This is a genomic window from Paraburkholderia xenovorans LB400, assembly GCF_000013645.1.
Taxonomy (GTDB): Bacteria; Pseudomonadota; Gammaproteobacteria; order Burkholderiales; family Burkholderiaceae; genus Paraburkholderia; species Paraburkholderia xenovorans.
The window spans coordinates 692,059-922,744 of sequence record NC_007952.1 but is presented as its reverse complement, the minus strand read 5'-3'; the positions used below and the strand labels follow the sequence as shown (position 1 = coordinate 922,744).

At 63.4% G+C, this 230,686-nt stretch carries 210 protein-coding genes and 3 pseudogenes (1 of these 213 cut by a window edge); 77 read left to right on the top strand and 136 right to left on the bottom strand.

Annotated features, from left to right (window positions below):
• Positions 1-72 precede the first annotated feature (72 nt).
• Positions 73-2,196 (bottom strand): D-(-)-3-hydroxybutyrate oligomer hydrolase, encoded by a 2,124-nt coding sequence (locus BXE_RS26070; protein ID WP_011491122.1) that lies wholly within the window; start codon positions 2,194-2,196, stop codon positions 73-75.
• A gap of 142 nt (positions 2,197-2,338) precedes the next feature.
• On the opposite strand from BXE_RS26070, the gene BXE_RS26065 reads away from it, so the two are divergent.
• The 5 genes from BXE_RS26065 (at position 2,339) to BXE_RS26045 (ending at position 8,725) form a co-directional block, all read left to right on the top strand.
• Complete coding sequence (locus BXE_RS26065; protein ID WP_011491121.1) at positions 2,339-3,091, top strand: 2Fe-2S iron-sulfur cluster-binding protein; 753 nt, start codon at positions 2,339-2,341, stop codon at positions 3,089-3,091.
• Positions 3,092-3,102: 11 nt separating this feature from the next.
• Positions 3,103-4,104 carry an FAD binding domain-containing protein gene (locus tag BXE_RS26060; protein WP_011491120.1) on the top strand — a complete coding sequence of 334 codons (1,002 nt, stop codon included), beginning with the start codon at positions 3,103-3,105 and terminating at the stop codon, positions 4,102-4,104.
• A complete protein-coding gene (locus tag BXE_RS26055) occupies positions 4,101-6,323 on the top strand; it encodes a xanthine dehydrogenase family protein molybdopterin-binding subunit (RefSeq protein ID WP_011491119.1) in 2,223 nt (740 codons plus the stop codon). Before BXE_RS26060 ends, BXE_RS26055 begins: the two co-directional genes overlap by 4 nt.
• Before the next feature lie 171 nt (positions 6,324-6,494).
• The gene (locus tag BXE_RS26050; RefSeq protein ID WP_011491118.1) at positions 6,495-7,082 is read left to right on the top strand and encodes a nucleotidyltransferase family protein; all 588 of its coding nucleotides are present in this window, start codon (positions 6,495-6,497) and stop codon (positions 7,080-7,082) included.
• A gap of 137 nt (positions 7,083-7,219) precedes the next feature.
• A complete protein-coding gene (locus BXE_RS26045; RefSeq protein ID WP_040124933.1) occupies positions 7,220-8,725 on the top strand; it encodes a UdgX family uracil-DNA binding protein in 1,506 nt (501 codons plus the stop codon).
• Between the two features lie 88 nt (positions 8,726-8,813).
• On the opposite strand, the gene BXE_RS26040 is transcribed toward BXE_RS26045, so the two are convergent.
• Together BXE_RS26040 and BXE_RS26035 are read right to left on the bottom strand one after the other, a co-directional pair.
• Positions 8,814-10,115 (bottom strand): type II toxin-antitoxin system HipA family toxin, encoded by a 1,302-nt coding sequence (locus tag BXE_RS26040; protein WP_011491116.1) that lies wholly within the window; start codon positions 10,113-10,115, stop codon positions 8,814-8,816.
• Entirely contained in the window at positions 10,112-10,489 is a 378-nt protein-coding gene (locus BXE_RS26035; RefSeq protein WP_011491115.1) for a helix-turn-helix domain-containing protein, read from the bottom strand. Before BXE_RS26035 ends, BXE_RS26040 begins: the two co-directional genes overlap by 4 nt.
• A gap of 516 nt (positions 10,490-11,005) precedes the next feature.
• Here BXE_RS26035 and BXE_RS26030 point away from each other — a divergent pair.
• Together BXE_RS26030 and BXE_RS46655 are read left to right on the top strand one after the other, a co-directional pair.
• Positions 11,006-11,713 (top strand): PIG-L deacetylase family protein, encoded by a 708-nt coding sequence (locus BXE_RS26030; protein ID WP_011491114.1) that lies wholly within the window; start codon positions 11,006-11,008, stop codon positions 11,711-11,713.
• 101 nt (positions 11,714-11,814) lie between these two features.
• Positions 11,815-11,967: a hypothetical protein gene (locus BXE_RS46655; RefSeq protein WP_007176551.1), complete on the top strand. Its 153-nt coding sequence runs from the start codon at positions 11,815-11,817 to the stop codon at positions 11,965-11,967.
• Between the two features lie 36 nt (positions 11,968-12,003).
• Here the strand turns inward: BXE_RS46655 and BXE_RS26025 are convergent, their stop codons facing one another.
• From BXE_RS26025 to aepX, 3 genes are read right to left on the bottom strand one after another with little or no spacing between them, the layout of a single operon-like run.
• On the bottom strand, positions 12,004-13,071 hold the full coding sequence (locus BXE_RS26025; RefSeq protein ID WP_011491113.1) for a 2-aminoethylphosphonate aminotransferase: 1,068 nt from the start codon (positions 13,069-13,071) through the stop codon (positions 12,004-12,006).
• A gap of 34 nt (positions 13,072-13,105) precedes the next feature.
• Positions 13,106-14,269: a phosphonopyruvate decarboxylase gene (aepY, locus tag BXE_RS26020; protein WP_011491112.1), complete on the bottom strand. Its 1,164-nt coding sequence runs from the start codon at positions 14,267-14,269 to the stop codon at positions 13,106-13,108.
• Positions 14,266-16,002, bottom strand: coding sequence for a phosphoenolpyruvate mutase (aepX, locus tag BXE_RS26015; RefSeq protein ID WP_011491111.1), 1,737 nt, complete (start codon positions 16,000-16,002; stop codon positions 14,266-14,268). Before aepX ends, aepY begins: the two co-directional genes overlap by 4 nt.
• A gap of 26 nt (positions 16,003-16,028) precedes the next feature.
• On the opposite strand from aepX, the gene BXE_RS46015 reads away from it, so the two are divergent.
• From BXE_RS46015 to BXE_RS26000, 4 genes are all read left to right on the top strand, one after another.
• Positions 16,029-16,412 carry a hypothetical protein gene (locus BXE_RS46015; protein WP_148223001.1) on the top strand — a complete coding sequence of 128 codons (384 nt, stop codon included), beginning with the start codon at positions 16,029-16,031 and terminating at the stop codon, positions 16,410-16,412.
• Positions 16,413-16,608: 196 nt separating this feature from the next.
• Entirely contained in the window at positions 16,609-18,150 is a 1,542-nt protein-coding gene (locus BXE_RS26010) for a methyl-accepting chemotaxis protein (RefSeq protein ID WP_011491109.1), read from the top strand.
• Positions 18,151-18,391: 241 nt separating this feature from the next.
• Positions 18,392-18,607 (top strand): hypothetical protein, encoded by a 216-nt coding sequence (locus BXE_RS26005; protein WP_040123959.1) that lies wholly within the window; start codon positions 18,392-18,394, stop codon positions 18,605-18,607.
• Between the two features lie 25 nt (positions 18,608-18,632).
• Positions 18,633-20,366, top strand: coding sequence for a peptidoglycan D,D-transpeptidase FtsI family protein (locus BXE_RS26000; protein ID WP_011491108.1), 1,734 nt, complete (start codon positions 18,633-18,635; stop codon positions 20,364-20,366).
• 29 nt (positions 20,367-20,395) lie between these two features.
• Here the strand turns inward: BXE_RS26000 and BXE_RS25995 are convergent, their stop codons facing one another.
• The gene (locus BXE_RS25995) at positions 20,396-21,514 is read right to left on the bottom strand and encodes a GGDEF domain-containing protein (RefSeq protein ID WP_040123963.1); all 1,119 of its coding nucleotides are present in this window, start codon (positions 21,512-21,514) and stop codon (positions 20,396-20,398) included.
• Between the two features lie 255 nt (positions 21,515-21,769).
• On the opposite strand from BXE_RS25995, the gene BXE_RS25990 reads away from it, so the two are divergent.
• Positions 21,770-22,027 carry a DUF2866 domain-containing protein gene (locus BXE_RS25990; RefSeq protein ID WP_011491106.1) on the top strand — a complete coding sequence of 86 codons (258 nt, stop codon included), beginning with the start codon at positions 21,770-21,772 and terminating at the stop codon, positions 22,025-22,027.
• A 47-nt stretch (positions 22,028-22,074) separates the two neighbouring features.
• Here BXE_RS25990 and BXE_RS25985 read toward each other — a convergent pair whose 3' ends face one another.
• Positions 22,075-22,713, bottom strand: coding sequence for a 2-hydroxychromene-2-carboxylate isomerase (locus BXE_RS25985; protein ID WP_011491105.1), 639 nt, complete (start codon positions 22,711-22,713; stop codon positions 22,075-22,077).
• A gap of 325 nt (positions 22,714-23,038) precedes the next feature.
• Between BXE_RS25985 and BXE_RS25980 the strand changes: the two genes are divergently transcribed.
• Entirely contained in the window at positions 23,039-23,407 is a 369-nt protein-coding gene (locus tag BXE_RS25980; protein WP_011491104.1) for a hypothetical protein, read from the top strand.
• A 55-nt stretch (positions 23,408-23,462) separates the two neighbouring features.
• On the opposite strand, the gene BXE_RS25975 is transcribed toward BXE_RS25980, so the two are convergent.
• On the bottom strand, positions 23,463-24,089 hold the full coding sequence (locus BXE_RS25975) for a LysE family translocator (protein ID WP_011491103.1): 627 nt from the start codon (positions 24,087-24,089) through the stop codon (positions 23,463-23,465).
• 240 nt (positions 24,090-24,329) lie between these two features.
• Here BXE_RS25975 and BXE_RS25970 point away from each other — a divergent pair, with 240 nt between their 5' ends.
• The 3 genes from BXE_RS25970 to BXE_RS25960 all read left to right on the top strand — a co-directional run bounded on the left by BXE_RS25970 (position 24,330) and on the right by BXE_RS25960 (position 26,647).
• Positions 24,330-24,914: an IMPACT family protein gene (locus BXE_RS25970; protein WP_011491102.1), complete on the top strand. Its 585-nt coding sequence runs from the start codon at positions 24,330-24,332 to the stop codon at positions 24,912-24,914.
• 474 nt (positions 24,915-25,388) lie between these two features.
• Complete coding sequence (locus tag BXE_RS25965; protein ID WP_040123965.1) at positions 25,389-25,928, top strand: hypothetical protein; 540 nt, start codon at positions 25,389-25,391, stop codon at positions 25,926-25,928.
• Positions 25,929-26,044: 116 nt separating this feature from the next.
• Positions 26,045-26,647, top strand: a complete 603-nt coding sequence (locus tag BXE_RS25960; protein WP_040124939.1) for a LysE family translocator — start codon at positions 26,045-26,047, stop codon at positions 26,645-26,647.
• A 44-nt stretch (positions 26,648-26,691) separates the two neighbouring features.
• Here BXE_RS25960 and BXE_RS25955 read toward each other — a convergent pair whose 3' ends face one another.
• The 12 genes from BXE_RS25955 to BXE_RS25900 all read right to left on the bottom strand — a co-directional run bounded on the left by BXE_RS25955 (position 26,692) and on the right by BXE_RS25900 (position 40,322).
• Entirely contained in the window at positions 26,692-27,102 is a 411-nt protein-coding gene (locus BXE_RS25955; RefSeq protein ID WP_011491099.1) for a serine O-acetyltransferase, read from the bottom strand.
• A 44-nt stretch (positions 27,103-27,146) separates the two neighbouring features.
• Positions 27,147-27,881, bottom strand: coding sequence for a WecB/TagA/CpsF family glycosyltransferase (locus BXE_RS25950; protein ID WP_040123967.1), 735 nt, complete (start codon positions 27,879-27,881; stop codon positions 27,147-27,149).
• A 59-nt stretch (positions 27,882-27,940) separates the two neighbouring features.
• Complete coding sequence (locus tag BXE_RS25945; protein WP_011491097.1) at positions 27,941-28,744, bottom strand: heparin lyase I family protein; 804 nt, start codon at positions 28,742-28,744, stop codon at positions 27,941-27,943.
• Positions 28,745-28,749: 5 nt separating this feature from the next.
• Complete coding sequence (locus BXE_RS25940; RefSeq protein WP_011491096.1) at positions 28,750-29,904, bottom strand: glycosyltransferase family 4 protein; 1,155 nt, start codon at positions 29,902-29,904, stop codon at positions 28,750-28,752.
• A complete protein-coding gene (locus BXE_RS25935) occupies positions 29,901-31,001 on the bottom strand; it encodes an O-antigen ligase family protein (protein ID WP_233518974.1) in 1,101 nt (366 codons plus the stop codon). Before BXE_RS25935 ends, BXE_RS25940 begins: the two co-directional genes overlap by 4 nt.
• Positions 31,002-31,200: 199 nt before the next feature.
• Complete coding sequence (locus BXE_RS25930; protein ID WP_237712049.1) at positions 31,201-32,025, bottom strand: glycosyltransferase family 25 protein; 825 nt, start codon at positions 32,023-32,025, stop codon at positions 31,201-31,203.
• Positions 32,025-33,326: a flippase gene (locus tag BXE_RS25925; protein ID WP_233518975.1), complete on the bottom strand. Its 1,302-nt coding sequence runs from the start codon at positions 33,324-33,326 to the stop codon at positions 32,025-32,027. Before BXE_RS25925 ends, BXE_RS25930 begins: the two co-directional genes overlap by 1 nt.
• Positions 33,327-33,365: 39 nt before the next feature.
• The gene (gene wecC, locus BXE_RS25920; protein WP_011491092.1) at positions 33,366-34,610 is read right to left on the bottom strand and encodes a UDP-N-acetyl-D-mannosamine dehydrogenase; all 1,245 of its coding nucleotides are present in this window, start codon (positions 34,608-34,610) and stop codon (positions 33,366-33,368) included.
• A 289-nt stretch (positions 34,611-34,899) separates the two neighbouring features.
• Positions 34,900-37,110, bottom strand: coding sequence for a polysaccharide biosynthesis tyrosine autokinase (locus BXE_RS25915; protein WP_011491091.1), 2,211 nt, complete (start codon positions 37,108-37,110; stop codon positions 34,900-34,902).
• Positions 37,111-37,113: 3 nt separating this feature from the next.
• On the bottom strand, positions 37,114-37,551 hold the full coding sequence (locus BXE_RS44540; RefSeq protein WP_011491090.1) for a low molecular weight protein-tyrosine-phosphatase: 438 nt from the start codon (positions 37,549-37,551) through the stop codon (positions 37,114-37,116).
• Positions 37,548-38,702 carry a polysaccharide biosynthesis/export family protein gene (locus tag BXE_RS25905; protein ID WP_011491089.1) on the bottom strand — a complete coding sequence of 385 codons (1,155 nt, stop codon included), beginning with the start codon at positions 38,700-38,702 and terminating at the stop codon, positions 37,548-37,550. The genes BXE_RS44540 and BXE_RS25905 overlap by 4 nt, the downstream gene beginning before the upstream one ends.
• 204 nt (positions 38,703-38,906) lie before the next feature.
• Positions 38,907-40,322 carry an undecaprenyl-phosphate glucose phosphotransferase gene (locus tag BXE_RS25900; RefSeq protein WP_011491088.1) on the bottom strand — a complete coding sequence of 472 codons (1,416 nt, stop codon included), beginning with the start codon at positions 40,320-40,322 and terminating at the stop codon, positions 38,907-38,909.
• 463 nt (positions 40,323-40,785) lie between these two features.
• Between BXE_RS25900 and BXE_RS25895 the strand changes: the two genes are divergently transcribed.
• Positions 40,786-41,763: a 2-dehydropantoate 2-reductase gene (locus BXE_RS25895; protein WP_011491087.1), complete on the top strand. Its 978-nt coding sequence runs from the start codon at positions 40,786-40,788 to the stop codon at positions 41,761-41,763.
• Positions 41,764-41,863: 100 nt separating this feature from the next.
• Here BXE_RS25895 and BXE_RS25890 read toward each other — a convergent pair whose 3' ends face one another.
• The 3 genes from BXE_RS25890 to oxlT form a co-directional block, all read right to left on the bottom strand.
• On the bottom strand, positions 41,864-43,315 hold the full coding sequence (locus BXE_RS25890) for an aldehyde dehydrogenase family protein (RefSeq protein ID WP_040123977.1): 1,452 nt from the start codon (positions 43,313-43,315) through the stop codon (positions 41,864-41,866).
• Positions 43,316-43,397: 82 nt separating this feature from the next.
• Positions 43,398-44,381, bottom strand: a complete 984-nt coding sequence (locus BXE_RS25885) for a LysR family transcriptional regulator (protein ID WP_011491085.1) — start codon at positions 44,379-44,381, stop codon at positions 43,398-43,400.
• Between the two features lie 30 nt (positions 44,382-44,411).
• Positions 44,412-45,755, bottom strand: coding sequence for an oxalate/formate MFS antiporter (oxlT, locus tag BXE_RS25880; RefSeq protein ID WP_011491084.1), 1,344 nt, complete (start codon positions 45,753-45,755; stop codon positions 44,412-44,414).
• Between oxlT and BXE_RS25875 the strand changes: the two genes are divergently transcribed.
• The 3 genes from BXE_RS25875 to BXE_RS25865 all read left to right on the top strand — a co-directional run bounded on the left by BXE_RS25875 (position 45,754) and on the right by BXE_RS25865 (position 47,514).
• A complete protein-coding gene (locus BXE_RS25875) occupies positions 45,754-45,972 on the top strand; it encodes a hypothetical protein (protein WP_040123980.1) in 219 nt (72 codons plus the stop codon). The two genes, oxlT and BXE_RS25875, sit on opposite strands and share 2 nt — an antisense overlap.
• 192 nt (positions 45,973-46,164) lie before the next feature.
• Complete coding sequence (locus BXE_RS25870; protein ID WP_011491083.1) at positions 46,165-47,112, top strand: LysR family transcriptional regulator; 948 nt, start codon at positions 46,165-46,167, stop codon at positions 47,110-47,112.
• Positions 47,113-47,208: 96 nt separating this feature from the next.
• The gene (locus tag BXE_RS25865) at positions 47,209-47,514 is read left to right on the top strand and encodes a hypothetical protein (protein WP_040123982.1); all 306 of its coding nucleotides are present in this window, start codon (positions 47,209-47,211) and stop codon (positions 47,512-47,514) included.
• A gap of 62 nt (positions 47,515-47,576) precedes the next feature.
• Here BXE_RS25865 and BXE_RS25860 read toward each other — a convergent pair whose 3' ends face one another.
• The 5 genes from BXE_RS25860 to BXE_RS25840 form a co-directional block, all read right to left on the bottom strand.
• A complete protein-coding gene (locus BXE_RS25860) occupies positions 47,577-48,503 on the bottom strand; it encodes an NAD(P)(+) transhydrogenase (Re/Si-specific) subunit beta (RefSeq protein ID WP_011491081.1) in 927 nt (308 codons plus the stop codon).
• A 63-nt stretch (positions 48,504-48,566) separates the two neighbouring features.
• On the bottom strand, positions 48,567-49,385 hold the full coding sequence (locus BXE_RS25855; RefSeq protein WP_011491080.1) for a fumarylacetoacetate hydrolase family protein: 819 nt from the start codon (positions 49,383-49,385) through the stop codon (positions 48,567-48,569).
• Positions 49,386-49,402: 17 nt separating this feature from the next.
• Positions 49,403-50,650 (bottom strand): formyl-CoA transferase, encoded by a 1,248-nt coding sequence (gene frc / locus BXE_RS25850; protein WP_011491079.1) that lies wholly within the window; start codon positions 50,648-50,650, stop codon positions 49,403-49,405.
• A 274-nt stretch (positions 50,651-50,924) separates the two neighbouring features.
• Entirely contained in the window at positions 50,925-51,644 is a 720-nt protein-coding gene (locus BXE_RS25845) for a GntR family transcriptional regulator (RefSeq protein ID WP_011491078.1), read from the bottom strand.
• A complete protein-coding gene (locus BXE_RS25840; protein WP_040123985.1) occupies positions 51,622-51,843 on the bottom strand; it encodes a hypothetical protein in 222 nt (73 codons plus the stop codon). Before BXE_RS25840 ends, BXE_RS25845 begins: the two co-directional genes overlap by 23 nt.
• Before the next feature lie 361 nt (positions 51,844-52,204).
• Between BXE_RS25840 and shiA the strand changes: the two genes are divergently transcribed.
• The 3 genes from shiA to BXE_RS25825 all read left to right on the top strand — a co-directional run bounded on the left by shiA (position 52,205) and on the right by BXE_RS25825 (position 55,502).
• Positions 52,205-53,524: a shikimate transporter gene (gene shiA, locus BXE_RS25835; RefSeq protein ID WP_011491077.1), complete on the top strand. Its 1,320-nt coding sequence runs from the start codon at positions 52,205-52,207 to the stop codon at positions 53,522-53,524.
• Between the two features lie 435 nt (positions 53,525-53,959).
• A complete protein-coding gene (locus BXE_RS25830) occupies positions 53,960-55,363 on the top strand; it encodes an L-lactate MFS transporter (protein WP_011491076.1) in 1,404 nt (467 codons plus the stop codon).
• A 10-nt stretch (positions 55,364-55,373) separates the two neighbouring features.
• Positions 55,374-55,502, top strand: a complete 129-nt coding sequence (locus tag BXE_RS25825) for an MFS transporter small subunit (protein WP_040123988.1) — start codon at positions 55,374-55,376, stop codon at positions 55,500-55,502.
• 109 nt (positions 55,503-55,611) lie between these two features.
• On the opposite strand, the gene BXE_RS25820 is transcribed toward BXE_RS25825, so the two are convergent.
• The 4 genes from BXE_RS25820 to BXE_RS25805 form a co-directional block, all read right to left on the bottom strand.
• A complete protein-coding gene (locus BXE_RS25820) occupies positions 55,612-59,352 on the bottom strand; it encodes a YadA-like family protein (RefSeq protein WP_011491075.1) in 3,741 nt (1,246 codons plus the stop codon).
• Between the two features lie 427 nt (positions 59,353-59,779).
• A complete protein-coding gene (locus BXE_RS25815; protein ID WP_011491074.1) occupies positions 59,780-60,997 on the bottom strand; it encodes a sensor histidine kinase in 1,218 nt (405 codons plus the stop codon).
• A 248-nt stretch (positions 60,998-61,245) separates the two neighbouring features.
• Positions 61,246-61,671, bottom strand: coding sequence for a DUF3830 family protein (locus BXE_RS25810; protein WP_011491073.1), 426 nt, complete (start codon positions 61,669-61,671; stop codon positions 61,246-61,248).
• 501 nt (positions 61,672-62,172) lie between these two features.
• Positions 62,173-63,096: an AraC family transcriptional regulator gene (locus BXE_RS25805; RefSeq protein ID WP_011491072.1), complete on the bottom strand. Its 924-nt coding sequence runs from the start codon at positions 63,094-63,096 to the stop codon at positions 62,173-62,175.
• A gap of 181 nt (positions 63,097-63,277) precedes the next feature.
• On the opposite strand from BXE_RS25805, the gene BXE_RS25800 reads away from it, so the two are divergent.
• Positions 63,278-64,279 carry a helix-turn-helix transcriptional regulator gene (locus BXE_RS25800; RefSeq protein WP_011491071.1) on the top strand — a complete coding sequence of 334 codons (1,002 nt, stop codon included), beginning with the start codon at positions 63,278-63,280 and terminating at the stop codon, positions 64,277-64,279.
• Positions 64,280-64,332: 53 nt separating this feature from the next.
• Here BXE_RS25800 and BXE_RS25795 read toward each other — a convergent pair whose 3' ends face one another.
• The 3 genes from BXE_RS25795 to BXE_RS46650 all read right to left on the bottom strand — a co-directional run bounded on the left by BXE_RS25795 (position 64,333) and on the right by BXE_RS46650 (position 66,339).
• A complete protein-coding gene (locus BXE_RS25795; RefSeq protein ID WP_011491070.1) occupies positions 64,333-65,094 on the bottom strand; it encodes an ABC transporter permease in 762 nt (253 codons plus the stop codon).
• A complete protein-coding gene (locus tag BXE_RS25790) occupies positions 65,091-66,017 on the bottom strand; it encodes an ABC transporter ATP-binding protein (protein WP_011491069.1) in 927 nt (308 codons plus the stop codon). Before BXE_RS25790 ends, BXE_RS25795 begins: the two co-directional genes overlap by 4 nt.
• Positions 66,018-66,174: 157 nt before the next feature.
• Positions 66,175-66,339: a hypothetical protein gene (locus BXE_RS46650; RefSeq protein ID WP_158340981.1), complete on the bottom strand. Its 165-nt coding sequence runs from the start codon at positions 66,337-66,339 to the stop codon at positions 66,175-66,177.
• 491 nt (positions 66,340-66,830) lie between these two features.
• Here BXE_RS46650 and BXE_RS25785 point away from each other — a divergent pair, with 491 nt between their 5' ends.
• The gene (locus BXE_RS25785) at positions 66,831-67,247 is read left to right on the top strand and encodes a hypothetical protein (protein WP_040123991.1); all 417 of its coding nucleotides are present in this window, start codon (positions 66,831-66,833) and stop codon (positions 67,245-67,247) included.
• Between the two features lie 172 nt (positions 67,248-67,419).
• On the opposite strand, the gene BXE_RS25780 is transcribed toward BXE_RS25785, so the two are convergent.
• The 3 genes from BXE_RS25780 to BXE_RS46010 form a co-directional block, all read right to left on the bottom strand.
• A complete protein-coding gene (locus BXE_RS25780) occupies positions 67,420-69,090 on the bottom strand; it encodes a tannase/feruloyl esterase family alpha/beta hydrolase (RefSeq protein WP_011491067.1) in 1,671 nt (556 codons plus the stop codon).
• Positions 69,087-70,220: an OpgC domain-containing protein gene (locus BXE_RS25775; RefSeq protein WP_011491066.1), complete on the bottom strand. Its 1,134-nt coding sequence runs from the start codon at positions 70,218-70,220 to the stop codon at positions 69,087-69,089. Before BXE_RS25775 ends, BXE_RS25780 begins: the two co-directional genes overlap by 4 nt.
• Positions 70,221-70,339: 119 nt before the next feature.
• Positions 70,340-70,654 carry a hypothetical protein gene (locus BXE_RS46010; protein WP_148223000.1) on the bottom strand — a complete coding sequence of 105 codons (315 nt, stop codon included), beginning with the start codon at positions 70,652-70,654 and terminating at the stop codon, positions 70,340-70,342.
• 123 nt (positions 70,655-70,777) lie between these two features.
• On the opposite strand from BXE_RS46010, the gene BXE_RS25770 reads away from it, so the two are divergent.
• From BXE_RS25770 to BXE_RS25760, 3 genes are all read left to right on the top strand, one after another.
• Positions 70,778-71,953: an acyltransferase family protein gene (locus tag BXE_RS25770; protein ID WP_040123994.1), complete on the top strand. Its 1,176-nt coding sequence runs from the start codon at positions 70,778-70,780 to the stop codon at positions 71,951-71,953.
• 218 nt (positions 71,954-72,171) lie between these two features.
• Positions 72,172-72,966 (top strand): sulfite exporter TauE/SafE family protein, encoded by a 795-nt coding sequence (locus BXE_RS25765; protein WP_011491063.1) that lies wholly within the window; start codon positions 72,172-72,174, stop codon positions 72,964-72,966.
• Positions 72,967-73,050: 84 nt separating this feature from the next.
• On the top strand, positions 73,051-73,305 hold the full coding sequence (locus tag BXE_RS25760; RefSeq protein WP_040123996.1) for a hypothetical protein: 255 nt from the start codon (positions 73,051-73,053) through the stop codon (positions 73,303-73,305).
• Between the two features lie 91 nt (positions 73,306-73,396).
• Here BXE_RS25760 and BXE_RS25755 read toward each other — a convergent pair whose 3' ends face one another.
• Positions 73,397-75,301, bottom strand: coding sequence for an ATP-dependent metallopeptidase FtsH/Yme1/Tma family protein (locus tag BXE_RS25755; protein WP_011491062.1), 1,905 nt, complete (start codon positions 75,299-75,301; stop codon positions 73,397-73,399).
• 1,134 nt (positions 75,302-76,435) lie between these two features.
• Between BXE_RS25755 and BXE_RS25745 the strand changes: the two genes are divergently transcribed.
• The gene (locus BXE_RS25745) at positions 76,436-77,476 is read left to right on the top strand and encodes an AraC family transcriptional regulator (protein WP_011491059.1); all 1,041 of its coding nucleotides are present in this window, start codon (positions 76,436-76,438) and stop codon (positions 77,474-77,476) included.
• A 25-nt stretch (positions 77,477-77,501) separates the two neighbouring features.
• Here the strand turns inward: BXE_RS25745 and BXE_RS25740 are convergent, their stop codons facing one another.
• Positions 77,502-78,791, bottom strand: a complete 1,290-nt coding sequence (locus BXE_RS25740) for an MFS transporter (protein WP_011491058.1) — start codon at positions 78,789-78,791, stop codon at positions 77,502-77,504.
• A gap of 206 nt (positions 78,792-78,997) precedes the next feature.
• Between BXE_RS25740 and BXE_RS25735 the strand changes: the two genes are divergently transcribed.
• The gene (locus BXE_RS25735; RefSeq protein WP_040123998.1) at positions 78,998-79,621 is read left to right on the top strand and encodes an ABC transporter ATP-binding protein; all 624 of its coding nucleotides are present in this window, start codon (positions 78,998-79,000) and stop codon (positions 79,619-79,621) included.
• A gap of 133 nt (positions 79,622-79,754) precedes the next feature.
• Here BXE_RS25735 and BXE_RS25730 read toward each other — a convergent pair whose 3' ends face one another.
• The 8 genes from BXE_RS25730 to BXE_RS25695 all read right to left on the bottom strand — a co-directional run bounded on the left by BXE_RS25730 (position 79,755) and on the right by BXE_RS25695 (position 86,425).
• The gene (locus BXE_RS25730) at positions 79,755-80,762 is read right to left on the bottom strand and encodes a zinc-dependent alcohol dehydrogenase family protein (RefSeq protein WP_011491057.1); all 1,008 of its coding nucleotides are present in this window, start codon (positions 80,760-80,762) and stop codon (positions 79,755-79,757) included.
• 96 nt (positions 80,763-80,858) lie between these two features.
• Positions 80,859-81,173: an antibiotic biosynthesis monooxygenase family protein gene (locus tag BXE_RS25725; RefSeq protein ID WP_011491056.1), complete on the bottom strand. Its 315-nt coding sequence runs from the start codon at positions 81,171-81,173 to the stop codon at positions 80,859-80,861.
• Between the two features lie 106 nt (positions 81,174-81,279).
• Positions 81,280-82,239, bottom strand: a complete 960-nt coding sequence (locus tag BXE_RS25720) for a hypothetical protein (protein ID WP_011491055.1) — start codon at positions 82,237-82,239, stop codon at positions 81,280-81,282.
• 250 nt (positions 82,240-82,489) lie between these two features.
• Positions 82,490-82,819 carry a copper-binding protein gene (locus BXE_RS25715; protein ID WP_040124945.1) on the bottom strand — a complete coding sequence of 110 codons (330 nt, stop codon included), beginning with the start codon at positions 82,817-82,819 and terminating at the stop codon, positions 82,490-82,492.
• A gap of 37 nt (positions 82,820-82,856) precedes the next feature.
• Positions 82,857-84,152 (bottom strand): multicopper oxidase family protein, encoded by a 1,296-nt coding sequence (locus tag BXE_RS25710; protein ID WP_011491053.1) that lies wholly within the window; start codon positions 84,150-84,152, stop codon positions 82,857-82,859.
• Position 84,153: 1 nt separating this feature from the next.
• The gene (locus BXE_RS25705) at positions 84,154-85,584 is read right to left on the bottom strand and encodes a TolC family protein (protein WP_011491052.1); all 1,431 of its coding nucleotides are present in this window, start codon (positions 85,582-85,584) and stop codon (positions 84,154-84,156) included.
• Positions 85,581-85,895 (bottom strand): hypothetical protein, encoded by a 315-nt coding sequence (locus BXE_RS25700; protein WP_040124001.1) that lies wholly within the window; start codon positions 85,893-85,895, stop codon positions 85,581-85,583. Before BXE_RS25700 ends, BXE_RS25705 begins: the two co-directional genes overlap by 4 nt.
• Before the next feature lie 89 nt (positions 85,896-85,984).
• Positions 85,985-86,425 (bottom strand): hypothetical protein, encoded by a 441-nt coding sequence (locus tag BXE_RS25695; RefSeq protein WP_011491050.1) that lies wholly within the window; start codon positions 86,423-86,425, stop codon positions 85,985-85,987.
• A 152-nt stretch (positions 86,426-86,577) separates the two neighbouring features.
• On the opposite strand from BXE_RS25695, the gene BXE_RS25690 reads away from it, so the two are divergent.
• Both BXE_RS25690 and BXE_RS25685 read left to right on the top strand, forming a co-directional pair.
• Complete coding sequence (locus BXE_RS25690; RefSeq protein WP_011491049.1) at positions 86,578-86,775, top strand: heavy-metal-associated domain-containing protein; 198 nt, start codon at positions 86,578-86,580, stop codon at positions 86,773-86,775.
• A gap of 117 nt (positions 86,776-86,892) precedes the next feature.
• On the top strand, positions 86,893-87,288 hold the full coding sequence (locus BXE_RS25685) for a CopM family metallochaperone (protein WP_011491048.1): 396 nt from the start codon (positions 86,893-86,895) through the stop codon (positions 87,286-87,288).
• A gap of 135 nt (positions 87,289-87,423) precedes the next feature.
• Here the strand turns inward: BXE_RS25685 and prpF are convergent, their stop codons facing one another.
• The 3 genes from prpF to prpC form a co-directional block, all read right to left on the bottom strand.
• Positions 87,424-88,611 carry a 2-methylaconitate cis-trans isomerase PrpF gene (gene prpF, locus BXE_RS25680; RefSeq protein ID WP_011491047.1) on the bottom strand — a complete coding sequence of 396 codons (1,188 nt, stop codon included), beginning with the start codon at positions 88,609-88,611 and terminating at the stop codon, positions 87,424-87,426.
• A 138-nt stretch (positions 88,612-88,749) separates the two neighbouring features.
• Positions 88,750-91,347: a Fe/S-dependent 2-methylisocitrate dehydratase AcnD gene (gene acnD / locus BXE_RS25675; protein WP_011491046.1), complete on the bottom strand. Its 2,598-nt coding sequence runs from the start codon at positions 91,345-91,347 to the stop codon at positions 88,750-88,752.
• A 301-nt stretch (positions 91,348-91,648) separates the two neighbouring features.
• Positions 91,649-92,818: a bifunctional 2-methylcitrate synthase/citrate synthase gene (gene prpC / locus BXE_RS25670; protein WP_011491045.1), complete on the bottom strand. Its 1,170-nt coding sequence runs from the start codon at positions 92,816-92,818 to the stop codon at positions 91,649-91,651.
• A gap of 226 nt (positions 92,819-93,044) precedes the next feature.
• Here prpC and prpR point away from each other — a divergent pair, with 226 nt between their 5' ends.
• The 3 genes from prpR (at position 93,045) to BXE_RS25655 (ending at position 97,148) form a co-directional block, all read left to right on the top strand.
• Positions 93,045-95,006: a propionate catabolism operon regulatory protein PrpR gene (gene prpR / locus BXE_RS25665; RefSeq protein ID WP_040124950.1), complete on the top strand. Its 1,962-nt coding sequence runs from the start codon at positions 93,045-93,047 to the stop codon at positions 95,004-95,006.
• A 306-nt stretch (positions 95,007-95,312) separates the two neighbouring features.
• The gene (locus BXE_RS25660) at positions 95,313-96,671 is read left to right on the top strand and encodes an MFS transporter (protein ID WP_011491043.1); all 1,359 of its coding nucleotides are present in this window, start codon (positions 95,313-95,315) and stop codon (positions 96,669-96,671) included.
• Positions 96,672-96,821: 150 nt separating this feature from the next.
• Complete coding sequence (locus BXE_RS25655) at positions 96,822-97,148, top strand: hypothetical protein (RefSeq protein WP_011491042.1); 327 nt, start codon at positions 96,822-96,824, stop codon at positions 97,146-97,148.
• 62 nt (positions 97,149-97,210) lie between these two features.
• Here the strand turns inward: BXE_RS25655 and BXE_RS25650 are convergent, their stop codons facing one another.
• Positions 97,211-97,936 (bottom strand): haloacid dehalogenase type II, encoded by a 726-nt coding sequence (locus BXE_RS25650; protein WP_011491041.1) that lies wholly within the window; start codon positions 97,934-97,936, stop codon positions 97,211-97,213.
• 342 nt (positions 97,937-98,278) lie between these two features.
• Here BXE_RS25650 and BXE_RS25645 point away from each other — a divergent pair, with 342 nt between their 5' ends.
• The 10 genes from BXE_RS25645 (at position 98,279) to BXE_RS25600 (ending at position 107,772) form a co-directional block, all read left to right on the top strand.
• Positions 98,279-99,637: an MFS transporter gene (locus BXE_RS25645; protein WP_011491040.1), complete on the top strand. Its 1,359-nt coding sequence runs from the start codon at positions 98,279-98,281 to the stop codon at positions 99,635-99,637.
• Between the two features lie 57 nt (positions 99,638-99,694).
• Positions 99,695-100,912 (top strand): acyl-CoA dehydrogenase family protein, encoded by a 1,218-nt coding sequence (locus BXE_RS25640; protein ID WP_011491039.1) that lies wholly within the window; start codon positions 99,695-99,697, stop codon positions 100,910-100,912.
• 30 nt (positions 100,913-100,942) lie between these two features.
• Complete coding sequence (hpaC, locus tag BXE_RS25635) at positions 100,943-101,494, top strand: 4-hydroxyphenylacetate 3-monooxygenase, reductase component (RefSeq protein ID WP_011491038.1); 552 nt, start codon at positions 100,943-100,945, stop codon at positions 101,492-101,494.
• A gap of 2 nt (positions 101,495-101,496) precedes the next feature.
• Positions 101,497-102,204 carry a hypothetical protein gene (locus BXE_RS25630; RefSeq protein ID WP_040124954.1) on the top strand — a complete coding sequence of 236 codons (708 nt, stop codon included), beginning with the start codon at positions 101,497-101,499 and terminating at the stop codon, positions 102,202-102,204.
• A 28-nt stretch (positions 102,205-102,232) separates the two neighbouring features.
• Positions 102,233-103,183: a LysR family transcriptional regulator gene (locus BXE_RS25625; protein ID WP_011491036.1), complete on the top strand. Its 951-nt coding sequence runs from the start codon at positions 102,233-102,235 to the stop codon at positions 103,181-103,183.
• Between the two features lie 18 nt (positions 103,184-103,201).
• The gene (locus BXE_RS25620) at positions 103,202-104,101 is read left to right on the top strand and encodes a LysR family transcriptional regulator (protein WP_040124957.1); all 900 of its coding nucleotides are present in this window, start codon (positions 103,202-103,204) and stop codon (positions 104,099-104,101) included.
• Between the two features lie 124 nt (positions 104,102-104,225).
• Positions 104,226-105,548, top strand: coding sequence for an MFS transporter (locus BXE_RS25615; RefSeq protein WP_011491034.1), 1,323 nt, complete (start codon positions 104,226-104,228; stop codon positions 105,546-105,548).
• Positions 105,549-105,647: 99 nt separating this feature from the next.
• The gene (locus BXE_RS25610) at positions 105,648-106,697 is read left to right on the top strand and encodes an amidohydrolase family protein (protein WP_011491033.1); all 1,050 of its coding nucleotides are present in this window, start codon (positions 105,648-105,650) and stop codon (positions 106,695-106,697) included.
• Entirely contained in the window at positions 106,694-107,362 is a 669-nt protein-coding gene (locus BXE_RS25605; protein ID WP_011491032.1) for an RraA family protein, read from the top strand. Before BXE_RS25610 ends, BXE_RS25605 begins: the two co-directional genes overlap by 4 nt.
• Positions 107,363-107,373: 11 nt before the next feature.
• Positions 107,374-107,772, top strand: a complete 399-nt coding sequence (locus tag BXE_RS25600; RefSeq protein WP_011491031.1) for a hypothetical protein — start codon at positions 107,374-107,376, stop codon at positions 107,770-107,772.
• A gap of 24 nt (positions 107,773-107,796) precedes the next feature.
• On the opposite strand, the gene BXE_RS25595 is transcribed toward BXE_RS25600, so the two are convergent.
• The 3 genes from BXE_RS25595 to BXE_RS25585 all read right to left on the bottom strand — a co-directional run bounded on the left by BXE_RS25595 (position 107,797) and on the right by BXE_RS25585 (position 110,290).
• Positions 107,797-108,651, bottom strand: coding sequence for an AraC family transcriptional regulator (locus tag BXE_RS25595; protein ID WP_011491030.1), 855 nt, complete (start codon positions 108,649-108,651; stop codon positions 107,797-107,799).
• Positions 108,652-108,672: 21 nt separating this feature from the next.
• The gene (locus BXE_RS25590) at positions 108,673-109,386 is read right to left on the bottom strand and encodes an alanyl-tRNA editing protein (protein WP_011491029.1); all 714 of its coding nucleotides are present in this window, start codon (positions 109,384-109,386) and stop codon (positions 108,673-108,675) included.
• 127 nt (positions 109,387-109,513) lie between these two features.
• Complete coding sequence (locus BXE_RS25585) at positions 109,514-110,290, bottom strand: SDR family NAD(P)-dependent oxidoreductase (RefSeq protein WP_040124960.1); 777 nt, start codon at positions 110,288-110,290, stop codon at positions 109,514-109,516.
• A gap of 132 nt (positions 110,291-110,422) precedes the next feature.
• Here BXE_RS25585 and BXE_RS25580 point away from each other — a divergent pair, with 132 nt between their 5' ends.
• The 3 genes and pseudogenes from BXE_RS25580 (at position 110,423) to BXE_RS25570 (ending at position 112,130) form a co-directional block, all read left to right on the top strand.
• Positions 110,423-111,076 carry a TetR/AcrR family transcriptional regulator gene (locus tag BXE_RS25580; protein WP_148222999.1) on the top strand — a complete coding sequence of 218 codons (654 nt, stop codon included), beginning with the start codon at positions 110,423-110,425 and terminating at the stop codon, positions 111,074-111,076.
• 5 nt (positions 111,077-111,081) lie between these two features.
• A pseudogene (locus tag BXE_RS25575) lies at positions 111,082-111,363 on the top strand (aliphatic sulfonate ABC transporter substrate-binding protein); the annotation flags it as partial.
• A 134-nt stretch (positions 111,364-111,497) separates the two neighbouring features.
• Positions 111,498-112,130: a hypothetical protein gene (locus BXE_RS25570; RefSeq protein WP_011491026.1), complete on the top strand. Its 633-nt coding sequence runs from the start codon at positions 111,498-111,500 to the stop codon at positions 112,128-112,130.
• An 81-nt stretch (positions 112,131-112,211) separates the two neighbouring features.
• Here the strand turns inward: BXE_RS25570 and BXE_RS25565 are convergent, their stop codons facing one another.
• From BXE_RS25565 to BXE_RS25535, 7 genes are all read right to left on the bottom strand, one after another.
• Complete coding sequence (locus BXE_RS25565) at positions 112,212-113,081, bottom strand: alpha/beta fold hydrolase (protein WP_011491025.1); 870 nt, start codon at positions 113,079-113,081, stop codon at positions 112,212-112,214.
• Positions 113,082-113,181: 100 nt separating this feature from the next.
• Entirely contained in the window at positions 113,182-114,417 is a 1,236-nt protein-coding gene (gene mhpT, locus BXE_RS25560; protein WP_011491024.1) for a 3-(3-hydroxy-phenyl)propionate transporter MhpT, read from the bottom strand.
• Between the two features lie 96 nt (positions 114,418-114,513).
• Positions 114,514-115,530, bottom strand: a complete 1,017-nt coding sequence (gene dmpG, locus BXE_RS25555; RefSeq protein WP_011491023.1) for a 4-hydroxy-2-oxovalerate aldolase — start codon at positions 115,528-115,530, stop codon at positions 114,514-114,516.
• 13 nt (positions 115,531-115,543) lie between these two features.
• Positions 115,544-116,485 (bottom strand): acetaldehyde dehydrogenase (acetylating), encoded by a 942-nt coding sequence (locus BXE_RS25550; protein WP_011491022.1) that lies wholly within the window; start codon positions 116,483-116,485, stop codon positions 115,544-115,546.
• A gap of 24 nt (positions 116,486-116,509) precedes the next feature.
• A complete protein-coding gene (locus BXE_RS25545) occupies positions 116,510-117,316 on the bottom strand; it encodes a fumarylacetoacetate hydrolase family protein (protein WP_011491021.1) in 807 nt (268 codons plus the stop codon).
• Positions 117,317-117,334: 18 nt separating this feature from the next.
• Complete coding sequence (locus BXE_RS25540) at positions 117,335-118,285, bottom strand: 3-carboxyethylcatechol 2,3-dioxygenase (RefSeq protein ID WP_011491020.1); 951 nt, start codon at positions 118,283-118,285, stop codon at positions 117,335-117,337.
• 1 nt (position 118,286) lies between these two features.
• On the bottom strand, positions 118,287-120,155 hold the full coding sequence (locus BXE_RS25535; protein WP_011491019.1) for a bifunctional 3-(3-hydroxy-phenyl)propionate/3-hydroxycinnamic acid hydroxylase: 1,869 nt from the start codon (positions 120,153-120,155) through the stop codon (positions 118,287-118,289).
• A gap of 249 nt (positions 120,156-120,404) precedes the next feature.
• On the opposite strand from BXE_RS25535, the gene BXE_RS25530 reads away from it, so the two are divergent.
• Together BXE_RS25530 and BXE_RS25525 are read left to right on the top strand one after the other, a co-directional pair.
• Positions 120,405-121,217 carry a DNA-binding transcriptional regulator gene (locus tag BXE_RS25530; protein ID WP_011491018.1) on the top strand — a complete coding sequence of 271 codons (813 nt, stop codon included), beginning with the start codon at positions 120,405-120,407 and terminating at the stop codon, positions 121,215-121,217.
• 203 nt (positions 121,218-121,420) lie between these two features.
• Positions 121,421-121,711 carry a hypothetical protein gene (locus BXE_RS25525; protein WP_011491017.1) on the top strand — a complete coding sequence of 97 codons (291 nt, stop codon included), beginning with the start codon at positions 121,421-121,423 and terminating at the stop codon, positions 121,709-121,711.
• A 338-nt stretch (positions 121,712-122,049) separates the two neighbouring features.
• On the opposite strand, the gene norR is transcribed toward BXE_RS25525, so the two are convergent.
• Positions 122,050-123,642 carry a nitric oxide reductase transcriptional regulator NorR gene (gene norR, locus BXE_RS25520; RefSeq protein WP_011491016.1) on the bottom strand — a complete coding sequence of 531 codons (1,593 nt, stop codon included), beginning with the start codon at positions 123,640-123,642 and terminating at the stop codon, positions 122,050-122,052.
• Positions 123,643-123,755: 113 nt separating this feature from the next.
• On the opposite strand from norR, the gene hmpA reads away from it, so the two are divergent.
• Positions 123,756-124,937, top strand: a complete 1,182-nt coding sequence (hmpA, locus tag BXE_RS25515) for an NO-inducible flavohemoprotein (RefSeq protein WP_011491015.1) — start codon at positions 123,756-123,758, stop codon at positions 124,935-124,937.
• 39 nt (positions 124,938-124,976) lie between these two features.
• Here hmpA and BXE_RS25510 read toward each other — a convergent pair whose 3' ends face one another.
• From BXE_RS25510 to BXE_RS44535, 4 genes and pseudogenes are all read right to left on the bottom strand, one after another.
• Positions 124,977-125,264, bottom strand: a complete 288-nt coding sequence (locus BXE_RS25510; protein ID WP_011491014.1) for a hypothetical protein — start codon at positions 125,262-125,264, stop codon at positions 124,977-124,979.
• Positions 125,265-125,342: 78 nt separating this feature from the next.
• Positions 125,343-125,657, bottom strand: coding sequence for a hypothetical protein (locus tag BXE_RS25505; RefSeq protein WP_040124007.1), 315 nt, complete (start codon positions 125,655-125,657; stop codon positions 125,343-125,345).
• 102 nt (positions 125,658-125,759) lie between these two features.
• Complete coding sequence (locus tag BXE_RS25500; protein ID WP_049782353.1) at positions 125,760-126,272, bottom strand: phasin family protein; 513 nt, start codon at positions 126,270-126,272, stop codon at positions 125,760-125,762.
• Between the two features lie 269 nt (positions 126,273-126,541).
• Positions 126,542-126,768: pseudogene (locus BXE_RS44535) on the bottom strand (alpha/beta hydrolase); the annotation flags it as partial.
• Between the two features lie 142 nt (positions 126,769-126,910).
• Here BXE_RS44535 and BXE_RS25495 point away from each other — a divergent pair.
• From BXE_RS25495 to BXE_RS25480, 4 genes are read left to right on the top strand one after another with little or no spacing between them, the layout of a single operon-like run.
• Positions 126,911-128,437: an efflux transporter outer membrane subunit gene (locus BXE_RS25495; RefSeq protein WP_040124009.1), complete on the top strand. Its 1,527-nt coding sequence runs from the start codon at positions 126,911-126,913 to the stop codon at positions 128,435-128,437.
• On the top strand, positions 128,434-129,507 hold the full coding sequence (locus BXE_RS25490) for an HlyD family secretion protein (protein ID WP_011491010.1): 1,074 nt from the start codon (positions 128,434-128,436) through the stop codon (positions 129,505-129,507). The genes BXE_RS25495 and BXE_RS25490 overlap by 4 nt, the downstream gene beginning before the upstream one ends.
• Positions 129,504-132,287, top strand: a complete 2,784-nt coding sequence (gene rbbA / locus BXE_RS25485; RefSeq protein WP_011491009.1) for a ribosome-associated ATPase/putative transporter RbbA — start codon at positions 129,504-129,506, stop codon at positions 132,285-132,287. The genes BXE_RS25490 and rbbA overlap by 4 nt, the downstream gene beginning before the upstream one ends.
• Before the next feature lie 2 nt (positions 132,288-132,289).
• On the top strand, positions 132,290-133,414 hold the full coding sequence (locus tag BXE_RS25480) for an ABC transporter permease (RefSeq protein WP_011491008.1): 1,125 nt from the start codon (positions 132,290-132,292) through the stop codon (positions 133,412-133,414).
• A gap of 79 nt (positions 133,415-133,493) precedes the next feature.
• On the opposite strand, the gene BXE_RS25475 is transcribed toward BXE_RS25480, so the two are convergent.
• The gene (locus BXE_RS25475; protein WP_011491007.1) at positions 133,494-133,946 is read right to left on the bottom strand and encodes a CBS domain-containing protein; all 453 of its coding nucleotides are present in this window, start codon (positions 133,944-133,946) and stop codon (positions 133,494-133,496) included.
• 326 nt (positions 133,947-134,272) lie between these two features.
• Here BXE_RS25475 and BXE_RS25470 point away from each other — a divergent pair, with 326 nt between their 5' ends.
• Entirely contained in the window at positions 134,273-134,779 is a 507-nt protein-coding gene (locus BXE_RS25470; RefSeq protein ID WP_011491006.1) for a hypothetical protein, read from the top strand.
• 43 nt (positions 134,780-134,822) lie between these two features.
• On the opposite strand, the gene BXE_RS25465 is transcribed toward BXE_RS25470, so the two are convergent.
• The 19 genes from BXE_RS25465 to BXE_RS25375 form a co-directional block, all read right to left on the bottom strand.
• Positions 134,823-135,146, bottom strand: a complete 324-nt coding sequence (locus BXE_RS25465; RefSeq protein WP_011491005.1) for a chaperone modulator CbpM — start codon at positions 135,144-135,146, stop codon at positions 134,823-134,825.
• Entirely contained in the window at positions 135,143-136,090 is a 948-nt protein-coding gene (locus BXE_RS25460; RefSeq protein WP_011491004.1) for a DnaJ C-terminal domain-containing protein, read from the bottom strand. The genes BXE_RS25465 and BXE_RS25460 overlap by 4 nt, the downstream gene beginning before the upstream one ends.
• A gap of 155 nt (positions 136,091-136,245) precedes the next feature.
• Positions 136,246-137,253, bottom strand: coding sequence for a D-2-hydroxyacid dehydrogenase (locus BXE_RS25455; protein WP_011491003.1), 1,008 nt, complete (start codon positions 137,251-137,253; stop codon positions 136,246-136,248).
• A gap of 13 nt (positions 137,254-137,266) precedes the next feature.
• Positions 137,267-137,770: an aromatic-ring-hydroxylating dioxygenase subunit beta gene (locus BXE_RS25450; protein ID WP_011491002.1), complete on the bottom strand. Its 504-nt coding sequence runs from the start codon at positions 137,768-137,770 to the stop codon at positions 137,267-137,269.
• On the bottom strand, positions 137,763-139,037 hold the full coding sequence (locus BXE_RS25445; protein ID WP_011491001.1) for an aromatic ring-hydroxylating dioxygenase subunit alpha: 1,275 nt from the start codon (positions 139,035-139,037) through the stop codon (positions 137,763-137,765). The genes BXE_RS25450 and BXE_RS25445 overlap by 8 nt, the downstream gene beginning before the upstream one ends.
• Positions 139,038-139,110: 73 nt before the next feature.
• Positions 139,111-140,106, bottom strand: coding sequence for an ABC transporter substrate-binding protein (locus BXE_RS25440; RefSeq protein WP_011491000.1), 996 nt, complete (start codon positions 140,104-140,106; stop codon positions 139,111-139,113).
• A gap of 142 nt (positions 140,107-140,248) precedes the next feature.
• A complete protein-coding gene (locus tag BXE_RS25435) occupies positions 140,249-140,977 on the bottom strand; it encodes a GntR family transcriptional regulator (protein ID WP_011490999.1) in 729 nt (242 codons plus the stop codon).
• 145 nt (positions 140,978-141,122) lie between these two features.
• Entirely contained in the window at positions 141,123-141,710 is a 588-nt protein-coding gene (locus BXE_RS25430; RefSeq protein WP_011490998.1) for a UbiX family flavin prenyltransferase, read from the bottom strand.
• Positions 141,711-141,762: 52 nt separating this feature from the next.
• Positions 141,763-142,767 (bottom strand): ABC transporter substrate-binding protein, encoded by a 1,005-nt coding sequence (locus tag BXE_RS25425; protein ID WP_011490997.1) that lies wholly within the window; start codon positions 142,765-142,767, stop codon positions 141,763-141,765.
• Positions 142,768-142,838: 71 nt separating this feature from the next.
• Complete coding sequence (locus BXE_RS25420) at positions 142,839-144,434, bottom strand: UbiD family decarboxylase (RefSeq protein WP_011490996.1); 1,596 nt, start codon at positions 144,432-144,434, stop codon at positions 142,839-142,841.
• A gap of 38 nt (positions 144,435-144,472) precedes the next feature.
• Positions 144,473-146,008, bottom strand: coding sequence for a class I adenylate-forming enzyme family protein (locus BXE_RS25415; protein ID WP_011490995.1), 1,536 nt, complete (start codon positions 146,006-146,008; stop codon positions 144,473-144,475).
• Entirely contained in the window at positions 145,995-146,876 is an 882-nt protein-coding gene (locus tag BXE_RS25410; RefSeq protein WP_233518977.1) for a VOC family protein, read from the bottom strand. The genes BXE_RS25415 and BXE_RS25410 overlap by 14 nt, the downstream gene beginning before the upstream one ends.
• A 17-nt stretch (positions 146,877-146,893) precedes the next feature.
• Complete coding sequence (locus BXE_RS25405; RefSeq protein ID WP_011490993.1) at positions 146,894-147,328, bottom strand: PaaI family thioesterase; 435 nt, start codon at positions 147,326-147,328, stop codon at positions 146,894-146,896.
• A 16-nt stretch (positions 147,329-147,344) separates the two neighbouring features.
• Positions 147,345-148,358 carry a zinc-binding dehydrogenase gene (locus BXE_RS25400; RefSeq protein ID WP_011490992.1) on the bottom strand — a complete coding sequence of 338 codons (1,014 nt, stop codon included), beginning with the start codon at positions 148,356-148,358 and terminating at the stop codon, positions 147,345-147,347.
• Positions 148,359-148,465: 107 nt separating this feature from the next.
• Positions 148,466-149,275, bottom strand: a complete 810-nt coding sequence (locus tag BXE_RS25395) for an ABC transporter permease (RefSeq protein WP_011490991.1) — start codon at positions 149,273-149,275, stop codon at positions 148,466-148,468.
• Positions 149,276-149,285: 10 nt separating this feature from the next.
• A complete protein-coding gene (locus BXE_RS25390; RefSeq protein WP_011490990.1) occupies positions 149,286-150,065 on the bottom strand; it encodes an ABC transporter ATP-binding protein in 780 nt (259 codons plus the stop codon).
• A complete protein-coding gene (locus tag BXE_RS25385; RefSeq protein ID WP_007176421.1) occupies positions 150,062-150,805 on the bottom strand; it encodes a GntR family transcriptional regulator in 744 nt (247 codons plus the stop codon). Before BXE_RS25385 ends, BXE_RS25390 begins: the two co-directional genes overlap by 4 nt.
• 192 nt (positions 150,806-150,997) lie before the next feature.
• Positions 150,998-152,047: a porin gene (locus BXE_RS25380; RefSeq protein ID WP_011490989.1), complete on the bottom strand. Its 1,050-nt coding sequence runs from the start codon at positions 152,045-152,047 to the stop codon at positions 150,998-151,000.
• Positions 152,048-152,604: 557 nt separating this feature from the next.
• On the bottom strand, positions 152,605-153,987 hold the full coding sequence (locus BXE_RS25375) for an NAD-dependent succinate-semialdehyde dehydrogenase (RefSeq protein ID WP_011490987.1): 1,383 nt from the start codon (positions 153,985-153,987) through the stop codon (positions 152,605-152,607).
• Between the two features lie 584 nt (positions 153,988-154,571).
• Here BXE_RS25375 and BXE_RS25370 point away from each other — a divergent pair.
• The gene (locus BXE_RS25370) at positions 154,572-155,801 is read left to right on the top strand and encodes a porin (RefSeq protein WP_011490986.1); all 1,230 of its coding nucleotides are present in this window, start codon (positions 154,572-154,574) and stop codon (positions 155,799-155,801) included.
• 91 nt (positions 155,802-155,892) lie between these two features.
• Here the strand turns inward: BXE_RS25370 and BXE_RS25365 are convergent, their stop codons facing one another.
• From BXE_RS25365 to BXE_RS25340, 6 genes are all read right to left on the bottom strand, one after another.
• Positions 155,893-156,648: a FadR/GntR family transcriptional regulator gene (locus tag BXE_RS25365; RefSeq protein ID WP_011490985.1), complete on the bottom strand. Its 756-nt coding sequence runs from the start codon at positions 156,646-156,648 to the stop codon at positions 155,893-155,895.
• Positions 156,649-156,726: 78 nt separating this feature from the next.
• Positions 156,727-157,185: a Zn-ribbon domain-containing OB-fold protein gene (locus tag BXE_RS25360; RefSeq protein WP_011490984.1), complete on the bottom strand. Its 459-nt coding sequence runs from the start codon at positions 157,183-157,185 to the stop codon at positions 156,727-156,729.
• On the bottom strand, positions 157,182-158,363 hold the full coding sequence (locus BXE_RS25355) for a thiolase C-terminal domain-containing protein (RefSeq protein ID WP_011490983.1): 1,182 nt from the start codon (positions 158,361-158,363) through the stop codon (positions 157,182-157,184). The genes BXE_RS25360 and BXE_RS25355 overlap by 4 nt, the downstream gene beginning before the upstream one ends.
• Positions 158,360-159,667 (bottom strand): CaiB/BaiF CoA transferase family protein, encoded by a 1,308-nt coding sequence (locus tag BXE_RS25350; RefSeq protein ID WP_011490982.1) that lies wholly within the window; start codon positions 159,665-159,667, stop codon positions 158,360-158,362. Before BXE_RS25350 ends, BXE_RS25355 begins: the two co-directional genes overlap by 4 nt.
• A 61-nt stretch (positions 159,668-159,728) precedes the next feature.
• Positions 159,729-160,691: a PDR/VanB family oxidoreductase gene (locus tag BXE_RS25345; RefSeq protein ID WP_011490981.1), complete on the bottom strand. Its 963-nt coding sequence runs from the start codon at positions 160,689-160,691 to the stop codon at positions 159,729-159,731.
• Positions 160,692-160,717: 26 nt separating this feature from the next.
• Complete coding sequence (locus BXE_RS25340) at positions 160,718-162,040, bottom strand: Rieske 2Fe-2S domain-containing protein (protein WP_011490980.1); 1,323 nt, start codon at positions 162,038-162,040, stop codon at positions 160,718-160,720.
• A gap of 319 nt (positions 162,041-162,359) precedes the next feature.
• Between BXE_RS25340 and BXE_RS25335 the strand changes: the two genes are divergently transcribed.
• Together BXE_RS25335 and BXE_RS25330 are read left to right on the top strand one after the other, a co-directional pair.
• Positions 162,360-163,703 (top strand): MFS transporter, encoded by a 1,344-nt coding sequence (locus tag BXE_RS25335; RefSeq protein WP_011490979.1) that lies wholly within the window; start codon positions 162,360-162,362, stop codon positions 163,701-163,703.
• A gap of 11 nt (positions 163,704-163,714) precedes the next feature.
• Positions 163,715-164,809 (top strand): CaiB/BaiF CoA transferase family protein, encoded by a 1,095-nt coding sequence (locus BXE_RS25330; RefSeq protein WP_011490978.1) that lies wholly within the window; start codon positions 163,715-163,717, stop codon positions 164,807-164,809.
• An 85-nt stretch (positions 164,810-164,894) separates the two neighbouring features.
• Here the strand turns inward: BXE_RS25330 and BXE_RS25325 are convergent, their stop codons facing one another.
• Together BXE_RS25325 and poxB are read right to left on the bottom strand one after the other, a co-directional pair.
• Positions 164,895-165,332 (bottom strand): PRC-barrel domain-containing protein, encoded by a 438-nt coding sequence (locus BXE_RS25325; protein ID WP_011490977.1) that lies wholly within the window; start codon positions 165,330-165,332, stop codon positions 164,895-164,897.
• 198 nt (positions 165,333-165,530) lie between these two features.
• The gene (gene poxB / locus BXE_RS25320) at positions 165,531-167,252 is read right to left on the bottom strand and encodes a ubiquinone-dependent pyruvate dehydrogenase (protein ID WP_011490976.1); all 1,722 of its coding nucleotides are present in this window, start codon (positions 167,250-167,252) and stop codon (positions 165,531-165,533) included.
• 307 nt (positions 167,253-167,559) lie between these two features.
• Here poxB and BXE_RS25315 point away from each other — a divergent pair, with 307 nt between their 5' ends.
• A complete protein-coding gene (locus tag BXE_RS25315) occupies positions 167,560-168,480 on the top strand; it encodes a LysR family transcriptional regulator (RefSeq protein WP_011490975.1) in 921 nt (306 codons plus the stop codon).
• A gap of 7 nt (positions 168,481-168,487) precedes the next feature.
• On the opposite strand, the gene BXE_RS25310 is transcribed toward BXE_RS25315, so the two are convergent.
• The 3 genes from BXE_RS25310 to BXE_RS25295 form a co-directional block, all read right to left on the bottom strand.
• A complete protein-coding gene (locus BXE_RS25310) occupies positions 168,488-171,493 on the bottom strand; it encodes an ATP-binding protein (RefSeq protein WP_011490974.1) in 3,006 nt (1,001 codons plus the stop codon).
• A gap of 312 nt (positions 171,494-171,805) precedes the next feature.
• Entirely contained in the window at positions 171,806-172,303 is a 498-nt protein-coding gene (locus tag BXE_RS25305) for a DUF3331 domain-containing protein (RefSeq protein ID WP_011490973.1), read from the bottom strand.
• Between the two features lie 254 nt (positions 172,304-172,557).
• Complete coding sequence (locus tag BXE_RS25295) at positions 172,558-173,520, bottom strand: MBL fold metallo-hydrolase (protein ID WP_407668637.1); 963 nt, start codon at positions 173,518-173,520, stop codon at positions 172,558-172,560.
• A gap of 314 nt (positions 173,521-173,834) precedes the next feature.
• Here BXE_RS25295 and BXE_RS25290 point away from each other — a divergent pair, with 314 nt between their 5' ends.
• Together BXE_RS25290 and BXE_RS25285 are read left to right on the top strand one after the other, a co-directional pair.
• Complete coding sequence (locus BXE_RS25290) at positions 173,835-174,749, top strand: helix-turn-helix domain-containing protein (RefSeq protein ID WP_011490971.1); 915 nt, start codon at positions 173,835-173,837, stop codon at positions 174,747-174,749.
• A gap of 277 nt (positions 174,750-175,026) precedes the next feature.
• Positions 175,027-176,883 (top strand): ATP-binding protein, encoded by a 1,857-nt coding sequence (locus BXE_RS25285; protein WP_011490970.1) that lies wholly within the window; start codon positions 175,027-175,029, stop codon positions 176,881-176,883.
• Here the strand turns inward: BXE_RS25285 and BXE_RS25280 are convergent.
• From BXE_RS25280 to BXE_RS25235, 10 genes are all read right to left on the bottom strand, one after another.
• The gene (locus tag BXE_RS25280; RefSeq protein WP_011490969.1) at positions 176,873-177,694 is read right to left on the bottom strand and encodes an alpha/beta fold hydrolase; all 822 of its coding nucleotides are present in this window, start codon (positions 177,692-177,694) and stop codon (positions 176,873-176,875) included. The genes BXE_RS25285 and BXE_RS25280 overlap by 11 nt on opposite strands.
• Positions 177,695-177,857: 163 nt before the next feature.
• Positions 177,858-179,579 (bottom strand): FAD-dependent oxidoreductase, encoded by a 1,722-nt coding sequence (locus BXE_RS25275; RefSeq protein WP_011490968.1) that lies wholly within the window; start codon positions 179,577-179,579, stop codon positions 177,858-177,860.
• A gap of 73 nt (positions 179,580-179,652) precedes the next feature.
• Positions 179,653-181,179 carry an alginate export family protein gene (locus BXE_RS25270; protein WP_040124016.1) on the bottom strand — a complete coding sequence of 509 codons (1,527 nt, stop codon included), beginning with the start codon at positions 181,177-181,179 and terminating at the stop codon, positions 179,653-179,655.
• Positions 181,169-182,116, bottom strand: a complete 948-nt coding sequence (locus BXE_RS25265; RefSeq protein ID WP_040124017.1) for a VOC family protein — start codon at positions 182,114-182,116, stop codon at positions 181,169-181,171. Before BXE_RS25265 ends, BXE_RS25270 begins: the two co-directional genes overlap by 11 nt.
• Before the next feature lie 84 nt (positions 182,117-182,200).
• Positions 182,201-182,443 (bottom strand): DUF1427 family protein, encoded by a 243-nt coding sequence (locus BXE_RS25260; protein ID WP_011490965.1) that lies wholly within the window; start codon positions 182,441-182,443, stop codon positions 182,201-182,203.
• Positions 182,444-182,471: 28 nt separating this feature from the next.
• Positions 182,472-183,113 (bottom strand): HD domain-containing protein, encoded by a 642-nt coding sequence (locus BXE_RS25255; RefSeq protein WP_011490964.1) that lies wholly within the window; start codon positions 183,111-183,113, stop codon positions 182,472-182,474.
• 191 nt (positions 183,114-183,304) lie between these two features.
• The gene (locus tag BXE_RS25250) at positions 183,305-184,777 is read right to left on the bottom strand and encodes a mechanosensitive ion channel family protein (RefSeq protein ID WP_011490963.1); all 1,473 of its coding nucleotides are present in this window, start codon (positions 184,775-184,777) and stop codon (positions 183,305-183,307) included.
• Positions 184,778-184,816: 39 nt separating this feature from the next.
• Positions 184,817-186,685 (bottom strand): amidohydrolase, encoded by a 1,869-nt coding sequence (locus tag BXE_RS25245; RefSeq protein WP_040124020.1) that lies wholly within the window; start codon positions 186,683-186,685, stop codon positions 184,817-184,819.
• Between the two features lie 121 nt (positions 186,686-186,806).
• Positions 186,807-187,442, bottom strand: a complete 636-nt coding sequence (locus BXE_RS25240) for a hydrolase (protein ID WP_007176381.1) — start codon at positions 187,440-187,442, stop codon at positions 186,807-186,809.
• Between the two features lie 178 nt (positions 187,443-187,620).
• Positions 187,621-188,541, bottom strand: a complete 921-nt coding sequence (locus tag BXE_RS25235; RefSeq protein ID WP_081435611.1) for a LysR family transcriptional regulator — start codon at positions 188,539-188,541, stop codon at positions 187,621-187,623.
• A 118-nt stretch (positions 188,542-188,659) separates the two neighbouring features.
• Here BXE_RS25235 and BXE_RS25230 point away from each other — a divergent pair, with 118 nt between their 5' ends.
• From BXE_RS25230 to BXE_RS25215, 4 genes and pseudogenes are all read left to right on the top strand, one after another.
• Positions 188,660-189,313 (top strand): DsbA family oxidoreductase, encoded by a 654-nt coding sequence (locus tag BXE_RS25230; RefSeq protein WP_011490960.1) that lies wholly within the window; start codon positions 188,660-188,662, stop codon positions 189,311-189,313.
• Entirely contained in the window at positions 189,310-190,458 is a 1,149-nt protein-coding gene (locus BXE_RS25225) for an FAD binding domain-containing protein (protein ID WP_011490959.1), read from the top strand. Before BXE_RS25230 ends, BXE_RS25225 begins: the two co-directional genes overlap by 4 nt.
• A gap of 37 nt (positions 190,459-190,495) precedes the next feature.
• Positions 190,496-191,710 carry an MFS transporter gene (locus BXE_RS25220; protein ID WP_011490958.1) on the top strand — a complete coding sequence of 405 codons (1,215 nt, stop codon included), beginning with the start codon at positions 190,496-190,498 and terminating at the stop codon, positions 191,708-191,710.
• 447 nt (positions 191,711-192,157) lie between these two features.
• Positions 192,158-192,736, top strand: a pseudogene (locus BXE_RS25215) (molybdopterin cofactor-binding domain-containing protein); the annotation flags it as partial.
• Between the two features lie 198 nt (positions 192,737-192,934).
• Here the strand turns inward: BXE_RS25215 and BXE_RS25210 are convergent.
• Both BXE_RS25210 and BXE_RS25205 read right to left on the bottom strand, forming a co-directional pair.
• Positions 192,935-193,342 (bottom strand): Hsp20/alpha crystallin family protein, encoded by a 408-nt coding sequence (locus BXE_RS25210; RefSeq protein WP_011490956.1) that lies wholly within the window; start codon positions 193,340-193,342, stop codon positions 192,935-192,937.
• A 25-nt stretch (positions 193,343-193,367) separates the two neighbouring features.
• Positions 193,368-193,811 carry an Hsp20/alpha crystallin family protein gene (locus BXE_RS25205; RefSeq protein ID WP_007176371.1) on the bottom strand — a complete coding sequence of 148 codons (444 nt, stop codon included), beginning with the start codon at positions 193,809-193,811 and terminating at the stop codon, positions 193,368-193,370.
• Positions 193,812-194,063: 252 nt separating this feature from the next.
• Here BXE_RS25205 and BXE_RS25200 point away from each other — a divergent pair, with 252 nt between their 5' ends.
• The gene (locus tag BXE_RS25200) at positions 194,064-194,486 is read left to right on the top strand and encodes a hypothetical protein (protein WP_011490955.1); all 423 of its coding nucleotides are present in this window, start codon (positions 194,064-194,066) and stop codon (positions 194,484-194,486) included.
• A 237-nt stretch (positions 194,487-194,723) separates the two neighbouring features.
• The gene (locus tag BXE_RS25195) at positions 194,724-195,896 is read left to right on the top strand and encodes a porin (protein WP_011490954.1); all 1,173 of its coding nucleotides are present in this window, start codon (positions 194,724-194,726) and stop codon (positions 195,894-195,896) included.
• 80 nt (positions 195,897-195,976) lie between these two features.
• Here the strand turns inward: BXE_RS25195 and BXE_RS25190 are convergent, their stop codons facing one another.
• The 10 genes from BXE_RS25190 to BXE_RS25150 all read right to left on the bottom strand — a co-directional run bounded on the left by BXE_RS25190 (position 195,977) and on the right by BXE_RS25150 (position 207,050).
• Positions 195,977-196,279, bottom strand: a complete 303-nt coding sequence (locus tag BXE_RS25190) for a hypothetical protein (RefSeq protein WP_011490953.1) — start codon at positions 196,277-196,279, stop codon at positions 195,977-195,979.
• 235 nt (positions 196,280-196,514) lie between these two features.
• Complete coding sequence (locus BXE_RS45995) at positions 196,515-196,739, bottom strand: hypothetical protein (RefSeq protein ID WP_148222998.1); 225 nt, start codon at positions 196,737-196,739, stop codon at positions 196,515-196,517.
• A gap of 177 nt (positions 196,740-196,916) precedes the next feature.
• Entirely contained in the window at positions 196,917-197,606 is a 690-nt protein-coding gene (locus tag BXE_RS25185) for a lysozyme inhibitor LprI family protein (RefSeq protein ID WP_011490951.1), read from the bottom strand.
• 746 nt (positions 197,607-198,352) lie between these two features.
• On the bottom strand, positions 198,353-199,954 hold the full coding sequence (locus BXE_RS25180; RefSeq protein WP_040124025.1) for a rhodanese-like domain-containing protein: 1,602 nt from the start codon (positions 199,952-199,954) through the stop codon (positions 198,353-198,355).
• Between the two features lie 108 nt (positions 199,955-200,062).
• Positions 200,063-201,079, bottom strand: coding sequence for an ABC transporter substrate-binding protein (locus tag BXE_RS25175; RefSeq protein WP_233518978.1), 1,017 nt, complete (start codon positions 201,077-201,079; stop codon positions 200,063-200,065).
• Positions 201,080-201,139: 60 nt separating this feature from the next.
• The gene (locus tag BXE_RS25170) at positions 201,140-201,877 is read right to left on the bottom strand and encodes an ABC transporter ATP-binding protein (RefSeq protein ID WP_011490947.1); all 738 of its coding nucleotides are present in this window, start codon (positions 201,875-201,877) and stop codon (positions 201,140-201,142) included.
• Positions 201,870-202,697, bottom strand: coding sequence for an ABC transporter permease (locus BXE_RS25165; RefSeq protein WP_011490946.1), 828 nt, complete (start codon positions 202,695-202,697; stop codon positions 201,870-201,872). The genes BXE_RS25170 and BXE_RS25165 overlap by 8 nt, the downstream gene beginning before the upstream one ends.
• 63 nt (positions 202,698-202,760) lie before the next feature.
• Positions 202,761-204,125 carry an LLM class flavin-dependent oxidoreductase gene (locus BXE_RS25160; RefSeq protein ID WP_011490945.1) on the bottom strand — a complete coding sequence of 455 codons (1,365 nt, stop codon included), beginning with the start codon at positions 204,123-204,125 and terminating at the stop codon, positions 202,761-202,763.
• A gap of 39 nt (positions 204,126-204,164) precedes the next feature.
• Entirely contained in the window at positions 204,165-205,832 is a 1,668-nt protein-coding gene (locus tag BXE_RS25155) for a rhodanese-like domain-containing protein (RefSeq protein ID WP_011490944.1), read from the bottom strand.
• Between the two features lie 54 nt (positions 205,833-205,886).
• Entirely contained in the window at positions 205,887-207,050 is a 1,164-nt protein-coding gene (locus BXE_RS25150) for an LLM class flavin-dependent oxidoreductase (protein WP_011490943.1), read from the bottom strand.
• A 396-nt stretch (positions 207,051-207,446) separates the two neighbouring features.
• On the opposite strand from BXE_RS25150, the gene BXE_RS25145 reads away from it, so the two are divergent.
• Positions 207,447-208,262, top strand: a complete 816-nt coding sequence (locus BXE_RS25145) for an IclR family transcriptional regulator (RefSeq protein WP_011490942.1) — start codon at positions 207,447-207,449, stop codon at positions 208,260-208,262.
• A 72-nt stretch (positions 208,263-208,334) separates the two neighbouring features.
• Here BXE_RS25145 and BXE_RS25140 read toward each other — a convergent pair whose 3' ends face one another.
• The 15 genes from BXE_RS25140 to BXE_RS25070 all read right to left on the bottom strand — a co-directional run bounded on the left by BXE_RS25140 (position 208,335) and on the right by BXE_RS25070 (position 222,988).
• The gene (locus tag BXE_RS25140; protein WP_011490941.1) at positions 208,335-208,997 is read right to left on the bottom strand and encodes an ankyrin repeat domain-containing protein; all 663 of its coding nucleotides are present in this window, start codon (positions 208,995-208,997) and stop codon (positions 208,335-208,337) included.
• 15 nt (positions 208,998-209,012) lie between these two features.
• A complete protein-coding gene (locus BXE_RS25135) occupies positions 209,013-209,633 on the bottom strand; it encodes a c-type cytochrome (RefSeq protein WP_011490940.1) in 621 nt (206 codons plus the stop codon).
• A complete protein-coding gene (locus tag BXE_RS25130) occupies positions 209,630-211,363 on the bottom strand; it encodes a pyrroloquinoline quinone-dependent dehydrogenase (RefSeq protein ID WP_011490939.1) in 1,734 nt (577 codons plus the stop codon). Before BXE_RS25130 ends, BXE_RS25135 begins: the two co-directional genes overlap by 4 nt.
• Before the next feature lie 294 nt (positions 211,364-211,657).
• The gene (locus BXE_RS25125) at positions 211,658-212,611 is read right to left on the bottom strand and encodes a VWA domain-containing protein (protein ID WP_011490938.1); all 954 of its coding nucleotides are present in this window, start codon (positions 212,609-212,611) and stop codon (positions 211,658-211,660) included.
• Positions 212,608-213,249 carry a hypothetical protein gene (locus tag BXE_RS25120; protein ID WP_011490937.1) on the bottom strand — a complete coding sequence of 214 codons (642 nt, stop codon included), beginning with the start codon at positions 213,247-213,249 and terminating at the stop codon, positions 212,608-212,610. Before BXE_RS25120 ends, BXE_RS25125 begins: the two co-directional genes overlap by 4 nt.
• Positions 213,246-214,232, bottom strand: coding sequence for a vWA domain-containing protein (locus BXE_RS25115; protein WP_011490936.1), 987 nt, complete (start codon positions 214,230-214,232; stop codon positions 213,246-213,248). Before BXE_RS25115 ends, BXE_RS25120 begins: the two co-directional genes overlap by 4 nt.
• Complete coding sequence (locus BXE_RS25110) at positions 214,229-215,188, bottom strand: hypothetical protein (protein ID WP_011490935.1); 960 nt, start codon at positions 215,186-215,188, stop codon at positions 214,229-214,231. The genes BXE_RS25115 and BXE_RS25110 overlap by 4 nt, the downstream gene beginning before the upstream one ends.
• Positions 215,185-216,054 carry a DUF58 domain-containing protein gene (locus BXE_RS25105; RefSeq protein WP_011490934.1) on the bottom strand — a complete coding sequence of 290 codons (870 nt, stop codon included), beginning with the start codon at positions 216,052-216,054 and terminating at the stop codon, positions 215,185-215,187. The genes BXE_RS25110 and BXE_RS25105 overlap by 4 nt, the downstream gene beginning before the upstream one ends.
• 3 nt (positions 216,055-216,057) lie before the next feature.
• The gene (locus BXE_RS25100) at positions 216,058-217,077 is read right to left on the bottom strand and encodes an AAA family ATPase (RefSeq protein WP_011490933.1); all 1,020 of its coding nucleotides are present in this window, start codon (positions 217,075-217,077) and stop codon (positions 216,058-216,060) included.
• Positions 217,078-217,286: 209 nt separating this feature from the next.
• On the bottom strand, positions 217,287-217,883 hold the full coding sequence (locus tag BXE_RS25095; RefSeq protein ID WP_011490932.1) for a DUF3280 domain-containing protein: 597 nt from the start codon (positions 217,881-217,883) through the stop codon (positions 217,287-217,289).
• Positions 217,880-218,842, bottom strand: coding sequence for a LysR family transcriptional regulator (locus BXE_RS25090; protein WP_011490931.1), 963 nt, complete (start codon positions 218,840-218,842; stop codon positions 217,880-217,882). Before BXE_RS25090 ends, BXE_RS25095 begins: the two co-directional genes overlap by 4 nt.
• Before the next feature lie 15 nt (positions 218,843-218,857).
• Positions 218,858-219,631 (bottom strand): hypothetical protein, encoded by a 774-nt coding sequence (locus BXE_RS25085; RefSeq protein ID WP_049782257.1) that lies wholly within the window; start codon positions 219,629-219,631, stop codon positions 218,858-218,860.
• Entirely contained in the window at positions 219,628-220,539 is a 912-nt protein-coding gene (locus BXE_RS25080; RefSeq protein ID WP_011490929.1) for a substrate-binding domain-containing protein, read from the bottom strand. Before BXE_RS25080 ends, BXE_RS25085 begins: the two co-directional genes overlap by 4 nt.
• A 30-nt stretch (positions 220,540-220,569) precedes the next feature.
• On the bottom strand, positions 220,570-220,989 hold the full coding sequence (locus BXE_RS25075; protein WP_007176338.1) for a c-type cytochrome: 420 nt from the start codon (positions 220,987-220,989) through the stop codon (positions 220,570-220,572).
• Positions 220,990-221,170: 181 nt separating this feature from the next.
• Complete coding sequence (locus tag BXE_RS25070) at positions 221,171-222,988, bottom strand: methanol/ethanol family PQQ-dependent dehydrogenase (RefSeq protein ID WP_011490928.1); 1,818 nt, start codon at positions 222,986-222,988, stop codon at positions 221,171-221,173.
• A 422-nt stretch (positions 222,989-223,410) separates the two neighbouring features.
• On the opposite strand from BXE_RS25070, the gene BXE_RS25060 reads away from it, so the two are divergent.
• The 8 genes from BXE_RS25060 to fae form a co-directional block, all read left to right on the top strand.
• Positions 223,411-223,809: a 4a-hydroxytetrahydrobiopterin dehydratase gene (locus tag BXE_RS25060; RefSeq protein WP_011490926.1), complete on the top strand. Its 399-nt coding sequence runs from the start codon at positions 223,411-223,413 to the stop codon at positions 223,807-223,809.
• Positions 223,810-223,957: 148 nt separating this feature from the next.
• Positions 223,958-224,986, top strand: coding sequence for a beta-ribofuranosylaminobenzene 5'-phosphate synthase family protein (locus BXE_RS25055; RefSeq protein ID WP_011490925.1), 1,029 nt, complete (start codon positions 223,958-223,960; stop codon positions 224,984-224,986).
• A gap of 123 nt (positions 224,987-225,109) precedes the next feature.
• A complete protein-coding gene (locus BXE_RS25050; RefSeq protein WP_011490924.1) occupies positions 225,110-226,051 on the top strand; it encodes an NAD(P)-dependent methylenetetrahydromethanopterin dehydrogenase in 942 nt (313 codons plus the stop codon).
• Between the two features lie 79 nt (positions 226,052-226,130).
• The gene (locus BXE_RS25045; protein ID WP_011490923.1) at positions 226,131-227,339 is read left to right on the top strand and encodes an ATP-grasp domain-containing protein; all 1,209 of its coding nucleotides are present in this window, start codon (positions 226,131-226,133) and stop codon (positions 227,337-227,339) included.
• A complete protein-coding gene (mch, locus tag BXE_RS25040) occupies positions 227,314-228,345 on the top strand; it encodes a methenyltetrahydromethanopterin cyclohydrolase (protein ID WP_011490922.1) in 1,032 nt (343 codons plus the stop codon). The genes BXE_RS25045 and mch overlap by 26 nt, the downstream gene beginning before the upstream one ends.
• Positions 228,342-229,376, top strand: coding sequence for an ATP-grasp domain-containing protein (locus BXE_RS25035; RefSeq protein WP_011490921.1), 1,035 nt, complete (start codon positions 228,342-228,344; stop codon positions 229,374-229,376). Before mch ends, BXE_RS25035 begins: the two co-directional genes overlap by 4 nt.
• On the top strand, positions 229,369-230,307 hold the full coding sequence (locus tag BXE_RS25030; RefSeq protein WP_011490920.1) for a triphosphoribosyl-dephospho-CoA synthase: 939 nt from the start codon (positions 229,369-229,371) through the stop codon (positions 230,305-230,307). The genes BXE_RS25035 and BXE_RS25030 overlap by 8 nt, the downstream gene beginning before the upstream one ends.
• 101 nt (positions 230,308-230,408) lie before the next feature.
• A protein-coding gene (fae, locus tag BXE_RS25025; protein WP_007176329.1) for a formaldehyde-activating enzyme crosses the window boundary here: on the top strand, positions 230,409-230,686 show its 5' portion. 232 nt of this gene lie beyond the right edge of the window; the window shows 278 of its 510 coding nt (coding positions 1-278); it begins with the start codon at positions 230,409-230,411; the stop codon falls past the right edge of the window.

Sequence of the window (230,686 nt, the reverse complement as noted above, 5' to 3'; positions counted from 1 at the left end):
GAGCGCCGCTGCGAGCCGCTGCGTGCATTCCGCGCGAGTCGGACTCCATTGCGTACGTTCAGCCGGGTACGCTCAGTTCGGCACATTCACCGCGCCATTGGCCGCCGTGATCGCGTTAATGCCCGGACTCGCCACGATCGGCGGCAGATTGGCCGTGGTCAGCGCCGGCGCGGCGCCGGGCGTGCCGCCGCGCGGCACGGTGTGAATCACCTGCGATGGCGGCAGCGGCGTGCCGTTTTTCAGATGACTCCACATCAGATTGAGCGCCTGAAGGTTGTAGTAATGCAGCGGCACGAAGCGTGAATCGAAGCCCGCCACGCCAAGGAACGCATCGAAATGCTGGGCGTTCGTCACTTCGTAGAACGACAGCCTGCTCGCCGCGCCTTCGCTCAATTGATTCAAGCCGAGATACGGACGCGACGCGTGGTTGATCGGCACCAGCGCATCCGCGCGGCCCTGCACGATGATGGCAGGCTTGCCATGCAGATTCGCATTCACGCGAATAGCGTCGACGCTGCCGGTCAGCGTGCCGTTCGTCCACAGCGTGCGCAGACACGAGGCGCCCGCATAGCTGCCGTCGGCGGTCGCCAGCCGGTGATCCGCCGCGCCCGCGCCCGAGTTGAAGACGAGGTTGATGCCGTTGGTCGGCGGCACCCCGTTGCCGTTGCCGAACACCGTAAGCATCGGCGACACCGCGGGTGTGACGCCGGCGGTTCCAGCCGCATTCGTCGTGCCGAAGCTGAAGTTGCAAAGGTTCGCGGTGACACTCGCTTTTGCGTACGCGTCGGCATAGGTCACGGCGACGGCCGGCACCGCTTGCGAGTCCCACATCGGCGCTTGCAGCAGGTCGGAGTCGGTCTGGTAGCCGTTCTGATGCAGCAGCGCAAGCGCGTTGGTCGCCTGGGTCGTCGCGTCCGCACCCGCGATCACACCGGCGGCCGCCAGCGACGCGCATCGCGCAGTGCGAATCGAGGTGGTCGTGGCACCCGGCAACGCCGTCAGATACGGCGCGCCGGCCGCAGCGGGCGCGAGCGCCGCGCACGGTTGCAGCATGTTGGCGAGCGTCATGTAGTCGGCGAGCGGCTTGCCGAATGCGCCGACCGGCACGCCGCCCTGCGCCACCGAGACCTGCGCGGGCAGCCGCAAATTGATCTGCGGCTCGCCCACGACCACCGCCGTGATCAAACCGGACGTGTCCTGTTCCGCCGCCGCGAGCGACGCGCCGCCGCCGTTGCTCACCGAAGCCGCGATAGTCGTGATGCTGCCGCTCGTGTAACGCACATTACGCGTCGAGCCGTTGAGCGTGCCATAAGAATCGTTGAGCGCCCAGTACGCGAACTGGATTGCCTGCAACGTATTCCTGCCCCAATCCTTCTCCGGATTCTGCTGCGAGTGCGCGTGCTTGAACGCGTAGCGATTCGGGAACCTGCTGTTGTAAGACGCGAGATCCGTGTTGCCGAGGTTGGCCGTGAAAAGACTGGCCTTGCCCGCCGCGGTAGCGTTCTGCAAGGTGCCGTCGATCAACGTGACCAGGCTGGATGACAATTCATGCGCGCCGTTGCCGCTGCCTTTATCGGTGTAGGCCACCGCGCAGCCGCGCTTGAGACCCCACTCGCCGGCCGCAGAAATCGCGCCGTACACGCCGCGCGAACCGGACGACGTTGCCGTGACGATGCACGGCTGATCCGGGTTGAAGCTCGCCGGAATCTGCACCAGCACGGTGACGTTCTGCGTGCCGCTGCCGTCGTCGGCGAAGGCGAGGTATTCCTTGCCGGCGATCTTGCCTTCGCCGAGCGTATCGTTGCCGTTCAGATCGACATTGGGTCCCCAGAAGCGTCCATAGCCGCCGTTCGCGGTCATGTCGACGAGCGCGCGATAGTTCGACCAGATGGCAAGCCGCCGCAATTCGGCGGCAGTGGGTTGCGCCGCGTTGGCAATGGCCGGCGCCGTGGCCGATGCGAGTCCGGTCTTGCCGAGGCCAGCGGTGAGCAGGTCGTCGGTGTTGCCATCGTAGAACTGGGTTCTTACCGAAGAAGCGGTAATAAAAGCCGGCAGCACATTGGCCTGCGGCGGCGGATGATTGTCACCGCCGCCGTGGCAGGCAGTCAGCACGACTGTCACGGCCATCATGGCCGCTAGGGTTCGCACCACGGGCACATGTCCTGACGCGGATCTGACTTTGAAAACTGATGCCATCTTGGCTGTCTCCGATATTTTCTAATACCGTTGTGTCTGCAACGGCACCGAAATTGCTGCGTGATGTCCAATGATCGCGACGCTTCGGATACCGACGCATCGCTAGCCTGCATCGACCTTTCAACGGAGTCAACAGAACGTCATGTCCACGCATAACGAATGTCAGGATCCGAGTGACGAGTCCGCCACCACCCCACCCCAACCTTCACGCCGGCGCTTCCTTCAATCGGCTGCTGCCGCAGCCACGATCGGTGCCGCGCCGCATCTGCGCGCGCAAACTCAAACCCCGCCCGCGCCGCCCGCTCAGGTTCAGCAAGCCGTACCGCCGCGCCCGCTCACGCTGACCGTGAACGGCCGCGCGTACACGCTGCAACTCGAACCGCGCGTGACCCTGCTCGACGCGCTGCGCGAATACGCGGGCCTCATGGGCACGAAGAAAGGCTGTGATCGCGGACAATGCGGCGCATGCACCGTGCTCGCCGACGGCCGCCGCATCAACTCCTGTCTGACGCTCGCCGTGATGCACGAGGGCGAGAACATTACGACGGTCGAAGGGCTCGCCACTAATGGCGCGTTGAGTCCGATCCAGCGCGCATTCATCGACCACGATGCCTTTCAGTGCGGTTACTGTACTCCGGGGCAGTTATGCTCCGCGACTGCCCTGCTCAATGAATTTCGTACCGGCACCGCGAGCACCGTTACGGCCGATGTCCGCAGCCGCCCCACCCAACTCTCCGACGATGAAATCCGCGAACGCATGAGCGGCAACATCTGCCGCTGCGGTGCGTACGCGAATATCGTGGCCGCCGTGCGCGCGGTGCACGAAGGCGTCGGCCAGAATGGCAGCGCCGCCATCAACGAAACGAATGGCGGCGGCAACAGCCGCAATGCCTGAGGGGTGACAGCATGGATGCGATCTCTTACGAACGCGCCGGCGACGTCGCCGGCGCAGTGCGGGCGGCGCAGCAGCCGGGTGCGGTATTCATCGGCGGCGGCACCAATCTGCTCGATCTGATGAAGGGCGGCGTGACGCGGCCGGCGCGGCTGATCGATATCACGCATATTGGCGGACTCGATACCGTTACGACGCTGCCTGACGGCGGCATCCGGATCGGCGCTCTGGTGCGCAATAGCGATGCGGCCAATCACGCGCTGGTGCGCGAACAATACCCGTTGCTGTCGCAAGCGTTTTTAGCGGGCGCTTCTTCGCAACTGCGCAATATGGCGACGGTCGGCGGTAATCTGCTGCAACGCACCCGTTGCGGCTACTTCTACGATACGGCCTTCACGCAATGCAACAAGCGCACACCCGGTAGCGGTTGCGCGGCGCTCGACGGCCACAATCGCACGCATGCGATTCTCGGCGCGAGTCCCCAATGCATCGCGGTGAATCCGTCGGACATGAGCGTGGCGCTCGCCGCGCTCGATGCCGTGGTTCGCGTGAGCGGCCCCGCCGGCGAGCGGACCATTGCGTTCGCCGATTTTCACCGGCTGCCTGGCGAGCGGCCCGATGTCGATACGACCTTGCAGCCCGGCGAACTGATTACCGCCGTCGATCTGCCGCCGCCGCTCTTCAGCGCGAACTCCCATTATCTGAAAGTGCGTGACCGCGCCAGTTACGCATTCGCGTTGGTCTCCGTCGCCGCCGCTTTGCAGATGGACGGCGATCGCGTGAGGACCGCGCGTATCGCGTTGGGCGGCGTCGCGCACAAGCCGTGGCGCGCGAGCGCCGCGGAACAGATGCTCAACGGCCAGCCGCTCACGCAAGCCACGTTGAAAAACGCCGCCGCCGCTGCCTTACGCGACGCGCGGCCGCAACACGACAATCGTTTCAAGGTGCAGCTCGCGCAGCGCGCGATCGTGCGCGCAGTGAATCAGGCCGCCGGCCACGCGGGAGGTGTCGCATGAATCTGATCGGTCAACCGTTCGACCGCACCGACGGTCTGCTCAAAGTCACCGGCGAGGCGCGCTATGCCGGCGAATTTCCTGAAGCACGTCTCGCGCATGCGGTACTCGTCACCAGCACGATTGCGCGCGGCACCATTGCGTCGATCGATGCGAGCCGCGCAGAGGCGCTGCCCGGCGTGCTGCTCGTGATGACGTATCAGAACGCGCCGCGCTTGCCCAACGGCGGCAAGCCCGCGCTGGCGCCGCCGGCCGGACGCCGCCTGTCGCTGCTTCAGGACAACCAGGTTCATTACAGCAACGAGCCGGTCGCCGTGGTGGTGGCCGATACGCTCGAACATGCCACCGACGCCGCCCGCCAGTTGCGCATCGCCTATCAGAGCGGCGCCGCGGTCACGGACTTCGCGCAGGCCAAACCGAACGCTCACGCCCCCGACAAGCCTCAAGGCCGGCAAACCGACACGCAGCGCGGCAGCTTCGACGACGGCATGCAAAGCGGCACGGTGCACGTGGACGCGACCTATACCACGCCGATCGAACATCACAACCCGATGGAGCCGCACGCCACGATGGCGCGCTGGGACGGCCCGCAACTCACGCTCTACGATTCGACCCAAGGCGTCAGCAGCGCGGCGCAGGCGGTCGCGAAGACGCTCGGCATTTCGCCCGCCGACGTGCGCGTGATTTCGCCGTTCGTGGGTGGCGGCTTCGGTTGCAAGGGCTCGTCGTGGTCGCATGTGTCGTTGTGCGCAATGGCGGCGAAACAGACCGGGCGGCCCGTGCGGCTCGTGCTCGAACGGCCGCAGATGTTCGGCCCGGTCGGCGCGCGTCCGCACACCGAGCAGCACTTCGTGCTCGCCGCACGGCGCGACGGCACGCTGACCGCCATGCGTCACGACAGCATTTCGAACACGTCGGTGATCGAAGACTGGACCGAGACCTGCTGCATGGTCACACGCATGCTGTACGCGGTGCCCAATCAGGTGACCACGCACCGCATCGTGCCGCTCAATCTGGGCACGCCGACCTTCATGCGCGCGCCGGGAGAAACAACCGGTTCGTTCGCGCTCGAATCGGCAATGGACGAACTCGCGGCGGCCTTGAAAATGGATCCGCTCGCGCTGCGCATCAAGAATTACGCCGATGCCGACCCGCAGGAAAACAAGCCGTGGTCGAGCAAGTCCTTGCGCGAGTGCTATCAGATCGGCGCCGAGAAATTCGGCTGGTCGCGGCGCACGAGCGCCCCGCGCTCGATGCGCAATGGCGGCACGCTGATCGGCATGGGCATGGCCACCGCGACCTATCCGGCCAATCGCAGCGAAGCCAGCGCGATTGCGCGAATCTTGCCGGACGGCACCGCGATGGTCGCCTCCGGCACCCAGGATATCGGCACGGGCACCTACACCGTGATGACCCAGGTGGCCGCGGACGCGCTCGGCTTCGCGCCGGAAAACATCCACTTCGCGCTCGGCGATTCGTCGCTGCCCAGAGCGCCTGTGTCGGGCGGCTCGCAATCGGCCGCGAGCGTCTCGCCCGCCGTGCACGACGCGGCGAGCCAGGCGCGCAGCCAGTTGATCGCGCTGGCGCTCGCCGATCGGGCCTCGCCCGTGCACGGCATCGCGCTCGACGACATCACCGTGGAAAACGGCTGGGTGACGAGCCGCTCGCAACCGGGCAAGCGCGATCCGGCGGCGGCGATCATCGCGCGCTCGGGCGGCAAGCCGATCGAGGCGATCGCAACCGTCAAGCCCGGCGACGAAAAGCAGAAGTACTCGTTCCACTCGTTCGGCGCGGTGTTCGTCGAGGTGCATGTCGATGCCGAGCTCGGCACGATCCGGGTGGCGCGCGTGGTGGGCGTGTACGACGTGGGACGCGTGCTCAACCAGAAAACGGCGCGCAGCCAGTTGATGGGCGGCATCGTGTGGGGCGTCGGGGCGGCGCTGCAGGAAGAGAGTTCGGTCGATACCCGCTATGGCCGCTTCACCAACGCGAATCTCGCCGAGTATCACGTGCCGGTCAATGCCGATATCGGTTCGCTGGACATAACCTTTATCGACCGGCCGGATCCGTTTATCAACTCGCTCGGGGTACGCGGCATCGGCGAGATCGGCATTACGGGCGTGCCCGCGGCGATTGCGAACGCGGTGTATCACGCCACCGGCGTGCGCGTGCGCGACCTGCCCGTCACGCTCGACAAGGTGATGGGCACGATGCAGGTTTGACGCGCGCGCTTTCGTGTTCGCCGGCCGGTTTCGGTGTGACGCCGGTCGCGTGACGAAGCCGGCACGCGCATGAGAATGTCGGACAGCAAGCGCCGTGCATACGCATTGGCGCTTGCTTACGGCTGCGTTGCATCGCACAATCGATCTTCATCTTTTTCCCGGTGCCTGCTCATGGCCTACGCCTCGCTCGCCACTGGCGTGTTGCTCGCCGCCGGCTTCGGTTCGCGTTTCGACCCGGACGGCCTGCACAATAAACTGCTGGCGCGCATGCCCGACGGCACACCGGTCGCGCATGAGGCCGCGCATCGGCTGTTGCGGGTCGTCTCGCAGGTGGTGGCCGTGGTGCGGCCGGGTTCGGACGCGCTCGCGCGGCTACTCAACGACGCCGGTTGCGACGTGGTGTTCGCGCTGGACGCCGAGCGCGGCATGGGCGCGAGTCTCGCAGCCGGCGTCGAAGCCAGCGAGGGCGCCGAAGGCTGGATCGTCGCGCTCGCGGACATGCCGCGCATCGCCATCTCGACGATCGAAGAAGTGGCGCGCACGCTCGATGGCGGCGCTTCGCTGGTTGCGCCGTATTACCACGGGCAGCGCGGGCATCCGGTCGGCTTCGGCATCGAGCATCGCGACGCGCTGCTGGCGCTCGACGGCGATACCGGCGCAAGGTCCCTGTTGATGTCGCAACAGGTGACGCGGCTGGACGTGGACGATCCGGGCATTTTGCGCGATGTCGATACGCCTGAGGATCTGCGCAACGTCTAGGCGTGACGCCCGGCCTTGCGTAGTTGCGACGCGACACGCTTGATCCGGACTGGCGTTCAGGCGCATACTGTACATCCATACAGTATTTTGTCCGCACGGGTTGGCGCGTTACGTTGCGCATGCCGCGGCGCGCCCGCATGAAACGCATTCCGATCGAACCGACTTTCGCCGCATGGCGCCGCGCGGCGCGGGAACTGCTGCGGCAAGAGGTCGAGCCGGAGCGGATCGAATGGGTCGAATGGGATTCGGACGCTGCGAGCCCTTCGAGCCCTTCGAACGATTCAAACCATTCCGGCACTCACAGCGCCGATGTTCCGGCCAGCCCCGCCGCCACTCCGGCGCTCGCCGCTCCCGTCATTCCCCGTGAACTGCTCACCCGGCTGAAAACCGCGGCCTGCTTCCGCGCCGCAGACCGCTGGTCCCTGCTCTACCGCATTCTGTGGCGTTGGACTCGCGGCGAGCGCCACGTCCTCGATCTGGCGGATCGCGACGGTGCGCTGCTCGATCAGCGCGTCCGCTCGGTCGGGCAAGAAACCGACGACCTGCTGCTGCTCACCCTGTTCAGGCGGCGCGATCCGTCTATGGGGCTGCCGGAATTCGTCGGCTGGTACGAGCCGAATCATGATCTGCTGGAGCGCGCCGCCGCACGCTTCGCCGAGCGTATGGGCGATTCCACCTGGATGCTGGCGACGCCACACGGCGCGGCATTCTGGAATGGCATGTTGCTACGAATCAGCCGGCCGGCAGCAGACATCGGCGAGCGCGCCGCGCATCCTTTTACCGGAGGCCAGCAGCAAAGTCAGCCCGCCAGCCAGGCGTTACCGGCGGGCGTCATGGCCGGCGAAGCCACGACCAGCGAACCCACCGAGGCACTGTGGCTCGCGTATTACGCCAGCGTCTTCAACGGCGCGCCGGCGCCCGTGCCGTTGCGCTACTGGAGAACGCCGCCCGCGGGGCCGCCGCTGCCCGCGCACCTCGCGCGCGAGCGCAGCCGTCTCGGTGCGCAGAGCGGCACCGTCACCGTCCCGGAAATGCCGCCAATCGAATATTCGGCGGTCACGCCACCGTTGCGCGAACCGACCGGCCCGTTGGCCACCTGCCGGCGCTGCGCGTTATGGCGCAACGCGAAGCAGGCCGTCGCGGGTGCCGGTGCGGCTCAGGCGGCGATCATGGTGGTCGGCGAACAGCCCGGCGAGGATGAAAACCAGAACGGCGCGCCCTTTACCGGCCCCGCCGGTCATCTGCTGGACACGGTGCTCGCACGCGCCGGACTCGAACGCGCGGCGCTGTATCTGACCTATGCCGTCAAGCACTACAAATGGGAAACGATCGAGCAGCAGCGCGTGCACCGCACGCCCGCGCTGCGCGAGGTCGAAGCTTGCCAGTACTGGCTGGAGCACGAGCTCGCGCGGGTCGTGCCGCGCGTGGTCGTCACGCTCGGCGCGACCGCGCTGAAGGCGTTGACCGGCGCGCATGTCAATCTGTCGGAATATCTGGGGCAGACCATCTGTCATGGCGGGCGTCTGATCGTGCCGACGTGGCATCCGTCGTATGCGCTGAAAATGGCTGACGGCCGGCTGCGTGAGGATATTGTCGCGGGTATGGTGGCGGCGTTCGGTCGCGCGGCGGCGTGGGTGGCGTAAGGGGCGTAGTTTTTGCCCCTGGTTCTGTGTTGCTCGCACGCGCGATGGCTTCGTCGATTGACTATCGTGCATGCCGGTGCACCCAGATTCATAGCAGTGCCGCGGCCGCCTCAGTCTGCCCGTTTTCGAACGCGGGCTGGAATGCATCGAGATCGTCGTCGGTCATGCCGACCGGCGCCGATTTCGCGACGCGTTTCCAGTCGCCGACCGCGTTGCGGACTTCACCCAGAATGCGTTTCGCCTCATCGGCAGAGAGCCTGAAGTAGCGGGCTTCGTTCATCACGGCCTCGATCGAGTCGACCGGCCCGTAGTCTTCATTGAGCCATAACTTCAACTCGGGGTCCTTATCCGGAAAAGGGTTGATGTCGAACGCCGGCGCGAGCCGCCACAGCCCATGCTCGACGTGCAGGAAACCGTGGTTCTGCACATGGTCGTCGACATTGGTAATCAGCAGATTGAACACGAGTCGCCGCCACAATTCCTCCAGGTCGCGCTTCGGGTCCGCGCAACGCGCGATGATGCAATCCGCTATCTGGGTATAGGCGTGCTCTTCCTGCCGTGAGGCTTGCAGCATGGAACCCGCCGAGAGGTATGGAATCCGGCCGCCGTTCGTCACGCGGTCGAAGCGGCGCACGAGCGCAACCGGAATCTCTTCCGACATGACGATGCGCGATTGCGCCACCGTAATGCCGGCAGCCGCGGCCAGATGAAGAGCGAGTACTTCCCCACGCGTGACACTGCGGTCGTCGTTGATACTCGGAAACTTGCCGATGGCCAGTTGCCCATCTTCATCGAGAATCGTGCACTTGGGCCGCATACCGCCAAGCGATGTGCCGCGCCCGCGTAAATACTTCAGGTCGGCTGCGGTTTCCCTGTTCATTTCGACCGCGCGAGTGGCGCCGATCAAATGACCCAGTTCGAGCAAGGGCGGCGTGCCGCGCCCTCCGTCTTCAATGCTGCGCAAATAGTTGCCCGCCTCGTCCGCGAGTCGCAGCGCGCCGATCCGGCTCAGATCGTCGACACCCAGCAGGTAGTCCATCTCCGTGAGCCCGGCGTGCGGCACATCCCGGCCTTTCTCCTGCGCCGACTTGCGACGCCTTGCGTGGTCACGCGCGATCACCCGGCATCCCCATCCGTCGGGCTCGGTATCCGCAAAGGCGAAGGGGAAAATCGAATCGTCCCTGGAAGGCGCCTTACGAAACTGCTGTCCCTGAACCAGTTGCAGATCGGGAGAAATCTCGAACCGGTCTGCCGATCGCAGCCACGCTTCGTGATACGCAAAGGTTGAGCTTTCGCGTGCGCCGTCCTTGTTGAACGTCAGGACGCCGACGGGAAGCGCAGCCTGACCGAGCGCAACCTGGACGCTTTGCTGGGAGATGGGCCGCTTCATAGCGCCCCCGATTCCGGAGTGACGCGTTTATGGCGAACCCGCTGCGGCAATTGCTGGTTCATCAGGGTCAGGCCGATATGATCGCCGCTGGTGTCGAGCAGTCCGCTGATTTTGTCGAGCTCACCCAGTACGAGAAACGCCTGCGCGATCGTGCCGATGGAAATACGTTCGTCGCCGTGCTCCATGCGCCGCAGCGTAGCCACTGACGTCTGGATGCGCTCGGCCAGCGACGCCTGAGTCAATCGGCGACGGCGACGCGCCAGCGCGAGGTCGGCTCCGAGTTTCTTCAGGGCTCTCGCGACAGGCGGAGGAAGTGGATCTCTCTTTCTTTTAACGCTCACATGTGAGCGCTTATGCGGCTTTGCGGTTTCCATGTAAGCGATAAAGTTTGTGATATGAGTTTCCTATTGTCTGCGCGTCTTGCTTTCCGGTCAAGAAAATCGAATTGAGCGCTCATATATGATCGTTTAAGTCGATTTATCAATCATTCGTGAGCGATTACAAGGAACGGCAGGGTCGGATAGACCGTGACCACCGTATCGCCAGAGGCTGCGTTCCGGGATTGAGATTCGCAGGCGTTCAACGCGCACGAAAAGCCGCGTGCTGCCCACAGCAACGACGCCCATTCGCCGCGCAAAGGTGAGCCGATCCGGGAAACCTTCCCCCGCCGCGGTGAGCGTCTACAGGACACCATCGGACACCATCCGACCCGCCATCAACCGTCGCGCTTCTCAGGCACGCCACTTGCACACCCCAACCCGGCGCGCAAGCCCCGCCAATTCCGCCTAAGCTGATGTGACGCCGCATTTTCTCCGGCACCGGCGCGACGCCCGAGCCCCGGTCGAGCAACCTCGTGCACGTCCCGCGCGTCGCAAACCATCACACGTCCCATGAGCGAAACCAGCCCACGCCTTTTCATCGTCTCGCCCCATTTCGACGACGCCGTCTTCAGTTGCGGCGCATTGCTCGCCGCACATCCCGACGCCGCGGTGTGCACGGTGTTCGCCGCGCCGCCCGAGCAGCCGATGCATACCGAATGGGATAAAAAATCGGGTTTCACGGACGCCCAGCAGGCGATCCACGAGCGCACGCGGGAAGATAACCGCGCGCTGGAAGTGCTCGATGCGATTCCGCTGCGCATGCCGTTTCGCGACAGCCAGTATTCGGACTCGCCGTCGATCAGCAAGCTGGCGGCGGCGCTCGAAGAAACCATCTATCGCACGACCGCGAACACGCTGCTGATGCCGCTCGGCCTGTATCACGACGATCACGTGCGGGTGTTCGAAGCCTGCTGCGAAATCCTGCCGCGCCTGTCGCATCTGACCTGGTTCGGCTATGAAGAAGCGATTCACCGCCGCACGCCCGGCGTGGTGCAGGCACGGCTCGCCGATCTCGCGCAGCGCGGCATCGTCGCGACACCGGCCCACCCGAGCGCCGCCGGCCATACGATCGATCTGCAGCGCCGCGCGCAACTCAAACGTGAAGCCGTCAACGCTTACGAAAGCCAGTTGCGCGCATTCGGCGCGGGCAATTACGACGACATTTTCGCCACCGAGCGTTACTGGCAGCTCAGCGTAGGCCGTCGCGTGAAAAAGTAAGAGACGCGGCGCGCCGGAAACGCGTACGCTTGAAGAGAACAGCCGGCGCAAGTTCGACCGCGCCGCCCGTACCGTCCTCTTCTCCCCTCAAAGGTGCCGTCATGAGCTACGACATGCATACCAGTCCGATTCCCGATCCGAACGCCGATCCGAACCGCGACCCGGAAGCCGATCCGCTGGTGCCGCCGTCGCCCGGCCATCACACCGAGGAACCGCAACAGCCCGACGGTCCGCCGGACAAAGACCCGGTGTGACCGCATTGCGCGGCCATCCACCGGACACGCTGCGAATCAGCGCATGAGTTCGCTGAAGCCTTGCAACAGACGGTCGATGTCGGCGGCGTGAATGTTGCCCATCGTCGAGATGCGGAACAGCTCCGCCGACAGGCCGCCTTGCCCCGCGTAGATGACGAAGCCGCGCGCCTTCAGCGCGTCATGCAGTTGCGGATACGTGATGCCGGCCGGCAAACGGTACGCGCGCAGCACCACCGACGACTGCTCCGGCGGCAGCACGCTGCCGATGCCGCGCTCGGCGAGGCCCGCGCGCGCCTGTTCGGCGAGCGCGGCGTAGCGCGCATGACGCGCGCGCCAGCCGCCTTCGTCGGCGAGTTCGCGCAGCGCTTCGACCAGTGCGTAGTACGCATGCACCGATGGCGTAAACGGCGTGTTGCGTTGATCCTGCAAACGCGCGAGACGTCCGAGATCGAGGTAGTACGTGCGGCTCGCCGCCTGCGCGAGCGCGGCGCGGCGCACCAGCACGAACGAGGCGCCCGGCACGCCATGCAGACACTTGTTCGCCGTCGCGGCCACGGCGTCGAGACTGCTGTCGGCGAAATCGATCGTTTCCGCGCCGAAGCTGCTGACGCCGTCCACCAGCAGGCGCAGCCCCCGTTCGCGACACAGCGCGCCGAGCGCCGCCAGATCGTTCAGGCGGCCGGTCGTGGTTTCGTGATGGATCACGGCGACGTGCGTGAACGCCTTGTCCGCGTCGAGGTGGGCGGCGATCTTCGTGAGATCCGGCGCCTGCATCCAGTCGTGCTTCAGCGATTCATGCGCGATGCCGTACTGCGCGGCGATCTGCGAGATACGCTCGCCATACACGCCGTTTTCCACGACGAGCAGCTTGCCGTTCTGCGGCACCAGCGCGGCGCTCATGCTTTCCACTGCCGCCGTGCCGGAGCCGGTCATCAGCACGGCTTGCCATTCGCTCGCGTCGAGGCCGTAGAGATCGACCAGACGTGTGCGCGCCTCTCCCTGTAAATCGAAAAATTCGCTTTCGCGGTGGCACAAATCCGTCTGCAACAGGCTGTTGCGAACGCGTTCGGTGAGCGTCACCGGGCCGGGATTGAGCAGCAGCATGAGCGCTCCTTGAATTTGATTTTGACTGTTGACTTCAGGCCGCGCCGATGTGGCGCATGAGACGCGTCTTCACATCGGGCGGCGTGATGGTGGGACGCGGCAGCCCGTCGGGCGTGCCGCGGCGAATCGCCAGACGCGCGAAGCGCGGGCCGTCGGGCGGCGCCGCTTCGAACAGCGCGTCGATCACGGCCGCGTCGTCGCTTTCGACCGCCGACGCATAACCGCACGCCGCGGCGACGCCCGCAAATGAAACCTGCGACGACACCGTCGCCTGGCCGCCGGTGGAGTCATGCGCGCCGTTATCGAGCAGCAAATGCGTGAGATTCGACGGACCGTAGGCGCCGATGGTCGCGAACGCACCCATGCGCATCAGCGCGGCGCCGTCGCCGTCGAGCGCGACCACGTGCAGATCGGGACGCGCGAGCGCAAGACCCAGCGCGAACGGCGTCACGCAACCCATCGAGCCGACCATGTACAACTGGTTCGGACGGTCGTCGATCGCGTAGAGTTCGCGTCCGCAAAATCCGGTCGACGCGAGCACGACGGTCGATTCGAGCGGCGTGTGCGCGATCACCTTGTTCAGCGCGTCGTGACGCGACGCCAGCTCGCTCGCCGGCACATTCGTGAACTGCGATTGCGGCGCAACGGGTACGCGGCGCGCGCTCGCGCCGCTGTCCTTCAACTCGTACGGCGCCACGCTGCCCTTCTGCATCACCAGCGCATAAGGGCGGCCGGTCTCATCCATATGCGCGATGGCGCGATCGAGAGCCGGGCCGATCGCGTCGGCTTCGGTCGGGAAGGTTTCCCACGGAATCTCCATCGTCTCGAGCATCGCGGGCGTGATGGGGCCCATCAGCGCGTGCTGCGGTTCGTCGGCGACACCGGGCTGGCCGCGCCACGTGACGATCAGCAATTGCGGCAGACGGAAGGTCCATGTGAGCGAGGTCAACGGGCTCACGGCGTTGCCGAGCCCGGAGTTCTGCATCATGGTGATGCCGCGCCGGCCGTTGCGCGCGCCGAGCGTGACGCCCGCGATCAACGCGACGGCGTCGCCTTCATTGGCCGCCGACACGTAATGCAGCGACTCGTCCTGCAACACGTAGTTGATGAACGGCGTGAGATACGAACACGGCACGCCCGCATACCAGTCGAAGCCGCGCTCGCGCGCCGCCTCGACAAACTGTGCAGCCTCGATCATTGCGCGGCTCCGCTCGCCGCGTCCGCCGATGCGCTGTTCGCCGAGCCGCCGGCCGCGGTCGCGAACGGCGCTTGCGCATGCGCGAAGTCGCCCGCACGGCGGAAATCTTCGAGGTCGTTCACGCCGCGCCAGTGGCCGTGCACGTATTGCACTTCGATCGATTCACCCGCTTCGATCAGCGCGTTCAGCAACGCGGGCATGTCGAGCGACGCGAAATCCGGGCGCGCCTGCAACTGGCTCATGACCGCCTGCAAACGCTCGCGGCCTTCGCCACGCACGTTCAGCAGACCGACCCAGCGGCCATGCGGCGTTTGCGACGCGATGGCCGAGCTGGCGTCCTGCCCGCTCGATACGTGACGCAGCACGACCTTGTTGCCGAACAGACCGCGGTCGTCGGCCGCCGAGCACCACGCGAAATCGCGCACGCTGGCGTTTTCCGCGTCGGTCAGCGACGAATCGACCACCACGCTGAACGCCGCTTCGCTCTCCACGAGATCGCGCAGGATATAGCTGCGGAACAGCAGATCGCCGTACGAGATCACCGTGTCGCCCGCCAGCTTGTCGACCGCGCAGGCGAGCGACGCGAGTTCGCCGGTTTGCGCGTGCTGTTCGTTGACCACCAGCTTGATGCCGGCCGTGTCGATCGCGTCGGCGCGATAACCGCCGACCACGGTGATGTCGTTCACGCCCTGCTTCTTGAACGCATCGACGAGCCAGCGCAGCAGCGGTTTGCCGGCGATCGGCAGCATCACTTTCGGACGGTCTTCGGTGACGGCTTCGAGACCCTTGCCGCGGCTTGCCGCGAGCACGACCGCGGAACCGGCCGCACGGCCGCTCGACAGATAGCGGTCTTCGGCTTCCGAATATTCGTCGGCATCCTGCAGACGGAAGATTTCGTTGACGGCGGCAATGCTGTCTTCCACGTTGACGAGCGTTTCGCTCGAATGGATTTCCCTCGCAACCGCCTGCATGGCCGAAGTGGCCGCGCGAATCAGATGGTTCGCCCAGATCACCGTGCTGATGCCGGCTTCGCGGAACACTTCGGTGGGCGTGCTGTAGTACTTGGTCGGCACGATCACGAGCGGACCACGGCCCGCCCATTCGCGCGCGAACTCGAGAATTTCGTCGGGACGCGAGAGCTTGCTGTGAATCAGGATCGCATCCGCGCCGGCCTGGCGGTAGGCTTCCGCGCGACGCAGCGCTTCGTCCATGCCCCAGCCGGCGATCAACGCTTCAACGCGCGCGACGATCGAAAAGTTTTCGTCCGACTGCGAGTCTTTACCGGCCTTGATCTTGCCGCAGAACTCGTCCATATCGGCGAGCGGTTGCGCTTCGCCGTTGATGAAGCTGTTGGTCTTGGGAAACTGCTTGTCTTCGATACACACGCCGGCAATGCCGCGCTGTTCGAGCTTGCGCACGAGACGGCGCACGTTGTTGAAGTTGCCGTAGCCGGTATCGCCGTCGAGCAGGATCGGCAGGTCGCTCGCGTCGGCCATGAATTCGAGCGTGTCGACCACCTGGGTCCAGCTTGCTTCATTGTTGTCGCGCACGCCGAATTGCGCGGAGATCGCGAGGCCCGAGCCCCAGATCGCCTTGAAACCGGCTTCGCGGACGATCCGCGCGGACAGGCCGTTATGAGCCTCCATCATGAATTCGAGTTCGTTGCTGACGAGCATCTGGCGCAGGCGCGCGCTGCGGGAAGCGGAGATGAAGGCAGGTTCGCGGGCGTTCATTATTCGTACTCCTGGTGGCGGGCTTATTGGTGCTCTTCTTTTGCCCGACTGGCGGCTGGAAAATGGCGACTATAGCGGAATTTTTATTTATTCGTCTTTCCCACGACAGCGGTTTTTCTCCATTTGCGGATAAGTGGAAAAATGTGTCGTTTTTTGCAACCGGGGTAATGCGTGGCCGGCGTTTGGATTTTATTGGCGTTTTGTGGAAACTTGACGCAACTGTTTGCTGCGTTGCAGGCAGGCAGCTCACTCGTGCAATTTGGTCGCTGACTGATTGTGGCGATGCTGAGGCTTTTAATATCCGGACTTCATTTATGGAATATCCGGCCATTAATATCGATTCACAAGCACCGGCATTTTTCGGCGGCAATACAGGAAATACACGATTGAATCAATACCAAATAAAATAAACCCCTTCCAATCAAGCATGAAAATGCTGTACCGGCTATAAAAGCTCCCTTTGATCAGACAAATAAAATACCCGACAGCGGGTTTCCCCTGCCCTGTGGAGCTTCCGCCGCCGCGCCGTAAACACAATCAGCGACAAGCCATTCGCCGCAACCGAACCCAATCTTGACCGACCACTGTGCGAAAGCAAAAACCGCTATGACTTTGAACAAGAAACTGGCCTCCATGATCGCCGTCCTCTGGATCGGCCTGATCCTGATCGGCGGCTTCGGCGCATGGCAAAACCGCGCCTCGATGATCTCGGACCGGCGCGATCAGCTGCAATCGCTGATCGACCAGGCCAACCACATCGTCGGCCGCTATTACACGCTCGCGCAGCAGCACACGATCACCGAAGACGAAGCCAGAAAGCAGGCGCTCGCCACGCTGGCGGCCATGCGCTACGGCAAGGACGGCTACATCTCCGTCAACGACTCGCAGCCGGTCATGCTGATGCATCCGTTCAAGCCGGAAATGGTCGGCAAGAACCTTGGGCAATTCACCGATCCGGCGGGCAACCATCTGTTCACCGATATCGTCACCGCGGGCAATCGCGAAGGCGGCGGCTTCGTCGATTATCTGTGGGCCAAGCCGGGCAACGATAAACCCGTGGCCAAAACCAGCTACGCGCTGCACTTCGCGCCGTGGGACTGGTATATCGTCACCGGCATGTATATGGACGACGTGGAAAGCGCGTTCTACGCCAGTCTGTTGCGCTGGCTCGTCATCACCGTCACGCTCGGTGCGATCGCCACGGTCGTCATGCTGCTGGTGCTGCGCAGCATTCGCCGCTCGCTCGGCGGCGATCTCGAAGCGGCCGTGGAACACGCGCAGTTGATGGCGGGCGGCAATCTCGCCACGCGCGTGCCGGTGCGGCCGGACAGCGCGGGCAGCCTGCTGCACGCGCTTCAGACGATGCAGGCCGGCCTCGTCGAAACCGTGTCGCGCGTGCGCCTCGGTACGGAAAACATCAATATCGGCGCGACCGAAATCGCCGCCGGCAACACGGATCTCTCGCAGCGCACCGAGGAACAGGCCGCCGCGCTCGTCGAAACGGCGTCGAGCATGGACCAGATGACGGTCAACGTAAAGCAGAACGCGGACAGCGCGCAGCAGGCCGCCCACCTCGCCGGCCAGGCCGCGGACGTCGCCACGCGCGGCAGCCGCGTGGTCGACGACGTGGTGCGCACGATGGGCGAGATCACCACCAGTTCGCGGCAGATCGGCGACATCATCGGCGTGATCGACGGCATCGCCTTCCAGACCAACATTCTCGCGCTCAACGCGGCCGTGGAAGCGGCCCGCGCGGGCGAACAGGGCCGCGGCTTCGCTGTGGTCGCAGCCGAAGTGCGCAGCCTCGCGCAACGCTCGGCCACGGCGGCGAAGGAAATCAAGGCCCTGATCGAGACTTCGACGCATACGGTCGAAGCCGGCGCGTCACTGGTCGCCAACGCGGGTTCGACAATGGGCGAGATCGTGCAGTCGGTGCGGCGCGTGAACGAGATCCTCGAAGAGATCAGCAACGCCTCGCGCGAACAGAGCGCTGGCATCGAGCAGGTCAATCGGGCGGTCGGCGAAATGGATCAGGTCACCCAGCAGAATGCGGCGCTGGTCGAGCAGGCCGCGGCTGCGGCACATTCACTGAAGGATCAGGTGGGGGTGCTGCGCGAAGCGATTTCGAGCTTCGCGCTGCCGGCCTGACGGGTTTCGAACCACCCGAACCGACGCAATCAGTCACGCAAAATCAGCCACGCAAAAAAAGAAGGCGCTCAACAGGCAGAGAGCGCCTCTTTAACACGCCGCGTCGGAGTCGACGCATTAATCGAACGAAAGAGCCGCGCGGATTTTTCAACTCCGCGCGGTTTTTTTATGTCCGTACGCGGCTCGGCCAGCTTCGGTCACTCATGAGCGACGTGGCGCTGCTTTTCCCGGCGGCGGCACGATGCGCGACGCCCTGCCCGGTCACGATCCCCTTGCGCGAATCTCGCATACAGATTACGTTCTCTTTACAATCACGGCGACCTTCATGGTGATCAGTTGCGACATGGCAGCCACGCTGAAGGTGCCCCAGCCATGTCGTCGTGCCGGCCGCGCGATTACGGCGGCCTGGCAACTCACGAAAGTATTCACCGCCGCCGATCCGGGCGGCGCAAGTTAATCGAGCTGCTGATTACGCGTACCCAATGATCCAGAAGAAGAAATCGCAATCTCACGACCCCTACGCGCCCGTCGCGAAGAACCGCTTGCTGAGCGCGCGCCTGCCGATGTGGCGATCGAAATTCATCGTCCTGCTGGTGTTCGGCGCGTTCGCCTCGCTGGCGGCCCGCGCGTTCTGGGTGCAGGTGGTGAACCAGGATTTCTACGTCGATCAGGGCCAGAAACGCTATCAACGCACTATCGAACTCGACGCGACACGCGGGCGGATCCTCGATCGCAATGGCTCGATGCTCGCCGTCAGCCTCTCGACCTACGAGATCTGGGCCTCGCCCAGGCTGATCGACGAGGCCGCGTTCGCACCGCTTTCCAGGCTGCTCGACCTGCCGCTGGCGGAACTGCGCAGGCGTCTGAGCGGCGACAAGACTTTCGTCCTGCTCAAGCGCCAGGTGGATGCGGAGACCGCCGGGCATCTGTCCAGACTGGGCCTGGCGGGCATCACGCAGATCGCGGATTCGAAACGCTTTTATCCCGAAGGCGAATCCGCGGCGCACGTGGTCGGCTTCACGGATATCGAGGACAACGGCCAGGAAGGTATCGAGCTCGCCGCCAACGAACAACTGCTCGGCGTGCCCGGCCAGCGCGAAGTGATCCGCGACCGTCTGGGCCGGGTGGTGTCCGAGACCCGGCCGCTGGTGCCCGCGCAGAACGGCGAAACCATCCACCTGACGATCGACCGGCGGATCCAGCAGCTCGCTTACGCGCAACTGAAGGACGCCATTGCCCGACATCACGCTGAAGCCGGCAGCGTGGTGGTGCTCGATGCCCGCAACGGCGAAATCCTGGCGCTCGCCAACTATCCTAGCTTCGATCCGAACGACCGCGCCCGCCTGACCGGCCGCCAACTGCGCAATCGCGCGGTGGTGGACACCTTCGAGCCGGGCTCGACCATCAAGCCGGTGGTGGTCGCACTGTCGATCGACGAGGGCAAGGTGCGGCCGCAGAGCATCATCGACACCGCGCCCGGCTGGTACAAGATCGGCCCGGCCGTGATCCACGACACCTCGAATCACGGCGCGATGACCGTCGCCGAAGCGGTGCAGAAGTCGAGCAATATCGCGCTCGCCAAGCTTGCGCTGAATCTGCCGGCCGAAAAGATCTGGACCAAGTATCAGGAATACGGGCTCGGCCTGCGCCCCGAGCTGACCTTTCCGGGCGTGGCGTCGGGCAAGGTGCGGCCGTATAAACGCTGGCGTCCGATCGAACAGGCCACGATGGCGTATGGCTATGGGCTCTCCACGTCGCTATTGCAGATCGCGCAGGTCTACACGGCCTATGCCGGCGACGGCACGATGCATCGCGTGAGTCTGTTGCGCAATGGGGCGGGCGCCGCCGCGCAATCCGCGGACACGGGTCATGCGGTCACGACGCCGGCCACCGCGCGCGCCATCCGCGCGATGCTGGAAATGGCGACCGGCGTGGGCGGCACCGGGCGCGCGGCGACGGTGGAAGGCTACCGGATCGGCGGCAAGACCGGCACGGCGCGCAAACAGGTCGGCGCCACTTACGCGAAGAACCGCTACCGCGCGCTGTTCGTCGGCATGGCGCCGATGAGCGACCCACGATTGATCGTCGCGGTGATGATCGACGACCCGGCGGGCAAGGCTTTCTACGGCGGCACGGTGGCCGGCCCGGTGTTCAGCGGCGTAACGGGCGGCGCGCTGCAGTTGCTCGGCGTGCCGCCGGACGCGCCGGCGACCTGAGTGCGGCGGATTTCCGCAGCACTCGCCGCTCAACCAGCCGTGTGATCGCCGCTTGCGTTCACCAGCGCTTCGATGCGATTACGGCCGTTGCGTTTAGCCTGGTACATCGCGCGATCGGCTTCTTCGATGATCGCGCCGCCCAACATGGCGGCTTCGGTCGGCGTACCGCTGACCATCCGCGCCGCCACGCCGATCGACACCGTCAAGGCGATGCGTTCGCCATGATCGTCCTGCAAGGCCAGCCGCTCGACCGCCAGCCGCACACGCTCGGCGACGGTGAGCGCGTCGGCCCGGTCGCCTTGCAGCAGCGCGGCAAATTCTTCACCGCCATAACGCGCCACGGTATCGCCCAGACGCACCTGCTGCCGCACACACGCCGCCACCGCCGCCAGCGCGCGGTCGCCGGTCTGATGGCCGTAGGTGTCGTTGATCCGCTTGAAGCTGTCGATATCGATGAAAAGACACGCCACCGGCATCCGATAGCGGACGGCGCGCATGACTTCCTCGCGCAGCCGCTCGTCGAAATAGCGGCGATTGGCGAGGCCCGTCAACGAATCGGTCATGCCCAGTTGCTTGAGCCGCTCGCGATGCGCGACATTGTCGAGGCTCGCTGTCACGATGCTCGCGAAGCGCTCCAGTATGTCGGTGGCCATGCCTTGAGCGAACCGCGCCGCGTCGTCACTGCCGAGCCAGAGATAACCGCCGACCGTATCTCCCGAGGCAAGCGGCAGCAGGATCGCACTGGCCGGCACCTGTTCGGCGTCGCCGAAGAAAGCGCGCCGCACGGTGTCGTCCAGTTCGCGCGGCGTGCCGAGCCACGGCCGGCCATCTTCGCACAGACCTTGTGCCGCAAGGCCGCCTTCGCGCGAGGTTCGCAAGCGGGGCTGATCGAGTGCGCGCAAGGCGACCGGTTCGAGCAGTTCGCGCAGCATCGGCGCGCGGTCGTCGAGCCAGAGCGTCACGCCCGCCAGCGAGAATTCCCGCGGCAGCTGGCCGAATAGCGTGTCGAGAAAGGAAGCGAAATCCTGCGCGCCGATCAGACGCAACTCCACGCTCTGGAAGCGGCGTAGCGTGCGCTCGTTGTGCTGCACGGTATCGACAAGCGAGCGAAGACGCTCGGCAAGCGGCGTTTGGGCGAGATTCGTCACGTTATGAGGTGCAGCCCGAAGGCCGAGCGGGGTTGGCGGCCCCAACCACTCTGATAACGGCCAATTTCGCGAGGGCTTGAGGGTGCGCGCCGCCTACGCTTTTGCGCGATCTTAAGTCTCGCTTAATTCTTTGCTGTAACCATGAGGCACAACATCCCCTGTTGAAGCCGCCAGAACATCGGCGGCGCTTTTTCTCCGGGGTGTCGACGACGCGCCAGAAGACGGGCTGCAGGCCCGCGAAGAAGGAGTCAAATCATGGATGAAGAGACGGTATTCAAGCATCTGCGCGCCATGCCCGACAACGAATGGGTCCGGCAGATCCACTCATGCAAGATCTCGGACCCGCTGCAGCATCCTTGGGGACGTTCGTACCGGCTCGTCGAGTGGACCATGAAGCACACGCCCGAATCGAGTCGCCGCGTGGTTCCCGCCGAAAGCACGCCGCTTGAAATCGCTCAGGCTGTCGTCTCGCATGTTCCGGGCCGGCGCTTCTGCCAGCAGAGCGACGAGTAGCAACACGAAAGAAAGCGCCCCGGTTGCATGCGGCGCATTTGATCGCGCTAGGCGCCTGTCGCAATCGATACACAGTAGTCCAATGCATCGTCCAGCCGGTCGTTGCCCCAGAACATTTCATCGCCCACGAAAAATGTCGGTGCGCCGAAAATGCCCCGGCTCGCAGCCGCCGCGGTCTGTTCACGCAAGCGCAGTTTGTTCGCGTCGCTTTGCGCCTCGGTGATGATCTGCTGCGCGGGCAAACCCAATTCGCCGAGCGCCTCGCTCACCACCTCCAGCGAACCGATATCGCGGTCATGCGCGAAGTTCAGTTGCATGATCGCGCGGCAATAGGCCGCCATCCATTCGCGATCCGCGCCGAGCAACGCCACGCGCGTGGCGAGAAGCGCGGCACGTGGAAACGTGGTGGGACGCTTCAGCGCAATGCCATATTTGCGGCATTGCCGCTCCATGTCCTTCCACACATACGCGCCCTTCTCCTTCTGCAGCACGAACGGCGAATTGTCGAAACCGAGCCCGCGAAAAACAGGTCCCAGCAAGAACGGACGCCAGCGAATCCGCACGCCTCGCTGTGCAGCCAGAGCTTCTATACGCATGACGCTGAGGTAGCTGTAGTTGCTGCCGAAGTCGAACCAGAATTCGATTTCCGGCACACCTGTGCTTGCGCAGGCCGCGGCGTCGCTCATGTTTGCCTCTCCAGTCGTATGCAGGCACATGGCGACCGCCAATGCGCTGCGTCTTGCAAAGCTTAACAGTCGCGTGATGCGCTTGTCCCTATGATGGCTCTTCGCTCCGCCACGTCAGATGGTCACACATCATGCGCTATCCCTACGACATTCTCACCGCCACGTGTCTTTTCATCATCGTGGTTTCGACGTCCATCATGCTCGCGCTGTGCTGAGCCAATCGGACCGACTCCGGCGCAGGTGGTGAGCCCGCGAACGCGCTCCAGGCGGTTCCGTAAAAAGACGGGATATACTGTACATATATACAGTACTTTTCGTCTGAGCAATGCGCCTTCCACCCTTCGAACCTCCCACGCTCGCCGAACTGCGCGCCTGGTGGCGCACCCGCGACGAGCAGGCCATTCAGCGGCTCATCCTCGAAATCCAGCGGCAGCGGCTCACGTTGCTGGAACTGCGCAACCTGATCGACTGCGGCGTCCAGCAGGCGCGCGCGGCGGACCGCACGCTGGTTGAACGCGGCGAACCGCTGATGACGCTGCGCATCAGGATCGCCCAGGAAGTGCTGCGTGTCGGTGACATCGACGATACGCGGCAAATGAGCCGCGCCCAACAGGAAAGGCTCGCGGTGCGCACCGAAAGCCAGATGGAATATGCGCGCGAAGGCCGTCTCAGAAGGCAGCGCCGCAATATCTAACCGGAGCACGCTCGCGCTACTTGCGCTGTGACAGAGAGAAACGTGCGCGGATCGCTCAACGCGTTTGCGTCGCTACACGCAGGCCGAGCGAAATGAACAGCACGCCGATGATCCTGTTCTGCCAGCGCGTCAGCCATGTCAAACGCTTGACGAGTTTACCCAGCGGGCGAATGGTCAGCACGATCAGCGTCGTATAAAGCGCACTCATGCCCACAAAGATCAGCCCGAGCGTGGTGAACTGCAAGAACGTGGAACCGTGTTCGGGATGAACGAACTGCGGCAGGAACGCGAGAAAAAACAGCGCAGTCTTCGGGTTCAGCACTTCGGCGGGAATGGCCTGAAAGAAAGCCTTCGCGGCCGATACCGGCGCCACGGCCGGCATGTGCGCGCTCGCCGGCTTCTCGCGCAACGCGCGAATGCCCAGATAGACGAGGTAGGCCGCGCCGACGAACTTCACCGCGTTGAAGGCCAGCGCGGAAGTCATCAGCAGCGCCGAGAGGCCGACCGATGCGCCCAGTGTATGAATGAAATCACCCACTGCGATACCGAGCCCCGTGAGAATGCCGGCCTTACGGCCGCCATGCACCGTACGCGTTAAAACCAGCAGCACAGCCGGACCCGGAATCAGAAAAAGCCCGAGTACAACGGCAACGAAAGTCCCTAACGTGGGTAGATCGAGCATGCTGTCTCCTTGATGACGCGCTGGGTTTCGCGGACGGGCGCGCGCGTTCAGCGAAAGATTGTAGACGAATGCGCGCGGTTTCATCGAAGCGTGGCGGACAATAGCCATCGCACCGAGAATCACGGCGCTCAAGGCACGCATGCGCCGCCACGCCAGAGCCATCAGCGGGCGCCGATCCGTTACCATGACGGGCACGGCGCCGCACGCGGCCCGCATTTTTCATTCACCGAAGTCTTCGCCTTGCCCACTTATACCCTGCCCGCGCCATTGAGCGCGGAACTCGAAATTCGCAAGAGCCGATTCATTGCATATGCAATACCGGTCGCCGATCGCGACGCCGCGATGGCCGAATTGCGGCGTCTGCGCGACGAGCATCCCGCCGCGACGCACGTCTGCTGGGCGCTGCTGGCGGGCGGCCAGTCCGGCATGTCCGACGACGGCGAGCCCTCCGGCACCGCCGGCCGGCCGATTCTCGAAGTGCTGCGGCATCACGACCTGGACGGCGTGCTAGCCGCCGTCGTGCGCTACTACGGCGGCGTGAAGCTCGGCGCCGGCGGTCTCGTTCGCGCGTACACGGATGCGATCGCTTCGGCTTTGCTGGATGCGCCGCGCGTCGAACGGATCGCTCAGGTTTCGCTGACCGTCGAAGTGAGCTATGCCGATGAGGCGAAAGTGCGCCGATGGATCGATGCCGAAGGCTATACGCTTGCGGACAGCGCCTACGCGATGCTGGTGAAGATGACGATCCGCTTGCCCGTCAATGCGGTGGATGCGGCTCAGCGAGCGCTGGTGGATATGACGCAGGGGAAAGCCGGGTTCTTCTGATGGCGCGGGGCGCGTCCCTCCTCTCGCATTCGCGCAAGGACCGCCCGATCATTTGATATGTCATCCTTAATACTTTCCCGGCCACTCGAGCAGGCCCCGTGTGTGTCCCGCGCGAACGGTTTTCATGCGCGCCGGTTATTGTCGTGAGATAACGACTGCCGTATCGATCTGGCGCGGCGCGGCTTGATGCGTAGCAGCCATCCTCTATCGACGCAGTGTCCATTGCAGCGCTTGCTGGTTATGATGAGCACATCCGTATGAAACCTCCGTGAATCCGGGCCGCGACCTCATTAAGAGACGCGCGGGCCGGGGCCGCTGTTACCATGTCGGTTATTCCCCGGAATGACTCAATTTAAAAGGGCAACTCCTCTGACTTCGACCGCCGCTTTTTCCAGCACAGCGCCTGAGTCGCCGCATCGGGGCGCGTCTCTGCCGCAATCGCTCAGTCCCACTCACTCCCCCCTGGCAACGACCGTGCTCAAGGGATGCAGCACGATCGCGCTGCCGCTCATGCTGTCCGCCTGCTCATGGTCGTGGTTCGGGCTGAATAGCGCGCCGCGCGCCGCGGCGCACCCAACTGGCTGGCTCAGTGTCGCGCCTGCCCGTGACTTCCCCTACATGCCGGCTCGCAATGGGCAGGTCTCGCCGAACCGCATCGAAAACACGGCGATGACGGGCATCGTGCTCAAAGACGATATCAATGAAACGGTACGCAACGGCATTGTGAACAGCCTGAAGATCGCGGGCTTTCATCTCGATACGGGCAAACGGATTCTCAGCGGCAGCATTGAAAAATTCACGGTAGACGACACGCGCTCCACAGCGTTCTGGACGCTGAAAATGCGCTATGTGGTGACTGATGCTACAACTCAGAAGGTTGTGTTTTCAACCACCAAAACGGTCAAACAGAAATCCCCCAAATTCACCAATAACACCATCGCCATTGAAGACACAGTCAAGCTGAGCGTCGACGCGCTGATCGGCGACCCGGGCTTTGTCAAAGCAGTGAATTGAAGGCGCCGGCCGCGTGGCTCAGGACCGGTTTCGCTACAATGAGTTGAAGGATGTCGCGCGGGCCGCCGTCTTGCCGGGCGATGGATCTCCAACATCCATTCACGGCGCGAGCCGTCATGTTCATCACCGCCTGGCTGTTCTTTCTGCTCTGCTGCTTCGCGATCAATCTCGTGCCCGGGCCCAATAATCTGCTGTCGATCAATGTGGCTGCGCTTCATGGTTTCATCATTGCGTTCGTCGGCGGCACGGGCCACCTGGTCGCATTCGCCGCGATGCTCGTGCTTGCCGCAACCGGCCTTGCAGTTGTGCTGCACGCGTCCGAGTGGTTCTTTCTTGCGATCAAGCTGGCCGGCGCGGCCTATCTGATCTGGCTCGCCATCCAGTTGTGGCGCAGCGACGCGCCCACGTTCGATACGACCCAGCAGCACGATGTCTCGCTTGCGCGGATCGCCCGGCGGGAATTCCTCGTGGCCGCCGGCAATCCGAAGGCGATTCTGGTATTCACCGCGTTCCTGCCGCAGTTCGTCAATATCGCCAAACCGATGCTGCCGCAATTCGCCGTGCTGGGCATCAGTTTTCTGGTGCTGGAGTGGTTTGCTATCGCGCTGTATTCGCGGGCGGGGATGTATCTCGGGAAATGGCTGGCGCGCGCACGGTTGCGGCGGTGGTTTAATCGCTGCTGTGGGGGTTTTCTGGCGGCGATTGGGGTGGGGTTTTGATGGTTGGGCGGGGGTGAGCATCCCCAAGCAGGCACTCAACCGCCCTACCGCAGCTTGACGATTCGAGCAGGGACGCCTGCCACCGTTACATTCGGCGGCACGTCGAACGTGACCACGGCGTTCGCACCGATCTTCACGTTCCGCCCGATCGTTACCGGCCCCAGAATGCATGCGCCCGCGCCGATCAGAACGTTGTCTTCGATTATCGGCGCCCCCGGCTGGCCGCGGCCCCCAATTACCACGTTGGGTGCGATGACGATATCGCTACCCAGCACCGCATGCCGGTGCACTACGATACCGAGCCCCTGATAGCCGAATACCACGTTGCGCCCCACTATTACCGATGGTGGCAAGGATACGGAAAAGACCACACGGTTAAAGACCTTCAACGCCCAAGGCAAAAAAGGCACGTGCAACCGATGAAGCAAATGCGCAATGCGATAAATGTACAGCATGAAAAACTTCCCTTTTTATAGTCCGTGCAACTGCCTTACTCTGGCTACCGCTGAACGATCAGCGCCTTACCCAGCATTAGTGCGAACTTGCTATTCGTGACCAGATAGCGGCGCCACATACGACGTGGTTCCTGCAGGACACGGAAGAACCATTCCAGACCGGACCTTTGCATCCAGCGAGGGGCGCGGCTGACTTTACCGGCCACGACATCGAACGTTCCGCCAACCCCCATTACGAAATCGACACCGAGCGCAGCCTGCCAGCGGTTGATAAAATTCTCCTTGGTGGGCGAGGTAATCGCCACGAACAGCAGTCGCGCGCCTGACTCGCGGATCCGGTCGACAACGGATTGCTGATCATCGCCGAAATAACCGTGGTGGTATCCGGCGACTTGCAGACCGGAATAGCGGGCTGTGCATATCGTGGCGACGCGTGTGACTACCTCATCGGTCGCGCCAAGCAGATATACTGGAAGCCCAAGCCTCGCCGCCTCCGCCAGCAAGCGGTCGAATAGATCGACGCCGGCAACGCGTTCGGGCACCGCATGACCAAGCATTCGCGCCGCCCAGATCACACCCATCCCGTCGATACTGATCAGATCGCAATCCTGCACCGACTTTGCCAGTTCCTTGTCGGCCTGCATGTGCACAAGTTTCGCCACATTGACCACGACATGCTGGGTGAACCGGCCTGCATCGACGCGAGTCATGATCGTGGCGACCGTTTCATCCATTGTCGCTGCATCCATCGGACATCCGAATACTTCAATACGCTTCATAACACCACTCTGTTAGTTCCATGACACCGACCGTGAATAGCTTGTCTAGGATGCAGCCTCTATTTCTTCGACACCGAGACCGGCCCAAAAAACAACGTGATCGCGCTGACGTCTGACGCAGAACTCTTCCAGCCAGACTTGTACAGCCCCACTTTCAGATACGCGTCCTGTACGCCTATATAGGCGTTCGGTACTCCTTGCGACGCGAACACCAGACGTCCGTCCTTCCACAACTGTGTCGAAGCGTGGTGACCGGAATCGTCGGCAACATAGCGCAGCGACCAGTCGACCCACTTGCCCTTGTCAACGTCGGCGCAGCACAGCCATTTGCCCGCCGAGACAGTCGCGGTATTCGCCCCTCCTCGCTCGGAAACGGCGTACTGCTGACCTTGCAAACTGAGCGCGATTGTCGGGCCGCCCGTCCAATCCCCCTGGTGTACCTGAGTAATGATCACCGCCTGTTTGGTGTCGAACGTAAATCCAACAGGTATCAACGTGCTCCATCTGATCAGATAATCGGGGCCTTGCGAAAAAGTCACTGCTTTCGGAAAGATCAACTCGGCGCGAGGCACACCGTTCGCGATCTTCGAAAAGTCTTCGGACTGGATCATATGAACGCGTACAGCCTTCCGTCCGGCGACCACTGGATCGTCGACCACGGTGATATCGCCGGGATTTGCCTGAACGCCGATGCCTGCATCAATACCGCCGCTCCACGCGGTCGAGAACACCTTGTCATACGTGCTCGCCAACGCAGTCAGTTGCGGATCGGTCCAGGCGACCCCGATATCCTGAGCACGAGCAATACTTAAGGTTCCTAAAAGACAAATTAGCGCCAATCGATAGGTCCATCTCTTCCTCATATAAGTCACGCTCCCCTGGATCCGTTCACTTGCCGATAACAACGAGCATACTGACTGACAATCGCGTCAACCGAATAACGGCTCAAGGCTCTTGATACCGCTTGCCGTCCCATCTCATGGGCAAGTTCGGGACGTTCCACCAGATGCCGGATTCTTTCCGCAAGTCCGTGCGAGTCGCCGCAGCGGACGAGATAGCCCGTCACGCCCTCCTCGACCAGGTCGAGGAATCCGCCGACGCGCGTGCCAATCACGGGACGCCCGATAAACATCGCCTCAAGTGTCGAGATGCCGAATGCCTCAAAATGACTCGGCATGCAGAATACGGCCGCGTCGCGATAGAACTCGAGTTTTGCGTCGCCCTGCAGCCAGCCGACAAAGCGGACCTGGTCGCTCACGCCGTATTCGATCGCTGCGCGAGTCCACCTATCCATATCGCCGGCACCGGCTAGCCGCAACTGAACCTTAAGGCCCCGCCGATTCAGCGCCGCAACGGCCCTCAGCAACTCGTCGAGCCCCTTGCCTTCCGTGAATCTACCGGCAAAGGCGACATATGGCGTCATGTCCACGCGCTTCCCGCCTGAGGAGTCGCGCAAAGCCGCGCCGGCTGCCAACTCGGCGCTATAAGCCGTATTCCCGATCACATACAGATTGCGCGTAACGCCTTGATGACCCTGGAGCTCCGATGCAATTGCCGATGACACAGCCACCACAGCGTCCGCTCCGCGAATGAAGCGCGACACCGCTTTGCGAGTAGTCGGTCCATTACTCGCCCAGAAATCCTGGAAGTTACCCGCATGTAGATGAAAAATCGTTCTCTTGCCGAAAAGCCGCGCAAGAAGATACAACAGGAATTTCCGGTAGAAAGAACCGCGGACCGACACATGGAAATGAATCAGATCAACGCCTTTGAGCACCGCAAATAGAAAGCGCGGAATATCGACCAGTGGAAAGCACAGTAGCGATCTCATGCTCTGGAAGCCATGTGTTTCGAAGATGGCCACAACAACGCCCGCATCCCGAAACCGCGCCCGTTGCGCACTCAGTTCAGCGAGAACAGATGCAATGCCGCCGCGCTGACCTTGTCCTGGTCCCACGTGCAGCACGCGTAGCGGCGCTGCTTCATGAGGCACGCGCGGGTTATCGTTCTGGTGTTTACTCATCGCTCCGCCTTTTCGTTAAAGGGCGGCGATGCCGTAGCACGCTCGACGAGCACAGCGATCATCGCCAGATATGGGCTGACGATTGCTGACACCAGCACATGCCCGGCGGTGCATGCCGTTGCCATCAGAACGACATAAAACCATTTGCCAAAGCTCGGTACGGCACCGCTTCCATGATGCAAAAATGCCTTTGCCACGCCCCACAAATAGCAAATGCCGACCGGCAAACCCATCGCCAACATCAGATCCGGTACATCAATCTCAACCAGATAACGCACTACCGGATAACCGCCCGTGAGCAATGGGACATAGGATTGCTTTGCCACTTCGTCCCATACGTTTGAAAACTTGACGTCACGCCCGGACAAAACCGTGGTGAGCAGCCCGCCGTCGCCCACGTGGTCATGCTGATACATGAAATATTGCAGACTGAGATCGACCGCGTTTCGCACGCCCGGCAGCGACAGGTAGACAATCACTGCAACGCCAGCCAATGCCGCAACGAGCGTCAATGCGCGGACCGTCGCCTGCGGCACCTTATGTCGGCAGTAGAAATACGAACACGTCATGGCAACCGCTCCGGCCATCGCTGCTTTGGTACCCACGAGGCAGGAAGCCAGCACGATACTGCCCACCAGCGCGCCATTCCACGCCGACCAGCCCGACTTCAAAACTCTCAGCAAGCTGTAGCCCAGGCCCACGATCATCAGCGCGGATGCTTCGTTCTGCGCGTACACAATTCCCTTGTAGCCGGAGCGGATCTGCGTTTCGGCCCAATAACTGCGAAACATACCAATCGAGAACACCGCACCTGCCACGATCGCCAACGCGTAGGCAAGCAACGTCAAGCGCATGACCGGTTCCAGCTTATCGAGCAGCCTGTCGCTCATTCCCGAGATGGCCGCAAGGCAAACGAAAAAGGAGAACGACTTGAGAATGAAAACCGTCTGCTGGATAAACTCGGCGCTCGACATATCCCCGAATGCGCATGTCCCGGCCGATGCCACGATAGCCAGCAGCGCCAGGAGGGCCGTGCGCCAACTCGAGAGCTTCATCCGGCCGCTTGCCAGCAGAATCAGCAGCAGACCGCTCACCATGCTCCCTCGCACCATCAGCGAGAAACGCGCGTCGCTGCCCGCCGTCGCGATTCCATGCGCTGCCCGAACTGACAGGTAGTCCGCGAACGGCGACAGTGCGAGACCGCCGGCGAACACTATCCATATCAACGATCCTGGGAGCCGACGTGTCGGCTTCAGCACCGTCGGTCCGCTTTGCCTATGCGGAGGGAATACGGCGTTAATCATGACGCACGCTTGCCGCTGCGTTTGCCGACGAGAGCCGCTGCAATGCAACCACACTCCAGCGAGCCGCGGTGCGCGCAAGACGTAGCGGCCAAAGCGCCACGTCATGCCAGGACGAGCGTGAACGTATGCTAGCTCTACGCTCCTGCTCGATACTGCTGGGCAATCGGTCAAAGTCTTCCCACACCGCATACGGACGCAATTCGACTACGCGAGCACCGCCCTCGTCGCGATGCCACGGCCAGTCGTCGAGCAAGGCGCCGAGCGGTCCTTCCGAGTATGCGAGAGCCGCACAGGCGGCGTGTGCGGAGATCCAGTAGCCTACGGATCCCGATGTCCACTGTTTGAACGGAACGCCGATACGCAGCCCACCAACCCCGATGACATGTCTGAGCGGCTCATTGAAGTAGGTCCATGCTGACGCGGTGCGGCGTAATTTGGAACGTCCCAGGAGAACAATGTCGGCAACGGCAGACAACTCGGACTCGTTCGCACGCAACACGCGTTCAAAGAAAGCCGGTTCGAGCATCGCGTCGTCTTCGAGGACCACCGCAGCGCGCCCTGTCTCGACGATCTTGCGCCACACCGAACGATGGCTCATGAAGCATGCCACCTCTGCACGGGTCATCGAACGTCCGTAACGACGGCGAGCCGCCGCATCGTCATAGACGGCATCCAGTTCGCTTTGCGCAAGCGAGCGGCCGTCCACTGCGTCCTCCATTCGAAATGCGGCGCCATGATCGGTCAGGAACCTGGCGATCGCGTCGCGACGGCCAGAACGGGACAGGGATATGACGTGAACGGGTACCAGGCTTTGCATCATCGAATCAACAGTTGGGTAAAGTGGTGGCGCAGCGATGGTCTGCTCAGGATCATCGCCACAAACACGGCAAGCAACGCTGCCTCCGCGGCGAGCACCGACATCGCCGCGCCCTCGGCGCCGAAACGCGGCGTCAGAACGAGCGCCAGGCCAACGTTTAGCGCGCCGGCGGCCAGCATCAACAACGAGCGGGTACGAGCTCTCCCGAATGGCACCAGCACCTGCAATCCGAGGAAATAAGCCAGATTGCCGAATACCGTTGCCCCGCAAAGCAGCTTCAGCAGCGACGCCGAACCGGCGTAGCCCGCACCCAATATCAATGCGGTAAGGGGCGCCGACGCACAGGCGACGACAGCCAGGCCGGCAAGTGTCGTCGCCATAGTGGCAAGTGCGCCGATAACCGTAAGCCGCGCAGCCGAGCGGGGCTGCGCCTTGAATAACGACGCGATACGCGGGTAGCAAACCGTATTGATCTGGGCCGGCACCATGTTGGCCACGGTTTTCAGCTTGTCGGCGGCCGTATAGATGCCCACCTGATACGGCGTCGCCATTGAGGCGAGAATGACGGCGTTCGTGATGCCGAAAAGACTCACGGACGCCGACGAAATGAACATGTCGGCGCTTTCCCGAACGCGCTGGCAAACCGAACGTGCCGAGGCCGAGGGAAGGCGCAGCACACCCAGACGCCGTGCGGCGACCAGAGAGAACAGACCGGTCAGAACCGCCGCTCCTCCCTGGATCCCCGCCGCGAAAGCAACGTCGCCACTATCGCGAACGAAGATGAACGTCAGCGGCAACGCCGCAAAGCGGCCCGCCAACGCCACCGTCGCAAACACCGGAAAGCGCTCCAATCCTTGCAATAGCCAGTTCAACGTAAAGACGTTGCCGATCGCCATCGGCCATGCCGCGAGTACCACGGGAAAGACCGAAGCCAGCTTGCGATCAAAGTGCACGACGGTCAGCAGCACCGCAAACGAGAGTGCGCATAGGCATCCCTTCGCGATCATCGTCGACCAGACGAGTTCGTTAAGCGCTTCCGGCCGCTCTCGGCGATCAACTACCGCCTTGGGGCCGCTGAGAAAAAAACCCCACTCCGTCACCAGCATTCCGTACGTGGCGATCGCCATCGCATACCCGAGCACGCCGAAATTCGCCGCGCCGAGCACACGCGTCAGATATGGAAACGTCGCCAGCGGCACGAGGTAGTTGCCGACCTGCCATACCATCATGGCGAGGAAGTTCGTGCGGATGCGCGGCGCTTTCACTGCCGGCACCGCGCGCATTGCATATTGATCGCTCACGCGATGCCTCTGCGTGCGGGCATTGAAGAACATGTCGGCTTACGCATGCGCCAGAACGCCACGCGTATCGATCACCACCTTCGCCTGGAATCGAACCGGATCCACCCGCCGGAACTGCGCGTGGTCGACCAGAATGACGATAATGTCCGCCTCCAGCAGCGCTTCGTTCAATTCGCAGAGCCGGACCTTTCCGTCGAGCGCTGCGGGCAGCGTTCTGACATTGGGTTCGACGACCACCACCTGGCCCGCGAATCGCTCCGCGAGTTCGTCGGCGATTTCGACCGCCGGACTTTCGCGCAGGTCGTCGATATCCGCTTTGAAAGCCAGCCCGAGGCACGCAATCACCGGATCCTTGAAGCGCCGCGCCGCGCGTTCCACGCGGTCGATCACATAGCCCGGCTTTGAGTCGTTGACCGTTCGCGCGGTACGAATCAGGCGCGCCTGCTCCGGTGCGGAATCCACGATGAACCAGGGGTCCACGGCGATGCAATGACCGCCCACGCCGGGCCCCGGCTGCAGGATGCTCACGCGCGGATGCCGGTTTGCAAGGCGGATCAACTCCCACACGTTGATATCCAGCTTGTCGCAGATGATCGAGAGTTCGTTGGCAAACGCGATGTTGACGTCGCGGAATGAATTTTCGGTGAGCTTGCACATCTCGGCTGTCCGGGCATCCGTCAGGATGCATTCGCCGCGCACAAAGCTTTGATAGAGTTCGCGCGCCAATTCGCTGCACCGGGGCGTCATGCCGCCGATTACGCGGTCGTTCTCAACCAGTTCGCGAATCACGTGACCAGGCAGCACGCGCTCCGGACAATGCGCGATGCGGATATCCGATTGTTCGCCTGCCTGTTGCGGGAAAGTGAGATCGGGACGCAATTGCGCCATCCACGCTGCCATCTGTTCGGTCGTGCCGACCGGCGAAGTCGATTCGAGCACCACCAGATCGCCTTTCTTGAGCACCGGTGCAATCGCCTGGCTCGCGGCCTCGATGAAACGGAGGTCCGGCTTGTAGCCGTCCGAGAAAGGTGTCGGCACCGCAATCAGAAACGCATCTGCCGGCTCGGGCGTGATCGTTGCGCGCAGATAGCCTTGCGTTACGGCCGCGTGCACCAGCATGTCGAGCTCCGGCTCAACAATGTGAATGGCGCCGCGGTTGATCGTGTCGACCGCATGCTGGCTGACGTCCACGCCGATGACACGCTTGCGGCGTGCCGCAAATGCGGCCGCTGTTGGAAGTCCAATGTAGCCGAGGCCAACCACCGAAACAGTTTCAAAATCCATTTCTTTCCTATATCCGTAAGCAGATTGTGTTCGCTCAGACCGTTAGAGCCGGACCGAAACGTTTTGCAAATAACGCACTGGCAATGCGAGAGCAGGCATCGCCAACGCCATATGAACGACGAGTTTCACCACACCTGCATCGAAGATTTCTTCGGAAGGGGCGTGAAATCAGTTTGTTCATAGGCGAGCCGTGCACTGAACGCGTGCCGTGAAATGACGCAATGCGATCGTCGCGGAAGCACAGCACCGGTCCCGGCTCGTTTGTTGAAATCCCTTTTGTTGAAATCCATTACCTGGCCTTCTGCGCCCCATACTCGGAGAACGCGCCGTATGTGCTGGCTCGCAGGGGTACGTCGTTCAACAGGACGCCATCGACCGCACGACCGGCACTACTCAGCTGACGGGCACTTTCCTGAAGCTCGGCGGCCGAGTGACGTCCGTGACGGACGACGAGCAATGTCAGGCCGGCGTGTTTACCGACCAGCACCGGGTCGGTCACGGCCAGCACAGGCGGCGAATCCACGATCACCACGTCGTACTGCTTGCTGAACTGAGTGAGCAATCTGCCGAAGGAATCGCTCATCAGCATTTCAGCCGGACTTGAGGCGACACTGCCGCTCATCAGTACGTCGAGGTTCGGCAGAACCTGGCGGTGGACGGCGCTGGAGGGCTCGACTCCGCCGATCACATCGGACAGGCCCGGCTTACTGGGAAGCGAGAAGTATCTGTGCACGTTGCCCCGACGCATGTCCGAGTCGATCAACAGCACGCTCCTGCCGCCTGCCGATAACACCGCCGACAGGTTCACCGAGAGAAACGACTTGCCGACGCCTGGCCGCGGTCCCGTCAACATCACGATGTTGTTGCGCGATTTGAGCAAGCCGAATTGCAATGCCGTTCTCAAACTGCGGATGCCCTCGACCGCGATATCGTCGGGCTGAACCGCCGCAAGCACGTTCAATCCAGGAGCGCTGCCACGCGCCGCCTGCTGCAGCGCCCGCTGCCGCGTGCTCTTCGAGACGATCGCGTACACCGGCACACCCACCGCGCCTTCTATCTCCGAAGGGGTCTCCAAGCCTCGATTCAGCGTGCTGCGCACAAATGCTATAGAGCATCCGAGCAGTAAACCGATAACGCCCGACAACACAATCACCAGGGTTTTCTTCGGCTTGACGGATCTTTCGGCCACCTCCGCATAGTCGACGGTGCGAACGTTACCCAGTTGACCCGCCTTCAACACGTGCAATTGCTGCGTGCTATCCAGCAGCTTCGTGTACAGGTCTGTATTGACGCGCACGTCGCGCATGAGACGGAGTGCCTGTTGCTGCACGTTCGGCAATGCTGCGACTTTTTCATTGAACGCACCCTGGCGTTTTTTCAGATCCGCGATCTGGGCGTCGATGGCCTGCACTGATGGGTGTTGCGTCGTGTACCGCTGCGCAAGCGCGGAACGTTGTTGCTGCAGTTCGACCAACCTGGTCTGGCTATCGACGATCGACTGCAGAAGGAGTCTGCCTTCGGCCTCCAGATCGACAGTGCCGTTCTCGGTACGGAACGCGTTATATTTCGCCTCGGCTTCGTCCAGATCCCCGCGCAACTGGGGAAGCTGTTCGCCGAGGAACTGCAACATCTGCTGTGCCTGCGCAGACTTTCTGTCCACATTTCGCTGAACGTAAATACTCGCAACACGGTTGACGGTCGCAGCGGTCTTCGCAGCGTCCGCGCCTTCAAGAGAGATCGCGATAATGCCTGACTGTTTTGCCTTCTCGCTGATGTCGAGCGCACTTCGCAGGTCCGCTGCGGTGAGTTGCGTCGAAGCCCTCGCCAAATTGAACGACGTACCGGCGCGCGCAACCATGCGGTTCACCTTCAGTTGCACCAGCCCATACCGCGTCATGCCCTGCGCCGCGACGCCGACATCGCCGTGCAACACCGCTCGGCCATCGGAATCGCGGAGTTCGAACGTCTGGTTCAGCCCCACCGTCAATTTGAAAGACTGATCGTAAAGCGTGACGGGGACGTCGAATTGCGTGACCTCCAGACTCTCGCCGCCCCACGCGAAACGACTCATCCCCAAGACGGGATTCGCGGGAGCGCCTGCGGACATATACCGTGCGATCAGCGCACCAATTAGCGGAAACCGGCGTGGCGTTGCCTTTATGTCGAGATGCAAACTCCGGACGGTTTCTTCGACCACCATCCGCGAACGGATCAGCTCGATTTCAGCGTCGGTCGACGCCTTGCTCTGGAACAACGACGCAAGATCGCCGAGCTTGTCGTTGAGGGTCTGGTTGCCGGGATCGCTGTCGACCTGAATCATCACATCGGCTTTGTACAATGGCGTGGCGACGAATGCATAGGCAACGCCGAGAAACAGCATTGCCGCAGTGGTCAACACAATCAGAAGCCGATTCTCGCCCAGCAATGCAATGACGTCGGACAGCGTGATTTCCTTTTCGCCTGGCGCTTCGCCCGAGCGTTCCTGATCAAGTAATTTCATGATTCAATGCATCAGCCTGGCAATGTCTTCGCACCATTTCAAAACGCTGTGCTCGATTTGCGCGAAGGCCAGTTCAAAAATGACACGATGCCGCTGATACGGATCCACAATGTCGAGCTGCTCGTGTTCGCCCAGCCGGAAAACCTTTCCCCTGGCGGATGGGAATCGATCGAGAATCAACGCGCGCTGAGTGCCCGTCATAGTCAACACGACATCTGCCGAGCGCACGTGTTCATCGCTTAGCGCCGCCGCCACATGACCACTAATATCCACCCCATGCTCCAGCGCAACCTGAACCGCCAGCGGATCCGCATGCCTGCCAACAAGCGCACGCGTACCTGCGGAACTCACGGAGACACGCGGCAAAGCCCGTTCGAGAAGTGCCCGTGCCACCGGACTGCGGCAAACATTCCCCTCACACACCATCAAAATGCGGGTCATTTCGCAATCACCCCCGCAGTCAGCCCCGTGCTGATCAACGGCATCAGCAGACTCAGCACGCGATTGAAGCGAACGAGGCCGCTGCCGTCCACATACACCACGTCCTTCGGTTGCAATTCGAAATCCTTGGCGAGCAGCATCGCGACCGGAGAATGGCCGTCGAGGTGGAACACTTGCGGCGATCCCGTCAGCGAGCCGCGGATCACGAACATCTGGGCTGCGTCGGAAGTCGACGCATTTACGCTGCCGGCCTGCGCAAGTGCGTCGGCCAGCGTCATGCGTCCGGTGCGGCGCGGAATTGCGGCGACAGGCCTGTTCACTTCCCCCATCACGTATGCGTCGTTTTCGTCTCGCGAGACGACACGCAGCAGATCACCGGGTTTCAGATAGAGGCGCGACGGGCTCAGTCCCTGTGCGAGCATCTGCGTCAGGTTCACGCGATAAGAGCGGTCGCCGCGCACCAGAACCAGGTCGCTCTGGTCGGCGGTTTCGCTGAATCCGCCGGCGCGGCCGACTGCTTCGTAAAGCGTCATGGGCACGTCGTTGACCGCCAATGCGCCGGGGCTATGCACTTCTCCATCGACATACACCTGGTGCGCCCGATAAGACGCCATGCGCACGGTCACCTGCGGCTTGACGAAGTACCTCGCGAGCGCGCTGCTCAGGCGCTGCTGTATCTCTTCCGTGCGCAGACCCGCCACGTGCAGCGTGCCCGCATACGGAAATGTCAGGCTGCCGTTCTGATCGACGATGAATCCGGCCAGCGGATCACCCGGCCGCGAAGACGATTGGGTCTGCGCGGAACCGAGCGCGGCCGCGAATTCCGGATGATCCCAAACGACAATCTGCAGCACGTCGCCGGGTCCAACCGTGTAAGCCTGCGGTTCTCCGGAAAGCAGTTGCGACAGTTCGAGCTGCTGCTGTTTCCGGCTTTGAGCCAATTGCGAAAGCAACGCCGCGTCAACCTCGGTAATAGCGATGTCCGGCGTGCCCGCCGTTGCATCGGCCTTTTCGCTTACTGCGCTTTCTCCCGCTTCTCCGGCAACGCCCGGCACACCGGACGCACCCGACATGTCCTGCACACGAGATGTTTCCATTCGCATACCGGGCGCCACCGCACATGCACTGCTCAACAGCGCTACCGCCGTCATCAACGCCCCGAGCCTGAACGCCGGCCGGGTCAAAAATACCGCTAACATCGCACTCAACCTATTCAAGAAAACGCGCCGAAGCGACGTTCTCGCTGCCCGCTATTGGGCAGATCTGATTCATGTTCCACTGGGCTATGCGCCGTCTCTTCCAATCAGCAGTACTTCATATTCAGCCTGATTGAAGGAAAGTCATGACGTCGCATTTCAATACGCATTCCGATGCCGCAACCCCCTCACCACCGTTGCAAAAACGATGCGCATATCCAATCCAAACGACCAGTTGCGCAAGTAGTACAGATCGTGCTCCACGCGCGCCTGCATCTTTTCGATCCGGTCCGTCTCACCGCGAAAGCCATTCACCTGCGCCCATCCTGTAATGCCGGGTTTGATCCGGTAGCGATGGATATACCCGTCGACGATGCTCCGGTACTGGTCGTCGTGTTCGATCGCGTGCGGCCGTGGTCCCACTACCGACATTTCTCCGCGCAGCACATTCAGAAACTGCGGCAACTCATCGAGGCTCGTACGACGCAGGAACGCTCCCACGCGCGTGACACGCGGATCGCCTCGCGTGGCCTGGCGAACCACACCGGGCCGCGACGCGTGCTCGCGCATCGAACGAAACTTGTAAATGCGAAAGACGCGCCCGTCCGCGCCCTTGCGCCGCTGGGTAAACAGCACCGGCCCCTTCGAAGTCACCTTGACGGCAACCGCAATCGAAAGCATCACGGGCGTCAGCGCAAGCAATGCCGCAGCCGCAAACAGCCGGTCAAAAAGCGCCTTCTGGATCAGGGCATACGGTGTCATTGGCGAAGCCATCAGATTGATGGCCGGCGCACCGACCAGATCGATCACGTTGCGATCGAACATCGCGAGGCTGCGCACGTCGGGAATGAAGCGCAAATTCACGAGGTCGCCGCTGAATTCGTCGAGGATCCGCAATACGGTGTCCTCTTCTGACATCGGCAACGCGAGCCAGACCTCTTCGATCTGTTCGCGGCGCACCCACTCCGCGAATTCCCGCAGACGCCCGAACGACGGCAAGCCGGGAAAATCGCACTCACGCGCCTGCCGCGTATTGAAAGTCGCAACCGCCCGGAAGCCCGCGTCCGGCGAGCGCACGATATTGGCGATTACCCGGTCGCGATGCGCGCCGGCACCCACCACCGCCACCAACCGCAGATTCCCGCCCGCACGCCTCAGGCGGCCGAGAACCGCGTGCACCAGAAGCCGCGAAGCGACCAGCCCGACCGCCGTGATCGCGGTCCAACTCACGCACCACAGGCGGGACACCGACGCGGCACGGTGAAGCAGGAACAACATGGCAAGACCGCAAATCTGCACCGCGATCCAGCCGAATACGATGTTGGTAGCCAAACGCCATTTCGAGCGGCCACGCCATGAGTCGTACACGCCGAACCACGGCAGCAGCAAAATGGCGAAGGCCATGTCGAACGCGACGAAAGCGCCCTCGAAAATCGACAGCCCTGCGTGGGGCGTAAGCGCGAACGAGGCCAGCGCCGCGCCCAACGCGATGAGCATCACGTCGAGCAGACGAGCCAGCATGCTGTCCACGTCCGCGAAATTCCGGCCGGCGGGTTGACGAATTGCCGTTCGCATGGCGCTTGCCTTAGCACCCGGCAGCGCTGCGGCGCTGAACGCCGGCTTCGACGCTGAGTAAGCGGTTCACCGGCGCCATATGCGCAAACATGACGGAATAGTCCAAAACGATCCTCGGCCACATGGCATCACTCTCAATACAGTCCGTTTGCAATGCCAACCGAATGCATCACGTTTCAAAGAGATCGCATTCTGCGCCCATCAGGATTGCCCAAAAACGGGAAATTTCCGAATCAGACACTGCATTTGTCAGCTTCCGAGCCTAGTTTTTGGATCGGTTTTTGAAACTTCTAAAAACAGTCCAGCCTCTCGCCGTGCATAACCTATCCCTAATGGACTGACTGAGAAACTTTAACTATCTGCAATCGTCTCGCGCCCTTATCCTCGACCAATGACCCAGAGACCGTGCGCGGCGATATACGGCACCGGGCAAGCGACTATTCATCGTCAGAGGAGCGGCATCATGAAGATCTGTATCTTCGGAGCGGGAGCGATCGGCGGCTTGATGGGGGTGCAGCTCGCACGCGCCGGCGCGGATGTGAGTTTCGTCGCACGCGGCGCGCATCTCGCGGCCATGCGCGAACACGGCGCGCGTCTGATCATGGACGGCGAGACGTACAGCGCGCCGGTACGCTGCACGTCCGACCCGAGCGAGCTCGGCGTGCAGGACTTCGTGATCGTCACATTGAAAGCGCACTCGCTGCCCGGCGTAGTCGACGCCATGCAGCCATTGCTCGGCAAACATACGGCGATCGTCACGGGCGTCAACGGCATTCCGTATTGGTATTTCTATCAGCACGGCGGCAGGTTCGCGGGCACGCGCCTCGCCAGTGTCGACCCGGACGGCGCTCAATGGACGAAGCTCGGCCCCGAACGGGCGATCGGCTGCGTGCTCTATCCCGCCGCCGAAATCGTCGAACCCGGCGTCATCAAGCATGTGTATGGCAAGAAATTCCCGATTGGCGAGCCGAGCGGAGAGCGCACGCCGCGCATTCAGCAATTGCACGAGATCATGCAGGCGGCCGGTTTCGAAGCGCCGATCCGCGACAATATCCGCGATGAAATCTGGCTCAAGCTATGGGGCAACCTGTGCTTCAACCCGATCAGCGCCTTGACGCACGCCACGCTCGACGTGCTCACCAGCGACCCCGGCACACGCGCCGTATCGCGCACGATGATGCTGGAGGCCAAACGCATTGCAGATCAATTCGGCGTGCACTTTCGCGTGGATGTGGAAAAGCGCATTGATGGCGCGGGCGCGGTCGGCGCGCACAAGACCTCGACGCTGGTGGATCTGGAGAACCGCCGGCCGATGGAGATCGATCCGCTGTTGACCGTCGTGCAGGAAATGGGACGCCTCGTTGCCGAGCCCACGCCCACTATCGATGTCGTGCTGGCACTCGTCAAACTGCGCGAACGGATGGCGTTGCAGGGGAATTGAGATCCCCGAATGCGGAATCACAAGACGTTTATCGCCAAGCGTCCGCAAGCAAAAAGAGGATCGAATGCCACACGCGCATTCGATCCTCTTTTATTCGCCGCTACTGGTCGATAGCGAGCCACACCGCCTTGGGTTCGGTGAAATTCTCAATCGCGACGTCACCGTGTTCGCGGCCGAACCCCGAGTCGCCGGATCCGCCCCACGGCAGGCGCACATCGGTGTAGCCATAGGTATTGATCCACACGGTCCCCGCCCTCAGATCCCGTGCCACCCGGTGTACGCGGCCGATATCCGCGCTCCACACGCCCGCGGCGAGGCTATATAACGTACCGTTAGCAATCCGTATCGCGTCGGCTTCGTCGTCGAAGCGGATCACGCTCACCACCGGACCGAAGATTTCCTCCTGCGAAATGCGCATTTCATGCTCGACGTCGGCAAAGACAGTCGGCTCGACAAAGAAGCCGCGCTCGCCCACCCGCGCGCCGCCGGTCACGAGCGACGCCCCTTCGGCGCGCCCCGTTTCGACATAGCCCAGCACCGTTTTCATCTGCGCCGCGGAGATGAGCGGCCCCATCGACGTTTCGCGTGACGACGGATCGCCGACCTTGATCGACCTGGCTCGGGCGGCGAGGCGCTCGACTACTTCGTCGTACACATCGCGATGGGCGAGAATGCGCGAGCCGGCCGAACACACCTGGCCGGTATTGAAGAAGATGCCCGCCGCCGCCGCGCGCACCGCGTTGTCGAGATTGGCATCCGGGAAAATCAGGTTGGCCGATTTGCCGCCGAGTTCCAGCGTGACGCGCTTGAAATTGCCGGCCGCGCCTTGCAGAATGCCGCGCCCCACGGAAGGCGAGCCCGTGAACGTCACCTTGTCGACGCCGGGATGCGCGACCAGCGCGTCGCCGACCACGCGTCCCTTGCCCGTGACGATATTCAGCACGCCCGGCGGTACGCCCGCTTCGAGTGCGAGTTCGCCGATGCGCAGCGCGCTCAGCGGCGTGATCTCCGCGGGCTTGACGATCAGCGTGCACCCGCACGCGAGCGCCGGCGCGATCTTCCACATGCCGATCATCAGCGGGAAATTCCACGGCACGATCGCGGCGACCACACCGACCGGTTCACGCAATGTGTACGTCAATGCATCGGGCCGCACCGGCACGACCTGGCCGTTGATCTTGTCGCACCAGCCTGCGTAGTATTCGAGCGTATCGATCGCGGCCGGAATGTCCTGACGCATCACCGCGGCGATCGGCTTGCCGGCATCGAGGCTTTCGAGCGCGGCGAGTTCCTCGAGATTCGCGCGCATCAGGCCGGCAAGACGCATCAGAATGCGGCCGCGCTCGGCGCTCCGTATCGCGTTCCACACTTTCAGTGCGGCACGTGCCGCGTGCACGGCCGCGTCCACGTCGGCGGCGCTGCCTTGCGCTACCAGCGCGATCGGCTCTTCGGTGGCGGGGTCGATGTCGACGGAATACTCGCCGGTGCCGGGTGGCAAGCGCTTGCCGTCGATCAGCAGATCATGGCGCCTGAGGTCGGTTTCAGTTTCCATCATGAAGCTCCTTGCCTGAAATGCTGGCTACGATAGTGAATGGGCTGAATATTTGCGAACCGGCTCGCAACGAGTAGCGTGGCTAGGGCTCGTGGAGCACGGCGCCGTCGCGTGCAACACTCGACCCCGGTCGCGCTTGCGAAGCGCACGGCGACACGTCGGCGGCATTCGAAATCGCGCCGGCCGGCGTGGAGAACTGTGCCCAGGCGGCCGCGGCGTTGGGTCTGAGAGAACGGTTGCGGCGATGCACGAGGAGCGTCGTCAGATTCATCGCGGGCGAGAGCGGCCGGCTCACGAGCGAGGAGCTCACTTCGGGCCAATGCCCGTCGACAGGTAATACGCCGATGCCGAGCCCCAGTTCGACCATGCGCAGGACCGCCGCGACATGCCCGAACTCCTGCACCGGCCTGCGCTTCACTCCGCCCGAGTTAAAGGCAAGTTCGAGCGCTGGGCGCATGCCCGCGTCGGCGTTCAGCGTGACGAGCGCCCATTCGTGCAACGCGCTCCATGCAACGGCGGCATGGCGTGCAAGCGGATGCGCGGGCGGCATCACCGCGTGGAGCGGCGTCGTGAAAACCACTTGCGCGTGCAACAGGTCGCCGGCGAGCGGTTCGGCCAGCGACACCACGCCGAAGTCCACTTCGCCTTGCTCGACACTCGCGAGCACGCCGCCTTGCGGCTGATCCCTGACGGAGACGATCAACTCCGGAAAAGCCGCCGCGCATCGTGCAAGCCCCTGCGCCACCCAACCCGACGACAGCACGGGATTGCTCGCCAGCACCACCACGCCGGTGTGGCCGTCATAAGCAGCCCGTTCTTCACGCAGCGTCAGTTCGATTTCATCCAGCAGTCGGCCAATCCTTCGTTCGAGACTCGCACCTGCATGGGTCAGTTCGACCTGGCGCGTGGTACGGTCGAAGAGTTTCAGTTCCACGGCTTCTTCGAGCTCGCGCACACAGCGGCTCACTGCCGATTGCGTCAGATCGAACTCACGCGCCGCGCGCGTAAAACTCCGCTCGCGCGCAACCGCGACGAACACCTTGAGTTGCTGCAACGAAACATTCATGACGTCGCTACCGGGCGCGGGCCGCTCACCCTATTCCCCTGTCTGCTCGGGCCAGTGGCTCATCCGCGAGGCCTTGGCGGTGCCGGCCACCGCCAGCACGCCCTGGGGCTCATCGTGTGTTTCGATCCAGCGCGCGCGCATCGGCGCGAGTATGAATTTCGCTGAGACACCCGCGGCGATCGTCACCACGGCGGAGACGATGAAGACGAGACTCCAGCCGCCGGTCGCCGACAGGACCGAAGCAACCGGCACCAGCAGCGAAGCCGTGCCCTTAGCGGTGTACAAGGTGCCCGCGTTGGCCGCCGCATATTTACTGCCGAAGGTATCGGCACAGATTGCCGGGAAGATCGAGAATATCTCGCCCCAGAAGAGGAAGATCAACGCGGCGAATGTCATGAACGCATACGGATTGGTACCGTATTGCATCAGGCCGAGCAGCGCGAGACCCTCGCCGATAAAGATCACGAACATGGTGTTTTCACGGCCGAGCTTGTCGGAAATGAAACCGCACAGCGGACGCGTAAAGCCGTTGCACACATTGTCGATGGAGAGCGTGGCGGTCAGCAGCGGCAAGGTCATGCCGAAGATCGTCATCGGGATGCGAGCGAGACCCCAGTCTTTGGCGATCGGACCGATCTGCGCGGTCGCCATCAAACCGCCCGCGGCCACCGCCACGAACGAAACGTAGATCACCCAGAACACCGGTGTCCTGATCATCTGGCCCGGCGTGAAGTCCACCTTCGAGACGGCGAACTTTTTCTTCGGTGCGGGTTGCTGGCGCAGGTTGGGCTTCTTCAATAGCAGCGCGAGCGCCAGAATGCAGCCGCCTTGCAGGATGCCGAAGAAGAAGAACGTGTGCTCGTAGCCCGAGCGCGTAATCATGTTGGCGATCGGAATCACCGTCACCGCCGCACCCGCACCGAAGCCCGCGGCCGTGAGCCCCGCGGCGAGACCGCGCCGGTCAGGAAACCATTTCAACGCGTTGCCCACGCACGTGCCGTACACGCCGCCCGCACCGATCCCGGCGATGACGGCGGAGACGTATAGCATCGGCAAGGTCGTCGCGTACGAATTCATCACCCATGCAACGCCCGCGCACACAGCGCCGCCGGCGACCACGGGCCGGGGCCCGAACCTGTCGACGAGCCAGCCTTCGAGCGGCACGAGCCACGTTTCGGTCAGAATGAAGATTGCGAACGCCAGTTGAATGGACGCCTCGCCCCAGTGATGCCGCGCGTTCATCGGCGTGACGAATAGCGTCCACGCATATTGAAGATTGGCGACCAGTGCCATGCACACCATGCCGATGACGAGCTGCCACCAACGGTTCGCCCAAAACACGCGGGCCGTGGTCTGCTGAGTGATATCGTCCATGAGCCTTGTCTCCACTATTTATGTGGTGCAGCCGGCCAACGTCGCGAAGGAAGTCCCCTCGGGATATGCCGCGCTGTATGCGTCCCACCTTATGGTCATGACCCGAAAAGCCGTGCTCCCGGGAATATCTGATATTTGCGTCTTTAATCCGCTGCTTTTAAATCCGGCCGGCTTGAATCTTCGCTTTTCGGGAAAGTACTTTATTCCGATCAATTAATGTCCCGCACTGTGATGAAGCACTGGACCTCGCGCCGAAAAGGCCTGCAATCCCAGCGTTAACCCGAGTACTTTACCGATCGTTGCGGCGGCATTTCCGCTTTCTTATACAGAGCCATGCTAGGGTCATTGCTGAATTACTAATAATTAAAGTTTGTTATTATGTTGATTCACGTTTGCTTATACATCGGCCATGACGATGCGAAATGCGACTCTGCGTCAACTCAAGGTTTTCGAAACGGTGGCGCGCCACCTGAGCTTCTCGCGCGCCGCGGAAGAATTGCATCTCACACAGCCGGCCGTCTCCACCCAGGTGCGCCAACTCGAAGAACACGCGGGGCTGCCGCTGTTCGAACAACTCGGCAAGAAAATCTATCTGACACCGGCCGGCACCGAGATGCTTCACTACAGCCGCGCGATCATCCAGCAGTTCCACGAAGTGGACGAAGCGATGAGCCAGCTCAAGGGCGTCTCCGGCGGCAAGCTGAATGTCGCGGTGATCAGCGCGGGCGACTACTTCTTTCCCCGACTGCTGGCCGAATTCACGCGCCGCTACTCGGGCGTGGTGCTCAACCTCGCCGTGCACAACCGCGAAGAACTGCTGCATCAGCTCGCCACCAATCAGACCGATCTCGCGGTGATGGTGCGCCCGCCCCACGAAACCGACGCGACCAACGAGCCGTTCGCGCCGCACCCGTACGTGATCGTGGCGGCACCCACGCACCCGCTTGCGCACAAGCGCAACATCAGGATCGGTCAGTTGGCGAGCGAAGCGTTCATCGTGCGCGAACGCGGCTCGGACACGTGGAATTCGATGGAAGAAGGCTTCGCCGGGCGCCTCGCCAACCTCAAGATCGCGATGGAGATCAAAAGCACCGAGACGATCAAGCAGGCCGTGATCGCGGGCATGGGCATCGCCTTCCTGTCCGCGCATACGATCAGCCTCGAACTGCAGCTCGGCCATCTGGTCGTGCTCGACGTCGAAAGCTTTCCGGTCATGCTCAACTGGTACGTGGTGCACCGCAAGAACAAGCGCCTGCCGCCGGTAGCGGTCGCGTTCAAACGTTTTCTCATGGAGGAAGGCGCGAACCTGATCGAAAAGATCACGCGCGTCAAGGAATTGAGCGTGTATAAGCAGTAGGCTATGGAGACCCAATGAAACTTTAACTATTGCGGATTCGTCAGGACTTCTATGCTGCAAGCGAGTTTCTTCACTCGTCAGCCCAGGAGGCCGGTCATGAATCACGCTTCGGTTGAGTCTCATGGCAGCGCGCACACCGCCCGTGTCGCCGCGCTCCATCCCGACGATGCGCACCTGAGCGCGTACAACGCGGCCTTCAGCGACCTCGGCCTGCGTTTCCGCTGGGATCGCGCCACGCTCGACGTGCTCAAGGAGTTCAACAGCGAAGCCGCCCGGATCACCGCCTATATCGAGCGGTTTCACGGCCATCTTCACCGTGCGTACGAGGCGGACTTTCTCGCTCAACTCATTCTGCACAAGAAGGCCCAGTACTTCAGCGAGTTCGCCGCGACAGGCGGTTGAGAGCGCCGGTGGGATCTCGCTCCCGCCTTGCGCGGTACTTGCCGTTTCACATAGGCGTGCATTCATAACACACGCCGCGTTGTGGTGCGAGTCGTTCGATGGTGCGCGCACACGCGTTTTCGGCCGTCCCCGTTCACTTCATGTCGCTTGCTTCGACAATGCGGGTAGGCTGCCGTGCGCACGTCGCCTCGCGTCAGGTCGCGCAGCGTCCAGCTCTGCTCTTCGCCGCCGCGCCATTCGATTCGCTCCAACAGCCCGCGTTTGTCCGTCGTCAGACTATGGTTATGACTGCGGCAACGCGCGGCAAAGGCAAGCGTGCCCGAAGCATGTCCGCCGGACTCGTGGCCGTCGGAATACTCGCGGCTCATCATCAGATGCACACCCATCGCGCAGGCCAACGCGCTTGTCGCGACTAGCGCAGCGAATCCGAATGGCTGCGCCTGCTCAGTGACGAAGCCATACCCGAGCCAGCCGCACAGCAGCAGTGCCAGCAGATTGACGATATCGTGGCCCGGGCGCGCCACCGCCGCCGGCTCCAATGCACCGCGCAGTTTGCAGAACGCAATCGCCGAGGTGGCAAAGATCAACGCGCCAATGAACACGGCGACATAGAGTCCGATGCGCTCGACGTTAGCCTGTACCGCCGACGACAGATAACGCGCAAAGCCGCCCGACATGACAGCGAGCCCCATGCCGCTGCCCAACAGGGCAACGAGGCGCGGCCGCCGTGTCAGGTTGCGTCGGCGCGCCAGCCACGCGCCGGGCACCGCACCCGCCACCGCGGCGCCGATCACGCCGTTGCTCGCGCCCAGCCCCGCCGCAAAAAGCCCCGCCAGTGCGGCGGCCAGTGCGCCGGCGTGCCAGTCGGGCCGGCGCTTCGGTCGTCGATCGAACTGCAGTTGTCCGACTGCAGCGAGCGCGACGGCCAGCACGGAAGCAAACACCACAGCCAGCGAACACCATACGGTACTGTCATACGCTAGCGGCATGCATGCTCCTTCGTGTCGGAATGCATGGGCACGTGCCCAATGGATCGCGCAACCGGCCGGCCGTCAGCCGGCGCTTGCCACGACCGGCTCCGCGCCCGCCACGGTCGCCACGCGCGCGGCGTTCAAGGTGTTGCTGAGCGTGCCGATCCCCTCGACCGTAATCGACACCGTCGCGCCGTCCCTGATCGACCCGACGCCGACCGACGTGCCGCACGCAATCACATCGCCCGGTTCGAGCGTGAGATCCTGCGAGATCAGACGCACCTGCTCGGCCGGCGAGAAAACCATATCGGTGAGCGGATAGTTCTGCCGCTCCACGCCATCGAGCGTCGTGATGAGACGCGCGCGCTGCCAGTCGAAACCGGAGACGATCGCCGGCCCGATGCAGCAGAACGTATCGAAGCCCTTCGCGCGGCACCATTGCGGAAAATGCGGATTCTCGTTCAGCAGATCGGCAGCGGTGACATCGTTGACGAGCGTGTAGCCGAAAATCGCCTCGGCCGCCTCTTCGACGCTCGCATCGCGGCAACGCCGCCCGATCACGATGCCGAGTTCTCCTTCATAAACGATCTTGCCCGCATAGGCGAGCGGCCGCTGGATCGGCTCACCCGCGCCGATCACCGAACCGGCCGGTTTCAGCAGGAACAGCGGATGCGCCGGCACGGGTTTGCCGAGCTTCGCCGCCAGCGCGTGATAGTTGTTCCACAGCGCGACGATCTTGCCGGGCGCGCACGGCGCAAGCGGCGTCAGCGCGCGCGTCGACAGCACGGCGCCGGTCGGTACAGGCTGATCGAGACTTTCATATTCGTGCAGATAACCGCCCTCCACACGGCCGAATACGACGCCGCCGTCGCTCGACATGAATCGCATCCACGTATCCATACGTCGCTCCTGTGCGCCTAGATCGCGCCGGCTGTGCGCAGTGCGCTGATCTGTTCGGGTGAATAGCCGAGTTCGGCCATGACTTCGTCGGTATGTTCGCCGAGCAGCGGTGAACGCGTGACTTCGGTCGGGCTATCGGACAATTTAATAGGATTGCCAACCGTCAGGTATTTGCCGCGAGTCGGATGATCCACTTCGACAATCGTGCCGGTTTTGCGCAGCGAGGGTTCTTCGGCGATTTCCTTCATCGACAGGATCGGTCCGCACGGAATGTCGTACCGGTTGAGAATCTGCATGGCCTCGAACTTGGTCTTCGTCATGGTCCAGCGTTCGATCTCGGCGAAGATATCCTTGAGATGAGGCAGACGCGCGGCGGGCGTCGCGTAATCGGGATCGGTCGCCCACTCTTCCTTGCCGATCACATTGCAGATCTTCGCCCATACCGGCGCCTGCGTGATGAAGTAGATATACGCGTTGGGGTCCGTCTCCCAGCCCTTGCACTTCAGGATCCAGCCCGGCTGACCGCCGCCGGACGCATTGCCCGCGCGCGGCACCGCTTCGCCGAACTGTCCGTTCGGATATTGCGGATACTCTTTCATCGTGCCGGTGCGTTCGAGCCGCTGCTGGTCGCGCAGCTTCACGCGGCACAGATTGAGCACGCCGTCCTGCATCGCGGCGAGCACGCGCTGGCCGCGCCCGGTGTGCGTGCGCTGATAAAGCGCGGTGACAATGCCGAGCGCCAGATGCAAGCCGGTGCCGCTATCGCCGATCTGCGCGCCCGTCACGACCGGCGGCCCATCGTCGAAGCCTGTGGTGGAGGCGGCGCCGCCCGCGCATTGGGCGACGTTTTCATAGACCTTGCAGTCCTCGTACGGCCCTGGGCCGAAGCCCTTCACGGAAGCGACGACCATGCGCGGATTCAGCTCCTGGATCCGCTCCCACGTGAAGCCCATGCGGTCCAGCGCGCCCGGCGCGAAGTTCTCCACCAGGACATCGCATTTCTGGATCAGCGCTTCGAGCACCTGCTTGCCTTCGGGGTTCTTCGTATCGATCGTGACCGAGCGCTTGTTGTGGTTGAGCATCGTGAAGTAGAGGCTGTCCACGTCGGGAATGTCGCGCAACTGCTCACGCGTGATGTCACCCGCGCCCGCCCGCTCGACCTTGATCACATCCGCGCCGAACCATGCCAGCAGCTGCGTGCAGGTGGGTCCGGATTGCACATGCGTGAAGTCGAGAATGCGCACACCGTCGAGTGCTTTGCTCATGTCCTGTCTCCTGAAGGGCGAGGCTTATTGGTGCATGGTCTGGAAAAGCGGTGAACGCGCGGGCCGATCGGGAAAACCTTGAGCTGCAATCCCGGTTCGGCACGTTTGATATATCACATACCATATTTTTAACACCGTCAAGCGAGGTTAATCCCGCACGTCTGCCGCCATTCGCGAATTCGCGCCTCTGGCGGCGCAAACAAAAAGGCCCACGGCGTTTGCGCCGTGGGCCCTTCTCATCCCGCTTGCCGATCAACTGCCGCCTGCTTGGCCGTCAGTCCAGAAAATCACAATTCGCCTCGACAAACGCCGCGAGATCCAGCGAATGCTGACGCGTGAGACGCTCGGCCAGTTCGGTATCGCGCTGCTCCAGCGCCTCGATAATGCGCAGATGGTCGACGATCGAACGCGAAGCGCGGTCGCTCTGCGAAATGGTCATGCGGCGAATCGCCCGCACGTGAATGAAGATGTTCTTGATCGTGTCGAGAATGATCTGCGACTTCGACAGTTCGACGATCGCCTGGTGAAACGCGATGTTGGCATCCGAATACTCGGCAATATGCTCGGCCGGCGTGGCGTCGCGGAAGTTGTCGAACATATGGCGCAGGCGGGCAATTTCCTCGTCTGTGGCGTGCAGCGTGGCAAGACGCGCCGCCATGCTTTCGAGCGCGGCCCACATCTGGATCATTTCGACAATTTCGCGCTTGCTCTTGCGCACGATATAGATGCCGCGCCGCGGCACCATGCGCAGAAAACCCTCCTGCTCGAGCAGAGTCATGGCCTCGCGCACCGGCGTGCGGCTCACGCCGAGCGATTCGCTCAGCACGCGCTCGTCGAGGCGGATTTCCTCGCGGTTCTGGTAGATGTCCGCGTCCGCAATGGCCTGGCGGAGCATGGCATACGCCTGATCGCGCAGGCTCGCGCTCGCGCCGATGGGCTGCAATGACAACGTTAAAGGTGTGGCCACTGCTTCAGTTTGAAGTTCTGACGACATTCATCGCCTCTTGTTGAACATGTGCACGGTACGCGGCCGGCATGGCTGCGCCGCGCTGCTCGCCCAGGCCCACGAAGCGGCCATGCTGCGCTGCAAGCTGCGCAACCGGTTGCGGAATCCAGCGAGTCAGCAGAACCGTGGCCGCAGCGCCCAAACCCACGACAGCAGCAGCAAACAGCGAGAGAGGAACAAATTCCATTTGTAACTCCGAATGATTGAGTGAACGAATGACTCAATCATATGCTGCAATGCCGCAAAAATCAATATTCCGTATGTAGTATATCAGTGAGTGTTGTATCGGGATTGAATCTCCAAGGTAGCACGGGCGAACTGCCGACGGTTTATCGTCGCATTCGAATGCGGCAACGCTCGGTGTAAACGCGCAAAACGCGCGCTATGCGCGCACTTGCGTCCGATGATCGCGCAATATTGATCGAATGCGGATTGTGGGATCAGTCTCGCGTCATTAATCTTCGGACATCCTGCAACCGACCGCGAGCGGCAACGTCCCTGTTTCAGCGCGCGAGTCCGGCAGTCAGAAAGTTCAAGGAGACACCGTGATGAGCACTACCCTCCCGGCGGCCGCGCTGGCCGACAACCGCAACGCGCGCAGCCGGGCCCGCAAAGCGGCGCTCGGCAGCTTCATCGGCGCCGTGGTCGACTGGTACGACTTCCTGCTGTATGGCATCGTCGCCGCGCTCGTTTTCAACGCCGAGTTCTTCCCCAAGGTCAGCCCGGCAATGGGGACGCTCGCCGCGTTCGCGACTTTCGGGGTGGGTTTTCTGTTCCGTCCGCTCGGCGGCTTCGTGTTCGGACACTTCGGCGACCGGCTCGGACGCAAGCGCATGCTCGTGCTCACGGTCATGATGATGGGCCTCTCCACCGCCGCGATCGGCCTGCTGCCGTCGTTCGCCACCATCGGCTGGCTCGCGCCGGTGCTGCTCGTGACATTGCGCGCAATTCAGGGCTTCGCGGTAGGCGGCGAATGGGGCGGCGCGGCGCTGATGGCAGTGGAAAGCGCACCTGAGAAGAAGAAAGCGTTCTACAGCAGCGGCGTGCAGGTCGGCTACGGCGTGGGCCTCGTACTCTCGACCGGCCTGATCGCGCTCATCAGCCGCTCAATGGATAACGCCTCGTTCCTGAGTTGGGGCTGGCGCCTGCCCTTCCTGTTCAGCGTGGTGCTGGTGCTGATCGCGCTGTGGATCCGCTCGAGCATGGAAGAGTCGAAGGAGTTCGTCGAGAAAGTCGGCGAGCACGGTGAACACAGCGTGCGCCTGCCAATTGTCGAAGCGCTGTTGCGGCATCCGAAGGCTTTCCTGCTGATCATCGCGCTGCGACTTGCCGAGTTGTTCACGATGTACATCGTGACCGCCTTCGCCTTGAACTACTCCACGGCGAATCTGCACATGCCGCGCGAATTCTTCCTCACCATCGGTCTGCTGGTCGGCGCGCTCAGTTGCGTGACGATCCCGTGCTTCGCGGCGCTGGCGGACCGCTTCGGCCGGCGCCGCGTGTATATCGTCGGCGCGCTGGTCGGCATGCTGAGCGCGGTGCCCTTCTTCCTCGCACTGGAAGCGCGCTCGACGGTATGGATCGTGGTCTTTGCCGTCATGCTCGCCAACATCGCGCACGACATGGTGGTGAGCGTGCAGCAGCCTATGTTCACGGAACTGTTCGGCACGGAGTACCGCTACAGCGGAGCGGGTGTCGGCTATCAGGTGGCGAGCGTGGTTGGCGGCGGCTTCACGCCGTTCATTGCGGTCGCGCTGGTCAATTTTGCCGGCGGCTCGTGGCATCCGGTGGCCGCTTATCTGGCCGTTGGCTGTCTGATCTCGGTGCTCGTGGCGGCCAGAATGAAGACCGGGCGCACCATCGCCTGACTGATGCTCTGACACAGCACAGCCAGAAGCGGGCCGGCGTGGCGAAAGATGCCACTGCCGGCCCGCTGCGTTTCGGCCGTCCTCGTTTCGGGCTCCTCGTTTCGGGCCCCTCGTTTCCGGGCGTCCTCGTTTCGGGCGTTTCCGTTTCGCGCGTTCGGTAGTTTGTTCCAGCCAATCGCGCCGCCGCGCCGCGATTCGACGGATTACGGTCGTGTTTCACCAGGCAAACACCTTATGTCTTTGCATCTCATATTGCAAAGGCCATGATCGCCCCCTATCGTTCAACGATGCCAGTTTTGTCGTAGATTTAATGGCGCCATATGTAATTTGAATACATATATCGTCGGCGTCGAAATCCGCGACTTTTACGGCGCGACGCCTAAAGCATTTGTAATGAAGCGCCGATAACAACTAATTCGTCACCGGAGACCGACCATGAGTAGCATCACCGAGCCGAGCGGGAATTCAGGCTCCGCCCCATTCTTTTCCAAACAGGCCACCGTCGCGAAACCGGGTTTTTCTCGCTGGATGGTTCCGCCCGCGGCCCTCGCCGTCCATCTGTGTATCGGCCAGGCGTACGCTTTCTCCGTGTTCAATGGTCCGCTGACCAAAGTGATCGGCATTACGCAATCCAGTGCGGATGACTGGTCGCTGACTTCGCTCGGCTGGATCTTTTCGCTGGCGATCGTGTTCCTCGGGTTGTCGGCGGCTTTTGCCGGCAAGTGGCTCGAACGCGTCGGCCCGCGCCGCACCATGTTCACCGCCGCCTGCTGCTTCGGCGGCGGCTTCCTGGTGTCCGCGCTCGGCGTGTATCTGCATCAGATCGTTCTGCTCTATCTCGGCTACGGCGTGATCGGAGGCATCGGCCTCGGCCTCGGTTATGTGTCGCCTGTGTCCACGCTGATCCGCTGGTTTCCCGACCGTCGCGGCATGGCGACCGGCATGGCGATCATGGGCTTCGGCGGCGGCGCGATGATCGCCGCGCCGCTGTCGGTGGCGCTGATGAACCACTTCCGCAGCGCCACCAGCATCGGCGTGGCTGAAACGTTCGTGGTGCTCGGCATCGCGTACTTCATCTCGATGACGATCGGTGCACTCGCGATCCGCGTGCCGCCGGTGGACTGGAAGCCGGCCGGCTGGACGCCGGCCGCGACGAGCCAGAACAGGATGATCTCGCGCAACCACGTGCATATCGATCAGGCGCTGAAGACGCCGCAGTTCTATCTGATCTGGCTCGTGCTGTTCCTGAACGTGACGGCCGGCATCGGCATTCTCGGCCAGGCCTCGGTGATGATTCAGGAGAGCTTCAAAAACACCGTGACGGCGGCAGCGGCAGCCGGTTTCGTGGGACTCCTGTCGCTCTTCAACATGGGTGGGCGTTTCGTATGGGCGTCCGCGTCGGACTGGATCGGCCGCAAGAATACCTACTTCATCTTCTTCGCGCTCGGCGCGGTGCTGTATTACCTCGTGCCGGGTTTCGCGGCGTCCGGCCACATCGCCCTTTTCGTGCTCGCCTACTGCGTCATCCTGACGATGTACGGCGGCGGCTTCGCCACCGTGCCGGCGTATCTCGCCGACATGTTCGGCACTGCGTTCGTCGGCGGCATTCACGGCCGTCTGTTGACGGCGTGGGCTGCGGCGGGCGTCGCCGGCCCGGTGCTGGTGAACTACATTCGCGCCTATGAAGTCGCGCACGGCGTCGCCAAGGCGGACGCCTACACGATGACCGTGCACATCATGGCCGTGCTGCTGGTAGTCGGCTTCGTCTGCAACCTGCTGGTCAAGCGTGTGGACGACAGGCACCACATGACCGACGCTCAACTCGCCAAAGGCGCCTAAGGAGATCTCCATGTCGACCGTTCAAGCCGTGCATCAGACGAGCAAGCTCAAGCTCGCCGTCTTCTGGTTGTATGTGACGCTTCCGCTGGCATGGGGCGTGGTCAATACGCTCTCGCAGGCGATGAAGCTTTTCCAGTAAATATCCCGTTCGGCACCCCGCGTGTTCACACGGCGGGGTGCCGGCAGCGAGCGTGACTCGCTGCCTGTCTACCGGCGCATATCCAATGCGCCGACCTCCTGCCTTCCTGCTACCACTGATACGCGGCACCCGCCGTGACCGCGGTCGTGGCCGAGCTGATGCCCGCGCCGAGTTTCACCTTCAGACTCTGCGTGACTCGCGCCGACAGTCCCACCGCCACCGCCTGATACCCCTTGTAACCCGCCGTGCCGACCCCGATTGCGAGGTTCTTGCTGGAATCGACTTCAGGGATCGCGGTCAACGCCAGCGCCGACGCCGTACCAGAGTATGCATTGCGCGCCATGTCGCTCAGGCCGCCCTGGAACTGCTGCATGTTCACGGCGTCCGTCGGTGCCTGGCCCGGTGCGACATTGGTGATGCGGCGCTCACTGCCTGACGAACCCACGGAAACCGTGTTCGTGACATCGGCCACCGAACCCTCGCCAATCGCCACCGAGTTCGGCGCGGATGCTTTCGCGCCGCCGCCAATCGCTACGGAGCCGTTGCCGATCGCCTGCGCCGCGTTGCCGGAACTGTTGACGGACACGTACGGCGTGCCGGTGGTCTGATTGTTCCGCACAGTCTGGACCAACTGGTTCAGCGTGCTGACGTCCTGGTTCGTGTTCCAGAGTTGCGCGCCGGTCACCGCGTCGGTGCTGGTGGCCGATAGATTGGCGTCCTTCAGGTTGGTCAGTTGCACCTTCGGCGCATTGGCCGCCGTGCCGCCGAGCGTGATCCTGTCGTGCGCCGAACCGTCGTACTGCACCGCGTTCGCGACCGCCCCGTTGAGGTTGCCGATGGTGGTCTGCAAACCGGCGATATCGCTGCTGTTCCGCGTGACGCGGCCGTCCAGGTTGGTGATCGCGCTGCCGACGTTGTTCACCACCGTGCCGCCCACGCTATACGACGGCGCCGTCATCGAACCGTCCGCATTGACCGTGGCCCCGCCGCCCAGCGCCACCGCCGTGCTCGCGGCCTGCGCATGCAGTTGCGAGCCGTTGACCGCGTCGCTGCTCGTCGAACTGACGGCGCCCGGCGCCACGCCCGTGACGACCCGATTGCCCGCCGTACCCGCCATGTTGATCAGATTGCCGTTGGTCGTCGCGCCGACACTGATGACGCGGGATACCGGATCTTGCGTCACCATGCCGATGCCGCCGTTCTCCATATTCTGCTGCAACGTGCTGAGACCGTTATCGAGCGAACCGAGCGCGTCGCCTACCGTGGTTTGCGTGCCGCCCTGCATGTGATAGCTGGGGCCGGTCAGCGAACCGTCGGCATTGATCTGCGCGCCGCCGCCCAACGCGGCCACCATCGGTTTGAACTGCGCAAGATTGACCGCGGAAGCGTCCGTGGTGCCGGCCGCGATCCCGGTGAGCTCGCGGGCGCCGCCGGTGCCGGTGAAGTCGACGCGGGCGCCGTCCGTGCCCTTCGCCACGGTGAGGTTGCGCGACGCCTGATCTTGCTGAACGAGCCCGATCTCGCCGTTGGTGATCTGATTCGTGATGTTGGTCACGTCGCCTTCGATCGTGGTGGTGCGCTGATCGAGATGGCTGATGTTCGTCGTGTTGTCCGTCACGCGCTGATCGAGACTGCTGATGTTCGTGGTGTTGTCCGTTACCCGCTGATCGAGGTTCGTGATGCTGCCGGTGTTCTGCGCGACGGCCTGGTTGGTGGCAAAGAGTTGCTGGCCGTTGACGGCGTCCGTGCTGTCGGCAGCGAGATTCGCGGCGCGCACGTTGGTGAGCCGAACCGGCGCGGCGCCGTTGCCGAGCGTGATGATGTCGTGCGCGGCCGAATCGTACTGAACCGAATTGGCGCCCGCCTGGACACTGGTGGTGACGGCGGCCGCGAGCGCGGACCCCACGTCGCTGTAAGTGCTTCCGCCGATGCTGTACGCCGGCCGCTTGAGCGACCCGTCCGCATTGACGGTCGAACCGCCGCCCAGCGCCGCTGCCGTGCCGGCGGTGTTCGCATAGAGTTGCGCGCCGTTGATGGCTTCGCTGCTGGCCGCGCCAACCGCGCCGGCCGTGAGGCCGCCGATCACGCGATTTCCACCCGTGCCCGCCACGCTGATACGCGTGCCGGTGGTGGATGCGCCGATAAGAATGTCGTGAGAAGCGGCATTCTGCGTGACGAGCCCGACCGTGCCGCCGCTGATCTGCGATTGCAACGACGACAGGCCCGTGTCGAGCGAACTGAGCGCGTTGCCGACCGTGGTCTGCGTGCCGGCCTGCACGTGATAGGTGGGACCGGCTACCGAACCGTTGGCATTGACCGTCGCGCCGCCGCCGAGCGCGGCGACGACCGGGCTGAGCTGCGCCAGGTTCACCGCCGAGCCCGCGGCCGTACCCGCCGCCACGCCGACCAGCTCGCGCGATCCCGTCAATCCGGTGAAGTCGACGTGCTTGCCGTCCGTACCCTTCGCCACGGTCAGATCGTGCGTCACGGCGTCCTGCTGAACCAGGCCCGCCTTGCCGTTGCTGATGTTGTTGACGTTGTTGGTGATGTTGGTGATGTCCGCGGTATTTTTCCCGACCGCCTGATTGGTGCCGTAGAGCTGCGCGCCCGTCACCGCGTCCGAACTGGCCGCGCTCAAGGTGGCGTCCGCGACGTTGGTGAGCTTGACCGGCGTGACCTTGTTGCCGAGCGTCGCGACGTCGTGCGCCGGGGTGTCGTAACGCAGCGCGTCCGCACTGCCGGCGGCGCTGCCTGAAACAACCGCCGCGAGTGCCGCGCCCACGTCGTGGTACGTTGTGCCGCCCACGGTGTAGGCCGGCGCGACCACTGCGCCGTTCGGATCGATCAGCGCGCCGCCGCCCAGCGCCTCGGCCACGCCGGAGAGCTGGCCGACGTTGGCCGCGTCGGTGGGCCGCGTGCCGGCTGCGACATAGGTGATCTGGCGGCCTTGCGTGAGGTTGCCCACCGATAAGACATTGACGCGATCGGCGATCGAATCGGAGCCCAATGCGACCGAACCCGTGCCGCTCGCCGACGCATTCGCGCCGATGACCACCGCCCCCTTCGCGCCTGGATTGATGAACGAGTTGTAGCCGATCGCCACGGAACCGCTCGACGCGGCGCTCGCGAAGGAGCCGAGCGATATGGTGTTCATTGCGGCTGACCGCGAGTTGTAGCCGACCGCCACCGAGTTATTCGAGAGAGCGACCACCATCGCCCCCGCACCGACAGCGGTGGAGTTCACCGACCCTACCCCTGCCGCCGAGCCGACCGCGGTCGACGCGTCCGAACCCGCAATCGAGGCCGAGCCGACCGCCAATGCGTTGAAGCCGCTTGCGGCGGCCGTCGGGCCGATCGCCATCGCGTTCAGATCGGTCGACGCGCTGGTGCGCGTGCCCTGAACGACATTGGGACTCACGGCGATGTAGTCGGTCACCGGCGTAGGCACGGTTGCCCCAAGCAGACCGGCCCGGTTCGAACTGACCGTGACTGGCGCCGCCGCCGCGTCGAGCGCCGGATTACCCGTGAATACGCGCGCATTGTCGAGCGCGGCTGCCAGGTCGGCGGGCTTCGCCGCATCGTCCGCGGCAGGCGGCACCGACGCAGCGGACGATGCGGCCACCTGCGCCAGCGCCTGCGCGACGCTGAGACAGTCCGGCTCCGACGACGCACATTCCGCAGCCGCCGCCGGCTGCGAAAATGCCAGCGCACCCAGCAGCCCGGCACTCGCCGCTACCAGCGAGCCACGCACCGAAGCCCCTTTTGCGCCACGGCTCTTCGTCACTTCGGACGCGGCTGCATATGTTCGGGTCGTTTTGTTCCATACGGTCTTATAGGACTTGTTCAACATTCCTCCCTACTCTTTTTATAGAAGACTCAAGCACAAGGTTTTCTTATGTCATCCTAACTATTTAGCTAGAACCATTAGAAACTTAAGATGGCATCGCGCTTCGCCTCGTTGCAAAGCCGCAGAACACGAATATACCTTGCAAAGCTATTTTTTAGCTTATATTAGAAACACAGCAGAGTTCGTTTAAGACGAAAAGTGCCAAACGTCTTAAACAGCACTGACTGTTTTTAGTCTTTTCTAAGACGTAGTTCTAATTTGTCCAAAAAACAGTGCATTGAATAATGCGAATCGCGGCTGAGGCTCTCCAACGGACGAACACCGACCGCAACGAGTCTATCCCCGAAAGCTAAACAGACGTCATACAGGAGAACTACTCTGAGGAGAGAAGAACTGATACGGCGGGACCATGCCGTATCGGATAACCCTGTCAGTTGCCCGCAGCCAGGTGCATCGGGAAGCTGATTTCGAAGACCGTCCCCTTGCCTTCGTGCGAATCGAAACGAATCTCGCCTTCCAGCACGCGGCACAACTCCTTGACGATCGCGAGGCCCAGACCGGCGCCGGGAATGTCGTCGGCGGCGGCACGCTCGAATTCCTTGAAGACGCGCTCCCGGTCCGACGCGTCGATGCCTACGCCCGTGTCAGACACGCGCAGGCACCAGCGATCGTCCTGCACCGCCGTCATGCTCAATTCGACCTGCCCGGCGCGGGTATATTTGGTCGCGTTGGTCAGCAGGTTGAGTGCGACCTGCTTGAGTTTGAGACGGTTGGACACGATCATCTGCAGCGCGCCGTCGAACGACGTCTGCAGGCGCAGCCCTTTGCCTTCGATCGCGGGTTCGCACGACACCACCAGTTCGTCGAACAGTTCGCGCAGCGCGAAGCTTTCGGGCACGAGCGGACTGGTGTCGCCGAGCACCACCGAATATTCGACCAGCTGATCGACCAGCGTTTTCATATCGGCGGCCTGACGGTTCGCCAGCGCGAGTGCGGTGTCGATGCGGGACGGCGCGCGGCTGATCAGTTGCAGCGCCATAGAAAACACGTTGAGAAAGTTGCGCAGATCGTGCACGACGCTACGCGTGATCTGCATGCGTGACTCGTACAGATCGCCGACCAGTTGTTGTTTGAGCGTCAACTCGTGATTGGCGCGCTCGAGGCGCCCGGTGTAGTCGTCGATTTTCCGGTCGCGCTCGGTGACCACCTCGCGGATCGAGGTCAGCGTAACGAAGCTGACGGCTTCGTCGATGAAATACCGCGCCCGCTCCTCATGACGCCGCGTGAAATACGGCCGGGCTTCGCTGAATTCGACGATCGCGCCGGTCAGCATCTGCCGGAACAGATCGAGCTCGCGCACCAGTTCGTCGATCCGGTAGCCCTGCTTCCAGCGCAATTTGCCATGCAGGCGCGCGTCGCGCTTGATCGCGCCCTCGGCATGGTCGAGATCCTGGTTCTCCAGCACACTGCAGATCTCGTCGAGAATGTTCGGAATGTGATCGGCCAGTTGCTCGTAGGTGAGCCGGTCGGATTCGGTCATTTCTGCGTCGTGGAAGACGGCCTTCATCCACCGTTCGGTCAGATCGACCTGTTGCAAACGCAGCTGTTTGGCAAAAGCGGTGAGCGGCAATACGTGCGAGTCCATCATGTAGGAGACCTGGCGCCGCATGGCGGCGAAAATAGGTGTTCCGCGCCACCCCGAGGAGTGACTCGGAGCATACCTGACGCGACCGCATGGACTGCAAACCGCGCTCAGGAGGCAAAGGGTGAGCGCTTCACAAGCCGCCCGGGCGCCTCCAGTATGCGCGATTTACGGAACAAAAATTAACCAGGGTTAGGACGCGTCTGCACCGGCATCCCGAAAGTCGTCACCTTGCGGGCTTGCTCGCCGCCCTTTCAGATCTGTTCGAACAGCACGTCCTGCGCACCTTCCCACAACACCCTGGTGCCGAGTTCGCGCAGCTTTTCCTTGCCTTCGACAATGGTCAGAAAGTGATTGCCGGCGAGTTGTCCCAGCTTGCTCGCGAAACAGCACGAGCCGTATGCGAGAATGATCTCGGTTTCGCTGTAGCCGCCGGGATAAAACAGAATGTCGCCGACCGACGGATGGCTCGTGTGATTCTCGAAGCCGACCGCCACGCCGTCGTTCTCGAGCTTGAAGTCGCCAAGCGGCACCCAGCAGCCTTCACCGCTCCAGCGCACGTGGATGATCTTTTGCCGGTATGGCAGGAGCTTCAGGAAGGCGGCCACGGTGTGCGGCGCGTCCGGATGGGTTTCGGCGGTAAAGACATGGCCGCAGGAGGTGATTCGGAGTCGGGTCATCGCCAGGTTTCCTGTGTGACGGGTTGAATGGAGTGGTCGGTCGGTCGGACGCGAGGTGAGGTGAGGTGAGGTGAGGTGAGGCACAGGCCAGGCAGCGGGCGCACTATTCTGTCGTCCGGTGCAAGGCTTCGACAGATACAGTTGCCGTTTTGCCGGTCGGGCCAATCGAGCCGAGCCCGCGTTCCCTGCGGACGGCGCCCGCAAGGCCATGACGGCACGCCCGTGCCAGGTCGCACTGCCTGACCGCCACGAAAGTTCGTAGTTTGCAAGCCGCGCAATGCGCAGCACACTGCGCAAAGTGCGTGATTCCCCAAGGCGGCTCATCGGACAGTCCCTCCCGGCGACCCAAGCGGTCCGCCGTCAGAGACAGTCTGGCAGCACTGCGTGGCGGCGAAAGCGGCAACGCTCCGGGTGCCCTCATCCACCTGCCTTGACGCATCTGCCGCCGTCCCGCCACTGCCTGCTGACCAGCCGGCCACTTCCAGCCGCGCAATCCGTACTTCAGCCGCGCAGCCGGTAGGCGAGCGGCGTCACGCCGTAGTCACGCTTGAACTGCACGGAGAAATGACTGGCATTCTCGAAACCAACCGCAAGCGCGATCTGCAGCACGGTCTGATCGGTCGCATGCAGCAGCCGCGCCGCTTCTTCGAGCCGCAAACGCGTGACGAACCGATGCGGCGTCTCACGGGTCTCGCGGCGAAACACGCGCGCAAAGTGAAAGCTGCTTAGCCCCGCCTGTGCGGCCAGTTCGCTGATCGCCAGATCCCCGGCGAGATTGGCGCGGATATAGTCGGTCACACGGCGGATCCGGCGCGGCACGAAGCGTTCCGGGCACGCCGGCAGTCCGGCCGGCGATCCCGCCGCCGCCGAGCGGCCGCGCGAATAATGCTGCAGGAGATGCGCGGCCAGCGCGTGAACCAGCGCATCGACAAAGAGACGCGAGTCGGCGGGATCCGCGGCGGCGCGATGCAATGCAGCAAGCATCGCGGCGACCAGCGGGTCGCGAAACTGCATCGCGTCGCCGAGCACCAGTTCACGGGAGCCGCCAAGCTCCATCTGCTCGGCGACGCTGTCGATCAGGCTGCGTTCGATGTGCAAATGAACGGTCGACAGCGGCTCATCGCTGATCGAACGCCAGCGCCACGAAATCGGCGCGGGCGGCACGAACCAGACGTCGCCCACCCGCAGATCGGCGCTCTCCCAGCGCCCGTTCAGGTTGCGTTCGAGGTGCTCGGCGCCGCTCGCGAGCGTCATCAGCGTGAGCTCCTGCAGGCCGGGCGCTTCCAGCAGTTCCTGTTCGACCGGTTCGAGGTACGAGCGCAGCACGAGGTGCCGCCACGGGCGATTCACGCTCGAGACCAGTTTCTGGCCCGCCATGTAGCGATCGTAGGCTAGCGTCGTTGTCAGCTTTGGAATTCGTGCCATCACGTCCATTCCCAGGAGGTGCCATATGAAGAGTGAACCCCGCCATACCCGTGTCGCCAGTCCGCTATCGGAGCAAGAATCCAAAAATGATAGCAAGGAACCGGCTACCGTAATTTCTGGAAATAGCTAATCATTCAGCTTGTCGTCTTTCATGCGTTTCGAACGCTGGAGCTACCGTTTAATGGAACACGAATGCGATACGCTGCCGCACTGGCTGACCGGCTCGCCGCAAGGCGAAGCCGGGCACACGCCGGCAGCTTGCAACTCGGCGGTTGCCGCCCAACCGGCCTACCCGGCCGGCACGCGGCAACCCGAGAAATCAGCCCACGCGGCTGAAGCATCCAGGGCGCACGACCGCACCGCAACAGGTGTCGCGCCCACGGGCTTTCTCACGCTCTTCACCGAGGAGGAGATCGGCACGCCCTCGCCCGCCGCGCGGCGCGCCGCACCGGTCATCAGTCCGCTGGTGCGCTTCGGCAGCGCGCAGGACCGCATCGAATTCGTGCGGCAGCGCATCAGGCAATTAGGCTTCGACTCGTTCAGCTATTCGGCCACGCGCACGTCGGCGCATCACAAGACGATGTTCGTGCTGACCAGCTACGAGTCGCGAAGCTGGCTCACGCGCTATTTCCGCGAGCGTTATTTCGAACTCGACCCGCGCGTCGCACTCGCCTCGCCGACCGGCCTGCCGTTTCTGTGGAACACGGCCGACATGCGCGCCGATCTGCCGCGCGCGCAAATGCGCAGCGAGCGGCTTGGCGGCCTGATCGACATGCTGGAGGCGACCGGGCGCAAAAGCGGGATTCTCACGCAAATGCCGTTGCCCGAACCGGAGTTGAGCGCGAGCCTGTGCTTCAACTCGGAGACCGGCAATCCGCGCTGGATGACCGAATCGATCGTGGCGGAAACGCTGATGTTCGCGCACATGATCCACGAATTCATCTGGACGCACGCAAAGAGCGTGATCGGCATCGCACCCGCGCAGCAGCAGCGCGTCACGCTGAGCGAATTGCAGCATGCGGTGCTGCGGGCGGTCGTACAGGGTCAGCGGGACAAGGAGATCGCGTACTTCCTCGGACTGTCGCCGCACAACGTCGACTATCACCTGCGGCGTCTGCGGCAGTTGTTCAACGTGCGCAACCGCGTCCAGTTGATCAATGTCGCGCAGGCGTACGTGTCGTAGAAGTCAGGCGGGAAACGAAGCGAACTGGCCGTGCGCCGGTTCGCTTCGCCCGGTCAGCTCTTGAGGCGGTAGCCGGTCTTGAAGATCCACGCCACGATCAGCAGAAACACCGCGAGGAACAACGCCGTCATGCCGAGGCTCACCTCGACGTTCACGTCGGCGAGTCCATAGAAACTCCAGCGGAATCCGCTGACCAGATAGACGATCGGATTGAACAGCGTCACGACCTTCCAGAACGGCGGCAGCATATTGACCGCGTAGAAGCTGCCGCCAAGGAAAGTCAGCGGCGTGATGATCAGAAGCGGCACGAGCTGCAGTTTCTCGAAGCTGTCCGCCCAGATGCCGATAATAAAACCCAGCAGACTGAACGTGAGCGCCGTGAGCACGAGAAACAGGATCATCCAGAACGGATGCTGCACCTGCAGCGGCACGAACAGTCCGGCTGTCGCGAGAATGATCAGTCCGAGCAGAATCGATTTGGTGGCCGCCGCGCCCACGTAACTGACCACGATTTCCAGGTACGACACCGGCGCCGACAACAGCTCGTAGATCGTGCCGGTAAAGCGCGGAAAGTAAATCCCGAACGACGCATTCGAAATGCTTTGCGACAGCAGCGACAGCATGATCAGACCCGGCACGATAAACGCGCCGTAACTGATGCCGTCCACTTCCTTGATGCGCGAGCCGATCGCCGCGCCGAACACGACGAAATAAAGCGAAGTCGAAATCACCGGCGCGATGATGCTCTGCATCAGAGTGCGCCAGGTGCGCGCCATCTCGAACTTGTAGATCGCGCGAATTGCGTAGAGATTCATTGGTCACCTCGGAGCAGACTGACGAAGATGTCTTCGAGCGAACTTTGCGTGGTCTGCAGGTCCTTGAAGCGGATGCCGGCGTCGTCGAGCGCCTTGAGCAGCGCGATGATGTCGGTGCGCCCGCCCTCGCTCTCGTATGTGTAGATCAACTCGTTGCCGCCTTTCGCGACGGCGAGCCCGTAGCCGCCAAGCGAGACCGGCACTTGCGCAAGCGGGCTCTCCAGTTGCAGCGTCAACTGCTTTTTGCCGAGCTTGCGCATCAGCTCCGTTTTCTCTTCGACCAGCATGATTTCGCCCGCGTTGATCACGCCGATGCGGTCGGCCATTTCTTCGGCTTCGTCGATATAGTGCGTGGTGAGGATGATCGTCACGCCGCTCTGCGCCAGCGAGCGCACCAGCTTCCACATGTCGCGGCGCAACTCCACGTCCACGCCTGCGGTCGGTTCGTCGAGGAACAGCACGCGCGGTTCGTGCGAGAGGGCCTTGGCGATCAGCACGCGGCGCTTCATGCCGCCCGAAAGCGTGATGATCTTGCTATCGCGCTTTTCCCACAGCGACAGGTCCCGCAGCACCTTTTCGACGTATGCAGGGTTTTTCGGCTTGCCGAACAGGCCCCGGCTGAACGACACGGTCGCCCAGACGGTTTCGAAGGCGTCGGTGGTCAACTCCTGCGGCACGAGGCCGATCAGCGAGCGCGCGGCGCGATAGTCGGTCGCGATGTCGCGGCCGTCCACCGTTACGCTGCCTTCGCTCGCATTGACGATGCCGCAGATAATGCTGATGAGGGTTGTTTTGCCCGCGCCGTTCGGGCCGAGCAACGCAAAGATTTCCCCACGGTTGATCGCCAGATTGATGTTCTTGAGTGCATGAAAACCGCTGGCATAGGTTTTCGACAGGTTCGTGACCGAGACGATTGGCTGCATGGAATCGATGATGGCAGACACCGTTGTTTGATTGGAAAGAGCGGTGTTAAAGCGCCGCCGCACCCGCAATGTAATGGAAAGTGCGAAAGCGTGCAGCGCATTGCGGCGCAGCATCGGAAACACTCGGGAACACGCAGGGTCGAGGCGGGGTGCGCGGCTAGCGGTCCACGCTGTCGTCCACCAGCAGCAGACGCAGCGCCGCCCGCGCGTGGACGTCAGGCGCGAGCGTGAGGGCGGCGGCGCCGGGCACGTTGTCGCGCCCGGTGATGTTCGCGTCGCCCTGACAAGGTTGGGCAAGACGCATACCTTCCGGCGTTTCCATACGATGTCCCTGGTGGGTTTTCGGCGGGCGGCGCAATGTGCCGGTCCGTGCTTCTGCTCGTGTTTCTGCTCGTGTTTATGGTGCTGAAGGTCAGGCGCCCCGGACTCTAGCACGGCGTCGGCCGCCTTAACAATCCTGCGACTGCTATTCGCGCTCAACCTCTACCGGCGCACGGAAGCGGCCCGCATGGATTGCGCCGGCTTTTACTGGATGATGCATCTTCATCGAATGTCGTGAGGTAACAATTTCCATTACTTTGGATGCCTACTTTTTTATGCCGCTTCTGCCGCGCTTCTGCCGCGCTTCTCCCGCGCTTATTCCTCCCTTCTTTCTGGTGACGCCGGGAATGACCCATGCTCGATGTCACGCATGCTGCCGTGGTCTTCGCGTCAGAGCGGACACGCTCAAGTGAGGCACACCGCTTGCGGCAGTTCATGCATGTGAGCGACAAGCGCTTGCGTGAAATTCGAACCGACTTATGGAGGTCGACCATGAAACACGTTACCAGGATGGTTTTTGCTTCGGCGCTCGTGATGGCATTGTCAGGCGGAGCATACGCACAGGCCGGCGGCGGTGCGGGTGGTGGTGGGGGCGCTGCGGGTGGCGGCGGAACCGGCGTGGGTGCCGGCGGCGGCACCACGGGTGGAGCGGGCGGAACGGCAACGCCCGGAGTGGGTGCCGGATCGATGAAGAGCCCGGGCGATTCGGGCTACGGCACGCCCGGCGTGACGGGCACGGGCGGCGGCGTGGGCACGGGTACTGGCGCATCGCCGAACAGCCCGTCGATGAACCGCTCCAACAGCGGAATGAGTAATGGCATGAACAACGGCATGAACAACGGCACTCGCAGCGGTACAGGCAACGGCATGAACAACGGTGCTGGCGGCACGATGCAAAACGGCCAGTAAGCTCTGACCGCGCCCATGCGTTGCATGGCTGGGTTCGAACGGGGCGGCGGCGCCTTTGAATGGCGCCGCCGCCCTTCTCTTTGTGCAAATGACGCCATGCTACGGGGCTGCTGCGTACGCATGCCGGCCTTTCAATTTCCACGGCGCTTCTTGCAACGCAAGACTCCGCCGCTCATGGCTCTGCGCAAACGAAGCTGCTCGCCAGATTCACATTGCCCTTGCCGGCGTAGCGCGGAAACAGCGGATAGCGGCATAGCGGACGCGAGCGGCCATTGGTTGCCGGCGCGATATCGGTTGCCGTCAGGGTCTCGGGCGAGGCACCGCGCGTTACCCAGTTATCGAGCGCGCCGAGCAGATCGACGGATGGAATGAACACGCCGCTGCCGTGCTGGAATCCCGGCACCATGTACAAGCGCATGAAATTATTGACCTGGTCGATGCCGAACCGCTCGACCAACGCGTCGTAATAGCCAATGGTCTGGTTCGGGCTGATGACTTCGTCGGCGAGACCCTGCAGCGTGATGAGCTTGCCGCCGCGCGCGATGTAGCGCGTGAGGTCGGGGTTCATCGCGCCGATCGTCTGCGACAGTTCGACCAGTTGCGCGCGATATTTTCCAGGGTGTTGCGGGTCGAACCTGAGGGAGTCGAAGCCGGCGTCGCGCGCAACGAAATAGCGGATATAGCCGTCGCCCTGCGCGAACAGATAGCCGTTGGCGAAGAACGTCGGCACCGGCAGGCGCTCCGGCTGATGCGCGAGGCCGAGCAGGCCGTTCAGACGCGTGCCCTGAAAAATGTTGTAGCCCCGATAGCCGTTCACGTCCCACGCCAGACGGTAGGGCAACGAGAGTCCGTCACGCATCACGAGCAAGGTGGAGAGTTGCGCGCCGGTGAGGCATTCATCGTGCGACGGCGTGCGGCCGGCGCAGCGCAGCGAGTCGATGATGTCCGCTTCGCGCTCGCGGCACGCGGCGACGTCGCTGACAATGCCGTCCGCCGCGCCGTCGAGCCGGTCACACGTCGCGACCGTGCGTTGATAGACGTGTTCGAGCAGCAACGGCGGAATGAAGCCGCCGGGCGTGTTGTACTCCGCCTGGCCGAGCTTCACGCCGAGCAGGCGCACGCCGGAAAAATTGAGCGCGGGCGAATTGGCGATCACGCCGTCGTAGTCGTCAGGAAAACGCTGCATCACGGTGTAGCCTTCGCGGCCGCCGGTCGAGCCGCCGGCGAAATACATCCGTTGCGGCGGGCGGCCATATGCGCGGGCAATCAGCGCAAGTGCGGCGTCGTGCGTTTTCTTCAGATGCGCAAAGCCGAAGTTCGTGACCGCCTCGTCGACAAGGCCGAAGACCGCGACCGACGAATCGCCGACATGTCCCGAGTCGTCGCCGAACGTGGCGTACCCCTGCGCGAGCGGCGCGCGATTCGGCGAAAACGGCATCACGCCTGTGCCGCTCACCACTACGCCGTTATACCCGCCGCCGCCGATCTGCAGCGCGCGGCCGTTCCAGTGTCGCGGCAGATTCAGATCGAAACGGATGTCGGGCGTGGTGGCTTTGACGCCCTTGATACGGCCGGTGATACGGCAATACTCGACGCCCTGCTGATTGCCCGGCGCGGTGGCGCTCACCATTGCCGCGCTTTCGATCTGCGCGCCGGCGCTCGGCAACGCAATGAGTTCGGGCGGCAGAACGGCGCCCGCGAATTCGGCGCAGCGCATGGCGAGCGGCGCCTCTTTGGGCGCGGCGAACGCCGGGTGAGCGGCGAGCCACAACAGCGCGCCGGCGACCTGGATGACCGCCCGCAACTCGCGCGCGGCACGCACAGGGTCCCAACGCGACCTCATCCGTAACCTGCGCCATTGGCAGCCGCACCCGTCTGCTGCCCTTTCCAGCCGCGCCAGCCGCGCGCGATCATGAGCACGGCGCCGATGGCGACGAGATCGCCGCCCAGCCCGATCAGCACGCCGCGAAAGCCATGAAACGTATGCGGCGTCGCCGTATCGACGATCAGGGACACGAGCGTGCCCGCCACGAAGCACACCAGCCCCGTGCGGCCGACCGTGACCACGGCGGGCAGCCGCCGCGCGAGCCACGCAATGCTGCCCATGCGCACGAACTGCGCGGCGACCCAGGCAATGACGATGAAATTGATCACGCGATCGGGAGAAAGATTCTGTTTAAACGTGCCGGGCAACGGTTGCGTCAGCACGAAGAGTTTGACGATAGCAAACGCCAGCACCGCCACGGCCGCGACCCACGTGCACCACCGAGCGGTGCGGGTTGCATGAAAGCGCTCGCTGATGGGCTGCACCCGGGAAAGGATCCCGAGCATGAACATCAACTGCCATGCAAACGGATTAAAAGCCCAGCTGGCCACGTCGTCAATGCTGAACAATGCGGCCAGCGGCCGGGCCAGCGCCCAGATCGCCACGCTCAAGCCCAGCGCCAGCAGCGACGAACGCCGCGCCAGCGGCACCGCGAACGGCACGCATAGCGCAAAGATCACATACATGGGCAGCACGCTCGACAGATAAGGCTGACGCCGCAGCAGCATGATATCAAGCGCTTCACGCAGCGGCTGAACCGCGAAAGGCGGCCAGCCGGTGAGGTCGATCATGGGACGGTTCAGGTTCAGCGCCGCGAGCGCGGCGCCGGACAGCAGGGTCAGCACGGCCGTCAGCAGATAGGCGCGGTAGATTTCCCAGCAGCGCCGGACAAAGCGCATCTTCGCCGCACTCTCGCCGCGTTTGGCGAGCACGGTCGTATAAGCCGCCGCCGACGCGTAGCCGCCGAGAAACACGAACACCTCGGCCGAATCGCACAGCGCATAAGCGTGCAACATCAGATGCGAGAGTGTGCTGCCGGGAATATGGTCGAGCACGATGACGATCAGCACCACGCCGCGGAAGAAATCCACTTCGATCGAGCGTCCCCCAAGGGGACCTCCTCCGGGGCGGCCGCGACGGGTTTCCATTCAGGTTCTCGCAGGAATGGCGCACCCATGCCGTGCGCCGTTTTTCGTAGGAACGCCATGACAATAAAACGTTCCCGCCGACGCCGCGCGGCCCACCGGCAAGCGCTGACAACCGGCCTCTATTTCCGGATCGCGCAGCGGCAATCTGAAATACGGCTGTCGGCATGCGGTAATACTGAATCCTCGCCCATTCGATTCGCGGCAACATTTGCGGTTTTAAATCGCAGGGCGCGAATGCAATCGGTAAGCGGCGCGGAAAATAAATCGCCGGATGCGACGCACGATTTTTTTCGCTTTTTTTCATCGTAGGATGATTTCATGCACGCCCGTCGGACCTCGCGCATTTCAGGCGATGCCACCTTCGACGGCGGCCACTCATGTGGACCGGACACGCGGTCAGCCGATCCGCGATCGGCAGGCACGTCGAACGTCATGACGACGCCTTCCATTCGCTCCGGCTGACCTGAACGTCACCGATGCGCCCGGTCCTTCCATTACCGCCCAGAACGGCAGCGCCGCCGCGCGCTACCTTCGCTTTCGCACTGGAAGACGACCACATGAACGACAGAATTGCCGGCTTCGACGGATTGCGCGCGATCGCAGTCCTGATGGTATTTTTTCAGCACCGCCTGTTCGGCGACATCGGCGAGATCGGCCATCTCGGCGTATGGATCTTCTTCGCGCTGAGCGGCTTTCTGATCATCGGTATTCTTTCCGCTCAACGCACGCGCATTGAAACCGGCGCCAGCCGATTCGGCGCCGAATTGAAGCGCTTTCTGTTTCGCCGGACCCTGCGCATTTTTCCGATTTACTACCTGATGCTGCTGGTGATGTGCGTACTGATGGCGTTCGGCCTGGCGAGTCCCGAACTGGCGAGCGGCATGCCGTTTCATTTCGCTTATCTGTCCAATATCTGGATCGGCTCCGTGCTGCACTACTGGCCGGGGCGCTACTCGCATTTGTGGAGCCTCGCGATCGAGGAGCAGTTCTATCTCGTGTTCGCGCCGCTATTGCTGCTGCTTGCCTCGAGACGGCATCACGCGGTGTGCCTCGTGATCGTCGCGGCCGGACTCGTTTCGCTCATGGCGATGCGCGCGGCGCACTGGCAGGACATCACCATCTATACGCACCCGCTGACGAACTTCTGGCTGCTCGCGTTGGGCGGAATCGGCGGCTTGATGATCGCGCGCAAGGACAGCCGCTTGCGCGCGTGGCTCGGCCACGGCGTGACGCTCTTCGCGCTGAGTCTCGGCCTCGTGGCCTTTTGCGCGACCGAGCCGAGGTGGAGCGAGCTGGGCAACCCCGTGCTGTTCACCGCGGTCAGCGCCGCGTACGGCCTGTGCATCGCGGCGCTGGTGTGTTCGATTGCGTGCTGCCGCAACGCGGTCGTCATCGGCCTGCTCGAAACGGGCTGGCTGGTGAGCTTCGGGCGAATCAGCTATGGCTTCTATCTCTATCACAACCTGATCCCCGACCTCACGCGCAATCATCACGCGGCCGCGCTCTTCGGCGGCACGGTGCCCTTGTGGGCGCACGCCGCGGGCATTGCCGGGTCGTTTGCGATTGCACTCGCAATGGCGGTTCTGTCATGGCGGCTGATCGAAGAACCGATCCTGCGTTTGAAGACGCGGCGTGCGGCGGGGCCGGCGTATCCGCCGGCCGCCTTGCCGTCGCGTCATGAGCGAGTCGAGCCGCCATTGTCGGAAGACCGCGCCGCGTCGGACGCGGTCTGACATCCGCAGGCCTTACGTTTCGCTTGCACACGGCGCATGTGAGGGCGCGGTATCATGCGGCCTCACATGCGCCGGCTGCTTCGAATCTCGCGCGACACTCGGGACCGAACCAGCCAAACGATAACAACAAGCCACCGCCCGCGCGTCGTCCGGTCGATCCGATTCGCGCGCCGGCCCGCGAACTCCAACGCGCGGTTTGCAGCCCGCGTTTTCCAGACATGCCTCATTTCACGTTCGCCGACGGCGTTCTCGGCGCGAGCCTGCAAGCGCTCGACTTCTACGCATTGCTAGGCATTGCCGCCGCGCTCCTGCTGGGCGGCATGGTCAAGGGCGTGGTCAGCATCGGCGTGCCGCTCGTGGCGATGCCGATCCTCAGCCACTTCCTGCCGATCAAGGAAGCGGTTCTCCTGCTGTCCATGCCGATCGTGCTCGGCAATATCCCGCAGGCACTCGAAGGCGGCGAGCTGCTGCCGACCGTCCGGCGCATCGCCGCGCCGCTGATCGGCACCGTGATCGGCAATATCGTCGGCGTAAGCGTGCTGATCTCGCTGGCGCCGCATCGCGCGCAGGCGGCTGCCGGCGCGTTGCTGATGATCGCGGCATTGCTATTGCTGGCTTCCCCGCGGCTTACGCTGTCGCCGGCATGGGCGAAGCCGGCAGGGTTCGTGCTGGGCTTCGGCGCCGCGCTCATGGAGAGCATTGCATCGGTGCCGGGCCCTTTGCTCGCGATGTATCTGATCGCCACGGGCGCCACGGGCAAAGCATTCACGAAGCAGATCGCCATCATTCTCGTGGTGTCGATCATTACGCTCGTCGTGACATTCAGCGGCGGCGCGCATGCCCGCTGGACGGATCTGGCCATCTCGGCCTGCGCGAGCGTGCCGGTGATCGTGGGAATGCTGCTGGTGCGCCCCTTGCGGGACCGGTTGCCGCCCGGCGCGTTTCGGGCACTCGTGCTCGTATTCGTGGTGGCCGCCGCGGCGCAGATGATCTGGAAATCGGGCGTTTTATAAGCCCTGCCGCTGCGCCGGTTCGAAACGGCCGTGGTACGCGCATTGCTGCTCGATGGTGTCATCCACACTCACCGGAGAGCTCTCGTGGCAACCAAGGCCAATTCCCCGAACCAGCACGAGCCCGAGCGCCAGGCCGAAGAAGACCCTGGCAGCCGGCCTACCGAGGTTTCCAAGCCCATCGGCGACGCCATTCCTACGCCGGTCGAACCGGGTCTGGATCAGCCTCTGCCGAAGAAAGGTGAAACGCCGCCGCCCGCCGATAAAGCCGGGGACGAGGCGTTGGGTGACACCGAAACGCCTCCGGGCGTTCCCCCGCCCGGGCCGTCGGATTTTGCGTAGCGCGGATAATCAAAAACAACGGACGGCGCCGATTGCCGGCGCCGTCCGCGAAACATCAAAAAGCCGCGTAGTCAGTCATACGCTCGCTCGTTCAAGCCGCCGCCGGCTCGTGGACGATTTTCAACGTGCTTTTGTGTTCGCGGATCAACCGGTACACGGTTTCTCCGGGCACGGTTTCCTGTTCGAGCAGTTCGTCAGCAATGGCGCGCAGCACCGGTTCGTACGCATGCAGCAGCGCATGGCACGACTCGTTCAATTCCTTGAGCAGCACGTTCGCGTGTTCGATCGCACCCTTCATCTGCAACCCTGCATATTGCGACGGCAGCGCCGCAAGGCTGAACAGATTGCCGTCGGCGTTAAAGCCGAATTTCGACACCATGTCCAGGCTGATGCGCGAGGCCTCCTGCAGATCGGAAGCAGCGCCGCTCGATGCTTCGGAGAACGAGATAATTTCCGCGTTGCGTCCGCCGAGCAGGACCTGGATTTCATTGCGGATCTCGCTCTCGCGATACAGGTGCTTGTCTTGCGCTTTCGTAATGAGCGCGACGCCCAACGCGCCGCCGCGCGGCAGGATCGTGACTTCTTCGAGCACCCCCGTACCCAGCAGCGCGGCCACGAGACCATGTCCCGCTTCGTGCACGGCGATACGCGTGCGCTCGTCTTCGCTCAGTGCGCGCTCGGCGCCGCTCACGTCGCCGATGCGCGCAATCTTGATCGCTTCCATGAAATGCTTCGAAGCGATTTCTGTGTCGCCGGATTTGCGCGCGACGAGCCCCGCCTGATTCACCACCATCGCCACCGTTGCCGGCGACAGGCCCGTGGTCAGTCTCGCCAGCTGGTCATAGTCGATGTCCGCGGACTTCGACTTCAGCTTCGCGGCATAGAAGCGGAAAATCTTCGCGCGGTCTTCGCGATCGGGCAAACGGACCTGCACCGTGCGATCGAAACGGCCGGGCCGGCGCAATGCCTCGTCCAGATTGTCGGGATGATTGGTCGCCGCGACGATGATGACCCCTTCGTTCGAAGCGAAGCCATCCATCTCCGCCAGCAGCTGATTGATGATGCGGTTGCTCTCGGCTTCGACCGGACCGCTGCCCGTATCCGTGCGTTTGGCGAGACCGTCGGCTTCGTCGATGAAAATCACCGTGGGCGCATTCTTGCGCGCCAGTTCGAACAGATGCTTGACCTTCTGGATGCCGACGCCGTAGTACTTCGCACTGAAGTAGCTGCCCGTGATAGAAATGAAGTTCGCGCCGCACTCGCCCGCCAGCGCCTGAGCGAGGCGCGTCTTGCCGACTCCGGGGCCGCCCACCATCAGAATGCCGCACGGCGCGCGCACGCCCATCGACGTGAACTGTTTCGGGTCGGACAGATAGCTGCGAATATCCGCGAGTGCCGCCTTCGCTTCAGACGCGCCGATCACGTCGTCGAAACGCAGCGCGGGCGCCCTGTCGAGAAGCCTCGCGCCGCCGCGCATTTCGCGCCGCATGAACCACACCATGCCGCCGATCAACAGCAGCGGAAGCAGCACGCTGATCGCGTCGCGGGTCTGGTCGAACACCTGCAGCCAGCGCGAGCCGGCGGTACGAATGTCCGCGTCGGGAAGCCAGACGAGCTGGTATGCGGCGGCTTCATCGGATTTGGGTTCGCCTAGCAGAAGCGCATGCGAGAACGTCGCGTTGTGGTCCGTGACGAAATATTTGGTGCCGTCGCGCTTCGAGATCAGGATCGCGCTGGGACTCACGCCAACCGCGGCAACGTGGCCGTCGTGAATATCGCGCAGCATTTGCGATGCGTCTTTCTCTTCATGCGTCCATGCCGAGGCATCGTGGCGCATCTGGTTCGCGACGCCGGTCAGCGCCGGCGCGACCTGCGGCGCACGCTGCTGGTAATGCCACACGCCGAATGCGAGCAACCCCGCGATGAGTGCCGCAGCCGCCGACATGGCGAGCTTGCGTGTGCGTCTTTTACCAAGCGAGTTGTTTCCCGGCTTCATGAGTCACTTCCAAAAACGGGCTCAACGCGAGCCCCGATACTTGTCAAAAGCGGATGGGCAGAGGTTTGGCGAGAGGAGATCGACAGAGGCGACACCGCGCGCGATCAGAAGCAAGGACACCCAACCATGCGTCCCTTTTAACGGTGAGCGCACGTTCAATTATGCGGTGCCGCCGTTTTTTCCAGATCGCGGAAAAAGCCTATTTCCACCGTCTATCCGGCGATTCGGGCCGCCGGATTGCCACGGAGCGGGCAGTGCGCGCATTGCGGTCACGAGCTGCTCCGGCGCACAGTTTATCAGCGCTAAATCGGTTGCGTATTCTGCATACCTACATTTAACCGCTCCCTAATTAAAGCGGTCAGAATTACAGCAATTCCTTTTTTTCGACGAACGATGACGGTGCAACGTTTGCGGGCGGATTCACTGTTAGCGTTCACAGTGCGCGGCAAACGGCCTGAGATACGGAGCGTTGCTCGCAACGGCGAATGACGCAATAACCGGCGTGTTTTCGCCGCCGCAAAAAACTGCGGGCGCTCAGGAGGGAATGGCGTTGTTCGCGAGGGAAGTTGTCCGGCGCTAATCGAGCGGTGCGTGCCGCTGGCGGAGGTCATTCACCGCCTCATGAAAGTGACGGGCGCCCCAGCTCGACCGGGCAGCACGGATTCGCACCGCGCATGTTGATTGCAGATAAGGATGGGAGGATGTGCGACGGGCCTCTGCGGGCCCGTTCGCACCCTCGCCGCTTTCTCTCAGGTTCTTCAGTTTTTATGACCGATGCGGGCATGCATCGATCTGGTCCTCCTCTGCGCAACCCCGGTCCTCGTGCTTTTGTTCTTCGGCCGGTTCTCAGGCGGCCGTGCGCGGCTTCAGCGCGATCGGCGCGTCGCTCGCGAGTCTTTCGAGGAGTTTCGTCACACGTTGCCGCTGGGCGGCAATCAGTTCATAAGTTTCTTCCAGCGCCCGAATGCGCTTTTCCCAATACTCGTGGTCGAGCGAAGGCGGGTTCGCGTCACATTAATGCAGCTTTTTTGTTAGGCTTGACCATCCGTCTCAAATTTATGGCGACGGCGATGAATCTTCCATGCATTGCGCATACTCGCCGAAACCGCACTCCTCGCTCGCAGTCATCGATTCATGAATCAGCGCTCACTGCCGCATCACCTGGCCGCGGCCGCAGCCGCCCATTCGCGCTCCGCCATTTCGACGAGCCGTTTCAGCACGCACGGCCTCGCGCCCGACGAACAGTTCCTGGCCTGGCGCCAGCGCGTGGGACATGTGGTCGACGCGCCGCCGTCAAAGGCGCAGATTGCCGGGGGATTTCGCGGTGAAATCGATTTATACGCGGTCGGCGGCATGGTGCTGACGGACTGCCGCACCGATTCGATGCTGCTGGAACGCTCGGTGGCCCGCGTGTCCACCGACTCGCGCCGCGATTACGCGTTTCAGCTCTTCGTGGAAGGGGGCGTCGGCCATGTGACCGGCATGCGCAAGAAACGCAGCGAGCCGGGTTCGGTGCAGGGCATCGTCGCGTTCGACCTGAACCAGCCGTTTCGCGCCGAACGCCCCGAATGCCGCCTCCTGAGCCTGTTCGTACCGGCCGCCGTGGTGGACGAGGAGTTGCGCGACGGCGCCGCGATTCACGGCCGCATCGTCCAGCAGGGTTCGCCGCTGACCGGCGTCGTGCTGGATCATATGACGGCGCTCGCCCGCGAAATTCCCCACCTCGATCCGGCCAGCGCCATCGAGGCGCTGCACGCGGGCGCGCAGTTGATGGTAAGCGCGTTTCGCAAGGACGCGCGCCTGAGCGGCGCGGGCCGCGCCGCGCTGCAGGCCGCGGTGATGGGCCGGGTACGCCGCTACATCGAGGCCAATCTGCACCAGGGCGACCTCACGCCGACCAGCGTGGTTCAGGCGCTGCAATTGAAACGGGCGACGATCTACCGCTGGTTCGAGCACGAAGGCGGTCTTGGCGCCTACATCCGCCATCGGCGCCTGCGGGAGGCGGCGGACGAACTAGTCCGTTACCCGCACCTTCAGGTGACGGAAATCGCTTTCGGCCTCGGCTTTCATAGCGCCTCGGACTTTACCCGCGCCTTTCGCCGCGCTTTCGACATAAGTCCGCAGGACATGCGCGCCCGCGCATTCGACCTGCAGCAATTGCGCAACGCGGCCTAGCGCTCAGGCGCGGCGGCGGCGAGATTCAGGCGACGCGGGCGTCGGCCTCTGTCCGTTCCGGAAACGCCTTCAGCGCCGCGAGCGTGAGCGCGGTCGCGCCCATCAGATACCACGCCGGCACCATCGGATCACCGGTCCGGTTGATGAGCCACGTCACCAGAAACGGCGAAAATCCACCGAACAGGACCACGCCGAAGCTGTAGATCACCGACAATCCGGCCGCGCGCCGGTGAGCGGGGAACGCCTCCATCATCAGCACCGAGCCGGCGCCGGCGTTGTTCACCGCGAGCGCCACGTAAGCCGTGATGATCACGAGCGACACGAGATTGCCCGCGCCATGCGTCAGCGCCCAGAAAGCGGGCCAGGCCGCCGCCAGCGAAGCCACGAGCGATACGTATTGCAGCGTCTTGCGGCTCGCGAGCCGGTCGGCCGCGAGCCCGATCAGCGGCGTCACCACGAGAATCACGAAGCCGGACAGACAGGCCGTCAGGAGGCTGATGGTCGGCGGCCGGTGCAGTGTACGGACCAGGTAGGCCGGCATGTAGAACACGGTGACGTAGATGCTCACCGAAGGCGCCGCCATCATCAGAAGTCCGCAGACGAGCGGGCGCGTGTGCTCCGCGAACAGGCGCCGCGGGTTGAGCCGCGTACGCTGCCGCGGCGCCGCTGCCGGCATCCGGCGCCGCAGATACCAGCCGACCGGGCCGATCAGCCCGCCCAGCACGAACGGAATGCGCCAGCCCCATGCATGCATGGCGGCGGGCGACAGCAGCGCAGTGGTGCTCGCGCCGACCAGCGCGGCGGCGAAAGCGGCCGCGCCCTGGCTGGCGCCGCGCCAGCTCACCATGAAACAGCGATGCCGGTAGCCGGCCGACTCCATCAGCGACGCCGACGCCGGGCCGATTTCGCCGCCCGCCGCGAGCCCCTGCATCAGGCGCGCGAGCACCATCAGCACGGTCGCGGCCGGACCGATCGACGCGTAGCCCGGCAGGCATGCGATCAGCCATGTGCCGAGCGTCATCAACGTGAGCGATGCGGTGAGGCCGGCTTTACGGCCACGGCTGTCGGCAAGATGGCCGATCATGATCGCGCCGAGCGGGCGCATCACGAAGCCCGCGCCAAAGGTGGCGAGAGAAAGCAGCAGCGACGATGCGGGGTCATGCGACGGAAAGAACAGATTGCCGATCGCAACGGCCGCAAAACTATAGACGGTGAAGTCGTAGGCGACAAAACCATTGCCGATCACGATGGCGGCGACGATACGCCCGAGTTCGGCACGCGATAGTGGACCCGCTTTGCCGGCAACAGTGTGCATGAGGTGCAATCGACGAATTCGTCGAGGTATTCAGGAAGGTGGCGAGAAAAACGAGGTTGCTATTCTAACGGCCGCGCGGGCGCAACTTCATGTCATGCAGCGAGTTCTTTTGGCCGCTGGTCTATCCCTGGTCTATTAGAGGGTGACGCGCTGCTACACTTGCGCCACGCCAACCTGCAAAAAGACATCCGACAGACGCTCCACCCATGCTTCGATTCGAAAACCTCAGCAAGCGCTACGGCGAACGCCTCATCTTTCAGGGACTGCATGACGACATGGCGTGCGGATGTGTAGCGTTGAACGACGAGTCGGGCAGCGGCAAGTCGACGTTACTCGGCATTCTTGCCGGCACGATCGAGCCCGACGCCGGCGAGGTGTGGCTCGGCGGCCATTCGTTGCGCACCGCGCCGCTCGCCGCGAAATCCGTGCTCACTTACGTGCCCGAAGACTGCATGACCTATCCGGATCAGACCGGTCGCGAGTATCTGAACAACGTGGCATTGGCGAGAAAAACCGTGGTGACGGACGATACGCTGGATCTCGCGGACCGCTTCGGCCTGACGCCGCATCTCGACAAACGCTTCGAGCAGATGTCGTTCGGTACACGCAAGAAGATTTTCCTGACCGCTGCCGTGCTCGGCGAGACCCGCGTTCTGATCGCGGATGAACCCGTCGGCGGACTCGACGCCGCCGCGCGCGCCGTACTGGTGGATCTGTTCAAGACCCTCGCGCAAACGCGCACGGTGTTTTTCTCGAGCTACGACACGGTCTTTACCGATGCGTGCGAGGCGCGCAGCGTGACTTTCGCCGACCTCGGCGGGCGCGGCTAGGCGCTTCCTGCCTGTGCCAGCGTGCTCGCGCTGTCGAACAGCGCGAGCGGAACCGGCAAGCGGGTCTGCATGGGCCTCGTGGGCGCTCACTCGTGCACGTACACATACACGAGCAACACCGCACGCGGAACGCTTAAACCGTCACGCAAATCTTCCCAAAGTGCGCCCCTGATTCCTCGTGTGCAAACGCCTCGCCCAGTTTATCCAGCGCGAACGTGCTATCGATCACCGGCTTGATACCGGTCACTTCGAGCGCCCGGATCATATCGCGCTGATCCTGGCGGCTGCCGACGATCAAACCTTGCAAGCGCAACTGCCTCGCCATCAGCGCGGCGGTGGGCACAGGCCCTGCCCGTCCGGTCAACACACCAATCAACGCAATATGACCGCCGATCCGGCAGGCAGTGATCGACTGCGGCAGAGTTCCCGGACCGCCGACTTCGATCACGTGGTCGACACCTCGCCCACCGGTCAGCGCGCGGACCTGCTCGCCCCATTCCGGGTTCTCGCGATAGTTGATCGTGTGGTCGGCACCCAGCCCGCGAAGCCTGGCGAGTTTCGTTTCCGATGAAGACGTGGCAATCACCGCAGCGCCCATCGCTTTGGCAATCTGCAAGGCGAAAATAGACACGCCGCCGGTGCCGAGCACGAGCACCGTCTCGCCGGCCTTCAGTTGACCGTCCACCACCAGCGCGCGCCATGCGGTCAGCCCGGCCGTGGTCAGTGTCGCGGACTCCGCGTGGCTATAGCCGCGCGGCGCATGCGTAAAGTAGTGGCTCGGCAGCACGACGGCTTCACGTGCATAACCGTCGACGCCGTCGCCGGGCGTGGTCGTGAAATCGCCGATAGCGGGCGGCCCGTTTTCCCAGAACGGAAAGAAGCACGACACCACGTGATCGCCCGCCTTGAATTCGGCCACGCCCGCGCCGACCGCTTCTACGATACCCGCGCCGTCCGCCATCGGAATCCGCCCTGCTTCAGCCGGCAGATTGCCGCTCACCACGCCGTAATCATGAAAGTTCAGGGAGTTCGCGTGAATGCGCACGCGAATCTGCCCCGCCCCGGGCTGACCGGGATCGGCAATGTCGACGACCTGGAGATTGGCTACGGTGGCGGGTGATCCGATTTTGACGGCTTTCATGCGTTCATTCCTTTGTGAGTTGCGCCGGCGCATGGAGCGCCGGCGCGGGTGACTCGCAAAAGAATACCGCAAGCACGCTCGGCCCGAGTCACGCGTTCATTTGACGGTCTGAATGACCTCGAAGCCTTCGAATTCCGGATGCCCGAGATACAGCACCCTGTTGTCGCCACCGGCGTTGCGATGCGCCGCGCGAAAGGCCTCGGATTTCGTCCAGCCCTCGAAGGACGTGTAGTCCTTCCATACCGTATGGCTGGAATACAGAACGTGATCTTCCTTCTGCGGCCCCTTCAGCAGATGAAATTCCACGAAGCCCGGCACCTCTTTCAGATGCGTATCACGCGTTGTCCAGAGATGCTCGAAAGCGGCTTCGGATCCGGGCGTCACTTTGAAACGGTTCATGGCAATGTACATGCTGAAGGCCTCTTTGCAGTCACGATAGATCTCGCGGGCTTTGATTATATGCCCGTCAATCTTCCTATCCATGTGACGAGTGCGAGACGGCAGCATGCGCCTGTCTTCAGGCGGCTTTGTCTTGCGCCACCTGTTCGAGCCAGAGCCGGCTGTCCGGAAACCAGAATGCATCCGGCCGCGGCGGCGATACGAGTTTCACCGGCAGCGAAGGGTTGAATATTCGCGACCATGCCGACAGATACGATGGCGTCTTCACCAGATATCCGCAACGGGATAACAGCAGACTGGAGACCAATGCTTCGCGTCCGATTTCGAGCCCAGGGTAACCACTGAAATGAACCGGCGTGTTGCCGTTCGCGAGCAATTTCGCGGGCGCCACCTTGACCGGCTTGCGAAACGGCCACGCGACGAAAAAGTCGAGAAACGCCTGTTCGTCGCTTGAAACGAAAATGTCAGTGAGGTGCGGATTTTCAGCAAGCGTCGTTTCGATGTGGCGACAGAAATCGTTCCATGAAACCGGAATGGCTTCCAGCGTCTTGTCCGTGCCTCTGAAATGCGCGCCGAGCGTCGACATGCCGATCTCGAGTTGCCGGCAGATGGTGTCGACTTCGTCCTGAATATGGCCCGCCGGCCGGTAATGTGCGAAGAATAGTTCACTCGCGCTCCCGAGTTGGAGCCGGGCCTCGTAGCGTTGACGAAATCCCAGTTGAACGAGGTCGCGAACCGTCGACTTTCTCACCTTGCGGGTGAGCGACGCCGTGGCCTCGCCATGCATGGAATCGAAGAAGGCCGAGAACCAGTCCAGCTTTCCTTCAGGGTCGCCGTAGAGCCCGCCGCGAGCGCTAATGCACGGCATCAGGCATTTCTCTTCGCAATACATCAGGATAAACAGGACCATTTGCATCACGGAGAAAAAACCGGAGTTCTCCTGAATTTCAATGGCAAAGATTCCCCTGTTCAAACGCTGCGTAGCATGAAGCGAAATACGACGGGGTGTGGCCACGGAATGCTTGAACCCCTCGCTGCGTCGGATCTTTTTCGCCCGATCGACTACCTTTCTCAGCATGCCCGTCTCCTGATGGGATCTAGGTATTCTTTGAAGTCACCCGCGTCTGTGCACAATGAAGTTCACGACGCCCGAGAATAACATTTCAAAAGCGCGCGTCGAGTAAGTTCGGCTCGACTTGGTGAGCTACCGCACAAAAGGGGCGGTAAGACTTCCCGTGATAGCCGCCCCTGCCTGCTCCACCCTCCTTACCATCTGAAGAAACGCACGCCGTCCCGGCCGGCAAAACCCGGCAGGCCCGCCGGGCGCGCTATCGCTTCTCCAGTTTCATCACCGTCAGCGCTCCGTCCACCTCTTCAGCAACGAAGTCGATGCTATCCCCGGCCTCGACCTGCGAGAGCATTGCCGGATCCTTTACCTTGAAGGCCATTGTCATGGCATCCATGCCGAGGTTTTCCAAAGGACCATGCCTGATGGTCAGCTTGCCGGCAGCCAGATCCACTTTCCTGACCTCGCCATGCGACATGCCGGCCTTCACGTCACCGCCCGCCTGAGCGCCGGCCGCACTCGCCGCCGCATGGCTCGAAGCGGAAACCGTCAGCATGCAAACCGTCATCATTGAAATCAATACATTCTTCATCTCACCCTCGCCAAAGTTGAATATGTTCGTCACGACATCAACTGTCCGGCAGCTCGCCGGTATATTCATAAGCCACCGTTCCTTTCGGATGCGCGAACCAGCCCGGATCGCGGTAATCGTCGCGCCCTAACCCTTCGCGCACTTTCACCACCGTGAACATGCCGCCCATTTCCAGCGCGCCGAATGGTCCGGTGCCGGTCATCATCGGCAGTGTGTTGTCGGGCAACGGCATTGCCATTGCACCCATCGAACCGCCCGTGCTGCCCATCGCCATATAGTCGGGCACCAGCCGGTTGATGCGTTTCGCCAGGTCTTTCTGCGGCACGCCGATCATGTTCGGAACCTGATGCCCCATCGCATTCATCGTGTGATGCGACTTGTGGCAATGGAACGCCCAGTCGCCCGGACGATTCGCCGTGAACTCGATGACACGCATCTGCCCGACCGCGATATCGGCCGTGACCTCGGGCCAGCGCGCGGAAGGCGGAATCCAGCCGCCGTCCGTGCCCACCACTTCGAAGTGGTAGCCGTGCAGATGAATTGGGTGATTGGTCATCGTCAGATTGCCGACGCGGATACGCACACGATCGCCCGCGCGCACCGGCAGCGAATCGATGCCCGGAAACACGCGCGCGTTCCATGTCCACATATTGAAGTCGGTCATTTCGTTCACGCGCGGCGTGAAGCTGCCCGGATCGATGTCGTAGGCTGACATGATGAACACGAAATCGCGGTCCACCTGCATCACGCCAGGATCTTTCGGATGAACGATGAACGTGCCCATCATGCCCATTGCCATCTGCACCATCTCGTCGGCGTGCGGGTGATACATGAAGGTGCCGGGCTTTTCGAGCCGGAATTCGTACACGAACGTCTTGCCCGGCGGAATGTGCGGCTGCGTGAGACCGCCCACGCCATCCATGCCGCACGGCAGCAGCATGCCGTGCCAGTGAACCGTGGTGTGCTCCGGCAGCCGGTTGGTCACGAAGATGCGTACCTTGTCGCCTTCGACGGCCTCGATGGTCGGCCCAGGCGCCTGCCCGTTGTAGCCCCATAGATTCACGCGCATGCCCGGCGCGAATTCGCGCACCACCGGTTCCGCGGTCAGATGAAATTCCTTCCAGCCGTTCTTCATGCGCCACGGCAGCGACCATCCGTTGAGCGTGGCGACCGGCGTGTAAGGCCGGCCAATCGACGGCGCGCGCGGCACCTGCATCGCGGACGCGGCCATCGTGGGCGCTTCGGGCAGCGACGCGGCGCCAGCCTTGCTGACCAGCGCGGCGCCTAGCAAAGCGGCACCCGAGCCGCCGATAAAATGTCGACGTGACACCATGTCATTGACCTTCCAGTTCAGTGGACGACGCCGCTTGCGTCGTGGATGCGAGCGGCGTCGCGATGGCAGCAGCCGGCAACTGGCCGCCGAGCGCCTGTTGCAAATCGGTTTGCGCGAGCCAGTAGTCTTTCAGCGCGTCGATAGCGCTATTCACCGCGCCGATCTGCTCGCGTGAATCGGCGAGCAGTTCGAATACGCTCGCGAGCATGCCGTTGTAGCGAAGCAGCAGTTCATCGGAGATGGTTTTGCGCACCGGCACGACTTCGTCCCGATAGTGCTTTGCCAGGTCATAGCCGGATACGTAGGCCGAATACGATTCGCGTACTTCGGAGCGCGCGTCGATCGCGGTCCCGGCAACGCGATTCACCGACTGCATGTAGATCGCTTCCGCACGCGCCACTTTGGCGCTGCCCCAGTCGAAAACGGGAAGCTCGACGCTGATCTCGTAGCCCTGCTCGCGGCCGTCGGAAGTCGTGAAATTGTTCTGATAGCCGACGTCCAGCGCGTTGATGAAACGCGTCGCTTTGCTCAAGCCCAGTGCACCGGCTACGCTTTGCGTTTGCAGCTTCGCGGCCTGGATGTCGAGCCGGTTCCGCATTGCGAAGGCTTCCAGATCGTGCAACTCGGGGCGCGTGGCAGGCAGATCGGGCAGACGCTCGGGCAGCCTGTACTGTGCTTGCGAACCCCAGAGCCCCATCGCGCGAGTCAGCTTTTCTCGCGCGGACACCGACTGTTGTCGCGCTCTTGCCACTTGCGCCATCGCTTCCGCGTAAAAGGCCTGCTCGCGCGCGTAGTCGAGCTTGCTGAAATTGCCCGCCTGCTGCATGCGTGACGCGAGTTCGGCGCTGGCTTCGGCCGAATCCTTCACCTGCTCCGCGTAGACCGCCGATTGCCCGGCCGCGACTGCGTTGATGTAGGCGCGCCGGGCATCGGCGGCGACTTTGAGCATGGCGTCCGCGGTGAGCAGGCGGGTCTGCTCGAAACGGCGGCTTTCGATACGCGTCGCCAGCGGCATTGTCAGCACCCTTAACATGCCGAGCGTGAAGGTGCGGCTGATACTCAGATCATCGCCACCATGCGTGCGGCTGAACGAGAAGCCGGGATTCGGCAGGCGGCCAGCCTGAACGAGGTCCGCTTCAGCGATGCCGAGTTCGCTATACGAAGCCTGCAAACCGCGGTTGTTCAGCAGCGCGACCTGGACCGCGTCGTCCATGCCAAGCGGCGCGGACAGCAGTTCTTGCGTGCGGCTGGCGGCAGTGCTTCGATCTTCATCCGTTTCTATCAGTACGGCGTCTTTGCCGAGCCGCTCTGAGGCCGCGGTCGAAACGGTGCCGAACCCGCCGTCTTTTGAGAATGTCGTGCAGCCGGCGAGCAATGCCGTTGCAATAGCAATTGCAATCGCGGGGGAAAATGGGAACACACGCGGCCTCATTTTGCCGCCCCTTCGTGGTGGGAACCGTGGCCCTCGTCTTTGGCCTCGGCGATGCCCGAATCGACGCCCGAATGCATCGTGCCGTGGCTCATTCCAGCGCCGTCAGAAGGTTGGGTCACCGCGCGATTGAGCGCCCGCCAACCCGCTGTTTGCTGCTCGCGGTACGGCCGATAGTCGGCCAGCGTGGATGGCGCCTCGACCGCAGGCACGGATACGGCCGCATCCGCCGGATCGGGAAATATGGTCGTGGCGTGCACGAGCGCCGGCAGACATGCCGTCGCGCCGAGCAACGCCGCAATGAACGTTCGCATGGATAGTCTCGTCATAGACCGTCCCGACGGACGACACACAGCCGCCATCGAGACGAAATGGAACACCGCAGCGCGAAGCTGCGAAAGAACTAGACGAGAGGGATTCGGGGAGGACGCTCGACGCCGTCAGTCAGAAACGACGCGACGCGCGCAGCGGGAGGCAGAGGAACAGCGAACTGAATGGCGCCGGCGGACAGAGAGGCCACCGGCGTGATCGGCAACGCGCCGCCGAAACAGCAGGACGCGCAGGTGGAGCAAGCATGCTCGTGATGCTCGCTGCTCCCCGAGTTGTGGTGCTGAAGGTGGGCACTGGCGATAGAGTCGGCTCGAGCGGCCTCCATCCCGGCATGGTCATGATGCTGCGCCATTGAACTGGCATGCTCATGAAGCGCGCGCACCCCGTCGCCCACGGAATGCGAGGACTCGCATTGCATGGAAAGGGCCGCGAACGACTGAACCGGAAGGCTCAGTACAAGCAGCACGACGATAAAGAGGTTGCGCCAGCGGGACATGGGTACGAAGTCTAGCATGCGATTCTGGAAAATCGTATGACTGGAGCGACGCCGCGCGTGCCCACTTTTAGTGCGGCGATACGGCTTCGGCCTGCCCGAAAAAAGACGCTTGACCTTACCGCCGTGGGAAGGTCCACGCTTGAACCATCACTTCTCATCGGAGGCAGGAAATGGAATTCACCGTCCCGGACATGTCGTGCGGCGGGTGCGCCAACGCCATAACACGTGCTGTCACGAGTCTCGACCCGGCTGCAAAGCTCGAAGTCGATCTCCCCGTTAAAATCGTCAAGGTCACATCGACACTGGCGCCCGCGCAGTTCATCGAGGCCATCGAGGCAGCGGGCTTTCATCCGTCGCTGAGAACCTGATCACCTGAAAGCCTGACCACCTGATAGGATCGCCGCCGGGGAGCGGAGGCGGAAACACGCACCCGCTTCCCGGCATCAGCGTCGTTCGAGACAACCTTTTCTCAATGGACATCCGTTATGAAGAACCTTCGCGCCTTTCGTGCCCTCTGCCTGCTCGGCGGCCTTGCGTTTGCTGTCGCCGCCGCGCCCGTCCACGCCCAGCAACCGGCGGCCATGCCCGGCATGGATATGTCCGGTTCAGCGGACGCCGGCACCGGCGAGTCGACGCAAGCGTTCAAGGCCGCCGACGACAAAATGATGCAGGACATGAGCGCCGACTACACGGGCAACACCGACAAGGACTTTGTCGCGCACATGATTCCGCATCATCAGGGCGCGATTGAAATGGCGCAGGTCGAGTTGAAATACGGCAAGGACCCGGAGTTGAAGCGGCTTGCAAGGAACATCATCAAGGCGCAGCACGAAGAAATCGCGTTTATGAAGGGATGGCAGGCGAAGCACGGGGTGAAGTGAGGGGGCGGGACACCCCCGCCGGCGGCATCCCGAACTCGCGCTTGAAAGGGCGTTTAAACGCGGCCTCCGATTCAAAACGCGCCGGCACGCTGCGTGAGGAACCGTCGGTACGATATCGACGGCGCCGCCCCCGCCTCACCTCTCCTGCGGCACCCGCACCCAGCCTTCCATCAACACCCGCGCGCTGCGGCTCATGATGGCCTTCGTGACCGTCCACTCTCCACCGCTCTCGCTCGCCTCGGCGCCGACCCGCAAGGTCCCCGACGGATGCCCGAAGCGCACCGACTTCTTCGCCCCGCCGCCCGCCGCGAGATTCACCAGCGTGCCCGAAATCGCCGCCGCCGTGCCGATCGCCACCGCGGCCGTGCCCATCATCGCGTGATGCAGTTTGCCCATCGACATCGCCCGCACCAGCAGATCGACGTCACCCGCACCAATGCGCTTGCCGCTCGACGCCACATAGTCGGCCGGCTTCGCGACGAATGCGACCTTCGGCGTATGCTGGCGCGTCGCGATCTCGTCGAGATGCCTGATCAGCCCCATGCGCAACGCGCCGTACGCGCGAATGGTCTCGAACATCGCCAGCGCTTTTTCGTCGCTATTGATGGCGTCCTGCAATTCCGTGCCCTTGTAGCCGATCGATTCCGCATCCACGAAAATGGTCGGAATACCCGCGTTGATCATGGTCGCCTTCAGCGTGCCGACGCCCGGCACTTCGAGGTCGTCGACCAGGTTGCCGGTCGGAAACATCGAACCGCCCGCGCCCTCTTCTTCGGCGGCCGGGTCCATGAATTCGAGTTGCACTTCAGCAGCCGGAAACGTGACGCCGTCGAGTTCGAAATCGCCGGTTTCCTGCACGGCGCCATTGGTCATCGGCACATGCCCGATGATCGTCTTGCCGATGTTCGCCTGCCAGATGCGCACAGTCGCCACGCCGTCGCGCGGAATCCGGCTCGGGTCGACGAGGCCCGCGCTGATCGCGAACGGTCCCACGGCGGCGGAAAGGTTGCCGCAATTGCCGCTCCAGTCCACAAACGCTTTGTCGATCGACACCTGCCCGAACAGGTAATCCACGTCGTGATCGGGCCGGCTGCTTTTGGCGATGATCACCGTCTTGCTGGTGCTCGACGTCGCGCCGCCCATGCCGTCGATCTGCTTGCCGTACGGATCGGGGCTGCCGATCACGCGCATCAGCAGCGCATCGCGCGCGGCGCCCGGCACCTGAGCGGCCTCGGGCAAATCCTGCAAGCGGAAAAACACACCTTTGCTGGTGCCGCCGCGCATATAAGTGGCGGCAATCTTGATCTGGGGTTGGTGGGCCATGAAAGTCGTGTCCTGATGTGGGCGGGCGGCCCCCGAGGGGACTTCCGGCAGGGCGTACGGCATGCCGCACCGTATCGCCCTGCCCCGCGTTAAAACGTTCGCTGCTTCAAGTTCGAGCGATCCGCAAACCAGGCGGCCTCAAGCCGCCGCTTTCGTCGATTCGAGGAAGTCCTGTGCAAAGCGTTGCAGCACGCCGCCGGCCTCATAGATCGAGACCTCCTCGGCGGTATCGAGGCGGCACGTGACCGGCACTTCCACGCGCTCACCGTTTTTGCGATGAATCACCAGCGTGAGATCCGTGCGCGGCTTGCGCTCGCCGATCACGTCGAAAGTTTCCGTGCCGTCGATACCGAGCGTGAGCCGGTTCACTCCAGGCTTGAACTCCAGCGGCAGCACGCCCATGCCCACCAGATTCGTGCGGTGAATGCGCTCGAACCCTTCCGCGACGATCGCTTCCGTGCCGGCAAGACGCACGCCCTTCGCCGCCCAGTCACGCGACGAACCCTGGCCATAATCGGCGCCGGCAATCACGATCAACGGCTGCTTGCGTTCCATGTAGGTTTCGATCGCTTCCCACATGCGCGTGACCTTGCCCTCGGGCTCGATGCGCGCCAGCGAACCCGCCTTCACCTTGCCGTCTTCGAGCACCATCTCGTTCTTCAGCGTGGGGTTCGCGAAGGTGGCGCGCTGTGCCGTCAGATGGTCGCCGCGGTGAGTCGCATAGGAATTGAAGTCTTCTTCCGGCAGCCCCATCTTCGCCAGATATTCACCCGACGCGCTGTCCGGCAGAATCGCGTTGGACGGCGACAGGTGATCGGTCGTGATGTTGTCGCCGAGCACGGCTAGCGGGCGCATGCCCTTGAGCGTGCGCTCACCGGCGAGCGCGCCTTCCCAATACGGCGGACGGCGAATGTACGTGCTCATGGGGCGCCAGTCATAGAGCGGGCTGGCCTTCTCGCCCGTGTCGACCGTGACCGCGAACATCGGCTCGTACACCTTGCGGAATTGCTCCGGTTTCACGCTCGACGCCACGATCGCATCGATCTCCGCGTCCGACGGCCAGATGTCCTTCAGCGTGACGGCGTGACCGTCGGCGTCGATACCGAGCACGTCTTTCTCGATGTCGAAGCGGATCGTGCCCGCAATCGCATAAGCCACCACCAGCGGCGGCGACGCGAGGAATGCCTGCTTCGCGTACGGATGAATGCGGCCGTCGAAGTTGCGGTTGCCCGACAGCACGGCCGTCGCATACAGGTCGCGATCGACGATCTCTTTCTGGATCGCCGGGTCCAACGCACCGGACATGCCGTTGCACGACGTGCACGCATACGCGACCACGCCAAAGCCCAGTTGCTCCAGATCGTGCAACAGTCCCGCTTCTTCCAGATATAGCGTGACCGCCTTCGAGCCCGGCGCGAGCGAAGTCTTCGCCCAGGGCTTGCGCGTCAGTCCACGCCGGTTCGCGTTACGCGCCAGCAGACCGGCCGCGATCATGTTGCGCGGATTGTTGGTGTTCGTGCAGCTCGTGATAGCGGCAATGATCACCGCACCGTCCGGCATCAGGCCAGGCTCGTTCTCCACCTTGCCGCTGATGCCGCGCGCCGCCAGCTCCGACACCGGCAAACGGCGATGCGGATTGGACGGACCGGCCAGCGTGCGCACCACGGTGGAGAGGTCGAACTTCAGCACGCGTTCGTACTCCGCATGCTTGAGGCTGTCCGCCCACAGGCCGGTTTCCTTCGCGTAGGTTTCCACCAGTTTGACGAGCTCGTCGTCGCGGCCGGTGAGCTTGAGGTACTTGATGGTCTGTTCGTCGATATAGAACATCGCGGCCGTGGCGCCGAATTCCGGCGACATGTTGGCGATGGTCGCGCGGTCGCCGAGCGTGAGGTTGGCCGTGCCGGCGCCAAAGAATTCGAGGTACGCGCCGACCACTTTCTCCTTGCGCAGGAATTCGGTCAACGAGAGCACGACATCGGTCGCCGTAATGCCTTCGCCCGGCTTGCCGGTCAGTTCCACGCCGACGATATCCGGCAGGCGCATATACGACGCGCGGCCCAGCATCACGCTTTCCGCTTCGAGTCCGCCCACGCCGACGGCGATCACGCCGAGCGCGTCCACCATCGGCGTATGGGAGTCGGTGCCGACCAGCGTATCGGGGAAAGCCACGCCGTCTTTCACCTGCACCACCGGGCTCATGCGTTCGAGGTTGATCTGATGCAGGATGCCGTTGCCCGGCGGAATCACGTCGACGTTCCTGAACGCACGCCTGGTCCAGTTGATGAAGTCGAAGCGGTCTTCATTACGGCGGTCCTCGATCGCGCGGTTCTTCGCGAACGCATCCGGATCGAAACCGCCGCACTCGACGGCGAGCGAATGGTCTACCACCAGTTGGGTCGGCACCACGGGGTTGACCATTGCCGGATCGCCGCCTTGCGCGGCAATCGCGTCGCGCAGACCGGCGAGGTCGACCAGAGCGGTCTGGCCGAGAATGTCATGACAGACCACGCGCGCCGGGAACCACGGAAAATCCAGTTCGCGCTTGCGTTCGATGATCTGTTTAAGCGAAGCAACGAGCGTGACCGGGTCGCAGCGGCGCACGAGGTTCTCTGCCAGCACGCGCGACGTGTACGGCAACTTGTCGTAAGCGCCGGGCTGAATGGCTTCGATGGCGGCACGCGTGTCGAAGAAATCGAGCTGGGTGCCGGGAAGGCGTTTGCGGTTTGCGGTATTCATGGCGTAGGGGACAAAACAGTAATGATCCGGGGACGATGGCGGCGGCCGATCACAATCAGCTGCCCCTTTTTCGAGCGCTTCCCTGGCGGGCCGGTCAGGTACGTGTAGTTTAAGCTCGCGGCAGCGGGCCGGTTGGATTTGCCGGCGTTCACGTCGACGCGCCGCAAAAAACAGCCTTGGCCCGGGGTTCCAGCGAGCCAAGGCCCAATTTCATTGCGTCGCGCTCTCGAGACGCAATGAAGGAAAAGCACTTGTGCCGGCGCGTCGACCCTTTGCGCGCCAGACAGTACTCACGACGTCGTCAAACACGCTTCGCGAGCGGCACGAACGGCAGATCGTCGGGCCCGGTGTAATTCGCGCTCGGACGGATGATCTTGTTGTCGATGCGCTGCTCGATGATGTGCGCGCTCCAGCCTGCCGTACGCGCGATCACGAAGAGCGGCGTGAACATGGCCGTGGGCACACCCATCATGTGATACGAGACCGCGCTGAACCAGTCCAGATTCGGGAACATCTTCTTCGCGTCCCACATCACCGACTCCAGCCGCTCGGCAATGCTGAACAGCCTGGTGTTGCCCGCTTCCTTCGAGAGCTTCTTCGCGACTTCCTTGATGACCTTGTTGCGCGGGTCCGAAATCGTGTACACGGGGTGACCGAAACCGATCACCACTTCCTTGTTCTCGACGCGGCGGCGGATATCCGCTTCGGCTTCGTCCGGCGTCTGGTAGCGCGACTGGATCTCGAACGCGACTTCATTCGCGCCGCCGTGCTTCGGTCCGCGCAGCGCGCCGATCGCGCCGGTAAGGGCCGAGTAGATGTCCGAGCCCGTGCCCGCGATCACGCGGCCCGTGAAGGTCGACGCGTTGAATTCATGCTCGGCGTACAGGTTCAGCGACACGTGCATCGCGTCGACCCATGCGTTGGACGGCTCCACGCCGTGCAGCAGATGCAGGAAGTGGCCGCCGATCGAATCGTCGTCGGTTTCCACCTCGATGCGCTTGCCGTTGTGCGAGTAGTGGTACCAGTACAGCAGCATCGAACCGAGCGAAGCCATCAGCCTGTCGGCGATGTCGCGCGCGCCCGGCAGGTTATGGTCGTCTTTCTCCGGCAGCACGGTGCCGAGCACCGATACGCCGGTGCGCATCACGTCCATCGGATGCGCGGCGGCCGGGATCCATTCGAGCGCGGCCTTGACGTTCGCGGGCAGGCCGCGCAGCGCCTTGAGCTTCGTTTTGTACGCGGTGAGTTCGGCTTGCGTCGGCAGCTTTTCGTGGACCAGCAGGTACGCGATTTCTTCGAATTCGCAGGCGCTGGCGATATCGAGAATGTCGTAGCCGCGATAGTGCAGGTCGTTGCCGGTCTTGCCGACCGTACAGAGGGCCGTGTTGCCCGCCGTCACGCCCGACAGGGCGACGGATTTTTTCGGTTTGAACGCGCCCGTGTTCGGCGTGCTGTTGTCTGCTTCGCTCATGACTGTCTCCAGATTCCAGATAGATGTATGGGGGATGCTTTCACCGGGTGCTGAAATGCAAAGAATGGGCCACCCACCAGAGTGCGCGCTAAGTGCCTGATTTACCAAAGACTCCTCGCGACGCCGGATCGCCCTTCATTTCATAAATGAAATGACGATTTCAAATTGGAAATGGATGCGCGCATAATAGGCGGACATGTCCAACCCAGCCGCGAGCCGCCCCGCCTTGAGCACACCTCTTTTCGAACCCGCCCAGCGCCCCCGCATCTGGGCGCTCAGCATCAGCCGCCTGCGGGATCTGTTTTTCGATATCGCCGGCGAATATGTGGAACGCGCGGACCTGCGCATCGTCGCGCACGGTTTCGAAGACGCCGTGCGCGAAGTCGAGGCCGCGGGCACGGGTCGTCCGGATGTCGTGATTGCCGGCGGCTCGAACGGCGCGTACCTGAAAACGCGCGTGTCGGTGCCGGTCGTGCTGATCGGCCCCACCGGATTCGACGTGATGCATGCGCTCGCGCGCGCGCGCCGCGACGGCGCGAAGGTCGCGCTCGTCTCGCACGGCGATACGCCCGACGAAGTGCGGCGCTTCTCGGCCGCCTATGCGCTCGACGTCACGTTCGCTTCCTATCAATCGGCGCAGGACGCGGAGAGCGTCGTGCTCGATCTGCGCGATCGCGGCATCGACGTGGTGGTCGGCCCCGGACTCGTCACGGATCTGGCCGCGAATGCCGGCATGGGCGCGGTGTTTCTCTACTCGCGCGCGTCGGTGCGCGCGGCTTTCGATACGGCGCTCGAAGTCGCCCAGGCCACAAGGCGGGAAACGGTCCGGCGTCAACGGCTCGACAATCTGCTACAGCATCTGCGCGACGGCGTCGTCGCGCTCGACGCGCAAGGGCGGGTCGAAGCGATGAACCAGCGCCTCGCGAGCGTGCTCGGCCTCGACGCGGCGAATGCGGTGGGCCGCGTGCTGCTCGAACTCGCGCCCGATCTCGCGGGCAGCCTGCCGGACGCGGACGGCGACACGTTCTGCACGGTGCGCGGCGCGAGCTATGTCGTGCATCGCGGGCCGCTTGCCAGCACCGGCTCGGCGGCGGGCACCGTGCTGACGTTTCAGGAATCGCGCGCGGTTGAACGGCTCGACCGGACCCTGCGCTCGCGCCAGCGTGTGCAGCAGTTCAGCGCGCGTTACCGGCTCGCCGATATCGTGGGCGCGTCCGAATCGATCGAGCGGGTGCGCACGCTCGTCAAACGCTATGCCCGCTCGGACGCCACCGTGTTGATCCTCGGCGAAAGCGGCACGGGCAAGGAGATGGTCGCGCAGAGCATGCATCAGCTGAGCGCGCGGCGCGACTTCGCGTTCGTCGCGATCAATTGCGGCGCGTTTCCCGAGGCGCTGCTGGAGAGCGAACTGTTCGGCTACGAGGAAGGCGCGTTCACCGGCGCGCGCAAGGGCGGCAAGGCGGGGCTGATCGAAGTGGCACACCGCGGCACGCTGTTTCTGGATGAAATCGGCGAGATGCCGCTGTCGTTGCAAAGCCGGCTTCTGCGCGTGCTGCAGGAGCGCGAAGTGGTACGGCTTGGTTCGACGGAGCCCACACGGGTCGATATTCGCGTGGTCGCGGCGACGCATCGCGCGTTGACCGAGGGTATCGAAGCGGGCAGCTTTCGCGCCGACCTGTACTACCGTCTCAACATTCTGAGCATCGCGCTGCCGCCGCTGCGCGAGCGGCCGACCGATCTGCTGCCGCTTGCCGTCGAACTGCTGCTGCAAGCCGCGGCGCGTGAACCGAGGCTCGCGGGGCGTTTGCCCGACGCGGCCGCCGCCGAACACCTGCTCGCCGCGCTCGACGAGCCGTTCAGACGTTACGCGTGGCCCGGCAACGTGCGCGAATTGCAGAACGTGATCGAACGGATCGCCGTGGAACTCGCAGACGCGGACGCGCTTCCCCAGGACAGCACCGAAGCCGTTTTCACACGCGACATGCTGCGCACGGTCGCGCCGGAAATCGTCGAGCCCCACGCGCGCGGCAGGAAGGCCGCGCTATCCCTGCGCGAGCGCAGCCGTCACGTGGAAGCCGACGAAATCCGCGCCGCGCTCGCCGCGCACGACGGCGACCGCGACGCGGTCTGCGAGGCGCTCGGCATCAGCAAGACGACACTCTGGCGGAAGCTGAACGCGGCGCAGTAGGTAGGCGCCGAGGTTGCGGAACACATGCTCGCGAACGAGAGAACACTACCGGCTCCGCCAATTCCATCGGCTCGATATCCGTCCGCGCGCTGCGACGTTCCAGCGCATCCACGAGAGCGTCGGGTAATCCCGCGTTGACCCATCGTTGTCGAATTACTTACAGTTCAGCGTTTGTTCGAATAAAGAATCATGGTTCTACATACGAACAAACTAGAAACGACGGAAAGCAGATGACGACCGGCTCGTCCACGTGATAGCCGCTCGTCACGGCGAGCCCTTCCGTATTCCGCAGTCAGGAGACACATCATGAGCCGCAGTAACGCTGTGAACGTTCAGACCTTCATCAACGACCATCCGTTTTCGCCGTTCCAGTGGCTCGTCTTTTTCATGTGTTTCATCATCGTCCTGCTGGACGGTTTTGACACGGCCGCGATCGGCTTCATTGCGCCTTCGCTAATCGCCGAATGGGGTATCACGCGGCCGGCGCTCGCCCCTGTGCTGAGCGCGGCGCTGTTCGGCCTCGCCTGCGGCGCGCTGGGTTCGGGGCCACTCTCCGACCGGCTCGGACGGCGTTCCATGCTGCTCGCCGCGGTGCTGCTGTTCGGCGTGGCGTGCCTCGGTTCGGCCTTCTCGAACAGCATCGAACAGTTGACCGCGCTGCGCTTCATCACCGGCGTCGGTCTCGGCGCGGCCATGCCGAACGCCGTGACGATGATGGGCGAATACTGCCCGGATCGCCGCCGCGCGACCGTGATCAATCTGATGTTCTGCGGCTTTCCGCTGGGCGCCGCGTTCGGCGGATTTCTCGCGGCGTGGATGATTCCGCATTTCGGCTGGCGCAGCGTGCTGCTGCTCGGCGGCATTACTCCGCTGCTGCTTCTGGTCGTGCTGGTGATCCAGATGCCGGAGTCGGTGCGCTACATGGTGGCCAATGGCCAGCCGGTCGAACGGATTCGCGCGGCGCTCTTGCGCATTTCGGGCGAAGCCGCGCAGGCGGGCACCTTCATCATGACCGAAAGCGCGCCGCAAACCGGCGGCAAGGGCGCGGCCGTGGTGCTGTCGCGCTCGTACATCATCGGCTCGGTGATGCTGTGGGTTGCCTATTTCATGGGCCTCGTCATCTTCTACGCGTCGATCAACTGGATGCCGATCCTGCTGAAAGACGCCGGACTCACGCCGCAACGCGCGACGCTGATTTCCGCGCTGTTCCCGCTCGGCGGCGTGGGCGCGGTGCTGTGCGGCGTGCTGATGGACCGCTTCAACGCGAACCGGATCATCGCGGCCTGCTATGCGTTGACGGCCGTGAGCGTGTATTTCATCGGCCAGGCGGTAGGCAACGTGGGCGCGCTCGTGTTCATCGTGTTCGTGGCGGGTGTGTTGATGAACACCGCGCAATCGTCGATGCCGGCGCTCGCCGCCGCATTCTATCCGACCGAAGGCCGCGGCACGGGCGTGGCGTGGATGCTCGGCGTTGGACGCTTCGGCGGCATTGCGGGTTCGTTCCTCGTGGCCGAACTGACACGCCGCCATTTCACCTTCGCGGGCATCTTCGCGACGGTCGCGGCGGCGGGTCTGATTTCGTGCGTGGCGTTGCTGATCAAGCAGGCGGCACGGCCACATGTGGCGAACGTGAGCGCGTCGAAGACCGAGTCGTTCGGACATTGAACGGCCGCAAAGGGCCGCAAAGAGCCGCGCGTGAAAAAACGCGGCACGTGAGTTCCCGATAAACTACGCCGTTGTCGACCCGTTCGGTTGCCGCGGTGGTGGATGCCAGCGCTTTCGCACCGTCGCTCATCTAACCACAGGATTCAGGGAATGAAACGCGTAGTCGTAGCCGCGCTGCTTGCGGTGTGCCTCGCGCAACCGGCCGTTCGAGCCGTGGCGCAAACCGTCAGCGATCAGTGCTTTGCGATCGGTGATATCGCCGCTCAGGTGGCCTCGTGGCGCGCGCACAAAAAGACCCGGACACAAGCGCTCGATCAGGCGGCCAGCTATTACAAGGATGCGGCCGACCGGCAAGCGGTCAACGCCATCATCGAGAAGATCTACAGCCCGGACGCGCCACACATGACACCGGATCAGGCCAGCATGGCGTTCACCTCGGACTGTGTGAAGCATAAGGCGCAGGCGCCCACGCAGTAGCGCCCGCGGCAACCTCCGCTCGCGAAAGCCTGCGCGCCGCTGCGCTAATACCGGCTCACCGGCTACTTTGGCTGCAAAGCCTGCTGATGCGCTTTCACCAGTTCGGCCATGCTATTGAAGCGGAAATCGATTTCCGGCTGCGAGCCCGGATCCATCGTCGCGCCGAAACCCTGCTTCGCGTGCCGGCGATAAATCCAGCACGACGCCAGGCCGAACGCGTTCGCCGGCTGGTGGTCGTGAAACAGGCTCTCCGCCGTGTGCAGAATCTTCTCCCTGGCCACGCCCCGTTCGCCCAGCTTTTCCAGCATGTATTCGAAATTGCGCGGCGACGGTTTATATGATCCGATATCTTCGGCCGTGAAGATCGCGTCGAATTCGACCTGCAGTTTCGCGTTGCTATAAGCAAAGCTTTCGTTGTCGACGTTCGACAGAATCACGAGCCTGTAATGCTGCTTGAGATATTGCAACGCGGCGGCTGAATCGTCGAACGCCGGCCAGTTCTGAATGGACTTGCCATACGCCACGCAATCGGCAAGCGTGTACGGCACCTGCCACTCCTCCGCGAGACGCTTGTAGACGATCGGCAGCAGTTCCTGATAACGCCGCGCCGGCGTGTATTTCTGCTGCGACGATTCATGCCGCGCGTGCGCTGCGAGCACCTGGTCACGCGTAAGCGGCGGTTCGACACGTGCCAGCAGCGGCCGCAAACCTTCGAAAATGCCGGTTTCCCAGTCGATCAACGTCCCGTAGCAGTCGAAGGTCAGCGTATCGAAGTCGGTCAGTTGCATTCCGGTTCCCTCCGTGATTCGCAGGATAAGACCACACAGTGTAGCGGCATGGCCTGCGCGCGGCCAAATCTCAGTTCCCCGAACCAATGCCCAAAGCGTTTCCGTTCCGAAGAAAACGCGACCCCAACCATCGCCCCGATAGCCCGATAGCCCGATAGCCTCGCGCGAAATAGCGTAACCGTCATGCATACGATTCATGACGGCCATTTTTGGCCCGAATTTGACCACGTTTTTTCACGGTCCTATCGTTCGACATGCCTGCCGGGCTCGTCTCGCCGCTCCAGCCGAACAACGAACATGGCGAGAACGCGCGACCCTCCACATCGTGACCCTCCACCTGCCATGAACTCTGACGCGACAGCCGCTCTGACACCCCTGCCCGCAATCCGGCCCACCAGCAAGGTTCGTCGCGCGGTGACGACCGCCGTGCTCGGCCAGGTGCTCGAATGGTACGACTTCTTTCTCTACGGCACCGCCGCCGCGCTCGTGTTCGGCAGGCTGTTCTTTCCGGTCGGCAGCGATCCGCTGACCGGCACGATCGCTGCATTCGGCGGCTTTACGGTGGGCTTCATCGCGCGGCCCATCGGCGGCGTGTTGTGCGGCCATATCGGCGACCGCTACGGCCGCAAGACGGTCATGATGCTGACGCTGCTCGTCATGGGCACGGCCACCGTCGGCATGGGTTTGCTGCCCACCTATCAGCAGATCGGTCTCGCGGCGCCCGTCATGCTGGTGCTGCTGCGCATTCTGCAAGGCCTCGCCGCCGGCGGCGAATGGAGCGGCAGCATCCTGCTGATCCACGAAAACGCGCCGGCCGCGAGACGCGGCGCGCTCGCGGCCTGGAGTCCGTGCGGCGCGGCGTTCGGCTTCGTGCTGTCCACCGCCGCGTTTCTTCTCGTGCAAACGCTCTCGCCCGCCGACTTTCACAGTTGGGGCTGGCGCGTGCCGTTCCTCTGCAGCGCCGTGCTGGTCGCGCTCGGCCTGTGGATGCGCCGCTCCGTCGGCGAAAGCGCGGAGTTCGCCGAAGTCAAGGCCACGCACCGCGACGCCCGCATGCCGATCGTCGAAGTACTGCGCCAATTCCCGCGCCAGGTACTGACGGTGTTCGGCCTGCGCTTCGGTGAAGGCGCGGCGTCGTACATCTTCTTCGCCTTCTCGATTGCGTATGGCCAGTTCATCGGCCTGAAATCGAGCTGGGTGCTCGGCGGCCTGACCGTGTCGATGCTGCTGATGATCCCCGTGTCCCTGTTGATGGGGCGCCTCACGGACCGGATCGGCCGCAAGCCGGTCTATCTCGCCGGCGCGCTGGCAATGGTGCTGGTCGCCTATCCGTATTTCGCGTTGCTCGGCTCTGGCGTGCTGTGGAAAGTCATTACGGCGCTCGTCCTCGCCAACAGCATCACGCTCGGCATTCTGGAAGGCGCGCAGCCCGCTTTCATCAGCGAACTGCTGCCCGTGCATCTGCGTTTCTCGGGGCTCGGCATCGGCCGCGAGATTTCGTCGGTACTCGGCGGCGGACTCTCGCCGATGGTGGCGACCGCGCTGCTCGCGCATTACCGCAGCGCCGCGCCGGTGGCTGTTTATCTCGTCGTGCTCGGTTTGATCACGGTACTCGCCACCTGTTTCGCACCCGAGACCTTTCCCAAAGCACTGCGGCTCCAGGCCAGGAGCAAAGAGCACGCCGGGCAGGAAAGCGTCTGACGCCCTCTCGACACGACTTCGTCCGAACTCATTCACTCCCATTCTCAAGCCGTCACCATGCAAAGCCTTCCGATGAGCAGTCTTTCGACCTACGCGTACGAGCCTCGTGCAACCGACCACACGGACCCGTATCCCGACTACGCGGGCCCGATCACGCTCGACGCGCTGACCGGCGAGATCGAACGCCGCCGCGACGAGTTCGATCACCTCTCGCATGTGCCGCGCGACATGATCGCGAAGATGAAGCGCGCGGGCATCTTTCGCGCCAGCACGCCGCAACGCTTCGGCGGCGACGCGCTGCCGCCCGCGCAGTTCCTCCGCATGCTCGAACGCATTGCGATCGCCGACGGCTCCGCGGCCTGGGTCGCGGCGTTCGGCTCGGCGAACACGTATCTCGCCGCGCTGCCGATCGAAACACAACAGCAGATTTACGCCACCGGTCCGGATCAGGTTTTCTCGGGCGGCCTCTATCCGCTGCAACCCGCGATCCCGGCGCCGGGCGGCTTCCTGGTCAGCGGGCAATGGCGCTTCGCGAGCGGCTGCAAAGGCGCGGACTGGATCGGCGTCGGCATTGGCGGCACGCCCGCCAACTCCGGCGGGGCGGCTGCGGGCAAGCCGTTTACGGCGGTGTTTCCCGCGCATGAGGTCGAGATCGTCGAGAACTGGAACGTGGTCGGCATGCAGGGAACCGGCAGCCACGATCTGCGGCTGCGTGACAAGTTCGTCGACGCGCAATGGACCTTCGTGCGCGGCGGCGTGGCGCTGATCGACGAACCGCTCTACCGCTACCCCGCCATCGCCTATCAGGCCCAGGTGCACGCCGCCGTGAATATCGGTCTCGCGCGAGCCGCACTCGATCTGCTCACCGGCATGTCCGGCTCGACCAAGACCACGACCGGCGCACCGCGCCTCGCCGATCGCGGCTATTACCGCTCGGGCCTCGCGAAAGCTGAGGCCAGTTGGCGCAGCGCCCGCGCGTTCTTCTACGAATCCGCCGAAGCCGCGTGGCAGACGATTATCGACGGCGATGCCGTCTCGCAGGAGCAGGCCAATCTGCTGCGCCTCAGCGCGACGCACGCCGCGCAGATCGGCGCCGAGGTGGTGATGCAGGCCTACCAGATGGCGGGCATCGCTGCGATCTATCGCGAGAGCCGGTTGCAGCGTCTCGTGCGCGATTCGATCGTGGTGACACAGCATGCGTTCCTGGGCGAAGGCACCTATGACGCGTCCGGCGCGTTGTTCGCCGGCGTGCCGCCGGTCACGCCTTTTCCGTAAGAAAGCACGGGAAGCACGCCCCGCCTCGCAATGCAGAAGGAAAACAAAGTGACGATCGAAGACACCAGAAAACGTTTCCGCGACGCGATGGCGTGCCTGCCGGCCGCCGTCAACATCGTCACCACGGATGGCCCCGGCGGCCGCTGCGGCATTACCGCAAGCGCGGTGTGCTCGGTAACGGACGCGCCGCCCACCATGCTCGTCTGTATCAATCAGGCCAGCTACGTGCATGACGTGCTGCATCGCAACCGCAGCGTGTGCATCAACGTGCTTGCCGCGGAGTGCCAGCAGCTCGCGCGCGATTTTGCCGGCATGACAGCGTGCTCGATGGACGAGCGATTCGGGCGCCACGCATGGACCGGAGGCGCGGCGTCGGCGCCGGTGCTGGCAGACGCGATCGCCAGTCTCGAAGGCGAGATCGTCGACATCAAGAAGGTCGGCTCGCACTCGGTGATGTTCGCGCAGATCCGTCACATTGCGTTGCGCCCGGATGGCGACGGCCTCATTTATTTCGGACGGCATTTTCATCGCCTGACGCGACCACCGGCTACAGCGCCGCTTGCCGCGCAAGCAGCGAGGTGAACGTGGAAGTCTGCCTCTTTCTGATTGGCCACGGTGCGCCTGGAAGTGAGGCGGGGTCTACCGAGCTGTCGCGGTTCGAAGCGGCATCGCAAGATATTGAGGGCTTGCGCCGTTTTGCGATCCACGTGCCGGCGCAAGCGGACGACTGCGATCCCTTGTCGAAGACCGACGCTTCCACATGCCCCCGCTGCGTGCTGCAATGGTATTTCGATGACCTCGAGCTGCTCGAACGAACGCTGCAACCCGGCCGCGCGATCCACGACCTGGTAGACGGTTCGTCGAACAACGGTCTCACCTTCACGCACCAGGTCATGGCGGTCAGGACATTCGCCACCCCGAATCCGTCCGGCCCCGGCACTCGCGCCGAACGTTGCACGTACCTCGTCAGCTATGAAGGCGAAGCGCAGGACTTCAACGCGTGGCTCACGCATTACCTGTTGCATCATCCACCGCTGATGGCGCAATTGCCCGGCATTCGCGAGCTCGAAATCTACACGCGGCTCGATTACCGGTCAGGTCTGCGCATCCGGCGCGCCACGGCCATGCAACGCAACAAGGTCGTCTTCGACGATCCCGCGGCGCTCGCCGCCGCGCTCGCGTCGCCCGTTCGCGCCAGCATGAAGCAGGACTTCAACGCCTTTCCGCCGTACAGCGGCGCGACACTCCATTTCCCTATGCGTAGCATTTACGGTAATCTGAAACCCAAATAAACGCCCTCCCTCGCCGCGATCGAACCTCATGAGCAAGTCGCACCCCGGCATTACGGACTTGAACCTGCTGCGTGTGTTTCTGGCCATCTCCGATCTGCGCAGCCTGACCGCCGCCGGGGAGCGTCTCGGACTCACGCAACCCGCGGTCAGCCATGCATTGCGCCGGCTGCGGGCGCTGTTCGACGACCCGCTCTTCGTGCGAACGCCTACCGGCATGGTTCCCACCGACGCTGCGCTGCGCCTGCACGCGCCGCTTACCCAGGCGTTCGGCATCATCAACGTCGCGGTCCAGCAAATCGCCAGGTTCGACCCCGCCACGGCACAACGCGTGTTTCGCGTGTCCATGTCGGATATGTCGGAGTTCTATTTCCTGCCGCCGCTTCTTTCAATGCTCGACCGCAGCGCACGCGGCATTCGCCTGGAAATTGCGAATGTCTCCGTCGACTCGGTGAGCTCGGCCATGCGCAGCGGCGAGATCGATCTCGCGCTCGGCTACGTGCCAGGTCTCGATACGGGCTGCGTGAGCAAGACGCTCTTCGTCGACGAACATGTTTGCGTGGTGCGCGCCGGCCACCCGCTGCGCAAGCAGAAGCCGACCAAGGAGGATCTCGCGAACCTGCGCTACGTCTATGCGAGCACCAACGCGACCGGCCACCGGATGGTCGAACAGTGGCTGGAAGAGCTGAATCTGCGCCGCGATATCGTGCTGCGCCTGCCGCATTTCGTGGTGGCGCCGGAGATCGTCCAGCATACCGACCTCGCGATGATTTTCCCGCGGAGTATCGCGCAGCGCTTCAACCGCAATAAGGCCTTTCGCATTCTGCCTTTGCCGTTCGCGCTGCCGCCCATTGAAATCCAGGTCCACTCGCACTCGCAATTTTCGGCGGACCCGGGTATTGCTTGGCTGCTCGACGCGATCTACGACATGTTCCATCAACCTGCGGTTAGTGCGGAAACGGCCGGCCCCGTACTGCGATAGGCACGGACGATGAACCATATGAACCTCAGGGCCCTGCAGTGCTTCGTGATTCTCGCGGAGGAACTCAATTTCAGCCGCGCCGCCGAGCGCCTGCATATCGCACAGCCCGCGCTGAGCCAGCAGATCCGTTCACTCGAAGAACGACTCGGCACGCAACTGGTCGACCGGGCAAGGCGCCCGCTGAGCCTCACCGAGGCCGGCCACTATCTGTGCAGCGAGGCGCGCCAGATACTCGGCACGCTGGAGCAGATGACGGTCGTCGCGCAGGAAATAGGCATTGGCCGGCGCGGCTGGCTGAGCATCGGCTTCACACGTTCGTCGATGTACAGCGTGCTGCCGCCCGCGCTCAAAGCGTTTCACGAGGCGTTTCCGCAGGTCGAACTGAAGCTCTTCGAAATGCTGACCGAAGAACAGACCGACGCGCTGCGCGACATGCGCATTCACATCGGCATTGGCCGGCAGCCGCTGGCGGTTGAAGGCTGCACGTCGTATCCGCTGCTGAGCGAGCCCGTCATGGCCGCGCTCGAACCGGGCCACCCGCTTGCCGCGCACAAGAAGGTGCGCATTGCCGATCTCGCCGATACCCCGTTGATTCTGTATCCGAAGCATCAGAACGCGCAGTTCAAACGCTCGGTGCTGTCGCTCTACCGCGATGCGGGCATCACGCCGGCCGTCGCGCACGAGGCATATGAAATCCAGACCGCGATTGCATTGGTGGCCGCGGGCCTCGGCGTGACGTTCATCGGCGAATCGGTGGCGCGGCACGGACGCACCGACGTGGCTTTCCGCCACCTCACCGGCCCGGGCTCGTCGTATCGCTCCACGCTCGCGGCCACCTTCCGCACCGACGACCCGTCGCCTCATCTGCGGGCGTTTCTGGCTTGTCTGCCCGCGCCGCAGGCGAACGCCACACTATAAGCAAAAAAATATAGAAGCATAAGCAAGCGGTCTTGGACTCCCTCCGCTCGCGTTCTTATCATTGACCCACACATGATTAGAACGAGGCCACGGCTACGGCCGTCGCCGCAAGGCAGGAGACAGGATGACCTCGATCAACGAAGCCGCAACCATGCGAAAAGTCTACGGGCGCCTGATGCCCCTGCTCTTCGCGATGATGTTCTTCAACTATCTCGACCGGATCAATATCGGTTTCGCCGCGCTGGATATGAACAAACAGCTCGGCTTCAGTCCGGCCGTGTTCGGCTTCGCGGGCAGCATCTTCTTTGTCGGCTACATGGTGCTGGAAGTGCCGAGCAACCTGTTGCTGCATCGCGTCGGCGCACGCCGCTGGATCGCACGCATATTGCTCACGTGGGGCGCGGTCGCCGCCGTCACGGCGTTCGTATTCAACGATTCGAGCTTCTACGTGCTGCGCTTTCTGCTCGGTGTCGTGGAAGCGGGTTTTCTGCCGGGCGTCGCGGTCTATCTGACGAAATGGTTTCCGGTACGCTACCGCGCGCGTGCAGTAGGCGGCTATATCATCGCCGGTTCGTTTTCGGCAGTGCTGGGCGGTCCCATTTCCACCGCGTTGATGACCTACGCGAACGGCATTCTCGGTTTGCAGGGCTGGCAATGGATGTTCATTCTCGAAGGCGTGCCGGCCATGCTGCTCGGTCTGTTGACGCTGCGCATCATGACCGAGCGTCCCGCCGACGCCGACTGGCTGTCCGGCGACGAAAAGCACTGGCTCGAATCGACGCTTGCCGCCGAGCGCGAAGCTGTGGGCGGTAACGCGCATTTTCCGCTGCTGCGCGTGGCGGGCGACATCCGCGTATGGAGTCTCGCCTGTCTGTTCGGTTGTGCGCTGGTCGGCATTTATGGCCTCTTTCTGTGGCTGCCGCAGATCGTCAAGAGTCTCGGCCATCTGACCAATCTCGAAGTCGGCTTTCTGTCGGCCGCGCCGCCTTTGCTCGGCGTGCTGGGCACGTTCCTGATCAGCCGCAGTTCCGATCGCACCGGCGACCGCAAGAAACACCTCGCATTCGTGTACGGCATGAGCGCGCTGGCGATTGCCGGCAGCGCGTACGCGCCGAACCCCGTGATCGCTTATGCGCTGCTGTGCGTGACCGGTTTGTTCATCTATGCGGGCAACCCGCTGTTCTGGAGCCTCGCATCCTCGTTCAGAACCGGCGCGGCGGGCGCCGCGACGATCGCGCTGATCAACACCATCGCGCAATTCGGCGGCCTGGTCGGCCCGTGGAGCATCGGTCTCGTGCGTAATGCGACCGGCAACTTCAAGCTGGCCTTGCTGACGATCGCGGCCTTCCTGGTTGTCGCGACGATCATCGCGCTGGTCATGCGCGTCACGCCGGCTGAGGACGAAGCGAGCGCCCTCGCCACCGGCGACGCCGCTCCGCGCGCCTGAGAGACGGCACAACCAGACGAACAGGTTGAAACGACAGCGGACCGAATCCGCGCGCGCATCACATGCACGCGCAACGACAACTCACAGGATTTGCACACCATGATCATCGATTGCCACGGTCACTATACGACCGCGCCACCTGCGCACGAAGCCTGGCGCGATCAGCAGATCGCCGCGCTCAGGGACGGCGGTACGCCGCCGCCCCGGCCTGTCATTAGCGACGACGAGATTCGCGAGAGCATCGAAACCGGCCAGTTGCGGATTCAGCGCGAACGTGGCACCGATCTGACGATTTTCTCGCCGCGAGCAGCCGGCATGGGCCATCACCTCGCCACCGCCGAAGCCAACGCACGCTGGTCGAGCGAATGCAACGACCTCGTGCACCGCGTGTGCGGACTTTTTCCGAGCAACTTTGTCGGCGTGTGCCAGTTGCCGCAGGCGCCCGGCGTGCCGCCCGCGAACTGCATCGCCGAATTGCGGCGTTGTGTCGAAGAGCTCGGTTTTATCGGCTGCAATCTGAATCCGGATCCGTCGGGCGGCCACTGGTCCGGCTTACCGCTCACGGACCGCTGCTGGTATCCGCTTTATGAAGCGATGGTGGAACTCGACGTGCCGGCAATGATCCACGTCTCCTCGTCGTGCAATCCGAATTTCCATGCGACGGGCGCGCATTACATCAACGGCGACACCTCGGCGTTCATGCAACTGCTGCAGGGCGACCTGTTCGCCGACTTTCCCACACTGCGCTTCGTCATTCCTCATGGCGGCGGCGCCGTGCCGTATCACTGGGGACGCTATCGCGGACTCGCGCAGGACATGAAGCGCCCGTTGCTCAGCGAATACCTGCTGAACAACGTGTTCTTCGACACCTGCGTCTATCACCAGCCCGGCACCGAACTGCTCGCCAAGGTCATTCCGGTCGGCAACATCCTGTTCGCGTCGGAAACCATCGGCGCGGTGCAGGGCATCGATCCGGAGACCGGCCACTATTACGACGACACGCGCCGCTATATCGACGCCATCGGATGGCTCAGCGACGCGGACCGCCAGCGTATCTACGAAGACAACGCGCGCGCCGTGTATGCACGGCTCTCGCGGCAACTCGATCGACAACTCGCTACACCGGCAACTCAAGGAGCAACGGTATGAACCCAATCGGATGGCGCGAATACGAGTCCGCGCCGCAGGCCAACCCGGCCACACTCGAAGCACTGCGTGAACTCGCGGTCTCGCTGCTGAGCGACAACATGGCGCGCGCGAGCGGCATGGTGGGCTTGCGGCCGTATCATCAGCCGCGAGCGATGGCCGGCACCGCCGTCACGGTCCACACGCGGCCGGGCGACAACCTCGCGATTCATCGCGCGTTCGACTTTTGCCGGCCCGGCGACGTGCTCGTGATCGACGGCGCAGGCGAACTCACGCAGGCGCTGATGGGCGAGATCATGGCCAGCTTCGCGGCAAGTCTCGGCGTGCAGGGTCTCGTGATAGACGGCGCGATACGCGATGTCGGCGCGCTGCGCCAGCGCGATTTTCCGGTGTACGCGCGCGGTGTGACGCATCGTGGCCCGTACAAGAACGGACCGGGGGAAATCAACGTGCCGGTCACGGTCGGCGGCACGGTGGTGCATCCTGGCGATATCATTGTCGGCGACGAAGACGGCCTGCTCGCCATCGCCCCCGCCGACGCGGAAGCGGTGATCGCGGGCGCGCGTCGCCAGCATGCGAAAGAAATGGCGGCGTTGAAGTCGATTGCCGACGGCGGGTTCGACCGCTCATGGGTCGTTCCGCACCGGCAACGGATGATGAACAACTGATCGCGGACCTCATGGCGCAATACCTGAACACGGCAGCCTTCCTCGAACTCGCGCGCGCTGCGCAGGCGTGCGCCGCCGCTCCCTGCTCGTGCGCGAAAACACCGCTGGAAGGCTGGCAATCGCAACCTCTGTCGCTCGATGAAACGCAGTTCGAGGAAATCGGCACGTTGTTGCGGGAGGACGATCCGGAGCCGACGTTCACCGAGTATCTGCCGGGCAAAACCACTTACTGGGCAGCGGATGCGCCTATCGCGCCGAGATACTTTCCGTATAACCGGTGCGCCGTGTGGCAATGCTCGTTGTGCGGGCGGCTTTATCTGCGTTACGTGGAGGGCGGCGGGTATTTCGTCGACCGACGGATTCGCGCGGTGCAGGCGACGTTGATCGAAGACGTGCCTTTAGAAGCGTGATGGTGGTGGCAAACCTCGCGCCGCCTAATGCCCCGGCTTCAACGCCGCATACGCGCCTGGCGTGATGCCATACGCGCGCTTGAACAGGCGGTTGAGATGGCTTTGATCGTAGAACCCCACCGCTGCGGCGGCCGTCGCCGCATTGTGGCCCGCCGCGAGCATCCGCTTCGCCGCCAGCAACCGCACCTGCGTCGCGTATGCGTGCGGCGGCAAGCCGAACGCCTTGCAGAAGGCGCGCGTGAGGTAATAGCGGCTCAAGCCGACCAGTTCCGCCAGTTCGTCGACGGAGATATCCCGCTCGTAATTGGCGGCGACGTACTCGCGCACCTGCTCCATCTTGCGTGCCTCGCGCCGCGGTTCGACCAGTTCCTCGCCTGAACGCCCATAGCGCCCGACCAGCATGCCCATTGCGGCCCACCAGTTCGCCTGACGCTCCATTAGCGAGACGGAGCCCCGTTCATCCAGGCTGGCGTGCGCCTTGACCAGCAGGCTTGCGAGATGCGGGTCCTGGTAGAGGCCAGGTGGAATCAACAGCGGCTTGTCGGCGCGCGAGTTGGAAGAGAAGACCGCGCTGAGCGCGCCAAGACCTTCCATGTCCAGATAGATGGCGCGATAAATCCATTCGCGGCCTTCCCAGACCTCGCCGCTATGGTATTCGCCGGGCCCGAAAACCAGCACGCTGCCAGGCCCGGCAATCTCGCTGCCTGCACGCGTATGACATTGGCCCGCGCCAGCCTCTGTCATGACAATGACGAGTTCGTCGTGCAGATGCCGGTCGAACTTGTGATTGCCGTAACGGGCGCTTGCAAGACACGCGCCGTCGAGCGCGCCGTCGCGCCAGCAAACCACCTCCGGCTCGCTTTTCTCCGATGTCTCCATAGCTCGCGCTCCGTGTGCCCTTCAAACCAGTTCGATTCTGACCCGGCGATTGCGACGGCCCTTGTTCTCGATCTTCGCGATGCGGATGGGCCGCGACTGCGCGGTATTGGTGAGATGCGTGCCGCCGCACGCCTGCCGGTCCAGATCGCCGATTTCGACGATGCGCACCGTGCCGTCCGGCGTCGGCGGCGGTGCGACCGAAAGGCTGCGGATCAGACCTTGCGTGGCTTTCGCTTCGGCAGCGCTGACGTAGTAGACGCGCACCTCCATTGCGTTGCGGATTACCTCGTTGGCGGGTTCTTCCAGCAGGCGCAGCGCGTCATTGTCCGCGTCGGGCAGATCGAAGTCCATGCGCGCTGTGCCGTCGGCGTTGATCTGCGCGCCGGTCACGAGCGCGCCGGCAAAGCGCTGATACACCAACGCGTTGAGAATATGCGTAGCGGTATGGAGTTGGGCGACCGTGGCGCGCCGCGCCGCGTCGATAGCCACGTGCACGTTGCCGGCCAGTTCGAGCGGCTCGTCGAGCAGATGCCACAGCACGTCGCCTTCCGCCGCGACGCCGGTGATACGCACCGCGCCGTGCGCGTGCGTGAGCGTGGCCGCGTCCGACACCTGGCCGCCGCCGCCCGGATGCAGCGCGGAACGGCCCAGCACCACCGCGCCGGGCCGTGCGGCGATCACGGCCGTTTCGAAGTCCAGCAGATCCGGCTGCTCATGGCAAAGATAATGCGGCACCTTGATGTCCTCGCAGGAATTGGCTGAATAGGCCTAAGCATACCCAGTCCCGTGCGAGGCCGTCTTGGTTAAAAATGCCCTTCGGGCGGATCGCGGCGCCCCGCCGCGGACCCGGCTTCAATCCGCTTCAGCGCTGGCGGAAAATCGGCGCCCCCCACGGCGCGCCGATCGTGCCGCCATCCACGACGATCTCGGCGCCCGTCATTCCCGACGCGTCGCCGGACGCAAGGAAAAGCACCGCTGCCGCGACTTCTTCCGGCCTCGCGAGGCGGGCCATAGGAATGCGCGGCGCAAACGCCTGTTCGGTTCCGTCGAGCGTCGCGCCTTCACGCGCGCCACGCGTCCAGATCGGCGTACGCGTGCCGCCGGGAATCACCGTATTCACGCGAATGCCGCGCTGCACGAGTTCCGACGCGAACACCTTCGCCATGCCCGTAATGCCGGCTTTGGTAGCGGAATACGCCGCCGACCCCGGCGAACCGAGTTCGCGCATCACCGAGCCGTTCAACACCACCGCGCCGCCCGCGCTCATCAGCGGCAGCGCTGCCTGGACCGTCAGAAAAACCGCTGTCAGGTTGGTGCGAAGAATCGCCTCGAACGCCGCAGCCGAGGTGCCGCCGAGCGGCGTCGGCCCGGAGATGCCGGCGTTGGCGAAGACGATGTCGAGCGACCCGAAAGCGCCTTTGATCTGTTCGAACAGCGCGCCGATCGCCGCTTCGTCGTCGAGATTGGCCTGCACGCCCAGCGCGTTTTCTCCTAGTTCGGCCACCGCCTGGTCGAGCTTCGCGCGATCGCGGCCCGTGATCGCCACCCGCGCTCCTTCGGCGATCAGAAGTTTTGCCGTGACGAAACCAATGCCGCTATTCCCGCCAGTCACCAACGCTGTCTTTCCAGTGAAACGCATCATCTCTCTCCTTGATTACGCCGCTCACGCACCGGACATCGCGGCGGCGCAGCGGCTGGAACGATTGAGTCAGGCGGCAAAGCGCCGCTGCACACGGACATCTCGCAAGATGCCGTTATCCGGACAATCTGCATGTTGATCATCATGCACATTTTCAGTATTATGCTCGTCATACAGATTGTCAAGAGGGTGACGGAAATGGGCTACTCGCAGGCGCAGAAAGCAGAAAGCCGGCAGCGCGTTCTGGAAACAGCCGCGCGGCAAATCCGGGAAGGCGGGATCGAGTCGCTCGGCGTGGCGGACTGCATGCGGCGCGCCGGGCTCACGCACGGCGCGTTCTACGGCCACTTTGCTTCGCGTGACGCGCTGATCGTGGAGGCGTTGGAATATGCGGTCGCCCAGAGCGAGAAACGTATCGCCGCGTTGAGCACGGGCTCGGGCGCGGCCGGATCGGCGAAGAAAGACCCGTTGCGCGCAATTGCCGACGTGTTCCTGAGCGACCGTCATATCAGGAATCCCGGCAGTGGGTGCGCGCTGTGCGCGCTTGCCGGCGAAGCGCGGCATGCGGCGCCGGAAATTCGCGAACGTCTGACGCTTTACGTGCACACGCTCGCATCGCAGATAGCGCAGACGCTAGCGGGGCATAGCGAAAGCCTGGCGCTCGGCATCGTTGCGACCATTGTGGGTGCGGTGACGCTGGCGCGTGCGGTCGACGACCCTGAACTTGCCAGATCGATTCTGGCCGGGTCGCTGGATCTGATCGTGGCGCAAGGCGGCGACGCTTAACGGAAACGCCGGACGATGGCCGCGCCGCCTTCGAGCGCGGCAGCGTGGATGCGTGGATCACGTAGGACCCGTACGTGGCTTCCGTCGACCACGACGCCGCCACCATCGAACGGGCGAATGCGCGCCGCAGTTATGCGGTGCGTCCTGTTCTTGCGCAGAATTTCGGCGAGCAGCAAAAGATTGCGGATACGTTTTTTCAGGCCGGATTGTTGCCTGCCAGGGTGGACACGGTGCAGGCGCAACGCTGGGACTTCGGGGCGAAACGCGCGGAGACCGCGGGTAGCTGACACGCGGTGTCAAAACGGTGTCAAAACGTACGGAGAAAACCGAATAAATCGCGTTGCAGAACGCCGCTCCAAATGTTTTTGGACAGTCGATTATCATGATTCGATCACCTCACTCGAACGACTCGGTGTTGGATATGACGAATACAGGCAAGGCGTTGATAATCGCGCTGGTTCTGGTGGATCTGGGATTCATCTCTTACCAGTTGCTCCCGAAAGGCGAGCGCTCCGGAGCGGCGCAAGATGCGGTAACGGCCAACTCCGCCACTGCGGCGGCGGTGGATCCGCGATTGGACGGCACGCATGTAACGGGCGGCAACGTGGTCGCCGCTTCGCCGTCTGCGAACAGTACGGGCGAGGTCGCGGGCGCGCCGTTGGCGTCCCAATCCGGCCCCGTCACCAGCGAGGCGCAAGCGGCCACACGGCCGCCGGAACCGCGCCATAAACAGGTCCGTACACCCGGATCAACCGAAACGCGCGATTCGGTGACTGCGAAGGCCAATGCGGCGCAGCCCGTCAACCATGCGCGTGACGACCTGGGCCGCCACGGTTCGAATGCCGTCGCGGCGGCCATGACGGAACAGCTCGTCAGGGAGTCTTCCAAACCCGATCCGTCGCTGCCGCTGCCGCCGCCAATCCAGCCCGCGCCGGGCAGCCAGGATCACGGCGGGTCGAACCCCGTTGCCGCCGCCATAACGCAGGAACTGGTGCGGCAATCCGCACGCGTCAATCCTGCTCCGCAGACACCGGCACCGGGCGGCACGCAGTAAGACGGCAGTCCGAAATAAATAGCTGGATGGCGGCGCCCTTGCGTGGCCCGCCGCGTTTCACCGGCATGCGCGCGGCAAGCTTCAATGCGCCAGAAAGTCCACCACCATACGGTTGAATTTCTCCGCATGTTCCCACTGAGCCCAGTGCCCGCAGCGGCTGAAAATATGCATCTCGGCATTCTGCATACCCGCGACGAGGCGCAGGCCCACGTCCATCGGCACAAAGCGGTCGTCGCGCCCCCAGATCACCAGCGTCGGCGCCGCAATCTCGCCCAGACGCGGGCCGAAGTCGTTGAACTGCTTCGGATTGGCCGCGAGACTCTTCACGAAGTTTTCCAGATGGTCACGACGTGCCAGCATATTGTCGAGCCGCGCCTGCATCAGGTCGTCGGTCAGCGCACTGGCGTCGAACACGAAGACGTTCATCATCCGTTTCAGGTTGTCGATTGTCGGTTCGCGATACAGGCCTTGCAGCAGCTTGATGCCTTCTGTCGGCATCGGCACGAACTGGCTGGGGCCGCCGGTTCCACCGCCCATCAACACCAGTTTGCCGACACGCTGCGGATTGGCGAGCGCGAACGCCACGGCGCTATGACCGCCCATCGAATTGCCGATGATGTGCACGCGCTCAATGTCGAGCGCGTCGAGCAAGCCCTTCAGCGAACGTGCGTTGAGTTCGGAGCGCGAGCCGTCGCACACGACCGGATCGCTTTTGCTCCAGCCCAGACAGTCCAGCAGGATGACCCGATAGCCCGCCGCGACGAGCGGCTCGACGTTGCGATTGAAGTTGGCCCAGCCGCTCGCACCTGGGCCCGAGCCGTGCAGCATCACCACGGTTTCGGCGCCCTGGCCGGCGTCGTTGTAGTGCAACTGCACTTCTCCGTCGCCTTCCTTGATACGCACGAATTTGCTGGTCGACGCTTCGGTGATTGCCGATACATTCGAGGTCATGTTGCTTTCCTTGATCTGAAGAGAATTGATTGACCGCGCACGCCGCCCGGTCGCGCACGGGCAGCATTCGGCGGCTCTATTGTGCGATCGCGTCATTGCGTCATTGCGCGGCAGCCGACGCATAGACCGGCGCCGGCTTGCCGACGGCGAGCCACGCCGCGACCGCCGCGACGGCGATCAGCGGAATGCTCGCGCTCAGCAGCACGGATGCGCTCTGCCCGATCGCCAGCAACTGGCCGGCGATCAAAGGTCCGAGAATCGAGCCCATGCGCCCCACCGCCACGGCGGCGCCCACGCCGGTACCACGCACGTGCGTCGGATAGACGCTGCTCGCGAGCGCATACAGCACCGACTGACCGCCGACCAGAAACAGACCCGCGAGCAAGCCGCCGCACGCCATCGACACACCGCCGCTCGCCGCCACGAGCGCGGCCAATGCCGCGGCAATGCCCAGATACATGCCGGTCACGGTGCGACGCTTGCCGATGCGATCCATCAGGCTCGCGATCACGATCGCGCCGATGCCGCCGCCGATGTTGAACATCATCTGCACGACGCCCGATTGCACGCGCGTGAGCCCACGGCTCAGCACCAGCGACGGCAGCCAGTTGATCAGGAAGTACAGCACGATCAACGTGCCCAGGTAACTGATCCACAGTGCGACCGTCGTGCCGGCTCGCCCTTCCTTCCACAATGCCTGCGCGATGCCGGACGGCGCGCCCGACCCACGCGAGCCGCCCGAGCGCGCGGCGACGAAATGCGCCGACTCGCGCATGAAGATCGCCAGCAGCGGCAGCACCAGCAGCGGTCCGACGCCGCCGACATAGAAGATATGCCGCCACCCCGCATCACCCGGGCTCACGATGCCGATCACCGCCGCGAGCGCCGCACCGAACGGCATGCCGCAATACATCGCGCCCACTGCCGTGTTGCGTTGATCCGGCGAGGCCGCTTCCGAGCACAACGCGATCAGGTTCGGCATTGCGGCGCCCAGACCGAGTCCCGTGAGAAAGCGCGCGGCCAGCAGACTGTTCAGGTCCCACACCTGCGTGGTGGCAATCGAGAAGATGCCGAACAGCGCGACCGAGAGCATCAGCACGCGCTTGCGGCCGAGCTTGTCGGCGAGCCGTCCGCCAATCGCCGCGCCGGGCAGCAGGCCGAGCGCGCCGATGCTGAATGCCCAGCCCATCTGCGCGACCGCGAGATGGAATTCGCGGGCCATGCGCGGCGCCGCGACGCCGGTCGATTGCAGATCCAGCCCTTCCAGTAACGCGACGATCAGGCATAGGCCGATCGTGACGGCACCGGTGGTGCGAGTGTTGGTTGATCGCTGCATGAAAAGTCTCCAATGTGTTTTCAGCATCGCTCTTGGCGGCGATAGCGCTGGGTGGTTGCCCGCGGCTCGGGCGGCCGCGAGCCTTGTAAAAAAACGCTAGACGCCGGCCGCGCGTTTCAGGTCCAGCGCCACGTCGACGATCATGTCCTCCTGGCCGCCGACCATGCGCCGCTTGCCCAGCTCGACCAGAATGTCGACCGCTTTCAGGCCGTACTTCTTCGCGGCTACTTCGGAATGCCGCAGGAAGCTCGAATACACGCCCGCGTAACCGAGCGCCAGCGTCTCACGGTCCACGCGTACCGGACGGTCCTGCAAGGGCCGCACGATATCGTCGGCGGCGTCCATCAGCGTGTAGAGATCGGTGCCGTGGTGCCAGCCGGCGCGCTCGGCCGCGGCAATGAACACCTCCAGCGGCGCATTGCCCGCACCCGCGCCCATGCCCGCGAGGCTCGCATCGATGCGGTCGCAACCTTCTTCCACCGCGACGAGCGAGTTCGCGACGCCGAGGCTCAGGTTGTGGTGCGCGTGCATGCCGGTCTTCGTCTCCGGCTTCAGCACGGCCTTCAATGCGCGAAAGCGCGCGCGCACGTCGTTCATGTTCATCGCGCCGCCGGAGTCGACCACGTAAATACACGTCGCTCCGTAGCTCTCCATCTTTTTCGCTTCCACGGCGAGGTTTTCCGGCGTGGTCATGTGGCTCATCATCAGGAAGCCGACCGTGTCCATGCCGAGTTCGCGCGCGTATTCGATGTGCTGCTTCGAGATGTCCGCTTCGGTGCAATGCGTGGCGACCCGCACGATACGCGCGCCCGCCTGGTACGCCGCCTTCAGATCGTGAATCGTGCCGATGCCGGGCAACAGCAGCGTGGCGATCTGCGCGTGCCCGACCACGTCGGCGACCGCTTCGATCCACTCGAGGTCGCTATGCGCGCCAAAGCCGTAGTTGAAACTCGACCCTTGCAGACCGTCGCCATGCGCGACTTCGATGCTGTCCACTTTTGCGCTGTCGAGCGCGCGGGCAATCTGCTGCACGTTGTCGATCGAATACTGATGACGGATCGCGTGACTGCCGTCGCGCAGCGTCACGTCGGAGATATAGAGTTTCCTGTCCATGAGAAGCGTCTCCTTAAGCCTGCACGAGGGATTGCGCCATGCGCTCAGCGGTCGCGAGCGCGGCCGAGGTCATGATGTCGAGATTGCCCGCATAAGCCGGCAGGTAATGCGCCGCGCCTTCGACCTCGATGAACACCGAGGTCTTCAAACCGCTGAAGCGGCCAAGGCCCGGAATGTTCAGCGGCACGTCGGCGGCGATTTCGTCGAACTGCACTTTCTGCTTCAGACGGTAACCCGGCACATACGCATGCACGGCAGCGGCCATCGCTTCGATCGAGGCTTCCACCTGCGCGCGGTCGGCGAGATCCGACAGCACGTAGACCGTGTCGCGCATCATCACCGGCGGCTCGGCCGGATTGAGCACGATGATCGCCTTGCCTTTGGCCGCGCCGCCCACGGCCTCGATTGCCTTCGAGGTGGTTTCGGTGAACTCGTCGATATTCGCGCGCGTGCCGGGACCGGCCGATTTGCTGCTGATCGACGCAACGATTTCCGCGTAGTGCACCTTCGCCACGCGCGAGACCGCGGCCACCATCGGAATCGTTGCCTGACCGCCGCACGTCACCATGTTGACGTTGCGGCTGTCCAGATGTGCGTCGAGATTCACGACCGGCACGCAGTACGGACCGATCGCGGCAGGCGTCAGGTCGATCAGCCGGATGCCGGGTTTCAGCGCGCGCAGAAACGCGTCGTTCTTCACATGGGCGCCGGCCGAGGTGGCGTCGAACACGAAGTCGATGTCATCGAACACCGGCAGGCGCGTCAGGCCTTCCACGCCTTCGTGCGTGGTGGCGACGCCGAGCCGCGCGGCGCGCGCGAGCCCATCGGACGCCGCGTCGATACCGACCATTGCCGCCATCTCCAGGTGTTCGCTGTGCCGCATGATCTTGATCATCAGATCGGTGCCGATGTTGCCGGAGCCGATGATCGCAGCCTTGAGTTTTTCGCTTGCCATGTGAGTCCTCAGTCGGGTGATTGCTTATGCGGAGAAAATCGCGCGAACGCTGCCGAGGCCTTCGATCTGCGCGCTGAACGTGCCGGGCCGCGTCACCGCGACCATCGGGCCGAGCGCGCCGGTCATGAGGACGTCGCCGGCTCGCAGCGGCGTGCCGAGCTGCTGCAGCCGGTCCGCGAGCCACACGGCGGCGTTCAGCGGATTGCCGAGACACGCGGCGCCGTTGCCGCGCGAGAGCGTTTCGGCATCGTTCGAAAGGGTCATCGCGCAAGCCGCGAGATCGACGTCGCGCAGCAGCACGGGGCGGCTGCCGAGCACGAAGCGCGCGCTCGACGCGTTGTCCGCGACCGTATCGACGAAGCGGATATTCCAGCCTTCGATGCGGCTGTCCACGACTTCGATAGCGGCGACCGCGTACGCGGTTGCGCGAATCAGGTCGGCGTAGGTGTGCTTTTCATGCGTGAGATCGTGTTCGAGCACGAGCGCGATTTCCGCTTCGACCTTCGGCTGGATCAGTTCGCCGAGCGGGATCGGCTGGTTGTCGCCATACGCCATCGACGCGAACAGCGCGCCGAAGTCCGGTTGATCGACGCCGAGCTGCCGTTGCACCGCGGGTGAAGTCAGGCCGATCTTGCGGCCCACAATCCGCTCGCCGGCGGCCACTCGCGCCTCGACGTTGATCTGTTGCACTGCATAGGCGAGGCCGGCGGCATCGGCTGCGTGCAGATGGGCGAAGCGCTCGTCGTCGCGCAACGGCGCGATGGTCTGACGCGTGCGTTCGGATTCGCGCAGCCGCAGGGCGAGCGCTTCAGCATTGCTTCGGTGGTTCATATCGGGTTCCGTGATTCGTCAGGCGGTTTCGGCAATGGGCCGCGCATGCATCGCGCCGAAGCCCGCGATCCACTCGGGGATCGGCCGGTAGTAATCGAGCGTGGCGCGATAAGGTCCGTACGCCTGCAGCGCGCCGAATGCGGCGATCCACGTGCGTACCTCGTGCGCGGACTTGCCTGCCTCGCGCGTGATCGCGCTGTCGGTGAAGCCGTCGAGCGCGGGCAACTGCCCTTCTTCGAGCAGCTTCAGGAACGCGCGGTCCCATTCGGGATTCAGCGGATGCAGGCGGCTGTCGCCCGCGGCGAACGCGCGGGCCGCCGCGACGGTGCGGGCCTGGCGCGCCGCCCGCGCTTCCCGCGACGGATTGCGGCCGGCGATCAGGCGCTCGGCGACTTCGTCCGTGGCGCCCGCCAGTTCGGGCACCGGCGGCTCGTGCGAAATGCCGCCGGAGCCGATCACCAGCACGCGTTGGCCAGAACGCGCGAGGCTGCGGCCCAGCGCGTCGCCGAGCAAACGCGCGCGGCGGCACGACGCCATAGGCGGCGCGACCGAGTTGATGAACACCGGCACGACCGGATAACGGTCCAGTGAGCCGGTGAGAATCTCCAGCGCCTGCGCGCAGCCGTGGTCGACCTGCATCCGGTACGACAGGGCAACGTCGACGTCGGCCGCGAGCACGGCTTGCGCGAGATCGAGCGCGAGGTCGGCGGGGACCGCAAGCTGGCCCGCCAGACTGCCGAAGTCGCCGACCGCGCTCGCCGAAGCGCCGATGCAGAACGGCGGCATCACGTCGTAGAAGAAACCGTTGTAGTGGTCAGGCGCGAACACGACGACCAGTTGCGGATCGAAGTCCGCAACGCGTGCGCGCGCCGCCGCGTGAATCCGCCCGACTTCCGCGACGACTTCCGGCGCCGGATCACAGTAGCCGCTAAGCGGCGTGTGGGAAAGACATTCGAGCAATACCGGCATGTCAGGCTCGGGTCGCAACGGCAGCGACGGCAGCAACACCCGCGACGCTTTCTGGCGCGACGGCCCGCTCAGGCACCGCAAGCTTCACCGCGGGCTGCTCAGCCGGCTTCAGCGAGAGCTTGAGCGCCAGTTCGCCAATGCAGTCCGACACCTGCTGCGGCGTGCACATACCCGCGACGAAACGATCGGGCCGCAGCAGCACGACCGACTCCGGCACACGCGCGAACCACTCCTTAAGCCGGCCCTGCACATCGCCGATCGCGATCACGCCCGCCGGCACGTCGTCATGAAAATCCAGCTGGTTGTCGGGCTTGGCGAGCACGAAACAGCCGCCGAGGCGTTGCCACGTTTCGCGCGCGAGCGGCGACAACCCAAAGGTGGGATCCGAGCCCCAGCCGATAATCGCAAAGCGACTGCCCAGCACGTCGTCGAGACGCACGACGCTGCCTTCCGCCGTGCGCACACGGGGCTGAATGAACATGCGCCCGACCGGCGAATGACACGACGGATCACGGCCGTACACGAGGCGGCCGAGCAGCGACTCGCGCTTCTCGCTCATCAGGCCGAGCAGCCGGCCGGGTGCGGAATGACCGGAGCGTTCCAGCACGCGAGCCATCACGCCATGCTTGCGTTTGCGCTCCGCGAGCAGGACGACACCCGTTTCGTAGCGCGGCATCGGCTTGAAACGCATCTCCACGAAGTAGCGCTTCATGGCGGGGACTACGTTGAAGGTCCGCACGAAGGCGTCACGGAATTTGATGCCGAAGCGGCTCGTCGGCGCGAAGATGTCGCCCGCCACTTCCGAGAGATGGATCATCGAGCGCGCATGCGCGCGGCGCTCCGCCGTGTAGGTGTCGAGTAACGCGTCGCCGGCGAGTTGCTTGACCACCATCGCCAGCTTCCAGCCGAGATTGCTCGCGTCGCGAATCCCGCTGTTGTAGCCCTGCCCTTGCCAGACCGGCATGATGTGCGCGGCGTCGCCGGCCAGCAGCACGCGGTCCACCCGGAAGGTGCTGGCAAGCCGCGCATTGTGCGTATAGACACGCTTGCGGATGTAGTCCACCTTCTGCGGATCGGCCACCACCTTGCGGATCAGCGCAGCCATGTTCTCGGGCTTCGACAGTTCCTCTTCCGTTTCTCCCGGCATAACCATGAATTCGAAGCGGCGAATGCCGTGCGGCAATGCCGCCGATACGTACGGCCGTTGCGGATCGCAATGCATGTAGATGTGCGGCGAGCCGATCGGGTCGTTACGGACATCCACCACGATCCACTGGTTCGGTTTCGTGCGTCCTTCGAACGGCACGTCGAGCAGGCGGCGCACGAAGCTGTTGCCGCCGTCCGCGCCGACCATGTACGACGCGCGCACCGTGCGGCGGCCGCCTTTCTCGTCGTCCGCTTCGATCGTCACGCCGGCCGGGTCCTGCGTGAAGCCGCTCACGCTGGTGCCGAACAGCACCTGGACATGCGGGAAACGGCGCAGCCCTTCGTACAGCACACGATCCGCGAGCGGCTGGATGAAGGCATTGCGGCGCGACCAGCCGAACTCGTCGGTACGCGGTTCGATCGACGCGAAGCAGTGACCGGTGTGCGTGACGAAGCGCATCCAGTGGTCAGGCGTGGTGTGCGGCAACAGCACGTCGGCGAGGCCGACCGACTGGAACACGCGCAGCGCTTCGTCGTCCAGACCGATGGCGCGCGGATAATCGATGATCTGTTCGAGCTTTTCCAGCACCACCACGCGAACGCCCTGCAAGCCCAGATAATTGGCGATCATCAAACCAACCGGACCGGCACCGATAATCGCCACGTCGGCGGACACGGTTTCGCAGCGGCGGCTGGCGGCCACCGGATCATTCGATGCGGGCATACTGTCTCCTTTCTCGCGAGCGGCCGAACGCGCCACCGCTTCAGATAGCGGAATTGTTTGAAATATCCAGGGAGAGCACGGCGTGACGATTGCGTATCGCCACGGCGAAAAAATCGCGCATGGGATGCGGCATCTCGCGTCTCCTTGAATCGTTGATTTGCTCGCAGTCTAGGACTCGCGCCGTATGGCCTCAACAATTTGTGAGAAATGTGCATAGAATGCACACAGTTGATTTAATGAGGTTTTCTGGTGACAAAATACACGAGCGTGCGGGGACTCGCGCGCGGCCTGCAGGTGCTCCAGGCGCTCAATTCCGTGGAAAGCGGCCGCGCCACCAGCCAGCAGATCAGCGATCTGACCGGACTGCATCGCACCACCGTGCGACGGCTGCTGGAGACGTTGATGGAGGAAGGCTTCGTGCGGCGCAGCGCATCGGACGACAGTTTCCGCCTGACGCTGCAGGTTCGTTCGTTGAGCGAAGGTTTTACGGACAACGAACGGATAGCGATGATCGCGCCGCCGATCATGGGGCAGTTGCTGCAGCGCGTTGCATGGCCTTCGGATCTCACCACGCCGGATGGCGACGCAATGATCATCCGCGAAACGACGCACCGTTTCAGTCCGCTCTCGTTTCACCGTTCGATGGTCGGGCGCCGTTTGCCGATTCTGCTCACCGCCGCGGGGCGCGCCTACTTTGCGATGTGCCCCGACGGCGAGCGCGAGGACATTCTCGAATTGCTGCGCTCAGGCGTGGGCGGTGAGGAGCAGAAAGCGCTCGCCTCCAACGACGCGTTGATAAAGAGCCTCGTGAAACGCGTGCGTACGGACGGCTTCGGCTCGAATCACGGCGACTGGTCCGCGCAAAGCAAGATCGGCGCGGTCGCCGTTGCGATCGTCTCGCGCGAGCGTGTGCTGGCGAGTCTGAATGTCGTGTTCCTTTCGCGGGCGGTCACGCTCGCGGAGGCGAAACGGCGCTACGTGCCGGAACTCCAGACCGCGGTGCGCGAGATGGTTGCCGCGCTCGAGTCGCAGGACGAGTCGGGCGCAAAGAAGCCGGAGTGACGGACGTGGCGCCGGTGGGGTTCATACGTATTCACTGCCGTTTACCCTGGCTGCTCACCGCGTTCGCGCGCCTATTCTTCAGCGGAATATGCTGATACCCAACCACCGCAGATTGACCAAAAAACAGGCTTCTGTTCGCCGGATTGAAACCTGCCCTGCGGGCGCACACTGGCATCGTGCCAATCGCGCAAAAGGAGCCTCAAATGTCTTCCCGCCACGACCAGGACGACGAGTTCGAAACCGGCCTGCCGGCTGTTTCGGCGACCGAATGGACGAGCCCGGTGCCGGGCGCCGACGCCGGAACGATGCGCGGTCTGCACCTCGCGTCGGAAAGCGTGTTATGCCTCGCAACGCAGACTTACGACGCAGTTGCGCGCGGCGACGCGGCGGCGGCGCAAGCGGCGCGCGCCTCGCTCGAACAGCAACTGGCACTGGCCACGCGCCTGATCGACGAGCTTCTGCTCGACGGCGCCGGCCCGCATACGACGCATTGACCGGCCGGCAGGCCGACAGCATTAATCGCAGTCTCAACTTCTGAAAACTGAAATGAGCGCTCTGACGGTAGTTCTCTGCATCTGGTTCATGGTGGCCGTTTGTGCCGTTCTCTTCATTCGCGGCGCCAACCCGCGCGTGGGGCGTCCCCGCAAAGCGCCGCAAAAGCGCCCGGCGCGCTTTTCGATCGCGGAGTAACGGCGCGCTGGCGCGGCATCGATCCATTCGCGACGACACCTGCGAATTCTTCGAACGATCTCCTCGTCCGGATTCGATGAAGAAACATGCCGCGCAAGCTGCTGCCGGTGTGCAGTGGTTGCGCGGCCAGGCCTATTGCGGTTTATTTGAGGCCGAGCCGTTTGGCCAACCGGTTCAGATTCGCCCGATCGAGACCGAGCTCGCGCGCAACCGCTGCCCAGTTCCGGCTGTGGCGCGCCAGGGCGTCGAGAACGGTGGTGCGCTCGAACTCGGTCACCGCGCTGCGGAAGTCCTTCACGCCGGTGCCGGGTGTATCGGCGGGCGTTGGGCCGGTGGTTTCGTCCGGTGCGGCTGACAGCGCGAAGTCGGTGGCGGTCAACGTCAGAATCCGACGGCGCTCGCGATTCGCGGCCAGCGCCTTGAGCGCGCTTCGCCCGATCAGATGCTCGAGCTCACGCACATTGCCCGGCCACGGATAACGCAGCAGCGCGGCTTGCGCGTCCGCCGCGAGACGCAGGCTCAGCAGCCCGAGCCGCGAACGGTTCTCTTCAAGGAAAAAGCCCGCGAGAAGCAGCACATCGCGGCCGCGTTCGCGCAACGGCGGCACGCGTAACGGATAGACGCTGAGACGATGATAGAGGTCCGCGCGGAAGCGCCCGGCGCGCACCTCTTCCGCGAGATCGCGATTGGTGGCCGCGATCAGCCGCACGTCGACCTGGTGTTCGTGGTCCGAACCGATCCGCTGCAACTGGCCGTTCTGCAGCACGCGCAACAGCTTGGCCTGTACGAGAAGCGGCAGTTCTCCCACCTCGTCGAGAAACATCGTTCCGCCGTCCGCCAGTTCGAATTTGCCACGCCGGTCCGACGACGCGCCGGAGAATGCGCCCCGCACATGCCCGAACAGTTCACTCTCCACGAGCGTGTCGGGCAGCGCGGCGCAATTCAGACTGACGAGCGGCTTATTCGCGCGCGACGAGAGCGCGTGAATCGCGTTGGCCACGAGTTCTTTGCCGACGCCAGTCTCGCCGGTGATCAGCACAGTCAGATCACTGCCGGCGACAACCTCGATTTCCTGCATCAACTGCGTGTGGGCTTCACTGCTGCCGATCATTTCACGCCGGCTCTGGCTGCTCGCCTGCCGGTAGGCCTCCGCGCGCCGCCGCTCTTCCTCGCCGCTACGCGCCAGCGTATCGATCCGCTCGACAACACTCACCGTGGCAGCGGCAAGGCTCAGAAACGCCTGTAGCGAAGCCATGTCGATGCTATCGAAGCGCGCCGGGTCCAATGCATCGAGCGTGAGCAAACCCCACGGCCGGCCGCGAACAAACAGCGGACAGCCGAGGCAATCGTGAACTTCGAGATGCCCGGCGGCGCCTTGCACGAGGCCGTCGTAAGGATCCGGCAAATCGGAGTCGGCGGCGAAACGCGTCGGCTCCGGGCGCGACAGAAGTTGCTCGAAGCGCGGATGGTCGGTGACACGAAAGCGCCGCCCAAGCGTATCGCTGCTCAAACCGTCGATCGCGAGCGGCACCAGCGTGTCGCCTTCCAGCCGCAACAACGCGGCCGCGTCGCCGGGAAACAGCGTCCGCAGGCTGCTGAGCAGACGGCGGTAACGCTCGCGGTAGGACAGGTCGCGCGAGAGGTCGAGGATCAGGGGCGTGAGAACGTCGAGCAGTGCCTGCGCAGTCAGATTGACTCCGTCTGGAGTCTTTGCGACCAAGGTCGAATTGACCATTATCGAATTCAGATCATTGATTTGTTTGCATTTTATACCTGGCACAAAACATGGATAGAAAAGGCGCGACAGTCGATGCACGACTGACTATCCACTCACCACCAGGGCTACCTATGCTTTCCGCCGAACACCGCGCTATCGTCAAAGCCACCGTTCCTCTTCTCGAGAGCGGAGGCGAAGCGTTGACCACGCACTTCTACAGGATTCTCATCGGCGAACATCCCGAAGTGCGGCCCATGTTCAACCTCGCGAATCAGGCAAGCGGCGCACAGCCACGCGCGCTGGCCAACAGTGTGCTGATGTACGCGCGCCACATCGATCAGCTCGAACAACTCGGCGGGCTGGTCTCGCAGATCATCAACAAGCACGTCGCATTGAATATCCTGCCGGAGCACTATCCGATTGTCGGACAGTGCCTGCTCCGAGCCATCCGCGAAGTGCTCGGCGCCGAAATCGCAACGGATGCGGTTATCGCAGCGTGGGCCGCCGCGTATCGACAACTTGCCGATCTGCTGATCGGGCTCGAAGAAAAGATCTACGCCGAGCGGGAAGCGGCACCGGGCGGCTGGCGCGGCACGCGGCTCTTTCGCGTTGCACGTAAGGTGCGGGAGAGCGACGAGATCACGTCGTTCTATCTGCGCCCCGACGACAATGGCGAGTTACTCGCATTCCATCCGGGCCAATATATCGGCGTGCGGCTGTATATCGACGGCGAAGAAGTGCGCCGCAATTACTCGCTCTCGGCCATGTCGAATGGCTGCGAATACCGTATCAGCGTAAAGCGCGAAGCGAACGGAAAGGTGTCCAGCCATCTGCATACGCACCTCAATGAAAACGATACGATCGAACTGTTTGCGCCGGCCGGCGACTTCACGCTCGAACCTGGCGACAAGCCGCTCGTGCTGATTAGCGGCGGCGTGGGCATCACACCCACGCTGGCCATGCTGCAAGCCGCGTTGCATACCAATCGCGTCGTGCACTTCATCCACTCGGCGCGTCATGGCGGCGTTCATGCGTTCCGCGACACGATCGAGCAACTCGCCGCGCGTCACCCGCAATTGAAGCGTTTCTATTGCTACGAACAGCGCCGCGCGGACGATGCCGACGCAGATGGCATCGGCTATCTCGACGAAACACGTCTGGACGCATGGCTGCCGGAAACGCGCGACGTCGACGTCTATTTCCTCGGGCCGATCGCATTCATGAAGGCGGTCAAGAAGCACCTGAAGGCGATCGGCGTACCGGAATCACAAAGCCGTTATGAATTCTTCGGCCCGGCTGCCGCACTGGAATAAACCGTAGCGCAGAGGTCACGGCTGCGTTGGACATGCCACTCAGCAAAGCGTCGCGCTGGTCACCCAGGACATGCTCCTGAAGCGCGCGATCATTGCATCCACCCACTCGGTTTGCGCTTGCGCGAGTGCGATCGTGACCTCTTCGAAACCGCTGCCGGGACGCGTCGTCACAGCGACTTTTTCGACGTTGCGGGAAAACGGCAACAGCACCTGCCAGATCGCGGCAATGCGCATACCGTGGAGCGCCGCGCGCACCACGAGTCGATGACTGCCTGAAGCATGCGCCGACAGCACTTTCAAACCGCTCTCAGAACCTTCATGGGTCATTTCGCTCTCCTGTGTACTGGCTTACCGGCCGATTCGTTCCGAACCGGCATCCCAGATGCCGGATCGATTCTTCCGCCTTTACGAGGGTATCTTTACGATGCCCCGCAACCGCCTCAATAAAGCGTCGGCATGCTCGCGATCAATCTTCGATATTTCGCGCTGATTCAGTATTGCCTCGATGCGCTGACGCCAATAACCCGGCTCGTTCACTAACGACGTGCAAGCCATAGAATCACCTCTGGAAGTTAGTCTCTCAAGCGTTGTGACTATCGTTTCGATATGCAGAAGATCGTTCTTAAAAGAGGCGTGACTTCCCATTACATTCCCGGCTGACTTTTTTAAGGCGCCTTCGGATCGCCCTTCGAACGGGTTGGCAAGCAATGCGATACCCATTTCGTCTCCGAATCGGCCGATCCGTCCTGCTGGCAGGAAAGCGAAGCAACAGCCGCGGAGCATTCCGCCGGCTGCATGAGCATTGCTGTTGGCTGGTTTGCCTTATTTGACGCGCGTAGATGCGGATGCTGACGACTGGCCTGCCTGCGCCATTGCAATGGCTTGCGCGGTGGCTTTGCGCATTGCGTCGTAGGCTGCGCCCGCACTGGAAACCGCCGACTTGAACACGGTGACCGCAACCTCCGAACCTGCCGGCGCATTGCGGGCGAAGTCGTCCACTACCGTCTGCATTTTCGCGTTCGACTGCGCGAAGCGATCTTCGAAGAGCTTCAGAAACTCGGCCTGCACGCTATTCGCAATGCCGAACAGGTGACTGTTGTACGACAGCACTTTCTCCGCCACCGGTTTCACGTTGCCGGCTTGATGAACAAACAATTCCACCGGCGTCTTACCGGAGGTCGCCAGTTGCCAGGCCTGCTCGCTCTCGGCGAGCGTGGCTTTGGCTGCCTGCAGGTTCAATTTGGCCAGTTCTTCAAAATACTGGAATGTTTGCTGCGTCATCGCAAATGCGACGGCAACATTGGCACTTTGCATGGAGATAAACTGATCCGGCATCGAAAAATACACTCTGTACTCCTTCTTTAAAATCTACCAACCACTTCAGAGGAGGTAGGCGAAAACGGCCTGCAAGCATGCCGATTGTTCGCCTGACGACTACCAGTCCCCTCGATCCGTTCTGCAATGCAGAATTAGATGAAACATTCTAACTTTGTTAAACCGGCGTCTGGCGCACTGTTTTGTAGGTAGTTACCCTTGGGTCCATCGCATTGATTTGACTGAAGAATTGGGCAGTTTGGACGCTCTGGCGACTGCCGATTTGCAACGAATGCTTTCGGCGCCTCCTGCGGCAGGTTGTGCCCAATACCGCCGCCAATGTTCCGGTGCGCATACTTACCGGTGAACTTCTTCGCGTACGCAGCCGGTTCGGGATACAGCGCGTTCGCGTCCCCTTCCATCGTGATGGTCGCACGGTAATGACCGGCGCCAGCGCGAGGCGCTTTTCCAGTCCGTCGTATTGCGCCTCGCCGTTGACCAGACCCAGACGAAAGCGTCCCGGCCTGTCCGCATCCGGATGATCCAGATCAAGTTGCCCCGTCCATAGCGTCGGTTATAAGTATTTGCAGCATAAAACTTGCTGGGGCACGAGCCGTTGCCTTGATCAAAACACCCTGGCTAATTCACCACACGCTCACATGTTCTCATCGCCGCATTCACGACCGCCGCCAGCAACACGCCGATCGCCTCGCAGCGGCACACGGTTCGCATCGGCGCTCGTACTGGCGGCGGCGCTCGGCGCCGGCGGATGCATGTCGCTCGCGCCGCACTACGTACGCCCCGCGCTGCCGGTTCCCGACACCTGGGCCACCGGGTCTTCCGCCGACGGAACATTGTCCGCGGACGCCACACCGGCCGCCAGCCGGATCGACTGGCGCAGCTATTTTCCCGACGCCCAACTGCAGGCCCTGATCGAGCAGGCGCTGACCGGCAACCGCGAGTTGCGCATTGCCGTGCAGCGCGTCGAAGAAGCGCGTGCAACGTACGGTATCCGGCGCGCCGACACGCTTCCGACGATCTCCGCAGGCGGCTCCTATGTCCGTTTCCGCTCGCCGGGCGGACTCCTGCCCGGCGGAAGTTTCGACGGTGAGGCGTATCAGGTCGGACTGATGGAAAGCAATTGGGAACTCGACTTCTGGGGCCGCGTGCGCAACCTCAAGGACGCAGCCCTCGAGGAATTCCTGGCGAGCGACGCCGCGCGCCGCGCGGCCACCATCAGCGTGATCGCAAACGTAGCGGACAATTATCTGCTGCTGCGCGAACTCGATGAACGTATCGCCGTTGCACGCGAGACGATCGCAAGCCGCGCCGAATCGCTGCGAATTTTCCGCCGCCGCTTCGAGGTCGGGGCGATCTCGAAGCTCGATCTGCGGCAGTCGGAAATTCTTTTTCAGCAGGCGCAAACGCTGGTTGCGCAACTGGAACAGTCACGAGCCACTCAGGCCCACGCGCTCGCCGTCCTGGTCGGCGCGCCCGCCCCGCTGCAGCCGGCGCCGCTGGACGACGCGAGCGTATGCCCGGATCTGCATGCGGGACTGCCTTCGTCGTTGCTGGAGAGGCGTCCGGACATTGTCGCGGCGGAACACCGGCTGCGGGCCGCGAACGCGAATATCGGCGCGGCACGCGCGGCGTTCTTTCCGCGCATCACGCTCACGGGCGCGGTCGGCTCGACGAGCACCGATCTTCAGAACCTATTCGCATCGGGTAGCGGTGCGTGGATCTTCACGCCCAACATCTCGCTGCCCATCTTCGATGCCGGGCGCAATCGCAGCAATCTCGAACTCGCGAAGGCCCGCGAAGGCGAAGCGGTGGCGCAATACGAAGAAACCATTCAGGACGCCTTTCGCGACGTAGCCGATGCGCTGTCGGCCAGAGTGTGGCTCGCCACGCAGGTTCAGGCGGAAACCGACACGCTGGTGGCGCAGTCCGAACGTGCGCGCCTTGCCAGGCAGCGATACGACAACGGCGCGACACCGTTCCTGGAAGTGCTCGACGCGCAGCGCGACCTGCTCGACGCACGGCAGCAACTGATACAGACGCGGCGCGCATTGCTCACGAGCCGCGTCGCGCTTTATGCCGCGCTCGGTGGAGGCGTGCAGGACGCAGATCCGGCGCCCCCGCCTTCAGCCGCCGACATCACACTCAAACAAGGCCCATTGCCATGAGCCCCAGCAGAAAAAAACTGACGCTCGGCGTCGTCTTACTGGCCGTGATCGTCGTGGCCGTCTACTACGGCTGGACGCTCCTGCACGACTCGGGTCCCGCAGCAGGTTTCGCGAGCGGCAACGGCCGCATCGAGGCAACCGAAATCGACGTCGCGACCAAACTGGCAGGCCGTGTCGAAACCATTGCCGTCGACGAAGGCGACTTCGTCAAGGCGGGGCAGCCGCTTGCGACCATGCAGGTGACCGTGCTCGACGCGCAGCTCGCCGAAGCCCACGCGCAACATCAGCAGGCGATCAACACCGCGCTCAGCATCGAAGCGCAGGTCGTACAGCGGCAGAGCGACAAGGCGGCTGCCGAAGCCGTGGTCTCCCAGCGCGAAAGCGAACTGGACGCCGCACAACGCAAGCTGGCGCGCTCGGAAACCCTGTCGCGCGACGGCGCGTCCTCCATGCAGGAACTCGACGACGATCGCGCCCGCGAGCGCGGCGCGGAAGCGACGGTCCGGGCCGCGAGAGCCCAGGTCACCGCCGCCCAGGCGGCCGTCGACGCGACACGCGCGCAACTGGTGGCCGCGCATTCGGCGGAACGCGCCGCGCTCGCGACCGTTGCGCGCGTCGAAGCCGACATCAGCGACAGCCAGTTGACGGCGCCGCGCGACGGCCGCGTGCAATATCGCATCGCCGAGGCCGGTGAAGTGCTTCCCGCGGGCGGCAAGGTCCTGAACATCGTCGACCTCTCCGACGTCTACATGACGTTCTTCCTGCCGGAGACGGTGGTCGGCAAGGTCGCGCTGGGCGCCGAAGTGCGCGTGATACTCGATGCGGCGCCCACCTATGTGATTCCCGCAACCGTTTCCTTTGTCGCCAGCACCGCGCAGTTCACGCCGAAGACCGTGGAAACCAGCAGCGAACGCCAGAAACTGATGTTCCGCGTCAAGGCGCGCATCAACCGCGAACTGCTGCTGCAGCATCTGAAGCTCGTCAAGACAGGCCTGCCGGGCGTCGCGTGGATCAGGATCGATCTGCACGCCGCGTGGCCCGCTTCGCTCGCGATCAAGGTGCCGCAGTGAGCGGTAACGCGACGGCTGAAGCCGCACCGGTCATCCGGCTGCGCAACGTCGTGCTGCGTTACGCGAAAACCATTGCGCTCGACAACCTCACGCTGGATTTTCCCGCCGGCCGCATGACCGGGCTGATCGGGCCCGACGGCGTCGGCAAGTCGAGCCTGCTGGCGCTCGCAGCCGGCGCCCGCGCGGTTCAGGAAGGCACCGTCGAGGTGCTCGGCGGCGACATGCGCTCGCGCCGGCACCGTGCGCTCGTTTGTCCTCGTATCGCCTACATGCCGCAAGGGTTGGGAAAGAATCTGTACCCGACACTGACCGTCGAGGAGAACCTGCAGTTCTTCGCGCGGCTGTTCGGCCACGATGCCGCGGAGCGCCGCCGGCGCATCGACTCGCTGACCCGCAGCACCGGCCTGAAACCGTTTCTGGCGCGCCCGGCGGGCAAACTCTCCGGCGGTATGAAGCAGAAGCTGGCGCTTTGTTGCGCGCTGATCCACGACCCCGATCTGCTGATTCTCGATGAGCCGACCACCGGCGTCGATCCGCTGGCGCGCGCGCAGTTCTGGAATCTGATCGCGAGCATCCGCAAGGGCCGGCCCGGCATGAGCGTGATCGTCGCAACGGCTTACATGGACGAAGCGCAGCGCTTCGATTCACTCGTCGCGATGGATGCGGGACGGATCCTCGCGACCGGCGAACCGCGCGCCCTGCTCGAACAGACGAACAGCGACACGCTGGAAGCGGCGTTCATCGCGCTGCTGCCGGAGGAACGGCGCCGTGACCATCGACCAGTCGTTGTCGAACCGCTGCCGGCCGACGCCGCTGCCGACCTCGCCATCGAAGCACGCGATCTGACCATGCGTTTCGGCGATTTCGTCGCGGTGGACCACGTGAGCTTCCGCATCCGCAGCGGCGAGATTTTCGGCTTTCTCGGCTCCAACGGCTGCGGCAAGTCGACCACGATGAAGATGCTGACCGGACTGCTGCCCGCGAGCGAAGGCTCGGCCAAACTGTTCGGCCGCGAAGTCGATCCCAACGACATCGACACGCGCACCCGCGTCGGCTACATGTCGCAAGCTTTTTCGCTCTACGGCGAGCTGACGGTTCAGCAGAATCTGGTACTGCACGCGCAGCTCTTTCACGTGCCGCCGCAGCAGATTGCCGCCAGGGTCGACGAGATGGTGAGCCGCTTCGGCCTGGGCGAGGTACGCGACGCGTTGCCGGACAGCTTGCCGCTCGGCATGCGCCAACGCCTCTCGCTGGCGGTCGCGATGGTGCACAAGCCGGAACTGCTGATTCTCGACGAACCGACTTCAGGCGTGGACCCCGTCGCTCGCGACAACTTCTGGCAGTTGATGATCGAGCTCGCCCGCCGCGACCGGGTCACGATCTTCATCTCCACGCACTTCATGAACGAGGCGGAGCGCTGCGACCGCATCTCGCTGATGCATGCGGGCCGCGTGCTCGCCACCGAGGCACCGGCGGAACTCGTGCGCCTGCGCGGCACGGCAACCCTGGAGGAGGCCTTCATCGGCTACCTGATCGAAGCAGGTGCCGACAAGGCCGAAGACGGCGGCGCCGAAGCAACGATCGAAGCGCCCGCAAGCACGAACGATTCCGGCACAGGCACGCTGGACCAATCGCCGAACCGCTCCCGCCCTCGCGCGTTCAGCCCGAGCCGTGCCCTCACCTATATCTGGCGGGAGGCGCTCGAATTGCGCCGCGATCCGGTGCGTGCCACGCTCGCCCTGCTCGGTTCGCTGGTGTTGATGTTCGTGATGGGCTACGGCGTGAGTCTCGATGTCGAGAGCCTGTCTTACGCGGTTCTCGATCGCGACCAGACCGAACTGAGTCACGACTATGCGCTGAACATGTCGGGTTCGCGCTATTTCGTGGAACAGGCTCCGCTCAGCGACTACGCCGATCTCGACAAGCGCATGCGCGGTGGCCAACTTTCGCTCGCCATCGAAATCCCGCCGAATTTCGCACGCGATCTGCAACGCGGCGCGCCGGTGCAACTGGGAGTGTGGATCGACGGCGCAATGCCGCAGCGCGCGGAAACCATCCGCGGCTATGTGCTCGGGCTGCATCAGGCCTGGCTGACGGATCAGAGCATCCACCGGCTCGGCCTGACGCCCGCCGCGCAGGTCAACATTGAAACGCGCTTTCGCTACAACCCCGACGTGAAGAGCGCCCCGGCGATGGTGCCCGCGATCATTCCGCTGCTGCTCCTGATGCTGCCGGCCATGCTGACCGCGCTGGCGGTAGTGCGTGAGCGCGAACTGGGCTCGATCATCAATCTGTATGTCACGCCGGTCACACGCAGCGAGTTTCTGTTGGGCAAGCAGGTCCCTTATGTCGTACTGGCGCTGCTCAATTTCCTGCTGATGACCATGCTGGCACGAATCGTTTTCGGCGTGCCGGTCAAAGGCAACTTTCTGACGCTGCTCGCCGCGGTGTTGATCTATAGCATCGTCGCGACCGGCATGGGCATGCTGGCGTCCACGTTCACCCGCAGCCAGATTGCCGCGATCTTCCTGACCATGATCGGCACGCTGATCCCGGCCATCCAGTTTTCCGGCCTGATCAATCCGTTGTCTTCGATGGAAGGCAGCGGGCGCCTGATCGGTTCGATCTATCCGGCCACCTACATGTTCACGATCAGCCGCGGTGTGATCAACAAGGCGCTGGGCTTTACCGATCTTCAGGGGCAATTCTGGCCGCTGCTGGCCGCCATACCGGTGGTGCTCGGCCTGACCACGGCACTCCTCAAAAAGCAGGAAACCTGAGCATGCGCCGCCTTTCGAACATCTACCGTCTCGGGGTCAAGGAACTGTGGAGCCTGTGGCGCGACCCGACCATGCTGGTGTTGATCGCCTATACCTTCACCGTGGCGATCTATTCCGCCGCTACCGCGCAGCCCGACACGCTGCATATGGCGCCGATCGCGATCGTCGACGAAGACGCCTCGCCGTTGTCCGCCCGCATTGCGTCGGCGTTTTTCCCGCCCCAGTTCGGCATTCCGCGCCTGATCGCCCCCGCCCAGGTCGATCATGGTCTCGATACGGGCGAATACACTTTCGCGCTCGACATTCCGCCGAACTTCCAGCGCGACGTGCTGGCCGGAAAACCCGCGTCGATCCAGCTGAACGTCGACGCGACCCGCATGAGCCAGGCGTTCACCGGTAGCAGCTACGTGCAGCAGATCGTGACCGACGAGATTTCAGGCTTCGTGGCGCGCTACCGGGACACCGCGCCGCCGCCCGTCGATCTCGCCGTGCATATGCGCTTCAATCCGAATCTCGACCAGACCTGGTTCGGCGCGCTGATGGAGATCATCAACAACGTCACGATGCTGTCGATCATTCTCACGGGCGCGGCACTGATCCGCGAGCGCGAACACGGCACGATCGAACATCTGCTGGTCATGCCGGTCACTCCAGCGGAGATCATGCTGGCGAAAGTCTGGTCGATGGGGCTCGTGGTCATGGTGGTGGCCACGGCTTCGCTGACCTTCGTGGTGCGCGGCGCCCTGCATGTGCCGATTGAAGGCTCGGTGGCCCTGTTCATGGTCGGCACGGCGCTGCATCTGTTCGCCACCACGTCGATGGGCATTTACATGGCGACGCTCGCGCGCAGCATGCCGCAGTTCGGCATGCTGCTGGTTCTCGTGCTATTGCCGCTGCAAATGCTCTCCGGAAGCATCACGCCGCGGGAGAGCATGCCGAAGATCGTTCAGGACGTCATGTTTTTCGCACCCACTACTCACTTCGTCGAGCTTGGGCAGGCCATTCTGTATCGCGGCGCCGGCCTCGATGTCGCGTGGCGGCCGTTTCTGATCCTGATCGCGATCGGCTCGGTGCTGTTTGCGATGGCATTGCGGCGTTTTCGCAGAACCATCGGTCAGATGGCCTGATACGTATGCGTTGGCCAACGCGAGTTCGACATCCCTGCTGCTCCTACGCTCTGACGGATGCCCGACCTCGCATGAACGCTCACGCTCGCTGCTTCTCCTCGAAATGCGGCTGCCGCGCCGTCACCAACGATAGCTCGGCGAGCAGGACGCATGTCGCATCGAGCAGATCGTCGAACGAAAGCAGTCCCACCAGTTCGCCCGCATTGCCGACGACAGGCATGCGCCGTATGGCATGCAGACGCATCCGCTTCACGACCTGCCACACGTCTTCGCCTTCGTACGCGACGATGAGTGGCGAAGACATGACATCGGCGACAAACAGCCCGAACGCATCGACTTCCCGTGCGAGCACCGCGAGCACGATATCGCGGTCGGTCAGCAGACCGCGAGGATGAAGCTTTCCATCCGCGCTTTTCTCCACCGCGACAATATCGCCCACGTGACGATCACGCATGATCTTGCATGCTTCGAGGATGGTCGCGTTCAGCCCGCACGTCACAACGTCTCTTGTACAGATATCGCCTGCATTCATGTCCCGTATCCTCCTGCGTGGAAAGTCCCTCTCGAATCGGGACTCGATCTGATACTCAGACTAGACGGATAAACGGCGCAACCATTGATTCCAGTCAACCGGGACCTTCTGCCGCCAGTCCATATGCGCACGCATGTAATCGATACGTGCACGCATGCCGGATACCGCTGCGCGGCAGTAGCCCGATCCGTTCGACGACCGCAACGTTGGATAGGTTGATTTGTATCAATCGGCCCTTGAACATGGGCTCTAAGGTGGGATCAACTGGCGCGAGAATGCGCCGGCTTTGAGGTGCCGTTCAGCGGCGATATCAGATAGAGGCCTTCATGTCGAACACCGAAGAAGTTTTATGGCTGCTGGACCGTGCTGCGACGCTCGACGCCGCCGTTCGGGATCTCGCGCTCGCGCTCGAAACGCCCACCGAGGATCCCCGCTTCGCGCTCAAAGGGATCGTCTATAAAGCGTTGAGCGACCAGCATGGCTTCACCGTCACGCTTCACGGTCTCACCCTTTTACCCGTCTATGAGCAGGTGCTGGACCGGTCCCGCGATTGTCCCGATCTTTTCGCGTGGATTCACCTGTGCCTGCCAGGAGATGGCGGGAAGCCGGCCAAAAGCATCGTCAGTCTGCTCGTTGCCGACACCGGCGACTATTCGGACGACGGTACCACCCGGTTCGACTACAGCACGTACGACGTCACCGGCAGACCCAGCGACCTCGCCCGCTACCGGCTCTCGCTCGCCATTGCCCGAGCACTGCAAGCCTGTCTGCCAACGCTCCCCGCTGCGCAAGCCGCATGCGATCCCGCGCCAGCGGATCATCAAGCTGCCTGACGAAGCCGTGCAACGGGACGTTGCGCGAAGGCCTGCCCCCGCTTCAGCGAGGACGCTTGATACGCGAGCGCAACAAGTCGATCTCGTCGAGCAGATCGAGCGCCAGTGCGACGCCGGGAGCATTGATCTGGAAGTCGTGCGCCAACCGCTGCGCGGTCTGCACGCGCCGCAACGCCGCGCCGCTGAAGCGCCATTCCTGCGGCTGCTCGCCAGTGGGCTCGAACACGCCTTCGGAGACCCAGAGCGTCAATTCCTCCTCCGATGCCCCGCTCACCCGGCTCAATTCGACCAGAGTGAATTCGATGTTCTCATCGACAATCTGCCCTTTCAAAAAGGTCGTCGTACTCGTCTCTTTCACGATGATCACCGATAGAAGTGCGCGCGCGGATCGAAATTGAACGCCTGCCGCATCGCATCGTAAGCGGCCTTCGCTGATTCGGTATCCGCAGGCGGCAGGACAATGTTCAGAATCACATACAGATCGCCAGGCGGGTTGGCCGGAATGCCCTTGCCTTTGAGCCGCAAGCGCCTGCCGCTGGCTGAACCCGCCGGCACCGTCATCTCGACGGAACCGTCGGGCGTGGGCACGGTAACTTTCGCGCCAAGGGCCGCTTCCCACGGCGCCACCGGCAACTCGAGCGAAACATCGCGCCCGTCCACCTGAAAACGCGGGTGGTCCCGAAAGGCGATTTCCAGGTAGAGGTCGCCGGCCGTTTCCGGCGTGGCGCCGGCGGCGCCCTGGCCGCTCAGCCGCAGATGCTGACCCGCGCGGATCCCCTTCGGAATGGTCACGTTGAGCGTGCGCGTTTCCAGCGAAACATGGCCTTGCGCGTCGACCACCGGCATTTGCAGCGAAATCGCGCGCTGGGCGCCGCGATAGGCGTCTTCGAGATCGATCAATACCTTGGCATGATGGTCTTCGCCGCGCGCGTCGAAGGACCGCTGCCGCGCATGCGGATGCGCACCGCGCGCGCCGCCGAACATCTTCTCGAAGATGTCGTGGAAGTCGGCTTGTTCGCCGGGCCCGCTGCCCGCGCCGCTGAATTCGAAACCTTCGTCCCAGTTCGGCGGCGGCTGGAAGTCCTGGCCGTTGCGCCAGTCGCTGCCCATGCGGTCGTAGGCGGCGCGTTTCTCCGGGTCCTTGAGCACCTCGTAGGCTTCGCCCAATTCCTTGAAACGTTCTTCGGCGTCGGCGTGCTTGCTGACGTCCGGGTGATACTTGCGCGCGAGTTTCCGATACGAACGTTTGATGTCATCCTGAGACGCGCTTCGCTCGAGACCCAGGATTTCGTAATAGTCTTTGTATTTCATGCTGGCGGCAAACCCATGAGAGACGGAGGCGGCAATGGGCACCCATCGCGATGGCAATCACGGAACGACTTTATACCAATCCGGGCAGGGCAGCAAAGTCGGGGTTCGGCACGCCACCGTTGCAGCGGCGCCGATCGTGAAGCCCATCTCCCCGCTCAATAACCGCGAGTGCGGTCGACGATATTCGCCAGCGCTTCGCCGCGCAGCAATCGGGCGAAATTTGCAAACCAGAGTTCGAGCACGCGCAGGTTGTAATCGGGCGCGTCGCACGAAATGTGCGGCGTGACGACGAGTCCCGGTACGTCCCACGCCAGATGATCCGCCGGCAACGGTTCGGGATCGAATACGTCGAGCAATGCGCCGCCGCACGCGCCCGAATGCAATCGCTCGAATAATGCCGCATGGTCGATCAGCGCCGCGCGCGAAAGGTTGACGACGCCCGCACCGGGCCGCATGCGGGCGAGGCGCGCGGCGGAAAGCAGGTCGCGTGTCTGCGGCGTGAGCGGCGCCGTGATAACCACGAAGTCGGCCTGAGGCAGCCAGTCGTCGAGTGCGGAGATCGTTGCGAGTACATCGACTGCTTCCACCGCCTGCGCCGGTGCCGCGCCACTCCGGTTCAGTGCGATGACTCGCAAGCCGAGCGCGCGCGCCGCGCGGCTCGCTGCCATGCCCAGATCGCCGAAGCCGATTATCAGCGCCGTCTTGCCGCGAATGGACGTGGTCAGCCGCGCGTCCCAGCGATGCTCCCGCTGCGCCTGCAACACGGCCGGCATTTGCGCATTCAGCATCAGTAACGCCATTTGCGTGTATTCGGCGGCCTTGTCGCTATGAATGCCGCTGCTGTTCGTCAGGATCAGGTCGCGGCGCAGACGATCGAGCGGCATCAACTGATCGACGCCGGCGCCTGTCGTGTGAATCCAGCGCAGACGTGGCGCGTCGTTCACCACCTCATGCGGGAATCTAGACGCCAGCAGGAAGTCGACGTCGTCCAGCGGACGCGCGAACCGCTCGCCGTCCCAGCCGAACGTCACGTCGATTTGCTGGGCGAGATCGGGATGCCGCGCGCAGGCGACCTGCCACACGGCTTCGTGAAGATGAAAGGCCGGCGACTGACGCCGCTGGCTTTCGAGGTGCAGCCGGTAACGGCGGGCAGGTTCGGTCATCCGGGCAGCATCCTTACAGGGGGAGCGCAACGAGCGTGTCGTAGCGGCACGAATCCGTGACGACCGTGCGCTCACGCAGCAACGCGCGGCCGCCTTCGACAACGATCTGATCGATATAGCGTCCGACGCTGAACACGACCATGCCGCCTTCATAGCCCGTTCGCACGACCATGTAGCTGGTTTCGCAACCAATCAGCCCGTCTTCGACGCTAACGACTTCGGTCGGCCCAAGTACATGACGGTAGACATGCGGCTCGAACACATTGACCGACTGGATCGAACTGACGCGATCCAGCAGCATGCCGCGCGTGTTGCAGAACCAGATGCCGAAATCGCGGCCCGCTTCGAAATCGGTGCGAGTGAGAATGCGGTAAGTGCAATCTTCGGTGAAGAACTCCGGCCAGCGGTCGAAGTCGCCATTGTCGATCGAACTGCAATAGTGGGCCATCAGGCGCGCGATACTCGCGCCCGTCTGGGTGCTGACTTCCAGGTCAGGGTAGCGCGTCGTGCTAGACATCCATCAGTTCTCTATAGAATTTCCAGAAGCCGCGTACCGAGGTTTCGGTCGCGCGGGTCGCCATCGGGCCGGTGCCCTTGCCGCCCATCTCGATCACGGCGGCGTCGTCGAGATCGCCGCGAATACCCTTTTCGACGAACGCGCCAATCGTGCCGTCTTCCATCGACACAAAACCCGCGGGCCCAACGAGATTGCTCTGCTTGCGCCGGATGAGCGTTTGCTCCGGTGTGTCTTCCTCGAAGCCGAGCACGGTCCAGATCAGTTCGCATCGATCCACGCCGAGGGGCACCACCTGCCGCACGCCGATCGAATTCATGATCTGATGCAGCACGAAGCCCGGAAAAATGCTCTGGATCGCATTGGTGATCTGATCGGGATACTCCATCCACTGATCGATCAGCGAAGGATCCTTCAGGCCGAAATCGTCGCGCATTGCACGAATCACGCCGGAGTCGTAGGCCTGATCGCCGACGTCGGTATAGCGCTTCGTAAAGGTGATGTGATGCCGGCTGTCTTCATCCTGCAACGTACCGCCTTCCGCCGACAGCCGGTTGATCTTGAAGGTCGAGAAGAACGCATGCAACAGGCTCGGGTGATAGTTGTCGCGGCTATTCTCGACGTAGAGTTTCCAGTTGTTGTGCATCACCTGACTATAGCGGCCCAGTATCTTTACCCGCCCATATAGCGTGCGCTCCATGTGCCGCACCATTGTCGGTCCGAGATAGTCCTTCAGTGCAGGGGCTTCTTCGGAAAACGAACCGAACACGAGGCCGCGGATGGTCTCCACGCGCAGCTTCGTCAGACGGAACTTTGATTTGTCGAAATCTTCGGGCATGCCGCCTTTGCCCTGCACACCCTTCTCGAATGCGACGCTCGTCAGTTCGCCGTCGAAGTTGTAAACCCAGTTGTGATAAGGGCAAACGAAGTTCGGACGCTTGCGGTGCCCCTGCGCTTCGTAGCAAAGCACCGAGCCCTTATGCACACACTTGTTCACGAGCGCACCAATGGTGCCGTCCTGTTGGCGCACGACAATGACCGACGTATGGCCGACCTTGGTCGTGATGTAGTCACCCGGGTTTGGAATCTCGATGTCGAGGCAGAGGAAACTCCATGTGGGCCCACGAAACACGGCATCCTGCTCGCGCTCGTAGGTTGCGGCATCGGAGAACACACGTAGCGGCACGCGCGTAATGCCCTCTTCCGGCCAACGAATCCGGCTGGCCGAAAATCCAATGGTCGCGACCGTACCGTCGCACTTTTCCGTCATATTGCTGCTCCGTTGATGAAGGCCCGTGCTCCACGGCGGCGGCTGTGGCAACTGGCCCACTCCCGATACCCGCTCATTTGACTGCTTCCGAGTCGAGATAGGGCTTCTGATAGAAGAGATCCGCGGGAAGCTCGCCCTTCAGCGTGCCGGCGGCCTTGAAAACTTCGAATGTGCGTTTCAGTGTGTCGATGTCGCCCGATTTGAACGAGACCGTATTCATGGTCGTCCAGTGGTCGCCGTAAAAACGCGCGCCCTCGTCGCTCATGTTGCCGGCCTTCTTGAGTATCGCCACGACAGCGTCGGGATTGGCCGCGCCGAAGGCCAGCGCCTGGCGCATCGCCGCGAGCACCTTCGCCGCATCTGCCGGGTTGTCCTTGAGCCACTCGCTGCGCATCACGGCGACACCGATATAGGGCGGTGTGTTCGCTTTCGTCATCTGTTTCCATTGATCTGACAAAGTCGTGATGACGCGCACTTTCTGCGCACTGTCCGGCACCTGCGCCACCGTGGTGGGACGCATGACGGCGGCATCGACGTTCTTCTGAACGAGGAACTGCGCAAGACGCGGCTCGTCGCCCGCAACCAGGCGATAGTCGGCAAGCTTGAGCCCGTAATTGCCGTCGAGCACCGCCGTGCCGACGCCAGTGGTCGCACTGCCGATGGGCGACATGCCGACCTTCTTGCCGCGCAGTTCCCCCGCAGAATGGATCGGCGAATCCGCGAGCACGACGATTTCCGCATCGACAATCTGCGTAGCGGCCACCATTCTCACCGGCACACCCTGCTGGCTCAGGCTGAATGCTCCCGCGAGGCTCGTGCCGAATGCCAGATCGATCGCGTTCGAAGCCAGCGCGGTAGTCGGTCCGTTCACGTCCGGAAAATGAAGGAACTGCACCTGCAGGCCCTGTTTCTCAAAGAACTTCTGCGCTTCGAGCACGGCACCGAAACCGAGACTGGTGCCGCTGGTCCAGTAGCCCACGCGCAGCGGCGCCGCATACGCACTGGTAAGGCACGCGCCGGCTATTACGAGTGTGCATGCTGCCTTTAGAACGGAACGAAATGATTTCATGGTGCTTTGCCTGAAGTAGCGACGCAGCCGGTCTTCCCAGCGTCGTCTTTGAAGGATTACTAAATGTCCTTATCAAAACATAAAGCACGGTGCAACCATTCATCGAGAGATTCCGCCTGAAACAAAGGCGGAACCTTCCATATTACTTGCCGATCGCGACCAGCGGCGCGTGCTCGAAGTCCTGCTTCATGCTGCGCAGCACACGTTCCATTGTCATGTCGCGAAACTTCTCGATGTGCCGGCGCGTAATGCGCGCGCCCGACTTGCCGTCCCCTGCCGACAGCACCTCCACCAGCTGGCGGTGATCGTCGGCGATTTCCGGGCTGTCGTCTTCGTCGCTGAAACCGAGCGCCACCAGCCGGGCCATTTCGTCGAACAGCACCGAGATGCTGCGCACCAGACGTTCGTTGCCCGACGCCATTGCGATCACCAGATGAAACTCCCGGTTCGCATCGAGAAAAAATCCGATCCGGTTGCCGTGATTCTTCGACGCTGTATTGCCGCGCGCGGCGCGATCGATCCGCATCAGCGCCTTCGCATCCACCTTGCCGGCCGCGAGCCGCGCGGCCTCGGGTTCGAGAATCAGCCGCAGCGCGAACACCTCCTCGACATCTTTCAGCGTCACCGGTACGACGACGTAGCCGTGTCGTGGCACCGAACGCACCAGCCCTTCGTGCGTGAGACGCGCGAGGGCCAGCCGGCACGTCGACTTGCCGACGCCGTATTGCTCCATCAACGCGGCCTCGGTCAGCATGCTGCCCGGTTTCAGCGAGCAGGAGAGTATCGCCTGCCGCATGGCCAGATAAGTCGACTCACCCAGCAACTTGCCCTCGGCCGCGGCCTTGCCCCCAGAAATTACTTTTCCTTCCATCTTGCCCCCGTACGGTCTATCCAGGAATGGCTATGTATTATGCTTACGTCGCTCTGTAGGCACCTCACCAACCTCAAGTCATTCTAGGAGATGCATATAGGGAAGTAAACTGAACACAATAAAGCGCACCCTGTTGCACCATCTATCAGCCAGCAGTGCCGCTCCATCGGCGTACGGTTCGCGATTCGATATCGAACAGGTCAAGCACGCGCCCGAGCGTATGATCGACCATCTGCTCGAGCGTTTCCGGCATCGCGTAGAACGCCGGCACTGGCGGATAGACAATCGCACCGGCGTCCGTGACGGCCGCGAGACTGCGGATATGACCCGCATGCAACGGCGTTTCGCGCACCATCAGCACGAGACGGCGACGTTCTTTGAGCATCACGTCCGCCGCTCGCGAAAGCAGCGAACTGGTACAGCCGGTCGCCACTTCCGACAGCGTCTTGATCGAGCACGGCGCAACGATCATGCCGTCGACGCGAAACGAGCCGCTCGAAATCGCCGCACCGATATCGGTGTTCGGATAGTTGACGTCCGCGAGCGCCTGCAGATCGGCGATCCGCATCTGCAACTCCTGCGCAAGCGTCACCTGCGCCGAACGGCTGACAACCAGGTGCGATTCGATCTCCAGCTCACGTAGCAGACGAAGCAAACGCACACCGTAGATCGCGCCCGAAGCCCCGCTGATACCGACCACGATGCGGCGCCGTGCCGAGGATTGAGATCTCATACAACGTCTCCTTTCTCCGCCCGATGCCGCCATTGCCCGCGCAAACGCGTCCTCATGGCTTTTGACCCGCCATGATCTTCTTTGCCGTTTCGTACGGCCCGGTGACGAATACATCGGGCGGAAGCGTGCCTTTGATCGAGCCGCTCGCCGCAAAGATCTGCTGCTCGCGCTTGAGCGTGTCGATATCGACTGGTTCGAAGGAAATGCTGTTCAGCTCGGCCCAATGCGCGGCATAGATCTGCGCGTCGCTTGCGGGCAGATTCGCGACTTTCTGCAGGATCGCCGCGACCTGGTCCGGATGCGCGTTGCCCCAGGCGATTGCATTGTGAATCGCCACAATCAGCTTCGCGACGGATTGCGGATCGCGCTGGATCAATTCCGTGCGCGCCGCAGCCACGCCCAGATAAGGCATCGCATCGGACTTCGTCAGCTTGTGCCATTCTTCCACCAGCGTGCCGAGACGCCGCGTCTTCACTTCCGTCAATTGCGCGACCGTGACGGAGCGCAGCGCAGCGGCGTCGACCTGGTGCTGCACGAGAAACTGCGCGAGACGCGCCTCGTTGCCCGGCACCAGCGAATAATCGCCAGCGTTGAAGCCGTAATTCGCTTTCAACACCGCGGCCGTCATCAACGCGACCGAGCTTCCCGACGGCGACATGCCGATCTTCTTGCCGCGAAGTTGCGCGATCGACTGGATTTGCGAATCGGCCGGAGTGACAAATGTGACATCGGCCGGCGCCGTTGCACCGAAGATCTTGATCGGCACGCCGGTCGCCGCGATGCTGAACGCGCTCGCGCCCGCCACACTGAAGCTCACGTCGATCACATTGGCCGCGAGTCCACTCGCCGGTGCGTTGACCTCGGCGAAGTGCACGAAACGCGCGTCGTCGATGCCGGCTTTCTTCAGGAAGTCGCCGGTTTCCAGCACGGCACCGAGGCCGAGGCTCACGCCGCTCGTCCAGTAGCCGATGCGCAGCGGCGCGGCCTGCGCGGACAGTGCGAGCACGGACATCACGGCGGCAAACAGCACACGCCTTGCAAGCAGGTAAGGTTGCATCAGGTCAGCTCATCAATGGGGTGAATGGAGCGCTGCCGGGACGCGCAGCGCACTGAACGGCATCGCGGCAATCAGCGCCGCGTCGGCGGCACGGCGTCGAAGCGCGACCCGCGCACGCACAGCTTGCCTTCCGCGGTTTTCCACAACTGCTTGCGTTCATGCAGTTCGCCGAGCGCGCGAGCCAGCGTGCGGAAGTCGTATTTCGACAGCCGTTCGGCGAGTTCGGTGTAGTAAAGCGGCGTGTCGCCGATGAGCGCGAGCGCTTCGGCGGCGGCCTCCTCCACCTGTTCCGGCTCCGACACATGCACCGTATCGGCCTTGCCGTCGACGTAGTCCGCGATCTTCGCCGTATCTGCGTACGCATACGAAATGCGCTCGTAGCGTTCGTGCGGAATGCCTTCCGAGATCGTTGCGTCCACACCGACCTTGGCGCCCGTCGGCACCATGCCGGGCGGCATGACCGGCAGGCTCGGGTCGAGCGGCTTGGCACGCGCGCCGGGAATCACGATCAGGTCGCGGTCACCCTGCACGCGCGTCGCGATCGCCCATTCCACCTGTTCGCCGTTGAACACGTCGATGTCGTCATCGACCACCACCACATGCTTCAGATCCATCACCGACAGCGCCGCCAGCAGCGCGTTCTTGCCCTCGCCCGCCTGCTTCCTGATCGAAATGACCGCATGCCAGAATGCGCGGCCGCCCAAGGTCACGTTGATGTCCTTCACCTGCACGCCGGCCGTGCGCAGCGCGCTGCGGATCGCCTGATAGCGCGTCGGCGCCGCGAGCCACGTGTTTTCCCACGGCATGTGCAGCGAGTAATACATCGCGTCGCGCCGATGCATGATCGCCTTGATGCGCACATCCGGATTCCAGTGCAGCCCGCCCATCAATGCGGTGAATTCACCGAAACGGCCTTCGGGTTGCGTCCAGCCCGTCGGCAGGATTTCCGCTTCGATCACGATTTCCGAGTCGGCGATATAAGGCAGATCGACAGTCTCGCAAGGCGCCAGTTCGACCGGCACGCCGCGAATGCCGCCCGCGATCGCCATTTCATCCACGCCGATCGGTGCGCGATAGCCCGCGCCCATGATTTCCATCGGGTGGTTGCCGATCGAAATGGAGATCGGGCACGGACGTCCCTGTTCGTAGGCACGCTGCGCGAACATGCGCATATTGTTCGGCGTCACGATGTCGATACCGCTCAGCGCCTTTTCCTTGACCATGAAGCGATAAATGCCGCTGTTCAGGCCGTACTCCGGATCGCGCGAAATCACGATACCCGCGGTAATCATCGGCCCGCCGTCGAAAATCGAAGACATCGGAATGGGCAGGCGGAACAGATCGACATCGTCGCCTTTGTAGATCACTTCTTTGGTGGCGGACGTGGCGACGTATTTGGGCGGAATCGGGTTCTGGATGCCATGCGCCAGCATCTTTTCGATTTCGGAGTAGCTGTCGCAACCCATTGCCATCATCGCGCGCTCCTGCGTGCGGATAATGCCCGACAGCAGCGGCATGTCGTAGCCGATCACGTTATGAAACAGCAGCGCCTTGTCGCTCTGGTCGACGAGCGTGCCCACGTGGCGGATATCGACGGGTTGCCGGATATCGACCAGTTGCTGTGCCGCGCGCAGCCGTTCCAGGAACTCGCGAAAGTTCTCGTTCATACTGAACTCCATGATGTTGAATGTCGTATCGGTTTCACTTACGCGGTCTCGCTATCCTGAAGCGACGCGAGCGCTATGGCTTTTAATGCGGCGCGATCGATCTTGTTCGTGGACGCAAGCGGCAATGCGTCGACGAACCACACGCGCCGCGGGTGCTGGTAGGCGGGCGCATGCGTCAGCGCATACTGTTTGGCTTCCTCTTCCGTTAGCGACGCGCCCGCGCGCCGCACCACGAACGCCACCGGCTTGGTTCCCTTGATGTCGTCGGCGACCGGCACCACGCAAGCCTGGACGATGTCCGGGTGCGTCTCCAGCATCTGCTCGACTTCACCGGGAAAGATGTTTTCGCCGCCCGACACGAACATGTCGTCCGCACGGCCGACGAACGCATAGAAGCCCTGTTCGTCGCGGTGAAATACGTCACCCGTTATATAGAAGCCGTCTGCTGTCACCGGCAGCGGCAGGTCCGGCCGGTTGTGGTAACCGAGCATGACGGCGGGGCTTTTTACGGCCAGCACGCCGGTTGCAACACCTGTCGGCGGTGCGTCGAGCAACTTGACGCTGACTTCGGGATGCGGATATCCGACCGACAGCAACGGCGGTTCGATCCCTTGCGGATGTGGCCCGAACACGATCGGGCCGCCCTCGGTCGTGCCGTAGACGTTAGTGAGCTTCGCATTCGGCAGTACCTCGCCGATCTGCGCAAGCAAGCTCTCGCTGACGGGCGCCGAGCCCATCCGGATGAAGCGCGCCGATGAAAGATCCGTGCGCTCGAGCAGTTCCTTTTCGCGCAGCATCATCGCGATCATGGGCGGCACGGAGGTGAGCCACGTAACCCGATAACGCTCGATCGCCGTGATGTACATGCGCGCGGTGAATTGCGGAAGCAGTACCACCGTACCGTGCCCGTATAACGACATCAGCACGAGCGTCAGCGCGTTCATGTGATACATGGGCGCGGCCACCAGAAAGCGATGCGCCTCCGGTGGCTGCGCGCGCGCTCGCGTACGCGCCACCCACAGATGGCTGCCGTGCGAGAGCATTACGCCCTTCGGCTTGCCAGTCGAGCCGGACGTATAGAGAAACATTGCCGGCGTGTCGGGCGTAGGCACGAAAGTCTCGAACGGGCCGCGTTCGACGAAAGAGGCGAAACTGTCTTCCCCCGTCGAATCGAATACGACTGTCGGCAGATCGTCCGGGCAATCGGCAAGTCGCGCGGCGTCGCAAAACACCAGCCTTGCACCGCTATCGCGAATCACAAAGGTGGAGAGCGCGGGCGGAAACCTGAAGTTGACGGGCACGGCGACCATTCCCGCGCGCATGATGCCGAGCAGCGCCGCGACATATTCAGCACGATTCGCCGCAAGAATGGCAACGCGCTCACCGACCTTCAGACCGCGCCGCACCAGTGCACGCGCGACGCCGTCAGCCAGCGCGTCGAGTTCTCCGTAGGTCATACGCGTATCGTGCCACGCGCAACCCGTTTCATCCGGTTCCCCAAGGGCGATCACCGCAAGCTTGCACGGATCGCCGTCGGCGTCGATCAGATCGCCGAGATTCTCAGGCGTGGGCATGTTCAACTGCTCCGATAAATTCAATGACAGTATTGAGTTCGCCTAACAGCACGACAACGGACGAGGCGCCGCTCTGCGCATGGGCCGGCGCCATCAGCCGCACCACGCTCTCGTCGACGTGCGACGTGAGCGCGTCCAGACGTGCGCGCACCGCGGCAAGATCGCTGACCTCGACGACGACCGCGCCAAAATAGCTGTCGCGCCCTGCCGCGTTACAAACGAGGTCGCCATAGCGCGCGCGGTACGCCGCGCCATCGATAAAGTCCAGATCGAAATCGCCCAACGCAATGCGCGAGTGCCGGGCGGACGGCGATGTTAGATCCGACTCGCCGGCAATCAGCGCATAGCGGCGCGCTTCGAGTTGCGGCTCGTCGCTCACGATCACGCATTCCTTCAGGCGTTGCGCGCCGTTCGGATGCTTCGCCCATTCGGCACGGAAGACCCATTCCGGCGTGAGGTGCTCGCAGAAATAGACGCGTCCGGCGGAGAGTTCTTCCGCTGCGAGCCGGGTTGTCCGGAAACGGGCGATCTGCTCGACGCCATCAATGTCCACGGGCCGCGTGAACGACTGCGGGTCACTCGCACGCACGCCGGCATCGATCAATCGCGCGTAGGTTCCCTGCGCGTCGTCCGTCTTGAACACGAGACCGTCTATACCCAGACGGCTTTCGAGAATCTCGCGCCGCAACGTGGTGGCGCCGGGCGGCAGGCCGACCAGTTCGAGATAATGTCCATCGAACATCATCAGGTGATTGACCGAGCCAAGCGAGTGATAGCCGCGCGGAGTCAGCGCGAAGCCGAGCGCTTCGAAACACGACGCCGCCGCGTCGGTTTCGAACATCGCGTTCACGACGACATGGTCGAGCATCGATGTCGCCGTGTTCATCATGCCTTCGGCGCGGGAGCGGGCGCGGTCGAATAGACGCCCCGGCCGCTGGCGAGCAGCGCCCCGGACTGGTCGTAGATGTATGCCTCCGCAACCGAAATCGCGCTGCCGAACTTCACGACCTTGCCGCGCGCAATGAGGTCGCCGGGCATTGCCGCGCGGTGATAGTCGACGCGAAGATCGATCGTCGGTACGCCGCGGCCCGTTTTCGACACCAGCGCCCAGTCGGCCGTGAGGTCGACCAGCGCGGCAAGAATGCCGCCGTGCGTATAGCGGCGTTCGGGGTTGACGACCCACTCTTCGCGCCACGTCGCGGCGATTTCGATCGAGCCATCGCCGACTTCGAGCACACGCAGACCGAGCCACTGATGATAAGGACCGCGCGTGAGCATTGCCTGAACCTGCTCCGCGGTAAGTTGCTGGTTATCAGCCATTCGAGTCTCCGTATTTTTATGGGGTAACGACAATCTTGCCGAGCACTTCCCGATCGCGAATCATGCGCAGGCCTTCGGCGGCCTGTTCGAGCGGCAGAACCTTGTCGATCTGCACCGCGATCTTCTTCGTACGGATCAATTCCATCAGTGCAGAGAGGTTGTCGTCATAGAAACTGTTCGAGCCGATCACGCGAATCTCGAAGCTCCAGATGTAGCGCAGGTCTTCCTTCGGATCGTGGCCCGCGGTCGCGCCGCAGACGAGCAGGCTGCCGCCGCGTTTGATGCATTTGAGCGACGGCACCCACGTATCGCCGCCGGTGAAATTGATTACGACGTCCGCGCCGCCTTCATAGCTGCGGCGTTGCGGCTTGCCGTACTTCTCGATGACCCACTTCGAGAAATCGGTGTCGCGATAGTTGATGACGTGATCCGCGCCCATCGCCTTGAGCCGTTCAGCCTTGTCCGCACTGCCGGCGGCCGCGATCACTTCGGCGCCGAGCATTTTGGCAAGCGTCACGCAACCGGTTCCGACGCCGCCGCTCGCACCCAGAATGACCACACGATCGCCCGGCTTGATGGTGTTGTGCGTGACAAGCATCCGGTGCGCCGTGCCGTAGGCGACCGGCAGCGACGCCGCTTCTTCGAACGTCACGCCTTCGGGCATTGCGATCAACTGGTCCGCGCTGACGAGGCAGTATTGCGCCATGCCGCCGTCGAGCATTTCGCCCATCAGGCCTTTCTTCTTGTTGAGCGGATTGACGAGCACCCGCGCGCCGACCGACCAGTTCTCGACGTTGTCTCCCACCTCCGTGATCTCTCCCGCCATATCCAGACCGATGACCACAGGCAACGGCACCTTGATGCCCGGCATACCCTTCACCGTAAAGACGTCGTGATAATTGAAAGACGACGCACGCACGCGGATGACCACGTGACCCGGCACCGCCTTCGGCATCGGCATCTCGCCGACATGGAGTTTGTCGACGTCACCGTGTTCGGAGAGAATCAAAGCCTTCATCGTACTGCTCATATGTACTCCTATTTATGGAAAGCAAACGCACTACTTCTTCGCAAATGTTCGGCTACTTCAGCCACTTCAGCCCGCGGCGCGGCAGCAGTGCGCCGCGATCCCGTTCTCTATGCCCGCTTCTTCCAGCGGAACAGGTGGTTTTCAAGCGGCTTGAGAATGCCATACTCGAGCACCACCATCAGCACCACCATAGTGAGTGTCCATGCGAACACCTGATCGGTCTGAACAAGGTCCGCCGCCTGACGCAGCCGGTAGCCGACGCCGTTCGACGAACCGATCGTCTCCGCCACCAGCGACACCCGCCAGCCGAAACCGAACGCGAGGCGCGCACCGGAGAAGAAATACGGCAGCACGGTGGGCAGATAGATCTTGGTCATCACCTTGCTTCGCGACATCTGGAAACTGCGGGCAAGCTCCACGTATTCGGCATTGACGCTTTGCGCGCCCTGCCACACGTTCGTGAGAATCAGCGGCATTGCCTCCATGAACACGACGAAGATGGTCGTGCCGTTCGAGATGCCGAACCAGATCAACGCAAATATGGCCCAGATCGCGGCGGATACCGTGTTGACCACCGACAGTACCGGCTCGCAGAAACTGCCGAGCCGACGGTTCGCGCCGAGCAGGATGCCGAGCGGCGTACCGACCAGCGCGGCCAGCAGAAAACCTGCGACGACGCGGTACAGCGTAATGCCGAGGTCCTCGGCAAAGGTACCGGTGGCGATCAGGTCAAGCAGCGCGTTCCACGTTTTCCCCGGACCTGGGAGAATGAAGGCCGGCACCCGTTGCGCCGCCACCCACCACAGGATCAGGAAAATGGCGAGCAGCGAAAGACGTTGACCGGCGACTCTCGCGAAACGCGTCAGTCGGCCAAACCGTGCGGGAAAAACAGAACTGGCGGTCGAAACAGAAGACATCGCAACGTCCTTAAATGAGGGCGCGCACGCGGCGCACCGTTTCCGCGACTTCGGCGGCAAGCGGATCGCGCGGCCGCGGCAAGTCGATTGTCAGCGTATCGCGCACGCGCCCCGGCCGTGGACGCAACACCACCACCTTATCCGCGAGCACGATGGCTTCTTCCACGTCGTGTGTGACGAATACGACCGTCATCTTCAACTGCTCGCGGATTCGCAGCAGTTCCGCGTGCATCTGCGAGCGCATCTGCGGATCGAGCTTGGAAAACGGCTCGTCCATCAACAGGATGTACGGCTTCACGACGAGGCTGCGCGCGAGCGCCACGCGGCTGCGCATGCCGCCCGAGAGCTCGTGCGGATAAGCGTGCTCGAATCCTTCGAGGCCGGTCATTTTCAGCGCGGCCAGCGCGCGTTCGCGTCGCCGTTCGGCATTGAGCGAGCCCGCTTCGAGACCGAACTCCGTGTTCGCCACGATCGTGCGCCAGGGTAGCAGGCGGTCTTCCTGAAACATGTAGCTGACCACGCGGGTATCGTGAGTCGGCTCGCCGGCCACTCCATCGATCCGCACGTCGCCCTGATCCGCCTGCACCAATCCTGCGATGATGTTGAGCAACGTGCTCTTGCCGCAGCCGGACGCGCCGACGATCGCCAGCACCGAACCCGAAGGCGCGGTCAGACTGATGTCTTCGAGCACCGCCAGCTTGCCGTAGTGCTTCGAAACGTGTTCCACTTCCACCGCGTTGCGTGTCGTGGCTGCCTTCTCGAACATGGCCTGGGTAGTCACCGCGTTCATCGTGCGCCTCGCAGCGGGACGATCGGTGCGCCTGCGTGCGTGTCGCGCAGGCTCGCCATGACCTTTTCCATCGTCATGTCGCGGAACGTCGCCACATGCCGGTGCGCGATCTGCTCGGCGCGCTTGCCGTCGCCGCTCGCGAGCGCGCTGATCATCGCGGTATGGTCGTGCCGGATCTCCGGCTTGGTGTTCTGCACGCCAAAGCCGAGCGACACCAGCCGCGCCATATCGTTGAGCAGGCCACCCAGCATGCGGACCAGCCGGCCGTTGCCCGAACATTCGGCGATCGCCATATGGAAAGCGGCATTCGCGTCCATGAAGATGCCGATCCGGCTGCCGATGCCAAGCGACGTATCGTCGTTGCGGCACGCGCGCTCCAGCCGGTTCAACAGATCGATATCCGCCTTGCCCGCAGCGAGGCGTGCCGACAGCGGTTCAAGCTCAAGGCGAAGCGCAAACACTTCTTCGACATCCTTCAACGTAATCGGCGTCACCACGTAACCCTGACGCGGCACGATGCGCACAAAGCCTTCCTGCGCGAGACGCTGCAGTGCCACCCTGCAGGTCGCCTTGCCGATGCCGTAGCGTGCGGTCAGCGCGCTTTCCGTCAGCGTGGCGGCCGGTTCGATTACGCAGGACAGAATGTCCTGACGGATCGCCGAACACGCCCGCTCACTGAGCAGTTTTGCTTCGTTCGAACAGTCGATCAATTCCACCGTCGGAGCTGCAGGATCTTTCACGACACCTCTCCTTCGTCTCGTAGGCTGCTCACAAGGATCCGTGTGGGCAGGTGATGAGTTAACTTAGAACAGCCATTAAAAAAATGCACGCAAAAAAAACGTGACTTCTGAGCTGTTCAGCGATATGTCACTCCGCTCTCTGGCTGCTCTCGCATGACATATCCGCATGGCGTTCACTGCGCCTTCATGCCGTCAGAACGAATGCAGTATCCCGAGCTGCGCACCCGTCACGCCTTCTCCACGCGTCGGCGTGTTCGGTGTGATGGGCCCATTGGCGATCAGCGCATAGGTCGCGCCGTGGCGGTTCACGAGCCGTTCAAGCGTTCCATAGACCAGTGTCCGCTTGCTGAAGCTGTAGAACGCGCCAACGCTCACTTCTCCCGCATTGTTATGCTGGCCTGAACTATCCTGCGCGTAGCCGACGCCGGCCGCGAGCCGTAACGCCGGCGTGACGCTGTAGGTCGTCGATAGCGAATAGACGCTGTGATATTTGCCTTCGACATTGGTTGAGATATTCGAGCCGAGGTTGTTGCCGCGGTAATAGCCGAAATAACCCGTCAAACTGCCGAACTGATAACTGCCACCGGCAAACGTCGTCTTCGTATTGATTTTTCCGTTCGCGCCATTCTGTTCCGCGTGGCTGACGCCGAGGTACAAGGGGCCGCGCTGGTAATCGATCGAGCCGACGTACGCATTCAACGCGTCATGCGGCGACGTCTGGCCGCCCAGGCTCGCACCCGCGGAGAATGTGAACCCGGCGATGTTCGGCGACCAGTACGTGATCATGTTGTCGTAGCGGAACACGAACGTCGATGCGTTGTGAAGAAACGAGCCGTACGTTCCGCCGGAGAACGCGTCGAACTTGCTGTGCATCAGCAGCAGCACCGAGTTCTGGCGTCCGAAACGGAATTCACCATACGGCGTGCCGAGACCAACCCACGCACTGCGGCTGAAGGCGAGCGTGGAATCCGTCGCCGCGCCGGAGTTCGTGAGAATGCCGTTCTCGAGATCGAAGGTAGCACGCAGGCCGCCGCCGAGATCTTCGCTTCCTCTGATCCCCACGCGGCTTGCCGACAGACCGCCGCTCTGCATCGCGGTCTGCGCGCCCTTGCCGCCTGCGTTCGTATAACCCAGGTACGTATCGAGAATGCCGTACAGCGTGACCTCGGCCCGGGCCGGCGTCACTGTCACGGTGCCAAGTGCAACGAGTGCTGCGGAACAAGCCAAAGCCATCTTGCGCATTTCAGATTCCCGTTTCGGTAAATGGTTAATGTCGGATTACTAAGCATCCCAGCGTGAGCGGCTTTGTCGATTTATATCCTGAACGAGGTGTGCAAGAAACGCGTCCTGGTGAGGTGCTCACGATTAACCAGTAAGCGCTCGACGGTTGACTTTAGAACGACAAAAAAGAGAAGCACAACAAATATTTCTGGACATCCCAAGCGTGGGATGCTTACGTTCTCGCCGCGCGTTGCGTGCCCGAGCTCGTCATTTTTTTCAGCGCGGTGTCGTAAGGGGAGGCTTGCTGCCGGAAATTTGCCGGCATGGGAAGACCGCCGCGCGGAGTGGGTGGCGGGCGATCTATTATGTGAATATTGCCTGGGAGCGCGGGGGGCGTGAACCGCTATTCCGCTCAGACGCGGTGCGGTTATCCTCTGAAAATATTGTACGGCTCGCCGTCAGTATCGAAAATGCCGACGCAGAGCGTGCCGTGAAGGTACGGCGCGAGAGCCCGGGCTTCTCGATCCGTCATGCATGGCACCTCTCCGGAATATCGGCGAGCGGTCGCCGCATCTCGCTCACACCGGCGCGTCGAGATGCGCGGTGCGAACCAGCTTCTTGTTGACGAACTCCTGGATGCCCATGTTGCCCAGTTCGCGTCCGTAGCCCGAGTCCTTGATCCCGCCGAACGGCAGTTCCGCATCGGACCAGTCGATGTTGTTGATGAACATCATTCCCGTCTCGACGCTGCTCGCAACCCGCTTGCCGCGCACGATATCTTCTGTGAAGACGGAACCGCCCAAACCGAAGTCGGAGTCGTTCGCCAAGGCAATCGCCGCGGCTTCATCCTTCACGCGGAAGAACGACACCACCGGGCCGAAAAACTCGTCGCGAAAGGCAGGGTTGTCCGGCTTGATATCGGTCAGAATGGTGATTTCCATGAACGAGCCGGGGCGATCGATCCGCTTGCCGCCCATCAACAGCGTGGCGCCGTTCGCCACCGCATCGTCAACCTGCTTGAGCAGTTGAACGAGCGCTGATTCGCTCGAAAGCGGACCATGTGTGGTCTTTTCATCCATCGGGTCGCCTGGCCTGAGTTCCGACAACGCCGCCTTGAATTTCTCAAGGAACCTGTCGGCAATCGAATCGAGAACGATAAAGCGTTTCGCTGCGCAGCAGGTCTGGCCGCCGTTATACATACGTCCCCACACTGCCCACGGAATCGTCTTTTCGAGGTCGGCGTCATCCAGCACGATGAATGCATCGCTGCCGCCCAATTCCATCGAGGTTTTCTTGAGGTTCTGTCCGGCTCGCGCGGCGACGCTTTTGCCGGCCGCGGCGCTACCGGTCAGTGCCACGCCCTTGATACGCGGATCGTCGATCACACGCTGGGCCTGCTCATGCGAGATCAGCAGATTGGTATAAGCGCCTTTGGGTGCGCCCGCATCGATCAATAGCTTTTCGAACGCGATCGCGCATTGCGGCACACAGGCCGCGTGCTTGACCACGAGGACATTGCCGGCCATCAATTGCGGACCCGCGACTCGCGCCAACTGGTAATACGGGAAATTCCACGGCTCCACGCAAAAGAGCACGCCGAACGGACTGCTTTCCATATGGGCTTCGCCAATCTTCGGCTCGAGTCTGATCGGAGCAAGAAACGCTTCCGCATGCTTCGCGTAGTAGGCGAGAATATCGGCGCTGAAATTCACCTCGCCTCGCGCTTCATTGATACGCTTGCCCATTTCCAGCGTCGCCAGCTTCGCGAATTCATCCACATGAGTGCGCAACAGGGCGGCCGCCTTGTTGAGGATCCCGGCGCGCTGAGCGTAGGTGGTCTGCTTCCACGTCTGGGAACATGCCTGAGCGCTCGCGAGAGATTGTTCGAGCTGTGCGTCGGTCAATGGGTCGAAGCGCTTCAGGGTCTCGCCACTATTCGGGTTGATGCTTGCGTATGCCATGTTCTTGTCTTCCAGGGTGAGTGTTCTTGATTTGACGGCGCCGTGGCGCATTTGAATCGTTCGGGCCCGGCCTGACGTCGACAGGTGTAGGTGCATGACGATGCCGCGCGGGCATCAACTATGCGCGAGCGAGTCGCCCATCCACCCGTTCCGGCGACATGTTTTTCGCCGGATCGCCGACTCCTCGACGCGCAATAAATCACGACCTTCCGAATCAATATCGCACGCTGCGATTCGGCCTCTTGACCCACGTCAATCGACGCCGCTTTCCTCGCCAGAAGCACGCCCGCCATGCGGCATTCGGCGTGCTCGCCAGGCTCCTCAATCTGGAAGGACTGGTGCCGGAAGTCAGTCATCCGTCAGGAAGAAATCGGGCATGAAACCCGCCTGGGTTTCGCTGGCCAAAGCGCACGCCGTGCGCCGACATCACCCACCAGGGTTGTCCTCAGGATTGACAGCACGAATCGTGCATCGTTACGATTGGCCCCGCCACTTATGGTGGGCCAATTTGATGGAGCCAATTTTGCTTCATCCACTGAAAGCCATTCACAGATACGACATTCGATCGGAAATCCGGAGACACAATGAAGAAACCCATGCTGCTGGCGATAGCGATCGCCGGCACGACCGCTTCCGCGGCTCACGCGCAAAGTTCGGTAACGCTGTACGGCCTGATCGACCAGGGGTTCAACTACGTCAGTAACGTGCAGACGGGCCGTGCCGGCGGCGCGCTCGCCGGCAAACACCAATATGCGATGTCGGACGGCGCAACGGGAATCGGCGGCAGTCGCTGGGGCCTGCGTGGGAGCGAAGATCTGGGCGGCGGGCTACGCGCGATCTTCACGTTGGAAAACGGCTTCAACATCAACACCGGCGGTCTCGCGCAGGGCGGCCTCGAGTTTGGCCGCCAGGCCTATGTGGGCCTCGCCAATCCATTCGGGCAAGTGACTTTCGGGCGGCAATACAGCATCGTCAGCGACATGCTCGCGCCGCTTTCGGAAGCCGGAGAAGTGCCCGGCCACATGGGCGCGAACCCCGACGATTTCGACGATCTCGGCCACTCCATCCGCATCGACAACACGGTCAAATTCAGAAGCACGCCGTATGCGGGCGTGACGCTGGGCGGCATGTATGCGGTGGGCGGCGTGGCGGGGGCGACGGCCCGCAACCAGGTATGGGCACTCGCCGCGTCGTACGCGAACGGACCGTTTGCCGCAGCCGCGGGCTACCTGAATGCACGCGACCCGAATCTGTCGTACTTCGGCACGGCCGGCAATTCGGGCGGCAACACGGCCAATAACCTCGGCTCATTCGGCTCGGCTACCGCCGGTCAGTCAAATCCGATCTATGCGGGCTTTGCATCCGCCGCCACGCTGCAACTGCTGATCGCAGGCGCGAAGTATCACATTGGCCCGGCAAGCATCGGCGCGACCATTTCGCATGCGGGCTTCGGCGGCCTCGGCGACACCAGCGCCGGACCGAACACCTTGCACTATGCGGGCAGCGCTGTTTTCAACAACGGCGAAGTCAACGCGAGTTACGCATTCACGCCCGCCTTCAGCGTGAACGCTGCGTACAGTTACACGCGTAAAGCGAGCGTCGGCGTGTATGACGGCGCGACCTATCAGCAGGGAACGCTGTCGAGCGCGTACTTCCTGTCCAAGCGCACCGAGTTGTATGCGCTCGCCATCTATCAGAAAGCAAGCGGGACGGATTCTCTCGGCCAGACGGCCGTCGCGTCGATCACACAATTGACGCCATCGGCGAGCGATCATCAACTGCTCGTACGTCTCGGCATACTGCACACGTTCTGATCGGCGAAGACAGGCGCACCACGAAAAAAAAGCCGGCTCCCGTCGAGCCGGCTTTGTTCGCTTCGTGGGACGCGCATTGTCCGCGTGCCTTTTACTTCGTCTTGCCTGTCCGTTTTGTTCCTGAAACCGGCTCTTCGCCGAGAATCTCGTTCCACGCTTCCACGGCCCGCGAGAAATGCGTCTCCATCAATGCGATGGCTTTCTTCACGTCGCGCTTCTTCACTGCTTCGTAGAGCTTTGCGTGCTGCACTGCCGAGATCTCACCGCGCTCGGGGTCGGCGAACAGCGCAAAGCGGCGGCTTTCCGAAATCCGGTAGAACGAATTGAGTAGCCGCACCAGCACCTCGTTGTGGGTGCAGCGCGCGAGAGCCATGTGGAATGCCGTGTCCTGCACCGAGATGTTGCCCTTGTTCGACAGCACGGCCTGGGTCGCGTCGATTACCGATGCGAGACTGTCCAGATCGCCTTCCGTGCGGCGCTCGCACGCCAGCTGTACCGTGCGCATCTCTAACGCCCAGCGGACCTCAAGTGTCTCCTTGACCTCTTTCATGGACGGCTCGGAGCCCATCTCCGTCAGCATCACGATGGTCTCGAAGCTGCTGTCCGTCGACATGCGGCGCAGATAGATGCCGGAGTTCGGACGTGATTCGATGACCCGCAGCGCGCTCAGCGTGGAGAGCGCTTCGCGCAACGCGTTGCGGCCCACGCCAAAGCGCTCCGCCAGCGCGCGCTCGGACGGCAGCCGCTCGCCGCTTTCGTAGCCGCGCTCCTTGAAGAACGCCAGCATCTTGCCGACGAGCTCCGAGCGTGAAGTCGATTCGCGTGTAGCGGGAGGCGTTAATTGCATGAGGCTGAAAAGAAGAAAGTCGCAAGGACGGTAACTGGCGATTATACAGACAGCCCCCGCCCAAACCTTCCGGTACTTTCACGTCGAAAGCCGCCATTGCAGCAGACTGTAAGGCGTCGCGGCTTCGGCATGATGCTCGAACACGCCAGTCACCGCCGCGCCCATTTCGACCTGCTGACGGGGATCGCCGAGCAGGTTGCCGAGCATGCGCACATGGCCCGCGTGCGGCAATTCCACCAGCACCACCAGATACGGCGTCGCTTGAGCGAGCGCCGGGTGCGACGGGTGCCAGACGCGCTCCCAGCTGAAGATGCGGCCGCGCGGCGCCACTTCATGCCACGCGGGGTCGAAGGTACGGCATCCGTGACAGATCCACTCCGGCCCGAATTGCCAGGTGCGACAGTGCGCACAACGCTGCACGCGCAACTTTTCTTCCCGCAGACCCGCCCAATATGGCGCGGACAAGCCGTCCGGTTCGGGCACCGGGGCGGGAAGTCCGGCGGGCAGATACGTCGGCGACGCGGATGAATCCGTCATAACGTTGCCGCCGATCCGAACAGCAGGCTGCTTGCCGGCGTCACCATCGGGCCGCCGATCACCAGCGCCACGTCATGCCGCGCCGCTTGACTGGTCGACTCGCCGCGCACCTGGCGCGCCGCTTCTATCACCAGTTCGAAGCCGTGCACGTAGCATTCGCCAAGATTGCCGCCGCTCGTGTTGAGCGGCAGCTTGCCCGACGGCGCGACGAGATTCTCCGGCGTTAGAAAATCGTTGGCTTCGTCGGGATGGAAAAACCCGTGCTCGCTCAGCGCCATTGCCACGCCTCCGGTGAAGTTCTCATAGCTCTGCACCACGCCGACGTCCGCGGGCGACACGCGCGCCATCCGGTACAAATCGCCTGAAACGCCGCTATAGTTGGCACTCGCGTAATGGGGCGCGTTGTGCGGCGAGGCGGCCGCTCGCCAGTCACCGCCGCTCGCCGCGCCAAGCAGATACACCGGCCGATGTGGAAAGTCTTTCGCGCGTTCTGCGGCCACCAGCAGCAACGCGCCCGCGCCGTCATTCTCCATGCAGCAATCGAACAGACGAAACGGCTCGACGATCCAGCGCGATGCGTCGTACGCTTCGGCGGTCAGCGGTTTGCCGTGCATCACCGCGCGCGGATTGGCCTGCGCGTGCTGATAGGACGCGAGCGCGATCGCGCGCAGCGCTTCGCGGCGCACGCCGTGTTCGTGCATGAAACGCTGCACCTTCATCGCGAACTTCTGTGGCGGCGCAAGCACGCCATACGGCATCTGATATGCCATCTCGCCAGAAATGGACGCACGCGGCGCCGCCTGGCCGAAGCGCCCGAACTGTCCCTGCGCAAGCCCGCGATAGACCAGCACGCACTGCGCCATGCCGCTCATGATCGCGGCCGCGCCGTTGGCCACCGCGGCGGCACAGCCGCCGCCTCCGCCGCCCCACTGCATCGTCGTGGAGCGCAAGCGCTTCACGCCGAGCGCCGTGGCGATACGCACCGCGTCGTTGCGATCGTCGGCGAACGAGGCGAAGCCGTCGATGTCCGCCGGGTCGATATCCGCATCGCGGCACGCCGCCAGCACCGCCTTGAGCAGAAGTCTGAATTCCGGGTCCGGCGCGTGGCCGGCACGGTAGTATTCGCTCTCGCCGACGCCCACTACCGCGACCTGCCCGCGTAGCGTGCGCTCCGTCATGACGCGGAGACCTCGGCTCCGCCCGCGGCGGCAACCACCTGATCGCAGCTATACACCGAGCCGCTTCGCAGCAGCGCATCCGCGCCTTCGCCGGAGTAACCCAGCACCTCAGTCAGAATCGAGCGACTGTGTTCGCCCACGCGCGGCGCGGGCGAAGGATCGTCGATCGGCGTCTCGCTGAAGCGGAACGGCAGATTGATATTCGGCAGCCAGCCGAGCTCCGGATGTTCAAGACGGCTTACGAGCTTGCGCTCGCGTGCTTCCGGCGAACGCAGCGCCTCGCCGACCGTACGTACTTCGCCGCACGGGATCGACGCGGCTCGCATGCGTTGCTGCCAATGCGCCCAAGGGTGGCGAATGAACGCTTCGTCGAGGATACGAAACAGTTCGTCGCGCCGCGCGATGCGGCCGTTGCGATCGGCAAGCACCGGGTCGGCGGCCAGTTCGGGCATCTCCAGCACCTGGTTGGCAAGCCGATGGAATATCTTGTCGTTACCGCAATTGATGTAGAACGCTTTGTCCGCCGCCTTGAAAACGCCCGACGGACACGTATCCGGACTCGTATTGCCGTGGCGGCGCGGCTCCTCGCCGGTGAACAGATGCTGCACCGTCGCGTAGCCGGTCATCAGCACGGCGTTGTCGAACAGCGAAACCTCGACAGCCTGGCCCTTGCCGGTGCGTTCGCGTGCGACCAGCGCGCCGAGCATGGCATTGCTCGCCATCATTGCCGTACTGATGTCCATTACCGGCGACAGCGCACGCACGCCAAGGCGATCCGGATAGCCGTTCATCGACACGAATCCGCTCTCGGCCTGCGCGATCGGGTCGAATCCCAGCCGGTCCGCGAACGCACCTTCGCGTCCATAAGCGGAGACCGAGCAGTAGATCACCTGCGGATTCAGCTCGCGGCAGGCTTCGTAGCTCAGACCGAGACGCTCCATCACGCCGGTCGAAAAATTCTCCGCCACGATGTCCGCCGTCGCGACCAGTTCGCGCGCGATGCGTCGTCCCTCCGCCGATTTCAGATCGAGCGCAATGCTGCGCTTGTTGCGATTCGCCCAGAGATAGGGGCCGCCGATGCTGGCGTCCTCGGGATGAGCCGGCGGGTAATAACGGAACTCGTCGCCGCGCCCCGGCGCTTCGATCTTGATGACCTCCGCGCCCATGTCGGCCAGCATCATCGTCGCGAACGGCCCGGCGATAAAGTGAGTGAAGTCGACCACGCGAATGCCGGCGAGCGCCTTGGGCGCATTGGCGGGACGCGGCTCGTGCTCGGGAAATTCATTGACCAGTCTGGAAAGCATGAAGTCTCCTCGTCGATGCGCGCGGCGCACCTTCTATCAGTGATTCGTGTTCGGTTGACGATCAGAGATCGAGCACCAACGTCGGCGACAACGAACCCGAACAGCACACCATCACCGCACGGTTCCCCGCCTTCTCCTCGTCGGTCAGATAATCGTCGCGATGATCGGGCACGCCGTCGATCACGCCGGTGCGGCAAGTGCCGCACACGCCGGCCGAGCAGGCGTACTGGACGTCGACGCCGTGATCCAGCAGCGTGTCGAGGATCGTCTTCCCGGGCGCGACCGGAATACGTCTGCCGTCGCGCCCGAGCACCACGTCGAAGCCGCCGGCCGTTGCCGATTCGTTCGCGGCCGCGAAACGCTCGAAGTGCACCTGCGCGCGAGGCCGCGACGCGCATGCTTCGATAAACGCGTCGACCATGCCGCGCGGTCCGCAGCAATACAGGTGAGCGTCCGCGGGCGCGCGTTCCACCACACGCCGCAAGTCGAGCCGCCCACCTTCACTTTCCAGATGCATGGTGATGCGCGAGCCGGCTTCGTCGATCTGCGCGAGATCGTCTGCATACGCCGCACGTGAGCGCTCGCGCGCGGCATAGTGCAATTGCCACGATGCGCCGGTGCGCTCGAGACGCCTGATCATCGAAACGATCGGCGTGATGCCGATGCCGCCGCAGATGAACACCGATTGCCGTGCTGCTTCGCACAGCGGAAAGTCGTTCATCGGCGCGCCGATCGTGAAGCGGTCGCCGACCCGCGGCGTGCGGTGCATCCATGCGGAGCCGCCGCGACCGGCCGCCTCGCGCTGCACGGCAATCACATAACGGTGGCGTTCATGAGGAGCGTTGACCAGCGAATAGCTGCGCACACGGTTCTCGGGCAGATAAAGGTCGATGTGCGCGCCGGCTTCGAAGGCCGGCAAAACGGGCGTACCGATGGGCCGGAATTCGTAGGACGCCACGTCGTCCGCTTCCAGACGGATCTGCGTGAGACGGACGTCGATACGATCGGCGTTGTGCTGAGACATGATGTCGAACTCTCGCAAGCGGCCGCTCAGGGCGTGTAGCCGAAATCGGCGCCGAGGCGCGCGCGCATGTGTTCAGCGCCGTCGCTTTGCCAGGGCGCGCCCGCGGGCAACGTCAACGACACGGCACGCACCATCCAGAGATCCGGATCGTCCACCCGCACCGGCGACACACGTTCGGACGCCAACTTGCGCACGTTTTCGAGCAGCAGGCGCCGGGTCATCGCCACGCCCGTATCGCTGATGCCGAGATTTTCCTTGCGGCGGTCGTAGATCGGCGCAACGCCCGACTGGCATGCGGCGTCCTGCACCCACAAGCCCGGCAGGCCGGAGAACCAGGTTTTCGTCTGCGCGTCGTAATCGAACTGGAAAGCCGATTCGAGGTTGAAGCGGGTCCAGTACTTCGCATACGGCTGCGTGACCGGTCGCGGCGCGAACGCGTGCGCACTCGCGTGGCCGGTCTCGCGTCCCGCGTGGCCGTCTTCGAACAGCTTGCGGGTTTTCTCGTAGAGCGGCGCGGCCGGCGTGTACGAGAACATCAGGCAGAGTGTGTTTTCGTCGTCGACCGGCACCCATGCGTGGCCGCTCAGTTCCGGATACTTCGATTGCGGCGGCACGAGCGTGTAGAACGGAAACAGGAACTGGTTGACGCGCCAGTAGTGGTGACTGTCGTCGAGTACCCGGCGCGACGCGATGCTGATACCGAACTCGCGCCGCTGGCACTCGAACACAGGACGCAGATCGCGCTTGGCGGTCCATTCGTTGATCGCGCCTTGCGAGTCGATGCGGCCATGCAGGATCGGCGCGTGCGCCGAATCGATCTCGCCTTCCACCGCCTGCAGCCAGTTGCATTCCTGCACGCGGAAGCTGAAGTGCACGTTCTCCAGCGGCACCATATTCCATTCGAGATTCGGCAGTGGCGGCAGCGCGTTTGCATCGGCCTCACCCATGTATGCCCAAACGATGCCGTTGCGTTCGCGGCACGGATAGCTCCTGATGCGTACCTTGTCCTTGAGCCGGCTCTCTGCGGGCTCGGCGGGCGTATCGATCACCTGCCCATCCACGCCGAACTGCCAGCCGTGATAGACGCAGCGCAATCCGCAGTTCTCGTTGCGGCCAAACACCAGCGGCGCGCCGCGATGCGGGCAGACATGATCGACAAGACCGACCCGCCCTTCGCTGTCGCGAAACGCGATCAGATCTTCGCCTAGCAGACGCACGCGCTGCGGCTGGCCGTCGACGGTCAGATCCGACGACGGCAGGAACGGCAGCCAGTAAAGGCGCATGAATTGTCCGGTCGGCGTGCCGGGGCCGACCCGCACCAGGGTCTCGTTGTCTTCGTGGGAAAGCATGACCGTCTCCATGAGAGTCAAATTGGTGGGACCAATTATATAAAGAATCCCGAGGCGGTCAACCGTCAATTTTTTTATGGAGAGGTCTTTTCGAGGTTTGGCAGTGTCGTGCCGGGATTCATGAAAAATCATAAAACCCGCTCAAATAGCTGTTTTTTATGCATTTTATTTTATGCATCACGAGGCCTTTCCTGTTCCTCCGGCTGCGTCCCGCAGGCTTTCAGGGATTTCCCGGGCTTTGCCACTTTGCGCGGTCGCTCTATATTGATCCAACCAAATTGGTCCCTCCAAACGAGGAACATAACAAGAGGAGATGAACATGAGCCTGTCGTCCCAGTCCCCTATCGCGCCCTCGGCGCCAGGGGTGGCCGCTCTGGCGGACGCCGCCGATGTCGACGGCACCCGGGTGGTGTCGCGCGTCGGACGACGCCTGATGTGGTACCTGATTGCGCTTTATGTCGTGTCGGTGCTGGATCGCGGCAACCTCAGCTTCGCGTCGTTCTCGATGAACAAGGAACTGGGCCTCACGCCTCAAATGTATGCCGTCGGCGTCGGCATCCTGTTTCTCGGCTATTCGTTATTCGAAGTCCCCAGTAACCTGGCGCTGGCCAGGTTCGGCGCGCGCATCACGCTCACGCGAATCGCGATACTGTTCGGCCTCGTGACCATGTCGATGGCGTTCGTCACCGGACCGCGCAGCTTCTATACGGTGCGCGCGCTTCTCGGCATTGCCGAAGCCGGACTGACCCCTGGCGTCTTTCTGTTTCTGAGCTACTGGATTCCGCAGCAGCATCGCGCGCGCTACAACGCGATGTTTTCCTACTCGATTCCGGCCGCGTATGTGGTCTCGTCGCTCGTGTCCGGGGCGATCATGCAACTCGACGGCGCATGGGGCGTGCCGGGCTGGAAGTGGCTATTCCTGCTGGAAGGATTGCCCGCCGTGATGCTCGGCATCTTCGGCGCGTTCTATCTGACCGACAGGCCGCATCAGGCGACGTGGCTCTCGGCCGACGAGAAAAGCTGGCTCGCGAAACAGCTCGAGAGCGGCGACGCGCCGTCCGCTCACGGCGTGCCCGCGGGCGTCATGACGCTGCTGCGCCGCCCTGAGATGTGGGTGCTGACGCTGGGATATGTCGGCATCTTCTCCGGCAACGCGACGGTCGGCGCGTGGCTTCCACAGATATTGCATCACACGGGCGTGCCGCTCAGCATCATCGGCTTCGTCACCGCGCTGCCGCCGCTCGCAGGCATAGTGGGCATGACGTTCCTGTCGCGCCGCTCGGATCGCAGCAAGGAGCGCGTGCTGCACACGGTCGCCGCCATGCTGATCGCAGCAGTCGGCTACACCACCGTCGCCATGTCGGGCACGCTCGCCGTCGCGCTGTTCGGTTTCGCGTTGGCCAATATCGGTGTGTACGCGTCACTGGCGATCTTCTGGTCGATTCCGCAAACGTATCTGCCTGCCAGGGCCAAACCCGCCGTGATCGCGGTTATCAGTTCGTTCGGCGCGATCCTGGGCGGCTGGGTCGTTCCAATGATGATCGGCCGCGTGCAGCAGCAGGCGCATAGTCTCGCCGCCGGCATGATCGTGGTGGCGATTCTCTTCGTGCTCTCGTCGGTGTGCGTATTCTTTGCCGGCCGGCGCCTCGCCTCCCGCGCATGACAGGAATAACGATGAAACGAGGTCCCCTCTCTGGTGTGCGCGTGATCGAGTTCAGCGCACTAGGCCCCGTGCCCTTCTGTACGATGCTGCTTGCCGACATGGGCGCGGACATCGTGCAGATTGCTCGTCCGGGTATGCGCACCGACGCCGACGACTTCATGCAACGCGGACGCCGTATCGTGCCGCTCGATCTGAAGGTTCCCGCGGATCGCGATACCGCGCTTGAACTTGTTGGGCATGCCGACATCGTGCTCGAAGGCAGCCGTCCCGGCGTGATGGAAAAGCTCGGGCTCGGCCCCGACGTTTGCCTCGCGCGCAATCCGCGCCTGGTGTTCGGGCGCATGACAGGCTGGGGCCAGACTGGCCCGCTCGCCGCGACTGCCGGGCACGATATCAACTACATCGCGCTTGCCGGCGCACTGGATGCAATCGGCCCTGCGCATGGCGCGCCGGTGGCACCGCTCAACCTCATCGGCGACTATGGGGGCGGCGCAATGTTTCTCGCGTTCGGTGCGCTCTGCGCGTTGTGGGAAGCGCGCAATAGCGGCCAGGGTCAGGTGATCGACGCGGCGATGGTGGACGGTACGGCCACGTTGATGTCGCTACTCTGCAAGCTGCGGGGGCTGGGTCAGTGGCACGACTCGCGCGGCACGAATCTGCTCGACGGCGGAGCGCCGTGGTACGGCACGTATCGGACTCTGGACGATCGCTATGTCGCCGTGGGGGCGATCGAAGAACCGTTCTGGCAACTGCTGCTGACGCAGCTCGATATTTCGTCCGACAGTCTGCCGCCGCGATCCGACAGGGCGCGCTGGCCGGTGATCCGCGCCGCGCTGGCGGAGTGTTTTTCGAGCCGCACGCGCGACGCATGGGCCGCGCATTTCCGGAATTCCGATGCGTGCGTGAGCCCGGTTCTCAGCCTGGATGAAGCAGCGAGGCATGAGCATATGGCCGCGCGTCGAAGCTACCGGATCGACAGCGGCATGCTGCGGCCGGCACCGGCGCCGCGCTTGAGCCGGACGCCGGCGGTCCCGGCAAAGATATCCGAGGTCAGCAGCGCGAAGATAGTGCTTGAAGGGTGGCGAGACGCAATGGCGCAGCGCTGAATACTTTCGGAGTTTCGGGGGACATGCTCCGCCGCGCCGCGCCCGGGATTGCCGCCCGCGCCGCCCGCCGCGCGGGACTCATCCATCAATGATGGCCGTAGTCCTTGCGGGCAATAGGAACCGTGCGAACCTTCGAATAGATGAACACGGGCAGCGACTTGACCACCTCACGCGTGGCGCCGGCCCAGACGAGCTTGCCGTTCGCATAGTCCAGTTGCGACATCGGAACCGCCACGTCGTGCTGGGACACGCCGAGGAACTGGTGAGCCGCCACGATCCCGAAGGAAACGGCGTTGTCCGGCGCGACGATGATGTCGTGAAGCACGCCGACTTTCTCGCCGCTGTCGTTGTAGATGCTCTTGCCGAGCAGGCTCTTCTTGACGCTCCAGCCTTCCACGACGAGTTGCGCCTGTTCGACGGTAATGCCGATCGGCTGCGCGCCCGCTACCTGTGCGGTTGCCTGCTGGCACACCGCGCCGAACGCCGACGCCGCCAGAAATACGAGTGTCCACTTTGCCTTCATGATGATTTTCTCCGTGAAATGCGTTGTTGAAAAAAATGAATCACAACACGGTGACGACATCTGACGTGCCGCTGCCGAGATCGTGCCGACCGTTACCATGAACCGATTGCCGCCGCGATGCTTTCGCATGCGCACGTTGCACCAGGAAGGCGCCTGGAATGCCAGGCGCCCCGTTTCACTGCAACCTCGTCCGCACGGCTAGCGCAAGTTGGTGCGCGCCAGCTCGACGATCTCGTCGCCGCGTCCGTTGAGGATCGCCCGCATCATGTAGAGGCTGAAGCCCTTGGCCTGCGCGAGCTCGATCGTCGGCGGCATGGCCAGTTCGTGCTTCGACGTGACCACGTCCAGCAGCGCCGGGCCGGGATGGTCGAACACCTGCCTCAACGCGCCCGCCACGTCTTCCGACTCTTCGACACGCAGACCGAAAATACCCGCCCCTTTCGCGATTGCCGCGAAATCGGTTTTGGCGAGATCGACGTTGGTGTCCAGATAGCCGCCCGCCTTCAGCTCCATCGAAACGAAACCGAGCAGGCTGTTATTGAACACCACCACCTTGATCGGCAGGTCGAGCTGCCGCGCGGTGAGCAGATCGCCGAGCAGCATCGACAGGCCGCCGTCGCCCGACAGCGACACGACCTGGCGCCCCGGATGCGCGCCTTGTGCGCCGAGTGCCTGCGGCATCGCGTTGGCCATCGAGCCGTGGTTGAACGAGCCGTGCAACTGGCGCTTGCCGTTCATGGTCAGATAGCGCGCGGCCCAGACGGTCGGCGTGCCCACGTCGGCAGTGAAGATCGCGTCGTCGCTCGCGGACTCGTCGATCATCTTCGCCAGATATTGCGGATGGATCGGGCGGCCCGCGCCGGCCGGCGTCGCGAGATCGTCGAGCCCCTTGCGCGCGGACGCGTAGTGCTTGCGGGCGTTGTCGATGAAACCGCGGTCGGTCTTGCGCTGTAGCTTCGGCAAGGTGGCCGCGACGGTTTCCTTCACCGTGCCGACGAGGCCCAGCGCGAGCGGCGCGCGGTGGCCGAGCTGCGAGCCCTTCCAGTCGATCTGGATGATCTTCGCGTCGGGCGGATAAAACGGCCGGTAGGGAAAGTCGCAGCCCAGCAACAGCAGCGTGTCGCACGACATCATCGCGTGATAGCCCGAGCTGAAGCCGATCAGTCCGGTCATGCCGACATCGTACGGATTGTCGTACTCGATGAACTGCTTGCCGCGCAACGCGTGAACCACCGGCGCGCCGAGCGTGTCGGCAAGCGCGACCACTTCGTCGTGCGCGCCCTGCGTGCCGCTGCCGCACATGATCGTGACCGCGTCGGACGCATTGAGCAGCGCCGCGAGCCGATCGAGATCGGCTTCGGCGGGCACGATTCGCGGCGGCGCGCTTTCCGTCCACGACGGCGCTTCGGACGGTCCCTCGCTCAAGGCCACGTCGCCCGGCAGCACGATCACCGCAACGCCGCGCTCCTCCACCGCGGTGCGCATCGCGCGCGCCAGCACGCGCGGAAACTGCGCCGCGGAGGACACCAGTTCGACATAGTGGCTGCACTCCTTGAAGAGCTCCTGCGGATGCGTTTCCTGGAAGTACCCGAGGCCGATTTCGCTCGACGGGATATGCGCCGCGATCGCGAGCACCGGCTGGTGATTGCGATGGCAATCGAACAGGCCATTGATCAGATGCAGGTTGCCCGGTCCGCAACTGCCGGCGCACACCGCGAGGCGCCCGCTCGAAGCCGCGTCGGCGCCGGCCGCGAAGGCGGCCGCTTCTTCATGACGGGTGTGCATCCAGCGGATCGAGCCGACCTGATCGAGACTGTAGGCGAGTCCGTTCAGGCTGTCGCCCGTCACGCCCCAGATCCGTTGGACGCCCGCTGCGGCGAGCGTGCGGGCGAGATAAGCGGCAATGGTGTTGCTGGCCATGCTTGACTCCTTTTTCACGGTAGTGGCGGAACGACCGCGCGCCGGAGAATCGGAACCGCGGTCGGGAAGACCGGAAGAAAACGTCATGGGAAACGACGCGGCACGCCTTTGCCGATCCTTTTAAACGAGGCGAGTATCCGCAAAATGTCCTGAAATAGCGCTGAAAACACCTTAATGATGCGGGCACCATACAGTCGGTTCAGGTTCACAGAAGCGGATTGAAAGGCCGCCGGCCCTCGCGCGCGGCACTCGCGGGAAGCCGGGATTCCAGTATGCTGACGTACCTCCTCCTATCCGGCTGTACGACATGAATCTCTCGTTCGAAGTTCTGCAGGTGCTCGATGCCATCGATCGAACCGGTACCTTTGCCAATGCGGCGGAACAGCTTCACAAGGTGCCGTCGTCACTGTCGTATCTGGTGCAGAAGCTGGAGCTCGATCTCGGCGTCAAATTATTCGACCGCAGCGGCCGTCGGGCGATCCTCACGCATGCGGGACGGGTGGTCGTGGAGGAAGGGCGGCGTCTGCTGGAAGCGGCCGAAGATCTCGAGTGCAAGGCAAAACGTATCCAGCATGGCTGGGAGTCGGAGCTGCATGTCGCCATCGACGAGATCATTCCGTTCGATCTGCTATGGGATCACGTCGACGCGTTCTACAAGCTGAAGCTGGACACGCGGCTGCATCTGTCGAAAGAAGTGCTGGGCGGCTCATGGGACGCGCTGTTGACGCGCCGCGCCGATCTGGTGGTCGGCGCCGCGGGCGAGCCGCCGCCGATCCCCAATCTGATCGCCAAACCGATCGGCTCGCTGCGCCATGTGTTCGTGGTGGCGCCGCATCACCCGCTCGCCGCGGCGCTGGGACCGCTCACGCTGGAGATGGTTGCGCGGCATCGCGCAGTGGCGATCGGCGATACGTCGCGCAAGCTCGCGCCGCGCACCATCGCGCTCGCCGCCAACCAGGAGGTCATGACGGTCCCGACGCTGGAGGCGAAGCTCGCCGCGCAGATCAAGGGGCTAGCGGCGGGCACGATTCCGGAGTGTCTGGCCGCCGAGCCGCTGAGCCGGGGCGAACTGGTGCAAAAGGAAGTGCTGGGCATGCGCAACGTCACGCATTTCTTTCTCGCGTGGCGCAGCGACGAAACCGGCAAGGCGCTGCGCTGGTGGGTCGATCAGTTGGACCGGCCGGACCTGATCGACGAAGTCGCGCAACAGAGAATGCTGCACGGCTGAGCGCCGGTCAGCCGGCCGATCTGATTCGGCGCGGCGGCACGGCGTCGAGCGTTTCCGCCGCACGGCGGGAGGCCGATGCGCAGATCATCGGAACAGCAACGCGCGCTTCGCTGTCCGATGTCGCGATCCGCAGCAGATGCGCGGCGGCCTGATAATCGTCCCAGTCGAGACCTTCGGTGACTCTCGCACAGGCGGATTGCAATAGTTTCGCGGCGTCCGCGCTTCGGCCCCGCATCTGCCAGAGGCCGCCGAGACTGGTCGAGGCGCGCAGTTGCAGCGAGCGGCAGCCTTGCACCAGCGACACCTCCAGCGCCGCGACCAGACACGCCTCCGCATCGCGCATCACCATTTCGGACTGCGGCATGTCCGCCTGCCTCATGAACAGCAATTCGCCGTGGATGCGCTGGAGTTCCGCGGCGTACCAGTGGTCGCCGGTTTCGTCGCAGCGCGCCAGCACGCCGGCCACGGTGGCGATGCCCTCTTCGCGCCGCCCCGCGCGCCCGAGTGCGAGGCTGTATTGTCCGGCCAGCATCGCGCGCGGCGCGCCGAAGTCGAGCGACTCCAGATCGTCCAGCGCCGCGCGGAACGCTTGCAGGTGCTGCGCGCCGCCGTCCTGCACCGAGCGCAGATACTCGTCGAAGCAACGGCAGCAGGCTTGCGCCACACTCAGGCCCGCGCGCGCCGAGGTGTCCCGCAGCAACGCAATGGCTTGCGCCGCGCGTTCCCATTTGCCCGACAGCAGCATCAGCGGCACCAACGCCTCCACCAGCACATAGCAGGTGACAATGGCCTGCTGCTGATCGCATGCCGCGCTCACGCTGTCTTGCGCGAGCCGCAGCGCCTGATCGCGCAAGCCCTGCAGCCAGAGCACGCGTGCGAGCGTCGCATGGCCGACGAGGCGCTGATCCACCGACTGCCCGAGCGGCAAGCCATGCTGTAATTCCCCGCCGTGTTGCAGCAGTTGTTCGAGCGATGCGCGCGCCTGCTGTTGATCGCCGCTGTAATGCGCCGCGGTCCCGAGCAGCCGGTGCGCCAGAATCGTTCCGGCGACGTCGCCCACCTCGGCGGCGAGCAAGGCAAAGCGGCGCGCGAACGCCTGCGCATTGCGCGCCGCGCCGGACGACTGGCTCGCATTCCACATGCCCCACAAGGCGCGTGCCTCGAACACATGATCGCCCAGCGCGATCGCCGAGGCCAGAATCTCCGACCAGATGCCGAAGGTCTCCCGATTCGGTCCGTTGACATAGACAAGCGCCGCGGCAAGCGCCGCATGGAGTTGCATGCGCACACGCAGATGACGCGTCGAACGCGAACCCTGCTGCGCGGCGGCCACCGTGTCGAGCGCGCGTTGCGCCCACGCGCGGCATTCGTCGACGAGCGACAGTTCGTAGAGCAGAAAGACGAATTTCACGGCCAGCGTCTCGCCGAGCGCCTCGTCGCCCTTCGGCGACAAGGCCCAGGTCAGCGCGGCGCGCAGGTCGTCGAGCACCGCGCGCATGCGGTCGTGCCAACCGTCGGAGAGCGCGAGCGCCGGGTCGATGCGACGCGGCGCATCGACCTCCAGCACGCCCAGAAAGTAGCGGGCATGCTGCAGCGTGACGAAGCGCCGTTCGCCGTTATCGTCGAGCTTCTGCATGGCGTAGGCGCGTGTGGTTTCCAGCAGGCGATAGGTCGCCCTGCCGCGCTCCATGCGCGTGACCACCAGCGATTTCTCGACCAGCCCCGACACCGCCGCGACCACGTCGATTTCATGCAGCGCCCCATCGCCGGCAACGGCGATCGCCGCTTCCATCGTAAAGCTGCTCACGAAAACGCCGAGCCTGCGCAGCGTGGTGCGCTCGGCGTCGTCGAGCAGCGCATGACTCCAGTCGAGCGTCGCCTTCAGGGTCTGATGCCGCGGCAAGGCCGTGCGGTTGCCGCCCGTCAGCATATTGAAGCGGTCGTCCAGATGGCCGGCCAGCGTTTCGATACCGAGGATCGCCGCGCGTGCCGCCGCCAGTTCGATGGCGAGCGGTATGCCGTCGAGCCGGCGGCACACCGTGCCGGTCAGATGAATGCTTTTTTCATCGGACGAAAAACGCGCGTCGATCGCGCGGGCGCGCGCCAGGAACAACTCCACGGCGCTGCATTGCAGTACCGCCTGGCTCTGATCGTCCTGACCGGGCACCTGCAGCGAAGCGACCCAGTACAGATGCTCGTTCATGATGCGCAGCGGCTCGCGGCTCGTGGCCAGCACGCAGATTTCCGGGCCGACGCCGAGCAAGGTTTCGGCGAGTTCGGCCGCGGGGCCGAGCACATGCTCGCAGTTGTCCAGCACGAACAGCACGCGCCGCTCGCCGAGTTCCTTGCCGACGCGCGCGAGCGTGAGCGGACCGATGGCCGGATTCACGCCCACGCTCGCCGCGAACGCCGCGAGCACGCTGCCTGCGTCGAAAGTGGATGCGAGCGGCACCAGATAGACGCCGTCCGGAAAACGCGCCAGCAAGCCACGCGCGACTTCGACCGCGAGGCGCGTCTTGCCGATGCCGCCGGAACCGACGAGCGTCACCTGGCGCGTGGCGGCGAGCGCCTGCGAGACATCGCCCAGTGCCTTGTCGCGTCCGATCAGCGGGGAAAAATGGACCGGCAGATTGTTCTGGACACCGGCGCCTTGCGGGAGGTCCACGGGTCCATCGGCGGCATTCGATCCGGCGGCGCGCGGCTCGCCCGACGCGGCCGGCGCCGACGCGCTCTGCACCAGCCGGTAGCCGCGTCCCGATACCGTCTGTATCAGCCCGCGGCTTTCGCCGAGCAGCTTGCGCAGCGTGGACATATGCACCTGCAGGTTGTTCTCTTCGACGATCGCATTCGGCCAGACCCGCCTGAGCATCTCGTTCTTCGACACCAGGCCGCCGTTCGCGGCGATCAGCACGGCAAGCATGTCGAACGCACGTCCGCCGATCCGCACAGGTGCACCATCGAGAAACACTTCGCGACGGTCGATGTTCACCTGAAGCGGGCCAATGCAAATCATGCGGAGTATCCAGGACGCGACGATGAGAAAGACAACGGAGAGGAACGGAGAAACTGCAGAATCGCCGCCGGGCGTGGCGTCCCAGAAGTCTAGTTCAATGGGAGAGGGGCGTGCGCGGAAAAAACTGAACCTATTGTTCAAATTTTTTGCACTAAGCGGACACAATGAGAAAGCGCGTGACGCGCCGGCTCGCGCCTGAATTGCGTGAACGTCAAAGCGTGCCGAAGCGGTCGATCAATGGGCAGGAGCCGGGAGAAAGTGAGCCGCGCTCACTGCGTATCCCGGCGGCAACGCGGCACGGTTGCTGAAGATCTAACGCGCATCGTCCGCTGTCGTCAGGGCGGACATCTGCTCGACCACGGAGGCGAGAATCATCGCGGCAGCGTTGGCCGGCATGCTCGCCCGCACTCGCGGCTTGTAGATCAGATCGTCACGCCGGATCACCGCTCCGCTCAGCGCACAGTAGCCCTTCTGGCGGGCGCGGCAACTGATCCACACCTGGTCGTCGTAGCGGCAGCGGGTCGCATCCTGCCAGAGCACCGCGACCGACGTTTCGGACAGACGCTCGATCACCTCGACCTGGATATGCGGCGACGGCACGCAAGCGGCCATGCGAGGCGTGCGCCGCTCGCGGGACGCTTCTCCGCTTTCTCCACTTTCTCCGCGATAGCCCGGCAACAGAGCGTGAATCACGTGATCCCACACCGAGGAGCGCAGTCCGTCCGGGGACGCGTCGGCCGGCTCGCGCGGTGCGCAACATGCTTCCCGGCTGGCCTCGCCGCGCGGCGTCAAACAGGTTTCGCTATGCATCGTGTTTGCTCCCATCAACTGGCAGTGAACCTTGCGACGCGGCCGACGAGTCCGGCAAAGCCGTTATCGTCTGCCGTCGCCCTTGCCTGACTCATCCGGCCGCCGCACGATATCCAACGCGCACATTGCCCGAACCCGGCGGAGGCGTTTCGCCAGAGCCGAGCAGGTCCGGCGCGGTTTCGCGGTTTCGCGGTTTCGCGGTTTCGCGGTTTCGCGGTTTCGCGGTTTCGCGGTTTCGCGGGCGAGTGTCGGGTTCAATGCCCCGGCTCGGCCTCATAGTTGACCGGCACCCAGTCGTACGCGCTACCGTTCTTCCTGATATGCCCCAACCCGGGAAAAGCAATATGCGCGGCGCCGACGAGATAATGTTTGTCCGCTGCGAACTTGAGCGCATAGCGGCGCGAGCGTTGCGCCGCGGCGGCGTCGGTATCGTATTCGACGGATGCCGTGGGGTTGCGCAGCTGGATCGCCGCCACATGAATGACGTCGCCCCACACGAGCAGATCTTTCGAATCGCTCTGCACGAGATACGCGGTGTGACCCGGCGTATGACCGGGGAGCGCGACCGCTCGAATGCCCGGATCGAGTTCCACGTCGCCGCTGAACGGCTTGAAGCGGCCGGCCGCGACATACGGCGCGACAGACGCGATCGCGGCGTCGAAAAACGAATCGAGAAAAGCGGGCGCAGCGGATTTGTTAGCCGGATTCAGCCAGTAGTCTGATTCGACCTGGCTGACTCGAACCATCGCGTTGGGAAATGCCATTGCGCCGTTCGCGATCACACCGCCCACGTGATCCTTATGCAGATGCGTGAGCAGGACCTCGTCGACCTGTTCGGGCTGATAGCCCGCGGCGCGCAGATTGCCGGCCAACCGGCCGCAACAGTCGCCATACAGCACGCCCGCGCCGGAGTCGATCAGAATCAGCTTCGCACCGGTATTGATCAGGAACGCATTGATCGATCCCTGCACCGGCGCCGGCAGAAAGTCGCGCGACAGGTCCTGCGCGATTTCGGACTTCGGCACGCCCTGAACCACGGTATCGATCGGAAAGGGATGTGTGCCGTCGAGCAATGCGGTCACTTCGAAATCGCCGACCATGATCCGGTAAAAGCCCGCGCCCTGTGTCCTCACCTGCGGCGCGGCGGCCAGCGCGGCGCGCGGCCCCAAGCCCGCGGAAACGCTCAAAAAAAGTGCACACCACAAGCCAAGGTGCATGAGCCATCTGCGCTGAATCAGTTCCGACATTCCGTTTCCCGTGCCTGGTGCAATCGTGAAAAAAGCATACGACGGCGCGTTCCAAACCGGTGCTAATTTTTATTAATTGTCCTGAGGGGCGGTAATCGGCGGTTCGTATGAGCAAACATTCATCGAATTCTGATAGCGGCACTCGACGCTGAACGAAAATAAATATTCAACGATAATAATTTCCGAGATAATCGCGGAACTCCGCCGGATATAAAAAACATCTCTCGACTTTGGCAACGCGAACGGGCATGCGAATGTAGCGCGACGAACCGAGGTGACGGATCATGTTCAACCAGACTGAAATTGCCCCCCTCACGGCCGCACGCAAGAAAGACTCGCTGGGCTGTCTTTCCAACCAGTTGCATAAGGATATCGAACTCGAAGCCGGCGACTTCACGTTTTATCGCAAGTGCCGCCGTCAGGAGAAGACCAGCGAAGTCGCCACGCCGGCCTCCGATCGCGGCGTGCTGATCGGTGTTTCGCTCAGCGCGGGCCATCGGCGCCGCATCATCTCGGGCAACCGCTCGGCCATGCACGAGTTCGACAAGGACTCGGTCTATATCCGCAATTTCGAAGAGGACTACCGCGCCGATCTGCATGGCGCATTCGACTTCGTGCTGGTGGAATTCTCGCGCGCGTTCATCACGAACACCGGTTACGAACGAAGCGGCTCGCATATGACCGGCTTCTCCGCGCAGCCGGGCGGCAAGGATCCCATCTTCGGCCACCTCGCGCAGGTTCTCGCACTGGCGCTGGATCGCGAGAGCCAGGCGAGCCCGCTATTCATCGAGCAACTCGGCGTCACCATCGGCACCCATCTGGTCGATCATTATGGCGGCGCGCCCGCTCAATCGGTCAAGCCGGGCAGGCGGCTTTCGAGTCTGCACGAAACACGCGCCAAAGACATGCTGCTCGCGAAGACACAGGACAACGTCTCGCTCGAAGAGATCGCCAGTGCGTGCAACCTGTCGCGCAGCTATTTCATCCGCGCGTTTCGCGAGACCACCAATCGCACGCCGCACCAGTGGCTGCTGGAACAGCGCATTGAACGCTCGCGCCATCTGCTTCGCAGCTCCGACGCGTCGCTCTCGGAGATCGCCATTGCCTGCGGGTTCTCCGATCAGAGCCACTTCACGCGCACCTTCACGCAACTGGTCGGCACGCCGCCCGGAAGCTGGCGGCGACTCGCCCGCAGCTAGGCGAAGCGCGCGCGCCTGGTACGTCTGGAAAACAGCCGGGCGAGGCGCCGCCGCGCTCACGAACATGCCCACGAACACGCCCCCGATCACGCCCCCGAACACGACCCCAATCACGACAATAGACTTTCCTACAAAGCATCGCACTAACGTGCAAGACATGCTTGCCGGGGCGCGGTACTTTTACTCCTGCCAGGCCCACGCGACCCTCTCTCTCCTCTTCGCCGGCCCGCCTATGCGCTCTCCGTAGTTCGCCCGCTATCCTCAACCTGTCGACGCCATGATGGAAATAGGCCGCTTTCAGATCGATCTGGAGATGCGCAATTTACGGCGTGACGGCGAAGTCGTGCGCCTCGGTTCGCGCGCATTCGACATCCTTGCCGTGGTCGCGTCAGCCGCCGGCCGTCTCGTCACGAAAGACGAGTTGATGAATGCGGTCTGGCCCGACACGATTGTCGAAGAAAACAATATTCAGGTTCACCTGTCCGCACTGCGCAAGGTGCTTGGGCCGGATCGCGACCTGATCCTGACCGTGCCCGGCCGCGGCTATCAGCTTTTGCAGCGCAAGAAAAATGCTCTGCCCGGCGAAGCGAATTCGCAGGTCTCTCTGGCGCGCCGCCTTCCGCCGCCGAAGTCCGGCTTGCTGCCGCGCGCCGCCGAGGTGGAACTGATCCGCGCGATGCTGCGGCACGCGCATGTGTTGACGCTGGCCGGCGCGGGCGGTATCGGCAAGACCCAGCTCGCCATCGAGGCGGCCCGCCATAGCGCGGCGCAGTTCGCCGATCCGGTCTGCTTTGTCGAGCTCGCCGCCCTGACCACGCACGAAAGCGTGCTCTGCGCCATTGCCGAGAGCTGTGGGCTGGTTCTCCCAGGTACGCAGACCGACGTGACGCGCGTGGCCGCGGCGCTCGCCGGCAAGCCCAGGCTTCTGCTGCTCGACAACGCGGAGCACGTGGTGGGCGCGGTGGCGCAAATCGCCGACGCGCTGGTGGCCGGCAACGAACGCCTGCGGGTGCTCGTCACGAGCCGGGAGCCGCTTCGCATCATGGCCGAGACGGTGTTCCGGGTCGACCCGCTCGATGTGCCGCCGCCAGATGCGAGCGATGAGGAAATCCTGGCATGCTCCGCCGTCAACCTGTTTCTTCTGCGCGCCAATTCGTTGCAGGAAACCGTGGCCACCGGCAGCGCGGAGTTGCGGCTGGTCGGCGAGATCTGCCGCCGGCTGGACGGCATGCCGCTCGCGATCGAACTGGCGGCGGCCCGCGTCGTCGCGCTCGGCGTGGAAGGCGTGTACCGACGGCTTGACGACCGCATGGCAATTCTGGCGGGCGGTTACCGCACCGCGCTGCCGCGCCATCAGACTTTGCGCGCAACGTTCGACTGGAGTTTCGCGCTGCTCGATCCCGTTACGCGCGCCGTGTTCCGCCGTCTTGCGTTATTCAGCGGCACGTTCTGTTTCGAGTCCATGTGCGCAGTGGTGTGCGACGAGGAACACACAATGGCGAATGCGATTGGCGGCATCACCGAACTGGTGGCGAAGTCGCTCGTGAGCGTCCAGTTCGTGGGCGCCGCGGCGAAATACCGGCTGTCGGAATCGACCCGCGCCTACGCGCTGGAACAGCTCAAGGCCGAAGGTGAACTGCGGGAGATCGTTGCGCGCAACGCGCGTTATGTGTCGCGCTGCGTCCAGGCCCGGCTGTCCGGCGACAGGCGGGACAGCGAAAACCAGGCTGCCGGTGCGCATGATCTTCAGCCAACGCTCGACGACGCGCGCGTCGCTTTCGACTGGGTGTTTTCCGCCGATGGCGACCCGCGAACCGGAATCGAACTGGCGTCGAATCTCGCCGATGCGTTGCTGGATGCCGGCCTGTTCGAAGAATGCTGCGCACGCGCCGCGCAAGCGGTCGATGCATTGGAAAGGCAGCCTTCCGGAACGGTGAGTGCGGCGAGCGAACAGCGGGTGCGTGCCGCGCTGGACGCGGCGTCGCGCGCTGTTCGCGAGCCGTTGCCGGCGCTGGCGCTGACGCAACGCGCACCCAATCCCGTGCCGAAAAAACAGGAGAAGCACGAGCCGCACGAACCGCATGCGCCGGCGGTCGCCGCAATGGCGCCGCCGGCCTGCTTCATTACGACTTGATGAACGCCAGCAGGTCCGCATTCACGCGATCCGCGTGCGTGGTGCACAGACCGTGCGGCGCACCTTCGTAGATCTTCAGCGTGGCGTTCGGCATGATCTTCGCCGACAGCTTGCCGGAGTCGTCGAGCGGCACGATCTGGTCGGCATCCCCTTGCAGCACCAGTGCCGGCACCGTCACCTTCTTCAGGTCTTCGTTGAAGTCGGTTTCGGAGAATGCCTTGACGCAGTCGTACAGCCCCTTGATCGAACCGAGCATACCGATCTGCCAGAACGAATCGATCGTGCCTTGCGACACTTTCGCATCCGGGCGATTGAAGCCGTAGAACGGCACGGCGAGATCCTTGAAGAACTGCGAGCGGTTATTCCGCACACCTTCGCGAATGCCGTCGAACGCCGAGATAGGCAGGCCGCCCGGATTCGCTCCCGTTTTCAGCATGATCGGCGGCACGGCGGCGATCAGCACCGCCCTGGCGACACGCTTCGTGCCATGACGGCCGATATAGCGCACCACTTCGCCGCCGCCGGTCGAGTGACCGACCATCACGATGTTGGTCAGATCGAGCGCTTCGATCAGTTCGGCGAGATCGTCCGCGTAGGTGTCCATTTCGTTGCCGTTCCACGGCTGCGACGAGCGGCCGTGACCGCGACGGTCATGCGCGATCACGCGATAGCCGCGTTCCGCGAGGAACAGCATCTGCGCGTCCCATGCGTCCGCGTCGAGCGGCCAGCCGTGGGAGAACGTGATCGGCTGGCCCGTACCCCAGTCCTTGTAATAGATCTGCGTACCGTCTTTGGTGGTGATGTATGCCATTGCTATTGCTCCATTTGAGGTGATTGTCCGGCGTATGCCGGCGTCCTGTACGCCAATCGAGTATTGCCGACGGCCAGTTGCCACTTCTTTCCGATCGCCCGCATTTTTCAGATTCGTACGCTGCGAGCGGGCGGCTTATTGCTCCATTCTGCTGACAGATCGCCTAAGCGATCGCCTTGGCGAACTGGCTCAGATACGCGTGAATCTGACTCACGACAGCGGCGCCATCGCCCACCGCCGCCGCTACCCGCTTCGCGGATTCCGAGCGCACGTCGCCGACGGCGAACATGCCCGGCACGCTGGTTTCGAGCGGATAGCGTGCGCTCGATGCGGAGAAGCCCTGCTCGCTGCGCGCAAAACCGGTGACGACAAAGCCCCGGTTGTCGAGCTCCACGTCGCTCGCTGCGAGCCAATCCGTCTTCGGGTCCGCGCCGATAAAAAGAAACAGGTGGCGCGTGGGAATGATTTCGTCCGCGCCCTCATCCTCATGATGGATGTGCAACCCGCTCAGTCCGCTTTCGTCGCCTTCGAGTCCGCGCAACACGCAACGCGTGCAAAGCGATACGTTCGGCAAGGACCCGATCCGGTCGATCAGATATTTCGACATGCTCGCGTTGAGGTCCGCGCCGCGAATCAGCACACGGATGCTGCGCGCGAAGTTCGCAAGAAACACCACCGCCTGGCCCGCGGAATTGCCGCCGCCCATCAGCACGATGTCCAGTCCCTTCACGAGCCGGGCCTCGATCGTCGAGGCCCAGTAGAAGGTGCCGCGCCCTTCGAAACGGTCGAACCCGGGCACCGTCGGCTTGCGGTACGCGGCGCCGCTCGCCACCACGACGGTGCGCGCGCTGATGCGCTGCCCGTCCTGCAGCGTCAGCGTGAAAATGTCTTCATGGCGGCTCACGTCCATGACCTTGCCGGGAATCGCCAGATGCGCGCCGAATTTCAACGCCTGCTGGAACGCGCGCGCGGCCAGCGCCTGGCCCGAAATGCCGGTGGGAAAGCCCAGATAGTTCTCGATGCGCGAGCTCGCGCCGGCCTGCCCGCCCGGCGCGCGCTGATCGAACACGGCGACCGAAAGACCCTCGGTGGCCGCATACACCGAGGCTGCCAGTCCCGCCGGTCCGGCGCCGACGATCGCCACGTCGTAGACATGCGATTGCTCGAAGGTCGGCACGAGCCCGAGGCACGACGCGAGCTGCGCCTCGTCCGGCGCGCGCAGCACGTAGCCGTTCGGACAGAACACCAGCGGGAAATCGCCGGGGCCGGTCGTCATGCCGCCCAGCAGCTTGATCGCGTCGGGATCGGTGCGGGCGTCGATCACCATCGCCGGGTAGGCGTTGCGGCGCAGGAAGCCTTGCAGCCGGATCAGCCGCGCGTCGTCGCCGTTGCCGACGATCACCGGTCCGAGCCCCTGCTCGATCAGCCCGAGCCGCCGCAGAATCAGCGCGCGCATGATGTGCTCGCCCAGTTGCGCATCGGCGACGATCAGCGCGCGCAAGCGCTCCGGCTCGATCACGAGCGTCTCGACGTCCGTCAGCGCGATGCCGTCGATCAACGCCGGCTTGCCGGAGAGCTGCGCCATCTCCGCCATGAAGTGTCCGTCGTCATGTTCGGTGACGACGGTCGAGCGCCCGAAGCTGTCGCGCGACTCGATCCGCACGCGGCCATGCAGCAGCACGAACAGGCCGAGCGCCACCTGCCCGGTTTCGAAGATCAGTTCGCCGGCCTTGAACGACATCGGCCGCGCAAAGCGGCGCAGGCTCGCAATCTCCGCGGCGCAAAGACGGGGGAACATCTGATGCCGGCGATACTCCAGCGAGGAAAACGGAATCTCGAGTTCCGAGGGCGTGGCTGCGTCGACGGATGTGTCCGGAGTGCTCATAGCTTGACCTCGTCTAGCCCGTCGCCGTAACGACGGTGTGCGGATTGCGCTCGTGCTGCCGCGTGTGCCATCTCTACCAGCCGAACTTGAGTTCGGCGCCCACGTAGTCGGCGTTGCGCGCGCCCAGATCGCGCAGCGAAGGACCGACCTGAAAATGCACGGCTTCCAGCGCCGCCGCGAGATTGGCGGTGACCGCATAGTCGGCGCGCAGTTGCGTATAGAAGCCGGTCCACGGGCTGCCGTGCCCCGCCGTTCCCGGCACGACCGCCGAACCCTGGCCGTACACGGCGTCCGCGGTGGTCTGACGCCACTGCAAACCGACGCCCGCCAGCAGCGTGAGCTTGCTGCTGGGCTTGAGGATCAGAGTCGGCTTGACGTGCACCAGGTTCGTGTAGCCGGTATAGCCGGCCAGCGCGAAGTAGTAGCCGTTCGGAAAGAGCGGATTGAAGGTGCCGATGCGCCCGTCCCCCGGATGACTGTCGCCCGAGGCGGCATCGATCTGAATGCCGAGGCGCGGCGTCCACGGCAGGGAGGCCAGCGTGTAGCCGGCCAGCGAGCCGACCGCCCACGCGCCGATCGTCTTGTTGCCGACATGGCCGGACTGATACATCGCCTCGACATCCCAGTCGATCGGCGCGACATTGCCGGCGTAGCGCGCGTCGAACACGTCGCGGTGTTCGTCGCCGCTCGCGTCGAGGAACTTCGCGTTGCTGCGGTTATAGCGCGAGTAGTACGCGGACAGGTCGCCCGGCCCGACGTTCTTGCGCTCCACGCGCACGCCGCTGAAAGTCAGATCGCGATTGGAAACATCGTCGAAATCCGAGTTGTCGCGGTATTGGACCGGCTGCGTCGCGTAGGCGATCCAGCGCCACGGGCCGGTTTCATAGTCGGCCCAGATCGCGTCGAACGCCTGACGCACGTTCGGGCCGTCGCGCACGGAAACGAAACGCTGCAAGTCGAACGCCATTTCCTGGCGGCCGACGCGGAACTTCACCGTGCCGGGCCCGAGCGGCTCGGTAATCGCGACGAACGCCTGGCGCAGGTCGAGCGGGTTCTTGTCGACCGGCGTAACGACGTCTTTGCCATACGGCTGCGCGTCTTCGAATTGCGTGAAGATCTGCACGTGAGGGCCGAGGCGCACGTCCGCGTGAACTTCGAGACGTTGCAGCAGGTAGGTGTCGTCGTGTTGCGCGCCGAGACCGAAGAGCGGCGCGTCGTTGATTTCGAGCCGTTCGCGCAGCACCATGCCAAGCGAGATATACGCATCCGGATTGCCGAACAGCGGAATGTACTTCAGCGAATCGAAGGGCTTTTTCGGCACGCAGGGATTGGCCAGCACCGACCAGTTTTCCTGCCAGCGATTGAACATGATCGCGGGCCGCGCGCACGAGGCTGCGGCAGCCCCGGCAGCGGTCGTGGCGGCCGCCGGGCTGCCGGTCGTGGAGGTATCGTCCGCGCCGCCGAGCGCGGTGTCCGCCGCCGCGGCCGGCAGCGCCGCCGCCAGCCCCGTACTGAGCAGCAATGCGCGGATGGCGTGCCGCGCCCGCCGGCGCGCGCGCCGCAGCGTGAACGACGGCACCACCTGCGTCTCACTTGCCATCGTGCACTTCGGCAATGTACCCGCCCGGGAATTCGAGCATCGCGGTCTTGCCCGATCCGACCGCATATGCCGGATACAACACCTTCGCGCCGGCCGCCTGCGCGCGCTCCAGCGTCTGCGCCACGTCGTCCACGTTGTAGCCGGTGGTCTCACGTCCGAACGGGAACGGCAGCTTGCCGTCCGTCACGAACACGATCATGCGGCCGAAGCCCGACGCGATGCGGATCTCGCGAATCGTTTCGCCTGGCCGGCCGATCACGCCGGCGTCCGCGCGCGGATTGTCCGACACCACCTTGCCATGCGAGAAGTGCAGCCAGCGGCGCACGAAGTTGTTCGCTTCGTAACGCGACACGTACACGCGGTTGTCGGGCACGCTTTGCAACGGCGCGTAATTCGGCGCCTTGGTGTGCCAGTAGAGCTGCATGGTCAGCCCGCCCGGCCATTGAATGATCGCGTCCTTGCCGATCGGATCGTCGAACGACTCGACCAGCACGTCGGCGCCGGCGGCGCGCGCCGCTTTCACGCCCTGATCGATGTCCGTGACGAGGTAGCCGGTGCGTTCATTGCCGAACGGATACGGAATTGGCGTCTCGAAGCCGAACACCGACAGCATGCCGACCGGCGTCTGCACATATTGCGAGGCGGTCTTGCTCGGCGTCGGCGTCACGGTGAAGACCGCGCGCGGCGAGGCCTTGCCGCCGAAGGTCGCGAGAAAGCTGTTGACGAACGCATCGAGGTCGGCCGAGGCGACGTACACATGGGTGGTGTCGTACTGCGCGCCCACCGACACGTCCGGGTGTTTCACCAGCGCGGTCTTGCCACTCGACACTTCCGGCGGCCCCGCATCGGCGAAGGCCGACGAAGCCGCCGTCGAGCCGATCAGCAACGCGGCGGAAACGAGCGCAATGGCGCGGTATCTATGAAGCGACTTGAACATTTGAATATCCATTTGAGTTGGCAATATCTGAACCGCAGGCCCCGGAACGGCGCCCCGCCCCGCGAGCTACACGCAACTTCCGCATCAACCGCCCTCCTTGCTCGCATCGGGCTTTTGCACGGCGGCGTCCTTTGTCTGTCCGGCGACCTGCGCCGTGGTGGTCTGCGCGAAGAACTGCGCTTTCACGACCGGGATGGCGTGCTCGCCCAGCACCATGCCGAGCAGGCCGGCCAGCGCGATCAGCGGCGGCGCGGGTGACTGAACCTTGAGCAGCCAGTAGAGGAGCCCGATGCCGAAGCCGACTCCCAGTGAAATGATGTAGCCCATGCCGATCGTCCTTTGTGTCAAACATCCATCAATTCGGCCAGTCCGATCCCAGCACCAGTCCGCAGAAATTCAGTCGGCGATAGTTCGGATCCCACCGGTCCAGCACATCGGCATTCACGGTCCCGAACGTCGTCTCGGGACGATGCTCCATGCCGTGCGCGTATGCTTCGATCAGCTTCTTCTTGAAGCCGGATTCGCGCGGATAGGCCTGCACGATTTCGTCCCGCTGATGCGCGGTAAATTCGTCGTAGCGCGCGCCCCGCACGTCCATCTGCACACCGGCGCTGATGAGCGCGACCAGCGCCGACAGGTGTTCCGGTATGCCGGGGGTCGTGTGCAAGGCGATCCCCACCCAGACCTCTTCGATCTCGCGCTCGGCGACGCCGTGCCGGCGCAGAAAATCGCGCGCGGCGTTGGCGCCGTCCACCTCGAAGCGGTATGGCGAGCGCTCGTACTTCGCGTTCAGGCCGACGTTGTGAAACATCGCCCCGACATACAACAGTTGCGCGTCGAACGTCAGGTTCTCGCGGTATCCGGTCAGCGCGGCGAACAGGAAGGCGCGCAACGCGTGATGAAACATCAGCTCAGACTCCGTGCCGCGAATCAGGTCAGTCGCCGCCTGGGCCATGACACCGTCGGGGATGTCAACGCCGGCAATGGTCTTCTTCATGTCAACTCCTCCATGTCAGCTCCTTTCCCGACGCGCCCTGGCGCGCATGCCGACCGGGTGCCGCAACTCACCCGTGCGCTGAACCGGCGGCAGTTCAGGGAATGCCCACCGCAGCGTAGCGAAATAAATCCATAAAGACTTTGGCGGAATCTTAAAAACGCTTAATCGCCACGCAACTTATGCGCATTCGCTCAAAGCGTCAGTTCATGGAAGCGCCGCACGCCGTCGCGAATCCATTGCAGCAAGCCGCCGGTGTTCTCGTCCAGACTCGCCGGCGAGGCCAGCAGCATCTCCTCCGTGGCATGGTGTTCCGAGAGCAGCCGGCACATCTCCTTGACCACCTCCGGGCGCCGCGTGAGAACCGGCGTCAGCGCGCTCTTGTCGAGCCGGAAAACCGTGGCGCGCGTCAGCGCCCGCACCACCACCGCCGTCCTGACGCCGGCGAGAATCCCCGACTGGCCGATCGAGTCGCCCGGCGCGAGTCTGCGCAGTTCGATCTCGCCGCCGTCCTTCGTCACGATCACTTTGGCCACGCCCTGCGCCAGAATGTGCAGCTCGTGGCCGCTTTCGTCCGTCGCGGCGTAGACCGTGTCGCCAGCGTCGAACTCGTGCTGCGTGAGCTTCCCGGCAAGTTCGGCAAGTTCGTCGCGCGCCAGCGTCTGGAAGATCAGCACGTTGCGCAGGAGCCGCAGCTTTTCGTCCGCGGTGCCGCCCGTCACGGGCTCGGGCACCGACAGCGGCCGCAACACCACGCCACGCGAAAGCAGATGGCGGTGCGCGAGATCGAACAGGTCGTTGCGCACGGCGATCTTCTTGCCCAGCTCGCTGACATAGCAGACGATCTCGTACTCGATCGCGTCGTTGGTGGCGCGCCGCACGCTCACGACGGGCTTCGGATCGTCGAGCACATCGCGCGAACTTTGGGCCGCGCTGGCAAGCGCCGCCAGCACCAGCGCCGGCCGGACCGACGGCTTGACAGGCAGCACCACGCTGATGCCATGCGTATGCGACGGTTCGTTGGCATTGACGATATGGGCGCGCGCCGCCACGCTGTTCGGAATCACGACGATGTTGCCCTGGCCGTTGAGCAGGCTCGTTGCGCGCCAGTTGCTCTCCACCACTTTTCCTTCCACGTCGCCGATCGTCACCCAGTCGCCGAGTCGAAACGGCTCGGTCGCGTTCAGCACGACGCCGGAAAACACGTCGTTGAGCGTGCTCTGGATCGCGAGGCCGAGCACGACCGCAAGCGCGCCCGACGTCGCGAGCAGGCCGCGCACCGGCAACTGCAGCACGAACGCGATCGCGCCGACCGTGGCGGCGAGAAAAACCAGCGCGCCGAACACGTCCTGAAAGAGCCGCTCCTTGTGCCATGCCTCGGGCAGCACCACGCGGTCGAGCAGAATCGTGACGAGCCGCGCCCCTTGCAGCCACCACACGATTTCCAGCACCTGCGCGAGCAGATGGCGCAGCGGCTCGGCCGGCCAGGGCGCCGCGCGCAACGGGTTCATGCCGTAACTGAACAGCACGTAGCTCGACAGGGCGAACATCAGCGCGCGAAAGACGAGCCGGGTCTGGTCGCTCTTGCGGCTCATGAAGCGCCAGGCGAGAAAATCGAGGACCAGAATGGCCAGCCCAAACAGCACGCCGTCAGTCAGGGTCGGCATAAAGGTCCTCGCTCGCCTGGTGGCTCGAACCCGGCGCGATCAGAACGCGAAGCAGCTACATCCCAACGCGCCCCAGAAGCCGTTCGAATCGCTGACCGGCACGTTCTTGCGCCATGCCCAGCCGTGCGCGTGGGCATGCACGCCGCACAGGTTCACGCAGCCGTCCACGCATGCCACCGCCGTCGGCTTGTAGCGGCTGTAGCCGCCGAACTCCGCCACCGGCGACCACGACGGGCTGACCGGCAGATCGGGCGGCGCGAGCGGCGCGAATTCGTCGTCCGCATAGACGACCTTGCCGCCCACCACCGTCATGTTCGAGGTCAGGTATTTGATGCGGCTTTCGTCGATGCTGAAGAAGTCTTCGCTCAGCACCGCGAAGTCGGCGAACTGGCCCGGCACCAGCGCGCCCTTCTTTTCCTCTTCGTTCGAGAACCATGCGCTGCCCACCGTGTAGCGGCGCAACGCTTCCATACGGTCGAGTCTGTTTTCGCTGCCGTACATGGCGGTGCCGCCCACTGTCTTGCCCGACACCATCCAGTACAGCGACACGAACGGGTTGAAGCTCGCGACGCGCGTGGCGTCCGTACCCGCGCCGACCGGCAGCCCGGCGTCGAGCATGTGGCGGACCGGCGGCGTACGCTTGACAGCCTCTTCGCCGTATTGATGAATGAAGTACTCGCCCTGATACGCCATCCGGTGCTGGATCGCAATGCCGCCGCCGAGCGCCTTCACCCGCTCGATGTTCTGCTGCGTGATGGTCTCGCAGTGATCGAAGAACCAGCGCAGGCCGTTGAACGGAATCTCGGCGTTCACGCGTTCGAACACGTTCAGGAAGCGCTCGATCGATTCGTTGTAAGTGGCGTGCAGCCGGAACGGCCAGCGGTTCGCCACCAGCAGCCTGACGACCGCCTCCAGTTCGGTCTCCAGCGACTCGGGCAGGTCCGGGCGCGGCTCGAGAAAGTCTTCGAAGTCCGCGGCGGAGAACACCAGCATCTCCCCCGCGCCGTTCACGCGCAGGAAATCGTCGCCTTCGCCCGGTCTGGTCATCTTCACCCATTTGGCGAAGTCTTCGATTTCCTTCTTCGCGTTCTGCGTGAACAGGTTGTAGGCGATCCGGACGGTCAGTTCGCTGTGCTTCGCCATCTCCACGATGACCGCGTAGTCGTCGGGATAAGCCTGGTAGCCGCCGCCCGCGTCGATCGCGCTCGTCACGCCGAGGCGGTTCAGCTCGCGCATGAAATGGCGGGTGGAATTGCGCTGGTCTTCCGGCGCGAGCTTCGGGCCTTTTGCGAGCGTCGCGTACAGCAGGCCGGCGTTGGGCCGCGCGATCAGCATGCCGGTCGGGTTGCCGCGCTTGTCGCGCTGGATCTCGCCGCCCGGCGGGTTCGGGGTGTCTTTGGTATAGCCGACCGCGCGCAGCGCCGCCGCATTCAGCAGCGCGCTGTCGTACAGATGCAGGATGAACACCGGCGTGTCCGGCGCGATCGCATTGATTTCTTCGAGCGTCGGGCCGCGCCGCTCGGCGAACTGGAATTCGTTCCAGCCGCCCACTACCCGCACCCACTGCGGCGCCGGCGTGCGCGCGACCTGTTTGCGCAGCATGTCGAGCGCGTCGGCGAGCGACGGCACGCCGTCCCAGCGCAACTCCATATTGAAGTTCAGGCCACCGCGAATGATGTGCAGATGCGAATCGTTGAGACCGGGAATCACCGTGCGCCCTTTGAGGTCGACATGGCGCGTGTTGTCGTTTGCGTGACGCATCACCGTCTCGCGCGAACCCGCGGCAAGCACGCGGCCGTTCGCGACGGCAAGCGAATCGGCGAATGAGCGCCTGTCGTCCTGGGTGGCGATCTTGCCGTTGAAGAACACGACCTCGGCCGGCGTCAATCCGGAAGTACTGGAATTCATGGCGAACCTCATAGGGAGCGCTCCGCGTTTCGACACGCGGAGCTATTCCGGGGAAGCTGGGAAGCGGGGAAAACCGGGAAGCGTCCACTCGCGACGGGCGCCTTCCCGCACGGCCTGAAGCTCAGCCCGCCTCGCTCGCGTGCTCGCCGAGAATCGCCTTGGCGTATCGCACGCCGATGCCGTACGAGCTGTGCGCTTTCAGGATGTCCATGCAGCCTTCGTAGGTTTCGCTGCGCGCCCAATCGCGTTGCAGTTCGAACATGAACTGCAGCGACGTCATCGGCACCGCGCCTGCCTGGATGATGCGTTGCACCGCGCGCTCGTGCGCTTCCTGGCTGACGTCGCCGCATGCGTCCGTCGGCACGTAGATTTCGTAGCCTTCGGCGATCATCTGGATCGTCGGGAACGACACGCACACTTCCGTCCACAGGCCGGAGATGACGATTTTCTTGCGGCCGGTTGCTTCGATCGCCTTGCGGAAATTGACGTCTTCCCACGAGTTCATCGACGTGCGGTCCACCGGCACGTATTCCGGAAACACCGATTGCACTTCCGGCACCATGTCGCCGCTGAACGACTTCGCGGCGACCGTGGTGAGAATGGTCGGGACCTTGAACAGCTTCGCGGCTTTGGCGATTGCCTGCACGTTATGCAGGATGTTGGTCCGTTCATGCGACATCGTGCCGAAGAACATTTGCGGCTGATAGTCGATGAGCGCCACGGCACAGGTGTCGGGGGTCAGCAGTTCTCTGGACATTTCGGGCTCCGTATTAAATTGAATGGGCAGTCTGAAAAGACGTGCCGCGCTCGCCGGTGTGGCGAGGAAAACTGGAGCCCATTCTAGCGACGGGTTTTTGAAGAGTCCTTGGCCAAAGACCTTAATAGTTCTTAAAAAAGATGTACCGCAAAGCGCGCCTTGCGGCGCACGCCGCCGTTCAACCTTCGAGCGCCCCGCGAAGCCGCGTTTCCAGAAACTGAACCAGCGCGCGCACCTTGCTGGACTGGCGGCGATTAGGCAGATACGCGGCGTAGACGACGGCGTCGCCCGCCTGGGGACTCGCGTCGAAATGTTCGAACAGACGCAGCAGGCGTCCCGCGCGAATGTCGGCCTCGACCTGCCATTCGGGTAGCAGCGCGATGCCGCGGCCCGCCATCACGGCCTCCAGCAGGATGTCGAGATTGTTCGACAGCAGATGGCCGCGCACGTCGACGCGTTGCCCGGCACCCTCGCGCTGGAAGGTCCAGGTCTGGTGCGTGCGGTAGCCGCCGCCGTAGGCGAAGCGCAGGCATTCGTGGTCGGCGAGGTCTTGCGGCGTTTGCGGCGTGCCGCTGCGTTCGAGGTAGTCGTGGCTCGCCACCACGTAGCGCGGATTGTCCGCCAGTTTTTTGACGATCAGGCTGGCGTCGCGATCCGCCAGGCCGATCCGGATCGCAACGTCGATGCGGTCGAGCGCGAGATCGGCGAAGTGATCGGCGACCACAACGTCGAGAAACACCCGTGGATTCTCGCAAAGAAAGGCGGCAAGATGCGGCGCGAGGCACAAGCGGCTATAGGTGGACGGAACCGAAATCCGCAGCGCGCCGACCGGCGAGGCGCCGCTGTCGAACACGCTCTCGTCTGCCTCGGCAAGATCGTCGAGCACCTTGGCGACCTGTTCGACGTAAGCAATGCCTGCATCCGTCAGGCTGACCTTCCTCGGCGTGCGGGTCAGCAGCGCGGTGCCGAGCGAGGCTTCCAGCGAGTCCATCAGGCGCGTGACCGACGAGGTCGCCACCCCGAGACGTTGCGCCGCCTTCGAGAAGCCGCCGGCGTCCGCCACTTCCAGCAGCGTTTTGATGGCGAGGAATTTGTCCATATGCGGCCCCATCGGCAATTTGGTTGCGATCAGCGCAACGCCAGCTTGCATTTTAGACCTATTCAACATTGCTAACGCAACGTATAAGCTGCGTCCATTACCTAGTGAGGGATGCAACATGCAAGCCATTCAGGTCGAGGTCAATTACGACTTCATTTGCCCGTGGTGCTGGATCGGCCAACGGAATCTCGCGGCGGCGCTGGCGGAAACCGGCGCGCACGCGGCTGTTTCGATCCGCTATGTGCCGTTCGAATTGAATCCGGCCATGCCTGCCGAAGGCATGGACCGGCGCGCCTATCGCAGCCGGAAATTCGGCAGTTGGGCGCGCTCGCAGATCATGGACGCGCAGGTCACCGCCGCCGGACTGGCGGCCGGCGTGCACTTCAATTACGACAAGGTGCTGCGCACGCCGAGCACGCGTCTTGCACATCGTCTGATGCAGTTCGCGCAGCAGCGCAACGACCCGCAGGCGACGGCCGCGTTGTATCAGGCGATCTACGCCGCTTACTTCTCCGAAGGCCGCGACATCGGCTCGCTCGACACGCTGGTCGCGATTACCGCGGAACATGCGTTCGACGCGGACGCAGTGCGCGCGTCTCTGCAAGGCTCCGCCGGCAACGAGGCAATCGAGGCGGCACGCGCGCGGGCCGGCAGCCTGGGCATTCAGGCCGTGCCGACTATTCGCATAGACGGCGATGTGATCAGCGGCGCGCAGCCGCCCGCGGTCTTCATCAACGCGCTGCGTGCGGCAGCGCAAAGGAAAGCAGCGTGAGATCGCTCGAAAAACCGCGTGCCGTGGTGATCGGCGGATCGCTTGGCGGCTTGCTGACGGCCAATACGCTGCGGGCGGCCGGCTGGGACGTCGATGTGTTCGAGGCCTCGCCCAATCAGCTCGAAAGCCGCGGCGGCGGCGTCGTGCTTCAGCCGGACGTGCTGGATGCGCTCGCCTTCGCCGGCGTCGAACTGCCGGACCCGCCGGGCGTGGCCTCGGGCGATCGCCTCTACCTGGACCGCGAGGACCGCGTGGTCGAACAGCTCTACATGCCGCAGATGCAGACTTCGTGGAGCCTGCTGTACCGCGCCATGAAAAACGCACTGCCCGCGTCCAACCTGCATGCCGGCGAGACCTTCGTCGACTTTCGCATGGAAGGCGAGCAGATCGTCGCGCAGTTCGCGAGCGGCCGCGGCGAGCAGGCGGATCTGCTGGTGGGCGCCGACGGCATCCGCTCGACGCTCAGGCAGCGCCTGCTGCCCGAAGTCGTGCCACAGTATGCGGGCTATGTGGCATGGCGCGGCCTCGTCGAAGAAGCCGATCTGCCGCTGCACGCGGCGGACATGCTGCGCGAGCGCTTCGCCTTTCAGCAAGGCGACAGACATTCGGGCCTCGCCTATCTGATTCCGGGCGAGAACGATTCGACCGTGGCCGGCCAGCGACGCTTCAACTGGGTGTGGTATCGCAAGTACAGTGCGGCAAGACTCGATGAGTTGCTGGTCGATCGCCACGGCATACGGCGCGCGTTTTCGCTGCCGCCCGGCTCGACCAAGGGTATCGACATCGTACAGTTGCGCAAGGACGCGCAGGCGTGGCTAGGTCCGACGTTCCGCGCCCTGGTCGATGCCACCGACGATCCCTTCATGCAGCCGATCGTCGATCTGCGCTCGCCGAAGATGGTGTTCGGCCGCGCGGTGCTGCTCGGCGACGCCGCTTCGGTGCCGCGTCCCCACACGGCGGGCAGCACGGCGAAAGCGGCCGCCAATGCGCATGCGCTGGCGCTCGCGTTGTCCTCGACATGGCAAAGCGGCGCCACGATCGATTCAGCCCTCAAGCGCTGGGAGAACCAGCAGTTGCAACGCGGCAGGCTGATGACCGATCTGGGCATTTCGCTCGGTGATCGTGTAATGAATCTGGCGCGCTAGGTCTTCGTTTTCCGTTTGTTTTCTTCAAGGAGTTGTTATGTCAACCGAGGTATCCACGACGACGGCCGGGAGCAACCCCGTCAAGCTGACACGCGGACTGATCGCGCTGTTCGCGTTCTGCTGCGGCGCGATCGTCGCGAACCTGTACTACGCGCAGCCGATCACCGAACTGATCGCACCGGCCATCCACATGTCCGGCGGCACCGCCAGCCTGATCGTCTCGCTGACGCAGATCGGCTATGCCTTCGGCCTGTTCTTTCTGGTGCCGCTCGGCGACCTGCTGGAAAACCGCAAGCTGATGATCACCACCGCGCTGGTGTCGATCGCCAGTCTCGCCGCCGCGTCGTTCGCGCGGCAACCGGGGGTGTTCCTCGGCATTTCGCTGCTGGTCGGCTTCAGCTCGGTTGCCGTGCAGATCCTGATTCCGCTCGCCGCGCATCTCGCGCCGGACGAATCGCGCGGCAAGGTGGTCGGCACCATCATGGGCGGCCTGCTGCTCGGCATTCTGCTGTCGCGGCCGATCTCCAGCGTGGTGGCCGGGCACTTCGGCTGGCGCGCGGTGTTCGGCTCCGCCGCCGTGCTGATGGCGATCGTGACCAGCGTGCTCGCGCTGACGATTCCGCGCCGCCAGCCCGATCACCAGGCCACTTACTTCGCACTGATCGGCTCGCTCGGCCACCTGGTCCGCACAATGCCGGTGCTGCGCCACCGGTCGTTTTACCAGGCGCTGATGTTCGCTTCGTTCAGCCTGTTCTGGACCGCGATCCCCGTCGAGCTGACCCGCCAGTTCGGGCTCTCGCAAACCGGCATCGGTATCTTCGCGCTGGTCGGCGCGATCGGCGCGACCTCGGCGCCGGTAGCCGGCCGCCTCGCCGATGCGGGCCATACGGTACGCGCGACCTTGATCGCTTTGGTGGTGGGCGCGTTCGCCTATACGCCGGCGCTGATCCATCCTGCCTGGGGCGTGATCGGACTCGCCGCGACCGGCATCGTGCTCGATTTCGCCGTGCAGATGAACATGGTGCTCGGTCAACGTGAGATCTATGCGTTGCATGCGCCGAGCCGCAACCGTCTGAATGCGCTGTATATGACGAGCATCTTCGTGGGCGGCGCGTTCGGTTCGGCGCTCGCCAGCCCGCTTTACGAACACGGCGGCTGGCCGCTGGTCGCCGCGGTCGCCACGGCCTTTCCGCTCGTCGCGCTGGCTCATTACCTCGTGATCGGCCGTCCGTACGCTGCCCGCCACGCGTGATACACGGGCGTCACTGCATGACTGGGCGGTTCGTCCGTCCGGTTTAACAACGTTTCAGCGCGGCTTCAGGATATTTCGCGGGACCGGCGATACGCTGACTGGCACCGTCATTCATCTGAACACTTGAACACCTGAACGACGCTCGCCTGCTCGCAAAGGAATCACTATCCTCTCCCTTTCTCGCCTGCCCGGCGGCTATGACTTCTCGGGACCGCGTTTGCCCGACCGCGTTGCGATGGCGTCCGCGCATCGCTCGCAGCCACGAAGCCGGCCGGCCAGTACGGCTGCGACGCGGCCGGTTGTATCGACTGTCCGATCCACGGCAGAGCCCGCCAAGGCGCGCAAGCAGGCACCGCAAGCGCATCACGCAAGCGATGCCGCAAACATCCGCCGCGATCCGTGCGGCCGGTTCGGTTCAGGACTTCTGTGAGAGGTGTGTGAACGACCGCGCTCGTCGTGAGCTTCAGCATGGTGCCGGGCGTCGGCGCGATGGCCCAGGAAGTCATCGCGGACGAAGGCGCCGCCGTGCATGTCGGCAAGGAAACGCAAGCGCTCGCCGGCGGCCTGAAGACCAGCCCGTACCTCGATTCGTGAATCAGAATCGATCGGGCGGGCAAGGTGACCGTCTACACCGGCAAGGTGGAACTGGGCACCGGCGTGCGCACCGCGCTTTTGCAGATCGCCACGGAAGAACTGGACATGGCGCCCTCGCTCATCACGTTTCTGACCGCCGACACAGGCGCGTCCCCCGACGAAGGACTCACTGCGCGCAGCCACACGATCGCCGACAGCGGCAGCGCGCTGCTGAACGCGTCGGCTCAGGTGCGGGGGCTGCTGCTCGATGCCGCCGCCCGGCACTTCGGTGTTGCCGGCAGCGTGATGAGCGCGCGCAATGCGGTGATCAAGAAGGCACCGGACGACCGCGGCATGACCTACGGCGAGGCGGTCGGTCTGGTCGACCTGCATCGCGTGGCCTTGCCCGTCTCGCTGCTGAAGAACTCCGCCACGTTCGACGTGATCGGCACGTAACAGACCTGGGACCACTACATGCCCGCGATGGTGACCGAGGTCAGTGCTTCGCTCGTCTTGCCGGCAAAGGCCTGCGCAAGCTGATCGACGTTTAGCGGCGTGCCAAGGCTGTCGTGCGCATGATGCTGCGCGCGCGGAGGACTCGCGCCAATGCACCGGCCTTGTCCTCCGCGACAGCCCGCGCGTCAACCGACATTAGCCGACGGCCACCTCGATGCGTCGCGGCCGCGCCTCTTCGCGCCGTGGAATCGACAGCTTCAGCACGCCATCCTGGAGCTTCGCCTCGATCTTCGACGTATCGAACTCCGGTCCGAGCGTAAACGACCGCGCAAAATGCGGCACACGAACCTCCGCGTGTTGCAGACGCAGCCCTTCCCGTGTCGGGATGTTGGCAGATGCCTCGATACGCAGATTGCCGTCCTGCACCCTGATCTCGAGATTCTCTCTGGGCACGCCGGGCAGATCGGCCCACAGCGTCACGCCGTGCGCGTTTTCGATCACGTCGACTGCCGGACTGAGCGTCACGCGCTGTTCCGTTCGTTCAGGCTCCGCGCGACTGACGGTGTTCGAGTCACGGCGAGCGAGTTGCGTAGTGTCGTTCATGATGGGCTCCTTTTCGTCTGTCCTGTTACTGCACGGTGATCGCGCGGGGTCGGGAAGACTCGCGCTTGCCGACCGTGATGCAGAGGCAACCGTTCACATAGCGGGCCTCGACCTTGTCGGGATCGGCGTGCTGCGGCAACTCGATGACGCGGCGAAATGCACCGCTGAAGCGTTCCCGCGCGTAATGGCGTGCCGCCTCGTCCGACGCATCGGGCGTCACGGCAGCGCGTTCGCCGGCGATGGTGAGGAGGCCCTTGTCGATCGACACCTCCAGTTGCTTCGGATCGATGCCCGGAGCGAACGCGACTATGTCGATAGTGTCGTCGGTCGTGCCGATGTTGATTTGCGGAAACGCCGACAGGCGGTCCGAACGGATGCTGGAAGGATAGCCGCCGAACAGCGTTGCCATCTGCTGGTGCAGACGATCGAACTGGCTGAACAGGTCGGTCGTGAAGTAGAGATCACTCATGGTCGTTTCCCCGGTAAATGCGGCGAGGATGCGAACTGGCCTACGCGCTCCAGTCCGCCTGCCCCACCGCGGCAAACAAATCGAAACACGCAGCGCACGATACGGGACCGTGCGGCTGCCTGAGCGAAATACAAAATAGACGTTGCTGCGCGGATTTCAAGGGCGGCGCCAAAAAATTTTTCGCTCTTGAAAAAGCGTTCTGAAACCCTATCCTCCGCGCAGATATCGCGGACATTTCTGGCAGGAGGATCTATGGAATTCGATTCTGACTGGCTCACGCTCGGCAGGCATCGCGTTCGTCTGCGCTCGCCGAGGGGCTTTCCTACCGAGGGCATGCGCACAGCGGTGGACGTGATGCGCCTCGCCATCGAAAACAATATGAGCGCCCGCGCCCGTCTCGTGGATGTGGCGGTGCGTGAAGAAAAATCGTATGACGTCTCGGTTGGCACGACGTTCGCCGAAGACCGGTTGTGCGTCCCTCAACTCGAGGCGGCGATCGCAGTCGTGCTCGGCCTGTTGCCTGGGCAGATCCGCATCTTTGTGACGGTGGTGACGCAGGAGGAGGTCGATCTGCATTTCGGCGTGTACGAGAGAATGCTCGCGGAAAAAATCGGCGGACTCGCGCCCATTTCGCAGGCGTACTCGGCCAACGCAAGCAACGCGTCGGACGGATGAGCGCTTTGGCGGGGTATCCGCGTTTCTTTCTCGCAACATCAAACGGCGCGCAGATTGTCGGATAGCGCCTGGGAATTCGCGCGCAGGCCTTGTCGTAGGGAGATTTTGACCGCCATATGACAAACATTCCGCAGCGCCGCCGTGACGGCAATTTTTGCCATAGGCGAGTATGGTTTCCGAAGGCAAATTCCTGCCGCGATGAATGAACGTGTGTTGCTCATTTCCCCGGAGGCGCTCGTGAAAAAGATTTCCACTGTATGTGCTATTTCTGGCCTGATGGCTGCCTCGGCAGTTCATGCACAGAGCTCGGTGACGCTGTACGGTTTGATCGATGCCGGCTTGATGTACACCAACAATGTGTCCAAAAGCGGCTCGAGCGGCGCGCTTGTCCAGGCGACCAGCGGCAACATCAACGGTAGCCGCTTCGGTGTGCGAGGAGCAGAAGATCTCGGCGGCGGGCTGAAAGCGATCTTCGTGCTGGAGAACGGTTTCAATGTTCAGAACGGCAAACTGGGCCAGGACGGCCGGATGTTTGGACGCCAGGCTTATGTCGGCCTCAGCACGTCGCAATTCGGCACCGTCACACTCGGCCGGCAATATGATTCGCTGGTTGATTTCGTGGCGCCCCTGTCGGGCACGGCGGGCACGTTCGGCGACACCGGCTTCGCGCACCCGTTCGACAACGACAATCTGAATCATTCGGTGCGGATGAGCAACGCGGTCAAATACACCAGCACCAACTATGCGGGGTTGACGTTCGGCGGCCTGTACGCTTTTTCGAACAGCACCAGTTTCGCGGTCAATCGCGCATACAGTGCCGGCGCGAGTTATGCCTACGGGCCTTTCACCGCAGCCGCCGGTTATCTGCAGATCAACGGTTCGACGAACACGACTTCGGGCAGTGCGGGCGCGGTCGACATCGTGGAATCGACGGCTAACGGCACGGGCGGATTCAATCTCGGCGCGGACGTTCAGCGTACGGTAGGCGCAGGCCTCAGCTACAAAGTCGGGCCTGCCGTAGTCGGCTTTGTTTACACGCATAGCCAGTTTCAAGGAACCACGTCGTTCGGCCAGACCAATGTCGGCAACAGTGGCACGATGCGGTTCGACAACTACGAACTGAATGCCAAATATGCGCTCACGCCGGCGATCAACCTCGGCATTGCCGACACGTATACCGACGGCCATGTCGGCAACGGCAACAACACCACGTACGGCAACGATCCGAAGTGGAATCAGGTCAATCTGCAAGCGGTCTATCTGCTGTCGAAGCGCACCGACGTCTATGTCGAGGGGATGTATCAGCACGCAATCGGCCAACGTTATGTCGCGTTCATCAACACGTCGGGCGGCGCTTCGTCGACTTCCAATCAGGTCGTAGCTACGGTCGGTCTGCGCACGCGTTTCTGATTGCGCCGAATGTGATGCTTATGGGCGGGTGCGCGGCCGCGCCCCGCTGCAAGTGCGGCGCCGGTGAGATCCAGGATCGGTCATTCGCGGATGAGTGAGAGTAAATACAAGATGGCGAGCGGGTTATATTTGGCGGTTTCCTTCCGCACGAAGCCCGATACAGTCCACACAATGCTAAACGCGGCGATCCACTTGAGAAGATCGAAGGCCCATTTTCTGCGCTTCATTGCGTAGACAAACGCGAGCGGATTGGTTGTGAGGCTCGCGATTATTGCGCCCCAACCTGTTGGCTTTAAAGGCAGGCTCCATAACAAAACCGCTTCCACTGATGCCTCATACAGAAAGGCCAGAAGAAACGCGATAAGTGAAAAGCGGCGGGTCATAGTGTTCTATCGGCGCTCGTCCAGCGTCTTTCTTATAGCTGCACATTTTGGAATTGGGGGCGTTTTCATATCGTCAGGGCATACGAACCAATTATAAAACTCAAGTTCCTGAACCGCGATTTTCTTTCGACGCTCTGAAATCTGGAAGTCAGTATCCGGTGCGTAGCCTTCTCCCCAATCATTAAATGAAATAGCCTAATACCGAGCAATCCGATTTAATTTTTTCCTTCCATATTTAATAATTTCTATCTAATGCAGCACGCTTATCTCCTTTGGCGAACTCCCTGACCTTCAGATATAGCTTTTTCGAGTCGGAAAGTATCTTGTCAGCATCAATTTGTGAGCACTTGAGAAAATCATCACACGTTTTTTCATGTTTCTCACATGCCACATCCGCAAATACAGCCGTTGCAAACACAAAACCAATTGCCGAAATGATTGCTTTAATGACTCGAATCATAACTCCCGTCCTTGAACATATTTCCCTCCGCACGGCGTCGTCTTAAAATTCCACGCGGTTGTATGTGGCCTTGACGCGTTATTCCCTCAAACCCTAAATCGCCGTCAATAAGGGCGGGGTTTTGTTATGCAGCCAGAAATAACGGACAGGGCATTATCGAAAAGACTGTTTCCCTTACTATTCTTCATTAGCCGTTGTCAATTCGTTAAGCCTGTTTCGGGTGACCCGGGCCATACAATCCCAAAATTCCACAAACCGAAGGGATGCCTGACCGACTTCGTATGTCCTGGCGTAGCATTGATTGTCTCTGTACCGCTTCCAGTTTGCCTGGGCTTTTTTCAAGTAAGGGGTTGCTTCCGGCTCCCCGATGGCACGGCGGTCCTTGTCGCCAATTACGATTTCCTTTTCAATTTCTCTGAATTTCCTATCGAGCTCTTGGGCCACCCCTTCAAATCTGAATTGAGCACATACCGATAAATCTATCGTCGCGCTGGCGACTTTTTCGCAATATATTTTTATTTCTGCTTGTGTTTTCCCGGAAAAATAGATATTTGCAGGTTTTGCCTTCTTGTAGTCGAACGCCGAACCATAGATTGATTCCGATGAATATACCGCAGTACAAGTAAAGAAAAGCAGGAAGAATAGATTAATGGCTCGCATCATAATTCCGGACTCGAAAAGTCGCGCCTCCAGGCGGCGGCGGTTTGGCACACGGGTCGCGACAAATGCCCGGATCACGTCGCGCATTCTATTGAACTCCCCTCTGTTTAAAAAACTTGCCAGATAATGCGAGCGGATTTCTGGAAACCACGGATCGACTTTCCGTTTGGCTGGACGGCCCTGTCCCACTACCATGACTTTAGCCACTACAAGCTCAAATCATCTGTCGAAGCCTGCGCGTGCGTATATGGGATAAATCGGAAAAGGAATGTGACCAATGCGCGCTGCATGGCAATGCGGAGTTAATAGACCGCAGCTCGACCCGAGTACCCCGCATGCACCAGCGAAAAAAAAGCGCGATGCTCCGCGCTTTCCTCCTGACTGCAACGTCCCCGCACTCGGTTAGTGCGACATGGACGCGTGCGCCGCGGCGTCGCCGCGTGATGCGACGTCGCGCGGCAGAATCTTGCGTAATGCCGTGGCGGCACTCTTTGCACCAGCGTCTCCTGATTGTCTCTTCTGGAAACCCGTCACCACCAACAAGGGTGAGCGGGCACGTGGCGAGTTTGAGAGACCGGGAGTAAAACCATAACCGGCGAGCCTTGCGGCTCCCTCACCACGACCCACCCATTGGAAGACATGCATGGCTGAGCACTACCCACTTTCGCAGGCAGTGCGGTTTCACTCAGCGGGCTCTCACACCCGCGCCGTTTTGTCTAACGGCAGACACAATCTAACCCATCATTTTTTTGGGAGGATCAGTCAGACAGGCTAAGGGAGAAATTATAGCTGCGCCTCGCGGACGATTGAAAAAATGTGTGATTAACCTCTGAAAGCACATCTATACATTCCCGCGCATTCCTATGCATTCACCTTCTCGTCAGGATCGCCGCCGAGTTCACGAAGCTCGATCACGCCCGCATCCTGAGTTTCATACTCAATCACAGCCCACGTTATTCCGGCGCGGCAACCACCCGAGTCAATGGACGGAACGCGCTACGCTCAAGCTCATCGAGTTGTCCGAGCAAGCCCAGCTCCCAAGAAAGATATTCGCGGGACGCCGCCTTGTTGCCCGCGTGCCGGTCGTGAGTGAAGAACAGATAGTCGATACGCGCGGACGGCGGCAATACGTCCGCAACCGCATCCGTTTCCACACGCCAGCCACCCGCCGGCCAAGCGGCGAAGCCACCATCGAGCACGCTAAACGTGTGCCCTTCACCACCGGCGAGATCACTCACGGCCCAAGCGGCGATACGCGGATCGTCCACTACGAACGTCACGGCCTGCTCGCATTGCGCGAGCGTGGCCGCAAGACGCGGGCGAATCGACCAGACGCTACCGGGAATATGCGCGGCCAGCCACGCCGCGCTCGTACGCAGATCGACGACGGATTGACTGCCTGCCGCAAGGCGCTGCGCGAGAGTATCCCCATCGACCAAGGGAAGCGCCGCGGGTTCGGGGATCCGCGTGTCGGCCAGCGCGAGTCCGCTGTGCAGCCCGCCTTCCAGCACCCACGCTTCGTGTCCCAACTGACGCAGCCAGCTGGCGGTGACTGGCGCTCGGATACCGTCGTCGTCGAACAGCACGATGCGTGCGTTGCGCACACCGATGTATTGATCGGTCGCCTGCTGTAGCTGGCCACCCGGCGCATGCTGCGCGCCGGGCAAAGTGTTCGCCGCGAACTCTTCCGGTGTCCGGACATCGCACAGATACAGCGTGCGATCGTCCGCCTTCGTCCAGTCGCGAACGGTATCCGCATGAACCCATTCCACGCCCGCGCGCTCCGCCAACGCACGCGCGGCAGCGACGCGCGCCGGTTGCGGCCGCAGGTCGGCCGGATAGCCGCGCTGCTGGCCTCGTTCGAGCGGCAGATCCGCAAGGAACCAGCCCTGCGTTCCGTTTTCGAGCGCGTACACCGGGTTGCGAATGCCGAGATCAAGAAGCGTCTGCGCGCCAATGATGCTGCGCGTCCGCCCTGCACAGTTGATGACGATCGGCGTCTGCGCATCCGGCACGAACGCGTCGATGCGGTAGGCAAGTTCGCCGTTCGGGCAACACGACGCGCCGGGAATGTTCATCGTGCGGTACTCGCCCAGCGGGCGCCCATCGAGCACCACAGGCGGCGTATCCGACTGCTGCCACTGCAACAGCGTCTGCGCCGATATATGCGGCGTGTGCGCGACCTGCTCGACCAGTTCGCCGAACGCCTTGGAGGGCACGTTCACACCCTTGAACAGGACGAAGCCCGCATCTTGCCACGCACGCGTGCCGCCTTCGAGCACGTGAACCGAGGCATAACCCAGCGTCTCCAGCCGTGCAGCAGCCCGCGCCGCGGGGCCGTCGTCGCCGTCACCGCTGTCGTACACGACCACCCGCACGCGCCGGTTCGGCGCGAGACGTCCGACGTCGCGCTCCAGCACGCTATACGGCAGCGGCACCGCGTAGAACGGGTGACCCTCGCCGTATTGCCCGTGCTCGCGCACGTCGAACAGTGCGATTTCGCTGCCGTCGTGCAGCCAGCGCTTCAGCGTGGCCGCGTCGATTCCCTTTGGCATTTTCCTGACATCCATATGCGGATGGGCGGGAGCCGCCCGTTCACGTTGTGTTCGCCGACAGCGCGATCCCTGCGCGCCGTCCAGCGTGTTTGCGCCGCGATGCCGCGATCAGTTTTTGACCTTGATCGGCCAGACGGCTTTTTGCACCGCATTGAATTGCGGATCGTATTCGACAGCAACGTCCACCTTCTTCCGGATCGCGTGCCCGTCGTACAGAATGTCGGCGATTTTCTGTTCCTGGCCGATCAGCCCGGAATCGAACTTGACGAAACTGCCGCTGCGAACTTCATACTCGAACGCGGCCCGTTCGTCGGACACCTTGAGCGTGTCCTTGAGAACGCCGATCACCTCGTCCTTATGCGTGTCATGCCATTGCCAGTAGCCCGACAGTCGCGAGAAGTAATCCCGCAGCGCGGCGACCTTGGTCGGGTCTTTCAACACCGTGGACGTCGTCGTCCATACGTTCAGCGCCGGAATCTGGGTGTCGCGGTCTAACAGCAGGATACGGCCGGCGCCCGACTTGATCGTGGGCAATATCGGGCCGAGGGCGCCGGCGTACACGTCCACCTCGCCGGCGTTGAAGCCGGCGGCCGAAGTCGCGCCATCGGCGAACTTGATGGGCTGAATGTCTTTCTCGGTCAACCCGGCTTTAACCAGCGTGGCCAGGTATTGCGAATGGTTGTAGCCGCCGTAGTTATAGCCGACCTTGTGTCCTTTGATCTCCTGCACGGTATTGATCCCGGCACTTGTCCGCACTGCGGTGACAACCGGCGGATAGTCCTTCGAATAGAAATTGCGCCAGCCCGCGACAATACGCAGCGGTGTCGACTCTTTCGTCCATTCCGTGCGCGCGTTGGCCTGTTCGATCGTGAGCGACGTATCGCCCATATGGCCCAGATCGATCCGGTTGGCGTACAGCGCCGACAGGTTGGCGGCCGGCCCTGTCAGCAGCACCCATTCGATCTGGTAAGGCGTCCCGTTGACCACGCCCGATTTGCGGATCAACGCGGGAAAGGCCGGATCCTGATATGCAATGACGAGCTTCGTGCCCTTCAGGTCGGGCGTGGTCTGGGCTGCGGCCGTACCGGACAAAGTCAGCGTGGCAGCGGCAAGAAAGACAGCCATGCCAGCGAATAATGATTTCTTCAGCGACATAAATACCTTGACTTAACGATTGAGAAAACTTCAGGACAGACTGAGCGAAAACTGTTTGAGCAAGTCGCGCTTGAGTGCGTTGAATTCGGGCGAGGTCACGTCGCGTTCGCGTGGCAGATCGACTTGCGTTTCGTGGCAGATCCGGCCTTTGGAGAGAATCACGATGCGGTCGGCAAGAATCAGCGCCTCGTCCAGGTCATGCGTCACGATGACGAGACCGAACCGGTATTTGGCCCACAGCTTCAGGACCAGGCTCTGCATGCTGCGGCGGGTGAACGCGTCCAGCGCGCTGAACGGCTCGTCCAGCAGCATGAGTTCGGGGCTGCGATAGAGCGCCCGAGCCACGGCAACACGCTGCGCCTGGCCGCCCGAGAGGCTGACGGGCCAGCTCTCCAGCTTGTCTTCGAGCCCGACGTCCTGCAGCGCGACACGGGCGCGCGCTTTTGCATCAGGCTTATGCGCGTCGTCCAGCAGCACGTTTTTCCACACGCGCAACGCCTGTATCAGCCGCGGCTCCTGGAAGACGACGGAGGTGTTCTGCGTCACCTCGGTCCTGCCGCCCGAAACGGATTCGAGGCCGGCCAGCAAGCGCAACAGCGTGGTTTTGCCCGTACCCGACGGGCCGACCAGCGCGACACACTCGCCCTTGCGGACCGTGAAGTCCACGTTGTCGAGCACCGTGTTTTCGCCGTAGCGCTTCCTGGCGCCGGACAGTCTTGCGACAACCGGCGCTGCGTCGTAGTCAGGCTGATAGGCGAGCTCAGACATGCGCACCTCTCCAGACGAGGGCCTTGCGTTCGATGAAACGCAGCAGCGCGTCCACCGCAATGCCGAGCGCCGCATAGACGAGAATGCCGGCGATGATGATATCGGTGCGCTGGAACTGGTTGGCGTTGTTCAGAATGAAGCCGATGCCGGCGCTTGCATTGATCTGCTCCGCCGCCACGAGCGCGAGCAGCGAGATGGCTGCGGAATAGCGAACGCCGACGAGTATGCCGGGCAGCGCGGTCGGCAGAATGATGAGCCGTATCTGATGCCCGCGCGTCAGGCGGAACGTGCGGCCGAGTTCCAGCAGCTTCGGGTCGATGCCGCGTATGGCGTGGTACGTGCTGAGATACATGGGCGAAATCGCCGCGCCGACGATCAACGCGACTTTGGACAGTTCGCCGATTCCGAACCAGACGACGAAGATCGGCACCAGCGCAATGAACGGTATGGTCCGCAGCATCTGCAGCACCGTGTCGAAACCGCGTTCAGCGGACTTGCTCAGACCCGCCGCCACGCCCAGCAGCAACCCCGCGCCGCCGCCGATCAGCAGCCCCAATGCCGCACGCGCCAGCGATATCTTCAGCGCATCCTGCAGATCGCCGGACTGCCACAACTCCCGATAGGCCGTCAGCACCGATGCCGGCGCCGGCAGCACGAACTCGCTGACCACACCGAGTGTCGAGGCCAACTGCCAGAGCGCGATCAACAGCACCGGGATCGCGGCCCGCAACAGCGGCTCGCGCAGCGTCGCCAGCCGCGAGGCTGTCGCGGCTGGAGCCGGTGCGGGAGCCGCGGTAAAAGTGGATTCTCTCGTAGACATATACGTCCTGAAACGTCCTGAAAAATGAAACTGACTACATGTTCGGAATGAACGAACTACTACTCAGGAGACCGCACCGAGCGCGTCCGCATCCGCCACGGCACTCGTCGCGGCATCGGCATAGCGGCTGGACGGTCGCGCGAGACCATAGTGGTCGCGTAACGTCGTACCCTCGTACTCGCGGCGGAAAATGCCTTTGCGCTGCAGCAGCGGCACGACGTGATCGACGAAGTCCGCGAGCCCTGAAGGGAAGACGTCGGCGTTGAGGTTGAAGCCGTCCGCGGCGCGACCGGCGAACCAGCGTTCGATGTCGTCCGCAATGGTCTCGGGTGTGCCCACGATCATCCGGTGTGCGCCGGGATTGCGGTCGAGCAGATCGCGAACCGTCAGGTTCTCGCCTCGGGCCAGCAGCACCGTGGAGCGGATGAATCCGCGCGACACGTCGGTACGATCGCCCTTGTCGATCAGGTCATAAGGCAACGGCGCATCCAGTTGCAGAGCGGCGGCGTCGATACCGAGAGCACCAGCGAATTTGGCGAGCTCGGCCCCGCGGTCGAGAAGCGCATCCATGTCGGCTTTACGCCGGCGCGCCTCGGCAAGAGTGCCGCCGATCACCGGGTAAAGGCCCGGCAGCACCAGCAGATGATCGGGGTGGCGTCCATGCGCGACGGCACGCGCCTTGATGTCCCGATAGAAATCCTGTGCGCCTTCGAACGTGGTCTGCGCCGTGAACACCGCATCCGCATGGCGCGCGGCCAGCGCAACACCCGCCTCCGAGCCGCCCGCCTGCACCAGCACCGGCCGCCCTTGCGGACTGCGTGGCAGGTTCAGCGGCCCGCGCACCTGAAAATGACGGCCGGCATGCGCGATGGCATGCACGCGCGCCGGGTCGGCATAGCGTCCGCTTGCGCGATCGGCGATCAGCGCATTGTCTTCCCAGCTATCCCACAGCTTCAGCACGACTTCGACGAACTCCTCGGCGCGCGCGTAACGCGCCTGCTTGTCGGGCGACTCTGCAATGCTGAAATTGGCGGCCGCTTCCGGGTCGTAGGTCGTCACGGCATTCCACGCGACCCGCCCGGCGCTCAGGTGATCCACCGACGCGAAGCGGCGCGCCAGATTGAACGGATCGTTGAAGGTGGTCGATGCGGTGCCGATCAGCCCGACATGTCGCGTCACGCCGGCAAGCGCGGTAAGCAGCACCGTCGGTTCAAGCGACTGCGCCGGCCCGTGTGCGTGGCCGCGCAACGCCACCGCGTCGGAGAGAAACACCGCGTCGAGCTTGCCGCGCTCGGCGATCTGCGCGATGGTGGTGAAGAACCCGAGGTCGATGATCGACTTCGGATTGTCGAGCGTCCGCCAGCCGGCCGGATGACGTCCCGTGCCGGTGATGTTGGTATTCAGATGCAGTGTCCGTGCCGCACTCATGTTCGTGCTCCAAAGCAATAGGTGGACCGCGCAAGCCGGTCAGTTCGCACGACGCAGCGCCGCGAGGCGTTCCTCGCTGCGGCGATGGGTCGGTGTGTCGAAGTCGATGACATTGATCGACGCAATGCCGTCGCGTTCGAGTTGCCCGACGAGCTGCAACTCCCACGCGAGGTACGCCTCCATCTGCTGCGCGGCCTGCGCCGGCGCGTAGTGATAAGGGCTGTACCAGGCGTCGTCGTCGCCGGTCAGGTTGCCTTCGTCGCCGCTGGCCTGCGGCAGGCCGAGCGCCAGCCAGCGCTGCGTACCGCCGAGCAGCGCCGCCACGCCTTCGCGCCGTTCACGCAACTGGTTGGCCAGCAGGCCGGCGAGTACGCCATCGCTGGAAGTGAGGACGAGTTGCCGCGATGCGTCGGCGTCGATCCGCTCCAACAGATCTTCGAGCGCGCTCGCCGCAACGAAGCGGGCCCCGGCGATATGGGCGCGGCGGAACGCGAGACTGCTGTCCACGTCCACCACCTGCGCGCTGCCCGCTTCGAGCGTCTGTGCAAGCTGGTCTGCTTCGATCCACTGCGTGCGGCCTCGCGTGCGGAATATCGGCAGCGGTTCGGGGCCGGTTTCGAATGCCGCGGAAGAATCGTCGTCGGCCAGCACGAATACCTGGAGATAACCCAGCTGCACGAGCCAGGAAGCCGTCATGCGCGCGCGCACGCCGTCATCGTCGGCGAGCACCACGCGTGCGTGGAGCGTTCCCACGTATTCATCGGTTGCCTGCACCAGTTGTCCGCCGGGCGCCGAGCGCCAGCCGGCACGATGGCCCGCTTCGTATTCCAGAGGAGCGCGCACGTCGAAACGGTAAAGCGTATGCGTGGCCGCTTCGCTTTCGAAACGGGCAAGCGTGGCACGGTCGATCTCGACCACGCCGGCTCGCGCCGCCGCGCGTTGCGCGAGCGTCCGCGCGCTGGCGAGCGCGGCTCCGTCGGGACGCGGCGCCGTGCTGATGCGGCCGCGTTCGAGTTCGAATCCCGACAGCAGCCATGACATTGATCCTCCCGTGAGCGCTGCAACGGGATTCGGGATACCGGCATTGACGAGCGACTGCGCACCGAGAATGCTGCGCGTGCGACCCGCGCAATTGACCACGATCAGCGTATCGGGCGACGGCGCGGCCGCGAGAGCACGGTGAACCAGCTCGGCACCCGCGCATTCGACACCGCCCGGTATGTTCATGGTCTGGTATTCGGGGAATGGCCGACTATCGAGCACCACCAGGTCCTCGCCTGCGTCCTGCAGTTGCCTGAGCGTAGGCGCATCGATATTCGGCGTATGCAGCCGATGCTCGATCACCTCGCCGAACGCCTTGCCAGGCACATTGGTCCCGCTGAACACCTCGAAGCCGGCGGCTTCCCAGCCGCTTACGCCGCCTTCGAGAATCGACACGTGTGTGTAGCCGAAGCTGGCGAGCAGTGCCGCGGCACGCGACGCATATTCGCCCGCTTCATCGACCAGCACGACCGGCGTGGTGAGGCGGGGCACGAGCTGCCCGACGACGAGGCCAAGACGACCGACAGCCGCAATGGACGAATAGAACAGCCGGCGGCGCGCGGATACCCCTTCTTCGCGGACATCGAGAATGGCGAGCTCGCGCCGGTCGGCGAGCGCTGCGCGCAACGCGGCGGGTGTAATCAGCGGAATGGTTGAGTGGCTCATTGTGGGGCTACCGGAACGTGGTGAAATAGGGAGAGCGAATTAACAGGCGGCGACTCAGAAGAATGCCGCGGTCGGCAGCGGCACCCTGAGGCCGGCCTGCTCCAGCAACGGCAGCACGGCTTCGCCGAAGTACGCGAGATCGGGCTCGAAATCGAAGAAGGTCAGTTGCACGCCGTCGATACCCGCTGCTTTCAGGCGCAGCAGATCTTCCACCACATGTTCAGGTGAACCGATGATCTGGATGTTGCCTCCCAGGACCCGCTGCTCACGTTGGTGGCCCTTCCAGGCTTTTGCGTCGCTGCGGCGGCCCGTGAAGCCATCCACCGCGCCAAAATCGGCATGCGAGAGGATCGCGTCGTGATAGGCATGCGCCTCCCGCTCGGTCGGCCGGCAGACGATCGTCGGATTGATCAGCGTGCTTACCTGCCGCCCGTGAGCCTGCGCACGCGCCTGAACTTGTGCGGTATGGGCCGGCAAGACCTCCAGCGCCGCGTCGATCTGCGCGCCCGCCGAGCTCGTGATGAAAATCAGGTCGGAGTGTTGCGCCGCGTAGTCGATTCCGGCCGCCGAACTCGTTGCGTTGACCAGCACGGGCCGGCCGAAGCGCGGCTTCGGTGAAACGAATGCGTTGCGCGTGCGATACCACTTGCCGTCGAACGTCAGGTTGTCGTCCAGCGACCAGAGCTGCTCCATCAGGTCGACGAATTCCCCGGCCATCTCGTAGCGCAGGTCGTGCTCGAAGTGGCCTTCGCGGCCGAACATCTCGGCCTCGTCGACCGAATGGCCCGTGACCATGTTCAGCCCCCACCGGCCGCCGGAAATATGATCGAGCGTTGCGCCGAACTTCGCGAGATGCAGCGGATGCCAGCCGCCGTAAAGAATATGCAGCGTCGAGATCAGCAGGATGCGGTTCGTAATGGAAGCCAGCGACGCGATCGTGATGAACGAATCGAGCGAATCGCGACGGTAGCGGGTCGTCCCGCCATGGCCGTCCTTGCCGAGCCACTGCGCGAGGCCGAACACGAGGTCGAAGCCGAGAGCCTCAGCCTTGCGGGTCAGCCGCGCGTTGTAGTCGAAGCTCCAGTCGGTCGTGCGCGGCAGCGTCGACATGGACCACCCGCCGCTCTGGATCGGCAGGAACAGGCCCAGCATCAGCGGCTGGGAGAGCGCCCGCGAAAGCGGGCTATCGGCAAAACTGGCGGGAGACAAGGTCGACATGGAACACCGCATTAAAAAATGGACGTGGAAAGTCACCAGGCTTCGCGCACCGATGCAAGCGACGAATAGCTGAAATCGCGATTTATATAGTTATCCTAGATATAAAGCCTAAGCCCGCCATCCAGGCATCCAGAAGCTCCGACCCTGACTTCGAGCCGGACCAGCGATGCGATCCACAACCATAGATTCGGGCGGTCAGTTCAATTCCGACCCGCTACGTCTTATTGCCGGTACAATATTTAGAAATTTCGGAAGAATAATTCCGTTTTATTGTAGAAGGCTGCCCAAGCCGGCCCAACCAAGCAATTCATATATGCAAATCTGTACAGCGCATCCGTTGTTGACGCATTTCGCCAGCTCCCGGCTCGCGCCCGTCTTTTCAGGATCCCGCTGATCATGGCCACTGTCACCACGAGTGAGGGAAGTGCCGAACGGCGTGAGGCGGACTCCGGCGCGCTCGCCAGAGGGCTGAACATTCTTTCGCGGCTGCACGAGGCAGCCCGGCCGCTCAGCCTGCAGGACATAGCGGAAAGCGTGGGCCTGCCCACCACCACATGCCACCGTCTGCTGCAGTCCCTGGACGTTGCCGGCTATGTGTACCGGGAAGGCTCACTGTATTGCCCGACCCCGCGCGCGGCCTGCCCGCTTCCGCTGGAACACCCACTGAACCGGTTGCGCCGCGATACCGCACCGCTCATGCGCGAGTTGCAGGAGCGGCACGGTCCGTCTGTGCTGCTCATCGCTTTCCTCGGAGACCACCGGGTGACAGTGGAATGTGTCGCGGGGAATTACAGCGTCACGCCGTATTTCGACACCACGGTCACGGCGCCGCTGCACGCGTCCGTGTCGGGCAAGATATTGCTGAGTGACCGCACAGATGAACAGCGCGACGCCTTGCTTGGCCAGGCGCCCTACTCCGCCCGCACGGAATGGACTATCCGCGACCGCGCGGCGCTCTATGCCGAACTCGAAGAGGTACGCAAGCGCGGATGGGCGACCAACCAGAATGAAAACGTGATTGGCATATGCGCCGTGGGCTCACGCCTCGCCGCCCCGTCCGGCCGCGCGCTGGGAGCGATCGTGCTGACCGGGCCGAGTCGCTTCTTCGCCAAAGGCTTCGACACCATGCGTGACGATCTGCTGCAGGCTTGCCAGATGCTGAATTCGACCTCGCATGCCATCCGTACGATGACGCAGCTCCTTGGGGTCTAGGCCGATTCCGAGGACCGGAGTCGAACACGTCGAGTGAATGGCTCCGGAGTAGACGCGCGCTCAGTTCGCGCACTAGCCAGTGGATAGCAGCCGCGCAACCTGATCCGATTTTGTCTGCACGGCGATATCTTTCGCCGTCATTCCCCGATTGTCCTTCAACGCCCGATTCGCACCACGTGCGATCAGCAGCCGCACGGTATCCGCGCGATCGTATCCCGCGGCCCACATCAGCGCGGTGAGATCGTTCCTGTAGGTGCGATTCACATCGACGCCCGCATCGAGCAACTGATTCACGACCTTCGTTTGCCCCTGACCGGCGGCGTACTCCATCGCGGTCTTGCCGATGCGATCCGTGGCAAGAGGATCCGCGTCATGCGCGAGCAGGAGCACGACGATTTCATCGAAGCCGCCATACGCGGCAGCCATCAACGGTGTAACGCCCGGCGCATTTGCGTGCCGGACGTTCGCGCCGTGGTCGATCAGCATGCGTGCCGTAGCCGCGTCGCCTCGTTTGCACGCGGTGATCAACGCGGTGTCGCCGATGCGGTTCATGGCGTCCACCGCCGCGCCGCGCTGGAGCGCCGCGAGAGCGGATGGCTGGTCGCCGTCTTTCGCGGCCGCCAGCAACTGCCTGTTTGTTTCTCCATCGCCCTGCGCATGCGCGGGAACGCATGCTCCCAAAGCGCCCGCAAGCAGCGCGACAGTCGCAACGGTACGGGTGAGAATCTCTTTCACGGTATCTCCTCCCTGCTACTGGAGATTGTTGATATAGGCGGCCAGATTGCGAATGTCGTCGTCGGTCAGATTGCGCGTTACGCTGGTCATGTTGCCCGCGTCGTTGGTCCGCGTGTGCGAGCGGAAGTCCTGCAATTGCTTGACGATGTACGGATACAGTTGACCCGAGACGCGCGGAATCTCGTTCTGGCCGGTAAAGCCGCCCAGGTGGCACATCGTGCATAACACCTCGGCTGCTTTCTTCCTTCCCGCTTCAATGCTGGCGTTATCCGACTTGAACGGAACGGACGCCGCCTTTTGCGCGGCAAAGTAATCGGCCAGATCCTGCATGTCCTCACGCGAGAGGTTGGCGGCCATCGGCGACATGCGCGGGTCGCTGCGCCGCCCTTCCTTGAAGTCCTTGAGCTCCAGATAAATATAGCGCGCGGTTTGACCGGCAAGGATCGGATAGTCCGGGTTCGTCGAATTGCCCATCGGCCCGTGACAGGCCACGCACACCTGCGCTTTCGCCTTGCCGGCCTCGGCGTCGGCGTGCGCGTTCAACGGCAGCCATGCGGCGGCGAACCAGCCGCACAGCACTGCCGTCCATGAGCGGCGCGCCCGCCCCGGCGTTCCCCGCAGCATCGGCATCGTCATGGCAACGCAAAGACGAGCACGGTGTTGCCGCGCTTGAAGTCGAGCTGCGTATTGCCGCCCGCCGCGACCGCGATGTACTGCTTGCCGTGCACCATGTATGACACCGCGGGCGCATTGACGCCGGCGCCGCACTGGAACTCCCAGAGTTTCTTGCCCGTGGCGGAATCGAATGCGCGGAACAGGCCGTTGCCTTCGCCGTTGAATACGAGGCCGCCCGCCGTCGTCAGCACGCCGCCGATGAGCGGCTGCTCGGTTTTGTAGTCCCACGCGACCTTACCCGTATCGACGTTCACGGCGGACAGCTTGCCCCATTGCTGTTCGGACGCGATCGTCTTGAACGCGCCGCCCAGCCACAGCTTGCTGCCGCCCGGATAGGCGGCGTCCTCGACCTGATACGTCATCGGCTGATGCAGATTGGCCGCATACACGAGACGCGTGTGCGGATCGAATGCCATAGGCGACCACTCGACTCCGCCGTTCGCGCCAGGCAGCATCCGCGCGCCGGCGGCGGTCGGCAACGTCCACATGTTCTCCTGCGGAATCATCGCCTGCGAATAGCGGATCAGCCGTCCAGTCGCGCGATCGTGAACGTACACGTGACCGGTCTTGCCGCCGTGCACCACGCCCGGAATCATCCTGCCGTTGTTGTCGCGTACGTCGATCAGCATCGGCGGGCTCACGGCGTCCAGGTCCCACACGTCGTGCGGCACATACTGGTAGTGCCATTTGTATTTGCCGGTGTCCAGATCGATCGCGACGAGCGAATCCGTATAGAGGTTGTCTCCCGGCCGGATTGCGCCATACAGGTCAGGCGAGGGATTGCCGACGACGAAGAACACCGTATGCGTCTGCCGATCGATTGCGGGCGCCATCCACACGCCGCCGCCGAGCGTCTTGTAGAAGTCGCCGCCTTTCTCGGCAAGCTGCTTTTTCTCGGCGTCGATGTCGCGCTTCCCGTCGCGGCCGGTAGCGTCCTTCGTGGCCCACACACCTTCCTGGCCGGTTTCCGGAATCGTATAGAAGGTCCACAGCAATTGACCGGAGTTTGCGTCGAACGCCTTGAGGAAACCGCGAATGCCATATTCGCCGCCGTTCGTGCCGATCAACACCTTGCCGTCGACCACGGTCGGCGCCATCGTTTCCGAATAGCCTTCATCGGGATCGGCGATCTGCGTTTGCCACAACACGCTGCCGGTTTTTGCGTCGAGCGCGACGAGCTTCGCGTCGAGGGTGCCCATGTAGAGACGGTCGCCGGCTATGGCCACGCCGCGATTGTTGGGCCCGCAACAAAACGTAGTGACCGCGCCCATCTTGTGCTTGTAGTGCCAGAATTCCTTGCCCGTCACCGCATCGACCGCATACACGTGATTAAACGAGGTGGTAATGAACATCACGCCGTTCGATACGATCGGCGCCGTTTCCATCGACTCGTTGACGGCTGTCTGGAAGATGAAAGCCGGCCTGAGTTTCGACACGTTCGTTTTGTTGATTTGTGCACCGCGGTAGTAGCGCGTCTGCGCGTACGAACCGTTCGAAAGCAGCCAGTCGTTCGACGTGGTGGCTGCCCGGTCGAGCTGTTCCTGGCTCACGGGTTGCAGCGTCGACGGCACCGGCGAGCTCGTGGTGGTCGAACTGTTCTGAACTTCGTCCGCGGCATACGCGGCGGGCAAGCCGAATGCAATGGCAAGCAGGGAAAGACCAATAGCGTCTGGAATGCGAATGAATGGCATGAGCGTCTCCTTGGCTTTTTATCGTTCAAGAATTTCAGCGCTGGAGTGCGGCATTCATCCACGCGAGCGACGGCGTAGAAAAGCAGGATGGCGCAACCCTCTCAAACAACAAAAGCGTACGATTTAGAACCGTTGATTGCTTTGTCAGAATGGGTCGGCTGCGCATGGATGGGTGGAGGGAATGCTCTCTTCCCCAAAAGGCCGGCTCGCTTAAGCGTAGGCGATACGCCCGGGATTTTCCAGACTCTCAATGGGTTTTGATGCGCATTTTAGTCAGCACCGCTTCACACCGCTTTACACATATGACGAGTTCGCGGATCGGCCGGTCACACGACCCCTGGCCCAACGGAACTCCGGCGCGAATCGCCAGACGAGCAGCAACAACGCAAGCAGCGCGGGACACCAGCGCAAGTCGGTCGGCACCGGTTCGCGGTGCGCGAATCGCACGTCGAGCATGGCATCGCTCAACGCCTCGGCTCCCAACAGGCGGCGGTATCCGAAGCCGATCTGTGCGGCCACGGCAGCAAGATAATGCCCGTGCAGTGCGGACAGTTCCTCGTGGCTTTCCGCCTGCGTTGCGGAACCCGGCTGCGGTGGAACCTGGATCACATCGTCTGCCTGCCAGTAGCCGTTGCGATTACCGTCGGCATCGGTGTGCGGAATGGGCGCGGCCTGATCGCCGCCGACGCCGATCAGCCACCCCGTCACCCGAGCAGGGTTGATGTCCCGCGTCGGCGCATCCGAAGGCAGCACCGGCGGCGCCTCCTGGCCATCGGTGACGAACACCACGGCCGCGCCATGCCCGACATCCTGCGCCACGCGAACCGCAGAATAGACGCCGCCCTCGGCAATGCGGCTCCAGTTGGTCCAGCGCATGTGCCAGTCGATCCTGTCGAGCGACGAAAGCAGCGCGTCATAGTTGCCGCAGACTTCGACGGGCGGCAGCAACAGCAAGGTCCGCTGACCGGTGAACACGCTCCAGCCCACCTTCGAGCCGCACGGCAATCGTCCGATCGCGTCGCGCATCGCCGACCGCGCGAACCCCAGCCGGCTCACCGGCACACCATTCAGCGCGACGTCTTCGACGTCCATGCTTTGCGTAATGTCGAAGGTGACGATATAGCTGAACGTATTGCGCGGCAGCACCACGCGAGGCATGGCAACCGCCGCGATCAGCAACAGCAGCGCCGCGGGTGTCGCCCAGTGTCGTCCGCGGGAAAACCCACGGGTCCACTCGCGGAAGCTCATGGCAGGTCCTTGCTCTGCGGATCACTGACCTTGACGTTGTGCTGCGACTTGACCTCGGGCGAATCGTTCGAGGCGTGCGTTTCAGGCGCAAGCCACAGCGCCCGTTCGAGGTTGTAGCGTGCATCCCAGTCGTCCGGTGCCGCACGCAGCAACGTGCGGTAGCGCGCCTTCGCTTCCTCGATCATCGCGACCGACTGCACTGTGCCGGACGGGTTGTTGCCCAAACTCTCCCGCAGGTACATGTTGCCGAGATCGAACAGCGCCGCGCGCCCGATTTCGTCAAGGTGATCGTCTCGAATCAGGTCCTCGAAGAGTGGACCTGCCGCATCGTAGGCACCGGCGTTCGACAGCGCGATGGCACGCGCGAGTCTGACCTCGCGGAAGTCGCCGTTGCCGTTGCCGTTGCCGTTGCCGTTGCCGTTGCCGTTGCCGTTGCCGTTGCCGCGTTCGCCGTGTTCGTTGCGCGGGGCGCCTGCGGCGCCGCTTTTGGCCGCCGCTTTGCCTGTTTCAGCCGCTGCTGCGGCCACCGCCTGATTGACGTGTTGCGCGTGCCGCAGACGAGCCCAGTCATACGCCGCGACACCGGTGCAGCACAGTGCGACAGCCGCGAAAATCACATGAATGGATGTGCGCTTCATGACCAGACCCGCACCTGAAGCAGCCGCAAGGTCAGCAGGAGCACACACGCCGACAGCGCCACGGCGAAACAATACGGGCTGAGATCCTGTCGCGGCAGACGCTCGACAAACGAAGTCCGCGCGTTCTGCTGCCGGTTGATCTCCGCCATTGCGTCCTTCATCGCTCGCGCGTTACCGGCCTGGAAAAGCCGGTACGGTGTCTTCAGCGAGAGAAAGTAGCGATGCAGTTCGGCTTCGGCCGAAGACTCATTCGCGGGAACCGCGGCGTTCAGGTCGGGACTGTAGGTGCCGCTGCGCAAGTAGATAAAGTAAAGCGCGATCTGGTTGCGCGTCAGTCCATCCTGAATGAGCCGTCGTACCTGTGTGTCGAGTCTCGCGCCGCCGTCCGAGACGAGAACGATCGCCCGGCGGCCCGAGGAGGCCCGTCCATTGAACTCGCCGATCGCCGCCAGCAGCCCACGGTCGAGTTGCGTGTCCGGCATGCCGCGGCCCACCGCCGTGCCCGCAATTGCCGCCGCGATCGCACGGTGGTCGTAGGTGAACGGCATCGCAAGCACGGGGCTCGTGCCGAACATCATGAACGCGAGCCGGTCGTTGGGCCGCTGCGCGACGAAGTTCGTCAACGAAGCACGCGCCACCTTGTTCTTCGACTCGCCCGCCGGCGACTCTACGCCTTTGCTGTTCATCGTTTCGTCCATGCTCGCACTGCGATCCATCAGGATCAGAATCTGGGCTCCGCTGCCCGTACGCAGCACCTGCCGCTGCGAGCGTCCCGGACCAGCCAGGCCGAACACGATAGCCACCATCGCCAGCACGGCACTGCCGCGCCCGATCAAGCCGATCCATTGTCCGATGCGATCGTCCGGCAGCCATGCAACCCAGGAGAAGGCGAGCGCGTCGCCGCGCCGTCGCAACAACGGCAGCGCGGCCAGCGGCAACAGCACGAGCAGCCACGGATAGGCAAAGTCGAACACCGTGTTCATCGTTGATGGCGCTGCTCCGCGCGATACAGCGCGCGGCATAGCCCCCGCAATGGATAAGGCGCTAGCGCTGGTGCGGGCGTGAAAAACCGCTCGCCGGATTGCTGATAGAACTGTTCGAGCTGCGCGTGTAGCGGCTGCAAATACGGCGCTCGCGCGAACAGGCTGGGCAGCGAACCCGCGTGAACGACATGGCCGGCCGTTTCGTTCAGTGCGCGGTGCAGGCAAAGCCACGCGTCCGCGGACATGTCGGCGTTCGGCCCGTCCAGGCGCCGCATCTGCCGCCAGGCGCGCGCGAAAGGCAGCCGCGCCGACTCGCGCCAGTTGCGCCACAGCCACCAGCCGGCCCACGAGAGCAACGTCAGCAGCAACAGGCCGAGCGCGAAAGCCGCCTGCCTTCGCAGCGGCGCGGTCGGCATCAAGGGAGCCTGCCGGTCGGGCCGCATCCGTTGCAGGTCGCCGGCCTCGAAGGCGTCGGCAGAGGTTATCGGACCGATGCTGAGCGGCCACTCCGCAACCTGCAGCGTCGCACCGGATGCCGAGGTCAATGTCAATGCCGGCAACGCAATCCGGGTGAGCGTGGGCGCGACGTTGACGATCTGGTAGTCGATTGCCATCCACCGCCGACCTTCGGCATCGGTTTCGATCCGCGCAGGCCGCCGTTCGAGCCACGCGCCGGTGCGGCCTATGGAAGGCGGCGCGACCGAACCGACATCGTTATCGCCGGCGCGCAGCAGGATGCGTTGCGTGACGATGTCGCCGAGCAGATGGCCGAAAGCACGCGGCTCCTGAACCGTCGGCTGAAGGACATCGCCCGAGCCGGCAGCGACGCTTATCGCAGGCGCCAATGCCAACACCAACGTCAACGTCAACGCGAGCGCCGAGACAAACCTCGTTGCGCCTGACGCCTCGCAAAGCGACCTTCCTGATCTGCCAACGCCGCGCCCGTCAGGTCTCATGCGATCGTCTCCAGAAAGTAGCGCGACATCGCCTCCGGATCAAAAGCGCTCTCGACATAAAACGGCTGGATGCCGCGCTTGCCGAACACGTTCGCGAGCTCCGCGCGCCGCCGCGCAACGGCCTCGCGCCAACGCTCGCGCACGCTGCCGCGCAGCCATAGCGTGCGCTGCCGGGCGGACTCCGCATCGTTGACCGCGAGCAGCGAACCGCCGTTCGGCGGGGCGATTTCAGCGGCATCCCAGACCACTATCGGGACCACACAGGCGTGAACCAGCAAATCGAGTACGGCCGGCAATGCGGCGAGTGGCCAATGAAAATCCGAAACGAGGAAAATCAGCGCCTGCCGTCCGGCCAGCGCCGAAGCGGCGCGTTGCAGCCCGGCGATGCCACCGCTTCCGGCGGCGTCGCTCGCGCTCTCACTCTCGCGCAACATCGTCGCGAGCAGGTTGCCGACGCCGCGGCCATATCGCGCCGGCATGAAAAGATCGTCGCGCGCGCGGGTGTCGAAGGCGAGCATGCCCAACGGATCGCCGACACGGAACGCGCTGTATCCCAACGCTTCGACAAAGTCCGCGGCAACCTGCGACTTCGTCCGGCGCTTGCCGAAGTGCATCGACGCCGAGACATCGACGATCACCTGCACCGGCACGGCGGCGCGCTGCAGATGAACCCGCACCAGCCACTCCGAGCGCGCGGCGCGCACGCTCGCGCGCAGATCCAGGCGGCGCGGATCCGGGTAATCGAAGAGACGCCCGTGCATCGCGAATTCCTGGCCGGCGCCGAAACTCGATCCCGGATGCGAGCCGGGACGAAATCCGCCTGCGCGCATCGGCAAACGGTAGTGAAATTCCGCTGTCCCGTTCATGGCTCAGGGTACGGCCAGCCTGTTCATGATTTGCGTCATGAGCGCTTCAGCGAGTTCCTGGCGGCGCAGTTCATAGATCGGCGTGAAGAACACACGGTGCCCGAGCGCGGGCATCAGCACCGCATGAATATCTTCCGGAACCAGATGCGAGCGGCCGGCGAGCCACGCCACCACGCGAGCCGCGCGCAGCAATGCACTCATGCCCCGAGGGCTTGCGCCCGCCAGAATGAGCCGGTCCATATCCACGCCGTCGAGCGCAATGCCGAAACGCTGCGGCGTTTCCGTGGCCTGCCAGATGTCCAGAACATAGCGCTCGATCGTTTCACTCGATTGCACGCTCTCCTGAATGGCCGCGCCGACCTGGTTCAACTGTTCCCACTGAACGATCGCAGGCGGGAGCCGCGCAAGCAGGCTGTCGACGTCATGGAACGCCGCGTCGAATACCAGTGACCGGCGCACGTCGGGCTCGGTCGGCGTGGGCATGCCCAGTTCGAACAGGAAGCGATCGCGCGCCGCCGATGCAAGCTCGAAGGTCTCTTCCTTCTCGACCTTGTTGCGGTCGGCAAACACCGTCATATGCGGGAAGCGATATTCGCGATCGAACGCCCACACCGAACGCTCCGCCATCGCGCGCAGCAGCAGCGACTGAACCTGGGGACGCGCGCGATTGATCTCGTTGAAGAAGAACGTGGTCAGCCGTTCGCCGTGTCGAAGCAGCGGACCAGGATCGATTCGCGGCCTGCCCTCGGCGTCGACGTACGTGTGATAGACGAGATCGCCCGGCATCAGATCGATGGTGCCTTCCACGCGCTCGAACTCGCCGCCCACCACTCGTGCAAACGCGCGCAACACGGTTGTCTTGCCGACCCCGACGCCGCCTTCGAGAAGCACATGGCCACGGGCGAACAACGCGACGGTGATGAGACGGATGGTCTGCGGCTGGCCGATCACGACTCGCGAGACTTCGTCTTCGATCCGCAATGCATGCACGCGCCAGTCCTGAAGCAGTTCGCCAGCACCCATCGATGCAATCCCCTATAGCAGGCAATCAGGCGCGGGCTCGTCGTCGACCCGCGATACGGATGTGCTTCTCATCGCTATGCGCGGACCTCGGCGCATACTCTGTGCCAGTACGCGGCTGGACGCAGCCGGCGCGCTCGCGCGAGGAACGATGTCAACCTGTTACGTAGTTCGAGTACACAGTGTGCCGCTGCGGGAAAATCGCCGCGCTCTCACGGCGAGGCACCACGTTCTGTCGAACTCGCTGCCGAACCCGCCGCCGTACCGCCGGCCAGCAGTCCGGCCAGCGCCGCCGCGCCTCGTCGCCAGGACAGGTCGGTATTGCCGCGAATATCGACCGAGCGCTGGAAGACGGTTGCTCCGCTGCCGACATCTTCGACATGCAGATTAATGTTCAGGATCAGGTTGCTGACTTTCTGGACCCAGCACAGGCCGATCTGCTCGACGCCGAGCTTGCGTCCCACCTGCCGCGCACAGTCCGCGCATGCGTTCAGATCCTGCGATGCGCCGAGTTGTGCGATCAGACCGGCGGCCGCCGCATTGTCGGCAACGCGGTAGCGCTGACTCTCGCGCAACTGCTCACGCAGCGCCTCGCTCACCATCCCGATGCGCGCCTGCTGGATGCGGTTAGTCCCGGCATCGTTGTAGGCCGCGTTATCGTCGATCAACACACAGTCCATGACCGCAATCGAGGTCGGCGCGCCGAGCGCCTGCGAACAGGCGAATGCCACGCAGATCATGCCGATGGGCCCCACGTAACGTCCATAACGCACATAACCCCCGCGCACCTCACCTCCCGCCCTGTTCATTTCAACACCCCCGATTTCGCGGGCAACGTGACGAACGCCGCATACTCGCGCTCCAGATAAGCGGCCGCCTGCTCCAGCAGAAACTGCCTGAATGCCGAACAGGTCGGCGACAACTGCTTGGCCCGCAGATGCACGACTTGCCACGTCCGTTCAATCGGCGTGCCGTTCACGTCGAGCAACGCAATCTCCTTGGTACGCAGTTCCAGCAGCAGCGTATGCAGCGAAATCAGGCTCACGCCCATGCCCGCCATCACCGCCTGCTTGATCGTTTCGTTGCTGCCGAGCGTGACCACCTTCGCGGGCGTGAACAGATGCTGCCTGAACATTTCCTCCGCGGCCATGCGCGTTCCCGAGCCGGGCTCGCGCAACAGGAACGTGTCGCCACGCAGTTCCTGCAAATCGAAGCGCCGCGCACCGCATAACGGATGGTCGAGCGGCGCGATCACCACTTGCGGATGCCAGGCAAGCGGCTCGGTCGTGGTGTCGAGCTCCGGCGGCGGGCGGCCCATGATGGCGAGATCGATCGCATTGTCCTGCAGGAGGCGCAGCAGCGCGTCGCGATTGCCCACTGAAAAATGCACGTCCACCTTCGGATACAGATGCGAATACATGGCCAGCAGCTTCGGCGCGAAGTACGTCGCGGAACTGACGATGCCCACCGCGATCGAGCCGCTATCGGCCTGCTTGAGCGAGGTCATCGCGTCTTCCGCATCCTTGATCTCGCCGAGAATCCGGCTCGCGTGATGGCTCAGCATTTCGCCCGCTTCGGTCAACGCGAGCTTGCGCGCAATCCGCTCGAACAGACGCAGGCCCACCGCCTCCTCGAGCTGATGAATCTGCATCGACACCGCCGGCTGGGTCAGATGCAATTCCTCCGCGGCCCGGGCGAAGCTCGTGTAGCGGCTCGCCACGACAAAGATCTGCAACTGGCGCAAGGTCAGCGAGCGGATGAAATTCACCTTGGCGCGGCCTCGCTAACGGCTCGCACGCGGCGCGTCGGAAGGCTTCAACGGCACATTCGGCGCGTTCGGCGCGTTCGGCGGCGGCGGCAGTTTTCGCAGCGCCGCCTGGAAGCTCAGCGTTTGCGTCTGCAACGGGTGCGCGAAATCGTTGTTCGCGCCGGGCACGTCGGTGCGGATCAGCGCGACCTCGCCCGGCACCGTATCGGCAATCAGGAACGTGTAGCGCTTGCCGATGTATTGCGCGAAACGTTCCGAATTGGGATCGCCCAGGTACGGTTGCACGACGATCTGCCGCGCCTTCACGGGCTTGCCGCCCACCTGGCTCGTCACCGTCTCGATCTTCGGCCCCGCTGCGAGCGCGAGGCGCAGGCGCTGCTGGAAGTAACGGCGCTGGCCACCGGTCAGATGCTCCATCTCCGCGATGTCGCGTTCGAGGAAATAGATGATCACCGGATTGCACTGCAAGCCGGCGTTCGGCAACGGCACAGCGCCGCTGTGATCGGATACCTGAGCATCGCCTTTGGCGTTGTCCGGGCTCACCACCAGCACCTTGACCACGTCCGTACTGTGCGCCGGCTGGTCCGTGCTGAGGAAAGCGTAGTCGAGCTCGGTCTGCTGCTGGATGCCATGCAGATGATCCGTCGTGAAGATGAGCCGCTCGGCGGCGGAGATTTCGTCGGCGCCCGCGGCAAACGCCGCGCTGTGCGTCGCACACATTGCGCACGTTACACACACCGCAAGCACATGCCGCCACGCGCGGCGCAATCGCTGCCGCTGCCGCCTCATGGCGACCCGTCCGCGGGCTTGCCTGCCGGCGTATCGACAGGCTTCAGAAGCGGCACTTCGTAACTGGTGAGGATGTTGTCGATCTTGTCGTGGTTCGCGCCGATCCATTGATCGACCTTGTCCTTCCACGCTTTTTCGCCGTAGCGCACGCCCATCGAGATCGTATAGTCGAAGCGGATCCCCGGCGTGGCCGGGAACGGCACGAGCTTGACCGTATCGCCGGAGCGCTTCGCGAAGTAGCCCGCAATCGGCCCCCACAGGAACACCACGTCCACGTTGCCCGCCTGCAGATCCTTTTCGATCATCTGGCCGGGGTATTCCTGCGGATCGCCGCTTTGCACCTGATACGACACCGCCTGATCGATCAGATCATGGCTGAGCAGCCAGTCGACCGCGGGCGTCTGCGTGAAGATGCCAAAGCGCAGTTTGTGCAACTGGTCCGGCGGCAGCTTGAGCAGATCGTCCGGCGTATTGATGCCGGCCAGTTCGGGCCGCTTCGTAAAGACCATTGCATACGTGGAGCGCAGATAAGGCTGCGTCGTCGAGGTCATGTCGTAGCCCTTCGGCACGCCGATGATCAGATCGCACTTGTAGCGCTCGGTATCCGGCACCTTCTCGCGCAACGTGTGCCGCACAAAGCCCATGCGCTGCGGAAAATACGTGTATTCGAGCTTGTAGCCGAAATCGCTCGCCATCTGGCTGGCAATGCGGTTCTCGTAGCCCTCGCCCTTGTTGTTGGACAAGGGCATGTTGTTCGGGTCCGCGCAGACCCGCAGCACGCCATCGGCGCCATCGTTATTGGGCATTGCCTCGCCTTGGGCGCGCACCGCGCCGCTTGCAATCGCCGCATAGCACAGCGCGGCGGTTACGATTGCGACGTGCGTGGGCATTCGTTTGCCGTGACGCATCGATAACCTCCTGAGGTAGAGACGTGGGCGCTATTTCGAGTCGATGGCCTGCAGATCGCCCGGCTTGATCTGGCCGTCGGAACGCCCTTTCAGATAGGCGTAAAGGTTCTCCCAGTTCTTCTGCATCATCTGGCTCGAACTGAAGTCGGGCATGCCCTTGTCCACGCGGCCACCGAACACGGTGCGGTGAAACTCGGTCTTGTCCAGCGTCTTGAACGCATCGACGAGCGAAGGTCCGACCATCCCCTGTTGCTGCGCGCCATGACAGCGTTCGCAGGCCAGGGCGCGCCAGGTCTTCCAACCTTGCAGCGTATTGGGGTCGACCTTGCTGCCGTCGACCACCTTGTACGCCACCTGGGCAATCGCGGGATTGGTCTGGGCGAACGCAGCGGGCAGTACGACGAAAACGGCGGGCAGTGCCGCCCGTAACAGGATTGATCGGCCTTTCATATGCACATGTCTCCTTCAAAGTAAGGCCGCGCCCCGGAGCGTTTCACCGACGCATCGGCGAATTGCCGGACAGGCGCGGACCCGATGACTCGTAGACGACTACGTATGACTGAATGCGCCGCCGGCCGCTCGATCCTTTGCAAGGGCAAGCCGGCCACGCGTTCCAGTCAACTCCGGCGCCCTAGCTGTTGCCGCCGGGAATGGCGAACACGAAGAGCGTGCCGCCCAATGCCGTGTACTTCGCGAGCTCGCGATAACCGCCCACCGCGCCCAGGCCTTCCGTCGACTTCTCGAGACCCGCCGCCATGCCGATACCGGCCCAGCCGCCAATACCCGAGTAGACGCCGATGAACTGCTTGCCCTGATACTCGTAGGTAAAGACGTTGCCGATGATTCCCGACGGCGTCTTGAAGCGCCACAGTTCCTTGCCGTCCTTGATGCGGACTGCCTTGATGTAGCCTTCCAGCGTGCCGTAGAAAGCCACGCCGCCTGCGGTGGCCAGCACGCCCGACCATACCGAGAACCGCTCCGGCTTGGACCAGACGATCTTGCCCTTCGAAGCATCCCAGGCAATGAAGTTACCCATCGAGTTGTTGTCGTTCGGGCCCGGATACATAGACAGCGTGGCGCCCACATACGGCTGGCCCGACACGTAGTCGACATCGAACGGTTCGTAGTCCATGCAAACGTGGTTGGTCGGCACGAGGAAGAGGCTGGAACCGGGGTCGTACGCCGCGGGCTGCTGGTCCTTCGAGCCGAGCGCCGCCGGACAGATGCCCTTCACGTTGTGGTCCGAACCGGCTGCCTGCGTCGAATAGGCGGCGTTGCGAATCGGCTTGCCGCTCTTCATGTCGACGTGATCGGCCCAGTTCACCGCCGGGTCGAACTTCTGCGCAACCAGCAACTGGCCGGTCTCGCGATTCAACGTGTAGCCGAAACCGTTACGGTCGAAGTGAACGATAGCCGGAACCTTTTTGCCGTCGATCGACAGGTCCGACAGGATCATTTCGTTGACGCCGTCATAGTCCCACTCGTCGTGCGGCGTCATCTGGTAGACCCATCTGGCTTGACCGGTATTCAGATCGCGCGCAAAGATGGACATCGACCATTTGTTGTCGCCCGGACGCTGCGTCGGATTCCATGTACCCGGATTGCCGGTGCCGTAGTAGACAAGGTTGAGTTTCGGATCCCACGCGTACCAGCCCCAGGTGGTGCCGCCGCCCAGTTTCCACTGGTCCCCCTTCCACGACTTCAGCGACGAGTCCGCGCCCACCGGCACCATCTTGCCGTCGGCATACGTCGTCGTCTTGTCGGGATCGATCAGCATGTCCTTGTCCGGGCCCGTGCTGTAGGCCGTCCAGGCCGGTTTCCCGGTCTTGATGTCGTACGCGATGAGACGCCCGCGTACGCCGAACTCGCCGCCGGAAATGCCGGTAAGCACCTTGTCGCCGAATACGTGCGGCGCGTTGGTGTTGGTTTCACCTGCCTTGGGATTACCGTTTTGCGCGGTCCAGACCACGTCGCCGGTTTTGGCGTTCAACGCGACGAGTTTGGTGTCGGCCTGCTGCAGGAAGATCTTGCCGTCGCCATACGCGAGCCCGCGGTTGACGGTATCGCAGCACATCACGGACACCACCTGATCGTCCTGTTTCGGCAGGTACTGCCAGATGAACGTCTGATCCTTCAGGTTGATAGCGATTACCTTGTTAGGAAATGGCGAGTGGATATACATGGTGTCGCCGATCACGAGCGGCGCGCCTTCGTGGCCGCGCAGCACGCCGGTCGACATGGTCCACGCGACCTGTAGTTTCCCGACGTTGTTTTCGTTGATCTGCTTGAGAGGGCTGTAGCGATGGTTGGCATAGTCGCCCGCCTGCGCGGCCCAGTTGGACGGATTCTTCATGAGCCCGTCGAGCTGCGAATCGGCCTGTGCAACGAACGAACTCAAGGCTGCCGACGCGAGGATCGCGAGCCCAAGAACCGTGGTGCGTAAGTTCATGTCTCCTCCAGAATGGTCTTGCTGTTCAACTCACGAATGACCACGCTACCTCGTCGCATCGGGCGCGCCTCCTCGAATGCGGGTAACGATCAGCGCCGTTTCCCGATCGTTGCCGGGCTTTATGGCGCATGACGGCCAACGCATATTCCATGCCGGAATCGAACCACCGTGCGCATCGTTCACAGACAGAAGCTCGCCGGCGCGCGCCGCGCGGCGCGGCACGCGGCGCGTACGTGTCACCACCGTGACGGCTGCGCCGCGGCACGTGGGACATACTGTGTCACTCGCCGGTACGAAGCGTGTCCGTCGCGCAGCAGGCAGCAACAGAACGCCCGCACCCGCGGCGCGAGCGCCCGACTGGCCCGTCAATTGCAGCGCTTCATCCGGTTAGCGGCGGTTCCAACACATGCGGAGCAACAGTCATGGCAAACGCAGAACGGGTCTATTCCGACGAGGAAATCCAGCAGCGCCTCGTCGGCCCGCTACAGCACTGGTATCTAGAAGAGGGCTGGCTGCGGCGCAAATATCGCACCGAAGGCTGGAAAGGAACGCTGATGGTCGTGAACGCGGTGGGCCATCTCGCGGAAGCCGCCTGGCATCATCCCGATCTCACGGTCTCCTATGCATTCGTGACCGTGAAACTCAAAACGCATTCCGCGAAAGGCATCACGGACAAGGACTTCGCGCTCGCCAGCAAGATCGAATCGTTCATTCAGTGGCAGCCGGCAACCGAAGGCGGCCCGCTCGAAGGCACGCCGACGGACGATCAACGCTTCCGCTACATCAAATACGACAAGCCGAAAGACCCCGGCAGCGACTGAAGCCCGGTGTCGCGCTGCGAGCCTGGTACGGCTTTCGCTTGAAGTCCCGCGCCGGGCCGCCGCGCCGCGGCACGCGCCCTCGTCGCGGCGGCCCATCGGGTGCGTCCGCTGATGCACGGCAACTCAAGCATGAACAAGGACACTCGCGATGCAGCTTCACGTTCGCCGCCTTCCGCCTCAAGCCACCGTGACGGTCGACGCGCCCGCGCGGCTGCATCTGGGCTTTCTCGATCCGAACGCTTCGCTCGGACGCGCGTTCGGCAGTCTCGGCCTCGTGATCGACGGCGCCGGCACCCGCGTCGAAGCGCGGCTCGCCGAGCGCGACCGGATCGACGGTGCGGTGACGGAGGCGGAACGCGAGCGCATTGCGATCTGTCTGGAACGTCTGCACGCCGCCTACGACCCGACGCCCGTCGCGATCGAAGTGGTCCGCACGCCGCGCGCGCACAGCGGCCTCGGGTCCGGCACGCAACTCTCGCTCGCCGTGGGCAGCGCTTTTGTTCGCCTGCTCGGCCACGTGGCCACGAGCGCCGAGCTCGCCAGCCTGCTAGGACGCGGCGCGCGCTCGGGCATCGGCGTGCTCGGCTTCGATTCCGGCGGCCTGCTGGTGGACGGCGGGCCGGCCGGCGGTCTGCATCCGGGCGTGCCGCCTCTGCTCGCGCGCCAGCCGTTTCCGGAGAGCTGGCGCGTGCTGCTCGTCAGCGACAACGCTCGCGAGGGCCTGCACGGTGCCGAGGAACGCCGCGGTCTCGCCGCGCTCGCCCCGTTCCCGCAGCAACTCGCCGCGCACCTGTGCCACCTCGTGCTGATGAAGATCCTGCCGGGCGCCGCGGAACGCAACATCGTGCCCTTCGCGCATGGCCTCACGGAGATGCAGCAGACCATCGGCGAATACTTTGCACCTGTGCAAGGCGGCGTGTTCGCGAGCCCCGATGTCGAGCGCGCGTTACGCGCCGTGGCCGCCGAGCGAACCGCGGGCATCGGTCAGACTTCGTGGGGGCCGACGGGCTTTGCGATCGTCGCCGACGCGCGCGAGGCCGAGGCCGCGCTCGCCACGGCGCGCGCGGCGACGCGCGGTCTGCCTCACATCGAATGCACGGTGGTGGCGGGACGCAATCGCGGCGCGACGGTGCGCTCCGCCGAAGCACGGCAGCCGCAGCGTATCGACGCAGCATGACGCGCTCCGGCTTCGCGCTACTGCCTGCCGATCCGGCAGCGAGGCAGCCGCGGATAGTCCACGCAGCCATGAGCCACGCCCTCACGCCTTCATGAGAAACGTCACCGAAACGAGCCTCCTGCCATGTCCGACACCACTGAAAAACCCGCTGAAAGGCCTTATATCCTGCACATGTTCACGGCCACGCCGCAGATGAGTCCGTTCGACGTGAACATGGCCGCCGACGCCGGCTACCAGATCATCGTGCCGTATTGCGGCGTCGAGGCGGGCATGGTCGCGAACCTGACTCAGGACGCGATTTTTTCGCGGGGTCCGAAGGGCGTGTCGCGCACCGGCATCTTCATCGGCGGGCGCGACGTCATGCTTGCTGCCGACATGCTCGACAGCGCGCGCAAAGCGATGGTTCCGCCGTTCGAAGTCTCCGTGTTCGCCGATCCGAGCGGCTCGTACACGACCGCCGCCGCGCTCGTCGCACTGGTCGAGCGGCATCTGGCCAAGGCGTTCGGCATGGAACTGGGCGGCAAGCGCGTGCTGATTCTCGGCGGCACCGGCGCGGTCGGGCGCGTGGCGGCGGCTATGGCGGCCTCGCTCGGCGCCGACGTATCGATTGCGAGCCACACCGACCAGGCGCGCGCGGCGCATGTCAGCGACGACATCAACCGGCGCTTTGGCATCGTGACCAAAGGAGTGAGCACGGCGACGCCGGCAGACCTGCGCGCGGCATTGGGCGAGGCCGAGATCGTGCTCGCCACCGCCATCGCCGGCGTGCAGGTGGTCCGCACCGACGATCTCGCGCATGCCCGGCATCTGTTGATTGCCGCGGATGTGAACGCCGTGCCGCCGGAAGGCATTGCGGGCGTCAACGTGATGAACGACGGCAAGCCGATCGAAGGTGCGCCGACGGCCGGCGGCGCGATCGGCATCGGCGCGCTCGCGATTGGCAATGTTAAGTACCAGGTGGAGCATCGCCTCTTCATCCGCATGCGCACGGGCGGCAAGCCGGTCTACCTGGGTTTCCCGCAAGCCTTCGACGAGGCCCGCGCCGTCGCGGCCGGCCTCGGATGAGCACGCCGCGTTACGCCTGCGCGCTGCCCGTGCTCGTGCCCGTGCCCGTGCTCGTGCCCCTGCCCCTGCCCAAGTCGCCATGAAACCGCGCCCATCGCTCCCGTCTGCGCCGTTCGTCGCCGTGGCGGGACTGTCCGCCCGCATGCTCGCGCAGTCCGCCGCGCGCGCGGGCCTGCGCGTCGCCGCGCTCGATGTGTTCGGCGACCGCGACACCCGCGAAGCCTCGGAGCTGTGGTTCGACATCGGCGGTGGCCCGTTGTCGATCGACGCCGAGCGGCTCGTCGCGGCGCTCGAACGTACCGCGCGTTTGCCGGGTCTCATCGGCTGGATCGACGGCAGCGGGCTCGAGCCGTTCGTCGCGCGGTTGTGCGGCATGCCTCGGCTGCCCCGCTTCATCGGCAATCCTGTGGAAGCGAGCGCCGCGGTGCGCGAGCCGCGGCGGTTTTTCGCGCTGCTGGACGCGCTGGAGATCGCCCACCCACCGGTCGTATTCGCACCGCCCGCTGTGGCGCACGGTTGGCTCGTCAAACGCGCGGACGGTTGCGGCGGCACGCATATCGAACCGGCTGCCGCGTTCGGCGATCCGCGTATTCCTGCGCAAATCTATTTCCAGCGGCGGCGTGGCGGGCGTTCGTTGTCGGCGCTGTTCATTGCCGCCTTCGGCCACGCGCGCGTGCTCGGCTTCGCTGAGCAACTCACCTGCGAAATGGGCAATCTGCCCTTCGTGCATGCCGGGTCGATCGGTCCGATCGATCTGCCGCTGACCGTCCAGGCGCGCGTGCATGCGGCCATCGCCGCGCTGTGTGCGCAGACCCGCCTGACGGGCATCAATAGCTGCGATTTTCTGCTCGACGGCGACGCGTTCGAACTGCTCGAAATCAACACCCGCCCTTCGTCGACGATGACGCTCTACGAAACCGCGTCGCCGCATGCATGGCCGCGCGGGCTGCTCGCGTGTCATATCGAAGCGTGCCGGCTCGGCCGCCTGCCGGCCGCGCCGACGCCCGCGGCGGCACCGTGGCGTGCGGGTCAACAGGTGCTGTTCGCGCCGCATCCATTCACCGTCTCCCAGTCCTTCAGCGACGCCTGCCTGCATGACCCGCGCTGCCGCGACGTGCCGATGCCCGGCACGCGCATCGAAACCGGCCAGCCGGTCTGCACGCTGCTCGTGCGCGCGGCTTCGGTAGACGCGGTGCGCTACGCGCTCGACGCGCAGCGGGCGTTCGTTCTGCAACGCATCGACACCTGCCATGAGCCCGACTATGCCTTCATCCAATGCCACTCCTGATGCGCCCCGGCCACCGCTCGCCGGTGCCGCCGCGCTGAGCGTCAACGCGCTCAGCGAGCGCCTCGTCAGCCGTCTGGTCGACGACGCCGCGCGCTTCGGCGCGGCCGTCAGCCACGCGCAAAACGGCACCGTGCTGGTCGACGCGGGCGTCATGGCGCCCGGCAGCGTCGCGGCAGGCGTGCTGATCGCGCGCATCTGCATGGGCGGACTCGGCCACGTCACCGTGCGCGAAAACCTGGATGCGCAGCCGCTGTGGCCCAGCATGATCGAAGTGCGCACCTCGTGGCCCGTGCTGGCCTGCCTCGGCAGTCAGTACGCCGGCTGGAGCCTGTCGGCGACCAAGGAACAGACCGGCGGCAAGAAGTTCTTCTCGCTCGGCTCGGGACCGGCGCGCGCGCTGGCCGTGAAGGAACCGCTGTTCGCCGAACTCGGCTATCGCGACACGCATGAGCGCGGCGTGCTGGTGCTGGAGGTCGACCGTCTGCCGCCGCAGGTCGTGATCGACAAGGTGCTGCACGACTGCGGCCTCGCGCCCGAGCGGCTGACGCTTGTCACCACGCCGACACACTCTGTCGCGGGAACGGTACAGGTGGTGGCGCGCGTGGTCGAAGTTGCGTTGCACAAAACGCATGTGCTCGGCGTCGCGCTGGACGAAGTGGTGGAAGGCGGCGGTTCGGCGCCGCTGCCGCCGCCCGCGCCGGACGGCATTCAGGCAATGGGGCGCACCAACGACGCGATCCTGTACGGCGGCCGCGTGCATCTCACCGTGAAGCACGATGCAGTGGCCAGACGGCTCGCCGCGGAACTGCCCGCTTCCACCTCGCGCGATTACGGCCGCCCGTTCGCCGACATCTTCACGTCGTTCAATTACGACTTCTATCAGATCGATCCCGCGCTGTTCGCTCCGGCCGAAGTGTGGGTGAGCAGTCTTGAAAGCGGCGCGACGTATCACGGCGGGCGCGTCGACACGGCGTTGCTGCATGACCAATGGAGCGGCAAGCCATGAGTTTCCCCGTGCCCGGCGCAGAGCCCGCCGATTCGCGAGCGACCCTGCGCATTGCGATCATGACCGACGAAACGGGCTGGCATACCGGTCGCCTGAAAAAGGCCTTCCGCGCGCGCGGCGCGCAGGCGCGCTGTATCGATCTGGCGGACTGCCGGATCGATACCACATGGGAGCCGCATGGGCTGGTGCTGCCGGGGTTCGGCCACACGCTGCCGGACGCGGTTTTCGTGCGCGGCATTGCCGGCGGCACCTTCGAGCAGGTCACGTTGCGGCTGGGTATCCTGCATGCGCTGCGCGAGTCCGGTGTGCCGGTGTACAACGACGCGCGCGCGATCGAACGCAGCGTCGATAAATCGATGACGAGTTTTCTGCTGCATCGCAACGGCGTACCGACGCCCGCGACATGGGCCGGCGAATCCGCGGCGTTTGCGCAGCGCGTACTGATGCGCGAAGCGGCGGCCGGACGCCAGGTCGTGCTCAAGCCGCTGTTCGGCTCGCAGGGCCACGGGCTCAAACGGCTCGGCGCGGGCGGCGCCCACCCCGGCGCGCTGGCGCCGCTGCCTTCGCTCAAAGCGTATCGGCAGGTGGCGTATCTGCAGCGCTATATCGAAGGCGGCCGGCCGGGTTTCGACTGGCGCGTGCTGGTGATCGGCGGCCGTGCCGTGGCGGCGATGCGGCGCGTCGGCGGCAAGGGCTGGATTCATAACTTCGCGCAGGGCGCCGCGTGCGAAGCCGCCGAACTCGATCTGCCGCTCGCGCAAACCGCGGTGCGGGCCACGGAAGCCCTCGGACTCGACTATGCGGGCGTCGACCTGATCCCCGATCCACGCGACGCCGCCCGGCCGCTCGTGCTCGAAGTCAATGGCGTGGCGGCGTGGCGCGGCCTGCAATCGGTCACGTCGATCGATATCGCGGCGGCGCTCGCCGACGACCTGCTCCTGCGCAAGCTGCCCGCACAGCGCCGCGCCCTCAGCGAGTCCGCTGAAACCCGCGAGGCCGCCGTCGTGGCGTTGCACGGACGTCATGGCTGAGCCGCACGGTTGCGTGGCGTTCGAGCAGGTTCATGCCGCTTTCCTCGCGGCCTGCCGGCTCGATGTGGAAACGCCCAAGCCGGGCAACGTCAGCGTGCAAAGCGAAGGGCACGGCATGCGCGCAGCCCAGTTCATCGCCAGCTCGGAAGTGACCGTCGATGCGCTGCTCACACGCGGCGCACCGGTGGGTCAACGCGTGCTCGATGCGGTCACCCGCACGCGCGACGCGGCCGGCTGCAACACGAACCTCGGCATTCTGCTGCTGGTCGCCCCGCTCGCGGCGGCGCTGGAGGACAGCGCGCGCCCGCTGTCGGCCGACGCCTGGCGCGTGGCGACGGAGCGCGTGCTCAAGCGACTCGATATCGACGACGCGCGCCTCGCGTACCGCGCGATTGCACTCGCCAATCCCGGCGGTCTCGGCGAGGCCCCCGAGCAACCGGTCCACAGCGCGCCCACGGTCAACCTGCGCGATGCGATGACGCTCGCCGCCGCGCGCGACAGCATTGCCCGCCAATACGCGGAGGGCTTTCGCGACGTCTTCGAAACCGGTCTCGCCGCGTTTCGCGAAATGCCCGCCAATCAGCCGCGAAGCGCCACGCTCAATGTGTTTCTCACCTTCCTCGCCAATTGGCCCGACTCTCACATTGTGCGTAAGCAGGGGATCGCCGTGGCGCAGAGTGTCACGCTTGCGGCACGCGAACGCCACGCGCAATGGCGCCACGCCCTCGCGCAAAACCGCCTTGATGAAGCAGCGCAACCGCTCGATGCATGGGACGCCGAACTGAAGGCGAGCGCGATCAACCCCGGCACCAGCGCGGACCTGACCGTGGCCACGCTGTTCGTCGCCGGCTGCCTCGCGCCTGCCTGCAATGCCGGCCCGATCCCGCCGCGGACACGCGAACCGCGCACTGGCACGGATCCTGTTAGTTAGTGCCACCGTGCACCAACCGGCCGCCCGGCGATCGGGCAACAGGATCGCCACCGGCGGCATGTCAGTCAGCAAGTCCGTATTCCACTCATTGGAGGAACAGAATGGCCAAGATCAATCGCGTCCTGATAGGAGAGTCGCTCGTCGGCGACGGCAACGAGGTCGCACACATCGACTTGCTGATCGGACCGCGCGGTTCGGCTGCGGAAACCGCATTCTGCAATGCGCTCACCAATAATAAGGATGGCTTCACATCGCTGCTCGCCGTCATCGCGCCGAACCTCCTCACCAAGCCGAACACGATCCTGTTCAACAAGGTCACCATCAAGGGCGCCAAACAGGCGGTGCAGATGTTCGGTCCCGCGCAGCATGCCGTGGCGCT

Coding starts and splice junctions, on each gene's coding strand:
- BXE_RS26070 (WP_011491122.1), bottom strand. CDS start 2,196: ATGGCATCAGTTTTCAAAGTCAGATCCGCGTCAGGACATGTGCCCGTG.
- BXE_RS26065 (WP_011491121.1), top strand. CDS start 2,339: ATGTCCACGCATAACGAATGTCAGGATCCGAGTGACGAGTCCGCCACC.
- BXE_RS26060 (WP_011491120.1), top strand. CDS start 3,103: ATGGATGCGATCTCTTACGAACGCGCCGGCGACGTCGCCGGCGCAGTG.
- BXE_RS26055 (WP_011491119.1), top strand. CDS start 4,101: ATGAATCTGATCGGTCAACCGTTCGACCGCACCGACGGTCTGCTCAAA.
- BXE_RS26050 (WP_011491118.1), top strand. CDS start 6,495: ATGGCCTACGCCTCGCTCGCCACTGGCGTGTTGCTCGCCGCCGGCTTC.
- BXE_RS26045 (WP_040124933.1), top strand. CDS start 7,220: ATGAAACGCATTCCGATCGAACCGACTTTCGCCGCATGGCGCCGCGCG.
- BXE_RS26040 (WP_011491116.1), bottom strand. CDS start 10,115: ATGAAGCGGCCCATCTCCCAGCAAAGCGTCCAGGTTGCGCTCGGTCAG.
- BXE_RS26035 (WP_011491115.1), bottom strand. CDS start 10,489: ATGGAAACCGCAAAGCCGCATAAGCGCTCACATGTGAGCGTTAAAAGA.
- BXE_RS26030 (WP_011491114.1), top strand. CDS start 11,006: ATGAGCGAAACCAGCCCACGCCTTTTCATCGTCTCGCCCCATTTCGAC.
- BXE_RS46655 (WP_007176551.1), top strand. CDS start 11,815: ATGAGCTACGACATGCATACCAGTCCGATTCCCGATCCGAACGCCGAT.
- BXE_RS26025 (WP_011491113.1), bottom strand. CDS start 13,071: ATGCTGCTGCTCAATCCCGGCCCGGTGACGCTCACCGAACGCGTTCGC.
- aepY (WP_011491112.1), bottom strand. CDS start 14,269: ATGATCGAGGCTGCACAGTTTGTCGAGGCGGCGCGCGAGCGCGGCTTC.
- aepX (WP_011491111.1), bottom strand. CDS start 16,002: ATGAACGCCCGCGAACCTGCCTTCATCTCCGCTTCCCGCAGCGCGCGC.
- BXE_RS26010 (WP_011491109.1), top strand. CDS start 16,609: ATGACTTTGAACAAGAAACTGGCCTCCATGATCGCCGTCCTCTGGATC.
- BXE_RS26005 (WP_040123959.1), top strand. CDS start 18,392: ATGCGCGACGCCCTGCCCGGTCACGATCCCCTTGCGCGAATCTCGCAT.
- BXE_RS26000 (WP_011491108.1), top strand. CDS start 18,633: ATGATCCAGAAGAAGAAATCGCAATCTCACGACCCCTACGCGCCCGTC.
- BXE_RS25990 (WP_011491106.1), top strand. CDS start 21,770: ATGGATGAAGAGACGGTATTCAAGCATCTGCGCGCCATGCCCGACAAC.
- BXE_RS25985 (WP_011491105.1), bottom strand. CDS start 22,713: ATGAGCGACGCCGCGGCCTGCGCAAGCACAGGTGTGCCGGAAATCGAA.
- BXE_RS25980 (WP_011491104.1), top strand. CDS start 23,039: ATGCGCCTTCCACCCTTCGAACCTCCCACGCTCGCCGAACTGCGCGCC.
- BXE_RS25975 (WP_011491103.1), bottom strand. CDS start 24,089: ATGCTCGATCTACCCACGTTAGGGACTTTCGTTGCCGTTGTACTCGGG.
- BXE_RS25960 (WP_040124939.1), top strand. CDS start 26,045: ATGTTCATCACCGCCTGGCTGTTCTTTCTGCTCTGCTGCTTCGCGATC.
- BXE_RS25955 (WP_011491099.1), bottom strand. CDS start 27,102: ATGCTGTACATTTATCGCATTGCGCATTTGCTTCATCGGTTGCACGTG.
- BXE_RS25950 (WP_040123967.1), bottom strand. CDS start 27,881: ATGAAGCGTATTGAAGTATTCGGATGTCCGATGGATGCAGCGACAATG.
- BXE_RS25945 (WP_011491097.1), bottom strand. CDS start 28,744: ATGAGGAAGAGATGGACCTATCGATTGGCGCTAATTTGTCTTTTAGGA.
- BXE_RS25940 (WP_011491096.1), bottom strand. CDS start 29,904: ATGAGTAAACACCAGAACGATAACCCGCGCGTGCCTCATGAAGCAGCG.
- BXE_RS25935 (WP_233518974.1), bottom strand. CDS start 31,001: ATGGTGAGCGGTCTGCTGCTGATTCTGCTGGCAAGCGGCCGGATGAAG.
- BXE_RS25930 (WP_237712049.1), bottom strand. CDS start 32,025: ATGCAAAGCCTGGTACCCGTTCACGTCATATCCCTGTCCCGTTCTGGC.
- wecC (WP_011491092.1), bottom strand. CDS start 34,610: ATGGATTTTGAAACTGTTTCGGTGGTTGGCCTCGGCTACATTGGACTT.
- BXE_RS25915 (WP_011491091.1), bottom strand. CDS start 37,110: ATGAAATTACTTGATCAGGAACGCTCGGGCGAAGCGCCAGGCGAAAAG.
- BXE_RS44540 (WP_011491090.1), bottom strand. CDS start 37,551: ATGACCCGCATTTTGATGGTGTGTGAGGGGAATGTTTGCCGCAGTCCG.
- BXE_RS25905 (WP_011491089.1), bottom strand. CDS start 38,702: ATGACGGCGGTAGCGCTGTTGAGCAGTGCATGTGCGGTGGCGCCCGGT.
- BXE_RS25900 (WP_011491088.1), bottom strand. CDS start 40,322: ATGCGAACGGCAATTCGTCAACCCGCCGGCCGGAATTTCGCGGACGTG.
- BXE_RS25895 (WP_011491087.1), top strand. CDS start 40,786: ATGAAGATCTGTATCTTCGGAGCGGGAGCGATCGGCGGCTTGATGGGG.
- BXE_RS25890 (WP_040123977.1), bottom strand. CDS start 43,315: ATGGAAACTGAAACCGACCTCAGGCGCCATGATCTGCTGATCGACGGC.
- BXE_RS25885 (WP_011491085.1), bottom strand. CDS start 44,381: ATGAATGTTTCGTTGCAGCAACTCAAGGTGTTCGTCGCGGTTGCGCGC.
- BXE_RS25875 (WP_040123980.1), top strand. CDS start 45,754: ATGAGCCTTGTCTCCACTATTTATGTGGTGCAGCCGGCCAACGTCGCG.
- oxlT (WP_011491084.1), bottom strand. CDS start 45,755: ATGGACGATATCACTCAGCAGACCACGGCCCGCGTGTTTTGGGCGAAC.
- BXE_RS25870 (WP_011491083.1), top strand. CDS start 46,165: ATGACGATGCGAAATGCGACTCTGCGTCAACTCAAGGTTTTCGAAACG.
- BXE_RS25865 (WP_040123982.1), top strand. CDS start 47,209: ATGAATCACGCTTCGGTTGAGTCTCATGGCAGCGCGCACACCGCCCGT.
- BXE_RS25860 (WP_011491081.1), bottom strand. CDS start 48,503: ATGCCGCTAGCGTATGACAGTACCGTATGGTGTTCGCTGGCTGTGGTG.
- BXE_RS25855 (WP_011491080.1), bottom strand. CDS start 49,385: ATGGATACGTGGATGCGATTCATGTCGAGCGACGGCGGCGTCGTATTC.
- frc (WP_011491079.1), bottom strand. CDS start 50,650: ATGAGCAAAGCACTCGACGGTGTGCGCATTCTCGACTTCACGCATGTG.
- BXE_RS25845 (WP_011491078.1), bottom strand. CDS start 51,644: ATGTCGTCAGAACTTCAAACTGAAGCAGTGGCCACACCTTTAACGTTG.
- BXE_RS25840 (WP_040123985.1), bottom strand. CDS start 51,843: ATGGAATTTGTTCCTCTCTCGCTGTTTGCTGCTGCTGTCGTGGGTTTG.
- shiA (WP_011491077.1), top strand. CDS start 52,205: ATGAGCACTACCCTCCCGGCGGCCGCGCTGGCCGACAACCGCAACGCG.
- BXE_RS25830 (WP_011491076.1), top strand. CDS start 53,960: ATGAGTAGCATCACCGAGCCGAGCGGGAATTCAGGCTCCGCCCCATTC.
- BXE_RS25825 (WP_040123988.1), top strand. CDS start 55,374: ATGTCGACCGTTCAAGCCGTGCATCAGACGAGCAAGCTCAAGCTCGCC.
- BXE_RS25820 (WP_011491075.1), bottom strand. CDS start 59,352: ATGTTGAACAAGTCCTATAAGACCGTATGGAACAAAACGACCCGAACA.
- BXE_RS25815 (WP_011491074.1), bottom strand. CDS start 60,997: ATGATGGACTCGCACGTATTGCCGCTCACCGCTTTTGCCAAACAGCTG.
- BXE_RS25810 (WP_011491073.1), bottom strand. CDS start 61,671: ATGACCCGACTCCGAATCACCTCCTGCGGCCATGTCTTTACCGCCGAA.
- BXE_RS25805 (WP_011491072.1), bottom strand. CDS start 63,096: ATGGCACGAATTCCAAAGCTGACAACGACGCTAGCCTACGATCGCTAC.
- BXE_RS25800 (WP_011491071.1), top strand. CDS start 63,278: ATGGAACACGAATGCGATACGCTGCCGCACTGGCTGACCGGCTCGCCG.
- BXE_RS25795 (WP_011491070.1), bottom strand. CDS start 65,094: ATGAATCTCTACGCAATTCGCGCGATCTACAAGTTCGAGATGGCGCGC.
- BXE_RS25790 (WP_011491069.1), bottom strand. CDS start 66,017: ATGCAGCCAATCGTCTCGGTCACGAACCTGTCGAAAACCTATGCCAGC.
- BXE_RS46650 (WP_158340981.1), bottom strand. CDS start 66,339: ATGGAAACGCCGGAAGGTATGCGTCTTGCCCAACCTTGTCAGGGCGAC.
- BXE_RS25785 (WP_040123991.1), top strand. CDS start 66,831: ATGAAACACGTTACCAGGATGGTTTTTGCTTCGGCGCTCGTGATGGCA.
- BXE_RS25780 (WP_011491067.1), bottom strand. CDS start 69,090: ATGAGGTCGCGTTGGGACCCTGTGCGTGCCGCGCGCGAGTTGCGGGCG.
- BXE_RS25775 (WP_011491066.1), bottom strand. CDS start 70,220: ATGGAAACCCGTCGCGGCCGCCCCGGAGGAGGTCCCCTTGGGGGACGC.
- BXE_RS46010 (WP_148223000.1), bottom strand. CDS start 70,654: ATGACGTTCGACGTGCCTGCCGATCGCGGATCGGCTGACCGCGTGTCC.
- BXE_RS25770 (WP_040123994.1), top strand. CDS start 70,778: ATGAACGACAGAATTGCCGGCTTCGACGGATTGCGCGCGATCGCAGTC.
- BXE_RS25765 (WP_011491063.1), top strand. CDS start 72,172: ATGCCTCATTTCACGTTCGCCGACGGCGTTCTCGGCGCGAGCCTGCAA.
- BXE_RS25755 (WP_011491062.1), bottom strand. CDS start 75,301: ATGAAGCCGGGAAACAACTCGCTTGGTAAAAGACGCACACGCAAGCTC.
- BXE_RS25745 (WP_011491059.1), top strand. CDS start 76,436: ATGAATCAGCGCTCACTGCCGCATCACCTGGCCGCGGCCGCAGCCGCC.
- BXE_RS25740 (WP_011491058.1), bottom strand. CDS start 78,791: ATGCACACTGTTGCCGGCAAAGCGGGTCCACTATCGCGTGCCGAACTC.
- BXE_RS25735 (WP_040123998.1), top strand. CDS start 78,998: ATGCTTCGATTCGAAAACCTCAGCAAGCGCTACGGCGAACGCCTCATC.
- BXE_RS25730 (WP_011491057.1), bottom strand. CDS start 80,762: ATGAAAGCCGTCAAAATCGGATCACCCGCCACCGTAGCCAATCTCCAG.
- BXE_RS25725 (WP_011491056.1), bottom strand. CDS start 81,173: ATGTACATTGCCATGAACCGTTTCAAAGTGACGCCCGGATCCGAAGCC.
- BXE_RS25720 (WP_011491055.1), bottom strand. CDS start 82,239: ATGCTGAGAAAGGTAGTCGATCGGGCGAAAAAGATCCGACGCAGCGAG.
- BXE_RS25715 (WP_040124945.1), bottom strand. CDS start 82,819: ATGAAGAATGTATTGATTTCAATGATGACGGTTTGCATGCTGACGGTT.
- BXE_RS25710 (WP_011491053.1), bottom strand. CDS start 84,152: ATGGTGTCACGTCGACATTTTATCGGCGGCTCGGGTGCCGCTTTGCTA.
- BXE_RS25705 (WP_011491052.1), bottom strand. CDS start 85,584: ATGAGGCCGCGTGTGTTCCCATTTTCCCCCGCGATTGCAATTGCTATT.
- BXE_RS25700 (WP_040124001.1), bottom strand. CDS start 85,895: ATGCGAACGTTCATTGCGGCGTTGCTCGGCGCGACGGCATGTCTGCCG.
- BXE_RS25695 (WP_011491050.1), bottom strand. CDS start 86,425: ATGCTAGACTTCGTACCCATGTCCCGCTGGCGCAACCTCTTTATCGTC.
- BXE_RS25690 (WP_011491049.1), top strand. CDS start 86,578: ATGGAATTCACCGTCCCGGACATGTCGTGCGGCGGGTGCGCCAACGCC.
- BXE_RS25685 (WP_011491048.1), top strand. CDS start 86,893: ATGAAGAACCTTCGCGCCTTTCGTGCCCTCTGCCTGCTCGGCGGCCTT.
- prpF (WP_011491047.1), bottom strand. CDS start 88,611: ATGGCCCACCAACCCCAGATCAAGATTGCCGCCACTTATATGCGCGGC.
- acnD (WP_011491046.1), bottom strand. CDS start 91,347: ATGAATACCGCAAACCGCAAACGCCTTCCCGGCACCCAGCTCGATTTC.
- prpC (WP_011491045.1), bottom strand. CDS start 92,818: ATGAGCGAAGCAGACAACAGCACGCCGAACACGGGCGCGTTCAAACCG.
- BXE_RS25660 (WP_011491043.1), top strand. CDS start 95,313: ATGAGCCGCAGTAACGCTGTGAACGTTCAGACCTTCATCAACGACCAT.
- BXE_RS25655 (WP_011491042.1), top strand. CDS start 96,822: ATGAAACGCGTAGTCGTAGCCGCGCTGCTTGCGGTGTGCCTCGCGCAA.
- BXE_RS25650 (WP_011491041.1), bottom strand. CDS start 97,936: ATGCAACTGACCGACTTCGATACGCTGACCTTCGACTGCTACGGGACG.
- BXE_RS25645 (WP_011491040.1), top strand. CDS start 98,279: ATGAACTCTGACGCGACAGCCGCTCTGACACCCCTGCCCGCAATCCGG.
- BXE_RS25640 (WP_011491039.1), top strand. CDS start 99,695: ATGCAAAGCCTTCCGATGAGCAGTCTTTCGACCTACGCGTACGAGCCT.
- hpaC (WP_011491038.1), top strand. CDS start 100,943: ATGCAGAAGGAAAACAAAGTGACGATCGAAGACACCAGAAAACGTTTC.
- BXE_RS25625 (WP_011491036.1), top strand. CDS start 102,233: ATGAGCAAGTCGCACCCCGGCATTACGGACTTGAACCTGCTGCGTGTG.
- BXE_RS25620 (WP_040124957.1), top strand. CDS start 103,202: ATGAACCTCAGGGCCCTGCAGTGCTTCGTGATTCTCGCGGAGGAACTC.
- BXE_RS25615 (WP_011491034.1), top strand. CDS start 104,226: ATGACCTCGATCAACGAAGCCGCAACCATGCGAAAAGTCTACGGGCGC.
- BXE_RS25610 (WP_011491033.1), top strand. CDS start 105,648: ATGATCATCGATTGCCACGGTCACTATACGACCGCGCCACCTGCGCAC.
- BXE_RS25605 (WP_011491032.1), top strand. CDS start 106,694: ATGAACCCAATCGGATGGCGCGAATACGAGTCCGCGCCGCAGGCCAAC.
- BXE_RS25600 (WP_011491031.1), top strand. CDS start 107,374: ATGGCGCAATACCTGAACACGGCAGCCTTCCTCGAACTCGCGCGCGCT.
- BXE_RS25595 (WP_011491030.1), bottom strand. CDS start 108,651: ATGGAGACATCGGAGAAAAGCGAGCCGGAGGTGGTTTGCTGGCGCGAC.
- BXE_RS25585 (WP_040124960.1), bottom strand. CDS start 110,290: ATGCGTTTCACTGGAAAGACAGCGTTGGTGACTGGCGGGAATAGCGGC.
- BXE_RS25580 (WP_148222999.1), top strand. CDS start 110,423: ATGTTGATCATCATGCACATTTTCAGTATTATGCTCGTCATACAGATT.
- BXE_RS25570 (WP_011491026.1), top strand. CDS start 111,498: ATGACGAATACAGGCAAGGCGTTGATAATCGCGCTGGTTCTGGTGGAT.
- BXE_RS25565 (WP_011491025.1), bottom strand. CDS start 113,081: ATGACCTCGAATGTATCGGCAATCACCGAAGCGTCGACCAGCAAATTC.
- mhpT (WP_011491024.1), bottom strand. CDS start 114,417: ATGCAGCGATCAACCAACACTCGCACCACCGGTGCCGTCACGATCGGC.
- dmpG (WP_011491023.1), bottom strand. CDS start 115,530: ATGGACAGGAAACTCTATATCTCCGACGTGACGCTGCGCGACGGCAGT.
- BXE_RS25550 (WP_011491022.1), bottom strand. CDS start 116,485: ATGGCAAGCGAAAAACTCAAGGCTGCGATCATCGGCTCCGGCAACATC.
- BXE_RS25545 (WP_011491021.1), bottom strand. CDS start 117,316: ATGAACCACCGAAGCAATGCTGAAGCGCTCGCCCTGCGGCTGCGCGAA.
- BXE_RS25540 (WP_011491020.1), bottom strand. CDS start 118,285: ATGCCGGTATTGCTCGAATGTCTTTCCCACACGCCGCTTAGCGGCTAC.
- BXE_RS25535 (WP_011491019.1), bottom strand. CDS start 120,155: ATGCCCGCATCGAATGATCCGGTGGCCGCCAGCCGCCGCTGCGAAACC.
- BXE_RS25525 (WP_011491017.1), top strand. CDS start 121,421: ATGTCTTCCCGCCACGACCAGGACGACGAGTTCGAAACCGGCCTGCCG.
- norR (WP_011491016.1), bottom strand. CDS start 123,642: ATGGTCAATTCGACCTTGGTCGCAAAGACTCCAGACGGAGTCAATCTG.
- hmpA (WP_011491015.1), top strand. CDS start 123,756: ATGCTTTCCGCCGAACACCGCGCTATCGTCAAAGCCACCGTTCCTCTT.
- BXE_RS25510 (WP_011491014.1), bottom strand. CDS start 125,264: ATGACCCATGAAGGTTCTGAGAGCGGTTTGAAAGTGCTGTCGGCGCAT.
- BXE_RS25505 (WP_040124007.1), bottom strand. CDS start 125,657: ATGGGTATCGCATTGCTTGCCAACCCGTTCGAAGGGCGATCCGAAGGC.
- BXE_RS25500 (WP_049782353.1), bottom strand. CDS start 126,272: ATGCCGGATCAGTTTATCTCCATGCAAAGTGCCAATGTTGCCGTCGCA.
- BXE_RS25495 (WP_040124009.1), top strand. CDS start 126,911: ATGTTCTCATCGCCGCATTCACGACCGCCGCCAGCAACACGCCGATCG.
- BXE_RS25490 (WP_011491010.1), top strand. CDS start 128,434: ATGAGCCCCAGCAGAAAAAAACTGACGCTCGGCGTCGTCTTACTGGCC.
- BXE_RS25480 (WP_011491008.1), top strand. CDS start 132,290: ATGCGCCGCCTTTCGAACATCTACCGTCTCGGGGTCAAGGAACTGTGG.
- BXE_RS25475 (WP_011491007.1), bottom strand. CDS start 133,946: ATGAATGCAGGCGATATCTGTACAAGAGACGTTGTGACGTGCGGGCTG.
- BXE_RS25470 (WP_011491006.1), top strand. CDS start 134,273: ATGTCGAACACCGAAGAAGTTTTATGGCTGCTGGACCGTGCTGCGACG.
- BXE_RS25460 (WP_011491004.1), bottom strand. CDS start 136,090: ATGAAATACAAAGACTATTACGAAATCCTGGGTCTCGAGCGAAGCGCG.
- BXE_RS25455 (WP_011491003.1), bottom strand. CDS start 137,253: ATGACCGAACCTGCCCGCCGTTACCGGCTGCACCTCGAAAGCCAGCGG.
- BXE_RS25450 (WP_011491002.1), bottom strand. CDS start 137,770: ATGTCTAGCACGACGCGCTACCCTGACCTGGAAGTCAGCACCCAGACG.
- BXE_RS25445 (WP_011491001.1), bottom strand. CDS start 139,037: ATGACGGAAAAGTGCGACGGTACGGTCGCGACCATTGGATTTTCGGCC.
- BXE_RS25440 (WP_011491000.1), bottom strand. CDS start 140,106: ATGAAATCATTTCGTTCCGTTCTAAAGGCAGCATGCACACTCGTAATA.
- BXE_RS25435 (WP_011490999.1), bottom strand. CDS start 140,977: ATGGAAGGAAAAGTAATTTCTGGGGGCAAGGCCGCGGCCGAGGGCAAG.
- BXE_RS25430 (WP_011490998.1), bottom strand. CDS start 141,710: ATGAGATCTCAATCCTCGGCACGGCGCCGCATCGTGGTCGGTATCAGC.
- BXE_RS25425 (WP_011490997.1), bottom strand. CDS start 142,767: ATGCAACCTTACCTGCTTGCAAGGCGTGTGCTGTTTGCCGCCGTGATG.
- BXE_RS25420 (WP_011490996.1), bottom strand. CDS start 144,434: ATGAACGAGAACTTTCGCGAGTTCCTGGAACGGCTGCGCGCGGCACAG.
- BXE_RS25415 (WP_011490995.1), bottom strand. CDS start 146,008: ATGCCCACGCCTGAGAATCTCGGCGATCTGATCGACGCCGACGGCGAT.
- BXE_RS25410 (WP_233518977.1), bottom strand. CDS start 146,876: ATGCTCGACCATGTCGTCGTGAACGCGATGTTCGAAACCGACGCGGCG.
- BXE_RS25405 (WP_011490993.1), bottom strand. CDS start 147,328: ATGGCTGATAACCAGCAACTTACCGCGGAGCAGGTTCAGGCAATGCTC.
- BXE_RS25400 (WP_011490992.1), bottom strand. CDS start 148,358: ATGAGCAGTACGATGAAGGCTTTGATTCTCTCCGAACACGGTGACGTC.
- BXE_RS25395 (WP_011490991.1), bottom strand. CDS start 149,275: ATGTCTTCTGTTTCGACCGCCAGTTCTGTTTTTCCCGCACGGTTTGGC.
- BXE_RS25390 (WP_011490990.1), bottom strand. CDS start 150,065: ATGAACGCGGTGACTACCCAGGCCATGTTCGAGAAGGCAGCCACGACA.
- BXE_RS25380 (WP_011490989.1), bottom strand. CDS start 152,047: ATGCGCAAGATGGCTTTGGCTTGTTCCGCAGCACTCGTTGCACTTGGC.
- BXE_RS25375 (WP_011490987.1), bottom strand. CDS start 153,987: ATGGCATACGCAAGCATCAACCCGAATAGTGGCGAGACCCTGAAGCGC.
- BXE_RS25370 (WP_011490986.1), top strand. CDS start 154,572: ATGAAGAAACCCATGCTGCTGGCGATAGCGATCGCCGGCACGACCGCT.
- BXE_RS25365 (WP_011490985.1), bottom strand. CDS start 156,648: ATGCAATTAACGCCTCCCGCTACACGCGAATCGACTTCACGCTCGGAG.
- BXE_RS25360 (WP_011490984.1), bottom strand. CDS start 157,185: ATGACGGATTCATCCGCGTCGCCGACGTATCTGCCCGCCGGACTTCCC.
- BXE_RS25355 (WP_011490983.1), bottom strand. CDS start 158,363: ATGACGGAGCGCACGCTACGCGGGCAGGTCGCGGTAGTGGGCGTCGGC.
- BXE_RS25350 (WP_011490982.1), bottom strand. CDS start 159,667: ATGCTTTCCAGACTGGTCAATGAATTTCCCGAGCACGAGCCGCGTCCC.
- BXE_RS25345 (WP_011490981.1), bottom strand. CDS start 160,691: ATGTCTCAGCACAACGCCGATCGTATCGACGTCCGTCTCACGCAGATC.
- BXE_RS25340 (WP_011490980.1), bottom strand. CDS start 162,040: ATGCTTTCCCACGAAGACAACGAGACCCTGGTGCGGGTCGGCCCCGGC.
- BXE_RS25335 (WP_011490979.1), top strand. CDS start 162,360: ATGAGCCTGTCGTCCCAGTCCCCTATCGCGCCCTCGGCGCCAGGGGTG.
- BXE_RS25330 (WP_011490978.1), top strand. CDS start 163,715: ATGAAACGAGGTCCCCTCTCTGGTGTGCGCGTGATCGAGTTCAGCGCA.
- BXE_RS25325 (WP_011490977.1), bottom strand. CDS start 165,332: ATGAAGGCAAAGTGGACACTCGTATTTCTGGCGGCGTCGGCGTTCGGC.
- poxB (WP_011490976.1), bottom strand. CDS start 167,252: ATGGCCAGCAACACCATTGCCGCTTATCTCGCCCGCACGCTCGCCGCA.
- BXE_RS25315 (WP_011490975.1), top strand. CDS start 167,560: ATGAATCTCTCGTTCGAAGTTCTGCAGGTGCTCGATGCCATCGATCGA.
- BXE_RS25310 (WP_011490974.1), bottom strand. CDS start 171,493: ATGATTTGCATTGGCCCGCTTCAGGTGAACATCGACCGTCGCGAAGTG.
- BXE_RS25305 (WP_011490973.1), bottom strand. CDS start 172,303: ATGCATAGCGAAACCTGTTTGACGCCGCGCGGCGAGGCCAGCCGGGAA.
- BXE_RS25295 (WP_407668637.1), bottom strand. CDS start 173,520: ATGCACCTTGGCTTGTGGTGTGCACTTTTTTTGAGCGTTTCCGCGGGC.
- BXE_RS25290 (WP_011490971.1), top strand. CDS start 173,835: ATGTTCAACCAGACTGAAATTGCCCCCCTCACGGCCGCACGCAAGAAA.
- BXE_RS25285 (WP_011490970.1), top strand. CDS start 175,027: ATGATGGAAATAGGCCGCTTTCAGATCGATCTGGAGATGCGCAATTTA.
- BXE_RS25280 (WP_011490969.1), bottom strand. CDS start 177,694: ATGGCATACATCACCACCAAAGACGGTACGCAGATCTATTACAAGGAC.
- BXE_RS25275 (WP_011490968.1), bottom strand. CDS start 179,579: ATGAGCACTCCGGACACATCCGTCGACGCAGCCACGCCCTCGGAACTC.
- BXE_RS25270 (WP_040124016.1), bottom strand. CDS start 181,179: ATGGCAAGTGAGACGCAGGTGGTGCCGTCGTTCACGCTGCGGCGCGCG.
- BXE_RS25265 (WP_040124017.1), bottom strand. CDS start 182,116: ATGTTCAAGTCGCTTCATAGATACCGCGCCATTGCGCTCGTTTCCGCC.
- BXE_RS25260 (WP_011490965.1), bottom strand. CDS start 182,443: ATGGGCTACATCATTTCACTGGGAGTCGGCTTCGGCATCGGGCTCCTC.
- BXE_RS25255 (WP_011490964.1), bottom strand. CDS start 183,113: ATGAAGAAGACCATTGCCGGCGTTGACATCCCCGACGGTGTCATGGCC.
- BXE_RS25250 (WP_011490963.1), bottom strand. CDS start 184,777: ATGCCGACCCTGACTGACGGCGTGCTGTTTGGGCTGGCCATTCTGGTC.
- BXE_RS25245 (WP_040124020.1), bottom strand. CDS start 186,685: ATGAATTCCAGTACTTCCGGATTGACGCCGGCCGAGGTCGTGTTCTTC.
- BXE_RS25240 (WP_007176381.1), bottom strand. CDS start 187,442: ATGTCCAGAGAACTGCTGACCCCCGACACCTGTGCCGTGGCGCTCATC.
- BXE_RS25235 (WP_081435611.1), bottom strand. CDS start 188,541: ATGGACAAATTCCTCGCCATCAAAACGCTGCTGGAAGTGGCGGACGCC.
- BXE_RS25230 (WP_011490960.1), top strand. CDS start 188,660: ATGCAAGCCATTCAGGTCGAGGTCAATTACGACTTCATTTGCCCGTGG.
- BXE_RS25220 (WP_011490958.1), top strand. CDS start 190,496: ATGTCAACCGAGGTATCCACGACGACGGCCGGGAGCAACCCCGTCAAG.
- BXE_RS25210 (WP_011490956.1), bottom strand. CDS start 193,342: ATGAACGACACTACGCAACTCGCTCGCCGTGACTCGAACACCGTCAGT.
- BXE_RS25205 (WP_007176371.1), bottom strand. CDS start 193,811: ATGAGTGATCTCTACTTCACGACCGACCTGTTCAGCCAGTTCGATCGT.
- BXE_RS25200 (WP_011490955.1), top strand. CDS start 194,064: ATGGAATTCGATTCTGACTGGCTCACGCTCGGCAGGCATCGCGTTCGT.
- BXE_RS25190 (WP_011490953.1), bottom strand. CDS start 196,279: ATGACCCGCCGCTTTTCACTTATCGCGTTTCTTCTGGCCTTTCTGTAT.
- BXE_RS45995 (WP_148222998.1), bottom strand. CDS start 196,739: ATGATTCGAGTCATTAAAGCAATCATTTCGGCAATTGGTTTTGTGTTT.
- BXE_RS25180 (WP_040124025.1), bottom strand. CDS start 199,954: ATGCCAAAGGGAATCGACGCGGCCACGCTGAAGCGCTGGCTGCACGAC.
- BXE_RS25175 (WP_233518978.1), bottom strand. CDS start 201,079: ATGGCTGTCTTTCTTGCCGCTGCCACGCTGACTTTGTCCGGTACGGCC.
- BXE_RS25170 (WP_011490947.1), bottom strand. CDS start 201,877: ATGTCTGAGCTCGCCTATCAGCCTGACTACGACGCAGCGCCGGTTGTC.
- BXE_RS25165 (WP_011490946.1), bottom strand. CDS start 202,697: ATGTCTACGAGAGAATCCACTTTTACCGCGGCTCCCGCACCGGCTCCA.
- BXE_RS25160 (WP_011490945.1), bottom strand. CDS start 204,125: ATGAGTGCGGCACGGACACTGCATCTGAATACCAACATCACCGGCACG.
- BXE_RS25155 (WP_011490944.1), bottom strand. CDS start 205,832: ATGAGCCACTCAACCATTCCGCTGATTACACCCGCCGCGTTGCGCGCA.
- BXE_RS25150 (WP_011490943.1), bottom strand. CDS start 207,050: ATGTCGACCTTGTCTCCCGCCAGTTTTGCCGATAGCCCGCTTTCGCGG.
- BXE_RS25145 (WP_011490942.1), top strand. CDS start 207,447: ATGGCCACTGTCACCACGAGTGAGGGAAGTGCCGAACGGCGTGAGGCG.
- BXE_RS25135 (WP_011490940.1), bottom strand. CDS start 209,633: ATGACGATGCCGATGCTGCGGGGAACGCCGGGGCGGGCGCGCCGCTCA.
- BXE_RS25130 (WP_011490939.1), bottom strand. CDS start 211,363: ATGCCATTCATTCGCATTCCAGACGCTATTGGTCTTTCCCTGCTTGCC.
- BXE_RS25125 (WP_011490938.1), bottom strand. CDS start 212,611: ATGAGCTTCCGCGAGTGGACCCGTGGGTTTTCCCGCGGACGACACTGG.
- BXE_RS25120 (WP_011490937.1), bottom strand. CDS start 213,249: ATGAAGCGCACATCCATTCATGTGATTTTCGCGGCTGTCGCACTGTGC.
- BXE_RS25115 (WP_011490936.1), bottom strand. CDS start 214,232: ATGAACACGGTGTTCGACTTTGCCTATCCGTGGCTGCTCGTGCTGTTG.
- BXE_RS25110 (WP_011490935.1), bottom strand. CDS start 215,188: ATGAGACCTGACGGGCGCGGCGTTGGCAGATCAGGAAGGTCGCTTTGC.
- BXE_RS25105 (WP_011490934.1), bottom strand. CDS start 216,054: ATGAACGGGACAGCGGAATTTCACTACCGTTTGCCGATGCGCGCAGGC.
- BXE_RS25100 (WP_011490933.1), bottom strand. CDS start 217,077: ATGGGTGCTGGCGAACTGCTTCAGGACTGGCGCGTGCATGCATTGCGG.
- BXE_RS25095 (WP_011490932.1), bottom strand. CDS start 217,883: ATGAACAGGGCGGGAGGTGAGGTGCGCGGGGGTTATGTGCGTTATGGA.
- BXE_RS25085 (WP_049782257.1), bottom strand. CDS start 219,631: ATGAGGCGGCAGCGGCAGCGATTGCGCCGCGCGTGGCGGCATGTGCTT.
- BXE_RS25080 (WP_011490929.1), bottom strand. CDS start 220,539: ATGCGTCACGGCAAACGAATGCCCACGCACGTCGCAATCGTAACCGCC.
- BXE_RS25075 (WP_007176338.1), bottom strand. CDS start 220,989: ATGAAAGGCCGATCAATCCTGTTACGGGCGGCACTGCCCGCCGTTTTC.
- BXE_RS25070 (WP_011490928.1), bottom strand. CDS start 222,988: ATGAACTTACGCACCACGGTTCTTGGGCTCGCGATCCTCGCGTCGGCA.
- BXE_RS25060 (WP_011490926.1), top strand. CDS start 223,411: ATGGCAAACGCAGAACGGGTCTATTCCGACGAGGAAATCCAGCAGCGC.
- BXE_RS25055 (WP_011490925.1), top strand. CDS start 223,958: ATGCAGCTTCACGTTCGCCGCCTTCCGCCTCAAGCCACCGTGACGGTC.
- BXE_RS25050 (WP_011490924.1), top strand. CDS start 225,110: ATGTCCGACACCACTGAAAAACCCGCTGAAAGGCCTTATATCCTGCAC.
- BXE_RS25045 (WP_011490923.1), top strand. CDS start 226,131: ATGAAACCGCGCCCATCGCTCCCGTCTGCGCCGTTCGTCGCCGTGGCG.
- mch (WP_011490922.1), top strand. CDS start 227,314: ATGCCTTCATCCAATGCCACTCCTGATGCGCCCCGGCCACCGCTCGCC.
- BXE_RS25035 (WP_011490921.1), top strand. CDS start 228,342: ATGAGTTTCCCCGTGCCCGGCGCAGAGCCCGCCGATTCGCGAGCGACC.
- BXE_RS25030 (WP_011490920.1), top strand. CDS start 229,369: ATGGCTGAGCCGCACGGTTGCGTGGCGTTCGAGCAGGTTCATGCCGCT.